The sequence below is a fragment of the Mycolicibacterium sp. XJ2546 genome (genome assembly GCF_053483195.1).
The window spans coordinates 115,344-343,079 of the sequence record NZ_JBEFRW010000002.1; the positions used below are offsets into that span (position 1 = coordinate 115,344).

General features: G+C 66.3%; 228 protein-coding genes, 2 pseudogenes and 1 riboswitch (1 of these 231 cut by a window edge). Of the genes and pseudogenes, 141 read left to right on the forward strand and 89 right to left on the reverse strand.

Features of this window, described 5'->3' with window-relative positions:
- The first annotated feature begins 410 nt into the window (after positions 1–410).
- From rpsJ to ABQE44_RS04120, 18 genes are all read left to right on the forward strand, one after another.
- The gene (gene rpsJ, locus ABQE44_RS04035) at positions 411–716 is read left to right on the forward strand and encodes a 30S ribosomal protein S10 (RefSeq protein ID WP_003883485.1); all 306 of its coding nucleotides are present in this window, start codon (positions 411–413) and stop codon (positions 714–716) included.
- A gap of 14 nt (positions 717–730) precedes the next feature.
- On the forward strand, positions 731–1,381 hold the full coding sequence (rplC, locus tag ABQE44_RS04040; protein WP_448392774.1) for a 50S ribosomal protein L3: 651 nt from the start codon (positions 731–733) through the stop codon (positions 1,379–1,381).
- A 2-nt stretch (positions 1,382–1,383) separates the two neighbouring features.
- The gene (gene rplD / locus ABQE44_RS04045; protein WP_448392775.1) at positions 1,384–2,040 is read left to right on the forward strand and encodes a 50S ribosomal protein L4; all 657 of its coding nucleotides are present in this window, start codon (positions 1,384–1,386) and stop codon (positions 2,038–2,040) included.
- The gene (gene rplW / locus ABQE44_RS04050; RefSeq protein ID WP_448392776.1) at positions 2,040–2,342 is read left to right on the forward strand and encodes a 50S ribosomal protein L23; all 303 of its coding nucleotides are present in this window, start codon (positions 2,040–2,042) and stop codon (positions 2,340–2,342) included. The genes rplD and rplW overlap by 1 nt, the downstream gene beginning before the upstream one ends.
- A gap of 28 nt (positions 2,343–2,370) precedes the next feature.
- A complete protein-coding gene (gene rplB, locus ABQE44_RS04055) occupies positions 2,371–3,213 on the forward strand; it encodes a 50S ribosomal protein L2 (RefSeq protein WP_448392777.1) in 843 nt (280 codons plus the stop codon).
- A 9-nt stretch (positions 3,214–3,222) separates the two neighbouring features.
- The gene (rpsS, locus tag ABQE44_RS04060; RefSeq protein WP_006245110.1) at positions 3,223–3,504 is read left to right on the forward strand and encodes a 30S ribosomal protein S19; all 282 of its coding nucleotides are present in this window, start codon (positions 3,223–3,225) and stop codon (positions 3,502–3,504) included.
- Positions 3,504–4,100, forward strand: coding sequence for a 50S ribosomal protein L22 (gene rplV / locus ABQE44_RS04065; protein WP_448428432.1), 597 nt, complete (start codon positions 3,504–3,506; stop codon positions 4,098–4,100). Before rpsS ends, rplV begins: the two co-directional genes overlap by 1 nt.
- The gene (rpsC, locus tag ABQE44_RS04070; protein ID WP_448392779.1) at positions 4,100–4,957 is read left to right on the forward strand and encodes a 30S ribosomal protein S3; all 858 of its coding nucleotides are present in this window, start codon (positions 4,100–4,102) and stop codon (positions 4,955–4,957) included. Before rplV ends, rpsC begins: the two co-directional genes overlap by 1 nt.
- Before the next feature lie 2 nt (positions 4,958–4,959).
- Positions 4,960–5,376, forward strand: a complete 417-nt coding sequence (rplP, locus tag ABQE44_RS04075; RefSeq protein ID WP_046753689.1) for a 50S ribosomal protein L16 — start codon at positions 4,960–4,962, stop codon at positions 5,374–5,376.
- The gene (gene rpmC, locus ABQE44_RS04080) at positions 5,376–5,609 is read left to right on the forward strand and encodes a 50S ribosomal protein L29 (protein WP_064345597.1); all 234 of its coding nucleotides are present in this window, start codon (positions 5,376–5,378) and stop codon (positions 5,607–5,609) included. Before rplP ends, rpmC begins: the two co-directional genes overlap by 1 nt.
- A complete protein-coding gene (gene rpsQ / locus ABQE44_RS04085; protein WP_448392780.1) occupies positions 5,609–5,923 on the forward strand; it encodes a 30S ribosomal protein S17 in 315 nt (104 codons plus the stop codon). The genes rpmC and rpsQ overlap by 1 nt, the downstream gene beginning before the upstream one ends.
- A 157-nt stretch (positions 5,924–6,080) precedes the next feature.
- Positions 6,081–6,344: a hypothetical protein gene (locus ABQE44_RS04090; protein WP_448428434.1), complete on the forward strand. Its 264-nt coding sequence runs from the start codon at positions 6,081–6,083 to the stop codon at positions 6,342–6,344.
- Between the two features lie 66 nt (positions 6,345–6,410).
- Positions 6,411–6,773 carry a hypothetical protein gene (locus ABQE44_RS04095; protein ID WP_448428436.1) on the forward strand — a complete coding sequence of 121 codons (363 nt, stop codon included), beginning with the start codon at positions 6,411–6,413 and terminating at the stop codon, positions 6,771–6,773.
- The gene (locus tag ABQE44_RS04100; RefSeq protein WP_448428438.1) at positions 6,731–8,362 is read left to right on the forward strand and encodes a hypothetical protein; all 1,632 of its coding nucleotides are present in this window, start codon (positions 6,731–6,733) and stop codon (positions 8,360–8,362) included. The genes ABQE44_RS04095 and ABQE44_RS04100 overlap by 43 nt, the downstream gene beginning before the upstream one ends.
- On the forward strand, positions 8,359–9,201 hold the full coding sequence (locus ABQE44_RS04105) for a hypothetical protein (RefSeq protein WP_448428440.1): 843 nt from the start codon (positions 8,359–8,361) through the stop codon (positions 9,199–9,201). The genes ABQE44_RS04100 and ABQE44_RS04105 overlap by 4 nt, the downstream gene beginning before the upstream one ends.
- 32 nt (positions 9,202–9,233) lie before the next feature.
- Positions 9,234–9,887 carry a hypothetical protein gene (locus ABQE44_RS04110; protein ID WP_448428442.1) on the forward strand — a complete coding sequence of 218 codons (654 nt, stop codon included), beginning with the start codon at positions 9,234–9,236 and terminating at the stop codon, positions 9,885–9,887.
- A complete protein-coding gene (locus ABQE44_RS04115) occupies positions 9,884–11,359 on the forward strand; it encodes a glycosyltransferase (protein WP_448392783.1) in 1,476 nt (491 codons plus the stop codon). The genes ABQE44_RS04110 and ABQE44_RS04115 overlap by 4 nt, the downstream gene beginning before the upstream one ends.
- A 2-nt stretch (positions 11,360–11,361) precedes the next feature.
- The gene (locus tag ABQE44_RS04120; protein WP_448428781.1) at positions 11,362–13,044 is read left to right on the forward strand and encodes an ArnT family glycosyltransferase; all 1,683 of its coding nucleotides are present in this window, start codon (positions 11,362–11,364) and stop codon (positions 13,042–13,044) included.
- A gap of 6 nt (positions 13,045–13,050) precedes the next feature.
- Here the strand turns inward: ABQE44_RS04120 and ABQE44_RS04125 are convergent, their stop codons facing one another.
- Complete coding sequence (locus tag ABQE44_RS04125) at positions 13,051–13,740, reverse strand: TetR/AcrR family transcriptional regulator C-terminal domain-containing protein (protein ID WP_448428444.1); 690 nt, start codon at positions 13,738–13,740, stop codon at positions 13,051–13,053.
- Positions 13,741–13,797: 57 nt separating this feature from the next.
- On the opposite strand from ABQE44_RS04125, the gene ABQE44_RS04130 reads away from it, so the two are divergent.
- The 15 genes from ABQE44_RS04130 (at position 13,798) to sppA (ending at position 24,864) form a co-directional block, all read left to right on the forward strand.
- Positions 13,798–14,457, forward strand: a complete 660-nt coding sequence (locus ABQE44_RS04130) for a DUF2306 domain-containing protein (RefSeq protein ID WP_448428446.1) — start codon at positions 13,798–13,800, stop codon at positions 14,455–14,457.
- Between the two features lie 34 nt (positions 14,458–14,491).
- Positions 14,492–16,843 (forward strand): arylsulfatase, encoded by a 2,352-nt coding sequence (locus ABQE44_RS04135; protein WP_448428448.1) that lies wholly within the window; start codon positions 14,492–14,494, stop codon positions 16,841–16,843.
- Positions 16,844–16,946: 103 nt separating this feature from the next.
- Positions 16,947–17,639 (forward strand): hypothetical protein, encoded by a 693-nt coding sequence (locus tag ABQE44_RS04140; RefSeq protein ID WP_448392787.1) that lies wholly within the window; start codon positions 16,947–16,949, stop codon positions 17,637–17,639.
- 4 nt (positions 17,640–17,643) lie between these two features.
- Positions 17,644–18,528: a formylglycine-generating enzyme family protein gene (locus ABQE44_RS04145; protein ID WP_448428450.1), complete on the forward strand. Its 885-nt coding sequence runs from the start codon at positions 17,644–17,646 to the stop codon at positions 18,526–18,528.
- 262 nt (positions 18,529–18,790) lie between these two features.
- A complete protein-coding gene (gene rplN, locus ABQE44_RS04150; RefSeq protein ID WP_128107848.1) occupies positions 18,791–19,159 on the forward strand; it encodes a 50S ribosomal protein L14 in 369 nt (122 codons plus the stop codon).
- Entirely contained in the window at positions 19,160–19,480 is a 321-nt protein-coding gene (gene rplX, locus ABQE44_RS04155; RefSeq protein ID WP_448392789.1) for a 50S ribosomal protein L24, read from the forward strand.
- Positions 19,477–20,043: a 50S ribosomal protein L5 gene (gene rplE, locus ABQE44_RS04160; RefSeq protein WP_448428452.1), complete on the forward strand. Its 567-nt coding sequence runs from the start codon at positions 19,477–19,479 to the stop codon at positions 20,041–20,043. The genes rplX and rplE overlap by 4 nt, the downstream gene beginning before the upstream one ends.
- 5 nt (positions 20,044–20,048) lie before the next feature.
- Complete coding sequence (locus tag ABQE44_RS04165; RefSeq protein WP_448428454.1) at positions 20,049–20,234, forward strand: type Z 30S ribosomal protein S14; 186 nt, start codon at positions 20,049–20,051, stop codon at positions 20,232–20,234.
- Between the two features lie 74 nt (positions 20,235–20,308).
- Positions 20,309–20,707, forward strand: coding sequence for a 30S ribosomal protein S8 (rpsH, locus tag ABQE44_RS04170; protein ID WP_069405603.1), 399 nt, complete (start codon positions 20,309–20,311; stop codon positions 20,705–20,707).
- 13 nt (positions 20,708–20,720) lie between these two features.
- Positions 20,721–21,260: a 50S ribosomal protein L6 gene (gene rplF, locus ABQE44_RS04175; protein WP_448428456.1), complete on the forward strand. Its 540-nt coding sequence runs from the start codon at positions 20,721–20,723 to the stop codon at positions 21,258–21,260.
- Positions 21,261–21,262: 2 nt separating this feature from the next.
- Complete coding sequence (gene rplR, locus ABQE44_RS04180) at positions 21,263–21,667, forward strand: 50S ribosomal protein L18 (protein WP_448392793.1); 405 nt, start codon at positions 21,263–21,265, stop codon at positions 21,665–21,667.
- Positions 21,668–21,692: 25 nt separating this feature from the next.
- Positions 21,693–22,352: a 30S ribosomal protein S5 gene (gene rpsE / locus ABQE44_RS04185; RefSeq protein ID WP_448392794.1), complete on the forward strand. Its 660-nt coding sequence runs from the start codon at positions 21,693–21,695 to the stop codon at positions 22,350–22,352.
- A 2-nt stretch (positions 22,353–22,354) separates the two neighbouring features.
- Positions 22,355–22,534 carry a 50S ribosomal protein L30 gene (rpmD, locus tag ABQE44_RS04190; RefSeq protein ID WP_448392795.1) on the forward strand — a complete coding sequence of 60 codons (180 nt, stop codon included), beginning with the start codon at positions 22,355–22,357 and terminating at the stop codon, positions 22,532–22,534.
- A 3-nt stretch (positions 22,535–22,537) separates the two neighbouring features.
- Positions 22,538–22,984, forward strand: a complete 447-nt coding sequence (gene rplO, locus ABQE44_RS04195; protein ID WP_427058591.1) for a 50S ribosomal protein L15 — start codon at positions 22,538–22,540, stop codon at positions 22,982–22,984.
- An 89-nt stretch (positions 22,985–23,073) separates the two neighbouring features.
- Positions 23,074–24,864, forward strand: coding sequence for a signal peptide peptidase SppA (gene sppA / locus ABQE44_RS04200; protein WP_448428457.1), 1,791 nt, complete (start codon positions 23,074–23,076; stop codon positions 24,862–24,864).
- A gap of 5 nt (positions 24,865–24,869) precedes the next feature.
- Here sppA and ABQE44_RS04205 read toward each other — a convergent pair whose 3' ends face one another.
- Together ABQE44_RS04205 and ABQE44_RS04210 are read right to left on the reverse strand one after the other, a co-directional pair.
- Complete coding sequence (locus ABQE44_RS04205; RefSeq protein ID WP_448428459.1) at positions 24,870–25,523, reverse strand: L-fuculose-phosphate aldolase; 654 nt, start codon at positions 25,521–25,523, stop codon at positions 24,870–24,872.
- A complete protein-coding gene (locus ABQE44_RS04210) occupies positions 25,520–26,500 on the reverse strand; it encodes an NAD(P)-dependent oxidoreductase (RefSeq protein WP_448428783.1) in 981 nt (326 codons plus the stop codon). Before ABQE44_RS04210 ends, ABQE44_RS04205 begins: the two co-directional genes overlap by 4 nt.
- A 27-nt stretch (positions 26,501–26,527) precedes the next feature.
- Between ABQE44_RS04210 and ABQE44_RS04215 the strand changes: the two genes are divergently transcribed.
- Entirely contained in the window at positions 26,528–27,877 is a 1,350-nt protein-coding gene (locus ABQE44_RS04215; RefSeq protein ID WP_448428461.1) for a xylulokinase, read from the forward strand.
- On the opposite strand, the gene ABQE44_RS04220 is transcribed toward ABQE44_RS04215, so the two are convergent.
- A complete protein-coding gene (locus ABQE44_RS04220) occupies positions 27,823–28,752 on the reverse strand; it encodes a class I SAM-dependent methyltransferase (RefSeq protein WP_448428463.1) in 930 nt (309 codons plus the stop codon). The two genes, ABQE44_RS04215 and ABQE44_RS04220, sit on opposite strands and share 55 nt — an antisense overlap.
- Positions 28,749–29,678 carry a class I SAM-dependent methyltransferase gene (locus ABQE44_RS04225; RefSeq protein ID WP_448428465.1) on the reverse strand — a complete coding sequence of 310 codons (930 nt, stop codon included), beginning with the start codon at positions 29,676–29,678 and terminating at the stop codon, positions 28,749–28,751. Before ABQE44_RS04225 ends, ABQE44_RS04220 begins: the two co-directional genes overlap by 4 nt.
- A 256-nt stretch (positions 29,679–29,934) precedes the next feature.
- Between ABQE44_RS04225 and secY the strand changes: the two genes are divergently transcribed.
- The 10 genes from secY to ABQE44_RS04275 all read left to right on the forward strand — a co-directional run bounded on the left by secY (position 29,935) and on the right by ABQE44_RS04275 (position 38,996).
- On the forward strand, positions 29,935–31,272 hold the full coding sequence (gene secY / locus ABQE44_RS04230; protein WP_448392801.1) for a preprotein translocase subunit SecY: 1,338 nt from the start codon (positions 29,935–29,937) through the stop codon (positions 31,270–31,272).
- Complete coding sequence (locus ABQE44_RS04235) at positions 31,269–31,814, forward strand: adenylate kinase (protein WP_448392802.1); 546 nt, start codon at positions 31,269–31,271, stop codon at positions 31,812–31,814. Before secY ends, ABQE44_RS04235 begins: the two co-directional genes overlap by 4 nt.
- A gap of 3 nt (positions 31,815–31,817) precedes the next feature.
- Entirely contained in the window at positions 31,818–32,615 is a 798-nt protein-coding gene (gene map, locus ABQE44_RS04240; protein WP_448392803.1) for a type I methionyl aminopeptidase, read from the forward strand.
- 145 nt (positions 32,616–32,760) lie between these two features.
- Entirely contained in the window at positions 32,761–33,285 is a 525-nt protein-coding gene (locus ABQE44_RS04245) for a sigma-70 family RNA polymerase sigma factor (RefSeq protein ID WP_448392804.1), read from the forward strand.
- Positions 33,282–33,992 (forward strand): anti-sigma factor family protein, encoded by a 711-nt coding sequence (locus tag ABQE44_RS04250; protein ID WP_448428467.1) that lies wholly within the window; start codon positions 33,282–33,284, stop codon positions 33,990–33,992. Before ABQE44_RS04245 ends, ABQE44_RS04250 begins: the two co-directional genes overlap by 4 nt.
- A 73-nt stretch (positions 33,993–34,065) precedes the next feature.
- Positions 34,066–35,763 carry a thiamine pyrophosphate-binding protein gene (locus ABQE44_RS04255; protein ID WP_448428469.1) on the forward strand — a complete coding sequence of 566 codons (1,698 nt, stop codon included), beginning with the start codon at positions 34,066–34,068 and terminating at the stop codon, positions 35,761–35,763.
- The gene (locus tag ABQE44_RS04260; RefSeq protein WP_448392807.1) at positions 35,744–36,409 is read left to right on the forward strand and encodes a DUF8713 domain-containing protein; all 666 of its coding nucleotides are present in this window, start codon (positions 35,744–35,746) and stop codon (positions 36,407–36,409) included. Before ABQE44_RS04255 ends, ABQE44_RS04260 begins: the two co-directional genes overlap by 20 nt.
- A gap of 4 nt (positions 36,410–36,413) precedes the next feature.
- Complete coding sequence (locus ABQE44_RS04265; RefSeq protein WP_448428471.1) at positions 36,414–37,424, forward strand: 3-oxoacyl-ACP synthase III family protein; 1,011 nt, start codon at positions 36,414–36,416, stop codon at positions 37,422–37,424.
- Positions 37,424–38,434, forward strand: coding sequence for a pyridoxal phosphate-dependent aminotransferase (locus ABQE44_RS04270; protein WP_448428473.1), 1,011 nt, complete (start codon positions 37,424–37,426; stop codon positions 38,432–38,434). Before ABQE44_RS04265 ends, ABQE44_RS04270 begins: the two co-directional genes overlap by 1 nt.
- A gap of 40 nt (positions 38,435–38,474) precedes the next feature.
- Complete coding sequence (locus ABQE44_RS04275; RefSeq protein WP_448392810.1) at positions 38,475–38,996, forward strand: MarR family winged helix-turn-helix transcriptional regulator; 522 nt, start codon at positions 38,475–38,477, stop codon at positions 38,994–38,996.
- A gap of 52 nt (positions 38,997–39,048) precedes the next feature.
- On the opposite strand, the gene ABQE44_RS04280 is transcribed toward ABQE44_RS04275, so the two are convergent.
- Complete coding sequence (locus ABQE44_RS04280; RefSeq protein ID WP_448392811.1) at positions 39,049–40,287, reverse strand: GAF domain-containing sensor histidine kinase; 1,239 nt, start codon at positions 40,285–40,287, stop codon at positions 39,049–39,051.
- Positions 40,284–40,949, reverse strand: coding sequence for a response regulator (locus tag ABQE44_RS04285; RefSeq protein WP_448392812.1), 666 nt, complete (start codon positions 40,947–40,949; stop codon positions 40,284–40,286). The genes ABQE44_RS04280 and ABQE44_RS04285 overlap by 4 nt, the downstream gene beginning before the upstream one ends.
- Positions 40,950–41,065: 116 nt before the next feature.
- Between ABQE44_RS04285 and ABQE44_RS04290 the strand changes: the two genes are divergently transcribed.
- Both ABQE44_RS04290 and ABQE44_RS04295 read left to right on the forward strand, forming a co-directional pair.
- A complete protein-coding gene (locus ABQE44_RS04290; protein ID WP_448428475.1) occupies positions 41,066–41,869 on the forward strand; it encodes an HAD-IA family hydrolase in 804 nt (267 codons plus the stop codon).
- 49 nt (positions 41,870–41,918) lie between these two features.
- Positions 41,919–42,605, forward strand: a complete 687-nt coding sequence (locus ABQE44_RS04295; protein ID WP_448392814.1) for a nitroreductase family protein — start codon at positions 41,919–41,921, stop codon at positions 42,603–42,605.
- A 1-nt stretch (position 42,606) separates the two neighbouring features.
- Here ABQE44_RS04295 and mmsB read toward each other — a convergent pair whose 3' ends face one another.
- The 8 genes from mmsB to ABQE44_RS04335 all read right to left on the reverse strand — a co-directional run bounded on the left by mmsB (position 42,607) and on the right by ABQE44_RS04335 (position 53,317).
- Positions 42,607–43,497: a 3-hydroxyisobutyrate dehydrogenase gene (gene mmsB, locus ABQE44_RS04300; protein WP_448393130.1), complete on the reverse strand. Its 891-nt coding sequence runs from the start codon at positions 43,495–43,497 to the stop codon at positions 42,607–42,609.
- The gene (locus tag ABQE44_RS04305) at positions 43,494–44,672 is read right to left on the reverse strand and encodes an acyl-CoA dehydrogenase family protein (RefSeq protein ID WP_448392816.1); all 1,179 of its coding nucleotides are present in this window, start codon (positions 44,670–44,672) and stop codon (positions 43,494–43,496) included. The genes mmsB and ABQE44_RS04305 overlap by 4 nt, the downstream gene beginning before the upstream one ends.
- A gap of 6 nt (positions 44,673–44,678) precedes the next feature.
- Positions 44,679–46,199, reverse strand: a complete 1,521-nt coding sequence (locus tag ABQE44_RS04310; RefSeq protein ID WP_448392817.1) for a CoA-acylating methylmalonate-semialdehyde dehydrogenase — start codon at positions 46,197–46,199, stop codon at positions 44,679–44,681.
- A gap of 78 nt (positions 46,200–46,277) precedes the next feature.
- Positions 46,278–46,910 (reverse strand): class I SAM-dependent methyltransferase, encoded by a 633-nt coding sequence (locus ABQE44_RS04315; protein WP_448392818.1) that lies wholly within the window; start codon positions 46,908–46,910, stop codon positions 46,278–46,280.
- A 63-nt stretch (positions 46,911–46,973) separates the two neighbouring features.
- Positions 46,974–50,117: a long-chain-fatty-acid--CoA ligase gene (locus ABQE44_RS04320; protein ID WP_448392819.1), complete on the reverse strand. Its 3,144-nt coding sequence runs from the start codon at positions 50,115–50,117 to the stop codon at positions 46,974–46,976.
- A gap of 23 nt (positions 50,118–50,140) precedes the next feature.
- The gene (locus ABQE44_RS04325) at positions 50,141–51,205 is read right to left on the reverse strand and encodes an acyl-CoA dehydrogenase family protein (RefSeq protein WP_448392820.1); all 1,065 of its coding nucleotides are present in this window, start codon (positions 51,203–51,205) and stop codon (positions 50,141–50,143) included.
- Position 51,206: 1 nt separating this feature from the next.
- Positions 51,207–52,421 (reverse strand): acyl-CoA dehydrogenase, encoded by a 1,215-nt coding sequence (locus ABQE44_RS04330; RefSeq protein WP_448392821.1) that lies wholly within the window; start codon positions 52,419–52,421, stop codon positions 51,207–51,209.
- Positions 52,421–53,317: an enoyl-CoA hydratase gene (locus ABQE44_RS04335; protein ID WP_448392822.1), complete on the reverse strand. Its 897-nt coding sequence runs from the start codon at positions 53,315–53,317 to the stop codon at positions 52,421–52,423. Before ABQE44_RS04335 ends, ABQE44_RS04330 begins: the two co-directional genes overlap by 1 nt.
- 233 nt (positions 53,318–53,550) lie before the next feature.
- Here ABQE44_RS04335 and ABQE44_RS04340 point away from each other — a divergent pair, with 233 nt between their 5' ends.
- From ABQE44_RS04340 to ABQE44_RS04365, 6 genes are read left to right on the forward strand one after another with little or no spacing between them, the layout of a single operon-like run.
- Entirely contained in the window at positions 53,551–54,660 is a 1,110-nt protein-coding gene (locus ABQE44_RS04340) for an LLM class flavin-dependent oxidoreductase (protein ID WP_448392823.1), read from the forward strand.
- A 23-nt stretch (positions 54,661–54,683) separates the two neighbouring features.
- The gene (locus ABQE44_RS04345) at positions 54,684–57,218 is read left to right on the forward strand and encodes an FAD-binding oxidoreductase (protein ID WP_448428477.1); all 2,535 of its coding nucleotides are present in this window, start codon (positions 54,684–54,686) and stop codon (positions 57,216–57,218) included.
- A gap of 22 nt (positions 57,219–57,240) precedes the next feature.
- Positions 57,241–58,296: an alpha/beta fold hydrolase gene (locus ABQE44_RS04350; protein WP_448392825.1), complete on the forward strand. Its 1,056-nt coding sequence runs from the start codon at positions 57,241–57,243 to the stop codon at positions 58,294–58,296.
- Positions 58,296–58,808: a flavin reductase family protein gene (locus tag ABQE44_RS04355; protein ID WP_448392826.1), complete on the forward strand. Its 513-nt coding sequence runs from the start codon at positions 58,296–58,298 to the stop codon at positions 58,806–58,808. Before ABQE44_RS04350 ends, ABQE44_RS04355 begins: the two co-directional genes overlap by 1 nt.
- Positions 58,805–59,899, forward strand: coding sequence for a 3,4-dihydroxy-2-butanone-4-phosphate synthase (locus ABQE44_RS04360; protein WP_448428479.1), 1,095 nt, complete (start codon positions 58,805–58,807; stop codon positions 59,897–59,899). The genes ABQE44_RS04355 and ABQE44_RS04360 overlap by 4 nt, the downstream gene beginning before the upstream one ends.
- 36 nt (positions 59,900–59,935) lie before the next feature.
- Complete coding sequence (locus tag ABQE44_RS04365; RefSeq protein WP_448392828.1) at positions 59,936–60,706, forward strand: glucose 1-dehydrogenase; 771 nt, start codon at positions 59,936–59,938, stop codon at positions 60,704–60,706.
- A 6-nt stretch (positions 60,707–60,712) separates the two neighbouring features.
- On the opposite strand, the gene ABQE44_RS04370 is transcribed toward ABQE44_RS04365, so the two are convergent.
- From ABQE44_RS04370 to ABQE44_RS04380, 3 genes are all read right to left on the reverse strand, one after another.
- Positions 60,713–61,897, reverse strand: coding sequence for a TetR/AcrR family transcriptional regulator (locus ABQE44_RS04370; RefSeq protein WP_448392829.1), 1,185 nt, complete (start codon positions 61,895–61,897; stop codon positions 60,713–60,715).
- Positions 61,898–61,980: 83 nt separating this feature from the next.
- Entirely contained in the window at positions 61,981–62,373 is a 393-nt protein-coding gene (locus tag ABQE44_RS04375) for a limonene-1,2-epoxide hydrolase family protein (RefSeq protein WP_448392830.1), read from the reverse strand.
- A 209-nt stretch (positions 62,374–62,582) separates the two neighbouring features.
- Entirely contained in the window at positions 62,583–63,764 is a 1,182-nt protein-coding gene (locus ABQE44_RS04380) for a LuxR C-terminal-related transcriptional regulator (RefSeq protein ID WP_448428481.1), read from the reverse strand.
- A gap of 125 nt (positions 63,765–63,889) precedes the next feature.
- Between ABQE44_RS04380 and ABQE44_RS04385 the strand changes: the two genes are divergently transcribed.
- The 11 genes from ABQE44_RS04385 (at position 63,890) to ABQE44_RS04435 (ending at position 74,977) form a co-directional block, all read left to right on the forward strand.
- Positions 63,890–65,125 carry a cytochrome P450 gene (locus ABQE44_RS04385; RefSeq protein ID WP_448392832.1) on the forward strand — a complete coding sequence of 412 codons (1,236 nt, stop codon included), beginning with the start codon at positions 63,890–63,892 and terminating at the stop codon, positions 65,123–65,125.
- Positions 65,122–65,535: a nuclear transport factor 2 family protein gene (locus ABQE44_RS04390; RefSeq protein ID WP_448392833.1), complete on the forward strand. Its 414-nt coding sequence runs from the start codon at positions 65,122–65,124 to the stop codon at positions 65,533–65,535. Before ABQE44_RS04385 ends, ABQE44_RS04390 begins: the two co-directional genes overlap by 4 nt.
- Entirely contained in the window at positions 65,532–65,726 is a 195-nt protein-coding gene (locus tag ABQE44_RS04395) for a ferredoxin (protein WP_448392834.1), read from the forward strand. The genes ABQE44_RS04390 and ABQE44_RS04395 overlap by 4 nt, the downstream gene beginning before the upstream one ends.
- 191 nt (positions 65,727–65,917) lie before the next feature.
- Positions 65,918–66,691, forward strand: coding sequence for an MlaE family ABC transporter permease (locus tag ABQE44_RS04400; protein WP_448393131.1), 774 nt, complete (start codon positions 65,918–65,920; stop codon positions 66,689–66,691).
- 10 nt (positions 66,692–66,701) lie between these two features.
- Positions 66,702–67,556, forward strand: a complete 855-nt coding sequence (locus tag ABQE44_RS04405; RefSeq protein ID WP_448392835.1) for an ABC transporter permease — start codon at positions 66,702–66,704, stop codon at positions 67,554–67,556.
- A 1-nt stretch (position 67,557) separates the two neighbouring features.
- A complete protein-coding gene (locus ABQE44_RS04410; protein WP_448392836.1) occupies positions 67,558–68,922 on the forward strand; it encodes an MCE family protein in 1,365 nt (454 codons plus the stop codon).
- Positions 68,919–69,947, forward strand: coding sequence for an MCE family protein (locus tag ABQE44_RS04415; protein WP_448392837.1), 1,029 nt, complete (start codon positions 68,919–68,921; stop codon positions 69,945–69,947). The genes ABQE44_RS04410 and ABQE44_RS04415 overlap by 4 nt, the downstream gene beginning before the upstream one ends.
- Positions 69,944–71,191: an MCE family protein gene (locus ABQE44_RS04420; RefSeq protein WP_448392838.1), complete on the forward strand. Its 1,248-nt coding sequence runs from the start codon at positions 69,944–69,946 to the stop codon at positions 71,189–71,191. The genes ABQE44_RS04415 and ABQE44_RS04420 overlap by 4 nt, the downstream gene beginning before the upstream one ends.
- The gene (locus ABQE44_RS04425) at positions 71,188–72,435 is read left to right on the forward strand and encodes an MCE family protein (RefSeq protein WP_448392839.1); all 1,248 of its coding nucleotides are present in this window, start codon (positions 71,188–71,190) and stop codon (positions 72,433–72,435) included. Before ABQE44_RS04420 ends, ABQE44_RS04425 begins: the two co-directional genes overlap by 4 nt.
- On the forward strand, positions 72,432–73,574 hold the full coding sequence (locus ABQE44_RS04430; protein ID WP_448392840.1) for a virulence factor Mce family protein: 1,143 nt from the start codon (positions 72,432–72,434) through the stop codon (positions 73,572–73,574). Before ABQE44_RS04425 ends, ABQE44_RS04430 begins: the two co-directional genes overlap by 4 nt.
- A complete protein-coding gene (locus ABQE44_RS04435) occupies positions 73,574–74,977 on the forward strand; it encodes an MCE family protein (RefSeq protein WP_448428483.1) in 1,404 nt (467 codons plus the stop codon). Before ABQE44_RS04430 ends, ABQE44_RS04435 begins: the two co-directional genes overlap by 1 nt.
- A 16-nt stretch (positions 74,978–74,993) precedes the next feature.
- Here ABQE44_RS04435 and rfbB read toward each other — a convergent pair whose 3' ends face one another.
- The 7 genes from rfbB to ABQE44_RS04470 form a co-directional block, all read right to left on the reverse strand.
- Positions 74,994–75,989 (reverse strand): dTDP-glucose 4,6-dehydratase, encoded by a 996-nt coding sequence (rfbB, locus tag ABQE44_RS04440; RefSeq protein WP_448392842.1) that lies wholly within the window; start codon positions 75,987–75,989, stop codon positions 74,994–74,996.
- A 111-nt stretch (positions 75,990–76,100) separates the two neighbouring features.
- Positions 76,101–76,907, reverse strand: a complete 807-nt coding sequence (locus tag ABQE44_RS04445; RefSeq protein ID WP_448392843.1) for a class I SAM-dependent methyltransferase — start codon at positions 76,905–76,907, stop codon at positions 76,101–76,103.
- Between the two features lie 315 nt (positions 76,908–77,222).
- On the reverse strand, positions 77,223–77,642 hold the full coding sequence (locus ABQE44_RS04450; protein ID WP_448428485.1) for a hypothetical protein: 420 nt from the start codon (positions 77,640–77,642) through the stop codon (positions 77,223–77,225).
- A 198-nt stretch (positions 77,643–77,840) separates the two neighbouring features.
- On the reverse strand, positions 77,841–78,683 hold the full coding sequence (locus ABQE44_RS04455; RefSeq protein ID WP_448392845.1) for an LLM class F420-dependent oxidoreductase: 843 nt from the start codon (positions 78,681–78,683) through the stop codon (positions 77,841–77,843).
- A gap of 19 nt (positions 78,684–78,702) precedes the next feature.
- The gene (locus tag ABQE44_RS04460; protein WP_448428487.1) at positions 78,703–79,548 is read right to left on the reverse strand and encodes an LLM class F420-dependent oxidoreductase; all 846 of its coding nucleotides are present in this window, start codon (positions 79,546–79,548) and stop codon (positions 78,703–78,705) included.
- Between the two features lie 22 nt (positions 79,549–79,570).
- On the reverse strand, positions 79,571–81,022 hold the full coding sequence (locus ABQE44_RS04465) for an ATP-binding protein (RefSeq protein ID WP_448428489.1): 1,452 nt from the start codon (positions 81,020–81,022) through the stop codon (positions 79,571–79,573).
- 10 nt (positions 81,023–81,032) lie between these two features.
- Entirely contained in the window at positions 81,033–82,694 is a 1,662-nt protein-coding gene (locus tag ABQE44_RS04470) for an NAD(P)/FAD-dependent oxidoreductase (RefSeq protein WP_448392848.1), read from the reverse strand.
- A gap of 273 nt (positions 82,695–82,967) precedes the next feature.
- On the opposite strand from ABQE44_RS04470, the gene infA reads away from it, so the two are divergent.
- From infA to truA, 8 genes are all read left to right on the forward strand, one after another.
- A complete protein-coding gene (gene infA / locus ABQE44_RS04475; RefSeq protein ID WP_003418601.1) occupies positions 82,968–83,189 on the forward strand; it encodes a translation initiation factor IF-1 in 222 nt (73 codons plus the stop codon).
- A gap of 33 nt (positions 83,190–83,222) precedes the next feature.
- Positions 83,223–83,336 (forward strand): 50S ribosomal protein L36, encoded by a 114-nt coding sequence (gene rpmJ, locus ABQE44_RS04480; RefSeq protein ID WP_003879483.1) that lies wholly within the window; start codon positions 83,223–83,225, stop codon positions 83,334–83,336.
- A 174-nt stretch (positions 83,337–83,510) separates the two neighbouring features.
- Positions 83,511–83,885 (forward strand): 30S ribosomal protein S13, encoded by a 375-nt coding sequence (rpsM, locus tag ABQE44_RS04485; protein ID WP_448392849.1) that lies wholly within the window; start codon positions 83,511–83,513, stop codon positions 83,883–83,885.
- A gap of 4 nt (positions 83,886–83,889) precedes the next feature.
- Positions 83,890–84,297 carry a 30S ribosomal protein S11 gene (gene rpsK / locus ABQE44_RS04490; RefSeq protein ID WP_448392850.1) on the forward strand — a complete coding sequence of 136 codons (408 nt, stop codon included), beginning with the start codon at positions 83,890–83,892 and terminating at the stop codon, positions 84,295–84,297.
- Positions 84,298–84,310: 13 nt separating this feature from the next.
- Positions 84,311–84,916 carry a 30S ribosomal protein S4 gene (gene rpsD, locus ABQE44_RS04495; protein ID WP_448392851.1) on the forward strand — a complete coding sequence of 202 codons (606 nt, stop codon included), beginning with the start codon at positions 84,311–84,313 and terminating at the stop codon, positions 84,914–84,916.
- Between the two features lie 79 nt (positions 84,917–84,995).
- The gene (locus ABQE44_RS04500; RefSeq protein ID WP_448392852.1) at positions 84,996–86,048 is read left to right on the forward strand and encodes a DNA-directed RNA polymerase subunit alpha; all 1,053 of its coding nucleotides are present in this window, start codon (positions 84,996–84,998) and stop codon (positions 86,046–86,048) included.
- A 44-nt stretch (positions 86,049–86,092) separates the two neighbouring features.
- Complete coding sequence (gene rplQ / locus ABQE44_RS04505) at positions 86,093–86,656, forward strand: 50S ribosomal protein L17 (protein ID WP_448392853.1); 564 nt, start codon at positions 86,093–86,095, stop codon at positions 86,654–86,656.
- On the forward strand, positions 86,640–87,566 hold the full coding sequence (gene truA, locus ABQE44_RS04510) for a tRNA pseudouridine(38-40) synthase TruA (RefSeq protein ID WP_448392854.1): 927 nt from the start codon (positions 86,640–86,642) through the stop codon (positions 87,564–87,566). The genes rplQ and truA overlap by 17 nt, the downstream gene beginning before the upstream one ends.
- 20 nt (positions 87,567–87,586) lie before the next feature.
- Here truA and ABQE44_RS04515 read toward each other — a convergent pair whose 3' ends face one another.
- The 4 genes from ABQE44_RS04515 to ABQE44_RS04530 are packed head-to-tail and all read right to left on the reverse strand — an operon-like array spanning position 87,587 to position 90,803.
- On the reverse strand, positions 87,587–88,303 hold the full coding sequence (locus ABQE44_RS04515) for a cutinase family protein (protein ID WP_448393132.1): 717 nt from the start codon (positions 88,301–88,303) through the stop codon (positions 87,587–87,589).
- A gap of 25 nt (positions 88,304–88,328) precedes the next feature.
- Positions 88,329–88,976 carry a cutinase family protein gene (locus tag ABQE44_RS04520; protein WP_448392855.1) on the reverse strand — a complete coding sequence of 216 codons (648 nt, stop codon included), beginning with the start codon at positions 88,974–88,976 and terminating at the stop codon, positions 88,329–88,331.
- 36 nt (positions 88,977–89,012) lie between these two features.
- Positions 89,013–89,759, reverse strand: coding sequence for a cutinase family protein (locus tag ABQE44_RS04525; RefSeq protein ID WP_448428785.1), 747 nt, complete (start codon positions 89,757–89,759; stop codon positions 89,013–89,015).
- Between the two features lie 39 nt (positions 89,760–89,798).
- Entirely contained in the window at positions 89,799–90,803 is a 1,005-nt protein-coding gene (locus ABQE44_RS04530) for an EamA family transporter (RefSeq protein WP_448428491.1), read from the reverse strand.
- A gap of 69 nt (positions 90,804–90,872) precedes the next feature.
- Here ABQE44_RS04530 and ABQE44_RS04535 point away from each other — a divergent pair, with 69 nt between their 5' ends.
- Positions 90,873–91,454 carry a CGNR zinc finger domain-containing protein gene (locus ABQE44_RS04535; protein ID WP_448428493.1) on the forward strand — a complete coding sequence of 194 codons (582 nt, stop codon included), beginning with the start codon at positions 90,873–90,875 and terminating at the stop codon, positions 91,452–91,454.
- 131 nt (positions 91,455–91,585) lie between these two features.
- Complete coding sequence (gene eccB, locus ABQE44_RS04540; protein WP_448428495.1) at positions 91,586–92,962, forward strand: type VII secretion protein EccB; 1,377 nt, start codon at positions 91,586–91,588, stop codon at positions 92,960–92,962.
- Here the strand turns inward: eccB and mycP are convergent.
- Together mycP and eccD are read right to left on the reverse strand one after the other, a co-directional pair.
- Positions 92,927–94,252: a type VII secretion-associated serine protease mycosin gene (mycP, locus tag ABQE44_RS04545; RefSeq protein WP_448428497.1), complete on the reverse strand. Its 1,326-nt coding sequence runs from the start codon at positions 94,250–94,252 to the stop codon at positions 92,927–92,929. The genes eccB and mycP overlap by 36 nt on opposite strands.
- A complete protein-coding gene (gene eccD / locus ABQE44_RS04550; protein WP_448428499.1) occupies positions 94,249–95,532 on the reverse strand; it encodes a type VII secretion integral membrane protein EccD in 1,284 nt (427 codons plus the stop codon). Before eccD ends, mycP begins: the two co-directional genes overlap by 4 nt.
- A 141-nt stretch (positions 95,533–95,673) precedes the next feature.
- On the opposite strand from eccD, the gene eccCa reads away from it, so the two are divergent.
- The 11 genes from eccCa to ABQE44_RS04605 all read left to right on the forward strand — a co-directional run bounded on the left by eccCa (position 95,674) and on the right by ABQE44_RS04605 (position 106,917).
- Positions 95,674–99,354 (forward strand): type VII secretion protein EccCa, encoded by a 3,681-nt coding sequence (gene eccCa / locus ABQE44_RS04555; protein ID WP_448428501.1) that lies wholly within the window; start codon positions 95,674–95,676, stop codon positions 99,352–99,354.
- Positions 99,351–100,472, forward strand: coding sequence for a type VII secretion-associated protein (locus ABQE44_RS04560; protein ID WP_448428503.1), 1,122 nt, complete (start codon positions 99,351–99,353; stop codon positions 100,470–100,472). The genes eccCa and ABQE44_RS04560 overlap by 4 nt, the downstream gene beginning before the upstream one ends.
- Before the next feature lie 77 nt (positions 100,473–100,549).
- Positions 100,550–100,873 (forward strand): WXG100 family type VII secretion target, encoded by a 324-nt coding sequence (locus ABQE44_RS04565; RefSeq protein WP_448392864.1) that lies wholly within the window; start codon positions 100,550–100,552, stop codon positions 100,871–100,873.
- Positions 100,874–100,876: 3 nt separating this feature from the next.
- Positions 100,877–101,173 carry a WXG100 family type VII secretion target gene (locus ABQE44_RS04570; RefSeq protein ID WP_448392865.1) on the forward strand — a complete coding sequence of 99 codons (297 nt, stop codon included), beginning with the start codon at positions 100,877–100,879 and terminating at the stop codon, positions 101,171–101,173.
- 204 nt (positions 101,174–101,377) lie between these two features.
- The gene (gene rplM, locus ABQE44_RS04575) at positions 101,378–101,821 is read left to right on the forward strand and encodes a 50S ribosomal protein L13 (RefSeq protein WP_448392866.1); all 444 of its coding nucleotides are present in this window, start codon (positions 101,378–101,380) and stop codon (positions 101,819–101,821) included.
- Entirely contained in the window at positions 101,818–102,303 is a 486-nt protein-coding gene (gene rpsI, locus ABQE44_RS04580; protein WP_448392867.1) for a 30S ribosomal protein S9, read from the forward strand. Before rplM ends, rpsI begins: the two co-directional genes overlap by 4 nt.
- A 326-nt stretch (positions 102,304–102,629) precedes the next feature.
- Positions 102,630–103,028 carry a hypothetical protein gene (locus ABQE44_RS04585; RefSeq protein WP_448392868.1) on the forward strand — a complete coding sequence of 133 codons (399 nt, stop codon included), beginning with the start codon at positions 102,630–102,632 and terminating at the stop codon, positions 103,026–103,028.
- Between the two features lie 253 nt (positions 103,029–103,281).
- Positions 103,282–103,722, forward strand: coding sequence for a hypothetical protein (locus tag ABQE44_RS04590; RefSeq protein WP_448428505.1), 441 nt, complete (start codon positions 103,282–103,284; stop codon positions 103,720–103,722).
- 153 nt (positions 103,723–103,875) lie between these two features.
- A complete protein-coding gene (glmM, locus tag ABQE44_RS04595; protein ID WP_448428507.1) occupies positions 103,876–105,213 on the forward strand; it encodes a phosphoglucosamine mutase in 1,338 nt (445 codons plus the stop codon).
- A 39-nt stretch (positions 105,214–105,252) separates the two neighbouring features.
- Positions 105,253–105,558: a DUF7162 family protein gene (locus tag ABQE44_RS04600; protein WP_448392871.1), complete on the forward strand. Its 306-nt coding sequence runs from the start codon at positions 105,253–105,255 to the stop codon at positions 105,556–105,558.
- A gap of 39 nt (positions 105,559–105,597) precedes the next feature.
- Positions 105,598–106,917 carry a hypothetical protein gene (locus tag ABQE44_RS04605; protein ID WP_448428509.1) on the forward strand — a complete coding sequence of 440 codons (1,320 nt, stop codon included), beginning with the start codon at positions 105,598–105,600 and terminating at the stop codon, positions 106,915–106,917.
- A gap of 394 nt (positions 106,918–107,311) precedes the next feature.
- Here the strand turns inward: ABQE44_RS04605 and ABQE44_RS04610 are convergent, their stop codons facing one another.
- From ABQE44_RS04610 to ABQE44_RS04625, 4 genes are all read right to left on the reverse strand, one after another.
- On the reverse strand, positions 107,312–108,919 hold the full coding sequence (locus ABQE44_RS04610; RefSeq protein WP_448428511.1) for an HNH endonuclease signature motif containing protein: 1,608 nt from the start codon (positions 108,917–108,919) through the stop codon (positions 107,312–107,314).
- A 140-nt stretch (positions 108,920–109,059) separates the two neighbouring features.
- Positions 109,060–110,328, reverse strand: a complete 1,269-nt coding sequence (locus ABQE44_RS04615) for a DEAD/DEAH box helicase (RefSeq protein WP_448428513.1) — start codon at positions 110,326–110,328, stop codon at positions 109,060–109,062.
- 180 nt (positions 110,329–110,508) lie between these two features.
- Positions 110,509–111,549 (reverse strand): LLM class F420-dependent oxidoreductase, encoded by a 1,041-nt coding sequence (locus ABQE44_RS04620; protein ID WP_448392875.1) that lies wholly within the window; start codon positions 111,547–111,549, stop codon positions 110,509–110,511.
- A gap of 12 nt (positions 111,550–111,561) precedes the next feature.
- Positions 111,562–112,416 carry a dienelactone hydrolase family protein gene (locus tag ABQE44_RS04625; RefSeq protein WP_448428515.1) on the reverse strand — a complete coding sequence of 285 codons (855 nt, stop codon included), beginning with the start codon at positions 112,414–112,416 and terminating at the stop codon, positions 111,562–111,564.
- A gap of 55 nt (positions 112,417–112,471) precedes the next feature.
- Between ABQE44_RS04625 and glmS the strand changes: the two genes are divergently transcribed.
- From glmS to ABQE44_RS04645, 4 genes are read left to right on the forward strand one after another with little or no spacing between them, the layout of a single operon-like run.
- Positions 112,472–114,340: a glutamine--fructose-6-phosphate transaminase (isomerizing) gene (gene glmS / locus ABQE44_RS04630; protein ID WP_448428517.1), complete on the forward strand. Its 1,869-nt coding sequence runs from the start codon at positions 112,472–112,474 to the stop codon at positions 114,338–114,340.
- Positions 114,340–115,227 carry an alpha/beta fold hydrolase gene (locus ABQE44_RS04635; RefSeq protein WP_448392878.1) on the forward strand — a complete coding sequence of 296 codons (888 nt, stop codon included), beginning with the start codon at positions 114,340–114,342 and terminating at the stop codon, positions 115,225–115,227. Before glmS ends, ABQE44_RS04635 begins: the two co-directional genes overlap by 1 nt.
- A 36-nt stretch (positions 115,228–115,263) precedes the next feature.
- Positions 115,264–116,685, forward strand: coding sequence for an NAD(P)H-hydrate dehydratase (locus tag ABQE44_RS04640; RefSeq protein ID WP_448392879.1), 1,422 nt, complete (start codon positions 115,264–115,266; stop codon positions 116,683–116,685).
- Positions 116,686–116,713: 28 nt separating this feature from the next.
- Positions 116,714–118,099: a glutamate decarboxylase gene (locus ABQE44_RS04645; protein WP_448392880.1), complete on the forward strand. Its 1,386-nt coding sequence runs from the start codon at positions 116,714–116,716 to the stop codon at positions 118,097–118,099.
- A 5-nt stretch (positions 118,100–118,104) separates the two neighbouring features.
- On the opposite strand, the gene ABQE44_RS04650 is transcribed toward ABQE44_RS04645, so the two are convergent.
- The gene (locus ABQE44_RS04650) at positions 118,105–119,142 is read right to left on the reverse strand and encodes a helix-turn-helix domain-containing protein (RefSeq protein WP_448428519.1); all 1,038 of its coding nucleotides are present in this window, start codon (positions 119,140–119,142) and stop codon (positions 118,105–118,107) included.
- Positions 119,143–119,238: 96 nt separating this feature from the next.
- On the opposite strand from ABQE44_RS04650, the gene ABQE44_RS04655 reads away from it, so the two are divergent.
- The 10 genes from ABQE44_RS04655 to groL all read left to right on the forward strand — a co-directional run bounded on the left by ABQE44_RS04655 (position 119,239) and on the right by groL (position 127,740).
- On the forward strand, positions 119,239–120,132 hold the full coding sequence (locus ABQE44_RS04655; protein ID WP_448428521.1) for an alpha/beta hydrolase: 894 nt from the start codon (positions 119,239–119,241) through the stop codon (positions 120,130–120,132).
- A 177-nt stretch (positions 120,133–120,309) separates the two neighbouring features.
- Positions 120,310–121,485 (forward strand): alanine racemase, encoded by a 1,176-nt coding sequence (gene alr / locus ABQE44_RS04660; protein ID WP_448428523.1) that lies wholly within the window; start codon positions 120,310–120,312, stop codon positions 121,483–121,485.
- A complete protein-coding gene (locus ABQE44_RS04665; RefSeq protein ID WP_448392884.1) occupies positions 121,482–122,603 on the forward strand; it encodes an alpha/beta fold hydrolase in 1,122 nt (373 codons plus the stop codon). The genes alr and ABQE44_RS04665 overlap by 4 nt, the downstream gene beginning before the upstream one ends.
- Complete coding sequence (gene tsaE / locus ABQE44_RS04670) at positions 122,596–123,063, forward strand: tRNA (adenosine(37)-N6)-threonylcarbamoyltransferase complex ATPase subunit type 1 TsaE (RefSeq protein ID WP_448428525.1); 468 nt, start codon at positions 122,596–122,598, stop codon at positions 123,061–123,063. The genes ABQE44_RS04665 and tsaE overlap by 8 nt, the downstream gene beginning before the upstream one ends.
- On the forward strand, positions 123,060–123,647 hold the full coding sequence (gene tsaB / locus ABQE44_RS04675; RefSeq protein ID WP_448428527.1) for a tRNA (adenosine(37)-N6)-threonylcarbamoyltransferase complex dimerization subunit type 1 TsaB: 588 nt from the start codon (positions 123,060–123,062) through the stop codon (positions 123,645–123,647). The genes tsaE and tsaB overlap by 4 nt, the downstream gene beginning before the upstream one ends.
- Positions 123,644–124,096 carry a ribosomal protein S18-alanine N-acetyltransferase gene (gene rimI / locus ABQE44_RS04680; RefSeq protein ID WP_448392887.1) on the forward strand — a complete coding sequence of 151 codons (453 nt, stop codon included), beginning with the start codon at positions 123,644–123,646 and terminating at the stop codon, positions 124,094–124,096. The genes tsaB and rimI overlap by 4 nt, the downstream gene beginning before the upstream one ends.
- Positions 124,093–125,118, forward strand: a complete 1,026-nt coding sequence (tsaD, locus tag ABQE44_RS04685; RefSeq protein ID WP_448428529.1) for a tRNA (adenosine(37)-N6)-threonylcarbamoyltransferase complex transferase subunit TsaD — start codon at positions 124,093–124,095, stop codon at positions 125,116–125,118. The genes rimI and tsaD overlap by 4 nt, the downstream gene beginning before the upstream one ends.
- Positions 125,115–125,564 (forward strand): nuclear transport factor 2 family protein, encoded by a 450-nt coding sequence (locus tag ABQE44_RS04690; protein WP_448428531.1) that lies wholly within the window; start codon positions 125,115–125,117, stop codon positions 125,562–125,564. The genes tsaD and ABQE44_RS04690 overlap by 4 nt, the downstream gene beginning before the upstream one ends.
- A gap of 168 nt (positions 125,565–125,732) precedes the next feature.
- Entirely contained in the window at positions 125,733–126,035 is a 303-nt protein-coding gene (gene groES / locus ABQE44_RS04695) for a co-chaperone GroES (RefSeq protein WP_046754122.1), read from the forward strand.
- Between the two features lie 79 nt (positions 126,036–126,114).
- Positions 126,115–127,740 (forward strand): chaperonin GroEL, encoded by a 1,626-nt coding sequence (gene groL, locus ABQE44_RS04700; RefSeq protein ID WP_448392890.1) that lies wholly within the window; start codon positions 126,115–126,117, stop codon positions 127,738–127,740.
- 96 nt (positions 127,741–127,836) lie between these two features.
- Here the strand turns inward: groL and ABQE44_RS04705 are convergent, their stop codons facing one another.
- Together ABQE44_RS04705 and ABQE44_RS04710 are read right to left on the reverse strand one after the other, a co-directional pair.
- Positions 127,837–128,223 carry a DUF4352 domain-containing protein gene (locus ABQE44_RS04705; RefSeq protein ID WP_448393149.1) on the reverse strand — a complete coding sequence of 129 codons (387 nt, stop codon included), beginning with the start codon at positions 128,221–128,223 and terminating at the stop codon, positions 127,837–127,839.
- A gap of 90 nt (positions 128,224–128,313) precedes the next feature.
- Positions 128,314–128,415: pseudogene (locus ABQE44_RS04710) on the reverse strand (DUF2510 domain-containing protein); the annotation flags it as partial.
- Positions 128,416–128,979: 564 nt separating this feature from the next.
- Here ABQE44_RS04710 and ABQE44_RS04715 point away from each other — a divergent pair.
- Positions 128,980–129,348, forward strand: coding sequence for an Rv1352/Rv1906c domain-containing protein (locus ABQE44_RS04715; protein WP_448392891.1), 369 nt, complete (start codon positions 128,980–128,982; stop codon positions 129,346–129,348).
- 85 nt (positions 129,349–129,433) lie between these two features.
- On the opposite strand, the gene ABQE44_RS04720 is transcribed toward ABQE44_RS04715, so the two are convergent.
- Positions 129,434–129,871 (reverse strand): hypothetical protein, encoded by a 438-nt coding sequence (locus tag ABQE44_RS04720; protein WP_448392892.1) that lies wholly within the window; start codon positions 129,869–129,871, stop codon positions 129,434–129,436.
- A gap of 443 nt (positions 129,872–130,314) precedes the next feature.
- Between ABQE44_RS04720 and ABQE44_RS04725 the strand changes: the two genes are divergently transcribed.
- Positions 130,315–131,370: a 3-deoxy-7-phosphoheptulonate synthase gene (locus ABQE44_RS04725; protein ID WP_448392893.1), complete on the forward strand. Its 1,056-nt coding sequence runs from the start codon at positions 130,315–130,317 to the stop codon at positions 131,368–131,370.
- 41 nt (positions 131,371–131,411) lie between these two features.
- Here ABQE44_RS04725 and ABQE44_RS04730 read toward each other — a convergent pair whose 3' ends face one another.
- A complete protein-coding gene (locus tag ABQE44_RS04730; protein ID WP_448392894.1) occupies positions 131,412–132,620 on the reverse strand; it encodes a cytochrome P450 in 1,209 nt (402 codons plus the stop codon).
- A gap of 202 nt (positions 132,621–132,822) precedes the next feature.
- On the opposite strand from ABQE44_RS04730, the gene ABQE44_RS04735 reads away from it, so the two are divergent.
- A complete protein-coding gene (locus ABQE44_RS04735; protein WP_448392895.1) occupies positions 132,823–133,014 on the forward strand; it encodes a ferredoxin in 192 nt (63 codons plus the stop codon).
- Between the two features lie 21 nt (positions 133,015–133,035).
- On the opposite strand, the gene ABQE44_RS04740 is transcribed toward ABQE44_RS04735, so the two are convergent.
- From ABQE44_RS04740 to ABQE44_RS04750, 3 genes are read right to left on the reverse strand one after another with little or no spacing between them, the layout of a single operon-like run.
- The gene (locus ABQE44_RS04740) at positions 133,036–134,295 is read right to left on the reverse strand and encodes a CaiB/BaiF CoA transferase family protein (RefSeq protein ID WP_448428533.1); all 1,260 of its coding nucleotides are present in this window, start codon (positions 134,293–134,295) and stop codon (positions 133,036–133,038) included.
- The gene (locus tag ABQE44_RS04745) at positions 134,177–135,436 is read right to left on the reverse strand and encodes a CaiB/BaiF CoA transferase family protein (RefSeq protein ID WP_448392897.1); all 1,260 of its coding nucleotides are present in this window, start codon (positions 135,434–135,436) and stop codon (positions 134,177–134,179) included. Before ABQE44_RS04745 ends, ABQE44_RS04740 begins: the two co-directional genes overlap by 119 nt.
- Positions 135,433–136,683: a cytochrome P450 gene (locus ABQE44_RS04750; RefSeq protein ID WP_448428535.1), complete on the reverse strand. Its 1,251-nt coding sequence runs from the start codon at positions 136,681–136,683 to the stop codon at positions 135,433–135,435. Before ABQE44_RS04750 ends, ABQE44_RS04745 begins: the two co-directional genes overlap by 4 nt.
- Before the next feature lie 417 nt (positions 136,684–137,100).
- Here ABQE44_RS04750 and ABQE44_RS04755 point away from each other — a divergent pair, with 417 nt between their 5' ends.
- Genes ABQE44_RS04755 through ABQE44_RS04765 form a run of 3 tightly spaced genes read left to right on the forward strand, consistent with a single transcriptional unit; the run spans position 137,101 to position 142,141 of the window.
- A complete protein-coding gene (locus ABQE44_RS04755) occupies positions 137,101–138,435 on the forward strand; it encodes a protoporphyrinogen/coproporphyrinogen oxidase (RefSeq protein WP_448392899.1) in 1,335 nt (444 codons plus the stop codon).
- Positions 138,435–139,775: a protoporphyrinogen/coproporphyrinogen oxidase gene (locus ABQE44_RS04760; protein ID WP_448428537.1), complete on the forward strand. Its 1,341-nt coding sequence runs from the start codon at positions 138,435–138,437 to the stop codon at positions 139,773–139,775. Before ABQE44_RS04755 ends, ABQE44_RS04760 begins: the two co-directional genes overlap by 1 nt.
- Positions 139,721–142,141 carry a thiamine pyrophosphate-binding protein gene (locus ABQE44_RS04765; protein WP_448428539.1) on the forward strand — a complete coding sequence of 807 codons (2,421 nt, stop codon included), beginning with the start codon at positions 139,721–139,723 and terminating at the stop codon, positions 142,139–142,141. Before ABQE44_RS04760 ends, ABQE44_RS04765 begins: the two co-directional genes overlap by 55 nt.
- Positions 142,142–142,155: 14 nt before the next feature.
- Here the strand turns inward: ABQE44_RS04765 and ABQE44_RS04770 are convergent, their stop codons facing one another.
- From ABQE44_RS04770 to ABQE44_RS04840, 15 genes are all read right to left on the reverse strand, one after another.
- Complete coding sequence (locus tag ABQE44_RS04770) at positions 142,156–143,481, reverse strand: phosphotransferase family protein (protein ID WP_448428541.1); 1,326 nt, start codon at positions 143,479–143,481, stop codon at positions 142,156–142,158.
- Positions 143,478–144,479, reverse strand: coding sequence for a DUF7064 domain-containing protein (locus tag ABQE44_RS04775; protein WP_448392903.1), 1,002 nt, complete (start codon positions 144,477–144,479; stop codon positions 143,478–143,480). Before ABQE44_RS04775 ends, ABQE44_RS04770 begins: the two co-directional genes overlap by 4 nt.
- A 151-nt stretch (positions 144,480–144,630) precedes the next feature.
- Positions 144,631–145,155 carry a hypothetical protein gene (locus ABQE44_RS04780; RefSeq protein WP_448393133.1) on the reverse strand — a complete coding sequence of 175 codons (525 nt, stop codon included), beginning with the start codon at positions 145,153–145,155 and terminating at the stop codon, positions 144,631–144,633.
- Between the two features lie 72 nt (positions 145,156–145,227).
- Complete coding sequence (locus ABQE44_RS04785; RefSeq protein WP_448392904.1) at positions 145,228–145,626, reverse strand: hypothetical protein; 399 nt, start codon at positions 145,624–145,626, stop codon at positions 145,228–145,230.
- Between the two features lie 8 nt (positions 145,627–145,634).
- Positions 145,635–146,090, reverse strand: a complete 456-nt coding sequence (locus ABQE44_RS04790) for a spore germination YkwD domain-containing protein (RefSeq protein WP_448392905.1) — start codon at positions 146,088–146,090, stop codon at positions 145,635–145,637.
- A gap of 24 nt (positions 146,091–146,114) precedes the next feature.
- Positions 146,115–146,738 carry a hypothetical protein gene (locus ABQE44_RS04795; RefSeq protein ID WP_448428787.1) on the reverse strand — a complete coding sequence of 208 codons (624 nt, stop codon included), beginning with the start codon at positions 146,736–146,738 and terminating at the stop codon, positions 146,115–146,117.
- Positions 146,739–146,740: 2 nt separating this feature from the next.
- Entirely contained in the window at positions 146,741–147,406 is a 666-nt protein-coding gene (locus ABQE44_RS04800; RefSeq protein WP_448392906.1) for a hypothetical protein, read from the reverse strand.
- Positions 147,407–147,441: 35 nt separating this feature from the next.
- Positions 147,442–148,398, reverse strand: a complete 957-nt coding sequence (locus ABQE44_RS04805; protein WP_448392907.1) for an MlaD family protein — start codon at positions 148,396–148,398, stop codon at positions 147,442–147,444.
- Positions 148,395–149,390, reverse strand: a complete 996-nt coding sequence (locus ABQE44_RS04810) for an MlaD family protein (protein WP_448428543.1) — start codon at positions 149,388–149,390, stop codon at positions 148,395–148,397. Before ABQE44_RS04810 ends, ABQE44_RS04805 begins: the two co-directional genes overlap by 4 nt.
- Complete coding sequence (locus ABQE44_RS04815; RefSeq protein WP_448392909.1) at positions 149,387–150,502, reverse strand: MlaD family protein; 1,116 nt, start codon at positions 150,500–150,502, stop codon at positions 149,387–149,389. Before ABQE44_RS04815 ends, ABQE44_RS04810 begins: the two co-directional genes overlap by 4 nt.
- Entirely contained in the window at positions 150,502–151,473 is a 972-nt protein-coding gene (locus tag ABQE44_RS04820) for an MlaD family protein (protein ID WP_448428545.1), read from the reverse strand. The genes ABQE44_RS04815 and ABQE44_RS04820 overlap by 1 nt, the downstream gene beginning before the upstream one ends.
- Positions 151,461–152,480: an MlaD family protein gene (locus tag ABQE44_RS04825; RefSeq protein ID WP_448428547.1), complete on the reverse strand. Its 1,020-nt coding sequence runs from the start codon at positions 152,478–152,480 to the stop codon at positions 151,461–151,463. Before ABQE44_RS04825 ends, ABQE44_RS04820 begins: the two co-directional genes overlap by 13 nt.
- Entirely contained in the window at positions 152,477–153,562 is a 1,086-nt protein-coding gene (locus ABQE44_RS04830; RefSeq protein WP_448392912.1) for an MlaD family protein, read from the reverse strand. Before ABQE44_RS04830 ends, ABQE44_RS04825 begins: the two co-directional genes overlap by 4 nt.
- An 8-nt stretch (positions 153,563–153,570) precedes the next feature.
- Positions 153,571–154,368, reverse strand: coding sequence for an ABC transporter permease (locus ABQE44_RS04835; RefSeq protein ID WP_448428789.1), 798 nt, complete (start codon positions 154,366–154,368; stop codon positions 153,571–153,573).
- 71 nt (positions 154,369–154,439) lie between these two features.
- Positions 154,440–155,369: an ABC transporter permease gene (locus ABQE44_RS04840; RefSeq protein WP_448392913.1), complete on the reverse strand. Its 930-nt coding sequence runs from the start codon at positions 155,367–155,369 to the stop codon at positions 154,440–154,442.
- A gap of 397 nt (positions 155,370–155,766) precedes the next feature.
- Between ABQE44_RS04840 and ABQE44_RS04845 the strand changes: the two genes are divergently transcribed.
- From ABQE44_RS04845 to ABQE44_RS04865, 5 genes are all read left to right on the forward strand, one after another.
- The gene (locus ABQE44_RS04845; protein WP_448428549.1) at positions 155,767–156,549 is read left to right on the forward strand and encodes an SDR family NAD(P)-dependent oxidoreductase; all 783 of its coding nucleotides are present in this window, start codon (positions 155,767–155,769) and stop codon (positions 156,547–156,549) included.
- 39 nt (positions 156,550–156,588) lie between these two features.
- On the forward strand, positions 156,589–157,332 hold the full coding sequence (locus tag ABQE44_RS04850; protein WP_448428551.1) for a hypothetical protein: 744 nt from the start codon (positions 156,589–156,591) through the stop codon (positions 157,330–157,332).
- 91 nt (positions 157,333–157,423) lie between these two features.
- Positions 157,424–158,080 carry a TetR/AcrR family transcriptional regulator gene (locus ABQE44_RS04855; protein WP_448392916.1) on the forward strand — a complete coding sequence of 219 codons (657 nt, stop codon included), beginning with the start codon at positions 157,424–157,426 and terminating at the stop codon, positions 158,078–158,080.
- 91 nt (positions 158,081–158,171) lie between these two features.
- Positions 158,172–158,873 carry an acyl-CoA thioesterase gene (locus ABQE44_RS04860; RefSeq protein WP_448428553.1) on the forward strand — a complete coding sequence of 234 codons (702 nt, stop codon included), beginning with the start codon at positions 158,172–158,174 and terminating at the stop codon, positions 158,871–158,873.
- A gap of 22 nt (positions 158,874–158,895) precedes the next feature.
- Positions 158,896–159,519: a VOC family protein gene (locus tag ABQE44_RS04865; RefSeq protein WP_448428555.1), complete on the forward strand. Its 624-nt coding sequence runs from the start codon at positions 158,896–158,898 to the stop codon at positions 159,517–159,519.
- Between the two features lie 28 nt (positions 159,520–159,547).
- On the opposite strand, the gene ABQE44_RS04870 is transcribed toward ABQE44_RS04865, so the two are convergent.
- The 10 genes from ABQE44_RS04870 to ABQE44_RS04915 all read right to left on the reverse strand — a co-directional run bounded on the left by ABQE44_RS04870 (position 159,548) and on the right by ABQE44_RS04915 (position 170,719).
- Positions 159,548–160,477: a hydroxymethylglutaryl-CoA lyase gene (locus ABQE44_RS04870; protein WP_448428557.1), complete on the reverse strand. Its 930-nt coding sequence runs from the start codon at positions 160,475–160,477 to the stop codon at positions 159,548–159,550.
- Positions 160,474–161,493 (reverse strand): LLM class flavin-dependent oxidoreductase, encoded by a 1,020-nt coding sequence (locus ABQE44_RS04875; protein ID WP_448428559.1) that lies wholly within the window; start codon positions 161,491–161,493, stop codon positions 160,474–160,476. The genes ABQE44_RS04870 and ABQE44_RS04875 overlap by 4 nt, the downstream gene beginning before the upstream one ends.
- 193 nt (positions 161,494–161,686) lie before the next feature.
- Positions 161,687–162,424, reverse strand: a complete 738-nt coding sequence (locus tag ABQE44_RS04880) for an SDR family oxidoreductase (RefSeq protein WP_448393136.1) — start codon at positions 162,422–162,424, stop codon at positions 161,687–161,689.
- Positions 162,421–163,614, reverse strand: coding sequence for an acyl-CoA dehydrogenase family protein (locus ABQE44_RS04885; RefSeq protein ID WP_448392921.1), 1,194 nt, complete (start codon positions 163,612–163,614; stop codon positions 162,421–162,423). The genes ABQE44_RS04880 and ABQE44_RS04885 overlap by 4 nt, the downstream gene beginning before the upstream one ends.
- A gap of 6 nt (positions 163,615–163,620) precedes the next feature.
- Positions 163,621–164,727: an acyl-CoA dehydrogenase family protein gene (locus ABQE44_RS04890; protein ID WP_448428561.1), complete on the reverse strand. Its 1,107-nt coding sequence runs from the start codon at positions 164,725–164,727 to the stop codon at positions 163,621–163,623.
- Positions 164,724–165,503, reverse strand: a complete 780-nt coding sequence (locus ABQE44_RS04895) for an enoyl-CoA hydratase-related protein (RefSeq protein ID WP_448392924.1) — start codon at positions 165,501–165,503, stop codon at positions 164,724–164,726. The genes ABQE44_RS04890 and ABQE44_RS04895 overlap by 4 nt, the downstream gene beginning before the upstream one ends.
- Entirely contained in the window at positions 165,500–167,029 is a 1,530-nt protein-coding gene (locus ABQE44_RS04900) for an AMP-binding protein (RefSeq protein WP_448428563.1), read from the reverse strand. The genes ABQE44_RS04895 and ABQE44_RS04900 overlap by 4 nt, the downstream gene beginning before the upstream one ends.
- A 16-nt stretch (positions 167,030–167,045) precedes the next feature.
- Positions 167,046–168,257, reverse strand: coding sequence for an alpha/beta hydrolase family protein (locus ABQE44_RS04905; protein ID WP_448392926.1), 1,212 nt, complete (start codon positions 168,255–168,257; stop codon positions 167,046–167,048).
- 62 nt (positions 168,258–168,319) lie between these two features.
- Entirely contained in the window at positions 168,320–169,150 is an 831-nt protein-coding gene (locus ABQE44_RS04910; protein WP_448428565.1) for a mycofactocin-coupled SDR family oxidoreductase, read from the reverse strand.
- 147 nt (positions 169,151–169,297) lie between these two features.
- Positions 169,298–170,719 (reverse strand): aldehyde dehydrogenase family protein, encoded by a 1,422-nt coding sequence (locus ABQE44_RS04915; RefSeq protein WP_448392928.1) that lies wholly within the window; start codon positions 170,717–170,719, stop codon positions 169,298–169,300.
- A 161-nt stretch (positions 170,720–170,880) separates the two neighbouring features.
- Between ABQE44_RS04915 and ABQE44_RS04920 the strand changes: the two genes are divergently transcribed.
- Positions 170,881–171,291 (forward strand): SCP2 sterol-binding domain-containing protein, encoded by a 411-nt coding sequence (locus tag ABQE44_RS04920; RefSeq protein ID WP_448392929.1) that lies wholly within the window; start codon positions 170,881–170,883, stop codon positions 171,289–171,291.
- A 33-nt stretch (positions 171,292–171,324) separates the two neighbouring features.
- On the opposite strand, the gene ABQE44_RS04925 is transcribed toward ABQE44_RS04920, so the two are convergent.
- Positions 171,325–171,615 carry a WhiB family transcriptional regulator gene (locus ABQE44_RS04925; protein WP_448392930.1) on the reverse strand — a complete coding sequence of 97 codons (291 nt, stop codon included), beginning with the start codon at positions 171,613–171,615 and terminating at the stop codon, positions 171,325–171,327.
- Positions 171,616–172,006: 391 nt separating this feature from the next.
- On the opposite strand from ABQE44_RS04925, the gene ABQE44_RS04930 reads away from it, so the two are divergent.
- The 3 genes from ABQE44_RS04930 to ABQE44_RS04940 all read left to right on the forward strand — a co-directional run bounded on the left by ABQE44_RS04930 (position 172,007) and on the right by ABQE44_RS04940 (position 174,639).
- Positions 172,007–172,825, forward strand: coding sequence for a hypothetical protein (locus tag ABQE44_RS04930; protein WP_448428567.1), 819 nt, complete (start codon positions 172,007–172,009; stop codon positions 172,823–172,825).
- A 70-nt stretch (positions 172,826–172,895) separates the two neighbouring features.
- On the forward strand, positions 172,896–173,477 hold the full coding sequence (locus ABQE44_RS04935) for a sigma-70 family RNA polymerase sigma factor (protein ID WP_448392932.1): 582 nt from the start codon (positions 172,896–172,898) through the stop codon (positions 173,475–173,477).
- The gene (locus ABQE44_RS04940) at positions 173,470–174,639 is read left to right on the forward strand and encodes an anti-sigma-D factor RsdA (protein ID WP_448428569.1); all 1,170 of its coding nucleotides are present in this window, start codon (positions 173,470–173,472) and stop codon (positions 174,637–174,639) included. The genes ABQE44_RS04935 and ABQE44_RS04940 overlap by 8 nt, the downstream gene beginning before the upstream one ends.
- A gap of 13 nt (positions 174,640–174,652) precedes the next feature.
- On the opposite strand, the gene ABQE44_RS04945 is transcribed toward ABQE44_RS04940, so the two are convergent.
- The gene (locus tag ABQE44_RS04945; RefSeq protein ID WP_427058319.1) at positions 174,653–175,057 is read right to left on the reverse strand and encodes a DUF5319 domain-containing protein; all 405 of its coding nucleotides are present in this window, start codon (positions 175,055–175,057) and stop codon (positions 174,653–174,655) included.
- A gap of 156 nt (positions 175,058–175,213) precedes the next feature.
- Between ABQE44_RS04945 and guaB the strand changes: the two genes are divergently transcribed.
- From guaB to phoU, 4 genes are read left to right on the forward strand one after another with little or no spacing between them, the layout of a single operon-like run.
- The gene (gene guaB, locus ABQE44_RS04950; RefSeq protein ID WP_448392934.1) at positions 175,214–176,767 is read left to right on the forward strand and encodes an IMP dehydrogenase; all 1,554 of its coding nucleotides are present in this window, start codon (positions 175,214–175,216) and stop codon (positions 176,765–176,767) included.
- A gap of 24 nt (positions 176,768–176,791) precedes the next feature.
- The gene (locus tag ABQE44_RS04955) at positions 176,792–177,919 is read left to right on the forward strand and encodes a GuaB3 family IMP dehydrogenase-related protein (protein ID WP_448393137.1); all 1,128 of its coding nucleotides are present in this window, start codon (positions 176,792–176,794) and stop codon (positions 177,917–177,919) included.
- A 31-nt stretch (positions 177,920–177,950) separates the two neighbouring features.
- Positions 177,951–179,687, forward strand: a complete 1,737-nt coding sequence (locus ABQE44_RS04960; RefSeq protein ID WP_448392935.1) for a GMC oxidoreductase — start codon at positions 177,951–177,953, stop codon at positions 179,685–179,687.
- Positions 179,688–179,717: 30 nt separating this feature from the next.
- The gene (gene phoU, locus ABQE44_RS04965) at positions 179,718–180,377 is read left to right on the forward strand and encodes a phosphate signaling complex protein PhoU (RefSeq protein ID WP_448392936.1); all 660 of its coding nucleotides are present in this window, start codon (positions 179,718–179,720) and stop codon (positions 180,375–180,377) included.
- On the opposite strand, the gene ABQE44_RS04970 is transcribed toward phoU, so the two are convergent.
- The gene (locus ABQE44_RS04970; protein WP_448428571.1) at positions 180,374–182,731 is read right to left on the reverse strand and encodes a glycoside hydrolase family 65 protein; all 2,358 of its coding nucleotides are present in this window, start codon (positions 182,729–182,731) and stop codon (positions 180,374–180,376) included. The genes phoU and ABQE44_RS04970 overlap by 4 nt on opposite strands.
- Positions 182,728–183,516 (reverse strand): beta-phosphoglucomutase family hydrolase, encoded by a 789-nt coding sequence (locus ABQE44_RS04975; protein ID WP_448392938.1) that lies wholly within the window; start codon positions 183,514–183,516, stop codon positions 182,728–182,730. The genes ABQE44_RS04970 and ABQE44_RS04975 overlap by 4 nt, the downstream gene beginning before the upstream one ends.
- Before the next feature lie 66 nt (positions 183,517–183,582).
- On the opposite strand from ABQE44_RS04975, the gene guaA reads away from it, so the two are divergent.
- The 3 genes from guaA (at position 183,583) to ABQE44_RS04990 (ending at position 187,587) form a co-directional block, all read left to right on the forward strand.
- A complete protein-coding gene (gene guaA / locus ABQE44_RS04980; RefSeq protein WP_448428573.1) occupies positions 183,583–185,142 on the forward strand; it encodes a glutamine-hydrolyzing GMP synthase in 1,560 nt (519 codons plus the stop codon).
- Between the two features lie 198 nt (positions 185,143–185,340).
- Positions 185,341–186,012: a DnaE2-dependent mutagenesis accessory factor ImuA' gene (locus ABQE44_RS04985; protein ID WP_448393138.1), complete on the forward strand. Its 672-nt coding sequence runs from the start codon at positions 185,341–185,343 to the stop codon at positions 186,010–186,012.
- Complete coding sequence (locus tag ABQE44_RS04990; RefSeq protein ID WP_448392940.1) at positions 186,013–187,587, forward strand: DNA polymerase Y family protein; 1,575 nt, start codon at positions 186,013–186,015, stop codon at positions 187,585–187,587. It abuts the gene before it with no gap.
- Here the strand turns inward: ABQE44_RS04990 and ABQE44_RS04995 are convergent.
- Both ABQE44_RS04995 and ABQE44_RS05000 read right to left on the reverse strand, forming a co-directional pair.
- Positions 187,578–188,549, reverse strand: a complete 972-nt coding sequence (locus tag ABQE44_RS04995) for a nucleoside hydrolase (protein ID WP_448392941.1) — start codon at positions 188,547–188,549, stop codon at positions 187,578–187,580. The genes ABQE44_RS04990 and ABQE44_RS04995 overlap by 10 nt on opposite strands.
- A 24-nt stretch (positions 188,550–188,573) precedes the next feature.
- Positions 188,574–190,565 carry an SDR family oxidoreductase gene (locus ABQE44_RS05000; RefSeq protein WP_448428575.1) on the reverse strand — a complete coding sequence of 664 codons (1,992 nt, stop codon included), beginning with the start codon at positions 190,563–190,565 and terminating at the stop codon, positions 188,574–188,576.
- A 54-nt stretch (positions 190,566–190,619) separates the two neighbouring features.
- Between ABQE44_RS05000 and ABQE44_RS05005 the strand changes: the two genes are divergently transcribed.
- The 5 genes from ABQE44_RS05005 to ABQE44_RS05025 all read left to right on the forward strand — a co-directional run bounded on the left by ABQE44_RS05005 (position 190,620) and on the right by ABQE44_RS05025 (position 197,283).
- Positions 190,620–191,489 carry a MaoC family dehydratase gene (locus tag ABQE44_RS05005; protein ID WP_448428577.1) on the forward strand — a complete coding sequence of 290 codons (870 nt, stop codon included), beginning with the start codon at positions 190,620–190,622 and terminating at the stop codon, positions 191,487–191,489.
- Positions 191,490–191,560: 71 nt separating this feature from the next.
- On the forward strand, positions 191,561–192,448 hold the full coding sequence (locus ABQE44_RS05010) for a universal stress protein (RefSeq protein ID WP_448428579.1): 888 nt from the start codon (positions 191,561–191,563) through the stop codon (positions 192,446–192,448).
- A gap of 484 nt (positions 192,449–192,932) precedes the next feature.
- Positions 192,933–193,076 carry a hypothetical protein gene (locus tag ABQE44_RS05015; protein ID WP_448392945.1) on the forward strand — a complete coding sequence of 48 codons (144 nt, stop codon included), beginning with the start codon at positions 192,933–192,935 and terminating at the stop codon, positions 193,074–193,076.
- Positions 193,073–193,912 carry a GRP family sugar transporter gene (locus ABQE44_RS05020; RefSeq protein WP_448392946.1) on the forward strand — a complete coding sequence of 280 codons (840 nt, stop codon included), beginning with the start codon at positions 193,073–193,075 and terminating at the stop codon, positions 193,910–193,912. Before ABQE44_RS05015 ends, ABQE44_RS05020 begins: the two co-directional genes overlap by 4 nt.
- Positions 193,913–193,941: 29 nt before the next feature.
- Positions 193,942–197,283: an error-prone DNA polymerase gene (locus tag ABQE44_RS05025; RefSeq protein WP_448392947.1), complete on the forward strand. Its 3,342-nt coding sequence runs from the start codon at positions 193,942–193,944 to the stop codon at positions 197,281–197,283.
- Here the strand turns inward: ABQE44_RS05025 and ABQE44_RS05030 are convergent.
- Positions 197,280–199,241: a cellulase family glycosylhydrolase gene (locus tag ABQE44_RS05030; protein ID WP_448428581.1), complete on the reverse strand. Its 1,962-nt coding sequence runs from the start codon at positions 199,239–199,241 to the stop codon at positions 197,280–197,282. The genes ABQE44_RS05025 and ABQE44_RS05030 overlap by 4 nt on opposite strands.
- 574 nt (positions 199,242–199,815) lie before the next feature.
- Here ABQE44_RS05030 and ABQE44_RS05035 point away from each other — a divergent pair.
- Positions 199,816–200,475: a nitroreductase family protein gene (locus tag ABQE44_RS05035; RefSeq protein ID WP_448392949.1), complete on the forward strand. Its 660-nt coding sequence runs from the start codon at positions 199,816–199,818 to the stop codon at positions 200,473–200,475.
- Here the strand turns inward: ABQE44_RS05035 and ABQE44_RS05040 are convergent, their stop codons facing one another.
- Entirely contained in the window at positions 200,476–200,940 is a 465-nt protein-coding gene (locus ABQE44_RS05040) for a tRNA (cytidine(34)-2'-O)-methyltransferase (RefSeq protein ID WP_448428791.1), read from the reverse strand.
- 233 nt (positions 200,941–201,173) lie between these two features.
- On the opposite strand from ABQE44_RS05040, the gene ABQE44_RS05045 reads away from it, so the two are divergent.
- The 6 genes from ABQE44_RS05045 to ABQE44_RS05070 are packed head-to-tail and all read left to right on the forward strand — an operon-like array spanning position 201,174 to position 207,033.
- Complete coding sequence (locus ABQE44_RS05045; protein WP_448428583.1) at positions 201,174–203,762, forward strand: HAMP domain-containing sensor histidine kinase; 2,589 nt, start codon at positions 201,174–201,176, stop codon at positions 203,760–203,762.
- The gene (locus tag ABQE44_RS05050; RefSeq protein WP_448392951.1) at positions 203,759–204,160 is read left to right on the forward strand and encodes a serine protease inhibitor; all 402 of its coding nucleotides are present in this window, start codon (positions 203,759–203,761) and stop codon (positions 204,158–204,160) included. Before ABQE44_RS05045 ends, ABQE44_RS05050 begins: the two co-directional genes overlap by 4 nt.
- A 7-nt stretch (positions 204,161–204,167) precedes the next feature.
- Positions 204,168–204,539, forward strand: coding sequence for a DUF742 domain-containing protein (locus tag ABQE44_RS05055; protein WP_448392952.1), 372 nt, complete (start codon positions 204,168–204,170; stop codon positions 204,537–204,539).
- On the forward strand, positions 204,520–205,131 hold the full coding sequence (locus ABQE44_RS05060; protein WP_448392953.1) for a GTP-binding protein: 612 nt from the start codon (positions 204,520–204,522) through the stop codon (positions 205,129–205,131). The genes ABQE44_RS05055 and ABQE44_RS05060 overlap by 20 nt, the downstream gene beginning before the upstream one ends.
- Before the next feature lie 2 nt (positions 205,132–205,133).
- Positions 205,134–205,697 carry a pentapeptide repeat-containing protein gene (locus ABQE44_RS05065; RefSeq protein WP_448392954.1) on the forward strand — a complete coding sequence of 188 codons (564 nt, stop codon included), beginning with the start codon at positions 205,134–205,136 and terminating at the stop codon, positions 205,695–205,697.
- Between the two features lie 55 nt (positions 205,698–205,752).
- Complete coding sequence (locus ABQE44_RS05070) at positions 205,753–207,033, forward strand: amidohydrolase family protein (protein ID WP_448428585.1); 1,281 nt, start codon at positions 205,753–205,755, stop codon at positions 207,031–207,033.
- A gap of 16 nt (positions 207,034–207,049) precedes the next feature.
- Here ABQE44_RS05070 and ABQE44_RS05075 read toward each other — a convergent pair whose 3' ends face one another.
- The 3 genes from ABQE44_RS05075 to ABQE44_RS05085 form a co-directional block, all read right to left on the reverse strand.
- A complete protein-coding gene (locus ABQE44_RS05075; protein ID WP_448392956.1) occupies positions 207,050–207,394 on the reverse strand; it encodes a hemophore-related protein in 345 nt (114 codons plus the stop codon).
- Between the two features lie 72 nt (positions 207,395–207,466).
- A complete protein-coding gene (locus ABQE44_RS05080; RefSeq protein ID WP_448392957.1) occupies positions 207,467–210,115 on the reverse strand; it encodes an FHA domain-containing protein in 2,649 nt (882 codons plus the stop codon).
- Positions 210,116–210,136: 21 nt separating this feature from the next.
- Complete coding sequence (locus tag ABQE44_RS05085; protein ID WP_448392958.1) at positions 210,137–210,538, reverse strand: nuclear transport factor 2 family protein; 402 nt, start codon at positions 210,536–210,538, stop codon at positions 210,137–210,139.
- A gap of 20 nt (positions 210,539–210,558) precedes the next feature.
- Between ABQE44_RS05085 and ABQE44_RS05090 the strand changes: the two genes are divergently transcribed.
- Together ABQE44_RS05090 and ABQE44_RS05095 are read left to right on the forward strand one after the other, a co-directional pair.
- Entirely contained in the window at positions 210,559–211,122 is a 564-nt protein-coding gene (locus tag ABQE44_RS05090; protein ID WP_448392959.1) for a TetR/AcrR family transcriptional regulator, read from the forward strand.
- A gap of 62 nt (positions 211,123–211,184) precedes the next feature.
- Positions 211,185–211,613, forward strand: a complete 429-nt coding sequence (locus tag ABQE44_RS05095) for a hypothetical protein (protein WP_448428587.1) — start codon at positions 211,185–211,187, stop codon at positions 211,611–211,613.
- Positions 211,614–211,620: 7 nt separating this feature from the next.
- Here ABQE44_RS05095 and ABQE44_RS05100 read toward each other — a convergent pair whose 3' ends face one another.
- Positions 211,621–212,841 (reverse strand): NADH:flavin oxidoreductase, encoded by a 1,221-nt coding sequence (locus ABQE44_RS05100; RefSeq protein ID WP_448392961.1) that lies wholly within the window; start codon positions 212,839–212,841, stop codon positions 211,621–211,623.
- A 27-nt stretch (positions 212,842–212,868) separates the two neighbouring features.
- On the opposite strand from ABQE44_RS05100, the gene ABQE44_RS05105 reads away from it, so the two are divergent.
- Together ABQE44_RS05105 and ABQE44_RS05110 are read left to right on the forward strand one after the other, a co-directional pair.
- Complete coding sequence (locus ABQE44_RS05105) at positions 212,869–213,726, forward strand: bifunctional methylenetetrahydrofolate dehydrogenase/methenyltetrahydrofolate cyclohydrolase (RefSeq protein WP_448393140.1); 858 nt, start codon at positions 212,869–212,871, stop codon at positions 213,724–213,726.
- The gene (locus ABQE44_RS05110; protein WP_448428589.1) at positions 213,723–214,016 is read left to right on the forward strand and encodes a DUF3017 domain-containing protein; all 294 of its coding nucleotides are present in this window, start codon (positions 213,723–213,725) and stop codon (positions 214,014–214,016) included. Before ABQE44_RS05105 ends, ABQE44_RS05110 begins: the two co-directional genes overlap by 4 nt.
- A 71-nt stretch (positions 214,017–214,087) precedes the next feature.
- Here ABQE44_RS05110 and ABQE44_RS05115 read toward each other — a convergent pair whose 3' ends face one another.
- The 5 genes from ABQE44_RS05115 to ABQE44_RS05135 form a co-directional block, all read right to left on the reverse strand.
- Complete coding sequence (locus ABQE44_RS05115) at positions 214,088–214,732, reverse strand: ATPase (RefSeq protein ID WP_448392963.1); 645 nt, start codon at positions 214,730–214,732, stop codon at positions 214,088–214,090.
- Positions 214,733–214,745: 13 nt separating this feature from the next.
- On the reverse strand, positions 214,746–215,102 hold the full coding sequence (locus ABQE44_RS05120) for a type II toxin-antitoxin system prevent-host-death family antitoxin (RefSeq protein ID WP_448392964.1): 357 nt from the start codon (positions 215,100–215,102) through the stop codon (positions 214,746–214,748).
- An 82-nt stretch (positions 215,103–215,184) separates the two neighbouring features.
- Positions 215,185–215,916, reverse strand: coding sequence for a class I SAM-dependent methyltransferase (locus ABQE44_RS05125; protein WP_448428591.1), 732 nt, complete (start codon positions 215,914–215,916; stop codon positions 215,185–215,187).
- Positions 215,917–215,935: 19 nt separating this feature from the next.
- Positions 215,936–217,057 (reverse strand): homoserine O-acetyltransferase MetX, encoded by a 1,122-nt coding sequence (gene metX, locus ABQE44_RS05130; protein ID WP_448392966.1) that lies wholly within the window; start codon positions 217,055–217,057, stop codon positions 215,936–215,938.
- Positions 217,057–218,412, reverse strand: coding sequence for a bifunctional o-acetylhomoserine/o-acetylserine sulfhydrylase (locus ABQE44_RS05135; RefSeq protein ID WP_448428593.1), 1,356 nt, complete (start codon positions 218,410–218,412; stop codon positions 217,057–217,059). The genes metX and ABQE44_RS05135 overlap by 1 nt, the downstream gene beginning before the upstream one ends.
- A 94-nt stretch (positions 218,413–218,506) precedes the next feature.
- Positions 218,507–218,628, reverse strand: a riboswitch (SAM riboswitch).
- A 148-nt stretch (positions 218,629–218,776) separates the two neighbouring features.
- On the opposite strand from ABQE44_RS05135, the gene ABQE44_RS05140 reads away from it, so the two are divergent.
- Complete coding sequence (locus tag ABQE44_RS05140; protein ID WP_448428595.1) at positions 218,777–221,032, forward strand: NADP-dependent isocitrate dehydrogenase; 2,256 nt, start codon at positions 218,777–218,779, stop codon at positions 221,030–221,032.
- Here ABQE44_RS05140 and ABQE44_RS05145 read toward each other — a convergent pair.
- Positions 221,029–221,865: an epoxide hydrolase EphH gene (locus tag ABQE44_RS05145; RefSeq protein ID WP_448392969.1), complete on the reverse strand. Its 837-nt coding sequence runs from the start codon at positions 221,863–221,865 to the stop codon at positions 221,029–221,031. The genes ABQE44_RS05140 and ABQE44_RS05145 overlap by 4 nt on opposite strands.
- Before the next feature lie 59 nt (positions 221,866–221,924).
- Between ABQE44_RS05145 and ABQE44_RS05150 the strand changes: the two are divergent.
- The 3 genes and pseudogenes from ABQE44_RS05150 to yhjD all read left to right on the forward strand — a co-directional run bounded on the left by ABQE44_RS05150 (position 221,925) and on the right by yhjD (position 224,623).
- Positions 221,925–222,469, forward strand: a pseudogene (locus ABQE44_RS05150) (exodeoxyribonuclease III).
- Positions 222,470–222,538: 69 nt separating this feature from the next.
- Positions 222,539–223,567, forward strand: coding sequence for a tryptophan--tRNA ligase (gene trpS, locus ABQE44_RS05155; RefSeq protein WP_448428597.1), 1,029 nt, complete (start codon positions 222,539–222,541; stop codon positions 223,565–223,567).
- Positions 223,568–223,582: 15 nt separating this feature from the next.
- Positions 223,583–224,623 (forward strand): inner membrane protein YhjD, encoded by a 1,041-nt coding sequence (gene yhjD / locus ABQE44_RS05160; protein ID WP_448428599.1) that lies wholly within the window; start codon positions 223,583–223,585, stop codon positions 224,621–224,623.
- Here yhjD and ABQE44_RS05165 read toward each other — a convergent pair.
- The 3 genes from ABQE44_RS05165 to ABQE44_RS05175 form a co-directional block, all read right to left on the reverse strand.
- Positions 224,620–224,937 carry a DMT family transporter gene (locus tag ABQE44_RS05165; RefSeq protein WP_448392972.1) on the reverse strand — a complete coding sequence of 106 codons (318 nt, stop codon included), beginning with the start codon at positions 224,935–224,937 and terminating at the stop codon, positions 224,620–224,622. The genes yhjD and ABQE44_RS05165 overlap by 4 nt on opposite strands.
- A gap of 24 nt (positions 224,938–224,961) precedes the next feature.
- On the reverse strand, positions 224,962–226,185 hold the full coding sequence (locus tag ABQE44_RS05170) for a D-alanyl-D-alanine carboxypeptidase family protein (protein WP_448428601.1): 1,224 nt from the start codon (positions 226,183–226,185) through the stop codon (positions 224,962–224,964).
- A 154-nt stretch (positions 226,186–226,339) separates the two neighbouring features.
- Complete coding sequence (locus ABQE44_RS05175) at positions 226,340–227,344, reverse strand: SMP-30/gluconolactonase/LRE family protein (protein WP_448428603.1); 1,005 nt, start codon at positions 227,342–227,344, stop codon at positions 226,340–226,342.
- Between the two features lie 201 nt (positions 227,345–227,545).
- On the opposite strand from ABQE44_RS05175, the gene ABQE44_RS05180 reads away from it, so the two are divergent.
- On the forward strand, positions 227,546–227,736 hold the 5' portion of the coding sequence (locus ABQE44_RS05180; protein WP_448392975.1) for a hypothetical protein. It continues 91 nt past the right edge of the window; only the first 191 of its 282 coding nucleotides appear in the window; its start codon is at positions 227,546–227,548; its stop codon lies beyond the right edge, outside the window.

A 227,736-nucleotide genomic window follows, 5' to 3' on the forward strand; every position in this document is an offset into this window, starting at 1 on the left:
GGGCGTGCGGCCGGGGCGCGGTAGCCTGGTCGGGGCGGCGCCGAGTTCGACATGATGGTGCGATCTACTCGCACTTTTCCGCTCGTTTGTCCCTGTGGGCGAATTTGGCCGAGGCTGCGATCTAAGGCATACTGTTCGGGTTGCCTTGAGCCGGGACGGAGCCCATTTCGGGACTGCCTGGCAGGGGGCATACGACCAGCGCCCCAAGCGGGCGTGTCCGGTCCCCATCTCGATCGCGACGGTTTCCGACGCGGACGGATACGCGTGAGGGCGACACACCCGAGCGCGGGGGTCGGTGAACCATAGACAGGAAAACAGCGGCGGCAATGCCCGCGCGACCGGGTTGGTCTTGGCGCGCGGGTTACAGACCAGGCCCAGCAGGGGCCCGTTAGTAGTGAGGTAGGAGAAGCGTGGCGGGACAGAAGATCCGCATCAGGCTCAAGGCCTACGACCATGAGGCGATCGACGCCTCGGCGCGCAAGATCGTCGAGACGGTCACCCGCACGGGCGCCAGCGTGGTCGGCCCGGTGCCGCTGCCAACTGAGAAGAACGTGTACTGCGTCATCCGCTCACCGCACAAGTACAAGGACTCGCGGGAGCACTTCGAGATGCGTACACACAAGCGACTGATCGACATCCTCGACCCGACGCCGAAGACGGTCGACGCGCTCATGCGTATCGACCTGCCGGCCAGCGTTGACGTCAACATCCAGTAGGAGATTCCAGAGAAATGGCTAGGAGAGGCATTCTGGGCACCAAGCTGGGCATGACGCAGGTGTTCGACGAGAACAACAGGGTCGTGCCGGTGACGGTCGTCAAGGCCGGTCCCAACGTCGTCACGCGCATCCGCACCGCCGAGCGCGACGGCTACAGCGCCGTGCAGCTGGCCTACGGCGAGATCAACCCGCGCAAGGTGAACAAGCCGCTGAAGGGTCAGTACGACGCCGCGGGCGTCAACCCCCGCCGCCATCTCGCTGAGCTGCGGCTCGACGACGGCGCCGCCGACGAATACGAGGTCGGCCAGGAGCTGACCGCCGAGATCTTCAGCGACGGCAGCTATGTCGACGTCACCGGCACCAGCAAGGGCAAGGGCTTCGCCGGCACGATGAAGCGCCACGGCTTTTCCGGTCAGGGCGCCAGCCACGGCGCCCAGGCCGTGCATCGCCGCCCCGGTTCCATCGGCGGCTGCGCGACGCCGGGCCGGGTGTTCAAGGGCACCCGGATGGCGGGCCGGATGGGCAATGACCGCGTCACCACGCAGAACCTGTTGGTGCACAAGGTCGATGCCGAAAACGGCGTGATTTTGATCAAGGGCGCCATCCCCGGCCGCAACGGCGGTCTGGTGATGGTCCGCAGCGCAATCAAGCGAGGCGAGAAGTAGATATGGCTGCCAACACCCTCAAGATTGACGTCCACACCCCGGGCGGCAAGACGGACGGCTCGGTCGAGCTGCCCGCCGCGCTGTTCGACGTCGACGCCAACATCGCACTGATGCACCAGGTGGTGACCGCGCAGCAGGCCGCGGCTCGCCAGGGCACGCACTCGACCAAGACCCGCGCCGAGGTTCGTGGCGGCGGTAAGAAGCCGTACCGGCAGAAGGGCACCGGACGCGCCCGCCAGGGTTCGATCCGCGCGCCGCAGTTCACCGGCGGCGGCATCGTGCACGGCCCGAAGCCGCGGGACTACAGCCAGCGCACCCCGAAGAAGATGATCGCGGCGGCACTGCGCGGCGCGCTGTCGGACCGGGCGCGCAACGGCCGCATCCACGCGGTCACCGAACTGGTTGAGGGCCAGACGCCGTCGACCAAGAGCGCCAAGAGCTTCCTGGCCACCCTGACCGACCGCAAGCAGGTGCTGGTTGTGATCGGGCGCACCGACGAGACCAGCGTCAAGAGCGTGCGCAACCTTCCTGGCGTGCATGTGATTTCGCCGGATCAGCTCAACACCTACGACGTGTTGAAGGCCGACGACGTGGTGTTCAGCGTCGAGGCCCTCAACGCGTACATCAGCTCGAACAGCAATGAGGAGGTGTCGGCCTGATGGCGACCGTCACTGACCCCCGCGACATCATCTTGTCCCCGGTCATCTCGGAGAAGTCCTACGGGCTCATCGAGGACAACGTCTACACCTTCATCGTTCACCCGGACTCGAACAAGACCCAGATCAAGATCGCTATCGAGAAGATCTTCAAGGTCAAGGTCGCGTCGGTGAACACCGCCAACCGGCAGGGCAAGCGCAAGCGCACCCGCACCGGTTACGGCAAGCGCAAGAACACCAAGCGCGCCATCGTCACGCTGGCCGAGGGAAGCAAGCCCATCGATTTGTTCGGAGCACCGGCCTAGCCCGGGGATCAGAGAGACCAAGAGAAACATGGCAATTCGCAAGTACAAGCCGACGACCCCGGGTCGTCGCGGTGCCAGCGTCTCCGATTTCGCCGAGATCACTCGCGACCATCCGGAGAAGTCGCTGGTGCGTCCGCTGCACGGCAAGGGTGGGCGCAACGCGCACGGCCGGATCACCACGCGGCACAAAGGTGGCGGCCACAAGCGCGCCTACCGGGTGATCGACTTCCGTCGCCACGACAAGGACGGCATCAACGCCAAGGTCGCGCACATCGAGTATGACCCCAACCGCACGGCCCACATCGCGCTACTGCACTACTTCGACGGCGAGAAGCGCTACATCATCGCCCCGCAAGGTCTGTCGCAGGGTGACGTGGTGGAGTCGGGTCCCAACGCCGACATCAAGCCCGGTAACAGCCTGCCGCTGCGCAACATCCCCGCCGGTACCGTCATCCACGCCGTGGAGCTGCGGCCCGGCGGCGGCGCCAAGCTGGCCCGCTCGGCGGGTGTGAGCATCCAGCTGCTCGGCAAGGAAGGCACCTACGCCTCGCTGCGTATGCCCTCCGGTGAGATCCGCCGCGTCGACGTGCGCTGCCGCGCCACCGTCGGCCAGGTCGGCAACTCCGAACAGGTCAACATCAACTGGGGCAAGGCCGGCCGGATGCGGTGGAAGGGCAAGCGCCCCAGCGTCCGCGGTGTCGTGATGAACCCGGTCGACCACCCGCACGGCGGCGGTGAGGGCAAGACCTCCGGCGGCCGCCACCCAGTCAGCCCGTGGGGTAAGCCCGAGGGCCGTACCCGCAAGCCCAACAAGCCAAGCGACCAGCTCATCGTCCGACGCCGTCGCACGGGCAAGAAGCATCACCGGTAGGAGTAGACGATGCCACGCAGCCTGAAAAAAGGTCCGTTCGTCGACGACCATCTGCTCAAGAAGGTCGACGTTCAGAACGAGAAGAACACCAAGCAGGTCATCAAGACCTGGTCGCGTCGCTCGACGATCATCCCCGACTTCATCGGGCACACCTTCGCGGTGCACGACGGCCGCAAGCACGTCCCGGTGTTCGTCACCGAGTCGATGGTCGGGCACAAGCTCGGTGAGTTCGCACCGACCCGCACGTTCAAGGGTCACATCAAAGACGACCGGAAGGCCAAGAGGCGCTAATGACTACAGCGACTGAATATCCGACCGCCGTCGCCAAGGCGCGGTTTGTGCGCGTCTCGCCGATGAAGGCGCGCCGGGTCATCGACCTGGTGCGCGGTAAGCCGGTGGCCGATGCGCTCGACATCCTGCGGTGGGCGCCGCAGGCGGCCGGCGAGCCGGTCGCCAAGGTGATCGCCAGCGCTGCCGCCAACGCGCAGAACAACGACGGCCTGGATCCGTCCACCCTGGTGGTGGCCACCATCCACGCCGACGAGGGGCCGACCGCCAAGCGCATCCGCCCCCGCGCACAGGGCCGCGCGTTCCGGATCCGCAAGCGCACCAGCCACATCACGGTGATCCTGGAGAGCCGGCCATCGAAGGACGACGGGGGCGGCAGGTCGGCCAGCGCGTCGCGGGCCCGCCGGGCGCAGGGCAGCAAGGCTGCCGCCGCCAAGAAGGCGCCCGCGAAGAAGGCACCTGCGGAGAAGGCGACCGCCGAAAAGGCAACCGCTGAAAAGGCACCGGCCAAGAAAGCTGCCGCCAAGAAGGCGCCGGCTGAGCAGGCTGCCGCTAAGAAGACTGCTGAAGCGTCCGACGCGAAGGAGGGCTCGGAGTAGTGGGCCAGAAAATCAATCCCCACGGCTTCCGGCTCGGTATCACCACCGGCTGGAAGTCCCGGTGGTATGCAGACAAGCAGTACAAGGACTACGTCAAGGAAGACGTCGCGATCCGGCGGCTGCTGGCCACCGGCCTGGAGCGGGCCGGCATCGCCGACGTGGAGATCGAGCGGACCCGCGACCGGGTGCGCGTCGACATCCACACCGCGCGGCCGGGCATCGTGATCGGCCGCCGCGGCACCGAGGCCGACCGCATCCGCGCCGACCTGGAGAAGCTGACCGGCAAGCAGGTACAGCTGAACATCCTCGAGGTGAAAAACCCGGAGTCCCAGGCACAGTTGGTGGCTCAGGGCGTCGCCGAGCAGTTGAGCAACCGCGTCGCGTTCCGCCGCGCCATGCGTAAGGCGATCCAGTCGGCGATGCGTCAACCCAACGTCAAGGGCATCCGCGTGCAGTGCTCGGGCCGTCTCGGCGGCGCTGAGATGAGCCGTTCGGAGTTCTACCGCGAGGGCCGGGTGCCGCTGCACACGCTGCGCGCCGACATCGACTACGGCCTGTACGAGGCGAAGACGACGTTCGGCCGCATCGGCGTGAAGGTGTGGATCTACAAGGGCGACATCGTCGGTGGCAAGCGCGAGTTGACGGTGGCACCGCCCTCGGAGCGGCCACGTCGCGAGCGCCCGTCGGGTACCCGCCCGCGCCGCAGCGGTGCATCGGGCACCACCGCGACGGGCACCGAGGCCAGCCGCGCGGCTGCCGGGGCCGAAGCCGCCCCTGCGGCGGCCGAGGCTGCAGCGGGCACCGAGGCCGCTGCCGGTGCCGCCGCGGAGACCACGACTGAGAAGACAGAGAGCTGACAATGCTGATTCCCCGTAAGGTCAAGCACCGCAAGCAACATCACCCGAGGCAACGCGGTCTCGCCAGCGGCGGCACCACGGTGAGTTTCGGTGACTACGGCATCCAGGCACTGGAGCACGCCTACATCACCAACCGCCAGATCGAGTCCGCCCGTATCGCCATCAACCGGCACATCAAGCGTGGCGGCAAGGTGTGGATCAACATCTTCCCGGACCGCCCGCTGACCAAGAAGCCCGCCGAAACCCGGATGGGCTCGGGTAAGGGTTCGCCGGAGTGGTGGGTGGCCAACGTCAAGCCGGGCCGGGTGTTGTTCGAGCTGAGCTACCCCGACGAAGAAACCGCGCGGGCCGCACTTACTCGCGCGATCCACAAGTTGCCGATCAAGGCACGCATCGTTACCCGAGAGGAGCACTTCTGATGGCAGTGGGAGTGACGCCGGGCGAACTGCGCGAATTGACCGACGACGAGCTCAAGGAGCGGCTGCGCGAGTCCAAGGAAGAGCTGTTCAACCTGCGCTTCCAGATGGCTACCGGTCAGCTGAGCAACAACCGCCGGCTTCGAACGGTGCGTCAGGAAATCGCGCGGGTGTACACCGTGCTGCGCGAACGTGAGTTGGGCCTGGCTTCCGGGCCTGTAGGTGAGGATTCGTAATGGCTTCCAAACAAGACCAGGCAAAGCCCAAGGGGCCCAAGCGCACACCGCGCGCCGAAGAGCAGCGCGGCCGCCGCAAGACCGCGATCGGTTACGTGGTCAGCGACAAGATGCAAAAGACCATCGTGGTCGAGCTCGAAGACCGTAAGAGCCACCCGCTCTACGGCAAGATCATCCGCACCACGAAGAAGGTCAAGGCCCACGACGAGAAGGGGGATGCCGGCATCGGCGACCGCGTCTCGCTGATGGAGACCCGCCCGCTGTCGGCCACCAAGCGCTGGCGGCTGGTCGAGATCCTCGAAAAGGCCAAGTAGCCCTCGCGACCACACGCTGAATCGCCCAACTTCGGATGAAGTTGGGCGATTCTGCGCTTATCGACGCGACCTCTTTGCGCCGAGTGTCGAGTTGTCAGACGCTATTTCGATACTGGCGTAGGACAACCCGACACTCGACGCGGCATTAGGAGCGTAAATGACTGTCATTCCCGGTGGCTTTCGCGCGCCGACCGCGCGCGAAAACAAGGTGGGTGCACAGGATGTTCACCGTTGGATCCAGAGCGGCCGGTTCAATTATCCGACCAAGTATGAGTTCGACGGCGGTACGCGTGAGCAGTTCAAGCTGATCGTCGGCGAGTACTGCCGGATGGAGACCGAGAAGACGACCGGCAGTACGGCTCGTTGTTGGACAGCCTGGCCCGGTTGCGCGCGTTCGGCCGGGTCGATTAGCAGCCGGTAGACATCCCACGCCCGGAAAGTTCGTATTCGACGGATCCCGCCTGAATTTTGGGCATACTGATTTGCTGTGACTCGGGGGAATCCACCATTTTGGTCGAAGTGCGTCAGCGCCGTATGCGGGGTCGGGCTGGTGCTGGCGCTCACCGCCCCGTCGGCGTGGCCGCAACCCGGTGAGGGGGGCGTGGTGGCCGACGCGCCCAGCCTTGGCCTCAACGTCCTCGGTGCGACGTCGACGTTGGCGTTCTACGGCGACCAGGGCGTGATGTCGATTACCGTTCCGGTGCCCCGGGGTCTGGTCCCCGCGAGCGTCGACGCGGTGGTGGAGATGCCGGTCAACGTGGGGTCGGCACCGTCACCGCGATGCAAGGCGACCGCACGCTTTCGCGGGTGCCGCTGCCGCCTGAGGGCGGGCCGGTGGCGATTCCGTTGACCGGGGTGCGGATCGAGGACAATGCGGCGACGGTGACGCTGCGAAGTTACCTGGTTCCGATCGAGGGCTACTGTCTGGATCCGTCGAACCCGCTGCGACTGGTCAACACCGCCGTGCGCTACACCGGCGTAGAAGCGGCGCCCACCACGGTCGCTGACTTTCTGCCGCCGGTGCTGCGCCAGCTCAACATGTATTTGCCGGCGGCACCGACACGCGCCGAGTCCGAGGCGGCGATACGGTTGGCGACCGCGGTCGTCGCCCACTACGGCCAGCAGTATCCCGAAGTGACGGTGAGCCCGCTTGAAGCCGAACAGGATGCACCCGTCGAACCGTCGGCGCCGATGCAACGCCACGTCGTCATCCGGGAAAGCCCAGACGCCGGTGTCGCGCTCCAGGGTGACACCGGCGTGCCGGTTCTGCAGATAACCGGTTCTGCTGACGCGCTTTCCGATCAGGTGCGGTTGCTGTCCAGCGATGTCGGACGGCTCGCGCTGAGCTCGAGCGCCGTAGCGGGACCGCTTCGGTCCAGTCCGGTCTTGCCGGCCGATGTCACCTCGCTGCGCGAACTCGGTCAACCCGGGGTGAACGCGACAGCGTTGGCGCCGCAGGTGACGATCGGCCTGGACCAGACACGTCTCGGCCGCTCCGCGCACAACATCCGCGTGCACCTGCGCGGCTCGTACACGCCGCTGCCGTCGTCGGTCGGCGGCGACCTCGTCGCGTCCGTCGCCGGTGAGACCATCGACCAGTGGCCCACTGACGGGTCGGGAAACATCGATCGCTGGATCGACGTCCCCGATCACCTGCTGCAGCGCTACATCAACCTTGGCGTCGCGGTCAGGATCGCCGGAAACACCGGCCGCTGCGGCGAATTCCAGCCGATCACCCTCACCATCGACGGCGACAGCCCGGTGCAAAGCGCCGCGGCGAAACCACCGGTGCCCGGCGGGTTCCAGTCGGTACCGCAGGCGTTGATGCCACGGCTGAACGTCGGCATCGACGGCGGGTTCGACGACACCCGGCGCGCGGTGGCCCTTCTGGTCGCCCTGCAGCGGCTCAGCGCGCTGCGCATCGGACCCACTGTCACCTCAGTCGACGACGCGATCAGCTCGACCAACCCGGCCGTGTTGGTAAGCGCCGAAGGATGGTCTGATGACCGGATCACGTTGCCCGTCAACATCGATACGCAAGGACAGATCACCGTATCGAACGTCGACGGGACCGGGGAAGAGGGCACGGTCACGCTGGATCCTGCGCGCCCGTTCGGATCGCTGCAGACGGTCGTTGACGGTGACCGTACCCTGCTGATCGCCACCTCCAACAACGGCTCTGCACAGCTCGACGATCTGCTGAACTGGATCAACTCGGATGTCGAACGTTGGTCGCGGGTCGGCGGTAACGCGCTCATCGCGATGCCCGACCAAAGTCCCGTCGTGGTGGCCACCGATGCTGAGCAACGGTCGCAAGAGGCCACCGCAGAAGACCGCATCCGGTGGTCGTGGGTGTTCCTGGGCGGCATGGGAGTGTTGCTCGTCGTGGGTGTCACGCTGATCGTGTTGCGCAACAGGCGGGCCCGAGGCCGACCATGAGCACCGCGACGGCAGACCGCGCGGCCTCAACCATACGGTCACTTCTGTCGTGGTGGTACTCCCTGCACCCGTCGTACCGGTTGGCGGTGCGGTGGGCGTTCATCGTGGCCTGCACCGCCGTGGCATTTCACGACAGCATTGCCAGCGTCATCCGGACCACCCGAAACGAGGGCGTCGGCGGATACGTGTGGGTGGTGCCTGCGGCAGCGGTGCTGGTGGCGATCGGCGTGGCGCGTCGGCACCGCACCGAATTGCCGATTCATGACCGCCAGACCGACATCATCGTCGGCAGCATGGGGCTGGTACTGGCCGTATTGGTCCAGGCGGTGCTGGTGCCGCGATTCGCACTGTATTTCTATTTGCTGCGGCTCGATCTGGTGGCGATGTGGTTGTTCGTGCTCAGTTCGAGCATCGTGCTTTTCGGCCTGCGCCCGGTCATCCGCTTCGCGTGGGTGTGGGGGCTGATGTTCATGGTGTTCTCGCTGCCGTACTACCTGTCGGTGGTGTTTCTGGGCGGCGGGAAATTCGCCGCGGGCGCATCCACTCTGATCATCGCGGCGATCGGCACCGGTATCGGCGTGTCGGACGCACCTTCCGGCGCGGGTTCATCGGGTCGGCGGCGGCATGGGGTGTCGGCTTCGCCACGCTCATCGCGATCGGGTTGTTCTTCAACTCCGCACCCGTGTGGGTGTACCAACAGGTGCCCGCGCTCACCGCCATATCGGTGGTCGGTATCGCCATGTACTTTCAGTCCCGGCGTGGCCTGCCCAAACGCGTCCTGGACCGCAAGGTGGAACCCCTTGCCGCCGGGCAGGTTTGGAGCGCAGTACCACTGGTGATCGCGGTGGCGATCGTGCTGACAATTTTTTCCGTGCCGGTCGATGCCACCGCGTCGCGGCTCTCCGGCACCGCCCCCGGCCGGCCCGTCGCGGGACAGCCGCTGGTCGCACCACCGGGCTGGACCTCAACGGGCTACGAGAATTTCGACTGGGTACATCGGTTCTACGGCGGTGGCACCGTGCTCACCCGACAACGGATGACGGCCAGCACCGGGGATCCCCGCTTCGACAAGTACGCGCGGCCCCGCACGCTCGTGGTCGACAGCATCGTGACCGCGCGCCCGTTTGCGTTCGAAATCTATCCGATGCGAGTGCTCTACGAACTCGCCGAAGCGAGGCTCAGCCCGGCCGAGCGTATCGACCTCGGGTCCGGCGTCACGGGATCCCTCTACTCAGTGGTCGACGACAAGCTGCTCATCACCTGGACCGGGCTGACTTTCGGTTGGCGCGACTCGCAGGTCGGCCAACGCATCACGGTCTTCGCGGTCGACAACCATGAACCCGACGCACTGTTCCCGACACCGTCCGACAGCATGGCGTCCACACTGCGGACGCTGATCACGATGTTGTTCCGGGGTAACGCTGTACTCAGCGACGACTCGCCGGGGTTCAAAGACAGTGACCTGTTGACCGAGTTCGGCCGTGCGCTGGTGGCTGCGCAATTCATGGCGGCGGGGCACCGATGACCACGAACATCGACGCGGCCGCCGCCGGGACACCCGAAACAGCGCAGACGCGTGCACTACACCGCGCGATTGAAGGCCTGCGCGAAGACAATCCGATGCATTCTGCGTCGAGTCCGCTCGTGCGATGGCAACGGTGGATGCTGTGGGCCGCGCTCGCTGTCGTGGTCATCGGCGTTGTCTGGAAACCGATGACGACGGCGGTGGTGCTCGTCGCCGCGTGTACGCTCGCCTACCTGCTGACCATGCTCGACCGGGTACTGATCTTTCGCGAGGGGCTGGCCTCGCGCGCGATAGTCATATCCGACGAGGAGGCACGCGCGCTCGATGACCATGAACTGCCGCGCTACACGATCCTGGTGCCCGCCTACAACGAACCCGAGGTCGTCGGCGACCTGATCGGATCGATGGCCGCGCTGGAGTACCCGCGAGACAAACTCCAGGTGCTGTTGCTGCTCGAGGCCGATGACGCCGTGACCATCAACGCCGCCAAGGCATGTGAACAATCCGATGCGATCACCATCCTGTTGGTTCCGCCCGCGGAACCGCGCACGAAACCGAAGGCGTGCAACTACGGTCTGCACTTCGCCACCGGCGACATCGTCACGATCTACGACGCCGAGGACATGCCCGAACCGTTGCAGCTTCGACGGGTGGTCGCTGCGTTTCGCCGCCTCTCAGAGAAGACCGCATGCGTGCAGGCGAAGCTGGTGTACTACAACGGCCACCAGAACATTTTGACCGCCTGGTTCACCGCAGAGTACGCGCTGTGGTTCGGCTACCTGCTGCCAGGCATGATGATGAGCACGTCGCCCATCCCCTTGGGAGGCACGTCGAACCATCTGCGGCGCAGCGTATTAGACGAGATCGGCGCCTGGGATCCTTTCAATGTCACCGAAGACGCCGACCTCGGACTGCGTATCGCCGCGCACGGTTACCATACGGCCGTCATCGATTCGAGTACCCTCGAGGAAGCCAACAGCGATCCGATCAACTGGATTCGCCAGCGATCTCGTTGGTACAAGGGATATTTGCAGACCTGGCTGGTCCATATCCGGCAGCCGGTCCAACTGTTCCGCACCATCGGGCTGCGCGGATTCGTCCGGTTCAACCTGGTGTTGGGCGGTACGCCGATCGTCGCCGTGCTGAACTTGGCGTTCTGGCTGATCACGCTCTTGTGGTTCCTCGGCCAGCCCGCGGTCGTCGAGGATGTGTTCCCGGCGTTCGTCTACTTTCCCGCGTTGATCGCGTTGGTGCTGGGGAACGCCACCACCCTCTACATGAACCTGATCGCGCTGCGCGAAGACGACCGATCCGACCTTCTGCTGGCGGCGCTGACCGTGCCGGCCTTCTGGTTGATGATGAGCATCGCCGCCGCCAAGGGCTGCTATCAGCTGGTGCGTAATCCGTCGTACTGGGAGAAGACTTTTCACGGCCTCGCCGAACAACCCGATGACGACGACGGGTCCACATGACCATGGCCGGGTGGTCGAACCGTCGGCTCCGCGCGATCATGTTTCTGATGGCGCTGACCGCCTACCTGGCCGTCGGTTACTGGCTTCAGGTCCAAAACGGGTTCATCATGGGCGACGCGCTGGCGCGGGTCTCGGCGGCTCAGGCGGTGCTGTTCAGCCGCGACCCGCACCTGGCCGCAATCGGGTTCATCTTCACGCCGTTGACCGCAGTGGTGCAGATACCGGCAATCGCCGCCAGCCCGGTGTGGCCGGATATGGCGGAACGGGCATTCTCCGGAACCATCATGTCGGCGGTCTTCATGGCCGGTGCGGTCATCCAAATCATGAGCATGGGCACCGACCGCGGACTACCACGCACCTACGTGCTGGCGATCACGGCGTTGTTCGCGCTCAACCCGATGATCATTTTCTACGGCGCCAACGGCATGAGCGAGGCGCCGTTCCTGTTCTTCATGTCCTGGGCGGTGCGGCGGCTCATCATGTGGATGTTCGACGACGACGTTCACCACCTGGTGACGGCGGGCGGCATCGCGATGGGCCTGGCCTACCTGACCCGATACGACGCTGTGGCCTGCATCGCGGCTGCCGGCGTACTGGTGGGTGGGACGACCTATCTGCGCGCGCGTCCTGTCCCCCGGCTGCGCCGCGCGCTGCTGGACATGGTCATGGTCAGCGGTCCGGGCCTGGCCGCCTTCCTCGGCTGGGCCGGGGTCAGCTGGTTGATCACCGGCGAGGCGTTCGGACAGTTCACCTCGCAGTACGGGAACGCCGCCATCCTCGAGCAATCCGGCCACAGCGCACCCAATTTCGGTGAGGGGCTCACCTTCGCGGCGATCTGCATCACCTTGTTGGCGCCGACATTGATGCCACTTACCATCCTCGCTGTGGCACGCCGACGACGCGCACCCGACTGGCATGTGCTGGCTCCACCGGTCGCGATATTCGGTGCCGCGCTGGCATTTCAGACCATCAGCTACGCCACCGGGTCCACGTTTCCGTTTCTGCGGTTCTACATCATCGCGGTCCCGCTTGCGGCGTGCCTGGCGATGCTCGCCGTGCCCGATGGCGTGCTGGCACCCGCCAAGCGACGCGGTAAGTTCGCCACGGCGCGGCCCGCAGCTGGGGCGGCCGGGCGACGGCGGTCCTGGGCCGTTTACGCCCCGGTGGCAGCGGCGTTCGCGGTCGCCATACCCGTCACCGCGTGGGGGATGGGACAGCCCGAGTACGCGCCCCAGGAGTACGCGCTCGGCGCGGTGCTGGCACCGCAGCCCGACAGCGTCGACGAGCGCAAAGCCATCGAGCACCGGGTCGCCGCCAGCTTTTCCACCGAACGTGAGATCGCCGATTACCTTGAACGGCTCGACCTTCCGGACGGTTCGGTCATCGTCGACACCGAGTACGGGTTCGCCATCCTGGCGGCCTCGAGTCGCCCGCGAATGTTCGTGGTGCCCTCCGATCCGGACTTCACCGCGGTGCTGAACGCGCCGACCGCCCACAGCGTCAGGTACATGCTCGCGATCCCACGGGAGGGCCGTGGCACCGCGGACGCGCTGAACCTGCGGTACCCGACGCTGTACGACACCGGCGCCGATATCGCCACGCTCGAGCTCGAAATCCCGAACAACGGTGACAGCCAACCCGACTGGCGGCTCTACCGGGTCAACGACGTGTCACCGAACGCCTAACCGCGGCTACTTCACCCGGGTCGCGATGCCGTCGAGCAGTTGACGCAACCCCGACCGGAAGTCGGCCTCGCGGTCGGTGTCGGCGTCGTCGAACACCCCGTCCGCCAGCGCCGCGCTCAACGCGGGAAACCGATCCGTGTCGATCACCCGGCGAAGCAGCGCGGGGTAGTCCGGGCTGTCGACATGACTGGCTTCAAGGTGTACCGCCGCTGCGCCCCGCGCGAAGTGCAGCACGACCAACACCGCCGCGAGCTTGTCGCGTTCGGCCATCCCGGTACGGCCCAACGCCGCCAGGCCTGCATCCAGCCAAGCCACCTGGCCCGGATCGGCGGGCGGGCCCGCGACGCTGGCCTGCAGAATCCACGGGTGCCGGTGGTAGAGCTGCCACAAGCCCATAGCCCAATCACTTAGCGCCGCACGCCAATCCGATGGGTCGAGGGTAGGTGGTTGTCCCGTGGCCGCCGACAGCATGAAAGTCAACAGCTCATCCTTGTTGGCGACGTGCCGGTACAGCGACATCGTGCCGCAACCGAGACGCTCGGCCAACCGGGCCATCGACAGCGAGCCCAGACCATCGGCGTCGGCCACCGCAATGGCCGCATCGACGATGCGTTCACGGCTCAGCCCTGCTGAGCGTCGGGGTGCGCTCGGTTCGCGCCACAAAATCTCCAGCGCGCGGGGCAGAGGTTCGGTCATTTCTCGCCAGCATAAACGATTGCACGCTGGGGCGCGTATGCCATACGCTTCCTGCGTATGACATACGCAAAAACAATCCCCGGCCGGCGGCTCGCCGGAGCGCTGCTCGTGGTCGTCACAGCGTTTCTGGTCTACTCGCTGCGGCCGTACTTCAGCGGCGACACCCGGGTACCGGCGACGTTCGCCCTGCACTACCCGTTGTTGGTTGCCCACGTCATGTTGGGCAGCCTCGCGATGGTGACTGCCGTCGCCCAACTCTGGCCCGGCCTGCGTCGCCGCCACCCCACCCTGCATCGGCGCACCGGCCGCGTCTATGTCGGTACGACGATTCCGGCCGCCGCGTCGGCCATCGTCATCGGAGCGGCCACGCCGTTCGGTCCGGTACTGGCGGTCAGCAACGTCGTGCTGGGCACGCTGTGGCTCTGGTTCACGGTCAACGGATTCCTGGCGGCACGGCAGCGGGATTTCGCCGAGCATCGACGGCACATGATTCGCAGTGCGACGCTGACGTTTTCGATCATCACCAACCGAGTCTGGTCGCCCATCGTTTTCATCACGTTCCATCCGTTGCAGGACACTGTGTTTGGCGGCAACCAGGAGCGCTTCCTCTGGTTCGTGGCCGGCACCGTGGGCTGGCTGGGCTGGGTGATTCCATTGGGTCTCGTGCAGTGGTGGCTGAACAAGAAACCCGTGATCGCAACGTCGCCGATTCCTTAGCAAACCGTCGCCGCGCGCGTGTAGCGTGCGGGCCATGGCGACGGAATTTCACGGCAAAATCGAACTCGACATCCGAGATTCCGAACCCGACTGGGGGCCGTACGCCGCACCGGTGGCGCCCGAGGGGGCGCCCAACGTCTTGTACCTCGTCTGGGACGATGTCGGCATCGCCACGTGGGACTGCTTCGGCGGTCTGGTCGAGATGCCAACCATGAGCCGCATCGCCGATCGCGGTGTTCGGCTGACACAGTTCCACACCACCGCGTTGTGCTCGCCGACCCGCGCCGCACTGCTCACCGGCCGCAACCCGACGACGGTCGGCATGGCCACCGTCGAAGAGTTCACCGACGGGTTTCCCGGCTGCAGCGGGCGCATCCCGCATGACTCGGCGCTGTTGTCCGAAGTGCTCGCCGAGAACGGCTACAACACCTACGCGGTTGGCAAGTGGCACATGACACCGCTCGAGGAGTCGAATCTGGCGTCTACCAAACGACATTGGCCGCTGTCGCGCGGGTTCGAGCGGTTCTACGGGTTCATGGGCGGTGAGACCGACCAGTGGTATCCCGACCTCGTCTACGACAACCATCCCGTCGCGCCGCCGAGCACCCCGGAGGACGGCTACCACCTGTCTAAAGACCTCGCCGACAAGACAATCGAGTTCATTCGCGATGCCAAGGTGATCGCTCCCGACAAGCCGTGGTTCACCTACTTGTGTCCCGGCGCCGGGCATGCGCCGCATCACGTGTTCAAGGAGTGGTCGGACCGGTACGCGGGCAAGTTCGACATGGGCTACGAGCGCTACCGCGAAGTGGTGCTGGAGAACCAGAAACGGCTCGGCATCGTTCCGCCGGATACCGAACTCTCGGCGATCAACCCGTATCTGGATGTTACGGGCCCGGACGGCCAGAAGTGGCCGGAGCAGGATACGGTGCGGCCCTGGGACGAACTCGACGATGACGAGAAGAAGCTGTTCACCAGGATGGCCGAGGTGTTCGCCGGGTTCCTGTCCTACACCGACGACCAAATCGGCCGCGTGCTGGACTATTTGGAGCAGTCCGGCCAACTCGACAACACCATCATCGTGGTCATCTCCGATAACGGCGCCAGCGGCGAGGGCGGCCCGAACGGCTCGGTGAACGAGGTCAAGTTCTTCAACGGCTACATCGACACCGTCGAGGACGGGCTGAAAGTCCTCGACGTCCTCGGCGGGCCCGAGACCTACAACCACTATCCGATCGGCTGGGCGATGGCGTTCAACACGCCCTACAAACTGTTCAAGCGCTACGCGTCCCACGAGGGTGGTATTGCCGATACGGCGATCATCTCCTGGCCCAAGGGCATCCGTGCGCACGGGGAGGTGCGCGACAACTACGTCAACGTCTGTGACATCACCCCGACGGTGTACGACCTGCTCGAGATCACCCCACCCGCCACCGTCAAGGGGATACCCCAGAAGCCACTCGACGGGATGAGCTTCAAAGTGGCCCTTACCGATCCGGATATGCCGACCGGTAAGGAGACACAGTTTTACACCATGCTGGGTACCCGCGGGATCTGGCACAAGGGGTGGTTCGCGAACGCGGTGCACCCGGCGTCACCGGCGGGCTGGTCACATTTCGACAAGGACCGCTGGGAGCTTTATCACATCGAGGCCGACCGCAGCCAAACCCGTGATCTGGCCGCCGAGCACCCGGAGAAGCTCGAAGAACTCAAGGCGCTGTGGTTCAGCGAGGCCGACAAGTACAACGGTCTTCCCCTCGGGGACCTCGACGTGTTCGAAACCATCGGCCGGTGGCGGCCGAGCCTGGCCGGTGCCCGGGACAGCTACGTGTACTATCCGGGGGCCGCCGAGGTCGGGACGGGCGCCGCCGTGGAGATCGCGGGTCGGTCGTTCGTCGTCATCGCCGAGGTCACCACCGAGAGCACCGACGCCCAAGGCGTGGTGTTCAAACACGGTGCGGCACATGGTGGACACGCGCTGTTCCTGCAGGACGGCCGGCTGCACTACGTCTACAACTTCCTCGGTGAAGACGAGCAGAAGTTGTCGTCGCGTGACACCGTGCCAGCGGGCCGGCACAGGTTCGGTGTCGCGTTCACCCGGACCGGCACGGTCGAGGGCAGCCATACCCCGATCGGCGACGCCGCGCTCTACATCGACGACGCCGAGGTGGCCACGATGACCGGGATGAAGATCCACCCGGGAACGTTCGGCCTCGCGGGCGCCGCACTCGGCGTCGGCCGCAATACTGGCTCACCGGTATCAAGCTCCTACAAACCACCTTTCGCGTTCACCGGCGGCACCATCGCCCAGGTGAACGTCGATGTCTCGGGCCAGCCGTATGTCGATGTCGAACGTGAGTTCGCGCGCGCTTTTGCGAAGGACTGAAGCGATTGACAGTGGCGAAGGACTGAAGCGATTGACAGTGGCGAAGGACTGAAGCGATTGACAGTGGCGAAGGACTGAAGCGATTGACAGTGGCGAAGGACTGATGAGCACCCGGTGGGCGGCGCTGGCCGCGCTCGGCCTCGGCGCCGTCGTGTTCACCGCCTGCGACAGGACCAGCGAAGGCATGCCGGTGCCCGCCGATATCGCCGTCCCCGCCACGTCGACGCCGTCGACGCGGGCCATCCCGACGCCGCAGATCACACTTCCCGAACCCGGCATCGCCCCCACCACGCGCACACCGGTGCCCGCGGGGGAGGCCACCTGCGAACCTCCCGACCCGCCGCCGGTCGGCGTGGTCGCGAAGGTCGACGACCCGGCGGCACCCAGGATCACCGTCGCCCTGCCGGAGGGCTGGTCCACGTCGGCGGGCGACGGTGACATCGGCGCGAAACTGCAGGGCCCGGACGGGCTTTCGGCGACAGTGACGATTGCGCGCACACAGTTGGATCCGGCTGAGGCATTCGAGAAGTACGTCAACGACGCGATGGCGGGGGCCAACGTCAGCAGCGTCAGCGTGTTACCTGCCGAACTGTGCGGCTACAGCGGGCAGAAGCTGCTGGGGATGTGGTCGGGCGCGACAGCGGACGCCGTCGAATTCGGTGACCGCATCGCGCACATCTGGACCAACACGAACAACTATCTCGTCGCCATCCACGTCGAAGGGCCGGCCGACACCCCGCACTTCGACCCGATGACCTCACCCCTGATGGCCGACTTCACCGTCGTTCTACCCTGAGCTCATGCGCACCGAGCTCGTCGAGGTGGCGGGCGGGTCCTTCCGGATGGGCTCGACGCAGTTCTATCCGGAAGAGGCGCCGTCGCACACCGTCACGGTCGCCGCGTTCGCCGTCGAGCGCCATCCGGTGACCAACGCCCAGTTCGCCGCGTTCGTCGCCGAGACCGGCTACCGCACCGTCGCCGAACGGCCGATGGATCCGGCGCTCTACCCGGGCGCTTCGGCCGAGGACCTGGTTCCGGGCGGGTTGGTGTTTCGACCCACATCCGGGCCCGTCGACCTGCGCGACTGGCGGCAGTGGTGGACGTGGACGCCGGGGGCGTGCTGGCGGCACCCGTTCGGGCCCGACGGGCCGTCGTGGCAGGACCGCGCGGACCACCCCGTCGTGCAGGTGGCCTATCCGGACGCCGCCGCCTACGCACGCTGGGCCGGTCGCCGGCTACCCACCGAGGCCGAGTGGGAGTTCGCCGCCCGCGGGGGGACGACGTCGACCTATTCCTGGGGAGACGAGGTGAGCCCGGGCGGGCAGGTGATGGCCAACATCTGGCAGGGCGACTTCCCGTACCGCAACACCGGCGCCCTCGGCTGGATCGGCACGTCGCCGGTCGGCACGTTTCCGCCCAACGCGTTCGGCCTGGTCGACATGATCGGCAACGTGTGGGAGTGGACGACGACGCGGTTTCAGGGCCATCACCGCCTCGACGAGCCGCCGAAGGCCTGCTGCACACCGAGCGGACCCGCCGATCCGGCCGTTCACCAGGCCCTCAAGGGCGGCTCGCACCTGTGCGCCCCCGAGTACTGCCACCGCTACCGGCCCTCGGCGCGGTCACCGCAGTCGCAGGACAGCGCGACCACCCACATCGGCTTCCGCTGCGTGGCCGACGCCTGAACGCCGAGAGTGGAGTCGACGCACGCTGACCGGGGGCAAAGCGTGCTGGTAACCCACGTTCGGCGGCGAGTCGGCGGCGAGTCGGCGGTGAGGTGACGGATTTGGTTCAGCGCAGGTCGTGACCTAGTATTAAGCGGTTGCCTTGGGCAGACCTCGGCCGATCCTTCCCGGATAGGCCCCGCGTGCCCTTCGGTGACAGCAAGACCGCGTACGTCCAGGTCGGTATCTGGCGTGCATACAAATACCAGGTCGAGGAGATCGAGTGATTCAGCAGGAATCGCGGGTGAAGGTCGCCGACAACACCGGCGCACGGGAGATCCTGTGCATCCGGGTGCTCGGCGGCTCCGGGCGGCGCTACGCCGGCATCGGCGATGTCATCGTGGCGACCGTCAAGGAAGCCATACCCGGCGGCAACATCAAGCGCGGCGAGATCGTGAAGGCCGTGATCGTGCGCACCGTCAAGGAGCGCCGCCGCGCCGACGGCAGCTACATCAAGTTCGACGAGAACGCCGCGGTCATCATCAAGCCCGACAACGATCCGCGCGGCACGCGCATCTTCGGCCCGGTCGGCCGTGAACTGCGCGAGAAGCGCTTCATGAAGATCGTCTCGCTCGCCCCGGAGGTGTTGTAGATGAAGGTCCACAAAGGCGACACCGTGCTGGTGATCTCCGGTAAGGACAAGGGCGCCAAGGGCAAGGTGCTGGTGGCCTACCCGACCCGTAACAAGGTGCTCGTCGAGGGTGTGAACCGGATCAAGAAGCACACCGCGGTGTCGAGCAACGAGCGCGGCGCCCAATCCGGCGGCATCGTCACCCAGGAGGCACCGATCCACGTGTCCAACGTGATGGTCGTCGACTCCGACGGTAAGCCGACCCGCGTCGGGTACCGCAGGGACGACGAGACCGGCAAGAAGGTCCGCATCGCCAAAACCAACGGCAAGGACATCTCATGACCAGCACCGAAACCAAGAGCCTGCCGCGCCTCAAGCAGCGCTACCGCCAAGAAATCCGGGATTCGCTCCGCCAGGAGTTCGGCTACGGCAACGTCATGCAGATCCCCGGCGTGGTCAAGGTCGTCGTCAACATGGGCGTCGGTGACGCCGCCCGCGACGCCAAGCTGATCAACGGCGCCGTCAACGATCTCGCGCTCATCACCGGCCAGAAGCCGGAGGTGCGCCGGGCCCGCAAGTCGATCGCACAGTTCAAGCTGCGCGAGGGCATGCCGATCGGCGCCCGCGTCACGCTGCGCGGCGACCGGATGTGGGAGTTCCTCGATCGGCTGATCTCGATTGCGCTGCCGCGTATCCGCGACTTCCGCGGGCTTTCGCCCAAGCAGTTCGACGGCACCGGCAACTACACGTTCGGGCTGACCGAGCAGTCGGTGTTCCACGAGATCGACGTGGACAGCATCGACCGCCCACGCGGTATGGACATCACCGTCGTCACCTCGGCGACGACCGACGACGAAGGCCGGGCCCTGTTGCGGGCGCTGGGCTTTCCGTTCAAGGAGAACTGAGCTAGATGGCAAAGAAGGCATTGGTCAACAAGGCCAACAAGAAGCCGAAGTTCAAGGTGCGCGGCTACACGCGGTGTCAGAAGTGCGGCCGGCCTCGCGCGGTGTTTCGCAAGTTCGGCCTGTGCCGGATCTGCGTGCGCGAGATGGCACATGCCGGCGAACTGCCCGGCGTCCAAAAGGCCAGCTGGTAACAGCAGACCACTACTAGAACAGGTGCGCGGCAGGCCCGTATGGGAACCGCCGCGAGGAAGGTGAACCGGCTGTCATGACCATGACGGATCCGATCGCAGACTTCTTGACGCGTCTGCGCAACGCCAATTCGGCGTACCACGATGAGGTGACGTTGCCGCACTCGAAGCTGAAGGCCAACATCGCCGAGATCCTCAAGACCGAGGGTTACATCTCCGATTACCGCACCGAGGATGCTCGGGTCGGCAAATCGTTGGTGGTGCAATTGAAGTACGGGCCAAGCCGTGAGCGCAGCATTGCGGGTCTGCGCCGGGTGTCCAAGCCCGGTCTGCGCGTCTATGCCAAGTCCACGAACCTGCCGCGGGTGCTCGGCGGCCTTGGTGTGGCGATCATTTCGACGTCGGCCGGGCTGAAGACCGATCGCCAGGCGGCTCGCGAGGGCGTGGGCGGCGAAGTCCTCGCGTACGTGTGGTGAGGGAGGTTTAGACATGTCCCGCATTGGAAAGCAACCGGTCCTGGTGCCATCCGGGGTCGACGTGACCATCGAAGGTCAGCACGTGGCGGTCAAGGGGCCCAAGGGTTCTCTTGAACTGGCCGTCGCCGAGCCGATCAAGGTGTCGCGCGACGACGAGGGCGCCATCGTGGTGACCCGACCCGACGACGACCGGCACAACCGTTCGCTGCACGGGTTGTCGCGCACGCTGGTGGCCAACCTGATCACCGGGGTGACCGAGGGTTACACCACCAAGATGGAGATCCACGGCGTCGGTTACCGCGTGCAGCTCAAGGGCAACACCCTCGAGTTCTCCCTTGGCTTCAGCCATCCCGTCAGCGTCGAGGCGCCGGAGGGCATCGCCTTCGCGGTGGAGTCGCCCACCAAGTTCTCGATCTCGGGTATCGACAAGCAGAAGGTCGGTCAGATCTCGGCGAACATCCGCCGGCTGCGCCGCCCGGACCCCTACAAGGGCAAGGGCGTTCGCTACGCGGGTGAACAGATCCGCCGCAAGGTCGGAAAGACAGGTAAGTAGATATGGCTTCTCAGACAGAGTCCGCGAAGCGCGTGGCCGTGGGGCGCAACATCTCCGAGACTCGGCGCACCGCGCGGCTGCGGCGGCATGCCCGGCTCCGTAAGAAGATCTCCGGCACGGCCGAGCTGCCCCGCCTGGTCGTGCACCGGTCGTCACGGCACATTCACGTGCAGCTGGTGAACGACGTCAACGGCACCACGCTTGCTGCCGCGTCGTCGATCGAGCCCGATGTGCGCGCGGTCGACGGCGACAAGAAGGCCCACAGCGTGCGCGTCGGTCAGCTGATCGCCGAGCGGGCCAAGGCCGCCGGGATCGACAAGGTCGTGTTCGACCGCGGTGGATACACCTACGGTGGACGGATAGCGGCACTGGCCGACGCGGCGCGCGAAGGCGGGCTGAAGTTCTAATGACTGTTAACGGAAGGACTGCATGATGGCCGAACAGGCAACCGCCGGCGGCCCCCCAGAAGGCCGCCCGGCGCGCGGTGAGCGCGAGGGACGGGGTCGGCGCGACGACCGGGGCGGCCGTGGCCGCGACGGTGACAAGAGCAACTACCTTGAGCGCGTCGTCTCGATCAACCGAGTTTCCAAGGTGGTCAAGGGTGGCCGCCGGTTCAGCTTCACCGCGCTGGTGATCGTCGGCGACGGCAACGGCATGGTCGGCGTCGGCTACGGCAAGGCCAAGGAGGTTCCGGCCGCCATCGCCAAGGGCGTCGAAGAAGCGCGCAAGAACTTCTTCCGGGTTCCGCTGATCGGCGGCACCATCACGCATCCGGTGCAGGGTGAAGCCGCAGCCGGTGTGGTGATGCTGCGTCCGGCCAGCCCCGGTACCGGTGTGATCGCCGGCGGCGCCGTTCGCGCGGTGCTGGAATGCGCTGGCGTGCGCGACATCCTGGCCAAGTCGCTGGGCAGTGACAACGCGATCAACGTGGTGCACGCCACCGTCGCCGCGCTCAAGATGCTGCAGCGTCCCGAAGAGGTCGCCGCCCGGCGCGGTCTGCCCATCGAGGATGTGGCGCCGGCAGGCATGCTCCGCGCCCGGCGCGAGGCCGAGGCATTGGCGGCATCGACCACACGGGAAGGGTCGGCATAGCCATGGCAGAGCTGAAGATCACCCAGGTGCGCAGCACCATCGGTGCGCGCTGGAAGCAGCGGGAAACCCTGCGGACGCTGGGACTGCGCCGGATCCGGCAGTCCGTCGTCCGCGACGACAACCCGCAGACGCGCGGGCTGATCAAGACCGTGCATCACCTCGTACAGGTGGAGGAGGTCTAACCGATGACACCCATCAAGCTGCACGACCTGAAGCCGGCTCCCGGCTCCAAGACGGCCAAGACCCGGGTGGGTCGCGGTGAGGGTTCCGGCCGCGGGAAGACCGCCGGTCGCGGCACCAAGGGCACCAAGGCCCGCAAGAACGTCCCCGCGACGTTCGAGGGCGGCCAGATGCCGATTCACATGCGACTGCCCAAGCTCAAGGGGTTCAAGAACCGGTTCCGCACCGAGTATGAGGTTGTCAACGTCGGCGATATCAACAAGCTGTTCCCCAACGGCGGCGATATCGGCGTGGACGAGCTGGTGGCGGCGGGTGCGGTGCGCAAGAACACGCTGGTGAAGGTGCTCGGCGACGGCAAGCTGACCGCGAAGGTGAATGTCACCGCGCACAAGTTCAGCGGTAGCGCGCGCGAAAAGATCACCGCGGCAGGCGGTTCGGCGACCGAACTGTAGGGATTTGTGTGCAGTTTGTTGCGCTCACCGCAACGAACTGCACACAAACCGCCGGCTTGAAGTCGGCGCGGCGTCGGTACGCTCGAAGCATGTTCGCATTGCTGCCCGGCGTCCCCGGAGTTGACGACATTCGCGCACTGGTCAAGCGCATGGACACCGCCCGCCACCGTGGCGTGCCGGACGGTGTTGTGCTGGAGCTCGACCTGCTATCGGTGCCCAACGAGACCGGCGGATTCGACCCGTTCGCGTTTCTGGCCGGCGGCCGGCCGGTGCTGCTTCGGGCGGCCGTCGAGGCCATCCACCGCGCCGCCGAGGACCCCAGGGTCGCGGGCCTGATCGCGCGGATCCAGCTTCCGGGCGCCGCAGCGGGGCCGGTGCAGGAACTGCGGTCGGCGATCGCGGCATTCAGCGACGCCAAACCGTCGCTGGCGTGGGCCGAGACCTATCCGGGCACCATGTCCTACTACCTGGCGTCCGCGTTTCGCGAAGTGTGGATGCAGCCGTCGGGCTCCGTCGGGTTGGTCGGCTTCGCCACCAGCGCGATGTTCCTGCGTGACGCGCTGGACAAGGCGGGCCTCGAGGCGCAGTTCGTCGCCCGCGGCGAATACAAGTCGGCCGCAAACCGTTTCACGGAGAACAGCTACACCGACGCCCACCGGGAAGCCGACAGCCGGCTGATCGAAAGCCTGCACGCCCAGGTGCTGGCCGACGTGGGCCAGTCGCGCCATCTCGATCCCGAGGAGCTCGACGCACTCGTCGACAAGGCGCCGTTGCTGCGCGACGACGCCGTCATGGGCCGGCTCGTCGACCGCATCGGCTTCCGTGACGAAGCCTATGCCCGCATCGGCGAACTGGTTGGTGCGCCGGGGATATCACCGGAAACCGGCGATGCCGACTCCGACGACGCGCCCCCGCGGTTGTATCTGTCGCGGTATGCGCGGGCCACCGCGCCGCGATCGGGGCCGTCACTGCCCGCGATCGCCGGCAAGGCCAAACCGGTCGTCGCGGTGGTGACGCTGGACGGGCCGATCGTCAGCGGTCGCGGCGGGCCTCCGATGCTGCCGCTGGGCAACTCGAGCGTCGGCGCCGACACCATCACCGCGGCTTTGCGCGAAGCCGCCGCCGACGATGACGTCGTGGCCATCGTGCTGCGGGTCGACAGCCCCGGCGGCTCAGTCACCGGGTCGGAAACCATTTGGCGCGAGGTGGACCGGGTGCGTGACAACGGAACCCCGGTCGTTGCGTCGATGGGTTCGGTGGCGGCGTCCGGTGGTTACTACGTGTCGATGGCCGCCGATACGATCGTCGCCAACCCCGGGACGATCACCGGGTCGATCGGTGTGGTGGCCGGCAAGCTGGTGGCGCGTGAGCTCAAGGACCGGCTCGGGGTGGGGTCGGATTCGGTGCGCACCAACCGAAACGCCGACGCGTGGTCGGTCAACCAACCGTTCACCGAAGAACAGCGCGCGCACGTCGAGGACGAAGCGGACCTGTTCTACACCGACTTCATCGAGCGGGTCGCCCAGGGTCGCAACCTGAGCGTCGAGGACGTCGAGGTGGTCGCCCGGGGGCGGGTGTGGACGGGCGCCGACGCGCTGGAGCGTGGCCTTGTCGACGAACTCGGTGGGCTGCGCACCGCGATCAACCGCGCGCAGGTGCTGGCCGGGCTCGACGCGGAGGACGAGGTCCGCACGGTTGCCTATCCCGGTTCGTCGTTGATGGACCTGCTGCGACCCAAGCCGTCGTCGCAGCCCGCGGCGGCCTCGCTGCCGGAGGCGTTCGCGGCGCTGGTGGGCCGCTCGGTGGTGGGTGTGCTCGACAATGCCGAGCGCTCGCTGTCCGGAGTGAGCGCGCTGTGGCTGGGTGACTCCCGCTTTTGAGGTGGTCACCCCTGCTGGCGCAGGTACCCGTACACCGCGGCGAAGTTATGGTTGACGTCCTCGGGTATCGGCACCGGACCGCCCAGCGCCCGTGCGCCCCATACGATCTGCGCGGTGCGCTCCACCAGCGCGGTGACGTGCAGCGCCTTGTCCGGCCGCGGCGCGACGGCGACCAGACCGTGGTTGGCGATCAGCGCAGCCGCGCGGTTCTGCAACGCCTTCACCGCGTTGTGGCCGACGTCGGCGGTGCCGGACGCCGCGTAGTCGGCGCAACGGATATCGCCGCCGCAGTAGACGGCAAACTCGTCGATACATGCCGGAATCGGTTGGTGCGCAACGGCGAACATCGTCGCCCAGACGGGATGGCTGTGGATCACGCTGCCGATGTCGTCGAACGCGCGATAGCACGCCAGGTGCAGCGCCATCTCCGACGAAGGCGCCCGACCGTCCTTTCCCGACACCACCGCACCGTCCGGGTCGACGACGACGAGGTCCTCGAGCGCCATATCGCGGTAGTCCACCGATGACGGTGTGATCACGAGGTTTCCGTCCTCGCGCCGGGCCGAGATGTTGCCTGCCGTACCCTCGACCAGGCCGCGGCGCAGCATGTCCTTGGCCGCTGCGAGCACCGCGTCCTCGGGGTTGTCCACGAACCTCATGGCCTGAGCACCTCCGGATTGACGATATGGGCGGGTGTGCGCCCCGCCAGCAGCGCTTCCAGGCCGTCGGCGACCATCTGCGCCTGCCGTGCCTCAGTGTTCCACGTCGCCCCGCCGATGTGCGGGGTGAGCACGACGTTGTCCATCGCCGCCAGCGGATGCTCCGGCGGCAGCCATTCGCCGACGAAATGATCCAGACCCGCCGCGGCCACCTTGCCCCGCCGCAGCGCGTCGACCAGCGCGTCGGTGTCGTGTAACTGGGCGCGCGCGGTGTTGAGGAACACCACTTCGTCGCGCATCGCGGCGAACTGAGCGGCGCCGATCATGCCGACGGTGTCCTCGGTGACCGGTGCGTGCAGCGACACGACGTCGGCCTCGGCGAGCAGTTCGTCGAGGCTGTGGCGAGCCTCGTCGTGGAAGGGGTCGTAGGCGATCACCGTCATCCCCAGCCCCTCGAGCCGCCACCGCAGGGCGCGCGCCACCGCGCCCAGCCCGACCAGGCCTGCCGTGCGGCCCGCGACCTCCCACGCGCGGAAACGCTGGTAGGGGATGGTGCCGTCGCGAAACACCTCACCGGCGCGGACGTCGGCGTCGGCGGTGAGCACATGGCGCGTCGCGGCGAACAACAGGCCGACGGCCATCTCCGCAACGGCGTCGGCGTTGCGGGCGGGGGTGTGCAGCACCGGGATTCGCGCCGCAGTGGCGCCGGAGACGTCGACGTTGTTCGGGTCTCCGCGGGTGGCGGCGACCGCACGCAGCGGCAGGCCGAAAACCGGCCCGGTAACCGAATCACCTTCCACTACAAGCACATCGGCGCGCTCCGCCGACACGCGCTCGGCGAGCTGTTCGGCCGTGTAGATCCGCAGCGGGCGCAACTCGATCCAGGGGTCATACACCACGTCGACCAACTGCTGCAGTTTGTCGAAGCCCGGACCGCGAAGCGGTGCGGTCACGAGCGCGCGAAGTCGGGTCACGATTGCTCATGCTGGCGTACGGTGACGCCCGTGTCAGCCAAAGACGTCACAATCGGCGTCGACATCGGCACCACCGCCGTCAAGGCCGTCGCCGCCGACGCCGACGGCCACGTGCTGGCCAGGACACGGATTCCCCATCGGCTGCGGGTGCCTGGGCCCGACCGGCTCGAGCACGATGCCGACGAGGCGTGGCGGCGCGGGCCGCTGACCGCGCTCGCCGAATTGCGCGTGCCGGACGCGGCGGCGGTGGCCGTCACCGCGATGGTGCCCTCGCTGACCGCCGTCGACGCCGAGGGCCGGCCGTTGACCCCGGGCCTGCTCTACGGCGACAGCCGCGGACGCGCCTTCGACGCCGGGCCCGACACCCGGTTCCTCACCGGCGAGTCGGTCGAGTTGCTGCGCTGGACCGCGCGGCAGGCCCCCGGCGCGCACGGCTACTGGCCCGCGGCCGCTGCCGCCAACCACGCGCTGGCGGGGGAGGCGATGATCGACACGACGACGGCCGGCACCAGCTACCCGCTGTACGACGGCGACGGCTGGAGCGAAAAGGTCTGTGCCGATTGTGAAGTCACGCCGGCACAGATGCCGCGCGTCGCGGCGACCGGCACGCCGGCCGGCCGGGTCCACGACTCCGACGCGGTGCTGGCGGCCGGCGCGGTGGACGCGGTGTGCGAGCAGATGGTCGCCGGCGCCGACGACGTCGGCGATGTGTTGGTGCTGTGCGGTACGACGCTGATCGTGTGGACGATGATCGAGTCGTACCGCGAGGTGCCCGGGCTGTGGACGCTGCCGCACCGCACGCCGGGCAGGTGCCAGATCGGCGGGCCGAGCAACGCCGGCGGGCTGTTTCTGGGCTGGGCGGACCGCCTGTTGGGGCCGAGCGCGGGCGCGGCCGTCGATGCGCGACGGGTGCCGGTGTGGTCACCGTACGTCCGCGGTGAGCGGGTGCCCTACCACGACCCGGACCGCCGCGGCGTGCTCGACGGCCTCGACCTCACCCATGACAGCGCCAGCGTGCGCCGCGCCGCCTACGAGGCATCCGGGTTCGTCGTGCGTCAACTCGTCGAGCGCAGCGGCGCGCAGGCCGCGCGCATCGTGGCGACCGGCGGCGGCACCCGTGTCGCGCCGTGGATGCAGGCCGTCGCGGACGCGACCGGGCTACCCGTGCACCTCAGCGCGATACCCGAAGGGGCCGCGCTGGGCGCCGCGTTCCTGGGCCGGGTGGCCGTTGGGCTGGAGTCGTCGCTTACCGACGGGTCGCGCTGGGCACGCACCGGACGCGTCGTCGAACCCGACCCGCAGTGGACGGCCCCGACGCAGGACCGCTACGCCCGGTTCCTCGAACTCGCCGATGGATGGCAGAGCACCGCGCTCAGGTAGCTCATATCGGCGAACATTCCGATGGTCTCCTCCTCGGGGAAGGTGAACCCGTTGGCGGCGTAGGCTTCTCGCATCGACTGCGCCGACACCGTCCAGCCGTGCTGGGTCAGGTACTCGACAACGTCGTTGCGCTCATCGTGGTAGATCAGCTCGCCCATTTCGATGTTCGAGCCGTACTTCTTCATCCGGTCGGCGATGCGCTGCGAGCGCTCGTCGGAGAACATCGTGATGTCGGGGATGTGTTCGGTGGCCACTCGGCTGCCGGGCGCCGACAGCTCTGTGATCCGGTCGAACAGTAGGTCCTGCGCCTCGGGCGGTAGATAGATGAGCAGGCCTTCGGCGATCCAGGCAGTCGGCTGAGCCGGGTCGAATCCGTTGTCGCGCAACGCTTGAGGCCAGTCCTCGCGCAGGTCCACGGCGACCGTGCGACGGTCGGCGGTCGGCTGCGCACCCAACCTCGCCAACGTCGCGGTCTTGAACTCGATGACTTCGGGCTGGTCGACCTCATACACCGTGGTCCCGGCCGGCCACGCCAACCGGTAGGCCCGGGCGTCCAGACCCGCCGCCAGGATCACCGCCTGGCGCACCCCGGCCGCGGCGGCGGCGGTGAACAACCGGTCGAAGTGGCGCGTGCGCACCGCCATGCCCTCGGCGGCCCTGCGCACGTTGAACTCGGGGTCGACGGCCTCCAAATCGATCTCGCCGTCGATGGCCTGGGTGAAGAAGTCGAGCCCGACCGCGCGTACCAGCGGCTCGGCGAACGGGTCGTCGATCAACCCCTCGCGGTGGGCCAGCACACGCTGCGCGGCGACCATCGTCGCCGTCGCACCCACGCTGGAGGCCAGATCCCAGGTGTCGCCATCGGTACGGCTCATGCGGAAAGTATCCCGCTGACGTACTGCAGCTCACCGAAGTCGGCGGCCTCCTCGTCGTCCAGCGGCGGTAACCCGTTGGCGACCAGCAGGTCCCGGACGCTGTGGCGGGTCAGCCGCCACCCGCGGTCATCCAGGTACGCCGCGGCTTCGTTGCGGTCACCGAGGTACACCAGCTCGGCGAAGTCCAGGTCGAAGCCGTGCTCACGCCACCGCTGCGCCGCGGTGCGCATCCGCTCGACCGCCTGCTCCTGACGGTCGGGATCGATACGCGGCACGCTCTCCACCGCGATCCAGCTGCCGGGCGCGCTCAGCTCAGTGATCGTGTCGAGCAGGCGGTCCTGGGCGTCGGGCGGCAGGTAGCCCAGCAAGCCTTCGGCACTCCACGCCGACGGCTGGCTGGGGTCGAAGCCCGCCGCGATCAGTGCCGACGGCCAGTCGAAGCGCAGGTCCACAGCGACCGCGCGACGCTGCGCGGTCGGTTCGGCGCCCAATTCCGCCAGCGTCGCGCTCTTGAACGCGATCACCTCGGGTTGGTCGATCTCATAGACGACGACGCCGGCGGGCCACACCAACCGGTAGGCCCGCGCGTCCAGCCCCGACGCCAGGATCACGACCTGCCGGACGCCGGCGCCCGTCGCACCTGCAAAAAATTCGTCGAAGTACTTGGTTCGCACCGCCATGTTGTCGGTCATCCGCTGCATGCCGCCCATGTCGCCGTCGTCGTCGAAATCGGCGGGGCGCAGCTCCCCGGTGACCAGCCGGGTGAAGAAATCGACACCGACCGCACGCACCAGGGGATCGGCGAACGGATCGTCGATCAGGGGCTGCTCGGCGTTGGTGGCCAGCGCCCTGGCGGCCGCGACCATCGTGGCCGTCGCCCCGACGCTCGATGCCAGATCCCAGGTGTCGTTGTCGGTCCGAGTCATCTGATTCCTTACATCCCTGTCGCTAGTTAGTAGATATAACGAGATGCTTGACACGCTATGTTCCCGAGCTGAGAGACTGCTGTGAGTCTGGGATTCATGGCGAGGCGTTTCCAACTGTTACTCTCGTAGACTGTTTGACGGGTAACTTCGCAGGCTGCGCGCTCGGCGGAGGTCCGCACACGACTTAACCAAGACGCTGGTCACACCAGCCCAGTTCGTACGCTGCGGCCACAAGGTCGGCTGCGCAGGAGGAAGAGTGCTTTCGGCTTTCATCTCATCGCTGCGGACAGTCGACCTGAGGCGAAAGATTCTTTTCACCCTGGGCATTGTCATCATCTACCGGGTCGGCGCATCGATCCCGTCGCCCGGCGTGAACTACCCGAACATCCAGAAGTGCATCGCCGAGGTCAGCGGCGGCGACGCCGGGCAGGTCTACTCCCTGATCAACCTGTTCTCGGGGGGCGCGCTGCTCCAGCTGTCGGTGTTCGCGGTCGGCATCATGCCCTACATCACCGCCAGCATCATCGTGCAGCTGCTGACCGTGGTGATCCCGCGATTCGAGCAGCTGCGCAAGGAGGGTCAGGCCGGCCAGACCAAGATGACGCAGTACACGCGTTATCTGACGATCGCGCTGGCGATCCTGCAGGCCACCAGCATCGTGGCGCTGGCCGCTAACGGCGGGCTGCTGCAGGGCTGCTCGCTCGACATCATCCAGGGCCAGAACGACGGCATCGACATCTTCGTGCTCGTCGTCATGGTGCTGGTGATGACCGCGGGCGCGGCGCTGGTGATGTGGATGGGCGAGCTGGTCACCGAGCGCGGCATCGGCAACGGCATGTCGCTGATCATCTTCGCCAGCATCGTCTCGGCAATGCCCGGCGAGGGCCAGATGATCCTGGAGAGCCGCGGCGGCCTGGTTTTCACCCTGGTCTGCGCCGGCGCGCTGGCCATCCTCATCGGCGTGGTGTTCGTCGAGCAGGGCCAGCGGCGCATCCCCGTCCAGTACGCCAAGCGGATGGTGGGCCGGCGAATGTACGGCGGCACGTCGACGTATCTGCCGCTGAAGGTCAACCAGGCCGGTGTTATCCCGGTCATCTTCGCGTCGTCGCTGATCTACATCCCACAGCTGATCACGCAGTTGATCCAGAGCGGCAGCGCCAGCCCCGGCACCGGCTGGTGGCAGCGGTTCGTCGCCGAGAACCTGTCCAACCCGTCCGACCCGATCTACATCGCGGTCTACTTCGGCCTGATCGTGTTCTTTACGTACTTCTACGTGTCGATCACATTCAACCCCGACGAACGCGCCGACGAGATGAAGAAGTTCGGCGGCTTCATCCCCGGTATCCGACCGGGTGCGCCGACCGCCGACTACCTGCGTTATGTGCTCAACCGGATCACCCTGCCCGGCTCGATTTACCTGGGCGGCATCGCCGTGCTCCCGAACATGTTCCTGTCCGTCGGCGGTAGCGGTCCGGTGCAGAACCTGCCGTTCGGCGGTGTTGCGGTGTTGATCATGATCGGCGTCGGGTTGGATACGGTCAAACAGATCGAGAGCCAGCTCATGCAACGCAACTACGAAGGGTTCCTGAAGTGAGGGTCGTTCTGCTCGGGCCACCCGGTGCCGGTAAGGGCACCCAGGCCCAGAAGCTCTCCGAGAAGCTCGGCATCCCGCAGATCTCGACCGGGGACCTGTTCCGCAAGAACATCGGCGATGGCACCCCGCTCGGGCTGGAGGCCAAGCGCTACCTCGACGCCGGTGACCTGGTGCCCTCGGAGCTGACCAACAAGCTCGTCGAGGACCGGATCACCCAGCCCGACGCCGCGGACGGCTTCATCCTCGACGGGTACCCACGGTCGGTCGAGCAGGCCAAGGCGCTCGACGAGATGCTCAAACAGCGCAGCACCGAACTCGACGCGGTGCTGGAGTTCGCGGTGTCCGAAGAGGAGCTCTTCAAGCGCCTCAAGGCCCGTGGCCGCGCCGACGACACCGAGGAAGTCATCCACAACCGGATGCAGGTGTACCGCGATGAGACTCAGCCGCTGCTGGAGTACTACCGCGACAACGTGCACACCGTCGACGCGGTCGGCGGGCTCGACGAGGTGTTTTCTCGGGCGCTGCAGGCGCTCGGCAAGTAGCAGATGATCGGACTCCCCGGCTTGCGCAACCGCAAGGTCATCGCCCAGCGCACCTCCGCCGAACTCGACGCAATGGCCGTCGCGGGCGCACTGGTGGCGTCGGCCCTGAAGGCCGTGCGGCAGGCGGCCGTGCCGGGGGTGTCCACGCTCGAGCTCGACGAGATCGCCGAGTCGGTGATCCGCGACGGCGGCGGGGTGCCGTCGTTTCTGGGCTACCACGGTTTTCCGGCGAGCATCTGCTCCTCGGTGAACGAGCGCGTCGTGCATGGCATCCCGTCGGCCAGCGAGACGCTGGCGGCGGGGGACCTGGTGTCCATCGACTGCGGCGCGATCGTCGACGGCTGGCACGGGGACTCGGCGATCACGTTCGGTGTCGGGCCGCTGATCCCCGTCGACGAAACGCTGTCGCAGGCCACTCGGGAGGCCATGGAGGCCGGGATCGCCGCGATGGTGCCCGGCAACCGGCTCACCGATGTCTCACACGCGATCGAGGTCGGCACCCGCGCCGCCGAAGCGCGTCACGGCCGCAAGTTCGGCATCGTCGCCGGCTACGGCGGCCACGGGATCGGCAGGCAGATGCACATGGACCCGTTTCTGCCCAACGAGGGGGCACCCGGTCGCGGACCCTATCTGGCGCCCGGGTCGGTGCTGGCCATCGAACCCATGCTGACGCTGGGCACCACCAAAACCGTGGTGCTCGAAGACGAATGGACCGTCGTCACCGCCGACGGTTCTCGCGCCGCGCACTGGGAGCACACCGTCGCCGTCACCGAAGACGGCCCCCGCATCCTCACGCAGTAGCTTCAGGCCGCCGCGAACGTGGGTTACCCGCACACTTTTGTGGGAGGGGGTAGACGTGCGGGTAACCCACGTTCGGCGGACTGGGCGAATGGGCGAATACTGAACCGGACGACCGGCAACCTCGTATCTCTGATGGAGGTTGAGTTTGGACGACCCGGATGCCCTCGACGCCAACGTCATGCGGCTGCTCTACGACGAGCATGCCGCAGCCATCTGGCGCTACGCCTTGCGGCTGACGGGGGATACGGCCCGGGCGGAGGATGTCGTGCAGGAGACGCTGTTGCGTGCTTGGCGCCATCCCGAGGTGGCCGCCGACCGGGAGCGCTCACCTCGGGGGTGGCTGTTCACCGTGGCGCGTAACCTCGTTATCGACGAGCGACGCAGCGCCCGCTTCCGCAGTGAAACCGGCACGCCGGACATGGAGAAGACGGCGGACCGCGCTGGTCCCGACGAGGTGGAGACGGCACTGGACCGGATGCTGCTTGGTGAAGCCATTCGTGAACTGTCCGAGGAACATCGGGCCGTCATCCGCCGCGCCTACTACCAGGGCTGGACCACTGCGCAGATCGCCGCCGATCTGCAGATCGCCGAGGGCACGGTGAAGTCGCGGCTGCACTACGGGGTGCGTGCGCTGCGGCTGAAGTTGCAGGAGATGGGGGTGACGCGATGACCGAATCCGGTTTCCCCCGAAGCGATGACGATCGCTACCTCACCTGGGACGCCGCCTACGTGCTGGGTTCGTTGTCCAGCGAAGAGCGCCGCGAATACGAGGCGCACCTGCAGACCTGTGCGCGGTGCCGGACCGCGGTCGCCGAACTCGGCGGCATACCCGCGCTGCTGGCCACGATCGACGTCACCGATATCGACCAATGCGACCCGCCCGCGTTGCGGCCCGAGGTGCTCGACACCCTGCTGGACAAGGTGCATGCGCGACGCAGGCGGACCCGTTGGGTCACCACCGCCGCGGTCGCGATGGCCGCCGCGCTGCTGGCGCTCGGTCTGGTGCTCGTGCTGCGTCCCGGGGTGCTGGACACCCAACCCCCCGCGCCGCAGGCCTCGGGCACCGAACTGGAGATGGTCAAGGTGTCCGAGACGCCGATCAACGCCACGATCACCGTCACCGGCTACGGCTGGGGCACCCGTATCGACATGGCCTGCACCTACGGCGACTGGGGTCAGCGCGACGCGCCGCCGCAGAACCTCGGCATGGTGGTGATCGGCCGCGACGGCAGCCGCGAACAGGTCGCGACCTGGCTGGGGCTGTCCGGTGCCACCGCGCTGCCGAGCGCCAACACCCCGATGCAGCCGAATGAAATCGCTGCGGTGCAACTGGTTTCGGCCGATGACGACCAGGTGCTGCTGGAACGCCAGCTGTGAATCGCGGCGCGCGTTGAACCCAACCGGGTAGCTCGCCGTATTCCGGGGGTAAGCGTGCGAAAGCGGGGCAGCGATGGCGCATCGGGTGGTCGACCACATCGTCGAATATCTCGCGGCGATCGGCGTCGAGTACATCTTCGGCGTCGACGGCGCCAATATCGAAGACCTCTACGACGCCGCCCACTTCCGCGACGGGATCACCGCGGTGCTGGCCAAGCACGAGTTCTCCGCGGCGACCATGGCCGACGGATACAGCCGCAGCGGAGCCGGCCTGGGCGTGCTGGCCGCCACCTCGGGCGGCGGCTGCCTGAACACGGTGCCCGGGCTGGGGGAGGCATTCGCCAGCCGGGTGCCGGTGCTGGCGCTGATCGGGCAGTCCCCGACGGTGCTCGACGGACGCGGGGCGTTCCAGGACACCAGCGGACTCAACGGCGCGCTTGATGCGCACGCGCTGTTCTCCGCGGTTTCGGCGCACTGCAGACGCGTGCTGACCCCGGCCGACATCCAAGCGGCGCTGCCGGAGGCGATCGCCGCGGCTCGAAGGTTGCGCGGGCCGTCGGTGTTGTTGTTACCCAAGGACGTTCAGCAGGCCGAACTGCCCGTCAACGGCGGCGCCGGGGTTTCAGATGAGCTTCGCAGTCAACTCGGCGACCCACACCCCATCGGGCGCGCGCTGCGGCGCGCCGACGGGCCCGTCACGATCATCGCCGGCGAACAGGTCGCCCGCGACGATGCGCGCGTCGAACTCGAACGGCTGCGGGCCCAGGTGCGCGCCCGGGTGGCCTGCGTGCCCGACGCGAAAGATGCCGCGGGCACGCCCGGTTCGGGATCGTCGTCGTTTCTGGGCGTGACGGGCGTGATGGGACATCCCAGCGTCGCCACCGCCGTCGCGGGCAGCGCGCTGTGCCTGTTGGTGGGCACCCGCATGACGGTGACGGCGCGCGCCGGGCTGGAGACCGCGCTGGCGGCGACGTCGGTGTACTCCATCGGATCCGACCCGCCGCACCTGCCGTGTACCCACGTGCACACCGACGATCTGCGCGGCTCGCTGATGCTGTTGACCGCGGCGCTGTCCGGTAACGGCCGCGCCACCGGCGTGCGGGTGCCCGACGCGGTGCCGCGCACGTGCCTGGAACCACCGGCACACGGCGGTCCGGGGATCCGGTACCGCGACGCGATGAGCGTGATCGACGGCGCGCTGCCCGACGGCACCGACATCGTCGTCGACGCCGGAAACATCGGCGCATCGGCGATCCATCACCTGCCGGTGCGCCGCGACGGCCGGTTCCTCGTCGCGCTCGGCATGGGCGGTATGGGCTACAGTTTCGGCGCCGGTGTCGGTATGGCGTTCGGGCGTCGGCGCCGCACCGTGGTGATCGCGGGCGACGGCGCATTTCTCATGCACGGCATGGAGATCCACACCGCGCTGCAGTACCGGCTGCCCGTGACGTTTCTGTTGTTCGACAACCACGCGCATGCGATGTGCGTGACCCGCGAGCAGCTGTTCTACGGCGACCGCTACAGCTACAACCGGTTCGGCCCGAGCCGGCTCGGAGCCGGTCTGGCCGCGATGTTTCCGGGGCTGGCCTCGTTCGACGTCGACGACCTCTTGCGGCTGCCTGCCGCGTTGGATACCGCACTGGCGGTTGACGGTCCGTCGGTCGTCGGCGTCGAATGCTCGGCAGACGAAATCCCGCCCTTTGCAGCTTTTCTCACCTCAGCCGTTGCCCGCGCAAAGGAGAGCAGATCCCATGTCGTTGCCCGCACTTGATGACATCGTCGCCCACCGAGGTACCACCGACCCGCTCGGCGGGCTCGTCCGCGTCGAGACGTCACCGCGGGAGAAGGCCACCCCGATCATCATGGAGATGATGCGGTCGGTCTATCCGCACGACGACGTGTTCGGCGAATTCTGCACGGTCAACAGCCATATCGACTGTCCACCCGACGAATTGTTCGAATACATGTCCGATACCCGCAGCCTCGAGGAGTGGACCTACAGCCTGCGTGGCTTCACCACCACCGAAGAACCCGGGCTGTGGCTTGCCTACGACCGGCTCGGCTCAGAGACCCGGATCTTCACCCGCACCCACGCCAACAAACAGGCGATGACGGTCGACTACCACTGCGCGTGGGACCAGGGCAAGCACCTCTGGATGATCTATTTGATGCGGATCGTCGACGCGCAGTCGGTGTTCAACAAGCCGGGATCCGTGGTGTTGTGGACCAACTGCCATCACCCGTTCTACGACCACAACCCATATCCGGAAACTGCACCGCCGCAGCGACCCGTGTGGGTCGGCGACTTCTGGGACATGTTTGGCGCGGGCCACCTGCTGGAGTTGCAGAACCTCAAGGCGATCGCCGAATACCGCTATTCCAACGGGCTTCCCGTGACACCGGACTGGATGAGGTGAACAGATGACCGTCAGCCTGCTGGATATCGCCAGCTATCTGCCGGGTGAGCCGATCGGCGCGAGCTACTACGCGCAGTTCGCCGAATCAGATGCACTGCGCGACAACGTGATGTTCCGCGTGCCGCGCTACCGTCACCACGTCGGCCCGGATGAGACCGCGGTCGACATGGTCGAGCGCGCCGCGGCGGACCTGGTGCAACGACACGGGGCCGACGTGATCGCCGGCGTCGACGTGCTGATCACCCACACCCAGCTACCGGACATGCCGTTCTACGGCGCCGGTGGCGCGGTCGCGTATCGGCTTGGGATGAAACCGAACTGGGTGCTGGATCTGCACAACGGTGGCTGCGCTGCGTTTGTCCTCGGGATGCAGCTGGCACGTCAGCTACTGGCGTCGGGTGCGGGACAGACGGCGTTGATCGCCGTCGCGCAGAACGCCGCCGGGCAGGTGTTCGACCAACCGAGTGTGCGGCGAAAGGCGCAGGCCGCGGTCCCGGGCGACGGCGCCGCGGTGGGTTTGGTCGCGGTGTCGGAACGCTCGCCGATCCTCGACGTCGAGTGCCGCACCTACGGGGAATTCGCCGGGGATATGACCATCGCAGTTGATCCGCCGCGCAAATGGTGGCAGCCGGGGCCCGGTGAGGGCTACATCGGATTCACCGATGCCAAGATCACCAAGGTGCTCGCGCGGGGCAACCGCCAGGTTCCCGAGGTGTCCTATGCCGTGTGCGACCGCATCGGCCTCAAACCCCAAGATCTCGACCTGCTCGTCACCAACCAGCCCAACCGGGTGTTCCTGCGCAACTGGCGCGAAGCGCTCGAACTGCCCAAGGAGCGCCACGTCGACACGTTCGACGAGTGCGGAAACCTGTTCGCCGCGGGCATCCCGATCAACCTCGACCGGGCCGTCACCGAGGGTCGGTTGCAGGCCGGTGACGTGGTGATGATGGCGGCGTTCGCCCATGCCGGCGACTTCGCGGGCGCGGCCGCGGTGCGGTGGGGCGGTCGCGGCTGATGACCACACCGGAAGGTGACGGCGGCGTACTACCGGACGTGATGAGCCCGTTCGCGTTGTCGCTGAACGAGAATCCGTTCCCGCCGCTGCCCGCGGTGCAGATGGCGCTGAGCGCCTCGATCGGTTCGGCCAACCGGTATCCGGAGTATCTGCCGCAGCGGTTGCGCTCGATGATCGCCGCGCATATCGGGGTGCGCGACGAACAGGTGGTCCTGGGCGTCGGCGCCACCGGTGTGATCATGCAGGTGCTGCAGGCGGTGACGTGCCCCGGCGAGGTGCTGGCGATGACGTCACCGACGTTCGACGGATATCCGGTCTTCGCGCGGATGGCCCGGCTGGTGCCGATCACCGTGCCGTTGGACAGCCATGGCCGGCACGATCTGGAGGCGTTGGCGCGCGCCGCGGCCGACGCGCGGGTGGTGGTGGTGTGCCGGCCGCACAACCCGACCGGCACCATCGAGACGCCCGCCGACATCGAGGCGTTCCTGCGGTGCGTGCGGCCCGACACCGTCGTACTGCTCGACGAAGCCTACGTCGAGTTCCTGGCACCGGAATCGCGGCTCGACGCTGCGGGACTGGTCGCGCGCTTTCCGAATCTCGTGGTGCTGCGGACCTTCTCGAAAGGCTACGGCCTCGCCGGACTGCGCATCGGCTATGGCTTCTGCGCCCAGCCACTGGCCCGCAGGCTGTGGGCCATGCAACTGCCGTTCGGCATCGCGAGCACCGGTCAGGTGGCCGTCGAGGCCTCCTATGAGGCGGAAGCCGAGCTGCAGCAACGCATCTCGCTGATCGCCAACGAATCTCGCTACCTGCGGATGCGGTTGGGTTCGATGGGCGTGTACAGCACCGACAGCCACGCCAACTTTGTCTACCTGCCGCGCCGTGACCGGGACTGGACGCAGGTGTTCGACGGCGCCGGGCTGCGGGTGCGCCACTACGCCGACGGCGGCGTGCGCATCACCGTCGGTGACCGCCGCTCCACCCGCGCCGTGCTGGCCGCCGTACGTTAGAAATCAGCGGCCCGGGCGCGCCGGTGCGGTATGAAGAGGCGTGGCCTCGCAAAACCCGCAGCCGTCGCAGCCCGACCATCGCGACCCGATCGCGCTGGCCCGCGCCAACTGGGAGCGCTCCGGATGGGGTGACGTCGCCGACGGCATGGTCGCGGTCACATCGGTGATGCGGGCCCACCAGATCCTGCTGGCCCGGGTGGAGACCGCGCTGCGGCCCTACGACCTGAGCTTTTCCCGATTCGAGTTGTTGCGATTGTTGGCGTTCAGCCGTAACGGGGAACTGCCGATCACCAAGGCGTCCGACCGGTTGCAGGTGCACGTCACCAGCGTCACCCACGCGATCCGTCGTCTGGAAGCCGACGGACTGGTGGAGCGGACCCCCCATCCGACCGACGGCCGTACCACGCTGGTGCGCATCACCGACCTCGGCCGCTCGACGGTCGAGGACGCCACGGTGACCCTCAACAAGGAGGTGTTCGCCGACATCGGCATGTCCGAGGACGAGTCGCGGGCGCTCGCCGATTCGATCGAAACGCTGCGCAGGAACTCCGGCGACTTCTAGCGGGCGATTTGTGTGCGTTCAGGAGCGGTGAGCGCCGCAAAACGCACACAAATCACTGGGGTTGGGACGGCAGCGGGATGGTCGCCGTCACCGCTGTCCCCGTGCCCGGGCGGGACCGGATGTTGAGCCGGCCGCCGACGATCTCGGCGCGCTCAGCCATCGACAACAGCCCGTAGCCACCCATCTCGTCGCTGCCCAGTGGATGCTCGAAAGTGTCGAAACCGACGCCGTCGTCGACTATTTCGAGCCGCGCGACCGGCGCAGACCGACCCGCGTCGACGGCGAAGGTGAGCTGGGCCGTCGTGGCGTTGGCGTGTTTGACGACATTTTGCAGGCATTCCTGCGCGATCCGGTACAGCGCGAGCTCGATATGGTCGGGCAGCCGGGTTTCCGCCAGATCCACATCGATGTTCACCTGCGGGATCGAGCGGGCCAGGCTGGCCAGCCCGCCGGCCAGCCCGAGGTCGTCGAGCACCGGGGGCCGCAACCCGCTGATCGCCGCCCGCGCCTCCTGCAGCGTCAACTCCACCAGTTCGCGGGCGGTGCCCAGCTGTTCGGCGGCGACGGCCGGATCGGCGGCGCGGGCCGCCGCATCCAGCCGGTAGGACAGGGTGACCAGGCGCTGGGAGATGCCGTCGTGAATGTCGCCGGCCAACCGGCGGCGTTCGAGTTCCTGCGCCTCGATCACCTGCTCGACGAACACTTCGTGCGCGCGTTCGCGGGCGACCAGCTGGCGGTGCAGCCGGGCCTGGTGCATCGCGCCTGCGATGAGCCGGCCGATCACCAACAGCAGCTCGACGTCGCGTTCGGTGAAGTCGCGCCGCTCGACGGTGTGCACGTTGAGCACGCCGACCAGCCCGCCGGGATCGGTCTCCATCGGAACCGACACCATCGACGTGAAATCCGAACCGCGTAGCGACTGAAACGGCATGTACCGGGGGTCGGACTCTTTGTCCTCGGTGATCACCACGGGTTCGCGGTGGCTGGCCACCCATCCCGAAATCCCTTGGCCCAGCGGCAGTCTGATCTTGCCGACCGCCGCGTCGAACGGCGGCGTCGCACCGGCCAACGTGAGTGAGTGTTCAGTGTCGTCGAGAACGTGCACAAAGCACACGTCGCTGGCGGTCGCCGCGGTGATCATCCGCGCGGCCGCGGCAGCCAACGGCTCGACGCCGGGGCCCTTGGATGCGGCCTGGATCAGTTCGCGCAGCAGCGCCAGCTCGCGGTCGACGGCCAGCGCGTACTCGCTGAGGTCGCGGACCGCGTCGCCGGGCCGGGGTCCTGTGGTCACCGATAGATCCCTTCACGGAGTGCCGTGGCCACCGCGCCGGTGCGGTCACTGACCCCGAGCTTGCGGTAGATCGAGCTGAGGTGGCTCTTGACGGTCTCATCGCCGATCACCAGCTTGGTGGCGATCGCGCGGTTGGACAGCCCGTCGACGACAAACGACAGGATCTCGCTCTCACGTTGGGTCAGGCCTTGGCGCACGCCGGGCCAGAACTCGTCGCGCTGCAACCGTGCAGCGGTGTCGGCGGCCCTGGCCGCCATACCGGGATCGATCGCGGTCTCACCGCGGTGTACGAACTCCAGCTGGCGCACCAGTTCGTCGCTGCTGATGCTCTTCAGCAGGTATCCGGATGCGCCGACGCGCAGAGCCTGGAACAGATACTGCTCGTCGTCGTAGACCGACAGCATCACGACCTTGCGCTCCGCGTTGCGCTCCCGCAGCGCCAGGCATACGTCCAGACCGCTGGAGCCCTCCATCCGCACGTCGCACAGCACGATGTCGGGGTCGAGTTCGTCAATCACGCTGAGCGCCCGCTCAGCGCCGACGGCCTGGCCGACCACTACGACGCGATCGGAGAACGCCGCGAGCATGGCCTTGAGCCCCTCGATCACCATCTCGTGGTCGTCTACCAGCACGATTCGCACCGGTTCGGCGGCTACGGTCATGACAACACCTTATTGCGACCTGATTGCTTGGTCGGGGCGGTCGCCGCGCAAGTTGACCTTGACTATCCCCCCAGCGGGGGAGGCGCGAGGGCTGTGACATGCGCCACCCTATTCCCATGTCGATAACGCAGGAGAAGACATGGCGTGCCGGACGCTTCTGGTGGGATCAGGCAGCGCCGGCCGGAGCCGACAGCCAACTGCGGGCGGTCGTCTTCGACCTCGATGCGCTGACCGACATCGAGTGCGACGGCCACCGGGTGGCATACAACGCCGCCTTCGCCGCCCACGGGCTGGACTTCGAGTGGTCAGTGACGCGCTACCGCCAACTGCTCGCGTTGGTCGATGAGCGTCAGCGGGTGGCGGCCGAGTTGCGCAAGCGCTGCGTGGCCACCGAGTCCGATGTGCTGACCGCCCTGCTCGCCGATGACATCTACAACACCAAGACGATGATGTTCGACGAGTTGGTCCTCGAGCACGATCTCGCACCGCGGCCCGGGCTGATCGATCTGCTCACCGACGCGTACGCCGCGGGCGTGCAGGTGGCTGTGGTGACCAACGGGCAGCGCAGCTGGGCGGAGCCGTTGGTGCGCCAGCTGGCCGGCGAGGGCGTCGTCGAAACCGTGGTGACCGCCGACGACGTCCACAAGACGATGCCCGATTCCGACGCGCATCGACACGCGCTGTGGGAGCTGGGCCTGTCGGCCGACGATGCGTTGGCCGTGTGCGGCTCGGCGACGGGCCTGCGCGCCGCGAACGCCGCCGGGCTGGCCACCGTCGTCATCACCGGCGAAGGCACCCCCGACATCCCGACGGCGGTGGCGGTGCGGCCGGACTTCGGTGGCAGCGAGCCGCTACGTATAGCCGAATGTCAACGGCTGCATGCCAGCTGGTGCAAGACGCACAGTTCGTCGGCGGCGTAACAGCCAGGCGTCACTCTGCCGCCGGGAGTCGGCGCGGTAGTTTCATGGGATGACCGACATCCCCACCGTCGAGGACGCGCTTGCCCGCCTCGATATGCCGCTGGCCGAAGCGATGATGACCCAGCGGGCCGTGCGCCGCGTCCTGCCCGACCCCGTCGACGATGCCGTGGTGCTCAAGTGCATCGAGTTGGCGCTGCGGGCGCCCACCGGATCCAACGGGCAGAACTGGGAATTCATCGTGGTGAAGGACCAGCGCGTCAAGGACCGACTCGGCAAGCGTTACCGCCAAGCGTGGTCGCTGTACGGCGCGGCCGGCCGACGCGTCGCCGCCGGTGACGAGTCGATGCAGAAGATCCTGCGGGCCGTCCAATGGCAGGTCGACCACTTCAGCGAGATCCCGGTCCTCGTCGTGCCGTGCCTGCGTGGCGGCGCACGGGTGCCGTACATACCGTCCCCGTTCGTGGGGGAGTCGTCGTTCTTCGGTTCGATCTATCCCAGCGTGCAGAACCTACTGCTGGCGGCGCGGGCGATGGGGCTGGGCGCGTCGCTGATCACCCTGCCGCTGTGGAGCGTGACGTCGGCACGCAGGATCTTGGGCCTGCCGCTGACGGTGACCCCGGTGTGCATCGTGCCGCTCGGTTGGCCGCGGGGTCGATACGGACCCACCACCCGCAAGCCGGTGCAGGAGGTCGTGCACCTCGACGGGTACGGCAACCGCGCATGGCGCGATGTGTAGGTCAGTCCCGTAGCTGTTCGATGACCGCGCTGAAGTCCTTGTCGGCGTGGTCGGTCGCGAACTCGGCGTAGATCTGGGCGGCGTGGCTGCCCAGCGGCGCCTTGGCGCTTGTCGAGTTCACGGCGGCCATCGCCAGGCCGAGGTCCTTGTTCATCAACGCGGTGGCGAAGCCCGGCTGAAAGTCGTTGTTGGCCGGTGACGTCGGCACCGGACCCGGCACCGGACAGTTGGTGTGTACAGCCCAGCAGTTGCCGGTGGCGCCGGTGATGACATCAAACAGGGACTGTGCCGGTAGCCCGAGCTTCTCGGCGAGTACGAACGCCTCGCCGACGGCGATCTGCTGCACCGCCAGCACCATGTTGTTGCACAATTTAGCGGCCTGGCCGGTGCCCGAGGCTCCGCAGTGAATAATCTTGCCGGCCAACGGTTCCAGCACCGGCCGGGCGCGCGCCACGGCGTTGTCTTCACCGCCGACCATGAACGCCAACGTGCCCGCGACAGCACCCTTCACCCCACCGGATACCGGCGCGTCGAGCTGGGCGAAACCGCGGTCGACGGCCTGCTGGTGGACCGAGCGGGCGTCGTCGACGGAGATCGTCGAGGTGTCGATGAACAACGCGCCGTCTTTGGCCGCGGGCAACACCTCGGCATAGCACGACTTGACGATGTCGCCGTTTGGCAGCGAGGTGATCACGACGTCCGCGTCGCCGACGGCCGCGGCGCCGCTGTCGAACACCTGGGCACCCTTCTCGGCAGCCGCGTCGCGCGAGCCCGGCACCGGGTCGAAACCGTGGACTGTGTGGCCCGCGGCAACCAGATTCGCCGCCATCGGCCCGCCCATGTGGCCCAACCCCAGAAACGCGACCGTGCTCATGCGATCTCCCTGCTTTATGCCGACGCGCGGGCCCTGGCCGCTTCGGCCCGACCGATGACCACGCGCATGATTTCGTTGGTTCCTTCCAGGATCCGATGCACCCGCAGATCGCGGACGATCTTCTCCAGCCCGTACTCGCGCAGATATCCGTATCCGCCGTGCAGCTGCAACGCCTGATCGGCGACCTCGAAGCAGGCGTCGGTGACGTAGCGTTTGGCCATCGCGCACAGTTCCACCTTCTGCGGGTGGTCCTCGTCGAGCGCAGCAGCCGCGCGCCACAACAACACTCGCGACGTCTGCAACGAGGTGGCCATGTCGGCGAGCGAGAACCGGATCGTCGGTTCGTCGAGCAGCGCGCCGCCGAACGCCTGCCGGTCGGCGAGGTAGCGCGCCGCCTTCTGGTGAGCGGCCTGCGCGCCGCCCAGCGAACACGCGGCGATATTGATCCGGCCGCCGTTGAGGCCGTTCATCGCGATGCCGAAGCCGGCACCTTCTCCGTCGGCGCCGCCGAGCATCGCGTCGGCGGGCACCCGCGCGCCTTCGAAGATCACCTGCGCGGTCGGTTGGGCGTTCCAGCCCATCTTCAGCTCGTCAGCACCGAAACTCAGCCCGGGCGTGTCCTTTTCGACGAGGAACGCCGAGATGCCACGGTGGCCCGGCGGTGAGTCCTGACCGCCGGTGCGGGCCATCACCACGTACACGTCCGACGACCCGGCGCCGGAGATGAACTGTTTGACGCCGTCGAGCACGTAGTCGCCGCCTGAGCGAACGGCCCTGGTGCGCAATGCGCTTGCATCCGAGCCCGCGCCGGGTTCGGTCAGGCAATAGCTGGCGATGTTCTCCATCGACGCCAACCGCGGCACCCAGGCCTTGCGTTGTTCGGGGGTGCCGAACGTGTCGACCATCCACGCGCACATGTTGTGGATCGACAGAAACGCGGCGATGCTGGGATCGGCCTTGGCCAGCTCCTCGAAGATCCGCACCGCGTCGAGCCGGCGCAACTCGCTGCCGCCGACGTCGTCGCGGCAGTAGATGGCCGCCATGCCGAGCTCGGCCGCCTCGCGCAGCACGTCGGTGGGGAAGTGCTTGGCGGCATCCCACTCCAACGCGTGTGGCGCGAGGCGCTTCTCGGCGAACGCGGCCGCCGTCTCGGCGATCACGCGCTCGTCGTCGTCGAGCCCGAAGTAATCCACGGACGCCTACTTCATGGTGGGCAGGACGAACTCCGCGCCGTCCTTGATGCCCGAGGGCCACCGCTGCGTAACGGTCTTGGTCTTGGTGTAGAACAGGATCGAGTGCGGCCCGTGCTGGTTGAGGTCGCCGAAGCCGGAGCGCTTCCAGCCGCCGAAGGTGTGGTAGGCCACCGGAACCGGGATCGGCACGTTGACGCCGACCATGCCGACCTGCACGCGCGAGACGAAGTCGCGGGCCGCGTCGCCGTCGCGGGTGAAGATCGCGACCCCGTTGCCGTACTCGTGTTCGGAGGGCAGCCGCAGCGCCTCGTCATAGTCGTGCGCCCGGACCATGCACAGCACCGGGCCGAAGATCTCGTCGGTGTAGATCGACATGTCGGTGGTGACGTGGTCGAACAGGGTGGGCCCGATGAAGTAGCCGCCCTCGAGGCTGTCGTCGCCGAATTGCAGTTCGTCGCTGCCGCGTTCGCGTCCGTCGACCACAAGTTCGGCGCCGGCGTCCACACCCTGGGCGATGTAGTCGCGCACCCGCGCCAGCGCGGCCTCGGTGACCAGCGGCCCGTAGTCGGCCTTGGGATCGAGGCTGTGGCCGACCCGCAGGTTGTTGATGCGTTCGACGAGCCTGGCGCGCAGGCGATCTGCGGTCTGCTCACCGACCGGGACGGCGACGCTGATCGCCATGCAGCGTTCCCCGGCGCTGCCGTAGCCCGCCCCGATCAACGCGTCGACGGCTTGGTCGAGGTCGGCGTCGGGCATGACGATCATGTGGTTCTTGGCGCCGCCGAAGCACTGTGAGCGCTTTCCGTTGGCGGCCGCGCCGGAGTAGATGTACTGCGCGATGTCGGAGCTGCCGACGAAGCCGACGGCCGCGATGGTCGGGTGCTCGAGGATGGCGTCGACGGCCTCCTTGTCGCCGTGTACGACCTGGAACACGCCGGGCGGAAGCCCCGCCTCGATGAACAGCTCGCCCAGCCGCAGCGGAACCGACGGGTCCCGCTCAGAAGGCTTGAGAATGAAGGCGTTTCCGCATGCGAGCGCCGGGCCCGCCTTCCACAACGGGATCATCGCCGGGAAGTTGAACGGGGTGATGCCCGCGACCACGCCGAGCGGCTGGCGCAGCGAGTACACGTCGATACCCGGGCCGGCGCCCTCGGTGTACTCACCCTTGAGCAGGTGCGGGATGCCGACGGAGAACTCGATGACCTCGATGCCGCGCTGGACGTCGCCGCGTGAGTCGGCGAGCGTCTTGCCATGTTCGAGAGAGAGCAGTTCGGCGAGCTCGTCGATGTTCTGGTTGACCAGCTCGATGAACTTCATCATGACGCGTGCGCGGCGCTGCGGGTTCCACGCCGCCCACTCCTTTTGTGCATCGACGGCGCCTGCCACCGCGGCGTCGACGTCGGCGGCCGAGGCCATCGGCACCGTGGCCTGCACCTGCCCGGTGCTCGGGTTCAACACGTCGGCGGTGCGCTTGGACTCACCGGCGGTGCGCTGCCCGTTGATGAAGTGCGGAATCTGCTTGGTCATGAGCTTGCCCTTCGCTACTAGATAGTTGGATATCCTAGTAATGCGCTGGGCACGTACGCAAGGGGGTGCGCTGCCCGATCAGCGTCGTTGTGCCCGCAGCACCGCGTCGGTGCGGGTGATCGGGTTGCCGTCGTGGTCGGCGCCGGGGCGCACCCTGGTCTCGGCGACGACGACATGCCAGCCGGCCGGGTCCAGGGCGTCGAGCAGTTCCTCCACCCGGAAGAACGCCTCCAGAGGAGGCGCTGCGGGGTCATCGGGTCGGTCGTCGGGATGATGGCCGACGATCAGCAGCGTGCCGCCGGGCGCCACCGCATTACCGAGGCGGCGAAAGGCCGACGTCCGTTGCGGCACACCGTGAAGGTAGTGGCTGGTCACCAGATCGAAACGGGCGGCGGGCGGCGTCCAGCTACCGAGATCGGCGTGCACCCAATCGATTCGGTCGCCCAAGTTGGCGTCGTCGGCGCGTCTTCGCGCGTGCTTGAGCGCGGCGGTGGAAAAGTCCGCGGCGGTCACCTGCCAGCCCTGCGTGGCAAGCCACATCGCGTCGGACCCGTTGCCGCAACCGGCATCCAGCGCTCGGCCGGGTTTGAGCGCGCTGACTTCGGCGCGCAGTTGCGGGTTCGGCTCGCGGCTATCGGCGGTGGCCTGGCGGGTGCGGTAGACCTGCTCCCACCGCTCGTCCCAGTAATTCTGATCAAGTTCGCTCGTCATACCTCCACCATCCGGTGAGGTCTCCTAGGTGGCAACACATATTGCCGTATTGGCAATTGGAGGTCAGAGGTCGAGCAACCGGATGGTCTCGGCGCGCATGTCGACCTTGCGCACCTTGCCGGTGACGGTCATCGGGAACTCCTCGACGATGTGGACATAGCGCGGGATCTTGTAGTGCGCGAGCTTTCCGGTGGCGAATTTGCGCACCGCGGCGGCATCGAGCGGCTCTGCACCCGACCGCATCTTGACCCAGGCGCAGATCTCCTCGCCGTAATCGTCGTCGGGTACACCGATCACCTGCACATCCTCGATATCGGGGTGGGAGTGCAGGAAGTCCTCGATCTCACGGGGGTACACGTTCTCGCCCCCGCGGATCACCATGTCCTTGATGCGCCCGACGATCCGGCAGTACCCGTCGTCGCGCATCACGGCGAGGTCGCCGGTGTGCATCCAGCCGTCGCCGTCGATGGCCTCGCGGGTCTTGTCCTCGTCGCACCAGTAGCCGGTCATCACCGAGTAGCCCCGCGTGCAGAACTCGCCTGGCACACCGCGGTTGAGCGTCGTTCCGGTGTCGGGGTCGACAACCTTGATCTCGACGTGGGGGTGCACACGCCCGACGGTGGCGGTGCGCCGGTCAAGGTCGTCGTCGATGCGGGTCTGGCAGGACACCGGAGAGGTCTCGGTCATGCCATAGGCGATCGACACCTCCGACATGTGCAGTTCGTTGATGCAGCGCTTCATGAGCTCCACCGGGCAGGTCGCGCCCGCCATGATTCCGGTGCGTAACGACGACACATCGCGTCGCGCCAGGTCCGGGTGGGCCAGCATCGCCACGAACATGGTCGGCACCCCGTAAACGGCGGTGCAGCGTTCGGCCTCGATGGCCGCCAGCGTCGCCGCCGGGTCGAAGCCGGGGGCCGGGATCACCATGGTCGCGCCGTGGGTGGTGGCACCGAGGTTGCCCATCACCATGCCGAAACAGTGGTAGAACGGCACCGGGATGCACAGCCGATCGTCTTCGCGGAGGTTGATCAGCTCGGTGACGAAGAAGCCGTTGTTGAGGATATTGCGGTGTGACAGCACCGCGCCCTTCGGTGAACCCGTTGTGCCCGAGGTGTATTGGATATTGATGGGATCCGATGGTGCCAGGCTGGTCATCCGGGCGCGCAGGTCGTCGACCGAGATGTCGTCGGCCCGCCGTCGAAGTTGCTGCCAGTCGTCGGTGCCGACGAACACCACCTCGGTCAGGTCGGACGCTGCCGGACGCACTTCGGCGACCATGGCGCGGTAGTCGGAGGACTTGAACTCGGTGGCCGCCACCAGCATCCGGATCCCCGAGTGCTGTAGCACGTAGGTCAGCTCATGCGTGCGGTAGGCGGGGTTGACCGTCACGAGGATCGCGCCGACTTTGGCGGTGGCGTACTGCAGGATCGTCCACTCCGCGCAGTTGGGTGCCCAGATACCGACGCGGTCGCCCGCCGCGATTCCGAGAGCCATTAAACCCCTTGCGACGACGTCGATTTCGGCATTGAGTTCGGCATAGGTCCAGCGTCGGCCGGTGGTCACGTCGACGAGCGCGTCGACGTCGGGATGGGCCGAGACCGTGCGTTCGAAATTGGCCCCGATGGTCTCCTCGAGCAGGGGGACGTCGGTCGGCCCCGCGGCGTAGGCAAGAGCCGCCGCATAGGTCTCACGCAGCACGTTCTTGAGGACCTTGCCGGCCGCGTTGCGGGGTAACTCCTGGACGAGCGCGATGCGTCGCGGTCGCTTGTAGGCGGCCAGCTGCGCCCGGCAGTGCGACTCGATCTCGGCCTCGGTCGGCGGGTCGGCGGCGTCGCGCGGCACGATCACCGCCATCGGTGTCTCGCCCCAATCCGGATCGGGCACACCGATCACCGCCACCTCGGCGACCTTCGGTTGGGCCGCCACAGCGCTCTCCACCTCGGCGCTGTAGATGTTCTCACCGCCCGAGATGATCATGTCCTTTTTCCGGTCGACCACATAAATGTAGCCCTGCTGGTCCTGCCGGACCAGGTCACCGGAGTGGAACCATCCGCCCCGAAAGGCCTCGGCAGTCTCGGCGGGCTTGTTCCAGTACTCCGTCATCACCAGCGGGCCCAGATACACGATCTCGCCGACGGTGCCGGGCGTGACGTCGTTCATGTCCTCGTCGACGATGCGCGCCTCGACGTTGAGCATCGGGGTGCCCACCGAGCCGATCTTGGCCACCGCGTCCTCGCCCCGCAGCAGGCAAGTGATCGGACTGCACTCGGTCTGGCCGAAGGCGGCGATGATCTCGGCCTGGGGGAACGCGTCGATCATGTTCTGCAGCAACGTCGTCGATGCGGGCGCTGCGCCCCACCAGACCCGGCGCAGACGCGACAGATCCCAGTCGGCGAGGTTGTCCAGTGCGCATACCGTCTGCCACTGCGCCGGTGTCATGAAGCACGACGACACCCGCTCGTCGACAATCGTGCGGATGGTGGCCTCGGCGTCGAAACCGCCCGACGGCGGAATCACGACCTTGCCGCCGGTCAGAAACGCCGGCAACATCCCGGAGATCCCCGCGGTGTGGAACAGCGGGGCGACGCCCATCCAACAGTCGTCGTCGTCCCGGTGGCCGAGGCTGGCCATCGAACTGAACGCGTGCAGATAGAGATTGCGGTGGGTGAGCACCGCACCCTTGGGGAAGCCGGTGGTCCCGGAGGTGTACACGAGGAACGCGGGGGCCTGGTCGACGTCGGGTCCGCCGACAGGGTCGGCACTGGCAGCGGTGATGGCGTCCTCGAAGTCGCCACCGATGGTCAACACGGTGTGTACTGACGGCGCGGCGGCGCGTGCCTTCTCGGCGACGGCGGCGAGGTCACCATCGACGATCACCGCGGAAGAACCGCTGTCAGAAAGCACATAGCCGACCTCGTTGGCGACGAGCCGGAAGTTCACCGGGACCACGATCGCGCCCAGGCGCAGTGCGGCGAACCAGCTTTCGACGATCTCGATCCGGTTCAGCCCCAGCACTGCCACTCGGTCGCCACGGCCGACGCCACGCGCCGCCAGCGCGTTGGCCAGGCGCGTCACCCGGCGGTCGATTTCTTCGAACGTGCATCGTCGTTGCCAGTCGACGAACGCGACGTCGGCCGGACGCACTCGCGCCTGCCGCGTGAGTGCGTCGCTGAGCGTGATACCCGTGGACGGCGAGATGGTCATCGCTGGCTCCTCCCGATGCGGGTTTACAAACCGACGCGGTCGGCGAGCAGCGCCCGGTGATGGGTGCTGCTGCCGAACAGGGCTGCGGTGGTCTTGGCACGGCGGAAGTACAAATGGATGTCGTGCTCCCAGGTGAACGCGATGCCACCGTGCACCTGCATCGCCGCACCGGCGCACATAGCAAAGGTGTCGGCGGCCTGGGCCTTGACCAGCGGAGCGGTGATCGCGAGCTGCTCGGGATCGGCGGCGCTCATCGCGGCGTACATGACAGCGACCCTGGTGGCGTCGATCTCGATCATCATCTCGGCGCACGCATGCTTGACTGCCTGGAACGAGCCGATCGGTCGATCGAATTGCCTTCTGCTGGTGGCATATTCAACCGACAGCTCCAGACACGTTTCGGCGCCGCCGAGCATCTCGGCTGCCAACAGCACACGCGCCACGTCGAGTACCCGCTCCCAGGAGTCGGACGACGCCAGCTCCTCCGCGGGCGCCCGCTGCAACGTGAGCCGGGCGACCGGTCGGGTGGTGTCGAACGACGGCAGCGGTGCCACGGAAACGCCGGGGGCGTCGGCGGCCACCAGGTACAGCCGAAGCGCTCCGTCGTGCTCGGCCGGTATCAGAAACAGGTCGGCGACGTGTCCGTGCAGCACCGGTGAGCAGGTGCCCGACAAGGTGATGCGGTCGCCGGCGACGTTGGCTCGCACCGCCGTGTCCGGCTCTGCCAATGCGAAAGCTCCGATCGCTTCCCCGCTCAGCAACCCGGGTAGCAGCCTGCGGCGCTGTTCCTCGTCGCCCATCCGCAGCAAGGCCTCGGTCACCAAGACGGTGCCCGGCAAGGGAACCGGCGTCAGCCCCCGGCCGAGCTCTTCGAAGACGATGGCGGCCTCCACCAGGGATCCGCCCGCGCCGCCGTACTCGGCCCCGACGTGTATCGCGGGTAGCTCCATTTCAGTGCACAGCCGCCGCCACAGGTGTTCGTCGAACCCCGACATCTCGCGTACGCGATGCAGCGGCGCTGCCTCGCAGAGCAGGCCACGCAGCGCGGCACGAAAGTCGTGCTGCTCGGTGCTGTACCGGAAATCCATGTCAGCGGGACTCCTTGGGCAGACCCAACAGCTGCTCGCCGATCACGTTGCGCTGAATCTGTGAGCTGCCGGCATAGATGGTTGCGGCGCGCGCGTACAGCAGCTCATCCATCCAGCAGCTGGCAGAGTTGGGTGTGCCTGCTGCCGGAATGATCAGCGCCGCACCGTTTCCCGGGCCTTCGGGGCTGAGTGCATCGAGGCCGAGGATTTCGACTGCGAGTTCGGTGTAACGCTGGAAGTACTCGCTCCAGATGACTTTGTGTATCGCCGCGTCGGCGCCGGGACGCTCCCCGTTCAACAACGCTGTCAGACCGCGAAACCCCTGATAGCGCAAGATCTGCACGCGTGAATAGCACCACGCCAGCTCGTCGCGCACGTGTGGATCGATGTTCCGTCCGCGCTGCCGGGCCAGAATCACCAGCCGCTCAAGATCACGGCCGAACTCCGCTGCGGCGGTGATGATCTGTGAGCCACGTTCGAAACCGAGCAGTGTCATCGCGGTGCGCCAGCCGCCGCCAACGCCACCGAGCACATCGGCGGCACGGGCGCGGGCATCGGTGAAGAACACCTCGCTGAACGAGGCGTGTCCGGCGGCGTTGACGATCGGCCGCACCACGACGCCGGGTTGCTCGATCGGCACCAGCAGCATCGACAGGCCGCGGTGCTTGGGCGCATCGGGGTCGGTGCGGGCGAGCACGAAGATCCAGTTGGCCGTGGGACCGGCCGAGGTCCAGATCTTCTGTCCGTTGATAACCCAGTCGCCGCGATCCAGCACCGCCTTGGTTCGCACGGAGGCCAGGTCGGAGCCGGCCTCGGGTTCGGAGAACCCTTGGCACCAGCGGTCCTCGCCGGTCAGGATGCGCGGTAAGAAGTGGCGCTTCTGCTCCTCGGAGCCCAGCGCGATCATCGTGTTGCCGAGCAGTTCGATGCCGGCCAGATCGTTCTCGTCGCGGTCGGGGGCGCCGGCGCGGGCGAACTCCTCGGCCAGCACCAGCTGCTCGATCACCGAGAGCCCGCCACCGCCGTACTCCTTGGGCCAGGACACCGCGATCAGACCGCGATCGGCGAGGATCTTGCGCCACCGCGCCCCGAGCTGTTCGCGCTCGTCAGGCGGCAGCGCACCGGCACCAACCCAGTCACTCGGCAGGTGTTCAGCCAGAAACGCCCGGATCTGGTCGCGGAAGGCGGTCGCCTCCGGCGGGTAGTCGACGTCCATCAGGGCCGCCGCTTGGCCGCAGGGAGGATCTCCGGTGACAGCCGCCAGTCCTCGAGCCCGTGCGCGACGGTGCCGATGCCCAACGGATCGCCGGTGATGTCGGCCCAATGAGCATGGTTAAGCTGATGCAGCGAGAAGCAGGCGTCCAGCGCGCTGCTGAACCCCATGGCGTCGACGCTTTGGTTCACCGACTCCTTGATGAGCAGTGCGGCCAGGGTCGGCACCTTGGCGATCCGACGGGCGAATTCGACGGTGTTCTGCGCCAGTTCGTCGTTGGGAAAGACCTTGCTGACCATCCCGAGAGCGTGCGCATCGTCAGCGCTGAGCGCGTCGCCGGTGAGCAGCAGCTCTTTGGCCTTGCGGGGGCCGAACTCCCACGGATGGCCGAAGTACTCCACACCGCACATTCCGAGGCGGGTTCCGACGACGTCGGCGAAGATGGTGTCGTCGGCCGCGACGATGAGATCGCAACACCACGCCAGCATCAGCCCGGCCGACAAGACCATCCCGTGTACCTCGGCGACGGTGATCTTGCGCAGATTGCGCCAGCGCTTGGTGTTCTCGAAGAAGTAGTGCCATTCCTGCCGATGTCGTGTCTCGACCCCGCCGATCGTTCCGCCGTTGCAGAGATACGTCCGGTGCTGACCGGGTCCGGGTGAACGCTCGCGAACGTCGTCGGAGGATCCCAGGTCATGGCCGGCGGAGAAGGACGGCCCGGCACCGCGCAGGATGACCACCCGCACGGCATCGTCCTCTTCGGCGAGCTCAAAAGCCGATCCGAGCTCGACAAGCATTCCGCGGTTCTGCGCGTTGCGCTGTTTCGGGCGGTTGAGTGTGATGACGGCGATTCGGCCGTCATCGAGGAGCTCGTAATCGAGGTAGTCGAAATGCTGCACGAAAATGCTCCCTTCGGGTCGTCACCGCTTTAGGCGCGGCCACGCTGCTCATCGAGCAGGCTACGCGGACCCAACGCGGTATGTCCATAGCCAGTACGTCAGTTACGAAATAATTGAAGAAGTAAATCGCCAAGACAGTAGCCTACTTGCGCTAGATGAAGTATCTTGCTAGTACTGTGGTGCACATCGCAGCGAGCCGTCTGGCGAGCGGGCAACTACTGAGAGGGCTGAAGATGGAACTGGGACTATTTCTCATGCCGGCGCACCCGCCGGAGCGCAGCCTGTACGACGCGACCCAGTGGGATCTCGAGCTGATCCAACTCGCCGACGAACTGGGTTACGTCGAGGCGTGGGTCGGCGAGCACTTCACCGTGCCCTGGGAGCCGATCTGCGCACCGGACCTGCTGCTGGCCCAGGCGCTGCTGCGGACGAAGTCGATCAAGTTGGCGCCCGGCGCCCATCTGCTTCCGTACCACCATCCGGTGGAATTGGCGCACCGGGTCGCCTATTTCGACCACCTCGCCCAGGGCCGCTTCATGCTCGGGGTGGGTGCCAGCGGTATCCCCGGCGACTGGGCGCTCTTCGATGTCGACGGGCAGAACGGTGAGCACCGGGAAATGACCCGGGAAGCACTCGAGATCATGCTCAAGGTCTGGACCGAGGACAACCCGTGGGAGTACCGCGGAAAGTACTGGAATGCCAACGGGATCGCCCCGATGTTCGAAGGCCTGATGCATCGGCACATCAAGCCCTTCCAGGCGCCTCACCCGCCGATCGGGGTGACCGGGTTCAGCGCCGGCTCCGAAACGCTCAAGCTTGCCGGTGAGCGCGGCTATCTTCCGATGAGCCTCGATCTGAACACCGAGTACGTCGCGACGCACTGGGACGCAGTGCTCGAGGGGGCCGCCCGCAGCGGCCGTACTCCGGACCGCCGCGACTGGCGCCTGGTGCGCGAGGTCGTCGTCGCTGAAACCGACGAACAGGCATTCCGATACGCCGTCGACGGCATGATTGGCCGCTTCATGCGCGAGTACGTTCTGCCGACGTTCCGGATGTTCGGCATGACCAAGTTCTACAAGCACAACCCCTCGGTTCCCGATGAGGACGTAACACCGGAATACCTGGCGGAGAACACTTTTGTGGTCGGCTCCGTCGAGACAGTGGTCGACAAGCTGGAGGCCACCTATGACCAGGTCGGCGGCTTCGGTCACCTGCTGACCCTCGGTTGCGATTACAGCGACAACCCCGGACCGTGGAAGGAGTCGATGCGGCTGCTTGCCGAGGAGGTCATGCCCAGGCTGAACGCCCGCATCGCCAATAAGCCCGCGATCGCAATCGCCTAGTCGCCGAATCGAAAGGCATCGCGATGGACCCACACAAGATCACCGTCCGGTACTCAGACGGTGCGTGCAGAATGATGACCGCGCGGCCCGACCAGACGATTCTGGAAGCTGCGGAAGAAAACGGCATTGCGATCGTCAACGAGTGCCAGAGCGGCATCTGCGGCACCTGTGTGGGCACCTGCCGCTCCGGTGAGTACGAGATGGGACGTACCGAAGGGCTATCCGAGGTCGAACGCGACGCGCGAAAGGTGCTGACGTGCCAGACATTCGCCAACTCCGACTGCCTTATCGACCTGCAGTACCCGGCTGACGACAACGCTGCCAAACTGGTCGCCGGGCATGCCACGGTCACCGAGGTGCAGCTCATCTCGTCGTCCACGGCCATTCTGCGGCTCGACGTTTCGGCTATGCCCGCGCTGTCCTACCAGGCGGGGCAGTTCGCGCAGTTGCAGGTTCCCGGAACGGACACGTGGCGCAATTACTCCTATGCGCATCCGGCCGACGGACGCGCTGAACTCGAGTTCATCATCCGGTTGCTTCCCAGCGGTGTCATGTCGGACTACCTGCGCGACCGCGCCAAACCCGGTGACCGAATCGCCTTGCGCGGCAGCAAAGGCAGCTTCTACCTACGACCGGTGGTGCGCCCGCTGGTCCTGGTCGCCGGTGGCACCGGATTGTCGGCGGTGCTGGCGATGGCGCAGAGTTTGACCGGCGATCCCGGCCAGCCGATCCACCTGCTGTACGGGGTCACCGACGTCGAGGACCTCTGCAAACGCGACGAGCTCGTGCAGTTGCAGCAGCGGATCCCGAACCTATGCGTGCACACGATCGTGTCACGTGCCGATGACCGCTGGTCCGGGCCGGTCGGGCTGGTGACTGATTTGCTCGACGATGAGATGCTCGCCGGCGGCGACGCAGATGTCTATCTGTGCGGTCCGGCCGCGATGGTGGAAGCCGTCCGGAACTGGTTGGACAACCGCAACATTCACCGCATCGGCCTTTACTATGAGAAGTTTGTGCCGAGCGGGGCGGCACGGCGGCGCGTCCCGCTGCGGCTGGACTACGCCGATGTCGATCTGGCCGACGTGCGGTACCGCGGTCGCGGCACCGCCGTCGTCATCGGAGGCAGCATCGCCGGCATTGCCGCCGCCAAGATGCTGACCGAGTTCTTCGAGCGGGTGATCGTGCTGGAGAAGGACGACCCGCACCGCCGCCGCGAAGGTCGTCCGGGTGCCGCTCAGGGCTGGCATCTGCACCACCTGCTCACCGCCGGGCGCATCGAGTTGGAGCGGATATTCCCCGGCATCATCGACGATATGGTGCGCGAAGGCGCATTCGACGTCGACATGGCCGCTCAGTACCGGATCCGGCTGGGCGGCACCTGGAAGAAGCCGGGAACCGGCGATATCCAGATCGTCTGCGCCGGTCGTCCGCTGCTCGAGTGGTGCGTGCGCCGTCGCCTCGACGACGAACCGCGCGTCGAGTTTCATTACGAGGCAGAGGTCGCCGACCTGGTCTACGACCGCGAAGCCAACACCGTGATCGGCGTCGCCGTGGACCGGCGCGGTGAATTGGAGGTCGTGCCCGCTGAATTCGTCGTCGACGCCTCGGGCAAGAACACCCGCGTTCCGGAGTTCCTCGAGCAGGCCGGGATCGGGGCGCCCGAGATCGAACAGGACATCATCAACTGCTTCTACTCGACCATGTACCACCGGGTACCACCCGAACGTCAGTGGCAGGACAAGGTGATGATGATCTGCTACGCGTACCGTCCGTATGAGGACACCTACGCGGCGCAGTACTACACCGATAGTTCGCGCACCATCCTGTCCACCACACTGGTCGCCTACAACTGCTATTCGCCGCCGCGCACCGCCGAGGAGTTTCGTCGCTTCGCCGACCTGATGCCCTCACCGGTGGTCGGCGAAAACATCGACGGCCTGGAACCGGCATCGCCGATCTACAACTTCCGCTATCCCAACATGCTGAGGCTGCATTACGAGAAGAAGCGCAACCTGCCCAGCGGATTGCTGGCGGTGGGCGACGCCTACACCAGTTCCGATCCGGTGTCGGGACTCGGTATGACCCTGGCGCTCAAGGAAGTCCGCGAGATGCAGACGCTGCTCGCGAAACGCGGATCCGGTGACCCCGATCTGCCGCGGCGCTACTACCGTCGGATCGCGAAGCTGGCCGACACCGCCTGGTTTGTGATCAGAGAGCAGAACTTTCGGTTCGACTGGTTGAAGGATGTGGCCAAGAAGCGGCCGTTCTACTTCGGCGCACTGACCTGGTACATGGACCGGGTGCTGGAACTGGTACACGATGACCCCGAAAGCTACGGCGAGTTCCTGGCGGTTGTCCATCTGGTCAAGCCACCGGCGGCGCTGATGTCACCGAGGTTTGCCACGCGGGTGCTGGGCAATTGGGCGCGGACCAGGCTGTCGGGCCAGCAGACGCTGATTGCCCGCAACTACCAGAACCGCACGGTTCCCGCCCCCGACCACCTCGAGCAATCCCAGGCACTGACAGCCGGTTTCGCCGCAAGCCACACCCGCTAGAGAAGGGGCACAGATGTCGAGAATGTCGCAGACCCATCGGTTGCTGAACTGCCGGGGCGCCCGGATCCATGCCGTGGAGGAAGGCGAGGGACCGCTGGTGATCCTGGTACACGGGTTCCCGGAGTCCTGGTACTCCTGGCGTCATCAGATTCCGGCGTTGGCCGGCGCGGGCTACCGGGTGGTTGCCATCGACCAGCGCGGCTACGGACGCTCGTCGAAGTACCGGGTGCAAAAGGCGTACCGCATCAAGGAATTGGTCGGGGACATCGTGGGCGTTCTCGACGCCTACGGTGAGAAGCAGGCAGTGGTGGTCGGTCACGACTGGGGCGCGCCGGTGGCGTGGACATTCGCCTGGTTGCACCCTGAACGCTGCCGCGGCGTCGTCGGCATCAGCGTTCCGTTCGCCGGGCGCGGCGTGATCGGCCTGCCCGGCAGCCCGTTCGGTGAGCGCAGGCCCAAGGACTACCACCTCGAGCTGGCGGGCCCCGGCAAGCTCTGGTATCAGGACTACTTCGCCGAACAAGACGCCGTCATCACCGAGATCGAAGAGGATCTGCGCGCCTGGTTGCTCGGGCTGACCTACACCGTGTCTGGTCAGGGGATGATCGCGGCCACGCAGGCGGCGGTGGCGGCCGGCGTCGACCTGGAATCGATGGACCCGATCGAGGTGATCCGCTCCGGCCCGCTGTGTCTGGCCGAGGGGGCCCGCCTCAAGGACGCGTTCATGTACCCGGAGACGATGCCGGACTGGTTCACCGAGGCCGATCTCGACTTCTACACCGCAGAGTTCGAACGGTCCGGGTTCGGCGGGCCGCTGAGTTTCTACCACAACATCGACAACGACTGGTGCGACCTCGCCGAGCAGGAAAACACGCCGCTGATCCCGCCGGCGTTGTTCATCGGGGGCCAGTACGACGTCGGAACGACGTGGGGCGCCGAGGCGGTGGAACGCGCGCATGAGGTGATGCCCAACTACTGCGGCACCCACATGATCGCCGATGTCGGGCACTGGATCCAACAAGAGGAGCCCAAGGAGACCAACCGGTTACTGCTCGATTTCCTGGCGGGACTGCGCTAATGGCCCTGCGCCCCGTTCCCATCGACGGCGCCGAACTGCGACAGGTCTACGGCTGTTACCCGTCCGGGGTGGCCGCCGTGTGCGCGATGGTCCACGGTGAGCCGGTCGGGTTGGCCGCCAGTTCGTTCACGTCGGTTTCGGTCGAACCGCCACTGGTCTCGATCTGCATCCGAAACGACTCCAGGACATGGCCGCGACTGAAAAGGGCGGCGCGGCTGGGCTTGAGCGTGCTGGCGGAGAACCACGCTGAGGCGTGCCGCAGCCTGTCACGCAAAGACGGTGACAGGTTCGCCGGTGTGCCCTGGACGGAGCTGGCGAACGGAGCGGTGTTCGTGTCCAGGGCGAGCGCCTGGTTGGACTGTCGGCCGCGCACCGAAGTGCGGGCCGGTGATCACACGATCGTGGTCCTCGAGGTCTGTGCCTTGGACGCAGATGCCGAGATTGCGCCACTGGTGTTCCATGGCAGCCGCTTTCGCCGGATCGCCTGCGCAGACTTGCAGGAGCAGACATGAAGACGACCGATACCAGGGTGCGCCGCGCGATCACCGCGGTGGGCGCCGGCCGCCCGGTCGTGGTGACCATGGGCCCCGAGCACGACCATGAGGGATACCTCGCCTTCGCCGCCGAAGCCGCCACGCCACGGCTGCTGGCCTTCACGGTTCGGCATACTTCGGGCTATGTCAGGGTCGCGCTGCCGACCGCCGAGTGCGAGCGACTGAACCTGCCACCGATATGCCACCGCGGCAATGCCGGATCAGGTGCGCGGTCCGATGCGAGTGCGCACCGGGTGACGGTCGACTGGAAGGGGACCGGCACCGGCATATCGGCGACCGACCGTGCCGCGACCATCGCGGCGCTGGCAGCCAAAACCGCTGACTCAGTGGACTTTCGCCGACCCGGACATGTGGTTCCGGTCGAGGTGGCACCCGGCGGCGTACTCGGGCGGCCGGGTCCCGCCGAGGCCGCGCTCGACCTCGCCCGCCTCGCGGGCCGGCGAGAGGCGGCGGGGTTGTGCGACATCGTGTCGCGCCAGCGTCCCAACGGGATGGCCCGGAGCGGCGAGCTCCTCGAGTTCGCCCTCGAGCACGGTTTGGCGGTTGTTTCCGTCGCGGAGCTCGTCAGCTACCGGCGCCGCACCGAACCTCAGGTCGTGCGGATGGCAGAAACGGTGTTGCCCAACCGGGGCAGCAGGTTCCGTGTCATGGGTTTCCGCGAGACACACGGCGACGGTGAGCACCTCGCCGTCATCGTCGGCGACGTCGGAGCCGGGGTGCCGGTACCGCTGCACGTCCACGTCGAGTGCCTGTCGTCAGATGTGTTCGGGTCGACCGCCTGCCGGTGCGGTACCACCCTGGACAACGCGCTGAGCGAGATGCGGGCACGCGACGGCGGGGTCGTCGTTTACCTCCGCCCCGCCGTCCCCATGCGTGCCTGCGGCCTGACCGACACCGAAGAGGTTGATTCAGAAGAGCTGTCGCAGACGGTGGCGTGGATTCTGCGCGATCTCGGGGTCTACACCGTCAGGCTGGCCGATGACGAACCGGGATTCGGTTTGGTGATTTTCGGGGCGATTCGCGAGCATGGGCTACGGGTCGCGGGGTGAAATGGCAGCCATGACGACACCACCCAAGGGAGTTCGATGACATATCCAGACCTGGCCGGCAAGACGGCGATCGTGACCGGAGCGGGCGCAGGGATCGGCCTGGCGATCGCGGAACGGCTTGGCGCCGAGGGCTGTCGGGTGTTGTGCGCCGATATCGACGCCGGGTCCGCCGAGGCCGCGGCAGCGAAGGTCGGTGGCGGTGCGGTCGCGCATCGCGTCGACGTCAGCGACGAACAGCAGGTGATCGCCATGGTCGATGCCTGTACGGCGGCCTTCGGAGGCGTCGACAAGCTGGTAGCCAATGCCGGTGTGGTGCACTTCGCTTCGGTGCTCGACACCGCGCTCGAGGATTTCGACCGCGTGATCCAAATCAACCTACGTGGTGCCTGGTTGTGTACCAAGCATGCGGCGCCGAAGATGATCGAACGCGGTGGCGGCGCCATCGTCAATATGTCCTCGCTGGCCGGGCTCAAGGCGGCAGGCGGCACCTCGGCCTACGGTATGTCCAAGGCGGGGATCATCCACCTGAGTCGCGTCACCGCCGCCGAATTACGTTCGGCGAACGTGCGATCCAACGCCGTGCTGCCCGCTTTCGTGGACACCCCGATGCAACGGACGGCGATGACGACCTTCGATGAGGCGCTCGGCGAAGGCGGAGCCGACTCGATGATCGATCGTTTGCAGGGCCGGATGGCCGGTCCCGAGGAGATGGCCGGGGTGGTGGCCTTTCTGCTGTCCGATGATGCCTCGATGGTCAACGGCAGCGCACAGCTCGCGGACGGCGGCACCGCCGCCGCGCTGTGGTGACGACCGTCAGCGTCTGCTGGTCAGGATGGCCAGTGCCAGGGCGGTGATCTCGTCGGTCACCCCCGCATATTGCGTCAGCCGCCATGTCCGCGCCACATCGTCGACAAAGCTGTCGGCCGCCGCTACCAGCAGGCGGGCCTGCGCCGGGGTGGTCTCGGGCACCAGCTTGCGGATGAGCTCCGTCCACACCGCCTCGCGGTCCGCCTGGCTCCTGAGGTAGCTCTCGCGCACCTCCTCGGAGGCATGGGCGAGTTCGGTGATCGACACCGACACCAGGTCCGGGTCGTCGAGGCTGACACGGACCCGTCCGGCGACCAGTCGCTGCAGCCGTGCGGCCTCGTCACCGTCGGCCCGCAATGCTCGGACGCATTCAAGCGTCCACCATTCGTGCAGACGGCGGATCAGCGTGTCCAGGATCGCCTGCTTGGAAGAGAACGACCGGTACAAACCCGGGCCCGCAATACCGACCGACTTCCCGATCTCGCTGGTGCTGACAGCCGGGTAGCCCTGTGCGCGGAACAACCGCGCACCAGCCGCCAGCAGTGTCTCGTGCCGGGAGAACAGCGCGCGTTCGGGATGGGCGGTCGCGATATTGGAAGTCAGGTCGCTGACCGGCGCTGTCCGTGCGGCAGCCATACAGGCTTGGTAGAGAAGGTCTTTGAGCTCTTCCCGCGGGAGGGTGTGGGAGTGGCGGCCGAGGCTGGTCAACGTGCTCGAGACCGCCCAAGCGCGGAGCCTGGAATGCCGGTCGCTCAGCTCGGGCACTTCCAACCGGATGCCGGCCTGCATGCCCGCGACGATGGTGTTGATCCTGCTGCGCACCTGCGCCCGGTCGGCGTCGTTGAGGTAGCGCGCCTCGCGCTGCCACAACACCGTCAACGCGCGGGTCGCGACGGCAGCGGTGATCAGGTCCGGCAATTGGTCTCGCAGCGGTTGATCCGTCGAGTCCGGATCCCGACCCAGGACGGACTGGTACTCGTCCTGCGCGGTGATGATCACCGCGGCGAGCAGCGCCTGCTTGTTTTCGTAGTGCCGGTACAGCGCGCGGGCCGTGACACCGGCGGCCTCGGCGATCTCCTCGAGTCGGACCGAGTGAAAGCCGCGTTCGGTGAAGAGGCGGACCGCCTGGCGCAGGATCTGCTTTTTGCGATCCTTCGGCCGGCGTTTGACCGTGCCGACGACGGGTTCCATGTCGGAGGTCCTCCCTTCGCACCCTCGCAACCGGCCGACGTTAGCGGCTTCAATCCTGCCAGAAGTCGCTCACCGCAGATCCGCTACAGTTTGACCCCGCTCTGGCGCTCGAAGTCGGCGAGGTCGAAGTAATCGCTGAACCGTTTGATCTTGCCGTCCTCGACCACGAACACACCGGTCACCGGCAGTTCGACCTTGCCGCCCTCGGTGAGCGTGAAGTAGTCGACCCGTTCGGCCAGCACCAGCCCTGGCGCCGCGGCGAGCGCGACGACGTCCAGTTTGGCCTCGGTGAACGCGTCGAGGAACGCCTGAAAGATCCCACGTATGGCGGTGATACCGACAATCGGGTCGACCGGCACGTTGTGGTAGACGGCGTCGTCTGCGAACGCAGAGCAGATCGCATCGAGATCTCTCGTCATCCAGGAGTCAAGGAAATCGCGGACGAGCCTTTCGGTGGCTTGTGCAGTGTCGGTCATCGGCAGCCTCCTTCGAACCGGTCATAACTGATCCAGCATCATGGTACTGCCAAGCGACTTAGCGCTCGGCAATATCTTATATTTCAATCGAAATTACTCAATAGGAACTGGTGTCAGCTGATACTGGTGATAGACATAATCCTCAGCTGGGCTGCACCATCCGTTGATTCGGTGCCAGCGGTTGCGCCGGGTAGTGAAAGCTGTTCGGATCAGCTGAGTTCGGGAACACTGGCCAAACGCACGTAGGCCGACGCTGCCTCTGCGCGGTTGGTCGCGTTGAGCTTGCGCAGCACCCTCTTGACGTGGGACTTGACCGTGCCCGCCGAGATCACCAGTTCATCGGCGATCTGTTGGTTCGTGCGACCGGCTGCCATCAGCCGAAGCACCTCGACCTCGCGGCGCGTGAGGATGGTCATCACCCTCGTCTGCACCTCGGCCAACGACCGCGCCGCCGGACTGCGCTCCAGGGGTTCGATCTTGCGCAGGTCCAGATCGGCGTCTTGTAACGCACGAGCCGCCTCGTCCGCGGAAGCCAGTGCGTTACGCACCTCCGCGTGCTGGCGGCGCATCCGTTCCAGCAGCACCGTGCGCTCGTAGGCATACCCGAACCCCTCTGCGAACGCCCACACCGTGTCGCGGTCGATCTCGTCGACCAGGCGGCCCGAATACAGCCGGTCGGCATGCAGGAAACCGATCACCTTGCCGGTCGGCATCACCGGTGCCGCCACGTAGGAATGAGTCATCGAGAAGTCGACGATCGGCCTGTTGACGCGGGGATCGTTGCGGGCGTCCCGGACAATCGCCGGTGCGTGGCGGCGGATCATCTGTGTCTCCAACAGCATGTGATCCAGCGGCGGCGCCACGGACTGTGCGAATGCGACCATCTTCTCGGCACCCTCGCAATCGTCGCCGAAATAGGCCGACTCCATGAACATCCGGCCCTCGTGCACGCGGAAAAGTACGGCGCGATCAAATCCGCACGACGCCACCAACTCTCGCGGCGCCCGGTCCACGATCGTCGCGACATCATCGACCACCCGCAGCTTGCTCAACGCCTCCTGGACCTGTAACAGCGCGAAAGTGCGCCGCCGCGCGCCGTCCTCGATCAGCTCCCGTTCGAGTGAACACAAGTCGAGCACCGACTCCAGCGCGACGATCGCCTCTTCGTCACCACAGGCCTCCAACGCGTTTCGTACCTCGGTGGCCTTGCTGTCGATAGCCTCCGAAACCACGGCCATCGGATCGTCGGTAGGGTCGACACCCCAACCCCGAAACACCTCTCGGTACCGGCGGGCAGCCTCACTTTCCTCAGCCGGACGTGACGCCCAGCCGGGATGGCCCGCCAACGTCTCGCCCGACTCGGCGTCCGGTGTGCCGTCGGCGATGATCATGGTGTCCACTGTGCCCCGACCGCGGTGTCGTTGCGGTCAGAACCGCAAATTGCCCTCGTACGGGGGTAGGAGTACTCCCCAACGGGGGATCGCTTTGCTGGCGTGGCTGTCCGAGGCTAAGAGACATGTCATCCACCACCGTTTCAGCGCTGGAAATGCTGACCACGCCACAGGGCGTCGCCGACCCGTATCCGCTGTACGACCAGCTGCGCGCGTCCTCCCCGGTCGCGGGCTACCGCGACTGGCCGCCGGGGACCGTGCCCGGGGCCGATGAGCCCGTCACCGCATGGGCGCTGTTCCGCTACGACCAGGTACTCGAGGCCGCGCGCGACAGTGCCACGTTCTCGTCGCGGGACCCGCTGCAAGAGGCCTCCTCCGCGCCCAGCCTGATGCTGGTCAACACGGATCCACCCAAACACGAGGTGGAGCGAAAGTTGGTCTCACAAGCGTTTTCTCCCCGTCGGGTGAGGCGGCTGGAACCCTGGCTCGACGGGTTGATCCCCCAGTTGCTCGACGATCTCGGCGAGGGAGAAGTGGACGTGATGCCGTTCGCTGCCGAAATACCCACCCGGGCCATGGTGCGGCTGCTGGGCCTGCCCGAAGGCGACCACGTCCGCTTCAAGAAATGGGCCAACGCGTTCATGCTGAGCTCGCCGCTGACGCCGCAGGAACGTATCGCAAGCAACGAGGAAATGGTTGCGACCTTCGCCGCCAGGCTCGCCGACCACACGTCACTGGTCGCCCAACAAACGACGAGCGAGGACGTCGAGGACGCCGAAGACCTCATATCGGCGTTGTTGCGTGCCGAAGTCGACGGTCAACGGCTGACCCCGGAGGAGATCGTCCGGTTCTGCGTCACGCTGGTGGTCGCCGGCAGTGAGACCACGACGTTTCTGATCGGCAACCTGTTGCACGCCCTGGCGCGCGAACCCGAAATCGCCGCACGGGTCCGTGCCGATCGGTCGCTGCTGACGGTCTTCATCGAGGAGACGATGCGGCTCGACGGACCTCCGCAGCGGCTGTTTCGGATCGCCACCCGCGATGTGGAGGTGGGCGGCAAGCCGATCCGCGCGGGTGACTGGGTGGCGCTGTTCTTCGGGTCGGCCAACCGCGATCCCGCGGTATTTCCCAACCCGTCACGGCTCGACATCGATCGGCCGAACCTGCGCAAGCAGCTCTCGTTCGGTTCCGGGTTGCACTTCTGTCTCGGATCTTCGCTGGCCCGGCTGGAAGTCAGCGCGATGCTCAACGCGGTACTCAACCGTTACCAGCACATCGAGTTGAGCGATGACCCCGGCACAAAGCAGACCGCCAGCCTGCTGACGCACGCGTATGTCCGGCTACCCCTGCGGCTGTCATGACCACCATCGCCAACGAAGCACGCAACATCGAAGCGACGAAGGCGATCTACGCCGCCGTGCCCGCGGGCGACCTGAACGCCGCGCTGGAGCACATGGATCCCGATGTGCGGATCACCTATTACGGCACCGAGGTCATCCCGTACGCCGGTGATTATCACGGCATCGCCGAGGCGGTGACCTTCTTCACCAAGGTGGGCGAGACCATCCAAATCGTCGAGATGGAACCGTGGAAGTTCATCGCAGACGGTGACGAGCTCGCCGTCTGGGGCCGGCAGCGCTTCCGCAAGCTCGACACCGGTTACGAATGGCAGTCGGAATTCGCACACATCATCACACTTCGTCAGGGGCGCTGGCTGCATTTCCGCGACTTCATGAACTCCGCCCTGACCCAGGAGGCGTTCAGCCGATGAAGGTCACCGCCGACCGCGAGATCTGCATGTCGGCAGGAATGTGCGTGATGACCGCCGACGGGTTCTTCGATCAGGACGAGGACGGTGTCGTCGTGCTCGTGTCGGACGTGGTGCCCGACGATATGCGGGCGCGGGTCCGACTCGCCATCGGGCTGTGCCCGTCGGGGGCCCTGCAGATGTTGACTCCATGACCGCCCTGGCGCGGATGCAGGCGATATCAACAAGATACTTACCTAGAGCTAAATTACTGTTACAACCAAAATCCCCGGAATATAGGATGCGCTGAGAGCGTACTGGCTATGGACATAAGGGTGGCGCGGCGCGTACCCTCGCCAATGTCACTGGTCCACATCGACCTGTTCGGAGGGAGGTGCGAGACGCCATGTTGATGGCCGCGCAGACGGCGACCAAGCCGATACGTGCGATCGGCGGCGTGTTCGCGATGTCGCTGGACACCTTCGTCTTGATGTTCAAGCGGCCGTTCGCCTGGCGCGAATACGTTATTCAAACGTGGTTCGTCGCGCGTGTTTCGGTGCTGCCGGCGCTGATGCTGACGATGCCGTACTCGGTACTGCTTGTGTTCACGTTCAATATCCTGCTCAATGAGTTTGGCGCCACCGACTTTTCGGGAACCGGTGCGGCAATCGGAACGGTGAACCAGATCGGGCCGATCGTGACGGTGCTGGTGGTCTCCGGAGCCGGGGCGACCGCGATGTGTGCCGATCTCGGCGCCCGCACGATACGCGACGAGCTCGACGCGCTCCGCGTCATGGGTATCAACCCGATACAGGCGTTGGTCGTGCCTCGTGTGCTCGCCGCGACAACCGTCGCTCTGGCGTTAGCGGCATCGGTGATCATCGTCGGCCTGACGGGCGCGTTCTTCTTCTGCGTGTATATCCAGAACGTCTCAGCTGGTGCCTTTATCTCCGGCCTCACCCTGCTCACCGGGGCCGGGGATGTCATCGTGTCGCTGACCAAGGCAACGCTTTTCGGTTTGGCCGCCGGGCTGATCGCCTGCTACAAGGGAATCTCCGTCGACGGCGGACCTGCAGGCGTAGGCAATGCGGTCAACGAGACGGTCGTCTTCACCTTCATGGTGTTGTTCGCGATCAACGTTCTCGTCACCGCGGTCGGTATCCAGTTCACGGTGTCGTGAGGCGATACCCATGAGTGTCGGGATACCCAGCAAGCCGTTCGGACGGACGGCGCGCATTGTCGACGGGTTCGTCGCCGGCTGGAACCGCATCGGAGGGCAAGCCAGGTTCTACGCCAACACGTTGGCGGCGATTCCCGATGCCGTCGTCCATTACCGCACCGAGCTGTTCCGTTTGATCGCCCAAATGGGGCTGGGCAGCGGAGCACTGGCTGTTGTGGGCGGAACCGTGGCGATCGTCGGGTTCCTCACCATGACGACCGGCGCCCTGGTTGCGGTGCAGGGCTACAACCAGTTGGCGTCGGTGGGGTTCGAGGCGCTGACCGGGTTCGCCTCGGCATTCTTCAACGTCCGGCTGATCGTGCCAGGCACCACGTCGGTGGCGTTGTCGGCCACCATCGGCGCCGGGGCCACCGCCCAACTGGGCGCGATGCGGATCAACGAGGAGATCGACGCGCTCGAGGTGATCGGGATCCGCAGTATCACCTACCTCGCCGCGACGCGTGTCCTCGCGGGCGTGGTGGTCGTCATCCCGCTGTACTGCGTGGCGGTGATGATGGCGTTTCTTGCGGCCCGGTTCGGCACCACCGTCATCTACGGTCAGGGCTCAGGTGTGTACGACCATTACTTCGGAACATTCCTCAACCCGACGGACCTGATCTGGTCCTTCTTCCAGTGCGTGGCAATGACGGTCGTCATCATGCTCGTGCACACCTTCTACGGCTTCACCGCATCGGGTGGACCCGCTGGTGTCGGTGAGGCGGTGGGCCGCGCGGTGCGCACATCGATGGTTGTCGCTGCGGTTGAAATCGTGATGATCTCACTGGCCGTCTACGGTCAGTCAGGCAATTTCAACCTGGCGGGTTGACATGCGGCCGCGCAAGGGTGAAGCCCGCCTCCACAATGCATGGTGGACCGCCATTCTGCTCGCTGTGATCGCCGGCTTCTTCCTCGTCACCGCCAACGTCTACAACGGTACGTTCCACTCTTATGTACCAGTCACTTTGACGTCGGATCGGTCCGGGCTGGTGATGGAAACCGGTGCCAAGGTCAAGCTGCGCGGCGTCGAGGTCGGCCGGGTCCGCGACATCACCGGCGGTGATGGCCGCGCGACGCTGGAACTGGCCATCGAGCCGAAGCAGATCCAGTTCATCCCGGCCAACGTGCAGGCACAGATCCAGGCCACCACCGCGTTCGGCGCGAAGTTCGTCGACCTGGTGTACCCACCGGACCCCAGCCCGGTCCCGCTGGCCGCCGGTGCGACGCTGCAGTCAGCCAACGTCAGCACCGAGGTCAACACCATCTTCGAGAACCTCTCGGATCTCCTGCAGATGATCGATCCGGCAAAGCTCAACGCGGTGCTCACCGCCGTCGCTGACGGCGTGCGCGGCCAGGGTGAACGGATTGGGCAGGCCACCACCGACATGAACGTCGTGCTCACCGCGCTCAACGACCGCAACGAAACCATCCGCCAGGACTGGCGGTCCTTCAAAGGGTTCAACGACAGCTATGCCGCGGCCGCCTCCGACATCGTGACGATCCTCGACGGTGCGAGCACCACCAGCAAGACCGTCGTCGACCAGGCGGCACACCTGGATGCCCTGCTGCTCAACACGATCGGGTTGGCCACCTCCGGAACCGAGTTGCTCGCGTCGAGCAAGGACAGCCTGGTGGGTCTGGTCAGTGTGCTCGAGCCTACGACCGGTCTGCTGAACCAGTACAGCCCCGTCTACACCTGCTGGTTGCAAGGCGCAAAGTGGTTCCTCGACAACGGCGGGTACGACGTCTGGGGCGGTGCCAACGGCCGCTCGATCCAGCTCGATGTCGGTCTGCTGTTCGGTAACGACCCCTACGCCTACCCGAACCACCTGCCCGCCATCGCCGCGAAAGGGGGGCCAGGTGGAAAGCCCGGCTGCGGGTCACTGCCGGACGCCACCAAGAACTTCCCCGTACGCCAGCTCATCACCAACACCGGCTGGGGAACCGGGCTGGACATCCGGCCGAATCCCGGTATCGGCCAGCGCTGTTGGGCCAACTACCTCCCGGTTACCCGCGCGGTACCCGAGCCGCCGAGCATCAGGCAGTGCCTGCCCGGACCTGCGCCGGGGCCGATCCCGTACCCGGGAGCGCCGCCCTACGGGGCGGCCCGGTACGGCCCCGGTGGGGTGCCGCTATGGCCAGGAGTACCACCGGCCGCTGACCCGGCCGCACCGAGCTCGGGAGACCATCCATGAGGGACAACTTCAAAGGTGCTGCGTGGCGTCTGCTGATCTTCCTGACGGTGTGTGCGTTCGGAACCTTTGCGTTGTTGACGGTGTTCGCCGAGTTCCGATTCGGCGGTGGCGACAGATATCTCGCTGAGTTCACCAATGTGTCGGGTCTCAAAGACGACGACATGGTGCGCATCGCCGGCGTGGAGGTCGGCACGGTGAAAGCCATTTCGTTCAATGCCGACTCCACCGTGAGAGTCGAGTTCAGCACCGAGAACTCCGTCGTTCTCACGGAGGCTACCCGTGCCGCAGTCCGCTATGACAATGTGATTGGCGGGCGCTATCTGGCCTTGGAGGAGGGTGCCGGCGGAGTTCGTCAGCTGCAACCGGGCGGAACGATCCCGGTGGCGCGGACAGAGCCCGCGCTCGACCTGGACTCGGTCATCGGCGGGTTCAAGCCGCTGTTTCGGGTGCTTGACCCCGAACAGGTCAATGCGCTCAGCGGGCAGTTGATCTCGGCCCTTCAGGGCCAGGGCGCAACCATCGGATCCTTTCTGCAGCAGGCGGCGATGGTGACCAACACCCTGGCTGACCGCGACATGCTGATCGGTGAGGTCATCGACAACCTCAACGTCGTGCTCGGCTCGCTCGGCAGTCAAACTGAGCGGCTCGATACGGCGGTGAGGTCGTTGTCAGAGCTGGTGGGCGGGCTGGCCGAACGCAAGAGCGACATCTCAACTGCGGTGGCCTACACCGATGCAGCCGCCAGTTCGGTTGCCGACCTGCTGGCCCAGTCGCGCCGGCCCTTCGCCAAGGTGGTCCGCGAAACCGACCGCGCCGCCGCCATCGCGGTGGCCGATCGCGACTATCTCGACACCCTGCTCAACACGTTGCCGGATAAGTACCGGGCGTTGGGCCGACAGGCCATCAGCGGCGACTTCTTCAGTTTCTATCTGTGCGAAATCGTGTTGAAACTCAACGGAAAAGGCGGTCAGCCGGTGTATGTCAAGATCGCCGATCAGGTTTCGGGGCGGTGCGCACCGAAATGAGATCCTTCACCGAGCGCAGCCAGCTGGCGATCGGAGCCGTCGGCGTCGTCGTGGTCTCCGCGGTGGTCATCGGCGCGCTGCAATACCAGAACCTTCCCGTGGTCAACCAGGTCAAGACCTACTCCGCCCACTTCGCCGACGCCGGCGGTTTGCTCACCGGTGCCACGGTGGAGGTTTCCGGATATCCGGCGGGCAGGGTGTCGTCCATCGAACTCGACGGAGCCGCCGTGCTGGTCCGGTTCAGCGTCGACAAGAACATCCGGATGGGGGAGGCGACCGAGGCCGCGATCAAGACCAAGAGCCTGCTGGGCACCAAAATGCTGGCCGTGCTGCCGCAGGGCGGCGGTGAACTCCACGGGCCTATTCCGCTTTCCCGCACTATCTCGCCCTACCAGCTGCCGGACGCGCTCGGTGATCTCGCCGAGACCATCAGCGGGCTGGACACAGATCAACTGTCGGAATCGTTGTCGACGTTGTCGGAGACCTTCGCCGACACTCCCGAGAAGCTGCGCAGCGCGGTGCACGGCGTGGCACGGTTCGCCCAGACTCTGAACACCCGCGACGCGCAGTTGCGCACCCTGCTCGACAACGCCGCCAAGGCCACTGGTGTCTTGGCGCACCGCAGCGACCAGATCGCGGGCCTGGTCTCCGCCACCAACGCGTTGTTGGCGCAACTGCGTACCCAGAGTGACGCGGTCAACCAGATCTGGGACAGTATGTCCTCGGCCGCAAGACAATTGAAGGCATTCATCACCGAAAACCGCCAGCAACTGCGGCCGGCGCTGGAAAAGCTCAACGTGGTCATGTCGATCATCGACAACCGCAAGGAACGGTTGCAGGAAGCGGTCACACTACTCAACAAATACGCGATGTCACTGGGTGAGGCGCTGTCGTCGGGTCCGTTCTTCAAGGCCTACGTGGTCAACCTCCTGCCCGGACAGTTCGTGCAGCCTTTCGTCGACGCGGCGTTCTCCGATCTCGGACTCGACCCCAACGTGCTGGCTCCTTCGCAGTTGACCGATCCGCAGACAGGCCAACCTGGTACGCCTGCGCTGCCGGTGCCGTACCCGCGCACCGGTCAGGGCGGTGCGCCCCATCTCACCCTGCCCGACGCCATCACCGGCAAACCGGGTGACCCACGCTATCCGTACCGCGAACCGCTGCCGGCGCCACCGCCTGGCGGGCCGCCACCGGGTCCACCCGCGCTGCCGGGCACCGCGACAGCGGGATCGGAGCAGCCATGACCGGGCCGCGCTGGTTGCGCACGGCGCTGGCCGCGGTACTGGCGGTAACACTCGCCGCCGGCGTCGTCGTGGTGGCTCGGTATATCGAGGCGGACGGGAAAATCTGGGTGACAGCGTATTTCGAGAACAGCAATGGTCTGTTCGCCGGGGATGACGTGCGTATCCTCGGGGTGCCGGTGGGACGCGTCGACCGCATCGAACCGCAGCCCACCCGCGCCAAGGTCTCCTTCTGGGTGGACCGCAAACATCCGGTGCCGGCCGACGCCAAAGCGGTGGTCCTCTCGCCGCAATTGGTGACCGGCAGGGCGATTCAGTTGACCCCGGTCTACACCGGCGGGCCCGCCATGCCCACCGGCGCGGTGATACCGCAGGAGCGCACCGCCGTTCCGGTGGAATGGGACGACGTCCGAATTCAACTGCAGCGCTTGACCGAACTTCTTCAGCCCACCGATCCGGGCGGCGTCAGCACGCTGGGCGCGGTGGTCAACACCGCGGCCGACAATCTGCGCGGGCAGGGCGCTGATATCCGCGAAACCGTCATCCGGCTGTCTTCGGCGCTGGCGACACTGGGCGAACACAGCTCCGACATCTTCACCACCTTCACCAACTTGTCGACACTGGTTTCCGCCCTGCACGACAGCGCCGAACTGCTCGAGCAGCTCAACGGAAACATGGCGGCAGTGACTTCGCTGATCGCCGACGATCCGCAGAAGGTCGCGCGCACGGTCGAGGATCTCGGAGATGTCATCGGCGACGTGCAGGGCTTCGCCGACGAGAATCGGGAAGCGATCGGCACCGCGACGGACCAGCTGGCGTCGATCAGCGACGTGTTGGTCGCCAGCCTGGACGATATCGAGCAGACACTGCACATCGCCCCCGGCACAGTCGCGAACTTCAATAACATCTTCGAGCCCGCCAACGGGGCGTTGACCGGCGCGTTGGCCGTCAACAACTTCGCCAACCCGATCAGCTTTCTGTGCGGTGCGGTTCAGGCGGCCTCCCGGCGCGGCGCCGAGCAGTCGGCAAAGCTTTGCGCGCAATACCTGGCCCCGATCGTCAAGAACCGGCAGTACAACTTTCCGCCGATCGGTGAGAACCTCCTCGTCGGAGCACAAGCCAGACCCAACGAGGTCACCTACAGCGAAGCCTGGTTGCGCCCCGACTACGTGCCGCCAGCACTCCCGACTGATCCCGCAGCCGGTCTGTCGGGAATGATGGTCCCTGCCAACGGAGAAGGCCCATGAGATGGATCTGGTGGCGCCGCATCGTCGCGGCCTGCGCCGCGACCGCGATGGCGGCGGCGGTTGCCGGTTGTGGGGACTGGCGCGGGCTGAACTCGTTGCAGATGCCGGGCACCGCAGGCGGTGGTCCCGGGTCGTTCGTGATCCAGGCACAACTACCCGATGTCAACAACATCCAGCCGAACTCACGCGTCCGTGTCGGCGATGTCGACGTCGGCACCGTGACCAACATCGAGCGTCAGGGCTGGCACGCGCTGCTGACGATGCGGATTGACGGTGACGTCGAGCTGCCGGAAAACTCCACCGTCACAATAGGTCTGACCAGCCTGCTGGGCTCTTTGCACATCGAGCTGAGCCCACCCGCAGACGCGGCGCCGCAGGGCAGGCTGCACGACGGCTCCCTGATTCCGCTCTCGCGTGGTGACGCATTCCCGAGCACCGAGCAAACCCTGGCGGCACTGTCCGTGGTGCTCAACGGGGGAGGGCTGGCCCAGGTGCAGGACATCACCGCGGCGCTGGCCACCGCGTTCCGTGGCCGCGAAGACGACCTGCGCGGCGTGATCGGTCAGCTGGAAACGTTTACCCGTAACCTCAACGACCAGACCGGCGACATCATCGCCGCCACCGAAAGCCTCAACGACCTGGTCGGCACGTTCGCCGCCCAGCGACCGGTGCTCGACCACGCGCTGCAGACCATTCCGGATGCGTTGGCCGTACTCAATGGTCAGCGGCACGACCTGATCGAAGCCGCCGACCGGTTCGGCACGTTCAGCGCGTTGACCGTGGACTCGGTCAACAAGACCAAGGACAACTTGGTCAAGGAACTCGACGATCTCGGCCCGGTGCTGGAGTCGCTCGCCGACGCCGGGCCGAGCATGACGCGGGCGTTGTCACTGATCCTCACCTTTCCGTTTCCGAACGAGACCATCGAGAAATGGCAACGCGGTGACTACGCGAACCTGACCGCGATCGCCGATCTGACGCTGAGCCGGATCGACGCAGGCATGTTCACCGGAACCCGTTGGGAAGGTGATCTCACCCAACTTGAACTGCAGTGGGGCCGCACCATCGGGCAGTTCCCCAGCCCCTACACCCACGCCAACCCGTTGACCGTGCCGTACCGAACCGATCAGGGGCCGTAGTGCGACTGGACAGGAGGATACAGATCCAACTCGCCGTCTTCAGCACGATCGCGTTGGCGGCGATGGGGTTGATGGGTCTGCACTTCATGAAGCTGCCCGCCAAGTTGTTCGGCATCGGCCAGTACCAGGTCATTTTGGAGTTGCCGCAGACCGGCGGGCTGTACAGCGGAGGCAACGTCACATACCGCGGCACCGAGGTCGGCCGGGTCGACGACGTGCGGCTCACACGGTCCGGAGTCGAGGCCGTCTTATCGCTCAAGCGCGGCATCGACATCCCGTCGGATCTGCGCGCGGAAGTGCACAGCCAGTCGGCGATCGGCGAACAGTACGTAGCGTTGTTGCCACGCACCGGCGATGCCCCGCCGCTGCGCAACGGTGACGTCATCGCGCTTGCCGACACGTCGGTGCCGCCCGACGTCAACACGCTTCTCGCCGACGCCAACGCCGGTTTGCAGGCCATCCCGCGCGACAACCTCAAGACCGTCATCGACGAGTCCTACACCGCCGTCGGAGGGCTCGGCCCTGAGCTGTCCCGGATCGTCTCGGGGTCAACCGATCTCGCGATAGAAGCTCGCGAGCACCTCGACCCGCTGATCACGCTGATCGATCAGTCCCGGCCCGTGCTGGATTCGCAAACCCGCACCTCGGCGGCCATCAATGCGTGGGCGGCACAAGTCGCCACTGTCACCAGCCAGCTTCAGACGCATGACCGGACCGTCGCCCGCGTGATCGACGACGGAGCGGAAGCGGCCGACGCGGTGCGTCAGGTCGTCGACCGGATCAAGCCGACGCTGCCGGTCATGCTGGCCAACCTGGTCAGCGTCGGGCAGGTGGCCGTTGCCTACCACGACAACATCGAACAGCTGTTGGTGCTCTTTCCCCAGGTGATATCGGCTGAACAAGCCGGCCTGGTCGCCAACCACAACACCAAACAGGACTACAAGGGGCAGTACCTGAGCTTCAACCTCAACATCAACCTACCGCCGCCGTGCACAACGGGTTTCCTGCCCGCACAGCAACAACGCTCCGCGGTCTTCGAAGACCACCCGGACCGTCCCGAAGGCGACCTGTATTGCCGTGTCCCGCAAGACTCGCAATTCAATGTGCGCGGCGCGCGTAACACGCCGTGTGCGACCGTGCCGGGTAAACGCGCGCCGACCGTTGCGCTGTGCGAGAGCGACGAAGAGTATGTGCCGCTCAACGACGGCCTCAACTGGAAGGGTGACCCGAACGCCACGCTGTCGGGGCAGGCGGTACCACATGTGTCGCCGCCAGCTGCCGTCGAATACGATCCGGCTACCGGTGGTTTCACCGGCCCCGACGGCCGCCACTACACACAGTCAGACCTGGCGGCAGGAGCGGGACCCGACAAGTCGTGGCAGAACATGCTGCTGCCGCCCTGACATCTAGTCGACGCAATTACTGACCACGCTGCTCGTATGTGCTTTCGGTGACGTCTTTCAGTGGGCCCCACCATGTTTCGTTGTCGCGGTACCAGTCGATCGTGGCGCGCAGACCGTCCTCGAAATCGGTGTGCTTGGGCGTCCAGCCGAGTTCGTCGCGGAGCGCCGTCGGATCGATCGCGTAGCGTAGGTCGTGGCCGGCGCGGTCGGTCACGTGGTCGAAATCGTCGGGGTCGCGGCCCATCAACCGCAGGATCGTCCGTATCACCGACAGGTTGTCTCGCTCTTGCTCGGCGCCAATGAGATACGTCCGTCCGATCTGGCCATCGGCCAGGATGCGTCGCACCGCCCTGTTGTGGTCGTCGACGTGGATCCAATCGCGTACGTTGGCGCCCGAGCCGTAAAGCTTGGGCCGCCGACCGGTCAGCACGTTGGTGATCTGGCGCGGAATGAACTTCTCCACGTGCTGAAATGGCCCGTAGTTGTTGGAGCAGTTCGAGATCGTCGCGCGCAGACCGTAGGAGCGCACCCACGCGCGCACCAGCATGTCGCCGGCGGCCTTGGTGGACGAGTACGGACTCGACGGGTTGTACGGGGTGGACTCGGTGAACCGTCGCTTGTTCTCGAACTCGAGGTCGCCGTACACCTCATCGGTCGACACATGATGTAGCCGGACCCCGTGTGCGCGCACCGCCTCCAACACCACGAAGGTGCCGATGACGTTGGCGCGCAGGAACGGCTCCGGGTCGGCCAGCGCGTTGTCGACATGGGTCTCGGCGGCGAAATGAACGACGGCGTCGCTCTCGGCGACCAGCTTGCCCACCAGGTCCGCATCGGTGATGTCACCCTGCACCAGTCGGATGTCGTCCTCGACGGCGGCCAGCGACTCGCGGCTGCCCGCGTAGGTCATCGCGTCCAGCACGGTCACCTCATCGTCGGGATGCACCCGCACGCTGCTGTGCACGAAGTTGGCGCCGATGAACCCCGCGCCGCCAGTGATCAGCAACCGCATGGCGAAAACCCTAGCGGACCACCGTGCGGCCGAGGTGGGCGAGGATTTGGTTCCAGTCGATTGCGGTGTCGTCCGTCCGGGGCGGTGCGGGTCACCGGGAGCCGGGCGGGCTCACGACATCGGTTCGGCCGCGATCACGTAGTCATTGCCGTGACGCAGCCCGTCTTCACGTTCATTCAAGGCGAGAGCCCGTGCGCGTAGATCGTCCACGTACTTGCGCATTGCCGCCCCGACCTCTTCGGACGCGAAGCGGGTTAGGCGGTTGAGGCACATATCGAGTTGGCTGTTGATGAAGTGCTCACGGAAGCGGATGGGGAAGTGACGAATCTCGACCATGCGGAAGCCGGCTTCACCGAGTCGCCGCAGCACCCAGTCTGAGGGAAACTCGCGGTAGGGGCGTTCACCGGCCAGTAGCAGGCAGGCGTCGCGTACGCGGCCGATCTCCCAGATCATCTTGCCGCTTTCGGTGTCCGGCTTGAACGGCACGTAGGGCTCCAGGCCGACGATGTAGAGACGGCCAGCATCGCTCACCAGCGGGCGTAAGCGCTCGAACACCCGACCCTGCCAGTACGGCGCGAAGCCTTCAATAGCGCCGATCAGATAGTCGACGAGCACGGTATCGAAGGTTTCTCCGGTGAGCAGGCTGTCGTTCACCCAGTTGCCGACCAGGAGACGGTCCTGGGTGCGCACGTGGATCCCCGGCGCCGTGCGGATGCGGTCCGCCATGCTGTGCGAGGCGGTGATAGCCGTCCAGCTGTGCGTCGGCAGAGTCGTGATCCACTCCAAGGACTTGACACCGGTACCGGTGTCCAACAAGTTGCCCCACGGTCGGTCGCCACCCAGTTTCTCGATGTATCGAAACAGGGATGAAATGCGCCGCTGTTGGCTTACCGCCTCGGGGGTCGTGAGCTCGGACAAGGCCCTCCCAGCTTTCATCGTGAACTCGCTTGTCGCCCAACGCTAGCGGCCCACTCTGGCGAATAACGTTGACGAGGTACATCTGAAAATGATAATCATTCTCAGTAGGGTACGACATCCAGACTGAGAGAGGTAGGCGTAGTGCGCGCACAATTGCGAGGGATCCAGGCATTCACACCCACGGCTATCTTGATCGGCGCGCTTTGCGCCGTTGGAGTTTCACCCGCAGAGGTCGACAGCCCAGCCGCCGTAATCAGCCCGTACGCAACAGGTCCGGCCACGCGCGTCGCTATCTACCCGGTGAACGTGCAGCGCTCACTCGCGGTGAGCGCTGGCGGCAGCGACCTCTCCGGTGGCAACGACTCCGTCGATGACCCTGCCCGCGCCCGCCGCGATGGCATCGCACGAGACAACCTGGATCACGATGATGACCATGGTGGCGGGGATGATCACGATGATGACCATGGTGGCGGGGGTGATCACGATGATGACCATGGTGGCGGGGATGATCACGATCATGACCATGGTGGCGGGGATGATCACGATCATGACCATGGTGGCGGGGATGATCACGATCATGACCATGGTGGCGGGGATGATCACGGTCATGACCATGGTGGCGGGGATGATCACGGTCATGACCATGGTGGCGGGGACGATCACGGCCATTCCCACAGCCATTCCCACGGTCAGGCTATTGGCCTCGCGGTGGTCGACGAATGCGACAGTGGACACGGTCACGACCACGCGCACTGCGACGACATCGTCGGCAGCTCAGGCAGCGGCAGCTCGGACAGCCACGCAGATGAACATGACCACAGCCACGATCACGACCATGACCACAGCCACGAGCACTGACACCGTCAGGCGCGGAATCGTGTGTGAGACAGGACCATTGGCTCGGGCGCGGGCCTGAGGCCGCGGTGATGAGTGTCAGCTCCTCAGGCCGAGCGGTCCGGCGAGTTCGGTCAGCGTCGGCACCAACGCGTCCCACCCGCCGAGCACCTGGATCGCGACGTGGTCTGCGCCGGCGTCCAGATGCTCGGTCAGCCGCGTGGCGATGTCGTCGGGCGTGCCGTGGGCGACCATCGCGTCGATGAACCGGTCGCTGCCCGGCTTGGCGAGGTCGTCCTCGGTGAACCCGAGCCGCTTCCAGTTGTTCAGGTAGTTGGACAAGTTCAGATAGAAATCGACCGCTTCGCGGCCGGCCTCGCGGGAAGCCTCAGCGTCCCTGGCCAGCACGACCTTGTGCTCGGGCGCCAAAAACACCGTCGGCCCCAAGAGGTTTCGCGCCTCACCGGTGTGCACCGGCGTCGTCAGATACGGGTGTGCGCCCGCGCTGCGCTGCGCTGCGAGCTTCAGCACCTTGGGACCCAACGCGGCGAGCACACGCCGGCTCGTCGGCACCTTGGCCGCATCCAGCGCGTCGAGGTACTCGACCAACACGTCGTAGGGTTTGCGGTACTCCTCGGTGTGCTCGGGATGCCCGATGCCGATCCCGAGCAAGAACCGTCCCGGGTAGGCGTCCTCGACGCGGTGGTAGGCCTCGGCGACCTGCTCAGCAGGCGCGGTCCAGACGTTGAGGATGCCGGTGGCCACCGTGAGGTTCTCGGTGCGCTCCAGGATCGGTTCGACATACTTGAGATCGCCGGCCGGGGACCCGCCGATCCACACCGCGCCGTACCCGAGTTTCTCGATCTCGACGGCTTGTTCGGGCTTGGCCACCCCGAACGTCCAGACGCCGAAACGGCCGAGTTCGGGTTTGAGCTCAGTCATTCGTTGATCCCCCTCGAGGTCACTGCAAGCCCAGCGGGCCCGCGAGTTCGGTGAGCACGCCGACCAGCTTGTCCGGTCCGGCCAGTATCTGCACGGGTACGTGGTCCGCGCCGGCGTCCAGATGCTCCTTTAACCGGGACGCTACGGCCTCCACGGTGCCATGGGCGACGACGGCGTCGACGAGACGGTCGCTGCCGGGGCGCGCCACGTCCTCGTCGGTGAAGCCCAGTCGCTTCCAGTTGTTGAGGTAGTTCGTCAGGTTGAGGTAGATGTCGAGTGCCTTGCGGCCGACCGCACGGGCCTTCTCGGCGTCGGTGGTCAGCACCACCTTGTGCTCCGGCGCCAGGAACGCCTCCGGGCCGATCGCCGCACGCGCCGCCGCGGTGTGCTCGGGCGTCGTCAGATACGGGTGGGCGCCCGCGGAGCGCTGCGCCGACAGCCGCAGGACCCGCGGACCCAACGCGGCGACCACCCGGCGCTGTTTGGGCACGCCGTACTCATCGAGCTTGTCGAGGTAGTCGCTCAGCGCGCGGTACGGCTTCTGGTACGTGGTGTGCGCTTCGGGATGTCCGACGCCGATACCCAGCAAAAACCGTCCGGGATAGGCCTTTTCGACGCGGTGAAACGATTCCGCGGTCGGGCCCGGCTGCGCGGTCCAGATGTTGACGATGCCGGTGGCCACCTTCAGGTCGGTGGTTGGTTCGAGAAGTGACTCCACCCACGACAGTTCGGCCGCCGGCGAACCACCTGCCCAGATCGCCCGGTAGCCGAGGCTCTCGATCTCGCGCAGTTGTTGCGGGCTCAGCCGCTGCCACATCGAGTGGTGGCCGAACGCACCGTATGGACCGAGATCGGGTTTGGTCATAGCTGCTCCAACTCTATGAGTGTCATTCCTGCGGTGCGGGCGCCACCAGCGGCAGCAGTACGATGAACCGGGTGTCGCCGGGCGAGGACTCCACCCGGATGTCACCGTGGTGCTTTTCGACCACGATGCGACGCGCCAGATCCAGGCCGAGCCCGGTGCCCTCGCCGAACGCCTTGGTGGTGAAGAACGGGGTGAAGATGCGGTCGATGTGGTCTGTGGGGATGCCGCGACCGTCGTCGCAGATCTCCACGCGCACCATGTCGTCGTTGTGCCGTGCGGTACGGATCGTCAGGGTGCCGCGGCCGTCCATCGCCTGGATCGCGTTATCGATCAAGTTCGACCATACCTCGTTCAAATCACCCGGGTAGCAATGTAGTTCGGGCAACGACGTGTCCTTGTCCCACACCATCTCGATCGGTTTGTCCTTGCCCACCTTGCCGCCGAAGATGGTCTTGACCGTGCTGTGGATCAGCTCGTGCACGTTGGCGGTCTGGTATTCGTCCCGGTCCATCTGCGAGTACTGTTTGGCGCCCGCCAGCAGCGCCGAGATCCGCTTGCTGGCATCGGCGATCTCGTTCATCCGCAGTTCGGTGTCGATCGTGTACTTGAGCCAGCCGAGTGCGCCCTGCAACGTGGCCGAGCAGTCCACGTCGTCGAGGGAGGCTTCCACACGCTGCAGCCAGTCGAGGTCTAGGCCGGCCTCGACAAAGGTCGGTGCCCAGTCCCAGGCACCGCTGATCCCGCGCGCCTCGAGCCAGTCGCCGATCTGCTCTTCGCGGTCGGAGGACTCCAGCGCCGACAACTCCACCGCCGTCGACTTGGCCACGTGTTCGGTGACCTCGTCCTGGATGCTGATCAGCGTCCTTAGCGCCTCGGGGGTGAACTGGCCGTCGGCCAGCATCGCCAATTTGTGGCGCATCTTGCCGACGCCCTCGCGCAGGTCGGCAACCGCCCTTGCGGCCGCGGCCGCCGGATTGTTGAGCTGATGGGTCAGGCCCGCGGTGATGGTGCCCAGCGCCAACAGCTTCTCGCGCTGACCGACGATCTCGCGCTGTCGCCGCCCGCCGACGCGGTGACCCTCCAGCAGGTGCACGGCCATCGGGAACTCGGTGCGCATGAACTCGGCGAACGCGTCGGCGTCCAGCACGAAGAACCGCGACGGCTCGGCGACCCGCACCGACGCCTCGTAGACATGTTCCTCACCGGGCACGTAGGCCGACCATGCGCCGCAGTACACCCCGCGCTGGGAGGTGCGGGCCGTCTGGATATCGATGCCGCTCGAGCGTTTCGACATCACCAGTTCGCCCTCGAGCAGCACGTAAAAGCAGGTCGCCGGGTCGCCCTCGGTGCAGATCGGTCCCGGCTCGAACGTCGCGATGTAGCCGTTGTCGCACAGCACCTGCAGCTGCCGGTCGTCGAGCGCCTCGAACAGGAACAGCGAACGCAGTTCGTCGGGCAGGCAGGTCTGGCCCATGGTCGTCTCCCTAAGCTTCCGCGAGATAGCGGTGCACCAGCATCACCGCCATCGATCCTTCACCGACGGCGGCGGCCACCCGTTTGGCCGATTCCGAACGCACATCACCTGCAACAAACACCCCCGGCACACTTGTTTCCAGCTGGTGCGGCGGACGATCAAGGGTCCAGCCGGCGACGTTGCGCAGATCGGGGCCGGCCAGGACGAACCCGTGGTCGTCGCGGGCGATGCCGGCCTGCTCGACCCAGTCGGTGCGCGGTTCGGCGCCGATGAAGACGAACATGCGCTCACAGCCGTGCTCTTCGCGCTCCCCGGTGCGGGTGTTCTCCAGGAAAACGCGTTCCAGATGGTCGGCGCCCTTGACCGCGTGCACCCTGGTGTAGGGCAGCTCCTTGATGTTGGGCTGGGCGCGGATCTGCTGGATCAGGTAGTAGGACATCGAATCTTCCAGCGTGCGACGGCACACCAGGGTCACCGACCTCGCGGTGCGCGACAGGTGCATCGCGGCCTGGCCTGCCGAGTTCGCCCCTCCGATGACGAAGACGTCCTCGCCGTCGCAGTCCGCGGCCACCGACGCCGTCGCACCGTAATAAAGCCCGGCACCCGTCAAACCGGTGCAGCCGTCGGCGTCGAGCTGGCGGTAGTCGACGCCCATCGCCAGGATGACCGCGCGGGTGCCGACCGCCCGTCCGTCGGAGAGGTGGATGGTGCGGGCGGCGCCGTCGACATCGAGGCGGGTGACCTCAGCGGCGGTGATCAGCTCCGCGCGGAACTTCTCGGCCTGCCGGCGCGCCCGTTCGGCGAGCTGAGCGCCCGACAACCCGTCCGGAAAACCCAGGTAGTTCTCGATGCGTGAGCTCTGGCCCGCCTGGCCCCCGGTGGCGGTGCGTTCGATCAGCACGGTCTTGAGCCCCTCCGAGGCGCCGTACACCGCGGCCGCCAGCCCCGCAGGCCCGCCACCGATGACGACGAGGTCGTAGAAGTCCTCGGCCGGTGTGGTGGACAGGCCGAGCGTCGCGGCGAGATCGGCGTCGGACGGCGCGACCAGTGTCTCGCCCTGTTCGGTGATCACCACCGGCAGCGTCAGGTCGTCCAAGCCCGCGGCGTCGAGCAGACGTCGGCCTTTGGGCTCGTCGGAGCGCAACCACGTGTAGTACAGCCGGTTGCGGGCGAGGAACTCGCGCACCTGCGAGGAGCGGGCGCTATAGGGGTGCCCGATGATCTTGGTGTGCGGGATTGCCCGGTCGCCGGTCTCGCGCCACGCCTCGATCAGCGCGTCGATCACCGGGTAGAGCTTCTCCCCGGGCGGGTCCCACGGCTTGAGCAGGTAGTGGTCCAGGTCGACGACGTTGATCGCATCGATCGCGGCGTTGGTGTCGGCGTAGGCGGTGAGCAGCACGCGGCGGGCCATCGGAAAGATGTCCATCGCCTGTTCGAGGAACTCGATGCCGCTCATCTGCGGCATCCGGTAGTCGGCGACGAACACCGCGACCGTCTCACCGCGCAACTTGAGTTCGTTGAGCGTCTCCAGGGCGTCCTGCGCCGATTCGGCGCGCACAATGCGGAAGACCTCACCGTAGTGGCGGCGCAGGTCGCGAGCGACCGCTCGGGACACGGCTGGATCGTCGTCGACGGAGAGGATTACGGGCTTGCGGGCAGTGGGGCCGGTCATCGACGTCAAGTATGCGCTGTGCGGCCCGCGGATATAGTGGTGATATTCACCGCGCGGGGGTCGTCGGCCAGCGATTTTGGGGCGGGCGCTCGAGCAGGTAATATGGATCGGCGGTGCGGCTCACGCGCCGACTCTTGCGTGCCCCTGTCTGGAATTTCTGGCTACTGGCTCACGTTTTGTAGTCGGGAGCGAGTCACGCCGTGCAGGGTGTCGCCGCTCGCGGCGACAAAGGCGCCGCAGTACGAGAAGGACACGGAGGATCTCCGAAACATAATGGCCAAAAAAGACGGTGCCATCGAGGTCGAGGGCCGCGTGGTCGAACCTCTGCCCAATGCGATGTTCCGCATTGAGCTGGAGAACGGTCACAAGGTGCTTGCCCACATCAGCGGCAAGATGCGGCAGCACTACATCCGCATCCTGCCCGAGGACCGCGTCGTGGTGGAGTTGTCGCCCTACGACCTGTCCCGGGGCCGCATCGTTTACCGGTACAAGTAATTTTCGAACGAGAAGAACAGGATCGACACAGCCGTGAAGGTGAACCCGAGCGTCAAGCCCATCTGCGATAAGTGCAGGGTGATCCGCCGGCATGGGCGGGTCATGGTGATCTGCTCCGATCCGCGCCACAAGCAGAGACAGGGCTAACGCGCCTGTTTCAAACACAACTGAATGACGAAATCCCAGCACCACTGAGCTGCCCGGCGCGTCAAGCGCCAAAAAGACGGAACAGCGCCGCTCATCACGTCCGGTACGGAGGCCGGACCCCATCGGGGAACGGGCTGGGACCAGACCTCCGCATAGCAGAAGGAACACTGCCTGATGGCACGTCTCGTGGGCGTAGACCTCCCGCGCGATAAGCGCATGGAGGTCGCCCTGACCTATATCTACGGCATTGGCCGTACCCGTTCCAACGAGATCCTCGCGGCGACGGGTATCTCCAAGGACCAACGCACCAAGGACCTCACTGACGACCAGCTGACCCAGCTGCGCGACTACATCGAGGGCAACCTCAAGGTGGAGGGCGATCTGCGCCGCGAGGTGCAGGCCGATATCCGCCGCAAGATCGAGATCGGCTGCTACCAGGGTCTGCGGCACCGCCGTGGCCTGCCGGTGCGCGGCCAGCGGACCAAGACCAATGCGCGCACCCGCAAGGGCCCCAAGCGCACCATCGCCGGCAAGAAGAAGGCCAGGTAAGCAGATGCCACCAGCAAAAAAGGGTGCCGCGAAGGGTAAGACCACCCGTCGCCGGGAAAAGAAGAACGTCCCGCACGGCGCCGCGCACATCAAGAGCACGTTCAACAACACGATCGTGACGATCACCGACCCGCAGGGCAACGTCATCGCGTGGGCGTCCTCGGGCCACGTCGGCTTCAAGGGCTCGCGTAAGTCGACGCCGTTCGCCGCGCAGCTGGCCGCTGAGAACGCCGCCCGCAAGGCGCAGGAGCACGGCGTGCGCAAGGTCGACGTGTTCGTGAAGGGCCCGGGTTCGGGCCGCGAGACCGCCATCCGGTCGCTGCAGGCCGCCGGCCTCGAGGTCGGCGCGATCGCCGATGTCACGCCGCAGCCGCACAACGGCTGCCGTCCGCCCAAGCGGCGCCGGGTCTAGGAGGAGATTTCAGATGGCTCGTTACACCGGACCCGCGACCCGCAAGTCGCGCCGCCTCGGCGTCGACCTGGTCGGCGGCGATCAGTCATTCGAGAAGCGCCCGTACCCGCCCGGCCAGCACGGCCGCTCCCGGGTCAAGGAAAGCGAATACCGCCTGCAGCTGCAGGAGAAGCAGAAGGCCCGCTTCACCTACGGCGTGATGGAAAAGCAGTTCCGCCGCTACTACGAAGAGGCCGTGCGACGCTCGGCCGTCACCGGCGAGGAGCTGCTGCGCATCCTGGAGAGCCGGCTGGACAACGTGGTCTACCGCGCGGGGCTGGCACGCACCCGCCGTCAGGCCCGCCAGCTGGTCAGCCACGGCCACTTCACCGTCAACGGTGTCAAGGTGGACATCCCCAGCTACCGGGTGTCGCAGTACGACATCATCGACGTCAAAGAGAAGTCGCTGAACACCCTGCCGTTCCAGATCGCGCGCGAGACCGCGGGTGATCGGCCGATCCCCAGCTGGCTGCAGGTCGTCGGCGAACGCCAGCGCATCCTGGTGCACCAGCTACCCACCCGCGAGCAGATCGACGTGCCGCTCTCCGAGCAGCTCATCGTCGAGTTCTACTCGAAGTAAACCCTCGGGGGGCTCCGCCCCCCGAGTACCCCCCGACGGCATCAAATAGCGGGTGCCGAGAAGGAGATAGAGAAACACCATGCTGATCTCTCAGCGACCCACACTGTCCGAAGAGGTACTTGCCGAGGACCGCTCTCAGTTCGTCATCGAGCCGTTGGAGCCCGGATTCGGTTACACCCTTGGCAATTCGCTTCGGCGAACCCTGCTGTCGTCGATCCCCGGCGCGGCAGTCACCAGCATCCGCATCGACGGTGTGCTGCACGAGTTCACCACGGTCCCCGGGGTGAAGGAGGACGTCACCGACATCATCCTCAACCTCAAGGGTCTGGTCGTCTCGTCTGAGGAGGACGAGCCGGTCACCATGTACCTGCGCAAGCAGGGCCCGGGTGAGGTCACCGCGGGCGACATCGTCCCGCCAGCCGGTGTGACGGTGCACAACCCCGATATGCACATCGCGACCCTCAACGACAAGGGCAAGCTGGAGGTCGAGCTCGTCGTCGAGCGCGGCCGCGGCTACGTGCCCGCCGTGCAGAACAAGGCGTCGGGCGCCGAGATCGGCCGCATCCCGGTCGATTCCATCTACAGCCCGGTGCTCAAGGTCACCTACAAGGTGGAGGCCACCCGCGTCGAGCAGCGCACCGACTTCGACAAGCTGATCCTCGACGTCGAGACCAAGAACTCCATCAGCCCGCGCGACGCGCTGGCGTCGGCCGGTAAGACGCTGGTCGAATTGTTCGGTCTGGCACGGGAACTCAACGTCGAGGCCGAGGGCATCGAGATCGGGCCGTCGCCGGCCGAGGCCGATCACATCGCCAGCTTCGCGTTGCCGATCGACGATCTGGACCTCACCGTGCGGTCCTACAACTGCCTCAAGCGTGAGGGTGTGCACACGGTGGGCGAGTTGGTCGCCCGCACGGAGTCCGACCTGCTGGACATCCGTAACTTCGGCCAGAAGTCCATCGACGAGGTCAAGATCAAGCTGCACCAGCTGGGTCTGTCGCTCAAGGACAGCCCGGCCACGTTTGATCCGTCCGAGGTCGCCGGCTACGACGCCGCCACCGGCACCTGGAACAGCGACGCCGGCTACGACCTGGAGGATAACCAGGACTACGCCGAAACCGAACAGCTCTAGTACGTCACATCCCTAATAGGAGTTCGCAATGCCTGAGGTTTCAAATGCCTAAGCCCACCAAGGGCCCTCGCCTCGGCGGGTCGTCCTCGCATCAGAAGGCGCTCCTGGCCAACCTGGCCACATCGCTCTTCGAGCACGGCCGGATCAAGACGACCGAGCCCAAGGCGCGCGCGTTGCGGCCCTATGCGGAGAAGCTGATCACCCATGCCAAGAAGGGCACGCTGCACAACCGGCGTGAGGTGATGAAGAAGATCCGCGACAAGGACGTGGTGCACACGTTGTTCGCCGAGATCGGCCCGTTCTACGCCGACCGCAACGGCGGCTACACCCGCATCATCAAGGTCGAAGCACGCAAGGGCGACAACGCGCCCATGGCGGTCATCGAGCTGGTGCGGGAGAAGACGGTGACCTCGGAGGCCGAGCGAGCTCGGCGGGTGGGCGCGTCGAACAAGGCCGAGCAGCCGGTCGCGGCGGCGGCCGCACCGCAGGCTTCCGTCGAGCCGGAGGCCGCTGAGGGTCCGACCGAGGACGAGTCGGTCGAGGAGGCCAAGGCCGAGTCGAGCGAGGCCGCCGAGGCGCAAGCCGATAAGGATGACGACAAGTCCTAGTGACGTGAGCGACGGGCCCGCCATCGGCAACGGTGGCGGGCCCGTTCGTCTTCGCGTTGACATCGCTTACGACGGCACCGATTTCGCCGGCTGGGCGACCCAGGCCGGGCAACGCACGGTGGCCGGTGTCGTCGACGACGCGTTGTCGACGGTGTTTCGCACCCCGGTGCGGTTGCGCGCGGCGGGACGCACCGACGCCGGTGTGCACGCCACAGGGCAGGTCGCGCACGTCGACGTGCCCGCCGACGCGCTGCCGTGCGCTTATCCCCGCACGCCACGTCAAGGCGACAGCGAGTTCCTTCCGTTGGTGCGCCGGCTGGCCAGGTTCCTACCCTCCGACGTGCGCGTGCTCCACATCGACCGGGCGCCAGCGGGTTTTGATGCGCGGTTCTCGGCGCTGCGGCGCCATTACACCTATCGGCTGTCGACGGCGCCCTACGGCGTCGAACCGCAGGACGCCCGGTTCGTGACGGCGTGGCCGCGTGCGCTGGACGTCGACGCGATGGCCGCCGCGTCCCGACACCTGTTGGGGCTGCACGACTTCGCCGCGTTCTGCCGCCACCGGGAGGGCGCCACCACGATTCGTGACCTGCAGCGGCTGGACTGGTCCCGCGACGGCGACCGCGTCACCGCCCACGTCAGCGCCGACGCGTTCTGCTGGTCGATGGTGCGTTCACTGGTGGGTGCGCTGCTGGCGGTGGGCGAACAGCGCCGCGAACCGACCTGGTGCGCAACGCTGTTAAAGGCCCAGCGACGCTCCAGCGAGTTCGCCGCGGCACCACCGCAGGGGCTGACGCTCGTCGGCGTCGACTACCCACCCGACGATCAGCTCGAGGCCCGCACCAAGGTGACCCGCGGCCTGCGTTCAGCGAGTGATTTCGGCGCGGACAGGGCCCCTGAGGGGGCATAAGCGCGCCGAAATCGCAGATATTAGATGCGGGCCACGATGAAGTCCGCGGCCTGGTTGACCATGCCGGCGTTGATGTAGGCCCGCGCGGCGTGGTCGGGCCAGTTGCCCTCCCAGGTCTTGGGGTCGGCCGGGCTGCAGATCGGGTCGGCGCCGTGGCACAGCTCGATCGTGCGCTCCCCGTAGAGCGGGCTGAAATTCGTGATCGGCCCGACCCAGGCGATGCCATTGCCGAACAGCGCGATGGCCGCGATATGGCGGTCCATCCCCGGCGGCAGCGGCTTGTCGAAGCCGAGCGCCGCGATGGGCGCAGCCAGCACGACGTCGGTGACCGCGGCGCCCAGCGAATAGCCACCCAGCACCAGCCGGGTGTCGGGGCACCGTGCCGCCATGTCCTGGATGCGTGAGCTCATGTCGTTGGCGCCGATGTCGATCTCATAGTCCGCGGGATAGTTCACCGAGTAGAGGTTGACGGTCTTGTCGGTCTTGCTGCGCACAGCGCTGATGAGGGCATTGCCGATCACCCCGGCCCCTGCGGATTCGGTGCGGCCACGGGCGAAGATGAGCTCCGCCGGCGGGCAGGATTGCGCGACGGCAACAGGCGCCAACCCTTGGTGGCCAATCGTTGCCGGGGTCATCAGCCCGGCGACAGCGAGCACAACCGCCCCTGCAAGCAGAATTCCGCGACGTCCCCACCGACTGACAAGATCGAATTTCACCCCGCCGATGATAACTGAGATATCGACGTGACCGTCGACAAAGGTTTTACACCAGACCTGCGACGAAGTTGGCGGCCTGGTGTGCCATGGCGGTGTAGTCGCGGTGCGCGAACGGATTGCGACCGCGCGAGCAGACCGGGTCGCCGTCGGTGCACAGGTCGATTGCGCGCCCGCCGAACACCGAGCTGGTGATCGGGTTGCCGAACTTGGCCGCGGGGTTGCCGAACACCGCGACCGCGGCGACCTTCGAGATGGCCGTCGCGGGAAGCATGGGCCCGAGCGCGCCAAGCCGGTTGCCCAGCGGCGGCACCCCGGCCAGCATGTCGACCACGGCCGCCCCCTGAGAGAATCCGCCGAGGACGATCCGGGTCGACGGGCAAGTCTGCGCGATGTTCGAGACGAACGCCGACGCGTCGGCCGCACCATCGGTGGCCAGCACGAAGTCGTAGCTGGCCGGGTAGTTCACCCCGTAGCTCGACAACGTCCGTGCGCCCAGCTGGGGGCGCAACGCGTCGACGAAGGCCTGTCCGACGCGCCCGATGCCGGGTGGTTCGCCGGTGCCGCGCGCAAACACCACCGTCACATCCGAGCAGGGTTGCGCCGAGGCGACCGTCGGGGCGACGAGGGTGGCCGCGGCGGTCAGCGCGGCAAGGGCAGCGCCGATGAACCGTCGGCGAAGACGAGGGGGTTCCACGGGGTCCGATGATATCGGCGGGCCGCGGTGTTCAGGTCAAAGGTGGCCAGCGGCGAAGTCGGCGGCCTGCTGAACCAGTCCCGAAGTGACGTAGTCGTTGTGCGCGAACGGATTGCGGCCGCCGGAACAGATCGGGTCGCCGTCCTTGCAGAGGTCGATCGCCCTGCCGGCGAAAACCGAACTGGTGATCGGGTTGTCGAACTTGGCCGCCGGGTTGCCGAACGCCACGACCGCCGCGACGTTTCGCTGCAGGCTGCCGGGCAACGGGGGCGCCGACCCGATGGAGCCGATCTTGTTGCCCAGCGGTGGCACACCGGCCAGCATGTCCATCACCGCGGCGCCCTGCGAGTAGCCGCCGAGCACGATGCGGGTCGACGGGCACTGCTGCGACAGAACCGCGATGCGGTTGGTGGCGTCGGCCGCACCGTCGGCGGCGGCCAGGAAGTCGTAGGAGGCGGGATAGTCGACCGCGTATGCGGTGACGCTGCGGCCGCCGGTCCGCTGGCGCAACTCGTTGACGAACGCGTTGCCGGGTGTGCCCAGACCCGGGGTGTCGTCGGTGCCGCGGGCGAAGATCACCTCGATATCGGCGCACGTCGACCTCGGTGCGACCGCGGTCGGTGTCACCGGGGACGGGTACGGACCAGGTACTTCTCCGGTTCCGTGCCCGGGTTCCGGCGGCCCCGGTAGCGGGCCGGGCTGGGCCATGGCCAACGGTATCGGGGCGCAGATGAGTGCGACGGCGGCGACGGCGACCGCGGGCAGGCGCAACGCGCGCAGCAAAGTCACGCCGCCATACTCACATACCGCACGGCCGAAGGCCTAACGATCGGAAGTGGTCGGCAACTTCTCGACCGGCCCGTCCGGCCAGGTCGCCTCGGCCACCGCCGCGGACCGATCGCCTGCACGGGCCAGCGCCAACCCGCAGAGCACGATCGCGCCGCCCACCGCCTGCGTGACGGTGATCGACTCACCCACCAGCACCCACGCGGCGAGCACGGCGAATATCACCTCGGAAAGTCCCACCAGGGACGCGAACCGCGGGCGCAGCAACGCGATGCCCAGGATGCCCAGCGTGTAGGCCAGCGCGGTGGCCAGCACACCCATGGCGAGTACGGGCACCAGCCAGGAGGTCGTCCAGCCAGCGACGACGGCGTCGTTGGCGGTGAAGGTCAGCGGCATCACGCCCGTGGCGCCCAGCAGTGACACCGTGGCGGCGCCGACGACCAAACCTCCCGCGGCCAGGGTGACGGGGTGCACGGCCTCGTCGCCGTCGCTGTGAACGTTGGCCGACATCACGAAGTAGCAGGCCGCGCATAGGGCGGCCGCCAATGCCCAGCCGACGCCGACCACGTTGATGTGCGCACCGGCAAAGACGTTGAGCACCAATATCATTCCGGTGAAAGCCAGGACGACGCCGGCCAGCGTGCCGTTGCTGGGCCTGCGCCGGGTCCGGGCCCAGACCCACGCGACGACGAGGATGGGCGCGGTGTACTCGAGCAGCAGCGCGACGCCGACGGACAGGTGTGCAACCGCGTTGTAGTAGAAGAGCTGCGCCCCGGCGATCGGGATCACACCGTAGGCCAGCACCGCCCTGCGGTGCGTGGCCGCCTCGCGAACCCAGCCGGGCCGGATCAGCGTCGCGAAAAGCGCCATGACCAGCGCGCCGCCGGCCAGCCGGGCGACCACCGCGGCCGTCGGCGTCCACCCCGCGTCCAGCAGCGACTTGGCGAACGGCCCCGACGAACCGAACGCCAACGCCGAGGTGAGCGCCAGTACCAGGCCGAGCCGGAAGTGGTCGGTGGCCGGACGCGCGCGCGGGGGCATCTACACCTCCGGGAAAGCATGTCATGAGTAAAGTGGACTTTGCTCATGACAGTACCGATGAGAGGGATCATGGGTCAAACGCTTTTCAGTCATGACACCGAGCTCACGCTGCGGGCCATCTGCGTGCTGGTCAACAGCGATCGGGTGGCGGGCGACCGGCTCGCGGATATGGCTGCTTTGAGCAGCTACCTGGACACCTTCGGCTGGACGGGGCGCCGCGACCACGACGACGCCGAACTGCGCGCCGTGCGGCGGCTGCGCGACCGGCTCGCGAGGATCTGGGCGGTCGCCGACGACGAGGAGAAAGTGGTCGGCGAGGTCAACGCGTTGCTGAGCGACACCCACGCCGCCCCGTGGCTGACGCGGCATCCGGAGATGCCGGAGTGGCATCTGCATCTGGCGTCGGTTTCCGCCCCGCTGTGGCAGCGGATGGGAGCCGAGATGGCGATGGCGCTGGCCGACCTGATCCGCATCGGCGAGTTGCGTCGGCTCAAAACCTGTGCGGCACCAGACTGCGAGGCCGTCCTGGTCGACCTTTCGCGAAACCGCTCGGGCAAGTTCTGCGACACGGGGAACTGTGGTAACCGCCAACATGTGGCGGCCTATCGACGACGCCGCGCGCGAGGTGTGCGCGGCGGCGGGGTCGGCTAGCCGGTGTTCGCCGAGTGTGGGGTCGACGCACGTCCGCCGGCAAAACTGCGTGCGGGTAATCCACGTTCGGCGGCCAGAAAAGGTGCGAGCCGCATACCCGCCGGGCCGATAGGCTCGGTTGCGGGGGAGCCATGGTCCGGGACGCGACGAACAGATTGCAGATCAGCGGGCACCGCTTCCTGACGCGGCGGCTGTCGCATGCCCTGGTCCGCGGCGACGCGCGGATGCTCGACGATCCACTACGCGCACAGTCGCTTTCGTTGATCGCCGGTTGTGTGTTGGCGGCCATCGCGATCGCCGCCTGCGCGATCCTGGCGTTCCTGAGCCCCAGGGGCGCGCTGGGAACCGCACCGATCGTCATGGTCCGCGATTCCGGCGCCCTCTATGTGCGGATTGGCGACACCGTGCATCCGGTGCTCAACCTGGCATCCGCCCGGCTGGTCGCGGGTACCGCGGCCACACCCGAACTGGTCAACGCTGCGGCTGTCGACGATGCGAAAAGGAGTGCGCTGGTGGGTATTCCCGGTGCACCCAACATCTCGGCCACGTTGGCGGAATCCCGCTGGACGGTCTGCCAGGACGCGACATCGACCACCACAGTGCTCGTCGGGGCGGCCGACGGACATCTGGATGCGGGGCGCAACGCGCTGGTCGTGGCCGGGGGAGAAGGGGCTGCAGCGACCTATCTGCTCTACGACGGGGCGCGGGCCAAGGTGGACCTGCGCAACCCCGCGGTGGTGCACGCGCTTCGGCTCGATGGTGTCGAGCCGCGTGTCGTGCCTCGGGTGTTGCTCGACGCGGTGCCGGAGGTGCCCGAGCTCGCCGTCCCCGCCATCGAGGACGCCGGAACACCGGGACCGGCTGCGTTGCACGGGTTTTCGGTGGGCACGGTTCTCCGCATGCCGCATGCTGATTCGACCGAGTACTACGTTGTACTCGGGGACGGTGTGCAGCGGATTGGTGCGGTGGCCGCCGACCTGATCCGGTTGACCTACTCCGCGGGCACCCGCGAGATGTCCACCGTCGAGCCGGGCGTCATTGGCGCCGTGCCGGTGGTCGACGACCTGCCGGTCGGGCGGTTTCCCGATCGCGGGGGTGTGGCCGACGAGCCGGTGCTGTGCACGCGCTGGACATGGTCCAGCTCGGCAGACGCCACGGAAACTGCAGTGCTGGTCGGGGATTCGCTGCCGGTCGACCGGGCAGTGACATTGGCTCAGGCGGACGGCGCCGGGATCCAGATCGACCGGGTGCACCTGCCTCGCGGTCGCGCCGCCTATGTGCGGGCAACCGGTGTCACGGGGGCAGGTGCCCGCACCGGTGCGCTCTACTACGTCGACGGCTCCGGTGTGGTGTTCGGTGTGCACGACGAGGACGCCGCCAAACGGCTGGGGCTGACCGCCGCAGCGATGCCCGCGCCGTGGCCGGTGCTGGCCAGGCTGCCACGTGGTCCCGAACTCAGCGTCGCGGCAGCGTCAATCGTGCGCGACAGCATCGGATCGCCGCCGTAATCGTGCTCCTGCGATGATGCACCCCGACAACGCAACACAGATCGCCGCACCGCGCACGGCGATGTGTGCGGGTCGTTCGTCGGGTGGGTTCGGGGCGGGCATCGACACCGTGCGGGGTGCGCTGGGTGGGGGCGCGGAGACAGGGCCGCCGGTCACCGCGGCGACGGGGTCGACCACCCCGTGTCCGACAATCGGATTCCATCCGGAAGCGGGATGACGCGCTGTGGTCTCGATGCGTTGCATGACCTGCCGCGCCGTCAACTCGGGTGCGCGCGACCGCAGCAGCGCGGCGACGCCGCTGACAACCGGGGCGGCATAGCTGGTGCCCGCGATCGGCGTCGCGCCGTCGACGCCCGGTAGTTCGGCGATGAGGCCTTCGCCGTCGGGATCCAGCGACACCACCCCTTCACCGGGTGCGGCGACGTCGACCCACGGGCCCGCCAAGCTGAACGCCGACGGGGTGCCGTTGGGTGCCACGGACCCCACCGTCAGCACGTAATCGTCGTACCAGGCCGGGCTGACCACCACGTGCACACCGGACCAATCGGGCCTGCCGGCCTGTGCCGGGTTCTGTTGCGGGCATTGTCCGGTGCCGCCGACATTGCCTGCGGCGGCGACCACGACGGCGTTCTTGATGTCGACGGCGTATGCCAGCGCGGCGCCGAGGGCACGGTCATCGAGCGCGTCCTGGGCGGGCAGGCACGCGACCGACGACACGTTGATCACCGTGGCGCCCATATCGGCGGCGGTGCGCACCGCCATGGCAAGCGTGTCGACGTTGCCGAACCCCGAACCCGAGGCATCGTCGACGGCACGGAACTTCGTGCTGGACTGGCGGATCGCGATGATCGTCGCGTCTGGTGCGACGCCCTGAAAAGTGGGTTCTTCGGCCGCCCCGACGATGCCGGCCACGATCGTGCCGTGGCCGTCGCAATCCTGTGTGCCGTCGCCGCTCGACACGTAGTCGCCGCCGGGGACCAGGTGTGGAAGCAGCCGATGCTGCGCCACCCCGGTGTCGACGACCGCGATCGTCTGACCGCGCCCGCGGGTCAGTGGCCAAACCGACGCCAACCCAAGGTCGTCCAGTTGGCCCGATGTGGTGGCCTCGGTGCTGTGTACGGGCAGCACACACGGCTCCCGCTGCCGGGTGGGCTGCGGCGGTGCGGGCGACGCCGCTCTGGGCAGCCGCGAGTCGTCCACAGGCGGCGGCGTCACCGCCGTGGCCGGCGCCGCCACGCACACCGGAAACACGACCAGCAACGCCGCCAACAGCAGCCGCGCCGCCGTCATGACAGCCCCATGGCGCGGACTGCGTCGTAGACGCCGGCCACCCAGCAGGTCAGCGGCACGACGGCCGCGACCGCGAGGTACTCGGTGACGTCGACCACACGCTGCGTCACGGGGCTGACCGGCCGCGTCAGCCCGGCGACACCGGTGATGACCGCCAGCAGGCTGAGCCAGTGGACGTGGCCGGGCAATGCGGCACCGGCGATCGCGAAGCACACAGTGGCCGTGACGATTCCACTGGTGCCCAGCGCGGTGCAGCGAGCCCGATCCGCGTGCGTGCGGTTACGAAGAAGCAGCACGGTAGCGGTGACGGCGACGAACGCGGCGGCGCTCACCTTCGCCGCGCGGTCGGTCAGCGCCGCGAACGCGACGACCCCGCAGCCCAGCACCGCAGCGCTCGTGGCGCCCACGATCACCCCGGTCAGCACCCGATGCGCCTGCCCCACCCGGTCGGTGTCCGGGACCGGCGCATCAGGCGGTGACGGACCGACACCGGTCACCAGCATCGAGATGCGCGGCGCAAAAGACAGGGCAGCGAGCGACGCGGCGGCCAGCGACGCTCCGATGGTCGCGCCGGGCAGGTGCCACCCGACCGCGACGCCCGTCACCGCGGCGGTCAGTACGGCGACCGTTGCGATCGCCGCCAACCACGTGGTGGCACAGCGTGTCAGGCGCAGCAGTGCCACGGCCGCCGACAACGCGGCCGCAGCCGACAGCAATACGTGCGCGGCACCAGGGGCGCCAGGGACGGCCGCGAATCCCGTTGCAGCGGCGAACAATACAGCCGCCACGCTCAGCGTCGCAGCCAGCGCGCCGTCGACGCATGCCCGGTCCGCCAGGACCGCCACCAGCGCCGTGACCACGGTCAGGCCCGCGCTTGTGACCAGCCCCTCGGGGGTCGCCGTCCATCCGAGCGCTGCGGCGGCGGCAACCGCCGCGACCAGACAACCGGCCGCCGGTAATCGTGGCGGCCGCTCTTCGATGTCGGCGTGCTGCACCGCGATCTGGCTGACGTCACCGGGTCGCCACACCGGCTTCGGCGGCACGGCCGCGGTGAGCAGCAGCGTGATTCCGTCGTCAACGTCGTTCTCGTCCAAAGTCATCGCTTGGTCGAGCGGCTGACCGTCGACGTGGAGGAGCCGCCACCCGCTGCCGGTGACCGCAGCGGTCGTACCGTGTGCCAATTCCACGATCGACGGCATCAGCGCGCACACGTCAATGCTGCGGGGCAGCGCGAGATCCACCTCGTGGAAGGTGTCGCCCCGATCATGCGCAACGGTCAATCGACATAGTGCATTTCGCATCGCGACCCCCGGAATTTTCCCGCCCGCAGTCACCGTAACCCCGCTGCCGGGTGCGTTCGCGCGCCAATTCTGTGCGCTGTGGATGGAACCGAAACACCGTTCCCAGCGTCCAACTGTTTGATGGAATTCGTCCGCGAAGCACGACTTTCGGTGCCGCCGACGGTGTCCGGTGAGCTGGCTGTCGAGGCCCCGCCGCCGGTGCCCAAGGTGGTTCCGGTGAACCCGCTTACCCGGCTGATGCCCCTCGCGATGCTGGTGGCCGCCGTCGGGATGATGGCCTTCTATTTCACGTCCGGTGCGGCGTCTGCCCGCAACCCGGTGTTTCTGTTCTTCCCGGTGATGATGCTGGTATCGGTGCTCGGCACCGTCGCCTACGGCGCGCGCGGCGCCAACCGCTCCGCCGAGATCAACGAGGGCCGCAAGAGCTACCTGCGCTACCTCGACACGCTCGACGCCACGATCGCGCAAGCCGCCGAGGCCCAGCACCTTTCGCTGTGGCAAAGCCACCCTGACCCTTCAGCGCTGTGGACGCTGGTGGGCGGCCCGCGGATGTGGGAGCGTCGCCGACACGACGCGGACTTCGGCCACGTGCGGGTCGGGATCGGCGATCAGCCGCTGAGCACCGTGTTGGTGGCGCCGCCGCTCGGGCCGTCCGATCAGCACGACCCCGTCACCGTGGACGCGATGCACCGGTTGATCGAGCAGCGGTCGATGCTCGCCGAGGTGCCCGTCGTCGTGGCACTACCCGAGCACGCCGCGGTAACTGTCGAGTGCGACGTCGACGCCGCCCGCGCGTTGATCCGGGCGATGGTCTGCCAGCTTGCGGTGGCCCACGGACCCGACGTTCTCGCCGTCGCCGCGGTGGTCGGTCCGGATACCCGTCACCAGTGGGAGTGGCTGAAATGGCTGCCACACCATCAGCATCACCGCGAGGTCGACGCCGTCGGCCCGCAGCGACTGGTCTACGGCAGCCTCCGGGAGGCGGTGGAGGCGGTGACGTCACGCTGGGCCGTGGTGATCGTCGACGGCGCGCCGACGGCCGGGTTCGACCGGGTTCCGCTCGACGGGTCGGTCACCGTCGTGGCGGCCGGCGCGACGCTCAGCGTGACCGGGTTGCGGTTGCCGGTCGACGGTATGTCGCGGGTTGATTCGTTGACGCGGAGCCAGGCCGCGACGTGTGCACGACGGTTGGCGCGGTATCGCCTCAGTGACTCCCAGGCGGGCCCGAACGCGGCCCGCGACTGGTTGGAGCTGATGGGCATCGACGATCCGCACCGCATCGACCCTGAGCGGCGATGGGCGTCGACCCGAAGCGGGCGCATCATGCCCATCCCCATCGGCGTCGCACAGGACGGATCGCCGGTGCGACTCGACATCAACGAGGCCGCGCGCAACGGTATGGGCCCACACGGGTTGTGCGTGGGCGCAACCGGTTCGGGCAAATCGGAGTTCCTGCGCACGCTGGTCCTCGGCGCCATCGCGGCCCATTCACCCGAGGTGCTGAACCTGGTGCTGGTGGACTTCAAGGGCGGCGCGACATTCCTTGGAATGGAGCGGGCGCGGCACGTCGCGGCGATCATCACCAACCTCGCCGACGAGGCGCACCTGGTCAGCCGAATGAGCGATGCGTTGGCCGGCGAGATGCACCGGCGCCAGGAGTTGTTGCGGGCCGCAGGCGGATTCGCGAATATCGCCGACTACGAGCGCGCCCGAACACAAGGGGCAGCACACCCGCCGTTGCCCGCCTTGTTCATCGTCGTCGACGAGTTCTCCGAACTGTTGAGCCAACACCCCGACTTCGCTGAGCTGTTCGTGGCGATCGGCCGACTCGGCCGCTCGCTGGGTATGCACCTGCTGCTGGCCAGCCAGCGCCTCGACGAAGGCCGGTTACGCGGTCTGGAAACCCACCTCTCCTACCGGGTCTGCCTCAAGACGTTCTCGGCCGGCGAATCGCGCGCGGTGCTGGGGTTGCCCGACGCCTACCACCTGCCGGGCAGTCCCGGCGCGGCGTATCTGAAGACCGCAGCGGGGGATCTGACCCGGTTTCAGACCGCGTTCGTATCCGGCATCACCGCCGCGCCCGGCGCCGATTGCGAGCAACCGCTGCTGCCGCGACCGTTCACCGCGGCACCGGTCCTTCTGCCCACCGCGGCAAAGAACCCGACACCGCGGGAAGAACGCACCGTGCTGGACACGGTATTGGACCGCGTCGGCGGCCGCGGCACCGCCGCACACCAAGTGTGGTTGCCGCCCCTGACCACCTCGCCGCCACTCGAGCGGCTCCTCTCCAGCGGGGTTCGTGGGCTGAAGGTCCCGATCGGGTTGGTGGACCGGCCGTTTGAGCAACGTCACGATGTGCTGGCCGTTGACCTGTCCGGCGCCGCGGGCAACGTGGCGATCGTCGGGGCGCCGCGGTCCGGTAAGTCCACGGCGCTGCACACGATGATCCTGGCGCTGGCGGAGGCCAACGATCCGGCCGAGGTCGGCTTCTACTGCCTGGATTTCGGCGGCGGAACCCTGTCGTCATTGCGCGATCTGCCGCACATGGGATCAGTGGCCGGACGACGGGATGTCGATCTGTGCCGTCGCACGGTCGCGGTCATGCAGTCCATCGTCCGCGCCAGGGAGGACCGGGCCCGACGCGCCGCCGGTGACACTATCGCGAAGGCGGATCCGGTCGGCGACGTCTTCCTCATCGTCGATGGCTGGGCCACCTTGCGCCAGGAGTTCGACACGCTCGAGGCGCCGATCACCGCCCTTGCCGCGAACGGTCTCTCGTTCGGTGTCCACGTCGTCGTGACGGCTTCGCGCTGGCCCGAGTTGCGGCCCGGGCTCAAAGATCAGATCGCGACGCGCATCGAGTTGCGGCTCGGCGAGCCTGCCGAATCGGAGATGGACCGCAAGCTCGCCCGCCAACTCAGTGCGGCGGGGCCAGGGCGCGGTCTCACGGCCGACGGTAAAGAAATGCTGCTTGCGCTGCCCCGCTGGGACGGGGTCGAGCGGTTGCAGCGCCGCTACGGCGGACGCCGCGCACCGACGGTGGAACTGCTGCCCGGCCGCATCAAGCTGGCTGATCTCATCACGCGGACGAAGGCACCTCCAATGCCGCCGCACGTTCTCATCGGCATGGGCGAGCGTGAATTGCAGCCGGTAACACTCGATCTTGCCGCGCAGCCACATTTGCTGGTGCTGGGTGAAGCCGAGTCGGGTAAGACGTCGGTGCTGCGCCTGCTGTGTCAGCAGATCATCGGCGGCGCCAGCCCCGAGGAAGCACAGATCGAGATCGTCGACTTTCGCCGCACGCTGCTCGGCGTCGTGGAAACGCAGCACCTCGCCGGATATGCGGCGTCCTCGGCGGTGCTCGCATCGCGCATGCGGTCGCTGTTGTCGCGGTTGGAGGGACGAATGCCGGGGGAGAACGTCACCCAGCAACAGTTGCGGGAAAGGTCGTGGTGGTCGGGCCCGCAGATCTACGTCTTCGTCGACGATTACGACCTGGTCGCCACCTCGACCGGAAACCCGTTGACACCGCTTGCCGACCTGCTGCCGCACGCCAAGGATCTGGGTCTGCACGTCATCGTTGCACGACGGTCCAGCGGTGCGGCGCGGGCGATGTTCGACCCGGTACTGGCCCGGCTGCGCGAACCGGGTTGCACCGGGCTGATGTTGAGCGCGGACCCGGAGGAGGGTGTGCTGCTCGGCGCGGTTCGGCCGGCACCGTTACCGCCGGGCAGGGCCACGCTGATCACCCGCGCCGATGCGCATCAGCTCATCCAGGTCGCCTGGGTCGAGCCACCGTGACCGAAACCGTTCTCGAGGTCGGACCCCGCCGCATCCGCGGCCCCAATAGCATTCCGTTCGAATGGGTTTCGACGGCACTGGAGTGCATCGACGACGACATCGCACTGCTGGACGACCGACCGGTGGCGGTGCAGGAACTGTGGCAGGATGTCATGCGGACGGCCGCCGGTGAGGAGGCCGGCACGCTGGTGGTGATCTGCCCGACGTGGTGGCCGTCGGCGCGCACTGACCGGGTGCGCGAGGCGGCCCAGGCCGTCGCCGAAGACGTCGTCGTTTTACCGCGCACCGAACTGCTGTGCGCAGTGGCCGCTCCGCGGCGACCGACGATCGTCGAGTTGGCAGGTGACCTCGTCGTCGTCACCCATCCCAATGCGCGCGCAATCGTCGTCGCACATCACGGCGACGCGGCCGCGACGGCGGAGGCGGTCGTCTCGGCGGTCGGCGCGTCGCCCGTCGTGCTCATCGACGCCCCGGACGCCACGATCGTCGGCCGGCTGCGGCGCGACGGAATCGAGGTCGTTGAGGTCGACGAGGACGCGCTGCGACGGGAAGTGTTGCGGTCCAGGCGAATCGCTGCCCCGCCTGCCAAGGCGCGTCGCGGACGTCGCCCCTGGGTGGCGGTGGTCCTCGTCGGCGCGGCTGCCATAGCGGCGGCGGCCCTGCTCGGCGGAACTACTGGAGGTTCGCCGACAGCGTGGTTGGTGGAGGGCCGGGTGGGCATGGTGGTGCCTGCCGACTGGACCGTGCAACATGTCACCACCGGTCCGGGATCTGCGCGGGTGCAGATCGCGTCCCCATCGCGTGGCGATGTCGCCGTGCACCTGACGCAGTCGATCGCGGTGCCCGACGAACGTCTCGAGGTGACGGCAACCATGCTGCGGGCGGCGCTCGACGCCGAAACCCCCGGCGTCTTCGTCGATTTCAATGCCGCCGATCACCGCGCCGACCGCAACGCGGTGACATATCGAGAAGTGCGACAAGATCACACGGTCGCCTGGGCGGTGCTGGTCGACGGGATCGTGCGCATCGCGATCGGCTGCCAGAGCCCGACAGGACAGGAGCATCTGGTGCGTAAGGCGTGCGACCAGGCGATCCGCAGCGCCCACGCGGTGCACTGAAAAAAGTTGCCCGGACGATGGAACCGAACGGGCCGCCGCTGCGTCCAACTTGATAACGGCACGATGAAAGGAAGCCCATGACCACACCTGCAGGCGGTGCACTGACCACCGACTTCGACCTGATGGCCGCGGTCGCCGACAAGACCGATGCGCGCAACGACGAGATCCGGGCGTTTCTGCAGTCGTTCATCGGGCGGATGAGCAGCGTGCCGCCGTCGGTGTGGGGCGGTGTGGCCGCCACCCGGTTCAGGGAGGTGGTGGACCGGTGGAACACCGAATCGCTCAAGCTGCACACTGCGCTCGCGCGGATCGCCGAGACCATCCGGCAGAACCGGCAGACGCTGGTCCACGCCAGCGAGAGCCACTCCCAGCGGCTCGGCGCCGTCGGCACGGAGTTGTGAGCCATGGACCACACGCTTGCGTACAACTTCGGTGAGATCGAGTACACGGTTCGGCAGGAGATCCATGCCACGTCAGCGCGGCTGAACGCGGCGCTCGACGATCTGCGCGCCCAGATCGCGCCGCTGCAGCAGGTCTGGACACGTGAGGCCGCGCAGGCCTACCGCGTCGAGCAGAGCCGCTGGGAGCAGGCGGCCGGGGCGCTCAACGACATCCTGTTCAACCTGGGCAATGCGGTTCGTGACGGCGCGGATGACGTCGCGGCCACCGACCGCACCGCCGCCAACGCCTGGGGCGCCTAGCCCCGCCGGGACACTGTGCGGTCCCGCCTTGGAGGGGAGCCGGGCGGGACCGCACAGTACGTTTTGACCTGCGACGACGCTCGCGGGTAAGCTGCCTCGTTGGCGTGCGGAACGCCGGGCCTCGGGTCAATGTCGGTCGCCGAGGGTTTCCCACCGCAACCGCCCTGACCGGCACCAGGTAACCCGAGAAGAGAGGTATGCGCTGTGCCTACGTACACGCCGAAGGCGGGTGACACCACGCGCTCGTGGTACGTCATCGACGCCACCGACGTGGTGCTCGGCCGGCTCGCCGTCGCGGCAGCGAATCTGTTGCGCGGCAAGCACAAGCCGACATTCACGCCGAATGTCGACGGTGGCGACTTCGTCATCGTCATCAACGCCGAAAAGATCGCGATCAGCGGCAACAAGGCCGACCGCACGTTTTTCTACCGCCACTCGGGTTACCCCGGTGGCCTGCGCAGGCGGTCGCTCGGTGACGAGATGGAAAAGCACGCGGATCGGGTCGTCGAGAAGGCGATCCTCGGCATGATCCCCCACACCAAGTTGGGCCGCCAGATCAAGAAGAAGCTGCGCGTCTACGTCGGGCCGGATCATCCGCACACCGCCCAGCAGCCGATTCCGTACGAGATCAAGCAGGTGGCCCAGTGACCGAGTCAGTTGAGACGACCCCAGACAGCGACACCACCGAGGCCGCCGGGACTGTGGCCGAGACCGAGGCCGCCCCGCGTGAGCCCGTGGTGTTCGACCGCCCCGTCCAGACCGTAGGCCGCCGCAAGGAGGCTGTGGTGCGGGTGCGTCTGGTGCCCGGCACCGGCCAGTTCAACCTCGACGGACGCAGCCTCGAGGCTTACTTCCCGAACAAGGTGCACCAGCAGCTGATCAAGGCCCCGCTGGTGACCGTGGATCGGCTGGAGAGCTTCGACGTCTACGCCCACCTCGACGGTGGCGGCCCGTCCGGCCAGGCCGGCGCGCTGCGCCTGGCGCTTGCGCGGGCGCTGATCCTCGTGCAGCCCGAGGACCGGCCTGCGCTGAAGAAGGCCGGCTTCCTGACCCGGGACCCCCGGGAAATCGAGCGCAAGAAGTACGGCCTCAAGAAGGCCCGCAAGGCGCCTCAGTACAGCAAGCGCTGATCGATTGTTTGTAAAGCCGCCGGGTTCGCATCGCGAGCCCGGCGGTTTTCTTTATGCCAGTAACGTTCGCCGGGGTACGGAACGATGTGTGATTGAGTCCTCAGCTGCGGCCGAGCGAATCGCCTTTACCTCCCAGTTAATTAGCGCGACGCATTATACGCGCGAATGACGCTCTGATTCTTAAATTTTGGTTTGACTTCCCCCGTGATCGTGTAACCCGTCTGTTCGGAAGCAGAGGGCCTTCCGCCAGGCAGGCAAACCTGCCACTGCGGCGGATCGCGTGTCGGGGGCCGGATCCGCTGCTTCCTGACAGAAGGGAATATCTGATGCGGAACATCGTGAAGAGAGCGTCCACGGGCGCTTTGATCGGCGGATCACTACTGTTCACCGCTGGCTTGGGCCTGGCGGGCGCACAACCGCTCAATGTCCAGGACGGTCTCGTCAACGTGGGTGTCGGTGACGTCACGATCCTCGAGGACGTGAATGTCGGCGTCGCGGCGACCGTCGCGGCAGCCATCTGCGACGTCGCCGACATCGGCAGCGTCAATGTGCTGGCTGAGGCCGTCGACAGCGGAACGGCTCCCTCTGAGACCGTCTGCGATGTGCCCGGTGGCGAGATAACGCTGACGCAGAACGCCGGTACTCCTGGTCAGTCAGGTCAGGCGCCTGGCGGCGGCCCCGCACAGGCTCCCGGTAACCCGACCCCGGGCGGCCCGAATAACTAAACGACGCCCCAACCTCACCGCCCGCATCCTCTCGATGCGGGCGGTGGGTCGTGTCGGGCCTAAATCGGTGCCCGGGACCTGCCCGGACGGCATCTTTCACGAAATTCGTGTTTGGTCGCACGGTGAGTGCGGGAAATCCCGTCCGGGCGGCAGGGGCGCCTCTTGTGCGCTGGCGGGCCATTCCTGCCATCGCGGCCGCGCGGACCTTGTGGGCGAGCCGGATCACTGCCGCCTATCGACAAAGGAGCATTTGATGAGGAACGTCGTTAGAAACGCTGCTGCAGGCGCCCTGATGGGCGGCTCGCTGCTGTTCACTGCCGGGCTCGGTGTCGCCACCGCGCAGCCGGACGATGCCCAGAACAACAACGACCGGGTCAACGTGGCCATCGGCACCGCAGGTGTGCTCGAGAACGTGGCAGTGACCGATGCAGCGCAGATCGCGGCCGCGCTCTGCGACGTCGAGGTCGCTGAGGTGAACTCGGTCACCGAATCCGTTCTGAACAACGGCACCGAGCAGGTCGTCTGCACGAACAACCTCGGCTCGGTGAACATCCAGCCGGGCGGCCCGGGACAGTCGGAGAACGCCCCCGGCCAGGCCGAGGTGGCTCCGGGACAGGCCGAGAGCGCCCCGGGACAGGCTGAGACCGCGCCGGGCGCCGCAGAGGCTCCCGCCGAGCAGCCCGCTGAAGGCTAGAACTAAATAGTCAGCGTCCACCGCCCGTATCCGGTTGTTCGGACGCGGGCGGTGCGTCGTTTCGGGTCGCGGTTGGATACCGATTCGGTGGCGGCACGGGCGGCACCTTCGCCAGTTGGTTTTTCGGGCGGCATCTGTGAGAAGTTTGTCGGCATGGCTCGACTGTTCGGCACCGACGGCGTTCGCGGGGTGGCCAACCAGGCGCTGACCGCGGAATTGGCGTTGGCGCTGAGCTCGGCGGCAGCTCGCCGGCTGGGTAGCGTCGGCGGTCATGCTCGTCGGGTCGCCGTCGTCGGCCGCGACCCACGGGCCAGCGGCGAGATGCTGGAAGCGGCGGTGATCGCGGGCCTGACCAGCGAGGGCGTCGACGCGCTGCGGGTCGGCGTGCTGCCGACGCCGGCCGTGGCGTACCTAACGGGCGCATACGACGCCGACTTCGGCGTGATGATCAGCGCGTCGCACAACCCGATGCCCGACAACGGCATCAAGATCTTCGGACCCGGCGGCCACAAACTCGACGACGCCACCGAGGACCGGATCGAGGAACTGGTCCATCAGGGTCCCGGCGAGCGACCCGTCGGCGCGAGCATCGGCCGTGTCGTCGACGCCGAGGACGCCCTCGACCGCTACCTGCGGCACACCGGAAAGGCGGTCACCACCCGACTCGACGGGCTGACCGTCGTCGTCGACTGCGCCCACGGTGCCGCCTCGACCGCAGCCCCACAGGCCTACCGGGCTGCCGGCGCCGACGTCGTCGCGATCAACTCCGCGCCCGACGGCCTCAACATCAACGACCGCTGCGGTTCAACGCACATGGAAGCCCTGCAATCCGCGGTGGTGTCCCACCGCGCGGATCTGGGGATCGCGCACGACGGCGACGCCGACCGGTGCCTGGCCGTCGACGCCAGCGGCCGCATCGTCGACGGCGACGCGATCATGGTGATCTTGGCGCTTGCGATGCAGGAAGCCGGTGAGCTGGCGTCCAACACGCTGGTCACCACCGTGATGAGCAACCTCGGGTTGCATCTGGCGATGCGCGCGGCGGGCGTGAACGTGCGCACCACCAGCGTCGGCGACCGCTATGTGCTCGAGGAACTGCGGGCAGGGGAGTTCTCACTCGGCGGTGAGCAGTCCGGTCACATCGTCATGCCGACGTTGGGCACCACGGGCGACGGTATCGTCACCGCTTTGCGGTTGATGTCGCGGATGGCGCAGACCCGCAAACCGCTTGCGACGCTGGCCGAGCCGATGAAGACGCTGCCCCAAGTGCTGATCAACGTGGAGGTGACGGACAAGGCGACCGTGGCCGACGCGCCGTCGGTGCGCACCGCCGTCGCGCAGGCGGAAGCCGAGCTAGGCGATACCGGCCGAATCTTGTTGCGGCCCTCGGGAACTGAGCAAGTCGTTCGGGTGATGGTGGAAGCGGCCGACGAGGACACCGCGCGGCAGTTGGCGGTGCGGGTGGCCGAGCAGGTCAGCGCCGCGCGCTGAGGATGGAACCGAAAGCGCCCCCGCTGCGTCCAAACCTATATGGGACAACCTGACGCCGCGGGTGTCGATGTCGTGGCGCTGCTCGGTGTGGCAGACCAGTATCAGTCAGTGGCCGATCTACTCGACGGCGCGGTGCGTACGCATCTGGCCGGTCTGAGCTTCGACGGAGCGACGGCGGGTCGGGAGTATGTCGCTCGGGGTGACGCTGTACGCGATGGGCTGGAGCAAGTTGTGCACCAGCTACGGCAGTGGTCGCGTGCGTGCAGTGAAATCGCCGCCGTGTTGCGGATTTCGGCGGACCGCTACGTGGAGGCCGACGCGCGCGCCGGCAGGCGAGTGGGTTGAGCCATGGTCTTCGATGTCGCTTCGCGATTGGCTGAGGGCATGCCGGCTGTGGAGGCCGTGCAAACCTATGTGTGGGCATGCCGGATGCTCGGATATGAGCATCCGGATCTCACGACGGCCGCGGCACAGGTGCGTGAGCGGTACGCCAGCGAGGAGGGATTGAACCTGGCGGCGCTGGACGCCGATTGCGCGGCGCTACAGTCGGCAGCGACGACGGCGGCGGAGGCGCTCGTGCGTCAGGACGATCAACGGGTTGCGCTGACCGCGGCGTGGCATGGTCGGGGCGCTGATGCGGCGCGAGAATTCCTGCGCCGCCATGGTGAGGCGTCGGCGGTGGCGGCGGCGGCGGTGCGTACCGCAGCGCATGGCCTGGCCGAGTTGCGGGACAAGCTGTGGCAGGCCGTCGACGGCAAGGTTGCGACCGTTTTGGCCGTCGATGATCAGGTGCAGCGTCCGGATTGGCTGGCGGCGGCTCAGACCGTGACAACCGGCGCCGGCGACCGCGCGGTGGCCAGCGAGCTGATAGACCAAGAGGTAAAACCGTTTGTCGCCAACGTGGTCGGCGGAGAATGGGTGGCGGCGATGCATGCCGCTGTTGATGCGATCGAGGCGGCATACGATGCGGTGACCGCTGAGCTTGTCTCGGAGGGTGATGCGGTGTTCGCCGTGCCGGGTGATCTGGGGCCGACGTGGACGCCGCCTTCGGAGATCGGCGCGTCGCCGGCTCAGACGGTCGCGACCACCGCGCCGACAGCGTGGAATGCGCCTGCGCCGGTTGGCTCGTCGCCGCCTCTTGCTGCGGCGCCGGCTTCGGCACCCGCTTTGGCCCCGCCTGCCGTGGCGCCGACCGCTGCTGCGGCGCCGGTTGATCCCGCAGCGACGGCGCCTGCGCTGGCTCCGCCTCCGATGCCGTCGCTCGGCGGTGGGGGACTGGGGGAAATGGGTAGCGGGCTTTCGGGATTCGCCCAGCAGCTGGGTGAGACATTGGGCGGTCTGTTGGGGTCGGTCGACAATGTGGGAGCCGAAGTACCCGAGCTCGAGGAGCCCGAACTCGACGCGCCGGAGCTGGATGAGCCGGAGCTGGATGAGCCGGAGCTGGACGAAGGTGAAGAACTCGATGACGCGGAAGCGGAGGAAGGCGCGGCCGACGAACCCAATACTGTTTGTGAGCCACCTCCGGAAGAGCCCGTGCCGCAACAGGATGAGGTGCTCGCGGACGAAGCTGCCGTGGAGGCCGCGCCGGAGCCGACGCCACCGTCCATTGCAGAGCCACCGGCGCCTGCATCACCTGAGCCGCCACCAGGAGCGGGCACTCCGTGCGAGATAGCCGCCCACGAACTGCCGCAGGTAGGGGAGTAACCGGGCGCTGTGATCACAGCCGTGGGCGCAAACTCGACACGGTAGGTCCGAGCGTGAGATTGCGCATACGGGAACTATCCGCTTGCACGTCCCTCGACCGCGGACCGACGTCACGGTGCGGCAGGGTGTCGCGGGGGTCGCGGCAGTAGTTGGCACCTACATCACGACCGCGCTGGTACACCGCGCACTTCTGGTGCCGGCCTGTGGTGCGCTTGGCGCCGTCATCGGCCCAGCGGTCGAAATCGTGCCCGCCAAAGCCGGTCTGTTCGCCTACCACGACGACTCCGATGGTTTGTCGGAGTCGGACCGTGGCTGGACCGGTTATATCTCGCGATCGGCGTCGTCGTCGCACTGCTCGGTGAGATTGCCGCCAGCCGAAGGCAATCGACAACGCTCAGTAATTCGGCGGCGGCCTCATCGCGTTGAATTCGCGTTCGGCGGTGATGCGTGCTTCGTTTTCGGCGGCGCGGGTGCGTCGTCGTCGTGGCATCTTCAGGGCGCGTTGCGCCGAGGGCGGGGGTGCGTTGGACGGTGGTGGCAGCTCAGCGGTGGTGGTGTCCCAGTACGGGAAGTACAGCTTGCTGGTGGGATGGGTGCGATAGGTGTGGCCGCTGGGCGCGGTCCAGATGATGGTGCCGTCGGGGCATTGTTGGTCACGCCAACCGCAAAACGTCTTCAACAAATGATGAAAACGGCATAGGCACTTGATGTTTGACGGATGCGTGGGTCCGCCCGGATACGGCGTGGTGTGGTCGAGATCGCAGCACTCGGCCGGGCGGTCACACCCGGGGAAGCGACACGTCATATCGCGCAGGCACACGAAGCGCTCACAAGCCCGCGACGGCCGATAGCGCGGCTCGCCTGCTGTCGCCTCCGGGCGATACACGCTCTGTACTTTGGCGCCGTTGGCGACCAGCTCGGCCAGCAACGCCGGCGGAATCACCCCACCACCGACGATCACCGCCGCCGACCCCGAATTACCGGACTGGTTGGGCACCCACAGATTGGCCTTGGGTGTCGATTTGGCCCGCGGCTCCTCATCGCCCGGCTCGGCTTCCGGCTGCGAGGTTGACTCGTCGAGCACCGGCTTTGTTTCCGCGGTGTCAGCTGCGGGAACCTCCGGTTTCGGAGGTTCGGGATCGGCGTCGGTGCGGGTGTCGTGGGAGCGCTCCGCAGAGGTGGTGGCCGGGGTTTCGGCGGTCGGGACGGTGTCGGTGAGCACGTGGATGACGAACGCGGCCGCACGCGGGTCGTCTTTGTTGGTCCAGGGGCATTGCGGGCTGCCGCATTGGCATGTGAGGCGATCGGCCCCAGCGGCCAACGCCCCCAACGCCGCCGCGCGCCGCTGACCCACACTGCGCGGATCGCCAGCACATAGCCCAGCGACCATCTGTTCCAGACACTGCATCAACAACTTCGCGTCAGTGGCCGAAAGCCGCCCGTACAACGACGCCGTGCCGGTGTCATCATCGGGCTTGCCTACCTGCACATCACATTTGCGCGCGGCGTCGCGAAAACGCCGCCGCGCATCCGGGTCATGGGTCTCCACCACCGCATCGACGGCCAACTCCAGCCGCTCCTGGCCCAAGGCTCCCCACGAGGACGCCCGCTGGGCGATCTCAGCATCCACCCGCGCCAACGGCTCATCCTCAAGGACCAAATGGGTGCGCCAGGTGATCGTGGAAATCACCTGCGCGCTGATCAAGCCCTGACTAAAAAGTGCGGCGACCTTGGGCAGTCGGTTACGCAACGCCAACCCGACCGCCATCTGTTGCCCGGCCCGATAGCGGCTGATACCCATCGCCGCGGCCACCTCGGCGGCCGCGCAATCCCACCCATCGACCACCCAGTGCTCGCGCTCCTCATACGATTCACGGGACCGCGCGGCCAGCTCACCGGTCGCGGCAAACCGCCGCGCCGCAATGGCAGCCTCGAAACGCGCGCACGCCTGGATCTCAGCGACCAACCCCGCATCGTCGACCGACCGAAATCCTTCGAACATACGTTCGATACTGCCAGAGGGGTACGACAAGATTGTCGTCGCAGGTCATCCGGCGCGACGGCGAATCTCGGCGAGCGCAGATGGGGTTCAGCCGCGAGGGCAAGGTGCGGCGGGGCCGGCCAGGCTGTGTTGCAGGCCGATCACACCGCAGCTCCGGCGGGGCGCCTGCGACGCGACGACCGACGCCGACGCGGCCGCTGAGGCGCCGTGGGCTCCGGCCGGCTGAGTACCAGCGGCTTCGAGAACGTGCGTTCGCCCGGCGCAATCTCACGTAACACCGGGTGCGATGCACCGCTGAACCGCGTGATCGTCGGCTTCACACCCGCTTTGCGGACGAGCTGTCGCACGTCGGAGACTTGGTCGTCGAGCATCAGCGTCACCACCGTGCCGTCGGCTCCGGCGCGCGCCGTGCGACCGGACCGATGCAGGTACGCCTTGTGTTCGACCGGGGGATCGGCGTGTACGACGAGGTTCACGTCATCGACGTGAATTCCCCGCGCCGCGATGTCCGTCGCGACCATCACGGTCGCCGAACCATCAGAGAATGCCGCGAGATTGCGGGTGCGGGCATTCTGAGACAAGTTGCCGTGCAACTCGACCGCCGGCACACCTCGCGAATTCAACTGGCGTGTAAGAGCTTTAGCGCCGTGCTTGGTGCGCGAAAAAACGATCGTCCGACCGGGCGATGCCGCAAGGTCGGTCAGCACGTTGATGCGCGCAGCCTTCTCGACATGCAACACGTGGTGTTCCATCGCGGTGACCGGCGCCTCCACCGAATCCACGCTGTGCACCACAGGGTTGTTGAGGTAACGCTTGACCAGCACGTCGACCCCGCCATCGAGCGTGGCGGAGAACAACATCCGTTGCCCGTTTCGCGGCGTCTTATCCAGCAGCCGCTTCACGGGCGGCAGGAACCCCAGATCGGCCATGTGGTCGGCCTCGTCGAGTATCGAGATCTCGACGGCGGACAAATCGGCATGGCCCGATTTCACATGGTCTTCCAGACGTCCGGGGCATGCGATCACGACGTCGACGCCCGCACGCAGCTTCGAAATCTGCGGCTGGGGTCCGACACCGCCGAAGATCGTCACCGTGCGCAAGCCCGTCTCGGCGGCCAGCGGCGCCAACGACGCCGCGATCTGCGCGACGAGTTCGCGTGTGGGCGCGAGGATGAGCGCCCTCGGACGACCGGAAACCCGCTTGGTGCGATGGGTAGTGAGCCTCGTCACCATCGGCAACAGAAACGCGTAGGTCTTACCGGATCCGGTCCGGCCACGGCCGAGCACGTCACGGCCCGCCAGTGAGTCCGGCAGCGTCGCTGCCTGGATCGGAAACGGGGACTCGGCGCCGTTGGCGGCGAGAACGCTGATGACAGCCTCAGACAGGCCGAGGTCAGCGAAGGTGGGCACGCCTGTGCCACAGGTGTTTTGAACAGACAAGTAGGAAACTCCGAAAGTGAGGATGGTCGTCCTGCCCGGCGCGGAAGATTCCGCGGCGCTCGGTATGACGATCGAGAAGCGACAAAAGGCAGAACAGAAGATGCCGCTGGGCACCACTCTACAGGCAGGTCGCCCAATTCGTTTAATCGGCTACGGCAGCAGCGACTGCAATTCCTCGACGAAACGCACCGATTCGCGCTTATCGACGCCGAGTGGATGCAGCAACATCGTCGTCACACCGGCCTCGGCATAGGCGGCCAACCGTTCCTTGACGAACCCTCGCGGCCCCACCAGCGACACCTGGCGCACCAACTCGTCGGGCACCGCATTGATCGCTTCGGTCTTCTTGCCCGCGAGGTAGAGGTCCTGGATGTGATCGGCCACCTCGCCGTACCCGTAGCGGGTCGCCAAATTGTGGTAGAAATTGCGGCCGCGCGCTCCCATGCCGCCGATGTATAGCGCCAGTTGTGGCTTGGCCCAGGCCAACCGGTCATCGACATCGTCACCGATCGCCAGCGTCGCGCTCGCCATCACATCCAACGGTCCCAGCGCGGCATCCCGTTTGGCGAACCCCGCCGTCAGCGAAGGTCCCCACACCTCCTCCGCCTTCTCCGGGTAGAAGAACACCGGCTGCCACCCCTCGGCGATCTCCGCGGTCAGCTCCACATTCTTGGGACCCAGCGCCGCGATCGTCACCGGAATACGATCGCGCACAGGGTGATTGATCAGATGAAGCGGCTTGCCCAGCCCGGTGCCCTGCGATGCAGGCAACGGGATCTGGTAGTGCTTCCCGTCGAACTGCACCCTTTCGCGACGCCAGACCTGCCTGCAGATCTCGACGACCTCGCGGGTGCGGCCCAACGGCGCGTCGAACGGCACCCCGTGAAAACCCTCCATCACCTGCGGGCCCGAGGTGCCGATGCCCAACCGGAACCGGCCGCCGGAAACGTAATCGAGGCCCGCCGCCGTCATCGCCAGCAAGGTGGGCGTGCGAATGTAGATCGGAACGACGCCGGTACCCAACTCGATCCGAGATGTCTTCGCGGCCAAAAAGCCCAGTTGGCTGATCGCGTCGTAGGAGTAGGCCTCGGCCACCAGGGCGAGGTCGACGCCGATTCTCTCCAACTCGACGACTTCGTCGACGGCGTCGAGAAAAGAGTCGGCGTAACTGAGGAAGATGCCGGTGCGCACTGCGAATGGCTCCTAGGGCTTCAAAAGGGCGATGACCTTGTCCTGCAGATCCACCGGGTCATCGGAGAACGGGTCGACAGCCGGCGACTTAGGCAGCGCGGCCTCAGGGTCGGCGAAGTCACGGTAGGTCTTGTCGCCGGTCAACAGGTGCAGCAGATAGCCCGTCATCAACGCCCGCACCACCTTCTGGGTGCTGCGATCGGCCCCGGGCAGACCCACCACACGAGCCAACCGACGGCCCTCGATGATCCCGCCCGCCTTGGCCTTGTTCACCGTCCGCAGCGTGGCCGACTTCCACACCCGGCTCAGCTCCACCGCGTTGGACCGCAGCGTCATCGGGTCGCCCGGGGCGGTCAGCACCAGGCCGGGCACCGCCAGCGACGCGGCCGGCTCCTCCGCTGCGGGACGGGTGACGCTGGGAAATGCCGCGACGACGGCTTTCGGAGCGTTGGGTCCGGCCGGCATCCCGGCCGCGGTGAACACCGCCGCGGAACCACCGAAACCGTGTCCGACGACGCCGAGCTTGGTCGGATGGACGCTGATCTTGCCCGGGCCCAACCGCACGCCGGTGATGATGTCCAGCGTCGTGCCCAGGTCAAACGCGAAATTGAGCACCGACGGCGCCAAGCCGGTCTCGGTGTCGGGCGCCGCGGCGACGATGCCCCAGGACGCCAGATGTTCCAACGTGCCGTGGTAGCGGTCGGCCTTGGCCACCCAATCGTGACCGAACGCCACCCCGGGTAGGTTCATGCCGGATTCCGGGGTGAACACGACGCCGGGGAGACCGGCAAATGCCAGGTCACCTCGCAAAACGCGGTGCGGACCGCGCCTGGTCAACGCGGTGAAGAGCTTCTTCGTGCTGGCCACCACCGAACCGTAGCGCAGCGGGTGTGACGGAGCTCTTGCACTACCCTTTATGGCTATGTGCGGAATCGTCGGCTACGTGGGGCAACGCCCTGCCTGTGACATCGTCGTCGACGCGCTGCGCCGGATGGAGTACCGCGGGTACGACTCCTCGGGGGTCGCCTTGTTGGACGGCCAGGGCGGGCTGACCGTGCGTCGGCGGGCCGGGCGGCTGGCCAACCTGGAGGCCGAGCTCAGCGCGACCGGATCGGACGGCCTGACTGGCACCACCGGCCTCGGCCACACCCGCTGGGCCACCCACGGCCGACCCACTGACCGCAACGCCCATCCGCACCGCGACCGCACCGGCAAGTTCGCCGTCGTCCACAACGGCATCATCGAGAACTACTCCGCGCTTCGCGCCGAACTCGAGCACACCGGAGTGGAGTTCGCCAGCGACACCGACACCGAGGTCGCCGTCCACCTGGTGTCGTGGCAGTACCAGCACGGCCCGACGGCGGGCGACTTCGCGGCGTCGGCGCTCGCCGTACTGCGCCGGCTCGAGGGCCACTTCACGTTGGTGTTCGCCAACGCCGACGAGCCGGGCACGATCGTCGCCGCGCGACGGTCCACACCGCTGGTCCTCGGCGTGGGTGACGGCGAGATGTTCGTCGGATCGGATGTGGCGGCGTTCATCGAACACACCCGCGAGGCCGTCGAGCTGGGCCAGGACCAGGCGGTGGTGGTCACCGCAGGCGGCTACCGCATCACCGACTTCAACGGCGAGGACGACAGCGCAAGTGCCCGCTCGTTCCATATCGACTGGGACATGTCGGCCGCCGAAAAAGGCGGCTACGAGTACTTCATGCTCAAGGAGATCGCCGAACAACCCGCCGCGGTGTCCGACACGCTGCTCGGGCATTTCACCGACGGGCGCATCGTGCTCGACGAGCAACGGCTGTCCGATCAGGAGCTGCGCGAGATCGATAAGGTCTTCGTGGTGGCCTGCGGTACCGCGTTCCACTCCGGACTGCTCGCCAAGTACGCGATCGAACATTGGACCCGGCTGCCCGTCGAAGCCGAGTTGGCCAGCGAATTCCGCTACCGCGACCCGGTTTTGGACCGCCACACGCTCGTCGTGGCGATCTCACAGTCCGGCGAGACTGCCGACACGCTGGAGGCGGTGCGGCACGCCAAGGAGCAGAAGGCCAAGGTGCTGGCTATCTGTAACACCAACGGCAGCCAGATCCCCCGGGAATGCGACGCGGTGCTCTACACCCGCGCCGGACCGGAGATCGGCGTCGCGTCCACCAAGACGTTCCTGGCGCAGATCGCCGCCAATTACCTTGTCGGACTGGCACTTGCGCAGGCCCGCGGCACCAAGTATCCGGACGAGGTGGAGCGCGAGTACCGCGAGCTGGAAGCCATGCCCGAACTGGTGTCTCGGGTGCTGAACCTGATGGAACCGGTTCGTCAACTGGCCCACCGATTCGCGCAGTCGCACACCGTTCTGTTCCTCGGCCGCCACGTCGGTTACCCGGTGGCGCTCGAGGGTGCGCTCAAGCTCAAAGAACTCGCCTACATGCACGCCGAGGGCTTCGCCGCAGGCGAGCTCAAGCACGGTCCCATCGCGCTGATCGAGGACGATCTGCCGGTCATCGTGGTGATGCCGTCGCCGAAGAACGCACCGATGCTGCACGCCAAGCTGCTGTCGAACATCCGCGAGATCCAGGCGCGCGGCGCGATCACCATCGTGATCGCCGAAGAAGGCGACGACACGGTCCGCCCGTACGCCGACCACCTGATCGAGATCCCGCCGGTGTCGACGCTGTTTCAGCCGCTGCTGTCGACCATCCCGCTGCAGGTGTTCGCCGCGGGGGTCGCGCAGGCCCGCGGCTACGACGTCGACAAGCCGCGCAACCTGGCCAAGTCGGTCACCGTCGAGTAGTGGCGGTCGGACACTTCAAGAGCGAGCGAGCCCGCGCGCGCTTCCTCGAGGTGTACCAGAAGGCGATGGCCGAGCTCGCGCCGGTCAGTGAAACCCACGATGTACCAACGCAGTTCGGTACGGTCCGGGTGTACCGGTTCAACGGTGCGGCCGACGCCCCACCGGTCATGCTGTTACCTGGTCGCAACGCCTCGACACCGATGTGGCGCACCAACATCGACACCCTGCTGGGCCGCCACCCCCTGCTCGGTGTCGACCTGCTTGGTGAGGCCGGAATGTCGGTGCAGCACAATCCGATCACCGGACCTGACGACGAGGCGCAGTGGCTCGACGACACGCTGGCGGCGCTGAACCTGGACCGGGTGCATTTCATGGGCGTGTCGATCGGCGGCTGGACTGCGGTCAACTATGCGGTTCGCCGACCCGGGCGGGCCGCCTCGCTGGTGCTGTTGGATCCGGTGTTCACGTTCGCTCCGGTCGCGGTCAAGGCGGTGCTGGCGTCGCCCGCGTTGTTCATGCCGGGGGTTCCGAACCGGCTGCGCAGATGGGTGCTCAGCTGGATCTCCGGCGGCGCCGAGGTCGACGACTCGCTGCCCGAGGCCGCACTGATCTCCGCCGGATCCTCTGAGTACGCGATGCGCAAGGCGATGCCCAAGATGATCACCGACGAGCAGTTGCGCTCACTGGACATCCCGGTGCTGGCGCTCCTCGGGGGCCGCAGCGTCATGCACGACGCCGTCCGCGCCGCCGCACGGGCACGAAACCTGTTGCCGCGCGTTCAGGTCGAACTGTGGCCGGACGCCTCACATGCCATCAACGGAGAGTACGCGGCCGAGATCGCCGACCGCGCGAGCGCGTTCTGGGACGACGCCGCCCGTCGAAACTGACCATGTGCAGCCAGGACCGACGTAGGCTGAGCGGTGATGCGGTACTACTACTCGGCTGATGCGATCCGCGCGGCCGAAGCTCCGCTGTTGGCTTCCCTGCCCGACGGTGCCCTGATGCGTCGCGCAGCCTACGGTCTATCCACCGCGATCGCGCGTGAGCTCGGCGCGATCACCGGCGCCGTTGCCGGCCGCAGCGTCTGCGCGGTCGTCGGCTCCGGCGACAACGGCGGCGACGCGCTGTGGGCCGCGGCCTTCCTGAGAAGGCGCGGCGCGACGGTGACGGCGGTGCTGATGAACCCGGACCGCACCCATGCCGAGGCGCTGGCGGCGTTCACCGGCGCCGGGGGCCGCATCGTGCAAAGCGTGCCGGTGACAACCGATCTGGTGATCGACGGCATCGTCGGGATATCCGGGTCCGGACCGCTGCGCCCCAACGCCGCGGAGGTGTTCGCCGCGGTCGACGCCGCAGGCATCCCGGTCGTCGCGGTCGACATCCCCAGTGGCGTCGACGTGCACACCGGGGCCACCGAAGGCGCGCACGTCACCGCCAAGCTGACCGTCACCTTCGGCGGCCTCAAACCCGCTCACGCGTTGGCCGATTGCGGCCGCGTCGAGCTGGTCGACATCGGTCTGGACCTACCGCCCCCGGACATGTTCGAGATGGAGGCCGCGGACGTCAAGGCACGCTGGCCGGTGCCCGGGGCCAGCGACGACAAGTACACGCAGGGCGTGACCGGGGTGCTGGCCGGATCGGCGACCTACCCAGGCGCGGCCGTGTTGTGCACCGGGGCCGCGGTGGCCGCGACGTCGGGCATGGTGCGCTACGCCGGAACCGCTGGGCAACAAGTGCTTTCACACTGGCCGGAGGTCATCGCCACACCCAGCGTCAGCGCGGCCGGCCGGGTGCAGGCGTGGGTGGTCGGCCCCGGGCTGGGCACCGACGACGCCGGCGCCTCCGCGTTGTGGTTCGCCCTGCAGACTGAGCTGCCGGTGATCGTCGACGCCGATGCGCTGACCATCGTCGCCGCCCATCCCGAGATCGTCGCCGAACGTACCGCACCGACCGTATTAACCCCGCACGCAGGCGAATTCGCGCGGCTAGCCGGTTCCCCGCCGGGAGACGACCGCGTCGGCGCTACCCGGGCGCTGGCCGAAAGGCTCGGCGCCACGGTGCTGCTCAAGGGCAACGTCACGGTCATCGCCGAACCTGGCGGACAGGTCTGCCTCAGCCCCGCCCGCGAGTCATGGGCCGCCACAGCGGGATCCGGTGACGTGCTGTCGGGCGTGATCGGCGCGCTGCTGGCCGCCGGCCTGCCCGCCGGTGAAGCCGCCGGCGCCGCGGCGTTCGTCCATACCCGCGCGGCGAGCCTGTCGGCCGTCGATCCCGGGCCGCAGCCCGCGCCCACCTCAGCGTCGCGAATCCTCGCGCACATCCGCAGTGCCCTAGCCAGTTTGTAAGCCAGTTTGTAGTCGAAAGGGTTTCGTTATGTCGCGCAGGCGCAGTTCCGCACCGATTGTCGCACCGGCCTATACGGGACGGCTTGAAATGGCGCCGATCCCGTCGCTGCGGCTGCCCGACGAGTCGATGCCCCCGGACGCGGCCTACCGGTTCATCCACGACGAGTTGATGCTGGACGGCAGTTCCCGGCTGAACCTCGCCACGTTCGTCACGACGTGGATGGATCCGCAGGCCGAGAAGCTGATGGCCGAGACGTTCGACAAGAACATGATCGACAAGGACGAATATCCGGCGACCGCCGCGATCGAGCAGCGCTGTGTGTGCATGGTGGCCGACCTGTTCCACGCCGAAGACCTACGCGACGACGATCCGTCCAGCGCCGTGGGCGTGTCGACCATCGGCTCCAGCGAGGCCGTCATGCTCGCCGGACTCGCGATGAAGTGGCGCTGGCGTGACCGCGTCGGCAAAGATTGGAAAGGGCGTACCCCCAACCTGGTGATGGGCTCCAACGTGCAGGTGGTGTGGGAGAAGTTCTGCCGCTACTTCGACGTCGAACCGCGGTATCTGCCGATGGAGAAGGGCCGCTACGTCATCACCCCGGAGCAGGTGCTGGATCACGTCGACGAAGACACCATCGGCGTGGTCGCCATCCTGGGCACCACATACACCGGCGAACTCGAGCCGATCGGGGAGATCTGCGCCGCCCTGGACAAGCTCGCGGCCGGCGACGGGGGAGTGGACGTGCCCGTGCACGTCGACGCGGCCAGCGGCGGCTTCGTGGTGCCGTTCCTGCACCCGGACCTGCAATGGGACTTCCGGCTGCCGCGGGTGGTGTCGATCAACGTCAGCGGCCACAAGTATGGGCTGACCTACCCGGGCATCGGGTTTGTGGTGTGGCGCAGCGCCGAACACCTGCCCGAGGACCTCGTGTTCCGGGTCAACTACCTCGGCGGCGACATGCCGACGTTCACGCTGAACTTCTCCCGGCCCGGCAACCAGGTGGTCGGCCAGTACTACAACTTCCTGCGCCTCGGCCGCGCGGGATACGGCCAGGTCATGCAGAGCTTGTCGCAGACCGCGCGCTGGCTCGGCGACCAGCTGCGCGACAGTAAACATTTCGAGGTGATCACCGACGGGTCGGCGATCCCGGTGGTCAGCTTCAAGCTGTCCGGCGATTTCGGCTACACCGAGTTCGACATCTCACACACCCTGCGCGCCTACGGCTGGCAGGTACCCGCCTACACGATGCCGGACAACGCCAACGACGTCGCCGTGCTGCGCGTCGTGGTGCGAGAGGGCTTTTCCGCCGACATGGCCCGCGCGTTACGCGACGATCTGACCACCGTTTTGGATCATCTCGACGAGCTCAAACCCGGCGGGCACTTCAACGGGGTGCAACCCTTCGCGCACTGACGCGTTCAGCTGTCGTCGAGTAGCCGCCAGGTCGTCAACGCGACGCTGGCCCGCAGCAGCCCGCCGGATTCGGTGAGGCTGAACCCGAGCGTCTTGCCGAGCTGATCGAGCCTGCGCGCCACGCTGCTGTGGTGCAGGTGGAGCACGTCGGCGGCGCGGCGCAGCGAACCGGTCGTGCAGTACGCATCGAGCGTATCGAGATCGCTTGGCGTGCTTGCCAACCGGGTGACAGCAGCCACATCGGGATGGTCGCGGGCGATGCCTTCAGGCACCTGCGCGAGCAGTGCGACGGCACCGAGCGTGTCGTAGCGCACCACGGGGCGACGGGCGGTGGTGAACCGCAGCGCCGTACGTGCCTCCCGCCACGACCGGGCGGCGTGCTTGGCGACGCCGACGCCCGCGCGCACCCCTGCCGGAAACGCCTCGTCGGCTATTTCCCCGGTCAACAGCACGCCGACATCGCCGAGCTGCGCCGCCTTGACCGGCCGCGCCGGGCACACCATGGCGCCGAGCCGGTCCAACGGCGTCGCTGAACGCACTGCGGCGACGCGGACCGGGCTGCCGGGCGCGAAACCCAGCAGGCGCAACGCGCGGTTTCTGCCCGCATCATCGGTGTCGCCGGCGATGACCAGCTCCACCAGCGCGGGGTCGGCCATCGTGGTCTGCGCTGGGCCGTACCGTTCGACGACGGCGGCCACCGCGATCGCCAGGCGTTCCAATGCCAGCTCGTCGAGGGACCGGACCGGTCCGCAACGCTCCAGCCAAACGGTGCCGATGTCCTCGTCGTCGAGCATGACGACGGCTTCCGACGACGCGGACTGCGCCGGATCGGACGCCTCGGTGCCGGCGGCAGACATCCGGATCGACTGTCCGGTGGCGTGCAGGCGGATGCCGGCCGTGCACTCGGCCAGGCCCGCCGCGGCCCGCGCCAGCGCGGGCAGATCCACGCGCCTGCGCATCAGCGTGTCGAAAAACGTGACCACCCGCAGCGCGCCTTCGGCGTCGGCGTCCAGCCGCGACAGCCGCGCCACCAACGCTTCCATGCTGTGCAGCGTAGGCGCCGATCGTCGGATGATCACCTGACTATTGCCGACGAATGTCGGATGTCTTGCGGGCGGCAAGCGCCGAGTATGGGAAACATGGACCCCGAACTCGAAGCGTTTCTCGCATTGTTCCCCCCGGCCGAACTGTCCGATCCCGTCGAAGAACGCAAGAACTTCGCCGCGCTGGCCGCCGCGATACCGGTGCCCGACGTCGCCGACCTGGTGGTCGAGGACCGTACGGTGCCCGCCGAACCGGAGGTGCCGATCCGCATCTACCGGCCACCGGGCGCCGAGGCCGCGATCGTCTGGCTGCACGGTGGAGGCTTCGTGATGGGCGACCTGAGCACCGAGCATCCGTGGGCCACCAGGGTGGCCGCCGGATCCGGGGTGACGGTGGTCTCCGTCGGCTACCGGCTGGCCCCGGAGAACCCGTTCCCCGCCGCAATCGACGACGCCTACGCGGTGCTGGAGTGGACCGCGAAGCACGCCGCGGAGCTTGGTGTGGACCCCGACCGGATCGCGGTAGGCGGGCACAGTGCCGGCGCCGCACTCGCAACCGCCGTCGCGCTGCGCGCCCGCGACGAAGGAGGCCCGACAATCCGCTTCCAACTGCTCAACCAGCCCGGCCTCGACGACCGGCAGGAGACCTGGTCGGCACGCAACTTCACCGAAACGCCGTGGATGAACCGGGACAAGGTGACGGCGATCTGGAAGCACTACCTCGGCGGCGCGACCGCAACCCCGTACGCCGCGCCGGCGCGGGCAACGGAACTGTCCGGCCTGCCTGCGGCCTACATCGCGACCGCGGAGTTCTGCCCGAACCGCGACGAAGGCCTCGTCTACGCGATGCGCCTGATGGCGGCCGGCGTCCCGGTCGAGGCACACCAGTGGTCGGGCACCTTCCACGGCTCGCAGGCCATCCTGTCGGCGGAGGTGTCGCAGCGGCAGATCGCCGAACTCGCGGCAGTGCTGCGCCGAGCGATGCACTGACAGAGAGGGGATTTCGATATGACGAGGGGACGGTGGCACCGCATCGAAGTCGACGTCCCCAGCGACATCCTGGCGGTCACTGTGCTGGAAAACACTCAGCTCGAGGCGCGGGCGAACGCGTAGGCGGTCGCGCGCGGCGATCCAGACCACCCGTCTGGGACAATCGGCCGTAGTGACATGAGCATGCACACGACCGAGCTGACGACATCCGCCGCCGCGCCCGCCCAGGCGGTGGTGGATCTCGACGCCATCGCCCACAACGTGCGGCTGCTGCGCGAGCTGGCAGGATCCGCGCAGGTGATGGTCGTCGTGAAGGCGGACGGATACGGTCACGGCGCCGCCCAGGTCGCCCGGACCGCCTTGGCCGCAGGTGCTACCGAACTGGGTGTCGCCACCGTCGGCGAGGCGGTGGCGTTGCGGCGCGACGGGGTCACCGCGCCCGTGCTGGCGTGGCTGCACCCGCCCGGCACGGACTTCGCGCCCGCGCTGAACGCCGGCGTCGAGATCGGGCTGTCGTCGGTGCGCCAACTCGACGAGCTGCTCGACGCGGTCGAACGCACCGGAGCCGCCGCGACGGTCACCGTGAAGGTCGACACCGGGCTGAGCCGCAACGGCTGCAGCCCGTCGGACTATCCCGCGCTGCTGACCGCGTTGAAGCGCGCACACGTCGACGGCGCGGTGCGGCTACGCGGCCTGATGTCGCATCTGGTGCACGGCGACTGCCCCGAGCATCCCCTCAACGCCCAGCAGGGTGAACGTCTGACCGACATGCTGCGGTACGCGCGCGAGCAGGGTGTGGCGTTCGAGATCGCGCATCTAAGCAACTCGCCTGCCGCGATCACGCGCCCGGACCTGGCGTTCGACCTCGTCCGCCCGGGCATCGCCGTCTACGGGCAGACCCCGATCCCCGAACGCGGCGACATGGGCCTGCACCCCGCGATGACGCTGAAATGCCCTGTGACGCTTGTTCGATCGATACGCGCCGGGGACGGGGTCTCCTACGGGCACACCTGGATCGCCGAGCGCGACACCACGGTTGGGTTGATCCCGATCGGGTATGCGGACGGGGTGTTTCGAGTGTTGAGTGGGCGCATCGACGTGCTGATCAACGGTCGGCTGCGACCCAACGTGGGCCGGATCTGCATGGACCAGTTCGTGGTCGATCTGGGCCCCGACACGGATGTGGCCGAAGGCGACGACGCGATTCTGTTCGGGCCAGGCACACATGGCGAGCCCACCGCGCAGAACTGGGCGGATCTGCTGGGCACCATCAACTACGAGGTGGTCACCAGCCCGCGCGGCCGTGTCGTCAGGACTTACCGCGGAACCCAACAGGCAGGCACGAACCGTTGACGGACAACGAAATCGAGCCACCAGACGACCGTGGTGCGGGTGGCCGCTGGTTGGCGGGCGGGGCCGGGCTGACCGCAGTCGGCACGGCTGCGGGGTTCTCGGTCGCCCGTTCGCTGCGCCGCCGGCTCAGTGTCGATGACCCGTACGCATACGAAGACTTCACCCTGCTCGACGCCGACCGCGGCTATGTGGTCACCACACCCGACGGTGTGTCGCTCGCCGTGCGCGAGGTTGGCCCCAAAGACGCGTTTCTCACCGTCGTATTCGCGCACGGGTTCTGTCTGCGCATGGGCGCCTTCCACTTTCAGCGGGCCCGGCTCACCGAGCAGTGGGGCGATCAGGTGCGCATGGTGTTCTACGACCAGCGTGGCCACGGCCGGTCCGAGGAGTCCGCGCCCCAGGAGTACACGGTCGAGCAACTGGGCCGTGACCTGGAGGCCGTGCTCGCGGTGATGGCACCGCAGGGCCCGGTAGTGCTGGTCGGACACTCGATGGGCGGGATGACCGTGCTGTCCCACGCCCGCCAGTACCCGCAGCGCTATCCGACACGCATCGTCGGCGCCGCGCTGATCTCCTCTGCGGCCGAAGGTGTCTCGCGATCACCGCTCGGCGAGATCCTGAAGAACCCGGCGCTGGAGGCGGTGCGCTTCGCCGTGCGCTACGCGCCCAAGGCCGTGCACCGCACCCGCGGCGTCGCCAAGTCGGTGATCGCGCCGATCCTGCGCGCGGCATCCTACGGTGACGAGGAGGTCAGCCCCAGCGTCGTGGCGTTCTCCGAGCAGATGATGCACGACACGCCGATAGCGACCGTGGTGGAGTTCCTGCATGCCCTCGAGGTGCACGACGAATCCGAGGGGCTGGCCACCCTGGCGAAAGTGCCCACGTTGATCGCCTGCGGTGACCGCGATCTGCTCACGCCGAAGGAGTACTCCGAAGACATGGCGGCCGCGCTGCCCAAGTCCGAGTTGGTGATCGTGCCCGGCGCAGGGCATCTGGTGCAACTCGAACAGGCCGACATCATCGACGACGCGCTGGTGCGGATGGTCGAACGGGCCACTCCCTCCAAGCTCGTCGCGCTTACCCGCCGCGTCGTCGAACGGGTCCGCAACCGTGACTGAACGTGCCCCCGGCACAGCGGAATTACCCACTGCCGAAGACACCGCCGCACTGGGCGCACGGCTGGGCGCGCAGCTGCGCGCAGGGGACGTGGTGGTGTTGTCGGGACCGCTGGGTGCGGGGAAAACGGTGTTGGCCAAGGGAATCGCAGAGGCGATGGACGTCGATGGTCCGGTCATCTCACCGACGTTCGTGCTCGCGCGCGTGCATCGTGCCCGAAAACCCGAGGCACCGGCGATGATTCACGTCGACCTGTACCGGCTGCTAGATCAGCCTTCGGTCGACCTGCTGGCCGAGCTGGACTCGCTGGATCTGGACACCGACCTCGAGGACGCCGTCGTGGTCGTCGAATGGGGTGAACGGCTTGCCGAGCGGCTCTCCGACAGCTACCTCGACGTGCGGCTGGAACGCGGCTCGGACAGCGAAGTGCGCACCGCGGTATGGGACTGGAGCGCACCATGAGCCTTATGGTGCTGGCCATCGACACCGCCACCCCGGCCGTCACCGCGGGCGTGGTGCGCCTCGATACGGCGGCGCATGTGTTGGCGCAGCGGGTGACCGTCGACGCCCGCGCACATGCCGAACAACTGACCCCCAACGTGGTGGCAGCGCTGGCCGACGCACAGGTCACCTTCGATGAGCTGAACGCCGTCGTCGTGGGCTGCGGCCCCGGGCCATTTACCGGGCTGCGGGTCGGGATGGCCACCGCGGCGGCGTTCGGGCATGCGCTGGGGGTGCCCGTGCACGGTGTCTGCAGCCTGGACGCCATAGGCGTCCAAACCACCGGTGAGGTGCTGGTGGTCACCGACGCCCGCCGTCGCGAGGTGTACTGGGCGCGTTACCGCGACGGCGTACGCATCGACGGGCCGGCGGTCAACGCCCCCGCCGATGTGCCCGGCGCGGCCGACATCCTGGCCGGACCCGCGCTGTATCCGACGCCGGCGGGGCTGGTGCGAGCCGTCGCGGACTGGTCGGCCGAACCGGCCCCGCTGATCCCGCTCTACCTGCGACGCCCCGACGCCAAACCGTCGGCAGCGCCCCGATGAACGTCGAATACGGCAAGCTGACCCCCCGCGACGCGGCCCGGTGCGCGGAGCTGGAGGCGCAGCTGTTCGACGGTGACGACCCCTGGCCGACGCGGGCGTTTCTGGCCGAGCTGGCGGCCAAGCACATCCACTATGTCGCGGCGCGCGCGCAGGACAAGCTCGTCGGCTATGCCGGCATCGCGCGGCTCGGCCGAAAACGACCCTACGAGTACGAGATCCACACCGTCGGCGTTGACCCCGCCTACCAGGGGCAGGGCATCGGCAGGGAGCTGGTCGCGCGGCTGCTCGAAATTGCATCGGACGCAATGGTTTTCCTTGAAGTTCGCACCGACAACGAGGCCGCCATCAAACTGTACGAGAGCTTGGGGTTCGTCATCGTCGGCGTGCGCAGGCGCTACTACCGCGTCAGCGGCGCCGATGCCTATACGATGAGACGAGATCCCTCATGACTGTCATCCTGGCCATCGAAAGCTCCTGCGACGAAACCGGAGTCGGCATCGCACAACTCGATGCCGACGGCACGGTGGCGTTGCTCGCCGACGAGGTGGCCTCCAGCGTCGACGAACATGCCCGGTTCGGCGGCGTCGTCCCCGAGATCGCCAGCCGGGCGCACCTGGAGGCGCTGGGCCCGACGATGCGCCGCGCGCTGGAGGCGGCCAACGTCACCAAACCCGACGTCGTCGCGGCCACCATCGGCCCCGGTCTCGCCGGTGCGCTGCTGGTGGGAGTGGCTGCGGCCAAGGCCTATTCGGCATCGTGGCAGGTGCCGTTCTACGCGGTCAACCATCTGGGTGGGCACCTGGCCGCAGACGTCTACGACCACGGCCCGCTTCCCGAGTGCGTGGGTCTGCTGGTGTCGGGCGGGCATACCAACCTGCTGCACGTGCGGTCGCTGGGTGAGCCGATCGTCGAGCTGGGCAGCACCGTCGACGACGCCGCGGGGGAGGCCTACGACAAGGTGGCGCGGCTGCTCGGGCTCGGCTATCCGGGCGGCAGGGTGCTCGACGACCTGTCCCGCACCGGCGACCGCGACGCGGTCGTCTTCCCGCGCGGCATGACCGGCCCGCGCGACGATCCCTACGCGTTCAGCTTCTCCGGGCTCAAGACCGCGGTGGCCCGCTATGTCGAAAGCCATCCCGACGCCGCGCAGGCCGACGTGGCGGCGGGTTTCCAGGAGGCCGTCGCCGATGTGCTGACCCGCAAAGCCGTGCGCGCCGCGACCGCGCTCGGGGTCAAGACGCTGCTGATCGCCGGTGGGGTGGCGGCCAATTCGCGGTTGCGCGAGCTGGCCGAGGAACGCTGCGCGGCCGCCGGGCTGACGTTGCGCATACCGCGGCCGCGGCTGTGCACCGACAACGGCGCGATGATCGCGTCCTTCGCTGCGCACCTGATCGCCGCCGGTGCGACGGCGTCGCCGCTGGATGTGGCCAGCGACCCGGGCCTTCCGGTGCTGCAGGGACAGGTCGCGTGAGCACGGACGACAAGCTCGCCGTCACCGAGCTGCTGTACCGCTATGCCGAGCTGATCGACGCCGGCGACTTCGAGGGGGTCGGGCGGCTGCTGGGCAGGGGACGGTTCATGGGGGTGGCCGGCGAGGAGGACATCGCCGGTCTCTTCGCCGCCACGACCCGTCGCTTTCCGGAGCACACCAACACCCCACGCACCCGGCACCTGGTGCTCAACCCCATCGTGGAGGTGGACGGTGACACCGCGCAGGCCCGCTCGACGTTCTGCGTTGTACAGGCCACCGACACCATTGCGCTGCAGCCGATCGTCGTGGGCCGCTACCGAGACAGCTTCGCCCGGGACCGCTCCGGCTGGTATTTCACCGACCGCCACGTCGACATCGAGTTGCTCGGTGACGTGTCCGATCACCTGCTGCCAGGAATTAGGCAGAGGGGTGACCTTGAGTGCTAGCACTCTCATGTATAGAGTGCTAGGTGGCAGGCGGCCAACCCCCTGTGCCGGCACCCGCGACGACGGCTCCTGGGCACGGACGCTATGCCGAACACCTGGTAACACTGGAATCTCTAGATCCGGGGCCTGGCCCCGGATCTACTACCCGAACCACTGGAGGGCTCCATCGTGGCGAGCGTGAACATCAAGCCACTCGAGGACAAGATCCTCGTACAGGCCAACGAGGCCGAGACCACGACCGCTTCCGGTCTGGTCATTCCCGACACCGCCAAGGAGAAGCCGCAGGAAGGCACCGTCGTCGCAGTCGGCCCTGGCCGCTGGGATGAGGACGGCGAAAAGCGGATCCCGCTGGACGTGTCGGAGGGCGACACCGTCATCTACAGCAAGTACGGCGGCACCGAGATCAAGTACAACGGCGAGGAGTACCTGATCCTGTCGGCCCGCGACGTGCTGGCTGTCGTCAACAAGTAAGCGCCCGTGTACCGCCCCGGAAATCCCCGTTCCAACGGGTGATCTCCGGGGCGGCATGCGTAACTAGGGAAAGACATCCATGAGCAAGCAGATTGAGTACAACGAAACTGCGCGCCGCGCACTGGAAGCGGGCGTAGACAAGCTCGCCGACGCAGTTCGCGTGACCCTCGGGCCGCGTGGCCGACACGTCGTGCTGGCCAAGGCGTTCGGCGGACCGCAGATCACCAACGACGGCGTGACGATCGCGCGCGAAATCGACCTCGAGGATCCGTTCGAAAACCTCGGCGCGCAGCTGGTGAAGTCCGTCGCAACCAAGACCAACGACGTCACCGGCGACGGCACCACCACCGCGACGGTGCTCGCCCAGTCCCTCGTCAAGGGCGGGCTGCGCAACGTCGCCGCCGGCGCCAACCCGATCGCGCTGGGCCAGGGCATCGCCAAGGCCGCCGACGCGGTCTCTGAAGCGCTGCTGACGTCGGCCACACCGGTGTCCGACAAGCAGGGCATCGCCCAGGTTGCCACCGTCTCGTCACGCGATGATGAGATCGGTGAGATGGTCGGTGAGGCGATGACCAAGGTGGGCCACGACGGCGTCGTCACCGTCGAGGAGTCCTCGACGCTGAACACCGAACTCGAGATCACCGAGGGTGTCGGCTTCGACAAGGGCTTCCTGTCCGCATACTTCATCACCGACTTCGACGCCCAGCAGGCGGTGCTCGAGGACGCGCTGGTGCTGCTGCACCGCGAGAAGATCAGCTCGCTGCCCGACCTGCTGCCGCTGCTGGAAAAGGTCGCCGAAGCCGGTAAGCCGCTGCTGATCATCGCCGAAGACGTTGAGGGCGAAGCGCTTTCAACGTTAGTGGTGAACTCCATCCGTAAGACGCTGAAGGCCGTCGCGGTCAAGGCGCCGTTCTTCGGTGACCGCCGCAAGGCGTTCCTCGAGGACCTCGCGATCGTCACCGGAGGGCAGGTCGTCAACCCCGACGTGGGCCTGGTGCTCCGTGAGGCCGGCCTCGACGTGCTGGGCACCGCGCGGCGCGTCGTCGTCGACAAGGACAGCACCGTCATCGTCGACGGCGGCGGCACCAAGGACGCCATCGATGGGCGCGCCCAGCAGTTGCGCGCCGAGATCGAGGCCAGCGACTCGGACTGGGACCGCGAGAAGCTCGAAGAGCGGCTGGCCAAGCTGGCCGGCGGGGTGGCCGTCATCAAGGTCGGCGCGGCCACCGAGACGGCGCTCAAGGAGCGCAAGGAAAGCGTCGAGGACGCGATCGCGGCGGCCAAGGCTGCGGTCGAGGAAGGCATCATCGCCGGTGGCGGGGCAGCGCTGGTGCGTGCCCGCGCAGCCACCGACAAGCTGCGCGAAAGCCTCTCCGGCGACGAGCGGCTGGGTGTCGACCTGTTCGCCGCGGCGCTGTCAGCACCGCTGCACTGGATCGCCACCAACGCCGGGCTCGACGGTTCGGTGGTGGTGAGCAAGGTCCTGGAACTTCCTGAGGGACAGGGCTTCAACGCCGCGACGCTGAGCTACGGCGACCTGGCGGCCGCCGGCATCGTCGACCCGGTCAAGGTGACCCGTTCGGCGCTGATGAACGCGGCCTCGGTCGCGCGGATGGTGCTCACCACCGAGACCGCGGTTGTTGACAAGCCCGAGGAGCCCGAGGACGACGGCCACGGCCACGGTCACCACGGCCACGCGCACTAGGCACGGAGACGAGGCACCCCCGGTCCGCTTGGGCCGGGGGTGTTTTCGGTTTCGGCGAGCATGCCGCCCAGGATGATGTGAGTCAATCTTTGTTGCTCAAGGCGATGGTGGGTCATCCCCGAGAGTCGGTTCCAGGATGAGGTCGGCTCCGAGCGAAAGCCAAGAATCGTGAACTTCGAGGTGGTGGATAGTAACTTCGCCATTGCGGCATGTGAGCGAGTCGATGATCCCTTGCCCAGGCTGGATATCACTTACGGTTTCGCCATCACAGTCGAATTCCCGGCCTCCGGCGTCGACAGCCTTCTGATTGTCGCCGGCGTATGACCACGAACGGTCTCCGATGTTCACAACCCGCAGCTTTCCAGCGTGTCCGTTCCAGGAAAGCAGGGTGAACTCCAGCTTGCCGTCCCGTACGGGCGGCAGGTGCAGCTCGTCGATCGGCTCGCTGTCTTTACCGCCTAGTGCGGAAAAGACGATCACCAACCCTACGACTGCAGCGACGCTGCCAGCGACCCACTTGACCACAGCATCGGAATTGGATCGACCAACGCCCTGAGTCGCTGATGTTGGCGCGCCTGCCCTGCGTACGGTCCATTTTGTGCCGTCCCAGTAGATGGATTGGCCGGGATTTGAGGGGTCTGGATACCAACCAGGCGGGGGTGACGGCGTGCTCATGACTGCAGGACAGTAGCAAACGACTCGCTGTCGGTTGGCGCCACCGTGGTTCGCCGTCGAGGATGTTGAATCGGTGGCCTCGAGCCTGGGTCAACTCTTGGTTCACGAAAAATCACGGGCACAAAGACTGGCCCATTCCGCTCTGCGCCAATGAGTTTGGCTGCAGCCGCGGCAGCCCGTGTCTCGCCCAACCACTCTGTAGGTGGTGGCGTCCGTTGTTGGCTGAACTGGATGACCGGTACGGGCGCCGTTTCGGTAGTAGTGGCACATCGTAAACTCCCGAGACGGCGGTGGTGGAGAAGCCGGAGGAAGATAGACGACGGCCACGGCCACGGTCCCCACGTCCACGCGCACTAGTTCGTAGTTCGGCGAAACACCCCCGTCGTCGCGGCCGGGGGTGTTTTCGGTTTCGGCGAGCATGGGCCGGGTCTGGTGGTGGGTGGAACGGACTGATGTGGCCCGCGCCGCGCTCGTCGCGGTCGCGAAATCTGCACCACCCAACGGTCGAAGGCATACGCTGCACATCAAGGCACATCAAGTCTTCGGGCAACGAAACGAGGAACGATGCCCTTGAAGTGTTGGTCTCAAGCAGCCGCCGCGGTGTTCGTCTCGGCGGCCGCAATCGCGTATGTCTCACCGGCGGCGGCCGCGCCGCTGGATCCCATCCCGGGAAACGGGTTTTTTCTGGTCGGGCCCGACATCGCGCCAGGCCTCTACCATTCGGACGGAACGGCCTCGGTGTTCGGCGTCTGGATCAACGACGTGCCGACACAGGACTCGATGTGTGTCTGGTTCACTTACAGCACACCCGATGCGAACAAGGACAACGTCCTCGCGACGAACATCTCCATGGGTCCGATGTATGCGAACATCAACTCGACCGTCAAGGCCTTCGAGTCGCTCAATTGTCAACCCTGGACGCGGGTCCGCTGACCGAACCCACTGCAGCAGAGGGTAATAGGCGGTAACGAATCACCCCCGGTCCGACAGGGAACCGGGGGTGTCTTCGAGCGCGGAACTAGTTGCCGCCCCTCAGCAAGCCGTGGACGGCGAACCTCACCAACCCGTTGGCGGCCGACAATGTGGACTGCGTGGCTGGCACCGTCGCCTGAACGGCGTCGTTGAGCGACCCGACGCCGCTCTGCAGACCCTTGTTGTTTTGGTCGACGATGCTCTGCAAGCCCTTGTTGTTCTGGTCGACGACGCTCTGCAGGCCCTCGTTGTTGATTTCCGTGATGCCCTGCAGGCCCTTGTTGTTCTGGTCGACGATGTTCTGCACGGCGCCGTTCGTGCCGCCGACGACGTTCTGCACCGCGTCGTTGGCGCCGTCGACGACCGAGCCGAGAAGGCCTCCGAGACCGCCATCGGCGAACGCGACACCTGCGGGCCCGCCGACCATCAGGCCGCCGGCCACTAGCCCCACCCCGAGCGCCTTTACCGCCTTGTGCTTAGCCATGTTCCTCCCTTGACCTCCTGTGTGAGGCTGGCTCAGGACCGAACCAGCCATTTGCCAATGATAGCTTCCAGCAAGCAAAGATCAATATGTCCCCAAGTACTGAAGAACTATTAATGCCGGTACATGCGATATTGATCCACATGGTCACATATCACAGCAAATTGAACATGCAAGTTAAATATTTACTGGGCCGTAAGTGGACCGTTAGCTGCGTACCGGGCCGATTTGGCCAGTTCGGGGACGCCGGTATAGCCTGGGTCGCGTGATCAGCGTGTGTGCCGGCTATTGGCGCTTTATCAAGGCTCCGGGTGGGGCCGATAGAGCGCAGCACTAAGCACGCGTCCACCCGGAGCCCAGGCAGTGACCATCAGGTCGCTGCCTTTCGTCGTTAAGAGGGCGCCGGAGATTCACCCAGGTGCCCAGTCAAGAAAGGCACTACCGAGATGAACCTGGCGCAGACCGCCACCCCGCCTGCCACGTCTGACCGGCGCGTCCGCAGTTTCAGCGAGATCCCCAGCCCGCACGATGTGCTCACCGAGTTCCCGCTCGGTGCCCGGCGTGCGGAGCGGGTGGCCCGCGACCGCGACGAGGTGGCCGATATCGTGGCAGGCCGGGACGACCGGTTGCTGGTCGTGGTTGGCCCGTGTTCGGTGCACGACCCGGTCGCGGCACTCGACTACGCCAGCCGGCTGGCCAAGGTGGCCGGGGAACTACGCGATCAGCTCAAGATCGTGATGCGGGTGTACTTCGAGAAGCCGCGCACCACGATCGGCTGGAAGGGTCTGATCAACGATCCCGGGATGGACGGCACCTTCGACGTGGCCCGCGGTCTGCGCATCGCGCGCCAACTGCTGCTCGAGGTCATCGACATCGGGCTTCCGGTGGGATGCGAGTTCCTCGAGCCGACCAGCCCGCAGTACATCGCCGACGCGGTCGCGTGGGGCGCGATCGGTGCCCGCACCACCGAATCGCAGGTGCACCGCCAGCTGGCGTCGGGGCTGTCGATGCCCGTCGGGTTCAAAAACGGCACCGACGGCAACATCCAGGTCGCGGTCGACGGCGTGAAAGCCGCTGCGGCCCAACATGTTTTCTTCGGTATGGACGACACCGGCCGCGGCGCCCTGGTGAACACCGCAGGCAACGACGACTGCCACGTGATCCTGCGCGGCGGCACCGGCGGGCCCAACTACGACGCCGAGTCGGTGAGCGCCACCGCCGCCAAGCTCACCGCGGCGGGTCTACCCGGTCGGGTAGTGGTCGACTGCAGCCACGCCAACTCCGGTAAGGACCACGTCCGCCAGGCCGCCGTCGCCGCCGAGGTCGCACAGTTGGTCCGCGACGGGGTGCCGGTCAGCGGCGTGATGCTGGAGAGCTTCCTGGTCGGTGGCGCCCAAGCCGCCGAGGCCCGTCCGCTGACCTACGGGCAGTCGGTCACCGACAAGTGCATGGATTGGCCGACAACCGAGTTGGCGTTGCGCGAGCTGGCCAACCGCGGCTAGGACGCGCGGCTCGGCGTACTCAACGTGGTGGGCTGCCGACTTCAGTTCGCTTCCGAACCCGCGTACCGATCGAATCTCACACGCAACCGTTCGGGACCGTTGGCGATTCCCGCCGCCCATCGGACATCGGCGGGATCGACAAGGCGCATGTTCGTAAGCCGCTTGAACAGTTCGTCGAACGCGATCGCGATCTGGATCCGGGCAAAGTGCGCACCCAGACAGCGGTGAATGCCCAAGCCGAACCCCATGTTGCCGGGCCGGCGGACGTCGAATTCCAGGCGGTCGGCGTTCTCGAACTGGTCCTCATCCCGGTTGGCCGAGTCGTATCGGATCAGAACCTGCTCACCGGCGGCGAGATGGGTGCCAGCCACTTCGACGTCTTTGGTGATGCGACGTCCAAGACACCCAACCGGAGATGAGTGCCGGATGAACTCGTCCAGATCTTGGCGGACCCAGCGTGGATCGCGCAACCGCTGTTCGAGGTCGGGTTCATTGGCGACATGCCAGGCGATCGATCCCAGGGCGCCGCGGGTGGTGTCCAGGCCACCGAGGAACAACACGGTCATCACGCCCAACCGCTCGTCTTCGGTCAATGGCCGATGGTCGGGGCCGATTGTGCCGGTGGTCACCGCGTTGAGAACATCGTCACGGTCGACGGGATTGTCTTCTCGTTCGGCGAGATACTGGCCAGCCAGTACCGCGAGCTCGAAGAACGCTTCATCGGTGGCCTCGGCGGCCACCCGAATCACGATGGATGCCGCCTGCGCCATCTTGGCCGGGTCTTGTTCGTTGAACGCAATTTTGGCCAGGGCGTTACCGACAAACGGCGCGGCGTAGTCCTCGATGAAGTCGAACTCACCCTTGTCGATGAAGCCGTCGATCAGCGCCTGCGCCTCGCGTCGTAGTTCGGGCTCGTACCGCAGCAGGTACGTCCGGGTGAACAGGGGATTCAACAACCGCCGCAGTTCGGTCTGGAAGGGCGGATCGGCATCCAGCGGATTCAGCGGCACCGGCGAGGCGCCACGTGGATTCACACCTGTGGACGAGAAGGTTTCGGTATCCTCCAGCACCCTGCGTGCGTCCTGGTACCGGGTGACCACGTACTGACCTCCGCCGTCGGCCGACGTGTGAAACACCGGGCATTTACGTCGCGCGTAGGCGAAGACGTCCCACTTGACGGCCTCGTGGTCCGGAGCCCACATGTCGTAGTGGTCGAGGATGTCTTCTGGCGCTGGGGGCGTGGTGGTCAAATGTCCGCTCCTGATATCGATCCGACCGTACCAGCGTAAACGATCAACGTTGGATTTTACAAGGTGAAAGCGGATTCGGTTGGGCGTTTCCATGCCGAAATATCCCTTTAGACAAAACCGAACGACGTTTGCTAATCTGCGTTTCCATGCCGGTTCGTCGGTCGGACGCGGTTGAACAGGTTGTTGAGATGGAGGTGCGGCCGTGAAGGTGACGATCGACGATCAACGGTGCCAGGGACACGCCCGGTGCGTGACGATCTGCCCGGACGTCTTCGGCATGGACGACGACGGCAAGGGCCGGGTCCTAGAATCCGTTGTCCCAGAGCACCTTAGGGACGAAGTCGATGAGGCGGTACTGGCCTGCCCCGAATCTGCCATCACAACGGAGGGCTGAGCGCGTCAGCCGCTGTGGCGGTCAGGAGTCGGCCTGCTCGACCACGCCTTGTCGTTCGAGCTCGTCGATGCGGCTGTCGCGGACCCCGAAGCGGCGCAGCACCGCTCTGGTGTCCTGGCCGATGGCTGCCACCCGTTGACGAACCGGAGGTGCGAAGCCCGACAAGCGAGGCGCGGGAGCTGGCTCAAGCAGGTTACCGTTACGGTACACAGTTTTTCGGCTTTGCAGGTGGGGATCATCCGCAAGCTCGTCCAGTCGCAGGACGGCGCTACCGCACCCGTCGACGACAGAAAACTCCTTTGTCCACTCAGCACGTGTTCGCGCGGCGAAACAGGAGGCGAATATGTCGCGAAGATCATCCCAGTTCGCTCGATCCGATCGGTCGGGCAGTTCGTTGATGTCCAGACCCAGAGTGGAAACCATCTGAGCGTAGAAGCGGTCTTCGATGGCTCCGACGGCGAACCATCCTCCATCGGAGCAACGGTACGCAGCGTAGTGCGGTGCCCGGCCGCTGAGCAACGATGTGCCCGGCCCGTGCCAAAGGCCTGCGCTGAATTCGGCGAGCTGCGCCGACAACAGCGCAGCGGCTCCGTCGACCATCGCCGCGTCGACGATTTGGCCTCGCCCCGTCGCCTGCCGCTCGATGAGCGCCAGGGTGATACCCAGGACGGTCGACATGGATCCAGAAGCGAAGTCTCCGAGTAGATTTAGTGGTATGGCGGGTCCGTTCTGTTCGTCACCCAGCGTGCCGAGAAGACCCGCCGACGCCAGGTAGTTGATGTCGTGGCCCGCCGACTGTGATAGGGGCCCGTTTTGCCCGTAGCCGGTCAGTCGGGCGTAGACGAGCCTGGAACTGATGGCCATCAACTCGTTGGGGCCCAACCCACGCCGTTCCATCACCCCGGGTCGGAAGCCTTCCAGGAAGACATCGGCTTGAGTTGTCATGTGCCGGATCAACTGCGCGCCGTCCGGCCTTCTGATGTCGACGACGATCGACTGCTTGCCTCGAGAGAAGAACTGGGACGGATCGAAGTTATCGCGGGGCCCGGGCCGGCTGATGCTGACGACCTCCGCGCCAAAGTCGGCGAGCATCATCGAGCAGAACGGGCCGGGGCCGAGTGCACTGACGTCCAGCACGGTGATTCCCGCCAGCGGACCGACGTTAGGGTGATGCGACGTCACAGTGGGGGGCTCCTGATGATTCGGTTGTAGCGGATTGGACGTCGTTGTGCTGCAGTCTATTGATGATCTCGGCTGTGTGCTGGCCGAGCCGCGGCGCACCGCGACGCACTCGTCCCGGTGTGGAGCTGAGTTTCGGCACCACTCCCGGCATCGCCACGGGCTCGCCGTTTAGTCCGGGCTCGGGCAGATGGATGATCATTTCGCGTGCGGCATAGTGCGGGTCTGCGGCGATGTCGTCAGCTTTGTAGATAGGACCGGCTGGCACGCCGGCTTCGGCAAGTTGCGCCAATGCCGTTGCGGCGTCGAGGTGGGCGCTCCACATCGCGATAGCGGTATCGAGTTCCGTCTGCGCGGCGCCGCGGCCGGTGTGGGTGAGATAGGGGGAATCCTCTGCCAACCAGTCATCGTGGCCGATCAGTGTGGCAAGCCGTCGGAATACCGAATCTTGGTTTGCGCCAATGATGATCCACTGGCCGTCGCGGGAAGGATAGACATTCGACGGTGCCACGCCCGGCAGGAGGGCGCCGGTCGGTTGGCGGATCTTGCCGAGCTTCTGGTACTCGGCGAGGGTGGATTCCATGTACATCCACATCGCCTCGTACAGTGCGACGTCGATTACCTGGCCGCGGCCCAGTCCTCCGGGACGGTCGCGCGCCCACAGCGCCATCAGCGCACCAGTGAAGCCCTGGGTGGCGGCCAGCGCGTCACCGATCGAGATGCCGACTCGCACGGGTGGTCGGTCCGGTTCGCCAGAGAGATGCCGAAAGCCACTCATCGCCTCGGCGACCGATCCGAAGCCGGCCCGGTCGCGGTAGGGCCCGGTCTGGCCGAATCCGGTGATTCGAACCATGATGAGCCGGGAGTTTTCACGGTGCAATTTCTCGAATCCCAGTTCCCAGCGCTCCATCGTGCCCGGCCGGAAGTTCTCGACGACCACATCGGCGGTGCGGGCAAGTTCACGGAACGTCGATTGCCCCGTCGCCGTGCGGAGGTCGAGTTCGACGGACTTCTTGCCACGCCCGATGATCGACCAGTACAGCCCGACCCCCTTGTACAAGCCGCCCCATGTCCGCATGGGGTCGCCAACGCCGGGTGGTTCGATCTTGATAACCTCGGCGCCGTGGTCGGCGAACAGATGCCCGCAGAACGGTCCGCCGATGATGTGTCCGACTTCCAGGACGCGTAAGCCCTTGAGTGCGCCGCTGTTCGGCTGATCAGCGGCAACGGGTTCGGCTGTCACGTCGCCACCCTGTCGAGGGGGTAGGGCAGATCGTCCGCAAGCACCCCGCCCATCAGCTTGGGGCCGGGGGTAAACGTTGCCGGCATGGCGATGTAGCCATTCACCAGCGGAACGGTGGGGTAGGCGACCACCTTGTCACGTCGGATTCGATAGTCGGGCAGGCGGCGCAGGACCTCGCGCAGTAGCAGGGTCATCTCCTGTACCGCGACATATGTCCCGATGCAGCGGTGCATGCCTGAACCAAACGAGAGATGGCGGTTGCGTTGCCGATCCAGGTGGACCTCGGCGGGGTCGTCGAACACCTCCGGGTCGGCATTGGCCGAACCCAACGCCAGCAGGACGCGGTCTCCGGGTTCGAGGTCCACGTCATGAACCGTCACGGGGTTGGCGACAGTACGGGCCACACCGGTGCTCGGACTGGTATACCGGATCAACTCGTCGACGGCAGCCGGGACGCGGCTGAGGTCCTCGCGCAGCCATTCCCACTTGTCTCGATGCTCATCGAAGAAGAGGAAACTATTGGCAATCAGCGCGGTGGTCGTGTCGATGCCGCCGTTGAGCAGCATAAAGATCATCTCGACGGCGATGTCCTCGCTGATCGGTTCACCGTCCTCCTGGCCGTCGAGGAGTTGCTCGATCACGCTGTCGTCACCGCGCCGCTGCGACTGCCGATCACGCACGATCGCACGGATGTCGTCCAGCATTTCCCCGACCGCACTGGCCGAGCCCTTCTCACGGTATGCCGCCTTGTGCAGCGTCGTCGCGTAGAACTCCCAGTTCGTCAGCGGTAGACCCAGGTAATCGACCGTGATCAGGGCGGGAGTCGGATTCGCGAGGTCGTCGACGAAATCGATTGACCCTCTCTCGATCACGCGGTCCACACACCATGACACCAGCGCCTGCATGCGCGGCGCGTAGTCGTTGACCGCCTTCTTGCTGAACCGGCCGGCGATGATCTTGCGTAACGTCTGGGACCGGGGCGGATCCATCTCCATCATGCCCATTCGAACGGGGTTCGTCGGAATGGTTACCCCGCCGGGAATGGTCTCACCGGTACCGACATCAAGGCCGCGGCCACAGCGAAAGTTCTGCGGATCGTGCAGAATCTGCTGGACGGAACTGTAGTCGGTCGCGATGTAGAAGCCCCCGAATTCGTCGCTATGTGCGACAGGGCATTTCGCGCGCATCTCGGCATACTGCTCACGCCAGTGGGTGGCGAACTCGGGAGAGTGGTGGTTGAACTGCATCGCGACGACTCCTCAACGTGGATATGGGGCGGGGAGCCCGCAAAACACAATATCTAACACTGTTTGGAACATCAAGATACCTCAGCCGTCTTGGCCCGCCATTCGGTGTTGCAGCTTCTGAGTGGAACGTTCATAGGGCAGCCAGGTTGGCGGCCCATTACACGGCATTCACCACATCAGGGCGGATTTTCCGAATGGGCATCGACGACGGCCGCACTAACCGTATAGTGTTGGATTAAATTGGATCTCGGAAAGGTCGGTGTACCCAAACATGTTCCACCGGATTCGGTATGACCCGGATCTACGCGGCAGCCCGGTCGTTGAGGCACCGTGTGAGTTGTCGGCGGCATTCGCCGCGCGGACAACGCGCAGGGCGCAGGTGGAGCGGCACACCGACCGGACCGCAGTGAGTTCTTGATGGGTGTACGTCCGCAGGTCGCAGTCATCGGCGCCGGTGTCGGCGGAATCGCGTGCGCGTACCGGTTGAACCGCGCTGGATTTCAGACCACGGTGTTCGAAAAGTCCAATGCCGTGGGCGGGCGGACACGCACGGTCTGGCGCAACGGCTTCGGATTCGACACCGGAGCCGGTGCGTTGCCGTCGACCAGCCGTGAAGTCCGGTCGCTGCTGCAGAGCTTGAACGTCGAGGACGAGATCGAAAAGCGCGGGGCGACCATCGGTGTGTACCGGCAGGGAAGCATCGAGCGGATCCGGCGCCGGCAGCCGCGGAGTCTGTTGCGGTTCGGCGCGCTCAGCACATCCTCCAAAGTGTCGTTGTGGCGGTTCGGCGTGGATCTGGCGAGAATGTATCGGGCGATCAACCCGATAGATCTGTCCACCGCCGCACCGTTCGACACCCAGACGGTGCGCGACTACGCCGAGTCACGGTTCTCCGGGGAGGTCTTCGACTATCTTCTTGCGCCGCTTACCCGGGCGCTGTTCTTGGTGGAGCCGGAGCGGACATCGGTCGTGGATCTGTTCGCCGCCGCGAAAGCACTCCTGGTGGGAAACAGCCTATGGACCCATCGGGACGGTGTTGCATTCTTCGCCGAGCGTGCCGCACGCGGGTTGAATGTGCACCTGGAGACCGAAGTCGACGGGGTTGTCGAGGACGATCAGGGCGTGCAGGTGAGTTGGCGGGCCGGCGGTAGCGAACACCGGCGGTGTTTCGACGCCGCGGTCCTTGCCATTCCAGCACCCGACGTCGTGCGGATACACAGCGCGCTTGATTGCGACCGTCGTACCTATCTCGAGGCGTTGGACTACTCGTCGTCGATTGTGGTCAACGTCGGCGTCGGGCGCGCACCGGCCGAAGAGTCCTCGATGGTTTTGGTGCCCCGGTCCGCCCAACCGGACCTGCCCGTCGTCGCGCTCGGTCACAATCTCGCGCCAGGACGTGTGCCGCGCAACGCCGGTATTCTCACCGCTTTCTGGACGAGTGAGTGGTCCCGGCGGCACTGGGGTGACGACGACGCGTCCATTGTCGCCGCCACCCGACAGGCGGTGAACGACCTCTTCCCGGGCTGGTGCGAGGATGTGCGGGAATCGTGTGTTTCGAGATGGTCGCAGGCTTTGGTCGCGAGCCGGCCGGGGACCTACGCCGACCTGCGTGCATTCGCGGAGCGCAGCCGACGCGATCGCCGCATTCAGTTGGCGGGCGATTACCACGCGCAGACGAGTATCAATGCCAGTGTCGGCGCGGGGCAGCGAGCTGCTGGCGAGCTGGTGCGAATACTACGGAAAGAGCACTGATGTCTGGCAACGCACGACCGAGGGCGGTCGTCATCGGATCCGGCATATCCGGATTGGCCGCAGGGTTTCGCCTACACCGCGAGGGGTTTGCGGTCACAGTCTTGGAACGAGAACCGACAGTCGGCGGCAAGATGAGCAGTATCCGCCGAAGCGGATTCACGATCAATCGAGCGGCCAATATCCTGCCGTCGTCGTATGCGGCGATCAGGGGCCTGATCCGCGAACTCAACCTGTCGGCAGAGATCGACGACGTCCAAGGCCTGCTCGCAATCCCCAGAGGGGGCTGGCTGCATCGCATCCGGTCTACCGGTGCTGCCATGGTGGCCGATGGTCTCCGTACGGATCTACTGTCCGTACGAAGCAAGCTCACCGCACGAAACCTGGTGATCGACGGCCTACGGATGAAGAAGTACCTCAGCTACGAAAACCTGGGTGCCGCAGCGCGCTTCGACATCGAGACGGCCGCACAATACTGTGAACGCCGACTGACCCCGGAACTCGAAGAGTTTCTGGTCAACCCGATGCTGAGGGCCCTGTACTGCGCCGAATCACACGAGCTCTCCGTCGTCGACTTTTTCTTTGCCGCGGTGAACTTCGTCGGTTCGGGATTCATGAATTACCAGGGGGGCATCGGATTCGTCGTCGATGCGATTGCCGGTCGACTCGATGTCGTCACGGATGCCGAAGCCGTCAACGTCACCGAGCGTGACACCGATGTCGTCGTGACGTACGCGGTCGACGGGGTCGAGTCCACCATCGTGGCGGATGCCTGTGTGATCGCCACCCCGGCCACCGAAGTGCCGAAATTGTTTCCTCAGCTCAATGCCGGTCAACAGGACATTCTGCGCGACCGTCTGGAGTACGGGACGGCCTACGCCGCGCACTTCGCGTTGTCGCGTAAGCCGGACGAAGAAGCGATGGTGATACCGGTGCCCGCGTCGCTGGATCACGGCCTATGCGTAGTTGTCCTGCCGCACAACTACAGTCGATGCGCAGCGCCGCACGACAAGGGAATCGTCAGCACCTATTGGTTGGGTAGCTGGTGCAAGGAGCGCGGTGACATCGCAGACGACGCGTTGGCCGCGCAGATGCTCCAGTCCGTCGAAAAGGTGTTGCCAGGGGTGTCCCGCGATGTGGAGTTCAGCCACATCGAGCGGTGGCAACCCGCCGTCATCCGCAGCTACCCCGGTATGTACTCCTACGTTCAGGACCTCGTCGACCTGATCGATCATCGGTCTCGGGTCCAGCTGGCAGGGGACTATATGAGCGCATCGAGCACCAACGGATGTGCGGCCTCGGCGGAACTCGCCGCACAGCGGGTGATCCGGGCGGTTCGGTGAGCACCACCGCAGTTCCCTCCATTTGCCTCGGCTCCCATCCCCCCGATGCCGACGTGCTGTCGGAAATCGAGCGGCGGGTGCTCTGGTTGTCGACGGCGATGGTCCATCACGCCAACCGGGTTCGGCACAATTCGTCCGGTTTGAAGGTCGGTGGCCATCAGGCTTCCTCGGCATCGATGGTGTCGATCATGACGACGCTCTGGTTCGGTCAACTACGGCCGGAAGACCGGGTTTCGGTGAAGCCGCACGCATCCCCGGTCCTGCATGCGATCAACTATCTCATCGGTGAGCTCGATGAAGTGCATCTGACCACGCTTCGCGAATTCGGTGGCCTACAGAGTTATCCCAGCCGGGCCAAAGACCCGGACCCGGTTGACTATTCGACCGGCTCGGTCGGAATCGGGGCGACAGCTCCGATCTGGGGTGCGATCGCGCGGCGTTACGTTCATTTCAGGTTCGGCGACGCCGCCGGGATCGTCCGAGACGACCGGTCGGCGGGTGCGACGCTGGGCCGACAGTACTCCCTGGTCGGTGATGCCGAGCTGGACGAGGGGGCGGTATGGGAGGCGATTCTCGATCCTGCCGTAGCCGAGTTGGGCGAGCTGGTCTGGATCGTGGATATGAACCGGCAGTCGCTGGACCGTGTCGTTCCACTGATAGCCGCAGAGCGGTTGGCGCGGATGTTCGGCGCCGCCGGCTGGCAGGTGATCACCTGCAAGTTCGGCAGGTTGCTGGAATCGCTGTTCACCCGTCGCGGGGGAGCAGCGTTGCGGGACCGAATACTGACCATGCCCAATGCCGAGTATCAACGGCTGCTGCGACATGACCCCGACCAGCTGCGGGACGTGCTGCCGGGGAAAGGGCGCGACAGCGCCGAGATCAGGCGGCTGATTGCCGATCTCGACGACGTAACCCTGTCGGCGGCGGTCAGGGATCTGGGCGGCCACGACCTGGATCGGTTGCGCGAGGCGTTCGCGCAGATCGACGACACCCGCCCGACAGTGATTCTCGCCTACACCATCAAGGGATATGGTCTGCCGACACAGGGACATCCGCAGAATCATTCGTCACTGTTGTCAGTGGCCCAATACGAGGAACTCGCCGACGCCCTGGCGATGGATCCGGACCATCCGTGGCGGCGATTCGACGACAAGACCCCCGCGGGACGGCTGTGTGCCGCGACGCGGAAGCGGTTGCAACGTCCGCAGATTTCGGATCCAACACCCCCGCCGGTCCCTGGTGACTTCGGGCGCACACCGTCCGGGGTGACCACAACGCAAGCCGCGTTCGGTCGCGCTCTGCTGGATCTCACCCGGGAGGCGCCCGACGTCGCCGGGCGGGTCGTCACCGTGAGCCCCGATGTGAGCTCGACAACCAATCTCGCCGGCTGGGTGAACAAGGTGGGCGTGTGGTCGCTGATTGAGCGCCGTAATTGGTTCGACGACGACGGCGAAACTCTCCTACACTGGCGCGAGAAGCCGACCGGGCAGCACATCGAACTCGGGATCGCTGAGACAAATCTCGTGGGCCTGATCGGTGAACTGGGCGCGACCTGGAGCCGTTGGGGCCAGACCCTGTATCCGATTGGTGTGCTCTACGATCCGTTTGTCGAACGTGCTTTGGAGCCGTGGTCCTTCAGCATTTATGCCAGCGGGCAGTCGATACTTGTCGGGACGCCGTCAGGCGTGACGTTGGCTGCCGAAGGTGGCGCACACCAGTCGATCAAGACCCCGTCGGTCGGGCTCGAACAGCCTGGATGTATCAGCTACGAGCCGGCATTTGCCGTCGATACCGAATGGATCTTGTTGTCCTGCTTGGCCCGCATGGGCCGGCCCGGCGGTAGTTCATCGTACTTGCGGTTGTCGACCCGCCCCGTCGATCAGACTCTGGGTGCGGTACCGACCGATCCGGCGGCGCGCGAGCGGCGCCGGCGTCAGGTCATCGCCGGGGCCTATCCGCTGCAACGGGCGACGGAGCCGGCGGTGACGCTGGTTGCGATGGGTGCGATGGTTACCGAAACCCTGACCGCGGCCGAAAGTCTCCGCCGGCAGGGCATCGGCGCCGATGTCGTCTGTGTCACCAGCCCCGGGTTGCTGTTCGAGGCAGTGCAGGCGCGTCGCGGCTTCTGCGAGGCCCCCACCTGGATTCTCGAGCAGGCATTTCCCGTAAAGCGGCGCGCGCCGATGGTCACCGTTCTGGACGGACATCCGCACACCCTGGCGTTCCTGAGCAATGTGAATCGCGTCGCGGGCGCGGCGCTGGGTGTCAGCCGCTTCGGCCAGTCCGGCGACCTCGACGATGTCTATCGCCACCATGGGATCGACGCGAACAGCATCGCGCGTGCCGCCCTCGACCTCATCTGCTGACGGTAAGCGCCGGCTTAGTTCCTGGCGAGGATCTCGCGCAACGCGACTGAAGTCTGGTGCAACAACTTGGGTGTGTAGTCCACTACGCACATCGTGACCTCGCAGTCGAGCAGGGCTCCGGAGACGATGGCAGCGCGTGCCTGCAAAAGCATCGAGTAGAGCCGCAGGCCCGCCCACAGCGTGTAGAAGTCGAGCGCAGCCTGTGACGACTGCGGTCCGCCTGCGCGATGGTAGGCCGCCATGAATTGCTCCCACGGCAGCATCTTTCGCACCCATCCCTGGATGTATCCAAGATCCTCGGCAGGATGGCCCAGGTGCGCAAGTTCCCAGTCCAACACCCCGGTGAGGTTGTCTTCGTACACCAAGAAGTTGTGAAAGCCTAGGTCACCGTGCACCAGCACACGTGGTCCTGTGACGTCGTCGATGTGACGTCGGGTCCAGTCGAGCGCAGCCGCAATTGTCGCGTTCGGCTCACTTAGCTCGGATATGATTGCTTCGAAAGTTTCGAGCTCGCTCCGCAGTTGGTCCGGGGTGAAGCTGCGCTCGACGAGGCCATCGAGGCCATCGAGACCGTCGAAAGCAGCGTCGCCCAGCCCGTGTTGACGGCCGAGTTGAACGGCGAACTGCAATGCGAGGTTCTCCGAAGCCGGCGGATCGAAGACGTCGCCTTCGATGTGACCCTCGATATGGCCCACCAGCAGGAAAGGTGCGCGGAGCGCCTCGTCAGAGGATTCCAGCAAGTACGGCTCCGGTACCTGCAGGCCGGCCGCGTGCAGCCGTCGAAGTACCTCGAATTCCGGTGTCACCGAGGTACCCACCACCGAATTGGCCCAGTCTTGCCGCAGCACAAAGCGTTCCGGCAGTGCGGCGGCCCCTTGCTGGCGCAGCAGTACGGTCTGTTTGGAACGCCCGCCGGCCAGTGGGCGCGCGTCGACGATCCTTGTCGCCTCGCCGCCGATAGAGTGTGCGCGCAGGAAACCCTCAAGGCCGTCGCGGTCGAAGCTGCGCTGGCCCCCGTCACCGGATGTAGCGACGTCGCCGCGAACTTTGGCGGCGACGGCCTCCTCAGCGTCCAGTACTGCACCGTCGGCCTCAACGGCTTCGCCGCCCGATAAGGTGTCGAGTTCGGCGAGCAACTGCAGCGGTTGCTGGGCGCCGTCATTCGGCGCCGTAAGCTGCACGGCCAGCCTCGCCAGGATCGTCAAGCAGTCCTTCGCGCGGCTCAGCGCGGCGCCATCGAGTGCGGGGATGACAGTACGTCCCAGCGTATCTGCGACATTGAGTAGGTACGCGCGCGCTGCTTGGTCGTCTATCGCGGTGATGTGACCTGGGGCCGTCATGAGTCTCTCCGGTGTGGGCTCAGCAGGTCCTCGGTGGCCCACTCGCGTCGCGACAGTCCTCTTTGCTGGGTCGCGCGGACCAGCGCGGTGACCGGTTCCGTTCCCCCGCGCGGGTTGGTCGTGATCTCGAGGTCGCAGAAGCCGGTCTTGCCGCGGTATTCGAATTCACACAGCTCGTCGATGCATGCCACACCATTGTGCAGTGTCAACGCACCACCGATTGGCGTCTGGATGTCTATCCGGATGCGTTCGCCGTCGGGCAATTCGAAGGCGGCGAGGCCGCCGCGGTGTGTCGTCGCATCCGTTTCCATGAACACCAGCAGGTCGACCGCATCCGCGTAAGTGACCACGCCATCACGGACGACGATGCCGAAGCTGCGCAACGAACCGTCAACGGCGTGCCACGAGGCCGCGTTGAAGGTGAGTTCAGGGCCGCACGTTCCAGCAATCCAACGGTGACTCAATAGGGTTGTCCAGTCGCGCTTTCCCCAGCTGTGGTCGCGATAGCACAACCCGTTGATCTGAGTCAGCCGTCCGCCGAGGCGGATATGTCCCTCGACCCGGCCGGCGGCTTCGAGGTGCCCCGGCGCGAAGTCGTCGGTGACGGTACCGCCCGCGCGAAACAGGTCGAAACGCGGTGTGTAATCAGTTGCCACGAGCTCCATTTCGCAGTCGTCCTCACGGATGGTCCAGACCGCATGGCCGTTCTCGAATCGAGCCTGATACGCATCACCGACACAAAATCCCGTGTCTGCCCGGGCACCGTCTGAGAGCGGCATGTTCACATGCTGGGTGAAGCGTTCGCCATCGCGGGTGTGGATGCCGACCCAGCTCGTGGAAATGTTCCGTCCCGGCTCGTGACCGATGCGATGAAAGCCGCCGACGCCGGCGGCCGCATCCCACCAGATCAACACGACGCTCTCCTGCCACAACGGGTCCGGCCCAACGGGGTGGGGAAGTTCATCGTTGGCAGAGAACGGCTCTGTGGGTGCAGCCATGTGTGCTCCTAAAGGTTGTTCGCGCCCCGGGTAGGGCTCACTAGCGGGTTTCCGTCGGATTGTGGTTCTGCCGTACCGACGCGACAGCAAGTGAGGTAAATGTCATCATTCCACAAAACCATACATTGTTTGGTAGTTATGTGACCATTAATCAGCTGTAACAGGGCCCGCCACCCGGCGGACTACATGATGCAGGTCCGCGCTCTATCCAGCTCAGGTCCATCCAAGCCGCCGACAGCCAGGTCTTGCTGGGCTCCATGACGAAACGAAGGGGTCCCCGCTCGCAGTAAGCTCTGCTGTCCATTGTGACAGCGCAACTGGTCCCCTCGTGGGTGATCTTCCCGTGCGGTGGCAGGGGTTTGTCGGCTCGAGTCGCAGGGAATCTGACCGCCATCGACCAGTCGTAGTGGACGGCACGGTCCCCGTTTATCCAACCGATATGCCTCACTCCGTCTGGGGCGCCGGGGATATCACCAGTGCAGCCGAAATTTCCGCGGCCCCAAATGCCGCAGTGCTGGCCTCCCGGCGCGACGAACCACACCCCTCCCGGGAGCACGTATGCCGCGGGATCCACCACATCGTAATACCTGATGTCGGGGAAAGGATCGATGACCGACTCGGCCGGCTTGGGGTCCGGGTCGGCTTGAGCCGAGGCAGGACTACTGACTGCTGCGATGGTGGCGATCAGGGCCGCCACAACACTGTAGAGACGCTTCACGGCTATTCCTATCTGAATCAGGCGGCAACACTACGAAATACGTGGCACATTGCCATAGCAGGTGGCATTGCCGATATCAAGAGTGCTCTGGCAGATGACCTTTCCTTGGTGGATGATGCGCACAGAGACCCACCGCCTGGGAGCGGCGACCGGCCGCCAATCAGCGCGCACCTGGCTGCCATTCGGCGGCGGGCCGTCGAAGGTATGCACTGGTGCGTCCACCCGCCACGGCAGCGCAACCGATCTCGCCGCTATGCGGCCCGTGCTGGTCTGGTATTCGACATTGGCGACGCCGACGCTGTCGGAGACAACCTCATAGGTGACGAAATCCTCGGCCCATGCTGCCGCTGGGCTAACCACTACCGGAACGCACACCGCGGCCAGGCAAACTGTCGCGATTCGAGACGCGGCCCTGCCCAGTGGTTTCATGGCTGCGCTCACTTCTGCACCAACACTGCGACGACAAGGAAGTATCCCGACTGGGGTTCGTAGAGTCCGCTGGTGCCGAACTCGGTATAGGCGCAGTCGGGAATCGTCTTGTATCCCTGCAGAGTCAGGCCCTTAATGGCATCTGCCTCGGCATGGCCGGCACCCTGCAGCGAATGAACGTTCTCGGCCTCGATGCCGAGCTCCGTCAGTATCGGCATCGGGTGCGGGTCGTCGGCCGGAATGTTCTCGCCGGTGTGGTCGAGGTAGTCGGAGGTCGACCTGTTGATGATCTCCGCGGCACGCTCGAGCTCGGGGCTGTAGGTCAACGGACTGCACGTGGAAGCGTTCCGCGCCTGCTCGATGACCTGTGTCACGCTGGGTGCCGTTCCGGCCCAGGCAGGTACCGGCGCGGCAGCTATCACGACAACCGCGGCCAACGCTGCGATGGTACGGGCCCTGTGCACGGGCGCCTCCTTTGTGAATCGGGGTCAGCGGCAGACGTGGGAGCGTTTGATCTTGCTGCCCCAGAACTGCATCTGGTGGTAGGACGGGCCGCTGAACCAGGTGGGCTGTCGGGCTTTGATTCCGTTGCTTACATTGAACATCTGCTGCCACAGCCCATGGAAGCTATCGCCTTGGTAGAGCGGGAAATACATGTCGCCGGCGCGATCGAAGCTTCGGGTGAGTGCATCGACGCGCGGGTTCAGGAACTCGATCGATTGATCGAGATTGGCCGTGACGATGCCGGCCTGCTGCGGTATGCCATCGGCGTCCCAGTTGCCATTAGCCCGTATCACGGCATTGTTCAGCCCGGCGATGTGACGTTTGATCGCCTTGTACTGGGCGGTGTACCACTGACACATTTCTCGCTCAGCGTTGATGTCTGCATCCGTTATGAACTGTCGGGTCTTGTCGAAGGGCGGGGGAAACTTCGGTTGCCAGTCGCTGGGGGCGGGCGTCACGACTGGGAGCCGTTGCGGCTGATCGAAATGTGTTGCCGGGTCGTATGGTTCATACGGCACGGCTGCGGCCGGTCCGCCGACGAGCAAGGCACTGCAGAACGCGGCCAGGGCGCCCGCCGCCGCGAGACTACCGCGCAGTGAAACACTCATGGTCACCCGCCGCTGCCTCTGAGGGCGGCGTCAATTCCCCCCACGTCGGTGATCAGCCAGTCCTTCCGACTGTCGATCGTGATGCTGTAGGTCGCGGTCGACTGCAGCCCTTCGGGCGCCTGCACCGTCTTGGTCAAAACACTGACGAACGCATCGACGGTATAGACGCCGCCCGCATCCGATTTGACGATCGCAGACAGCGGCCGCGCCGTCGACGTCCACTGCATGGGTGCCAGCAACTGTTCCATCGAGTCGGCGGCCTTGGTCAGCTTCTCTTTCAGTTCGGGTGAAGTCCCGTCAACCAGCCTCGACTTCCACTCGCCGAAATTCTGATAGTCCATTTGAGCGGCGTTCACCGCGTACTCGGTGGCGATCTGCTGCGCGCGTTCTCGGTCGGCGGTGGCCTGTGCCTGCGCGTGCAATTGGCCTCGAACACCGATGTACAGCCACCCCAGGGCACCCGCGGTGCCGGCCAGCAGGATGAACACAATCGCCGTGATCAGGGTGCGCAGCGATAACGAGACCCGTCGGGAAGTGGCGGATCGCTTCGCCGGTTCATCGGTTTCTTCGATAGTCGAGGTTTGCCCGCCGGTTTCCTCTGGTGCCTGCTCGTCGGCCGGTGCAGACGCCGAATTCTCGGTCAGCTCGACTGTGTCGGTTATGGACATCGAATCTCCTTGGGGGTAGTTCAGAGGGCCTCGACCTAGCGATCGGGGATGGCGACATGAAGTTTGATCGCTCCCTCCTCCGGTATGCCTGCCAGCACATTCGACAGAATCCGACCTGTGTCGAAATTCATCAGTGCGCCACTGATGCCCTGGAATTGGGGTATCAGTGTTTGCGTTATCACCTTGAGGTCCGATGCCCGAGTGTCAAGGAACAGCTGTATGCGTTCCAGGAACTTGCCGAACAAGATCATGTTTTCCGGGTTGTTCCAGACGATGGCGTTCATCGTGCCATTCCACACATCGGCTATGGCGGGGCCGAAGTCCCACAGGTGCGGGGCCAGCTCCGCCAAGTTGGGCCCTACCCAGTCGGCGTTCTGCAGCAGCGTTTGGAAGTTGTCCAGCATCTGCTGGCCTTTGCCTTCCATCCCGACCACCATGTTCCTGCTGAGCAGACTTGCTCGAGATAGATTCGGTAGCACTACTTTCGGATCAGGCAGTGCAACGTCACTTTCATCGAGGATTCGTTCGAGTTGGTTGGGATCCATTTGGTCAAGCATCCGCACCACGGTGGTCGCGAGCTGCGATATGGACGGCGGCACAGTTATCGATTCGGTCGAGATGTGTTGTCCGTCGGTCAACTTCGGTCCATCGGCGGTGCGCGGGCGAAATCCGACATAGGCCTCGCCGAGGGCGGAGAGGTTGTCAAGCCGCACGTCGCTGTCGACGGGGATCTGATGATCGCCTTCGACATAGAAGTCGATGGTGGCGGCGTTATTCGACGACGAGACACCGGTGATCTTCCCGACGGATGCGCCGCGGAGCAGCACGCTCGATCCGACGACGAGACCCTTCACGTCCGGGACTTCCATCGACAGATCGATGCGGTTATCGGGCGTTCGAGTGTGAAAATCGAACGATAGGATATAGCTGGCGCCGATCGCGATGAGGACTGCGAACGCGGTGAATGACGCGATGTTCTTGGCGATCCTCATGGCGTCGCTCCCAGTATCCGAAGCACGTCCTGGACGTTCCCGATCATTTCCTGCCCATCCGGTCCGGTTATCGAGGTGATGTTGATGGCCGGGTATTTGTCAACCGGATAGAAGTACTCCGCGAACAACTCGCGCCACCGGGGCGCTTCGGCTTCGAAATCCCATTTGCTCTGCTGCAGCGCTCCGGTTGCGTTGGCCAGGGAGTTGAGCAGCGGCTCAAGCCAGAACCCACCGGAGTAGATGCTCCCGATGGAGGGAACCACTGTCCCGATGTAACTTCCGTGCTCGGTGGTGCGGTCCCAACCCAGCATGCCTGCCGGCGACCACCAGTACTCATAGGTCTCACGATTGCGAACCATCACCTCGGCGGTTCCCGCTACGCCGTTGAGCCATTGGTCGACCGTGTCGATGTTGTCGGCGAGGTCGTCGAGGTCAACGGCGACACGGTTCACCAAACTGCGCAGCTGACCCTGCTGCGAAGGCGTGACGTTGTTGATACCGATGATGGTGTTCTGGGCACGCTGGATGGCCCCACTACCGACAAAGTTCGCGAGGTTGGCGAGGGTGTCCTCGAGTTGGGGAGGCGATGTCGTCTGTGCCAGCGGAACGATGTCGTCGTCAGCCAGGGCCGGCGCCGCTTCGCCGGTGGGCGGTCGGTCTAGCGCAACGTAGGTGTCACCGAGGACGGTCGATTGTTGCAGGGTCGCATGGACATTGGATGGAACGACTACGCTCGACTCGATCTGCGATACGACGTTGACATGATTGGGCATGAGTTCGACTCGCGTCACCATCCCGACGGTGGTGCCGTCCTGCACCACCTTCGCCCGGTCGGGCAAATTGAGGACGTTCGCGAACTTCAGGATGATGTGGTAGCCGTCGTTGCCGTGGCCGCCCGGTTGGGGTAACGAGTTGACCGTGATCGACGCGCACGATGACACCAGGATAGCCACCGCGGCGCCGACGGCTACCGAACGTATCCGGCGCGTCATCGCTTGCTCGCTTCCTGTAGTACGTATTGCAGCAGGGCAACGTCGACGGCATACGGCTGTCCGTTCACATCGGCGCAACTGCCGGGCATCGAAGCGTTCATGAAGCCGCACAACGCAAGCCCGTCGTGGGTGGGAACTCGGAAGAGCGGCGGTCGGTAGGCAATATTGAAGGTGCCCCACTCCTTGGCGTTGACGTGGTTGGCCAAGGTATTGATCCACCACGGCACCGGGTTGAACAGATCGGCGAGTGCCTGCGAGTGGGGGGTGACCTTGCGAACCGCGTCGCTTACCGCGTCCAGCGTGAGCTGCGTCGTGTCGCCCAGCCTGGTTTCCATCACGGCAACCGTTTCGATCAGCGGGCCCAGGGCTCCGAGCCCGGTCGGCCCGGAGAGGCGTGCGGCGCCGTCGAGGGCCACCACCACGTCGCCGGTGGTGATCAGGGAGTCCTGCAGGATCTCCTTCAGCGGATCCCGCATTTCCTTCAACGCCGTCGAAAGCTCAGCGGTATTCCGGATGATCGATCCGATATCGCTGATGGCTTGGTCGGGGCTGTCGAGCAGAGAAGAAGTCGTGGTCAACAGCTGTCCAGCGGAGGCCCCGTTGCCCTGCGTCAAGCGGTCGATCCCGCCGATAGTGTCGGCGATATTCTCCGAGCCGGCCGAGTTGATCGCGTTGAGGAATGTGTCTGCCGAGCCGATGACCTGGGAGATGGTCTTCGGGGAAAGGGTTCGTTCGACCGGAATGCAGTTGCCGGCTTCTAGTTTTGGGCCGTCGGCATAATTGCCGACCAATTCCATCGAACGGTCAGCGAGGATAGATGGAGACCGGATTATCGCCTTAACATCACTGGGTATTTGGCGCTGTTCGGTGATCGCGAACTCGACCCGAACCTGGGTCGGCTCCGGTTGGATAGCCGTGATCGTGCCGATCGGATAACCCATCTGGGTGATCGGGTTTCCTACGTACAGTCCGACGGTGTCGGGTAGGTAAGCACAAAAGGCGACGTCGTGCGTGCTTCCGGAGGCACATGCTGAGCCTGCAGCGGCAATAACTGCAGCCAAACCAATCCCGCCGGCGGTACGCAGGAGTTTGCGAAGGATTTTGGTGGACATCAGCATGGGCTTCCGGGCATCGGGATGCATACGTCGGTGGCGAGCAACTCCGGGAGTGCGTTCTGTGCGTCGAGAACCCGCTCGATCTTGTCTCGCACCCGGCGCAGTCGGGGGACGATTCTGCTGTTGTTCTCGACCCATCGTCTGATGCGGTCCTCCCATTCACGAATCTTCTGGATGAAGTCCTCGCGGTGGTTGATCCAGAACTTTCCGTAAGGGACCAGTATCGCGTCCGCGATGTCACCAAGCCCCTTCAATGATTGGGCAAAGCCCTTGCTGTACAGCACAAGTGTCTGTTCGAGAATGGAGATTTTGGAGACGAGTTCTTTGAGCTGGTCTCGGTAGCCGCTCAGCTCGGTGATGTATTCATCGGAGAGGTTGAGAATCGCAGAGATCTGCCCTCGCTGCCGATCGATCGTCGCAGTCAACGCGTTGCCAGCGTCGATCGCCGCCGTCATGGCATCGACGTTTGTTCCTTGCAGCCCCGCTTGCACTCGGTCCAGCGATTCGCGAATCGGCCTGGGATTCATCTGCTCGGACACTTTCGTCGTGTCGGCGAGAGTACGCATGAGGCTATACGGCATCGTTACACGTGCGGCCGGAATAGCTTTCTGTCCCAGGGGTTCGTCGCCGAGTGACACCAGATTCACGTAGTAGCCGCCAACAATTGTGAGCATGCGCACCTGCACCTGGGACTGATCACCGACGAATGCTGTCTCGTCTACCGTTGCCAGGACCTTCACCTGATTCGCCTCGAGTTTGAGGCTGGCAACCTTTCCGACCGAGATGCCGGCCATCCGCACGTCGTCACCGCGCTGGACCGCGGCCGCGTCATCGGTGTAGAAGACCACCAATTTCTGCCCGGGCGGACGGACATACACCGCGGCCGCCGTCACCGCCAACACCGCAACCATCGCCAGTGCGACCACACCCCAAAGCATTGGGTTTCGCCAGAAACTCACCGGTTGCATATGATCACCCGCTGTCCGTTCAGTAGGACATCCATGGACGCCGGCAATTGCGCCGGACCCCTCGAGCACGGAACCGGAGATTCCGGATCGGGGGGCGGCACAACGCTGTCCCAGACAACGGGAACACGTTTGACTTCGTCGCTGAAGTTATAGAACGCGGTAATCGCGCGGTCCAGCGCATCTTCGATGTCTACCCGGCCCGGCGTGAAACCCGCATTCGCAAGTAGACGCACGACATGGCCCGTGTACAGGGGTCCGTACAGCGCCGACTTCCGGAACTCGTCTAGCACGGTAAGGGCTGAATCGATGGGCCGGTCCAGCCATTCAATCACCTGCACAAGATCTTTGGCGTGACCGCCAAATGTTTCGGCGATGGTGCTCAGATTCTGCATCAACGTAGCTACCACCTGCTGACGGTTTGACGTGAACTCGGTCAGCTTCCGGATGCTGTCCAACACCGGTCCGATTCCGGTGCCGTCGCCGAGTAGATAATTGGCAGCGTTCTCGGTGAACCGGTCGATGTCCTCGGGGCTCAGCGTGGCCAGCACTGGTTGTAACCCGTTGAACAGTGCCGTTATGTCGAAAGATGGCTGGGTCATGCTCACCGGGATGTGCGTGATCGATGTCTGTGCGGGTGGCTTACCCGCAGCGTGTTCGTCGGCGTTGGTGACGTCGATGTACCGGGCGCCGGTGAGCGACTGGTACTTGATCGCCAGTCGCGTTGCGGACACCACCGAGTAGCGATTGTCGAGGCTGAGATCGACAATCGCGATGTCCTGGCCGTTCTTGTGCTCCAGTCGCATCCCTTTGACTTTTCCGACGCGTACACCTCGGACGCGCACGTCTGCGTCGGTACGCAGCCCGGAGATGTCTGTGAATTCCGCTGTGTAAGCACGTGTTTCGTTGGCAACGGGTTGACGTAGCACGTTCACAATCAGGGTGAACACCAGTGCCGCAAAGATGCCGGCCAATACAAATCGCCACAACGCGGCGCGAGGTTTGATCACGGTCCTCCCATCGCATTAATCGGGGCCTGTACACCCGGGATCTGGTCGAGCACGATATGAACCTGCAGTGCCCGCTGTTCGGGAGAACCTGCGTAGAGGTTCTCGAACCGGGTGCGCAATTCCACCAGCGTGTCGTTGATGCCGGCCGGTGTCAGCAGCGCCGGCACGGTGTCGGTGAGCAACTGGGTCAGTTTGACTGCTGGAAGCAAATCGGTGGCGTGCGAGGATTCCAGCTTCCCGATCGCACCGAACAGTGAGTTGGCAACCACGTCGAGCGTCGGTATGGCGCGTTCCCGCCAGTACTCTTCGGTGACTTCCTCGCCGATGACGGCGACCTGTTCTTGTCCAGGCAAAGCCGGTTCGCCGGACACCTTGAACGTGATGGCACTCGATCCCTGATTCCAGCCATAACCGGCGGCTGTCGCAGCATCGGTGAACGCCGGGAAAGCCACGCTGATACCGGTTGCATTCCTGAGTAGTCGCTCGGTCGATACAGTTTGAACCCTGGCGACCGAGTCCGCCGCGACCAGCATCGTCTCGATGAAAGGGTTGAGCCCGTCGGCGTATTGGGTCGCCCGATTGATCACGTCGACCAACTGTGGAGTGATCACGCTGTCGGTGATCGACCCCATCCGGGTTAACAATGCTTGCAGGGTGAAGTTGCCCTGTGGTGTGGTGGCGATGACCGCACCGTCCCGTAGCGGTTCGCCGGCTCCGTCGGGAATCAGGTTGATGCCGGTGACGCCGAAGTAGTTGGCAGGACGGAAATCTACGCCTACGGACTCGGTCAAACTAGCCGCCGGAGTGGCTTCCACGTCGGCATTGATCCGAACGGTACCGCTCGGCAAGCTTTTCACCGCTGTGACTTCACCTACGGTGACACCGTGCAACATCAGCGGGGTGTTGGTGGCGACGCCCTGGCCGACAAACGGCATGTCCATCACCACCGAGATGTGGTCGGTCTTGCTGGAGAATGGTTTCGTGACCACCAGAAGGCAGGCGATTGCGAAGCACAGAGTTACTGCTACGCCGATGACAGTGAGCCTGCGGGTCTCGTCTTCTGCAGACGCGCGGAATAGCATTTATCTCCCTATCCCTTGAACACGAATTCTGGACGTAGGCCCCACAGCATGATGGTGGTCGTGAGATCGAGGACCATGATGGTCACCAGGCTGGCGCGAATGGCGCGGCCGGACGCCTGGCCAACACCAACGGGTCCGCCGGATGCGAAAAATCCGTAGTAACAGTGAATTATCGTCACAGCTGTGCAGTAGATCGTTGCCTTCAGCACCGAGAATGCGATGTCCTGCAAGCTGAGAAACTCTACGAAATAATGGTTATACGTACCCACAGGCTGGTTGTAGAGCCGCTGTACGATCATGTTGACCGTGTAGAAACTCAAAGCCAGCGTCATCACGAAGCCCGGAATGATGCAGGTTAGCCCGCCGATGACGCGGGTGCCGACGACGAACGGGATCGCTCTGAGTCCCATCGCTTCCGTCGCGTCGATTTCTTCGGCGATCCGCATGGAGCCGATTTCGGCGGTCATACGACAACCGGCTTGGGCGGCGAAGGCCACCCCGGCGACCAGCGGTGCCATTTCGCGGACGTTGCCCCATCCACCGATGATGCCGGTCAATGCCCCGAGCCCGATGAGATCGAGCGTTGCGAACGCTTCGATGGCGACGATGCCCCCGACCGTGACACCGAGGATCACCAGCACGCCGATCACGCCACCGTCGACGATGATCGAGCCTCGACCCCACGCCAAGTTATTCATGACGCGCAGGGTTTCGCGCGGGTACTTTCGCACTGTCGTCGGAAGCAACCAAATCGTCTGTGCGACAAAGGTTGCCCACTGCCCGGCTGTCCGGAAGGGCGTAGTCAAGTGACGCGCCGAGAAGTGTCGCCTGCCGAGGAAGGTCGACGGCGCCGCCGAATGCTGTGCTGGAGCCGCCACTATGCCACCGCCATTGGGAAGAACATCGACTGAATCTGAGTGATGACAAGATTGACACCCACGATGAGCAGGACGTTGAGCACTACCGACGCATTCACAGCATCGGCGACGCCGCGCGGCCCGCCTTTGGCCTCCATACCGCGCTGCGACGAGATCACCGCAACGATCGCTGCGAAGCAGAAACCCTTACCCATCGTGAACCAGAGGTCGACCATCTTCGCGAACGATCCAAAGGACAACCAGAAGCTGCCGGGCGTGACGCCATTCACCATCGTTGCGATGAGGAAAGCCGCACCTACGCCCATGGCGAGCACCAGGACCACGAGGATCGGAGTGATCAAGAGCAGGGCCAAAAAGCGTGGCACGACAAGGCGCCGCACCGGATCGATTCCCAGTGCCCGTAGGGCATCCAGCTCCTCGCGAATGGCTCGTGCGCCGAAATCAGACGTGATTGCTGCGGCGGCCGCGCCACCCATCAACAGCCCGGCGGTCACCGGCGCTCCCTGCCGGAGGACGGCGACACCGGTCGCTGAGCCGACCAGCGAGTTGGCGCCGACCTCGTTGACCAGACCGGATATCTGCACGGCCACCATCGCGCCGAACGGTATCGCCATGAGTATCGCCGGCAGGGCCGTCACCTTGAGCAGGGTCCACGCTTGGACGATGAGTTCACCGAAATTCAGTTTCAACGCGACGGTGTCGGTGACGGCGTATCTGAACACCGATCCTGCCATCAGCACGCTTCGTCCGGTCGTGTGCGCGCTGCGAACCGGTATGGCGACCAGTCGGGCGAGCAAGTTCGCCACCCGACGCCGCGTACGCGCGAACGGCCCAGTGGAACCGCCGTGGCGACCGCCCGAAGCGTCGACGGATTCCGTCGGCGGAGACCCTGAGCCCGGAGGCTCAAGTGTTGTCCGCAATGTCGTCATGCGTGGTCCTTCTTCGATTCATGTGAGGGCGATCACCCGACGGAGAGCCACATTATCAAACAGTGTCGGGTTAGGGGAGACCTTATTTGGGTTTGCGTTCGCAATGGAGCCGCCGTGCTTAACCCGGTGCCACCGACTTCACCCGGGGTCCGGCGGGTATCCACCGGCGTCTCTGAACACCCTGATAGCCATGAGATCTCAGGAAATGCACTCAGCCAACAGGACTATTTGCCGGTAAAGGGCCGGGCCGGGCGGTCAAACCACCGGCGACGCTGACGGGCGGCGTGGCCGCAGAGCGTACAGCGTCTTGACGCCTGAACATCGTTCGATAAAGTGATACGACGACGGCAGGGGTACCGGGGGCTCGCAACCTCTTATACGGCGACTCGGCCCGGGCGTGAAGGGACGGGACGATAATTTGACAGCGGAATCGTTGGATGGGCGAACGGCTTTGGTCACCGGCGCCAGCCGTGGAATCGGAGCGGCAATTTCACGGCGACTAGCGGAGCTAGGTGCGCGGGTGTTGCTGGTGGGTCGAGATGTGGCTCGGCTGGAGGATGTCGCGGTCGAGTTGCGTGACCGCGGTGCCGAGTGTGACTTTTTCGCAGCGGACCTGAGCTCGCCCGCGGCTCTTGCGCGATTGGTAGATGAGGTCAAGAGTCGCCATTCGCGCGTCGACATGTTGATCAACAACGCCGGTATGCTGCCCGATGCCAAGCGAGCCGAGCGGTTTACCCACGACGAGTGGTCCGGCATCGTCGAACTGAACTTGACATCGCCCTGGTTTCTGGCCTGCCGGATCAAAGAGATGATGCCCGCCGCCGGCGGCGTGGTCATCAACGTTGCAAGCACAGCTGCCATGTATCCGTCGGTTGGGCTCGCGCCCTACAACGTCAGCAAGGCCGGGATGATCATGCTCACGCAATCACTTGCCCTGGAATGGGCGAGCGCGGGGGTTCGGGTGCTCGCCGTAGCGCCTGGCAAGACCAACACCGACATGGTCGCCCCCATCTTGACTTGGGCAAAGAAGAACGACGTCGAGATCAACCCCCTTGGCCGGTTGGGCGAGCCGTCGGAGGTCGCCCACCTGGTGGCCTTCCTGTGCAGTGACCAAGCCAGCTACCTGACCGGTGTCGTCGTACCCATAGACGGGGGCGAGTTGTTGACATCGGGCCGCTGATCCGCAGTAGCCAGAAACTTAAGTTGTGAAGGAGCTGTAATGCCCACGCCGATTGTGGCGGACGTGCTCGCTGTGCGGCTGTTCGAGTTCGTTGCGCTTGCCCTGTTCCTATTTGGCTGGTGGTACGTGCTCCGCACGCGCAGCGCGATACTGGTGGGCGGCTACGTGGGTTCGACGCTGACCGTAGTGTTCGACTGGACGTTTAACACCAAGTGGTTCTTCAACGTCGCGTACAGCTCGAACTTCATTCCGCTGTTTCAGATCGGCGATAGCGTGCAACCGGTTGCGCTGCTGTTCACGTATGCGTTCTTCTTCGGAATCCCGACAGCGTTTCTGGCACGTAACCGGGCTTGGCTGGACCGAAAACTGGGTGCTTGGGGCTGGCTAGTGGTGTTTCTAGGCATGGGACTGCTGCAGCCGCTGTTCGAGATCCCGATGGTGTCGTGGTTGCACCTGTGGACGTATTACCAAGCGCCGCAATATCTGATCGGCGGTGTCATTTGGTCGAACATCTGGTTCTCCGGACTGCTTGGTGTCAGTTGTTACGGCGCACTACGTCTTGCGCTGCGTTGGGACGATGCGCGGCAACCGGCGTCGGCCGCCGCGGGGACGGCCGGGTCTGCCGGCGCTGGCCTGATGCGGGGACCTAAGGAAGGCACGTTGCGCCAATTAGCTACCGGCGCCACCGCCATCTGGTCGGCGTTTTACCTCAGTACGCTGGTTCAACTCATGTTCTGGTATGCGATCGTCTCGCCGTGGGTGCCCAGCCCGCGGGCGTTTTGACCGATCGGGAGTTCCACGCGGTACACATTATCAACGGTGTTAGATAAACTTTATTGTCACCGGAAACCCGTCGACGCACACAAGGAGAAATGTGGCTCGGCCCAAAGAGGCGCTCATCTCGCGTCGCCGCTCGCTAGAGGCGGCGCTAGACATCATCGACAAGGAGGGGCTCGCCTCCCTGAGCATCCGTCGCCTAGCAGACAAGTTGGGCGTCAACGGCGCATCGTTGTACCACCATTTCGAGAACAAGGACGAGATCATCACCGGGGCGGCGCAACTTGCGCTCGAAGACGTGCGTGCACCTGATGTCACGTCGGGGCGCTGGCGTGAGTGGCTGTCGCAGAATGCGCGTGAGCTTCGGACGGCGCTGTTGGCGCATCCCGAGATCATTCAGGTCGTAATCGGCCGACGCAGTGTAGGCCTCGGCCCCAAACGTATCGAGGTTTCGGCCAAACACCTGATCGATGAGGGTGTCCCGAGCGCAGCTGTGATGCCTCTGATCGAATCACTGGAGCTCGTTGCGATCGGCAGCGCACTTCAAGAGACGCGTACGGATGCCCAGGGTGACGAGGTTGATCTGCTGTCTGGCGAGGAGTATCCCGCATTGACCAAGGTTCTTCGGGAGAGGGGCCTGTCATCGGACGAGATGTTCGATGTGATCATCTCCAGCGTTGTCAGCGCTTTCGAGGAGGCTATCCGCGAGCGCCAGTCTCGTTGGCTTCCTGCCGCAAAGGTCGAGACGGAATAGCTTGGCGAGGTCGACACTTAGCCCCAGCCAGAGGGCTCGCATCGCTGACAGGCCCAACCGAGCCCAACTCGGGCGGCAACGACTCGACCCGTTGATTACCGCGCTTTGCCGCCAAACCTCCGTGACGGCGGGCATTGTCGCCGCACGCGCTGTACTCGATGCGGGTATTGACACCGGGTTCGGACACTGGATCCATTCGGCACAGGTGGCGTATCAAGGCGGGAGTCTCGACGGCACCGCATTGGCGACCGCGATCACGGATCGCGAAACCGGCGCCGAGACGGCGTTTCGCGCCGTTTCTGTGATGCAACGTGATCGGGTGGTTGCTCGCGGTCAGGTCTCGTTCGAGGCGCCGTCTTTCGGGGCGCACGCCGAGGAATTGGTTGGCATGGGCGATAACCCGGACCCGTACAGCGTGCCGGCGGTGCTGTCACCGGCAACGCCGGCAGGGTTCCCCGTCGATATCCGGCCGATCGGCGACAATGGTCGAACCTGGGTCAGATTCCGCAACGAGTTACCGGACGACCTCTTGGTGCACGTCGCCGCGCTGGCGTTGACGGTGGATCCTGTCGTTGCCGGTGCGTTGCACGATTACGGTGATTATCAGCCCATCAACTATGGGCTGTGGATCCATCGCTGCTTCCGCGCTGACGACTGGGTCTTGTTGTCGCAGACGGGTTCCCGCGCCTATGGGCATCGGACGTTCTTCACCTATGCGCTTTCGTCGTCGCATGGTCGCGAGATCGCAACCATAGCTCAGGAGGTCCGGCTTTTCCGCCGGATCGCGCCATAGATTAATCAGACAGCGTTTGGTAATGTGGGGGAGTACCCATCCCACAGGTAAAGGGGCGCCGGACGTGTTCCACCACACCGCGATCGCAGTCAAAGATGTCAATCGGTCTCACCAGTTTTACACCGAGGTCATGGGATTCAAGCTGCGAAAAGTAGTAAAACGGCAGGCGCCGGGTGGCGGTTGGACGAAGCACATTTTTTATTCGAATGGTGACGAACCCGGCTTCTTCGCGATCTGGGACCTGCACGGTCTTGAAGACGCCGGCGTCCCAGATGACAGTTGGCAGGGCGGGCTGTCGACCGGCGTCGGCCTGCCGTACTGGGTGAACCACATCGCGTTCGAATGCCACGACATCGGGAGCCTCGAGGATCACAAGCAACGCTGGCTCGATCGTGGCTATCACGTTCTCGAGGTAAAGCACGAGTTTATCCACTCGATCTACACCCGTGACCCCGATGGCACTCTGGTCGAATTTACCTACGACACCGTTCCTTTGACTGACGACGATACGCGTGAAGCGGTCGAGCTGATGGCCGACGACACGCCGGCCAGCGTCCCCGAGTATGAGGGGATCGTGCACAAGTCTGAACACGCCAAGGCTCGCAAACAGGCTGAGCGGATCGCCGACGCGAGCGCTGCGCACTGACTCAGCCAAGGCCGCGGGCAACGAACGATCAGCTTGCGCGCCGGCGATCACCGGCGCGCAACACCCCGCTCGGTAACGGTCGGCCGACCAGATCCTGTGCGAGATGCGCTGCGCTGATAGCGAGTTCGATGTCGATGCCGGTGTCGATCCCCATATCCGTGGCCAAATAGACCAGTTCCTCAGTCGCCACGTTGCCGCTGGCGCCGGGTGCGAATGGGCATCCGCCAAGCCCGCCGATCGACGAGTCGATCATGGTGATGCCGATCTGCATCGCGGCCAGAATCGTGGCTAGTCCGGCACCGCGGGTGTTATGCATATGCAGTCCGACTGGAACCGTTGGATGTCGTCTCTGGACGTCGGCGATCAACTCCGTCGCACGCCTGGGCGTCGCCGTCCCGATCGTGTCGCCGAGACACACCCGGTCTGCCCCGCAGCCTACGGCGTTTTCCACGAGCGAGACGACCCGCGCGACCGGCGTCGGGCCGTCGAACGGACAATCCCATGCCACCGCGAATATTACCTCCAGGGTGCCACCCGCGGCGTGCACCAAGTCGGCGACTTGTGGCACGAGCGAGATGGATTCGTCGGTGGAACGCCGAACGTTGGCGTGTGAGTGCCCGTCGGCGGCCGACACCACATACTCGAGGTTGGTTACTCCCGCATCGAGTGCTCGCTTGGCACCTGCGGTGCTGGCGACCAATGCGGAAAACTCGATGTCGGGATAACGGTGCAGGGCAGCGGCGACCTCAGCGGCGTCGCTGAGCGCGGGCACTGCCCGGGAGGAGACGAATGCGGTGGCTTCGATTCGCTTGACGCCGGTGGCCACCAACGCGTTTAGAAGCGCCAGCTTGGCCGTCGTCGGGATGGGCGTTTCGATCTGCAGACCGTCGCGCATCCCGACTTCGCGAATCGAAATCCGTTCCGGCAACCCGATATCGGTGCCGTTGACCAGGCTCATGACAACTGCGGAAGCACTTCTGAACTGAGCAGTTCCACCATGGCCCGGAATTCGTCGGCGGGCTGGCCGCCCATGTCGATCGACAACAGGTTGACATCGGCGTGCAGCATCTCAGAGACCTCACCAAGCCGGTCGACAACTTCGGCGGGACTGCCGACTATTGCCGGACCTTTTGTGCTCAAGAACTCGAAGTCGAAGGGCTTGGTGATGAAGGGCGGAGGGTTCGGGTTGACGCGCCTGATGACCGTAGTCATCAGCTCGAAGTAGGCCTTGTACCGGGGCATCCAGCGTTCGCGTGCGCGTTGGCTGTCGGTGTCGACGTTGAGATGCCAGCATGCCCCGACCCGCGGCTGGCGGGTGTGACCGTAGGAGGCGTAACGCTCGAGGTAGGCCTCGACAACGGGGATGAACATGGCCGGGTTGCCGAAGGCACTCGGCAGCATCAGGTCTAGGCCGAGCCGGGCGGCGAGCTCCAGCGTGGACTCCGAGGCGCCACCGCCGATCCACAGCGGAGGCACCTGTTCGGGCGCGGGCTGGAGTGCGAAAGCATCCAGCGGTGCACGATGCTTGCCCTGCCATGTCACCGGCTTTCCGGTCCACAGGTCGAGGAGCAACTCCACGTTCTCCTCGAACAGTTCATGGGAGTCGTCGGGGTTCTGCCCGAACAGCGTGTAGGTCGAGGTGAAGAAGTTACCGCGGCCGGCCACCATTTCGACGCGGCCGTTATTGAGGGCGTCCAGCGTCGCGTAGTCTTCGGCGGCTCGTACGGGATCGAGGTTGGCAAGCAACGTCACCGCGGTGCTGAGTTTGATGTTCTTGGTGCGCTCACCGATCGCCGCCAGGATCACCGGCGGGCATGAGTATATGTATTCCAAACCGTGGTGTTCACCGATGTGCACACCCTCGAATCCGCCTTCGTCGGCCACGACGGCCGCTTCGACGATCGCACGGTGTCGTTCGATGGCGCTTTCGCGATGGTCGGTGACTGGGTCGGTGACCTGGTCACCCAGTGTCATCAAGCTGAGGGTCATGTTGCCGCTATCTCCCATCCGGGGTGCAGGTGAACGTCGCGATACCTAATTTAACAAACAGCATTTGATTATGCAACGCCGCATGTGAGCCTCTGTTTATCGGTCTATTGCAGGGCGCTTTAAGCAACAGCGATCGGTTAGGGCTCGACGATGGATCCACGTCTGATCCGGGTCGTCGTCACATCGACATGCCGCCGTCGACCGGCAGCACCACACCGGTGATGTATCCGGCCTCAGCCGAAGCCAGAAACTGTACCGCGGCGGTCATTTCGGCCGGTTCGGCGAACCGCTGCTGCGGGACGGCCGATGTCAGTGCGGCGAGCTTCTCGGGTGGAATGGCCTTGACCATCGCCGTCGCCGCATTCGGCGAAATCGCGTTCGCGGTGATCCCGAAGCGAGCGACTTCCTTGGCGACTGTCTTCGTGAACCCGATGATCGCCGCCTTGGCCGCGGCGTAGTTGGACTGTCCGACGTTACCGTGCATCCCGGTATAGGAGGTGACGTTGATGATGCGCCCGAATTCGTTGGCCCGCATCAGCGGTACCGCCGCGCGGGTGACATTGAATGTGCCGCCGAGGTGCACGTCCAGAACGGCCTTCCAGTCCTGATCGGCCATCTTCCACACGACGGAGTCGCGTGCGATCCCAGCGTTGTTGACGACCGTGGCAAGGCTCCCGCCCCAGTCGGCAATGTGCGTGACCGCCGAGGTGATGGCTCGAGAATCCGCCACATCGACCGCGATCGGCAGCACATCCTTTCGTCCGCCCCATGTCGCGTCGAGCAGGGCGGGATCGATGTCCAGAGCGCCAACCCGGGCCCCCGCATCGCTGAACGCAGTGGCGATCTCATATCCGATACCTTGTGCCGCACCGGTGACAAGCACGGTGTGACCGGTGAAGTCGAAGCTCATATTCATGCGCGAGCAATCCTGTTCCACGGGATGTCCTTGTCGACGCGTGGTTCCGCGGGAAGCCCCAGCACACGTTCACCGAGGATGTTGCGCTGCACCTCGGATGTGCCGCCCTCGATCGAGTTCGCCAACGAGCGCAGGTACGCCTTGGTGAGAACCTCACCGCCGTGCACCGCCGCAAAGTCCGGGGCGGTCGGCTCGTAATCATCTACGGCCAGCGAAGTTTGCCCCTGCACGTCGACGCAGAACTCATAGATCGCCTTGTTGAGTTCTGCCATCTGAAGTTTCGCGATCGAGCCTTCGGGTCCAGGAGTGGCGACCCTCGATGCGGCGCGAACGTTGGTCAGGCGCGCCGCCTCGGCGCGGATCCACAAGCGGGTGAGGAGATCACGGGCGACGGCACTGCCGTGGCCGGACTGCGATGCGCTGCAATAGGCCCGAACCGCCTGTGCAATCGGGCCCTCACCTCGTCGCAACGGGCGGCCGCCGAGAGAGACGCGTTCGTTGCTCAGTGTGGTGATGGCCACCCTCCAGCCGTCGCCCACGTCGCCGAGACGGTCGCTGTCCGGTATCTCGACGTCGTTGAGGTAGACCTCGTTGAATTCGGCCTCACCGGTCAGCTGCCGCAGCGGCCGAACCTCGACTCCTGGCGAGTGCATGTCCAACAGGAAGTAGGTGAGGCCGCGGTGCTTGGCGACCTCCGGGTCGGTACGGGCGAGCAGCAGCCCGTAACGGGCGATGTGCCCCAGTGAGGTCCAGACCTTTTGACCGTTGACCACCCATGTGTCGTCGCGCCGCCTGGCCCGGGTAGCCACCGCGGCAAGGTCGGATCCGGCGCCCGGTTCACTGAAGAGTTGGCACCAGATGTCTTCGCCGGTGAACAGCGTGCGCAGGTGCTTGCGGCGTTGGTCGGGGGTGCCATGCTTCAGGATGGTGGGCGCCGCCATGCCAAGGCCGATCACGTTGCGCGCACTCCAGTCTGGTGAGCCGGCCTGCTGAAACGCGTTCTCACATTCGGCCTGCAGCGACGAACCCAGCCCGAGGCCGCCGAACCCGGGTGGAAAATGCACGAACGCCAAGCCAGCGTCGAAGCGTGCCGCGCGGATCATCTGGTCCGGGCTGGCGGCGATGTCATGAGTGGCGAAGAATTCCTCGAGCGCGGAGCCCAGCACCCGGCGATCATTCTTGGCGGACATCTGCGATCACGCTCCTTTCGGGAGGTTGATCAGCGTTGCGAGCCGGTCACGATGCTCGCTCGTCGATCGCAACAGAAACGAGGAGGCCATGGCGCGCTTGAGATACAGGTGGGCTGGGTGCTCCCAGGTAAACCCGATGCCACCGTGAATCTGGATGTTCTCGGCGGCGACGTAGGTGTAAGTATCGGTGGCGACGGAACCTGCCAGCGCGGCCGCGATACCCAGGTTGTGCGGATCATGATCGGCCGTCCAGAGTCCGTGCCACACGACGGACTTGGCCGATTCGACCTCGACAAGCATGTCCGCGCAGCGGTGCTTGATCGCCTGGAACGAACCGATCGTCCGACCGAATTGCACCCTGGTGCATGCATAGTCGACGGCTTGGTCAAGTACCCGGGATGCACCGCCGAGTTGTTCGGCCGCCAACAGCAGCGTCCAGATGTCCACGGTGCGTTCCAAAGCCTCGGCCGTGATCGGCAGCCGACGGGCACGAACGCCGGTGAGGTCGGTGTGCGCTAGTCTGCGGGTTTGATCCAGCGGTGTGAACTCGGACCACTGCAGCCGCGCGGTGTCTTCGACGATGTAGATCTTCGGGCCGTCGGCCGCTGTGGCGATCACCAACAGGATGTCGGCGTGCGGGCCGGCAAGCACGTAATCCGCGCGACCGGACAGCGTTGCCGTGTGCTCGTCGGTCACCGTCGCCGTGATCGAGCTCTGCAGCGGATCGCGTCCTGACCAGCCGACTGTGGCCACCGATTCGCCCGTCACCAACCGCGGCAGGATCTGGGATTTCGATGAGTCATCGGCGCAATGCAAGAGCGCCGACGTCGCGAGCCCTACCGAAGCCAGCATTGGCGCGCCGTACAGGGACCGGCCGAGTTCCTGGAACACCGCGCCGAGTTCACAGTAACCGGCACCACTACCGCCTAACTCCTCGGTGACACACAGACCATGAAGGCCGAGTTCAGTTGCGGCCAGACGCCATACGTCAGGATCGTATGACGAGTCCACTGACATCCAGCGTCGCACAGAATCCTCGGGGGAGTGCTTCTCAAGGAAGCGTCGGACAACCGCACCGAGCTCAAGCGTATCCTCAGTTGGCATGTAGCTCATTGGGTTTCGCTTCCGTGCTGGTAGCCCGAGCGACGGCCCTCGACGAAATCCCCACGCGCATCGTGCGCTTCACCGGACATGTTCAGTTCGAGGGTGTAGCTCAGTTCTTGGCGGTAGGCCTTGCGAATGTCGCGGGCGATCGATCCGTTGATCGCGGCTTTCAACCCCCTGACGACGGCGGTGCGCTTGGCTGCGACCGTCGCCGCGAGGTCGCGTGCGGTGTCGGCCAACTGTTGTGCGGGCACGACGCGGTAGACGCTGCCGTAGGCGTGTAGCTCTTCGGCGAAGAAGGGTTCGCACGTGTACATCGCGGCCCGCAACCGCTTCTCCGGCAGCAGACCGGCAGCCTGGACGATTCCGCTGGTGGCACCGTTGTCGGCTTCGGCAAGCACAAAGCTGGTCCGCTCCGCGGTCAGGATGATGTCACACACCCCCGCGACCAACACCCCTAATCCGATGCAGTAGCCGTGTATGGCGGCGATCACCGGCACCGGGCACTCGCTGATGGCAAGCGTCAGTTCCTGAGAGCCGTTGGCCTGGCCGAGGATTCCGCTGAAGCCGGGAAGATCCTGAACCTCCTTGACGTCTCCACCGGCGCAGAATCCGCGGCCTTCTGCGCGCAGCAGCACCACATGCGCCCGGTTGTCGGTGTGGTAGCTGCGCAGATGTGTGACTAGCTTGGCGATATCAGAGAGTCTGAATGCGTTGACCGGTGGATTGTCGATCACCAGTTCGGCTATGCCGTTGTCCGTGATGTCGTGGCGAATCAAGGTCACACCCCGCCGTATTGCGCTTTCAACGCCTGCCGACAGAGCTTGCCCGTGACGTTGCGGGGCAGATCGTCGACTACCGCTAGCGACTTGGGTAGTTTGAACCGGGCCAGTCGAGCCTGGGCGAATTGGTTCAGCTCGTCCAGTGTGGGCGGGACGCGCGGTTGGGCCGGTACAACGACCGCCATTCCCACTTCACCCCACACCTCGTGGTGGATGCCGATGACTGCCACATCCGAAACTTTGGGATGCTCGCCGAACACCCGCTCGATCTCGGCGGGGTACACGTTCTCGCCGCCGGATTTGTACATCTCCTTCACCCGGCCGGCGAGGTAGTAGTAACCATCGGCGTCGCGGCGTGCGGCGTCGCCGGTGCGGTACCAACCATCGGTGAAGAAATCCTGGTTGTCTTTGCGCCAATAGCCGGGGGTGACACTTGGGCCGCGCAGCCATATCTCGCCGGTGTCGCCGGCGGCAACATCGTTACCGCCCTGGTCGACGAGGCGGATCTGGGTATGCCGGGCGGACCGTCCGATCGACCCGGCCTTGGCCCTGTTGAGCGCTAGGGCCGGGTTGTCGACCGCCGTGGCCATCGGCCCGTGTTCGGTGCCACCGTACTGCGGTTGTAGCGCTACGCCCCGGTCGGCCCACCGTTGTAGTAGCTCGGGTTCGGCGATGGCGCCCGCCACGATGAACTGGCGTGCGTGCGAGAAGTCGGCCGTATCAAATCCTGGCTGCGCTGATATGCCTCTGTACATCAACGGGATCGCGGCGAAATGCGTTGCGGGCAGTTCAGATCGGATCAGTGCGGCAAAGACGGCATCGGGTACAAACCGTCGCATGATCGACACCGCCCCGCCGAAGTACAGGATGGGGTTGGCCATGACGTTGAGTCCGCCGGCATGAAACAGAGGCATCGGGTTGAGGTGGTGGTTACCCGGCTCGGAATACCGCGTGGTATGCGCTGTGTTCAGCGCCTGCCATACGAGCGTGCCGTGGGTGGAAAGCACGCCTTTGGGCAGTCCTGTCGTGCCCGAGGTGTACAGGATGTGCGTTGGATCGTCGAACGTCAGGCCGATGTGGGGGGCGAGGTGACCGGCACTGGCTACAGCCGCGTCGTACTCCGAACCGGTCGCCGCCCAAGAAATCCTCTCCGGTATCGCTGCTTTCTCGGCGATGTTGTTTGCGACGCTGGCCCATTCGGCGTCGTGGACGATCATCTGAGCTTCGGCGTCGAGCGCGATGTCGGTCACTTCGGAGACCGCCAATCGCCAGTTCAGTGGGACCAGCAACGCACCGATACGCATTGCGGCAAACTGGATCTCGATGATGCGGGGGTCATTTTCCGCGATGACGAGAATGCGGTCACCTTCTTTGACTCCGCGATCGCGAAGTACGCACGCCAGACGACCCACCCGCTCCTCGAGGTCCGCCCAGCGCAACATCGTGTTGTCATCGGCGCTGCCAAGTGCCGGATCCTGTGGCCGGTGATTTGCATGGTAGTCAACCCAGTCGTGGGCCGCGAAGGCCATCGGTTTCTCCTCGTGTTCAATTGACGAACTGATGCCGTACCAGCCAGTCGTGCACCAGATCGGCGGCCCGGGCGAGATGTACCTTTTGACCGGTGCCGCTGAAATAGTGGTTGGCGCCGGGCAAATTTACGAGTTCCTTATCCGTGTGACCGACCGCATCGAAAACTTGCTGTTGATGACTGGTCGGTACCGCATCATCGCGCCCATTCACCATCATGAACACCGGAACCGTGACGCGCGGGGCGGCATCTCCTGCGTCCACCTGGGCAGTCTGAAGGCTCCATTGTGAGAGCCAGCTGCGTGTGGTGGTGAAGCGCATCAGCGCGCCGGGGCTGGTATTCGCGATACAGGGGTCGCCCAGGTAGCTCGATCCGGGCTTACGCTCGTTCGGATCGATTGAGGGGTCAAGCCAGCGGGGATCGGCCATAGTCCCGGGGACCACGAACGCGTATTCGGCGTGCGGGCGGCCGGCGGAACTAAAGTCAGCCAACTTCTGCTGTGTAAACGCGGTGATCCGCCGACTACGGTCCCGCTGGGCCATCCGATACGCGGCGAGGAAGTCCGAGGAGTACGGCGGTTGGTTCGGATTGGACGGGTCGTACAAGTCGAATTCGGTTTGGCGGTTGCGTTCGGGCTCGATCTCATTGGTGATGGAGGCATCGAGAAACTCAGTCAAAAGGCGGTGCCGACTGCGCGGCGCCGCCAACAGCATCACGCCGTCAGCTCCAGCGAGTGCCGTCTCCGCCAGGATTGTGTCCTCACCGGCTGCGGTTTTTGAGATTGACGGCGACTCCGCTTCTGCCTGATAGCCCATCATTGGTGAGCCGCCGCCGCTCCAGCCAGCAAGAATAATGTTCTTGTAGCCGAGTCGATTCCGTGCATCTTCGATACACGCGTGCAGGTCGAGCAGCACATTCTCCATCTGCAGAGCGGAGTCGCCGACCGAGTACCGGTTGGCTGCGCCGATCACGTGCAGACCGGTACGCGCGAGCTCGGAAAACAGCGGCAGGTACCCGGGGGAACCGATGGGATGCATCGCGAGGATAACGGTGTCCGAATCGTCTTCGCCTCGGAGCAGCTGCGCCTGCCGGACGACGTTATCGGCGATTGAACCGTAAATGTCCTTCCGGACCGTCTTCTCCCGTGAGACAACCAGATACGGTGTGCGGGTGTATTTGATGCGCGGTACGTCTGGCGCCGAATGAGACAACGCAAAGCCTCCAGTCAAGGACCGATGTGACAATAATCGAGGGTCGCCGATTGCTGTCGGTGTAGATGGCCGCGTACCGATTAGCGGACCGACGCCCCGGCGTCGACCGGAAGCGAGACCCCGGTGATGTAGCGCGCTTCATCCGACACCAACCAGGCCACGGCGTTGGCAACGTCGTCGGATTCGATCAGTTGCACCGGGAGGGCATTGCTCATCGCCTCGAACAGCTCAGGGAACTGGTCGGCGGAACCCAGGAACGCGTCGTTCGCCACCATCATCGTATTGGCGCCGGTCGGATGCAGAGTGTTGACACGAATGTTATGACTAGCCAGAGCGTTCGCGTATGACCGCATCACGCCGACCACGGCGTGCTTGGCTGCCGTGTAGCCGAGTAACCCATAGGTGTTTGTCCGTAAAGACCGTGCTGGGCTCTTGAGACCGGCGACCGAACTGGTGATGATGATGGCGCCGCCCTCATTCTGCTCCACCATCGTCGGTACCGCGGCTTCCAGCGTGTAAACCACCCCGGTAAGCATGATGTCGATTGCGTCGTGCCACGCGGACACCTTGGTCGAAGTGGGGCCGACGATCGGCATGATCCCGGCGTTGGCGATGACGATGTCGACCCGGCCAAGCTCGGCGACGCCTTCATCAAAAACCCGGCCTACCGCATCCTGATCGCGAACATCGGCCTGACGCGCCACGATGCGACGACCGAGCGCTTCGACCTGTCGCACCGTTTCTTCGAGATCGTCTTTGGTGGCCAGCGGATACGGCACGGAATCGATCTGCTCGGCGATATCGAAGGTGATGATGTCGGCGCCTTCCTTCGCGAGCCTGACGGCGTGTGCTCGGCCTTGGCCGCGCGCACCGCCGCTGATGAAGACGACCCTGCCCTCGAGTGTTCCCATGTCGCTCCTGGTTGCCGATCTGCCGTTGAAGGGGTTTCATGCCCGCGTCACGATATTAACCAAACAACGTTCGGTGAGCAAGCGGGTCGCCTGGAAGGGAGCTCGCACGGTGAAGTGTCGGAGGGCTTATCGCTCGACGGCAGGCGATCAACCCGCGCTGGGGCCCGGGGTGCCGCGATTGAGGTGCAGGACCTGCAACTCGGTGTAGGCATACAAGCCCCATGGCCCGTTCTCCACGCCCAACCCGCTGTGCTTGAGCCCGCCGAACGGTGTGGTGGGTCCCAGGCTGGCGTGGGTGTTGACCCATGTCGTGCCGGCATCCAGCGCCTCTGCGACGTGCGCGCCGCGGGTCGGATCCGCCGTCCACACACTGGCACCCAGACCGAAGTTCGTCTGATTAGCTCGGGCCACTGCGTCATCGAGTTCGTCGTAAGCGATAATCGGTAGAGCTGGACCGAATTGCTCCTCATCGACAAGCGGTGTCCCATCGGCAATCTCGGAGATAATCGTCGGCTCCATAAAGTACCCGGGCCGGTCGATTCTGCGGCCGCCCGCGGCGGCCTTGGCTCCGCCCGACACGGCGGTGTCGACCAGTCCGACCACTCGCTCGATCTGGGGAAGCGTCGACAACGGACCGAGTTGCGTGGTGGTGTCGGTCGGATCACCAACGGCTGTGCTATCTGCGACCGCGGCCAGCGCTTCGACAACATCGTTGTAGAGGTGGCGCGGGGCATAGACACGCTTGATGAGCGCGCACGCTTGTCCGTTGTTGAAGAAGGCGGACCAGAACAGCCCGGGCGCGATTTCTGCAACGTCGACGTCGTCCAGCAGGATTGCTGCGTCATTACCGCCAAGTTCCAGCGTGGTCCGTTTGAAATCTAATGCAGCAGCGGCATTTACAGATCTACCTGCCTCGACGCTGCCGGTAAAGCTAACTTTTCGGGCCAACGGGTGCCCGGCAATCCAGCGGCCGACCCGATCGCCGCCGCTGACAATGTTGAGCACTCCCGGCGGCAGGATATCTCGAAGAATCTCGCCGAACCGCAGTGTGCTCAACGGCGTGAACGGAGACGGTTTGAGCACCATGGTGTTACCTGCACGCAGCGCCGGCGCAATTTTGAAGAATGCGAGTCCGATAGGCATGTTCCATGGGGTGATCGCGCCGACGACGCCGACAGGACGGCGGATTACCTCAACACGCGCAATTTCGTCGTCGCGAAGCACTTCACGGGGAAGGTCGAGACTGGCGTAGTAAGCCAGCCAACCGGCTGCTACGGGCACTTCGAAGCCGGCGAACGGCGCGGTCTTACCCGACTCCTCAATCAGGATCTGGGCCAACTCTTGCGAATTGGCCTCGATCGCAGCGGATGCCTCCATGAGCTTTGCGCGTCGGAACTCCTCATCGGCACGCCATGCGGGAAACGCATTTGCGGCCGCCTGGAAGGCCTGGTCGACTTGGTCGCGGGTGGCCTCAGGAGCCGTTGTGAACGGCGCGCCTGTGGCGGGATTCACGACGTCGAACTCAACGAAGGTGTGGGCGCCGGTCCCGTTGATTGTCTGACTGGGCATGTGACTCCTTTGACCGTTGGCGTCCCCAAGTTCCGGTCGAGTCGGCGGGACCGGGGCGATTAGCGCGGCGATTGTGAGCCGCGTTACGGCGTTTACCGTACAGTGTTTGTTTGATGGGCAGCAACGATGACGACCAACCCGGGACGCTAAGGAGCGCACAGATGACAGGTTTTCAGTCCGCAGAGCAGCTACAGCAGTTCGTCACTCCGTTCCTGCGTCAGCTGGTCACCGATCCTGAGCTGCGTCCGAAGTTCGTCGCAGGCGACACATCGTTCAAAGTGCAGTACACGGACCCCGATGAGGTGTTCATGCTCGACTGCACCGTCGATCCGCCGGTCGTGTTCGACGGGGACGACGCTGCCGGGCGTGAAGCCGAGGTGCGGCTCACGATGTCGGCCGAAGACGCGCACCGGTTCTGGCTGGGCAACCTGAATGTGCCGATGGCCATTGCGCGGCGCAAGGTCAAGGTCGAAGGATCGGTGCCCAAGTTGCTCAAGCTGCTGCCCGCCATTACGCCAGCGTTCGACAAATACCGGGACTACGCGGACGCGAAAGGATATTCGGTCAACTGAGGCCGCCGAGGCCCGTCCGCTGGCCAACCGCGGCTAGGACGCGCGGCGGATGCCTCGCTTCAGCAGTAGTTCGCGCTCGGATTCCGTGAGCCCGCCCCAGATCCCGTAGGTCTCGCCGACGGCCAGGGCGTGCGCACGGCACTGCGCGATGACCGGGCACTGGTTGCACATCTCCTTGGCGCGTCTCTCGCGCTGGGCACGGGCACGGCCGCGTTCGCCGTCGGGATGAAAGAACATCGAGGAATCGACACCCCGGCACGAACCGGCCATCTGCCAATCCCACACATCAGCGTTGGGTCCGGGTAGTTGTTGCGGCAAAGGCATTGGAGAACCCCTCTCTGCGTGTTCTCCCGCAAACAGTTGAACACGTGAGTTCTTGGAACAGATCCGAGCGCAAGTCGCCGATGACTACTCGTGCACACAAAGTAGGTGGGCTCACGAAATTTCGTCAATAGTCCAAACGCGTGTGGAACGCCATAACCGCAGGCCAAGAATTTACCTCACGTTCATTCTTGGGCCTTTTCGCCGGCGTAAAACATGCTAAGCGAATCCCACCGAGACCACCCCGGCCGCCGTTTCACCTGATCGCGTCGCCAGGAGGTAATCCAGCAAACGCAAACAATCAATGGTCGGCTTACCTGGAGTTAACTTTGTGGGCATCAACTGTTAACCGAATCCATCCGGTCGGCGTGTCGTTGATAGCGTCGGCGCTTCGATGACCACTTCCTGCTCCGCGACGGTGTTGGCCGATGCCGCGTTCGGTTGCGACCCCGGCCGCTGGCCGCTGCCGCCGGCCGCGTCGCAGCACGAACTGTGGCTGCGCGCGGTCGCCGCGGGCGGTCAGGGACGCTACGCCAGCGCGCGCGCCGACCTCGCTCGGCTGCGCCGCACCCGACGGCATGAGCCGTTGATCTCGTTGGCGCACAGCACCTATGCGTCGTTGCTGCGGCAACTCGGCTGGCACGGCCACGCCCGAGGCTGGGACGGGCGAGCGTTGGCGCTCGCCGGCTCCGACGCCGAGGCCGGTGCCGACGCGCTGATCGGGCTGGCCGCCGACGCGTTGGGGATGGGCCGGTTTCCGGCGGCTGCACGCGCACTTCAGCGGGCCGCCGAGCGGATCCCCGACGCGCCGGCGTCACGGCTCGCCGTTCGGTTGGCGTGGGTGGGCGCGGAACTGGCGATGGCCCGCGGCGAGGGCGCGCAGGCGGTGCGCCATGCCGAGCAAGCCGTCCGGGCGGCCGCGGCGTTCGGCTCGGCGCGACACGCCGTGAAATCCGACGTCGTACACGCCGCCGCGTTGTGCAGCGCCGGTGACCTTGACGCTGCGCGGCTGGTCGCAGACGCCGCGCTGACCGAGACGGGCCGCCTCGGAATGATCCCGCTGCGCTGGGCGTTGGCCTGCTTGCTGGCCGACATCGGCAGCGCGACGTGCCCGCACGACCAGATCCGTGCCATTCGCGACGAATCTGCCGACACAGTCCGGTCACGGGGCGGCGTGTGGCCCGTCTCGGTGACCGAGGGCACGTCATCCTGAAAGTTATTGTTTAGCTGAGCCGCCCCCGCCGGACTGCCACCGGTTCGTAACGCTGGAGAGATCGCCCACGATGACAATTTCGAGAGAACGTCTCGATGCTGTCGTTGCTGAGGCAGTAGCGGGCAACCGAGACGCACTCCGACAGGTGCTGGAAACCATCCGCCCCATCGTTGTCAGGTACTGCCGGGCACGGGTGGGAGCCGCGGAACGCAGTGGGCTTTCAGCAGACGATATTGCTCAGGAGGTGTGCTTGGCCGCCATCACGGCGCTGCCGCGCTACAAGGATCAGGGACGACCGTTCCTGGCCTTCGTGTACGGCATAGCTGCACACAAGCTCGCTGATGCGCACCGCGCAGCGGCACGGAACCGCTCCGACCCGATGGAAGTCGTGCCGGAGGGCTACTCGCTGGACGCCGGTCCCGAGCAGATGGCCCTGGAGGCCGAATCGTCTGAGCAGATGAAAAAGCTGCTCGCCGTACTGCCGGAAAAGCAACGTGAAATCTTGATCCTGCGTGTGGTCGTCGGCATGAGCGCCGAGGAGACCGCCGAGGCAGTCGGAAGTACGGCCGGTGCGGTCCGGGTGGCCCAGCATCGCGCGCTGGCGCGGCTGAAGCAGGAGATCATCTCGACAGGGCGGCACGACCATGCCTGACTTCGGACGCTGGAACGCAAACGGGGGCGACCCGTCCCTCAACGACATCAACCGCACCGACCGGTTCCTGGACGCGCTGGCGTTCGAAGAGCCGGTGTATGCCACCGACCCCGGCGAAGCCGAGCTGGCACAACTGCTGGCTGGCTGGCGCGACGAGGTGCGCGACGCACCGCTGACCGCGCCCGTCACCCCGCGCGACGCGGTGCTGGCACTGGATCGTGCCACCGTGTCACGACGACGCAACCGGTCGCTGGCGGTCGTCGGATCGGCGGCGGCTGCGGTGTTGTGCCTCGGCGGCTTCGGTGCGGTGGTCGCCGGCGCCGGACCGGGTGATGCGTTGTACGGCCTGCGCACCATGCTGTTCGGTGAGCAGCAGACCACCCGCGACGATCCGGTGATGCTGGCGTCGCAGCAGTTTGCCGAGGTGCAGCAGCTGATCGACGAAGGCCAGTGGGAAGCCGCGCAGGACAAGCTGCAGACGCTGACCACCACGGTGGCCACGGTCGACGATGTTGACCGCAAACAGGAATTCGTCAGCGACTGGCAAGAGTTGACGGTGAAGGTTCAGGCGCAGGACCCGGCCGCGACCATTCCGCCGGATGTGCCGCCGCCGGTGTTCCCGGAGGTGCCGATCGCGGTGCACGACACCACGACGACGATCTCGGTTTCGCCGTCGCCGTCGGACACCACGGCCCCGTCGCCGTCGGATGTGACGACGTTGCCGTCGCCGACGGACACCACGCTGCCGTCGCCCACGGATGTCACGACGCTGCCGTCGCCGACTGCGACGCCGTCGCCGACACCGACTGTGGCCCCGTCGCCCACGCCGACCGCGAGCCCGTCGCCCACGCCGACCGCGAGCCCGTCGCCCACGCCGACCGCGAGCCCGTCCCCGACGAGCTCGCCTGCGCAGCGGCCGACGCCGACATCGTCGGTGCAGCAGCCGCCGTCGTCCTCGGCGACGCAACTGCCCGCACCGTCACCGTCACCGACCGCGACGCCAACGCAGGCACCGCAGACGACCGAAGTTGCAACGACCCAGCCGCCGACCACGCAGCAGGCGACCACCACGCAGGCGCCGACGCAGGAGTCACCCACCAGGGAGGCGTCGAAGACGGTGATCACCACGACGACCGTGGTGCCGGAGCCCGAAGGCGAGTAGAGCTAGCGCGTGCTCAGCGGTAGCCGTCGGTTTCCGAGGCCGCCTCGTTGAGTGAGGCGTCGGCGTAACCGCGGCAGTAATCCCACGTCACGTAGGCATCGGGTTCGGGATCGTAGGCCGGCTCGTGCGGCCGCACCGTGCCGTCCACGAGCAGTTGCAGCAGGTTGGCGCGCAGCATGTCCCAGTCGTGGTAGTGATCCTGCTGGCATTCGTCACAGCAAACCACCAGGCCGCGGATGCCCTTGTGCGCCAACAACGCCTCGTACACCGCAAGGTCGGCGAGGTCGGCCTCCACCGCGGTCCGCTCTTGCGGGTCCAGCGGCTGGCCGGGCTCGATGGCGTCGAGCGCGGCCGACGGGTCACACGGGTCGTCGGCGAACGGATCGGGTGGCAAACCCGGTGGCAGGTGGTCACGCACGCCTCCACCCTACGCAGCCGCATCCATTTCGGTCCAGCCGTCGGGCGGCATGGCGTCCGATGATTCCGAACACCGTGTGGCACCGGACCGTCGACCTCGATGCCGATAGGATGGTCGTCTAGCTCGACGACTGTCCTCGTCACTGGAGGCCCATCCATGTCGATCGCTGAAAGCAGCGTTCCGCTCGCCGTGCCGGTGCCGACCGGCGGCGATGACCCGACGAAAGTTGCGATGCTCGGGCTCACCTTCGATGACGTCCTGTTGCTGCCCGCAGCCTCCGACGTGATTCCCGCCACCGCCGACACCTCCAGCCAGCTGACCAAGAAGGTGCGGCTGAAAGTGCCTCTGGTCAGCTCGGCGATGGACACGGTGACCGAGTCGCGGATGGCCATCGCGATGGCGCGGGCCGGCGGCATGGGAGTACTGCACCGCAACCTTCCGATCGCCGAGCAGGCCGGCCAGGTCGAAACCGTCAAGCGTTCCGAAGCCGGTATGGTCACCGACCCGGTCACCTGCTCGCCGGACAACACGCTGGCCGAAGTCGACGCGATGTGCGCACGGTTTCGGATCTCGGGGTTGCCCGTCGTCGACGACACCGGCTCCCTTGTCGGGATCATCACCAACCGCGACATGCGCTTTGAGGTCGACCAGTCCAAGCCCGTCTCGGAAGTGATGACCAAGGCACCGCTGATCACCGCGCAGGAGGGTGTCTCCGCCGAAGCCGCGCTGGGGCTGCTGCGTCGGCACAAGATCGAGAAGCTGCCGATCGTCGACGGCCACGGCAAGCTGACCGGCCTGATCACGGTCAAGGACTTCGTCAAGACCGAACAGTTCCCGCTGGCCACCAAGGACAAAGACGGGCGGCTGCTGGTCGGCGCCGCCGTCGGCGTCGGTGATGACGCCTGGACGCGCGCGGTGACGCTGGTGGAGGCCGGCGTCGACGTGCTCGTGGTGGACACCGCCCACGCCCACAACCGCGGCGTGCTCGACATGGTGCACCGGGTCAAGACCGTGCTGGGCGATCGTGTCGAGGTGATCGGCGGCAACGTGGCCACCCGCGCCGCCGCGGCCGCGCTGGCCGACGCGGGTGCCGACGCGGTGAAAGTCGGTGTGGGACCGGGCTCGATCTGCACCACCCGCGTGGTGGCCGGCGTCGGCGCACCCCAGATCACCGCGATCTTGGAAGCAGTAGCGGCCTGTCGTCCGCATGGAGTGCCGGTGATCGCCGACGGCGGACTGCAGTACTCCGGTGACATCGCCAAGGCGCTGGCCGCCGGGGCATCGACGGCGATGCTGGGCTCGCTTCTGGCCGGCACCGCCGAGTCGCCCGGCGAGCTGATCTTCGTCAACGGTAAGCAGTTCAAGAGCTACCGCGGTATGGGCTCACTGGGAGCCATGCAGGGCCGCGGCGGCGCCGGGGGCACTGGCAGGTCCTACTCCAAGGACCGCTACTTCCAGGACGACGCGCTGTCCGAGGACAAGCTGGTGCCCGAGGGCATCGAGGGCAGGGTGCCGTACCGTGGTCCGCTGTCCACCGTCATCCACCAGCTCACCGGCGGGCTGCGGGCGGCCATGGGCTACACCGGCTCGGCCACCATCGAACAGCTGCAGCAGGCGCAGTTCGTGCAGATCACCGCCGCCGGGCTGAAGGAAAGCCATCCGCACGATGTCGCGATGACCGTCGAAGCGCCGAATTACTACGCCCGCTAAGGGGACACACTGGTCATGCGTGACTTGGTCGAAATCGGCATGGGCAGAACCGCCCGCCGCACTTACGAACTCGACGACATCAACATCGTGCCGGCACGGCGCACGCGGTCGTCCAAGGACGTCTCGACGGCCTGGCAGCTGGACGCCTACCGCTTCGAGGTTCCCGTAATCGCCCATCCGACCGACGCGCTGGTGTCACCGGAGTTCGCGATCGCGCTCGGCCGGCTCGGCGGGCTGGGCGTGCTCAACGGCGAGGGCCTGATCGGCAGACACGCCGACGTCGAGGACAAGATCGCCCAAGTGGTCGAGGCCGCCGAGAAAGAACCTGAGCCTGCGGCGTCGATACGCCTTCTGCAGCAACTGCATTCGGCGCCACTGGACCCCGATCTGCTGGGTGCGGCGATCGCCCGGATCCGCGACGCCGGGGTGACGACGGCCGTGCGGGTAAGCCCGCAGAACGCGCGGGCGCTGACCCCGACACTGATTTCGGCCGGGATCGACCTGCTGGTCATCCAGGGCACGATCGTGTCGGCCGAACGGGTCGCGTCCGATGGCGAGCCGCTGAACCTCAAGACGTTCATTTCCGAACTCGACGTGCCGGTGGTGGCCGGCGGGGTGCTCGATCACCGCACGGCGCTGCACCTGATGCGCACCGGCGCGGCCGGTGTCATCGTCGGTTACGGCTCCACGCAGGGCGTCACTACCAGCGACGAGGTGCTGGGCATCAGCGTGCCGATGGCCACTGCGATCGCCGACGCAGCCGCCGCCCGCCGCGAGTACCTCGACGAGACGGGCGGGCGCTACGTGCACGTGCTGGCCGACGGCGATATCCACACCTCCGGCGACCTGGCCAAGGCCATCGCCTGCGGCGCCGACGCCGTCGTGCTCGGCACCCCGCTGGCCACTGCCGCCGAGGCGCTGGGCGACGGCTGGTTCTGGCCCGCCGCCGCGGCACATCCGTCGTTGCCGCGCGGGGCGCTGCTGCAGATCGCGATGGGGGAGCGGCCGTCGCTGGAGCAGGTGCTGATGGGCCCGTCGGATGATCCGTTCGGTTCGCTCAACCTGGTCGGCGGGTTGCGCCGGTCGATGGCCAAGGCCGGCTACTGCGATCTCAAGGAGTTCCAGAAGGTCGGGTTGACCGTCGGTAGCTGAAGTTACCGTCGAGTAGGTCCATACTGGGGGTATGAGACCTGACTACGACGTCCTGATCATCGGCTCGGGCTTCGGCGGCAGCGTGAGCGCGCTGCGGCTCACCGAGAAGGGCTACCGCGTCGGGGTGCTGGAGGCGGGCCGGCGCTTCGCCGACGAGGATTTCGCCAAGACCTCGTGGAACCTGCGCAAGTTCCTGTGGGCGCCCAAACTCGGCATGTACGGCATCCAGCGGATCCACCTGCTGCGCAACGTGATGATCCTGGCCGGCGCTGGGGTGGGCGGCGGATCGCTGAACTACGCCAACACCCTCTACGTGCCGCCGGACCCGTTCTTCAACGACCCGCAGTGGAAGGACATCACCGACTGGCGCGCCGAGTTGATGCCGCACTACGACCAGGCGCAGCGGATGCTCGGCGTGGTCACCAACCCGACGTTCACCGACGCCGACCGCATCGTCAAGGAGGTCGCCGACGAGATGGGCGTCGGGCACACCTGGGTGCCCACCCCGGTCGGCGTGTTCTTCGGGCCCGACGGCACCAAGACGCCCGGCAAGACCGTGCCCGACCCCTACTTCGGCGGGGCAGGGCCGGCGCGGACCGGCTGCATCGAGGTCGGCGAGTGCATGACCGGCTGCCGCCACAACGCCAAGAACACATTGGTGAAGAACTACCTGTACCTGGCGGAAAAGGCTGGCGCAGAAGTACTTCCGATGACCACCGTCACTGGATTCGAGCAGCGCGCCGACGGCCTGTGGGACGTCCGCACCGTGCGCACCGGCCGCTGGGTACGCAAGAAGCGACGCACCATCACCGCCACGCACCTGGTGCTGGCTGCCGGCACGTGGGGTACGCAACAGCTGCTGTTCAAGATGCGGGACTCCGGCAAGCTGCCCAAGATGTCCGAGCGCCTCGGCGTGCTGACCCGGACCAACTCCGAGTCGATCGTCGGCGCGGGCAAGTACAAGGTGTCACCCGGTCTCGATCTCACCCACGGCGTGGCGATCACGTCATCCATCCATCCCACCTCCGACACCCACGTCGAACCGGTGCGCTACGGCAAGGGCTCCAACGCGATGGGGCTGTTGCAGACGCTGATGACCGACGGCGACGGCCCGGAGGGCACCGATGTGCCGCGCTGGCGCCAGTTCCTGCGCGACGCGGCGGCCAACCCGCGCGGCACGCTGCGCATGATCAACGTCCGGCGGTGGAGTGAACGCACTGTCATCGCGCTGGTCATGCAGCACCTGGACAATTCGATCACCACGTTCACCGAACGCACCAAGCTCGGCTACCGGCGCCTGACCAGCAAGCAAGGTCACGGCCAGCCGAACCCGACGTGGATCCCGGTGGGTAACGAGGTCACCCGCCGCATCGCCGAGAAGATCGACGGCGTCGCCGGCGGTACCTGGGGTGAGCTGTTCAACATCCCGCTCACCGCGCACTTCCTCGGCGGGGCCGCGATCGGCGACACCGCCGAGCACGGCGTTATCGACCCGTATCAACGGGTCTACGGCTATCCGACGCTGTCGGTGCACGACGGAGCGGCCATCTCGGCGAACCTCGGTGTGAACCCGTCGCTTTCGATCACCGCGCAAGCCGAGCGGGCGGCGTCGCTGTGGCCCAACAAGGGGCAGGCCGACCTGCGTCCCCCGCAAGGACAGCCGTACAAGCGCATTGATCCGATCCCGCCGACCAACCCGGTGGTGCCCGCAGACGCCCCCGCGGCGCTGCGCCGGTTGCCGATCGAACCGGTCACCTCGACTGGTTGAGCCGCCGCCGATGCGGGTACGCAGTGGCCCATGCGAACCGCATACCACGAGCAGTTATCTGCGCTGTGCGCGCAGTTGGGTGAGATGTGCGGGCTGACCGCCGCCGCGATGGAACGCGCGACGCAGGCGCTGCTGGACGCCGACCTGACGCTGGCCGAGCAGGTGATCGCCGAACACGAGCACATCGCGCTGCTGAACCGCCGGGCCGAGGAGATGGCGATCAGGCTGCTTGCGCTACAGCAGCCGGTGGCCGGCGACCTACGCACCATCGTCGGCTCCATCCGCATCAGCGCCGACATCGAGCGGATGGGCGCGCTCGCGGTGCACGTGGCCAGCATCGCGCGGCTGCGCCATCCGGAATGCGCGCTGCCCGACGACGTGCGCGCCAGCTTCACGGAGATGGGTGCGCGCGCGGTGCAGTTGGCCAAAACCGCGCAGGAGGTGCTGATCTCACCGGATCCCGACAAGGCCGCCCGGTTACACCACGACGACGACGTGGTGGACGACGAGCACCGTCGGCTGTTCACGCTGCTGCTCGACCACAAATGGCAGGACGGCGTCTGCTCGGCCGTCGACGTGGCGCTGCTCGGCCGCTATTACGAGCGCTTCGCCGACCACGCGGTGGAGATCGGGCGGCGGGTCATCTTCGAGGCCACAGGTGGGCTGCCGCTGGGCAAGCAGTTGGTCTAGCCAGGTTGCTCGTGGCGCAACGGCGCCCGCCCAGGTGGCTGCTGCGGCGGTGGCAGCAGCGGACGGACTGGTTTGACCGCGACGGTGGTGGGGTTTTGGGTCTTGAGCTCGAGATCCTCGCCTGCGTGGCGGATCGTCAGCGACGAGTCGGGCCCGTCGCGAAGGGTGTACGTGACGTTCTCGTGGTTGACGTCGACGGTGAGCCGAAAGTTCTTCCACCGCAACCGGAATTTCAGGCCCGACAGCGTCTTGGGGAGTTGCGGGTTGAGCACCAGCACGTCTTCGTCGTCGCGAAGCCCGCCGAAGCCGGCCACCAGCGCCGACCACGCACCGGCGAGTGAGGCCATGTGCAGGCCGTCGCGGGTGTTGTGGTGCAGGTTGCGCAGATCGATCATCGCTGCTTCGTACGCGTAGTCGTGGGCCAGTTCCAGATGTCCGACAGCCGCGCACATCACCGCTTGCGTGCACGCTGACAGCGATGAGTCGCGGGTGGTGCGCCGCTCGTAATAGTCGACGTTGCGCGCCATCTGTTCGGGGGTGAAAGCGTGGCTCTCCCAATGCATCGCCAACACCAAGTCGGCCTGCTTGACCACTTGCTGGGGGTAGAGCCGCACGTACGGCTCGTGCAGCAGCAGGGGATAGGCGGTGTTGGCCTCGAAGTCCCACTCCCGCAACGTCGTGAAGCCATCGCACTGGGGGTGGACGCCGAGTTCCTCGTCGAACGGAATGTGAACGGTCGCTGCGGCATGACGCCAGGCGGCGATCTCCTCGGCGGTGACATCCATGGCGTTTGCCTCGTCGGGGTGCCGAAGACAGGCGTCGGCCGCTGCGCGAAGGTTGCGCGCCGCCATCAGGTTGGTGAACACGTTGTCGCGCACCACGGCGGTGTACTCGTCGGGACCGGTGACACCGTCGATGTGCCACACCCCGTGTCGATCATGCTGCCCGAGCGAAAGCCACATCCTGGCCGTCTCTACCAACACCTTCAGCCCGCATTCGATGTCCAGCGAATCATCGCCTGTCACAACGCGATACCGCTCGAATGCCATCGCGATGTCAGCGTTGACGTGGAAGGCCGCGGTGCCCGCCGGCCAATACGCCGAGCACTCCTCACCGCGGATCGTGCGCCACGGGAAGGCGGCACCTTCGATGTCGAGCAACTCGGCACGCTCTTTGGCCAGATCCAGAGTGGAGGCACGCCATCGCAGCGCGTCGGCGGCGGCATAGGGCGCGGTGTAGGTGAGCAGCGGTAGCACGAAACCTTCGGTGTCCCAGAACGCGTGGCCGTCATAGCCGGTGCCCGTCAAGCCCTTGCCCGGAATCGCGCGGCGCTCGGCTCGTGCGCTTGCTTGCAGCACATGAAACAACGCGAAGCGCACGGCCTGCTGGATGTGGGGGTCGCCTTCGACCTCGACGTCGGCGGAGTCCCAGAAGTCATCGAGATAGGCCCGCTGGGAATCCAGAAGGCCTTGCCAGCCGGTGTATTCGGCGCCGCTGAGCGCGCCTGCGACCTGGTCGCGCAATGCCGGGCGGGAACGCAGGCTCGACCACGCGTAGCCCAGATACTTGCGGATACGCAGCCGTTGCCCTGGCCGCAGCCCACAGATGACCGTGGTGCGGGCCCAGTCTTCGGCGGTATCGGTTTTCGCCACGACGCGGCCGGGCACGTCGATTTCGTGGTCCATCGCGGCGGCCATCATCAACTGGCTGCCGCGCGTGCGGTGGATGAGAATCGCGCCGTCGCCGGTGCTTTCCTGATGCACCGCCTCCAACGGGTGGTCGAGAACGGCCGACACCCGCGGGTCACCTGAAGTGGGTGGCTGGTCTTCGTTGGCCACGAGTTCGGATTGGACGGTGATCCGGGCGAACTGTTCGACCGCCTCCACGATGTACTCGATCGCCGCGACGCCGCGCTGGTCGAGCGAGACCAGCCGCGTCGAAACGACTTTCACCTGTTTGCCTGCGGGGGAGCGCCACTGCACGTTTCGGGTCAGCGTGCCGGCGCGCATGTCCAACACGCGTTCGTGCTCGAGCAGGTCGCCGTAGCGGACGTCGAACGGTTCGTCGTCGACAAGCAGGCGCATGAGCTTGCCGTTGGTGACGTTGAGGATCGTCTGGCCAGCTTCCGGGTAGCCGTAGCCCGCCTCGGCGTACGGCAGCGGGCGAACCTCGTAGAACGAGTTCAGGTAGGTGCCGGGCAAGCTGTGCGGTTCGCCTTCGTCGAGGTTGGCGCGCATGCCGATGTGACCGTTGGACAGGGCGAATATCGACTCGGATTCGTCCATAACCGCTAGATCGAGCGATGTTTCGCGGACGTGCCACGCCTCTACCGGGTAAAGCTCGTCGGTGATCATTGCGTCAAGAGCTCCATCAGGTCGGCCACGACGATATCGGCGCCGTTGTGGCGCAGAGCCTCCGCATGTCCGACGCGGTCCACGCCGACCACGTAGCCGAAGTTACCAGCTCGCCCGGCTGCCACTCCGGCCAGTGCGTCTTCGAAAACCGCGCCGTCGGCGGGCTCGATGCCGAGCAGTTGTGCTGCCCGCAGAAACGAGTCCGGAGCGGGCTTACCGGGGATGTTCTCCTCGCGCAGCACGACGCCGTCCACCCGGTGCTGGACGAACCTGTCCAGGCCCGTCATCTCGAGCACCTCGCGGGTGTTGGCGCTCGAGGAGACCACCGCGACGCCCAGGCCCGCGTCGGCCACCGCCTCGAGGTAGCGGCGCGAGCCGTCGTACACCGTCACCCCGTCGGCGCGCAGCACCTGGTGAAACATCTGGTTCTTGCGGTTGCCGAGGCCGAACACCGTCTCGGCGTCGGTGTCGTCGTCCGGGTGCCCGTCGGGTAGTTCGATGCCGCGGCTGGCCAAAAAGGAGCGCACCCCGTCCTCACGCTTCTTACCGTCGACGTAGCGCAGGTAATCGGCGCCCACATCGAACGGCACGAACGGTTCGCCGGTGCGTTGCGCATGTGCGCGAAGGAAGGCGTCGAACATGGCCTGCCACGCCTTGGTGTGCACGCTGGCGGTGTCGGTCAGCACACCGTCCAGGTCGAACAGGCAGGCGCGGATGTGCTTCGGCAGACCAGGCACGGTGCTCCTCGCTTCGAGCTTGCGGTCGTCGGACGGGTCATCGGCCATTGTCTGTCACCATTCCCCCTTTTGTGGCCCGGGTAACGAGCCGATGGTGCCAACTAGACTGACCGGGTGACATCGTCATCGCCCAGACCCGTGTTGGTGGTCGACTTCGGCGCGCAGTACGCGCAGCTGATCGCGCGACGGATCCGCGAGGCGCGGGTGTACTCCGAGGTGATCCCGCACACCGCCAGCGTCGAAGAGATCGTGGCCCGCGACCCGCAGGCCATCGTGCTGTCCGGCGGACCGGCCAGCGTCTACGCCGACGAGGCGCCGCAGCTCAACCCGGCGGTGTTCGACCTCGAGGTGCCGATATTCGGTATCTGCTACGGCTTCCAGGCGATGGCCCAGACACTGGGCGGAACGGTGACCGAGACCGGCACCCGCGAGTACGGCCGCACCGAGCTCAAAGTCACCGGGGGACAGCTTCATTCCGATCTGCCCGCGACTCAGCCGGTGTGGATGAGCCACGGGGACGCGGTCACCGCGGCCCCCGAGGGGTTCGACGTGGTGGCGGTCAGCGCGGGTTCGCCGGTCGCGGCGTTCGAGAACCGGGAGCGTCGGCTGGCCGGTGTGCAGTACCACCCCGAGGTGATGCACTCACCGCACGGCCAGCAGGTGCTGAGCCGGTTCCTGTATGAGTTCGCGGGCATCAGCGCGACGTGGACCGCCGCCAGCATCGCCGATGCCCTTGTCAGCGAGGTGCGCAACCAGATCGGCAACGGGCACGCGATCTGCGGGCTGTCCGGTGGCGTGGATTCGGCGGTGGCCGCCGCGCTGGTGCAGCGCGCCATCGGTGACCAGTTGACGTGTGTGTTCGTCGACCACGGCCTGTTGCGCGCTGGCGAACGCGCCCAGGTGCAACGCGATTTCGTCGCCGCAACCGGCGCCAAACTCGTCACCGTCGACGCCGAGAAACGGTTTCTCGATGCGCTGTCCGGGGTGACGAACCCCGAGGGCAAGCGCAAGATCATCGGCCGCGAGTTCATCCGCGCGTTCGAGGGTGCGGTACGAGATACGTTGGGCGCCAATGACGGTGATGTGGAGTTCCTGGTGCAGGGTACGCTGTACCCCGATGTGGTGGAGTCCGGCGGCGGAACCGGCGCGGCCAACATCAAGAGCCACCACAACGTCGGTGGGCTGCCCGCCGACCTGAAGTTCAAGCTGGTCGAACCGCTGCGGCTGCTGTTCAAAGACGAGGTCCGCGCGGTGGGACGCGAACTCGGACTGCCCGAGGAAATCGTTGCGCGCCAACCGTTCCCGGGACCGGGGTTGGCCATCCGGATCGTCGGCGAGGTCACCGCGGACCGGTTGGACACGTTGCGGCGCGCCGACGCGATCGCCCGCGAGGAACTGACCTCGGCCGGTCTGGATCACCAGATCTGGCAGTGCCCGGTGGTGCTGCTGGCCGACATCCGGTCGGTGGGTGTGCAGGGCGACGGCCGCACGTACGGCCACCCGATCGTGTTGCGTCCGGTGTCCAGTGAGGATGCGATGACCGCGGACTGGACCCGGGTGCCCTACGAGGTGCTGGAACGCATCTCCACCCGCATCACCAACGAGGTGGCCGAGGTCAACCGCGTGGTGCTCGACGTCACGAGCAAGCCGCCGGGCACCATCGAATGGGAGTGAGCTAACTCCTCTCCTTTCTGCCCGCGAGCAGACGCAAACTCGCATGAAACGGGCCGTGAGAACGCGACTTTGTGTCTGCTCGCGCTGAAGAAAGTGCCTTGACGGTGTCGGTGGGGAAGTGTTTACTGACCATATCGAACATACATTCGAATAACCGATGGTTCAGATGATGCAGGAGGTGCTGCTGTGGCAGCGACCATGAACCTGGAGCAGCGCCAGCTTACCCGCGCTGAACAGGTGGAACACCTGCGTCGCAGGATAGCGGCGGTCTCCGGAAAGGTGGGCGTCGGACGCAGCGGCGCGGCACCGTCGGCCGACTCGCTACCGACCTCGGAATCTTTGCTACCGCTACCCGAATCCCATGCAGAACTCCTATCGGAGCCGTTGCCGCGCGGAACGGTGGCGGTGGTGTCGGGGGCCCGCTCCTTACCGCTGAGCATGGTGGCGGCGGTGACGGCCGAAGGAGGTCATGCCGCGATCGTCGGACAGCCCGATGTCGGCCTGCTGGCGGCCGTGGAGATGGGAGCCGATCTGAGCAGGATCGCCGTCATCCCCGAACCGGGCGCCGACCCGGTCGAGGTGGCCGCGGTGCTGATGGACGGGATGGATCTGGTGGTGCTCGGTCTGGGCGGCCGCACGGTACCGGCCACCAGGGCGCGGGCGGTGGTGGCCCGGGCCCGGCAGAAGGGCTGCACGCTGCTGGTCACCAACGGCGACTGGCAGGGCGCATCCACCAGGATGGACGCCCGGGTCTGCGGTTATGAGATCACCGGCCACGGCCGGCCGGGCTTTGGCCGCATCGGCCGGGTACGGCTGGCGATGCGGGCCAGGGGCCGGTTCACCGGTTCCGTTCGTGCCGCGGGCGGATGAATGTCCACGCGCGTTCTGGCCATCTGGTGCATGGACTGGCCCGCGGTCGCCGCGGCTGCCGCGGCCGACCTACCGGCCACGGCTCCGATCGCGGTGACGTTGGCCAACCGGGTCATCACGTGTTCGGCGGCGGCCCGGTCGGCCGGTGTGCGACGGGGGCTGCGGCGCCGGGAGTCGCAGGCGCGTTGTCCGGAACTGCATGTGGTCACCGCCGATCCGGCACGCGACGCCCGCCATTTCGAGGGCGTTACGGCCGCGGTGGATGACCTGGTGCCGCGGGCCGAGGTGCTGCGCCCCGGTCTGCTGGTGCTGCCGGTCCGCGGTGCGGCCCGCTACTTCGGCTCTGAGGAGGCCGTCGCGCAGCAGCTGATCGACGCGGTGGCCGCGGCCGGTGCCGAATGCCAGGTCGGCATCGCCGATCAGCTGCCCACCGCGGTCTTCGCCGCGCGGGCGGGCCGGATCGTGGCACCCGGCGAGGATGCGCGGTTTCTGTCACCCCTGTCGATTCGGCAGTTGGCCGCCGAACCAAGCCTGGTCGGTCCCGGCCGGCAGGACCTGGCGGATCTGTTGTGGCGCATGGGGATCCGCAGCATCGGGCAGTTCGCGGCGCTGACCCGCAGCGACGTCGCCTCCCGGTTCGGCGCCGACGGGGTGGTGGCCCACCGGTTCGCGCGCGGGGAGCCCGACCGTGGGCCGTCGGGCCGAGAACCCGAGGCCGAACTCGACGCCGTCATGAACTGCGACCCGCCCATCGACCGCGTCGACGCCGCGGCGTTCGCGGGGCGGTCGCTGGCCAGCAGCCTGCATCGAAGCCTGGAGTCCTCCGGGGTGGGATGCACCCGGCTGGCCATCCACGCTGTCACCGCCAACGGTGAAGAGCTCGAACGGGTTTGGCGTTGTGCCGAGCCGTTGACCGAGGATGCCACCGCTGACCGGGTGCGCTGGCAGCTCGACGGCTGGCTGAACAAACGCAACCCCGACGACCGTCCCACCGCACCCGTCACGATGATCCGGCTGCGGCCGGTCGAGGTGGTCTCGGCCGAGGCGCTGCAGCTGCCGCTGTGGGGACCCCCAGCGAAGATGACCGACAGTGCCTATCGCGCGCTGGTGCGGGTGCAGGGGCTGCTCGGACCCGAGGCAGTGCAGATGCCCATCCTGTCCGGCGGCCGAGGACCTGCCGAGCGCATCACGTTCATGCCGCTGGGCGACGAACCGGTGCCGAAGGCCGATCCCCGCCAGCCGTGGCCGGGGCAGCTGCCCGAGCCGTCGCCGACGGTGCTGCTCGACGATCCGGTCGAGTTGTTCGACGCCGAGGGAAATCCGGTGCGGGTGACCGGTCGTGGCCTGTTCTCCACCGATCCGTCGCGGCTGGTTGCACCCGGCAAGGCGGGTCGGGACGCCCGGTTGGCCTGGTGGGCCGGGCCGTGGTCCGTCGACGAGCGGTGGTGGGATCCTCAGCGGGCCAAGGTGGGTCGGACAGCGCGCGCGCAGGTGCTGCTCGACACCGAGCCGGCGCAGGCCCTGCTGCTGTGTTACCGGCAGCGACGCTGGTATCTCGAGGGCATCTACGAGTGACCCAGCCGCTTGACGAACGTGTTGATGCGCGTGAGGAACCGGTCGAAGAACGCCGCGGGATCGACGTCGACACCGATGAGTGCGTTGGGTTCCCGGCCCCACCGGTTGCTCCAGTCCGCGATCGTCATCGCCCGGGTGAGCGTGCCTGTCAGCTCGACGTCGACCGTGGTGGGCCGGCACCGCACCAGATCGGGGTCCAGCGCCACCGCCGCGGCCAACGGGTCGTGCAGGTGCGCGAGATAGCCCTCGCCCTGGGCGGCATGAAACTCGAAGTAGAACCGCATCGCGTCTTCGAGCACCGTGACCAGCGGGTGCTCCGCCGCGGTCCTCAACCTGCCCAACAGCTCGGGTGTCAACACGATATTCTCGGTGAGGTTGAGCCCCAACACAATCGGAAGGTGTCCGACGTCCGGGCCCCAGCCGTGAAATACTTCGGCGGCGGCTTCGGGGTCCACGCTGACGTTCCACTCGGCCACCGGTGTGGTGTTGCCGCGGTAGTCGAACGCGCCGCCCATGATCACCAGCCGGCGCAGCAGCCGCGGCAGCGCAGGCTCGCGGCGCAGTGCCAGCGCCAGGTTCGTCAACGGGCCGGTGGCCACCCCGATCAGCTCACCGGGATACCCGTGCGCCGCGCGCACCCAGGCCTCTGCGGCGTCGTAGTCGGTGAGCGTGCGGGCCGTCGACGGCAACTGCGCATATCCCATGCCTTCGGGACCGTGCGTGTCCTCCGCGGTGCGCAGCGTTGCGCTGATTGGGTTCTCACTGCCCTTCGACACCGGCACGTCGACCCCGCACAACTCGAGCAGCGCCAGGTTGTTATGGCAAACCTGTTGCACCGGAACGTTTCCGGCGGTAGAGGCGATGCCGACCACGTTGGCTTCGTCGCTTGCGAACAGATACACCAACGCCATCGCGTCGTCGACACCGGTGTCCACGTCGACGAAGACCGGGAGCGCAGTCACGCCGCCAACGATAGGTCGGCGCGTCTACCAGTGCACACCGGGAACCAGCCGCACCGCGCGCTTGATCGGGTCGGGCACCCGCAACGGCGGGTCCGTGCGACGTTGCGGGCGCCGTGGCGGGGACGACGGTTCCCGCACCACACCGCGGGCCGCTGCCGAATCGGGATAGCCGAGGTAGAGCTGATGCAGCACGCGCCGCGACAGCTTGGGGGTCAGGTAGTTACCGAAGTCGGCGAACGTGCCCAGCGGGGTGTCGATCCGGGCCGGCTTCTCCACCAGGGCGCGCACCACTATCGCCGCGGCGTGTTCGGCACTGATCGCGGGCACCGGGTTGAGGCGACGCGACGGCACGATCATCGGCGTACGGACCAGCGGCATGTGGATGGTGGTGAACGTGATGTGATCGGAGAGCGTCTCGGAGGCCACCACATCGGCGAACGCATCCAGCGCGGCCTTGGTCGGCAGGTAGCTGCTGTACTTCGGATTGCGCGCCTGCACACCGGCGCTCGACACGTTCACCACGTGACCGAACCGTCGCTCGCGCCAATGCGGCAACAGCGCCAACACCATCCGCACCGCGCCGAAGTAGTTGACGGCCATCATCCGCTCATAGTCGTGCAGCCGGTCGGTGGAGGCAATCACCGAGCGCCGGATCGACCGGCCCGCGTTGTTGACCAGGTAGTCGACGTGGTCGAACCGGCCCAGGATGTCTTTGACCGTGTGCTCCACCGACGTCGAATCGGTGACGTCGCACGTGAACGCATGCGCCTGACCACCGGCGGCGCGGATCTCGGCGACCAGATCGTCGAGCGCGTCGGCGTTGCGCGCCAATGCGAACACCGTCGCGCCGCGTTGTGCGATCGCGACGGCCGACGCGCGGCCGATACCGCTCGAGGCGCCGGTGATGAGCACGTGCTTGCCGACCAACGGGCCCGCGGGGTCGTCGTGGCGGGCGCGGTCGGGATCGAGGTGCTCGGCCCAGTAGCGCCACAGCCGCGGCGCGTACGACGCGAACTCCGGTGCGGCTATCCCGGTGCCGCGCAACGCGTCTGCGGTGTGGTGCGCGGTGAACGTCGGCATCAGATCGACGACGTCGAGGATCTCGGCCGGGATGCCGAGCTGGGTGACCGCCATGTTGCGCAACACCTTCGCGCGTCCAGTGGCCCGCAGAAACGGCGTCGCCATGGCCGGGGGCAGCGACCCACGCAGCGGCGGCAGCCCGGCCTCCTTGGCAATTCCGCGGTAAATACCGCGCAGCCCAATGGTTTTAGCGGCGGTGAGGTGAAACGTCTGCCCGTCACGGTTATCGCTGTGCATCAGCGCCACCAACGCATCGACCACGAAGTCAACGGGCACGATGTTGGTGCGACCGGTATCGGGCAGCACGATCGGCGTCAACGACGGCAGCCGGGCCAGTTTGGCCAGCAGCCCGAAGAAGTAATAGGGCCCGTCGACCTTGTCCATCTCGCCGGTGTGCGAATCGCCTACCACCACGCCTGGCCGGTACACGCGGTAGCGCAGCCCCGGCGCCGAGCGCACCAACAGCTCAGCCTCGAACTTGGTCTGGTGATACGGGGTCGGCAGGTCCTGGCCGAGATCGAAGTCGCCCTCGGTGAACTCGCCGCCGTGCCGTCCCGCCACCGCGATGGAGGACACGTGGTGCAGCGTGGCGTCGAGCCGGCCGGCCAACTCGATGACCGCCCGGGTGCCCGCCACGTTGGCGCCGCGTTGAACGGCGTCGGGCGCGGTGATGTCGTAGACCGCGCCGCAGTGCACGATGTGGTCGACGGCGCCGAGCTCGTCGACCGCCTGGTCGGTGAGGCCGAGCATGGGTGCGGTCAAGTCGCCGACCAGGGGTTTGGCCCGCTCGTCCCACGTCGCGGCCAGCCGTTCGAACCGCGACAGCGACCCCCGCCGAACGAGGACCGACACCCCGGCGTCGTCGCTACGGGCCAGGAGCTGCGACACCACCCGCCGCCCGATAAACCCGGTACCGCCGGTAACGACATAATGCATGCGAGCATCGTCGCCCCTGCCGAGGGAAACGTCAATGCGCGCTATCGTCCGTCTATGCCACTCGATCCCAATGCCATAGGCGTCAAGACCGAACCCCAACTGTTCGAATGGACCGACCGCGACACCATGCTGTACGCGCTCGGCGTCGGCGCGGGAACCTCAGATCTGGCGTTCACAACCGAGAACAGCCACGAGATCCCGCAGCAGGTGCTGCCCACTTACGCGGTGATCGCCTGTACGCCGTTCGCCGCGGCCGCCAAGATCGGCAGCTTCAACTTCGCGATGCTGCTGCACGGCTCGCAGTCCATCCGGCTCTACGAGCCGCTGCCGCCGGCCGGCAAGCTCAGCGTCGTCGCCGAAGTCGCCGACATGCAGGACAAGGGCGAGGGCAAGAACGCCGTCGTCATGCTCAAGGCCACCGGCACCGACCCCGACACCTCGAAGGTGGTGGCCGAGTCGATGGCCACCGCCGTCATCCGCGGCGAGGGCGGGTTCGGCGGGCAGCCCGGCCAGCGTCCCGCGGCACCGGAAATCCCTGACCGAGAACCGGATTCGAGGATCGCGTTACCGACGCGCGAAGACCAGGCCCTGATCTATCGGCTCTCCGGTGACCGCAATCCGTTGCACAGCGACCCGTGGTTCGCCCGTGAGCTGGCCGGCTTCCCCAAGCCGATCCTGCACGGGTTGTGCACCTACGGGGTGGCCGGGCGCGCGTTGGTCGCCGAACTCGGCGGCAACGACGCGACGAAGGTCAACGCGATCGCGGCCAGGTTCACCTCTCCGGTGTTTCCCGGTGAGACGCTGACGACCTCGATCTGGCGCACCGAACCGGGCCGCGCGGTGTTTCGCACCGAGGCGGCCAACCCCGACGGCTCGGATGCGCGGCTGGTGCTCGAGGACGGCGCCGCCGAGTACAGCGACTGACGGGTCGGCAACTTCGAACCAATCGGGTCGATCCGCCGGTGTCGGACCCCGCCGGTTGACAGGATGGCGCGGTGAGGATCGTCGTGGGCTATCTGGCCACCCCCGGTGGCGCAGACGCGGTGGCGCTGGGCGTTCGGCTGGCCCGGACGCTCGGCGCTGAGCTCGACCTGTGCCTGGTCCTGCCGACCGACCGGGTGCCGCCGTCGTATGCGCCGGTCGGCGGGTACCGCGAACACCTGACCGACCACGCCGAGGAATGGCTCGCGGCGGCACGCGCATCGGTGCCCGACGATGTCGGGGTGGCCAGCCGGGTCGCGTTCGATGACTCCTCGACCGACGCGCTGATCAAGGAAGCGGCCCGCGTGCAGGCCGACCTCATCGTCGTGGGCGGCGCGGGCGGCGGCCTGGGCGCAAGCTACTCGCTGGGCTCGGTGGTCAACGGACTACTGCACTCGGCTCCGGTTCCCGTGGCGGTCGCGCCGCGCGGTACGCGGCATTCCTCGGCAGAACGGGTGCGTGAGGTGACGTGTGCCATCGGGGAACGTGCCGGGGCAGATCTGTTGCTGGAGAACGCGGTGCGGTTCAGCCGGGCCGCCGACGCCCCGCTCAGGCTGGTCTCGTTGGTGGCTCTCGACCCGGTCTTGGGGGTGCTGCGTCGCGACGATCCGGCCGTTCGCGAACGTGCGCTGGCGCACGCCCGGCACACCCACGAGACCGCGAAACTCCGCTTGCCGGAGGGCTTTCCCGTGACGTCGACGATCGTGGAGGGCCGTTCTGTCGAAGAGGCCGTGGGCAAGCTGGACTGGCGCGACGGCGATCTGATCATGGTCGGATCGAGCCGGCTCGGCGCGCCAAGGCGCCTGTTCCTGGGGTCGACGGCGGCCAAGATGCTGCGGGTGCTGGACGTGCCGATGATGGTGGTGCCCAGAGACCAACTCGTCGCAGAAGACCTGCCGTGAACGCCCGCACCACGATCCGTGACGTGCCGCTGCGTCGCGGTCAGGGTGATCCCGAAGTGCCGCAAAGGTGTCGGCCAGGTGTTCGCCACGCAGGTTCCAGGGTGTTGATCCGGCCGTCGGACATCTGGTGGTAGTAGGCCTCGGCGTTGCGCACCACGTGTGCGTTGCGCTGTATCTCGAGCAGCTGGTCGACCGCCGCCTGTTCGCAGGACCGGCCTGCGCCGAACACCGCCGCGAAACCATAGAACGCCGCCGGCTTCTCTGCGGTTCCGAAAGACCTTCCGGTGTGTGATCGTTGCGGGTGTCATACGGATCGGATGCCCGTGCTTGCGGCGTCCAATTTGACGGGTGGGCGTTAATCGAGCCGAACCCGCGGATATGCATGACGCATGCATGAGACCCGTGTCGCGAACCTGCTGGGTGTGGCGGCGCTGGCCATCAACGATCAGGTGGTGGCGTCGGTCACCGGGCGCTGGAACACGCGTTGACCAAGCTGCTGCGCGGGTTGTACGGGTTCGTGCCCAACAGCGCGCTGCTGTGCCGGTACCGCGATCGCCAGGCGTGCACCACGGACGCCGTGTGCCCGGTCGGGCAGGCCGAACGCGATCAGCAGCGGGTGCCGCCGTGACGGGCTGGCTTTTCGCGCTGGGTTCGGCGCTGTTCTACGGCACCTCCGACTTCGTCGGCGGGCTGGCGTCGCGTCGCGCGCACTTCGTGGTCGTCGCGCTGCTGGGCCAACTCGCCGGTCTGGTGGTGGCCGGAATCGCGGCCGCCGCCGTGCTCGCGCCGGCGCCGACAGCGGCGGACCTCTGGTGGGGTGCGCTGTCGGGTGGCGGCACCGCTGCCGGGATGGTCTTTCTGTTCCGCGGTATGAGCCATGGCGCGATGTCGGTGGTCGTTCCGACCAGCGCGGTCACCGGTATCGCGTTGTCGGCGTTGGTCAGTGTCGCGCTCGGCGATGAGCGCCCGTCGCTGCTGGCGTGGGTCGGGATCGCTATTGCGGTGCCCGCGTTGTGGTGGGTGTCGAGCGGTCAGCAGGCAACGACGGGCACCCATTCCGGCGGTGCAAGTGACGGGCTGTTGGCGGGGGTGGGCATCGCCGTTCAATACCTCGCGCTCGCGCAGGCCTCGGCGGCGTCAGGGCTGTGGCCCGTGGCGACCGGACGCGTGGGCGCGCTGTGTGTGCTCGGCGTGGCGCTGCTGTTCGTCGGGCGGCAGGCGCTTCGCGTGGCGCGCAACCCGTTGGCGCTTGCGCTGGCCTCCGGCGCCCTGGCCGCCGCGGCGTTGATCTCGTACTTTCTGGCCACCCAGCATCAGATCGTGGCGATCGCGGTGGCGTTGGCGTCGCTGTACCCGGTGATTCCGGTGCTGCTGGGCATCCTGGTGCTGCACGAACGCCTCACCCGGCGCCAGACCGTGGGCCTGGTGGGCGCGGGCGCAGCGACCCTGTTGATGGCCGGCTGAGTCGAACATGAGTTCGATACACTGGCCGGGTGGGTTGGCATACCGGACCGCCGAGCTGGACCGAAATGCAGCGGGTGCTGGAGGGCAAACCGCGCCGTTCTGGCTGGCCTTCCCCCGCGAGCGGGGAGTATCGCCATGACGAGCAGGTCGGCGACGGCGGCGACAGCCCCGCCTGGTCGCGCAAGCGCGCGGCCTACCAGGCGGCCGACGTCGCCCGGCCCGCCACCTCGACGCCGTATGCCGAGCTGCACGCCCATTCGGCGTACAGCTTTCTCGACGGCGCCAGCACCCCGGAGGAGCTCGTCGAAGAGGCCGTCCGGCTGGACCTGCGCGCGATCGCGCTGACCGACCACGACGGGCTGTACGGCGTGGTGCGCTTCGCCGAGGCCGCCAGGGAACTGGATATGTCGACGGTGTTCGGCGCCGAACTCTCAATCGGAGGAGGCAACCGCACCGAGGATCCCGATCCGCCGGGGCCGCATCTGCTGGTGCTGGCCCGCGGCCCGGAAGGCTACCGGCGGTTGTCGCGTGAACTCGCCAAGGCGCATCTGGCCGGAGGGGAGAAGGGCAAGCTGCGCTACGACTACGACGCGCTGACCGAAGCGGCCGGCGGGCACTGGCACATCCTCACCGGATGCCGTAAAGGGCACGTGCGCCAGGCCCTTGGCGCGGGCGGCCCGGAGGCGGCGGCCGATGCGCTTGCCGATCTGGTGGACCGGTTCGGGCAGAGGCGGGTCAGCGTCGAACTCACCCATCATGGAGATCCCGTCGACGACGAACGCAACGCGATGCTGGCCGAGCTGGCGCCGCGCTTCGGTCTGGATGTCGTCGCCACCACCGGCGCGCACTTCGCCGAACCGTCACGCGGCCGGCTGGCCATGGCGATGGGCGCGATCCGGGCCCGCCACTCGCTGGATGAGGCCGCCGGTTACCTTGCCCCGCTGGGCGGTTCGCATCTGCGGTCGGGGCAGGAGATGGCCCGGCTGTTCGCGGGCTGCCCGGAAGCGGTAACGGCGGCGGCCGACCTCGGCGAGCAGTGCGCGTTCGAGCTGGCGCTGATCGCCCCGCAGCTGCCACCGTTCGACGTGCCGCACGGACACACCGAGGACAGCTGGCTGCGGCATCTGGTGATGGCCGGTGCGCGCAACCGGTACGGCCCGCCGGAGCGGGCGCCACGGGCATACGCCCAGATCGAGCACGAACTGAAAACCATTGCGCAGCTGAAGTTCCCGGGCTATTTCCTGGTGGTGCACGACATCACCCGGTTCTGCCGCCAGAACAACATCCTGGCGCAAGGCCGGGGGTCGGCGGCCAACTCGGCGGTCTGCTACGCGCTCGGGGTCACCAACGTCGACCCCGTCGCCAACGAGTTGTTGTTCGAACGGTTCCTGTCCCCGGCACGTGACGGTCCGCCCGATATCGACATCGACATCGAATCGGATCTGCGGGAGAAGGCGATCCAGTACGTCTACGACCGCTACGGTCGTGACTACGCCGCCCAGGTGGCCAACGTCATCACCTACCGCGGCCGCAGCGCGGTGCGCGACATGGCGCGTGCACTCGGGTTCTCCCAGGGCCAACAGGACGCCTGGAGCAAGCAGATCAGCCGGTGGAACCCGCCGCGGGAGCGGCAATCGAACACAGCGGCCGACCCACCCGATGTCGAGGATATTCCCCAGCCGGTGATCGATCTGGCGACGCAGATCTCCAACCTGCCGCGGCACATGGGCATCCACTCCGGCGGCATGGTGATCTGTGACCGACCGATCGCCGACGTGTGCCCGGTGGAGTGGGCGCGGATGGCAAACCGCAGTGTCCTGCAATGGGACAAAGACGACTGTGCGGCCATCGGTTTGGTGAAGTTCGACCTGCTGGGGCTGGGAATGCTGTCTGCGCTGCACTACTGCATCGACCTGGTGCGCGAGCACAAGGGCATCGAGGTGGACCTGGCGCGCCTGGACCTGTCGGAGCCGGCGGTCTACGAGATGCTGCAACGCGCGGATTCGGTCGGGGTGTTCCAGGTCGAGTCGCGGGCACAGATGGCCACGTTGCCTCGGCTGAAGCCGCGGGTGTTCTACGACCTGGTGGTCGAGGTGGCGCTGATCCGCCCCGGCCCGATCCAGGGCGGCTCGGTGCACCCGTACATCAAGCGACGCAACGGTGTCGAGCCGGTCACCTATGAGCATCCGTCGATGGAACCCGCGCTGCGAAAGACGTTGGGCGTTCCGCTGTTTCAGGAACAGCTCATGCAGCTGGCAGTGGACTGCGCGGGGTTCTCCGCGGCCGAAGCCGATCAGCTGCGCCGGGCGATGGGGTCCAAACGCTCCTCGGAGCGGATGCGCCGGCTGCGGGACAGGTTCTACGACGGGATGCGCCAACGCCACGGCATCACCGGCGACGTGGCCGACCGGATCTACGAGAAGCTGGAAGCCTTCGCCAACTTCGGCTTCCCGGAAAGCCATTCGCTGTCGTTCGCATCGCTGGTGTTCTATTCGTCGTGGTTCAAACTGCACCACCCGGCGGCGTTCTGCGCCGCCCTGCTACGGGCGCAGCCGATGGGCTTCTACTCACCGCAGTCCCTGGTCGCCGATGCCCGCAGACACGGGGTCGCCGTGCACGGCCCGGACGTCAACGCCAGCCTCGCGCACGCCACGCTGGAGAACCGCGGCACCGAGGTGCGGCTCGGCCTGGGCGCCGTCCGCCACATCGGCGACGAGCTGGCCGGGCGGATGGTCGACGAACGAAAGGCCAACGGGGCCTTCGCGTCCCTGCTTGATCTGACCCAGCGGGTGCAGCTATCGGTTCCGCAGACCGAGGCGTTGGCCACCGCCGGTGCGCTGGGTTGCTTCGGTATCACGCGGCGCGAAGGACTGTGGGCGGCCGGTGCCGCCGCCAGAGAACGTCCCGACCGGCTGCCCGGAGTGGGTTCGTCGTTGGCCACCCCCGCGCTGCCCGGTATGACCGAACTGGAACTGGCCGCCGCCGATGTATGGGCCACCGGCGTCTCACCCGACAGCTTTCCCACCCAGTTCCTGCGCGAGGATCTCGACGCGCTCGGCGTCGTTGCGGCGGACAGGTTGTTGGAGGTTCCCGACGGTACCCGGGTGCTGGTGGCCGGGGCAGTGACGCATCGCCAGCGGCCCGCGACGGCGCAGGGAGTCACCTTTCTCAACCTCGAGGACGAGACAGGGATGGTCAACATCCTGTGCTCGCCAGGGGTTTGGGCACGCCACCGCAAGCTGGCGCAGACGGCTGCCGCCCTGCTGATTCGTGGGCAGGTGCAGAACGCCACCGGCGCAGTCACCGTCGTCGCCGACCGGATGGGCCAGCTCACGATGGCGGTCGGCTCGCGAAGCCGCGATTTTCGCTAGCCCGCCTCCGATCCCGACTCCGGCCCACCCCTCGAAGAGCCGTCGTCGTCGCCCGTGTTATCGGCCCCCACCGAATCGTCGGCATCCTCCGAATCATCGGAGTCCGTGTCGTCAGAGCCGTCCGGCCCCACCTGCCCGGGCTTGGCCACCAAACCGGTGCGCACCGGTTCACGCGAGTCGTCCTCGACCGCCTCTTCGGCTGCGTCCTCGTCCGTCTCGACCTGTGCGTCGGTCTCGACCTCGTCGGTCTCGTCGACCTCTTCGGTCTCGACGTCGGGGTCGACGGTCTCGGGGTCGTCAGCGGGGACCTGCTCCTCCGTGGTCTCCGTCTCCTCCTCGGTGACCACATCTTCGGCCGTGGTCGCTTCCTCGGTCTCGGCCGGCTCGGTCGACGTGTCCTCGGCGGCGTCGTCGGACGAAACCGTCTGTGCGGTCGAGTTTTCCGACTCATCAGCGTCTTCGTCAGCGGTCGACGAAGTCCGAAAGGACATGGCAGCCGAGTCGACGCCCGCTGCGACCTCGTTTTGCACGTCCGCCGGCAGCGACGTCTCAGCGGCGGCGGTGGGCCGGAAGATGTTCGCGATCGCCTGGGCAACCGAGTTAACGAACGTGGAAACGGCGTTGATGAAACCCTGTACCGCGTTGGCGATCACCTGAAAGAACGCCTGCAGCGCTTGAGCAACCTGCTCGCCGATGTTCGGAACACCCGGATCGACGGGCTCCTCCGGTTCTTCCGGTTCCTCCGGCTCCTGGTTCTCCTCGATGAAGTCCTTGATCACCTGCGCGGCCAGCTTCGCCGTCCAGTCGACGTTGAAGATGCCCAGTGAGGTGTTCGGCGTCAGCACGCCGCCGACCAGGCGGTCGCGCAACGTGTAGATGAACGACGGACCCGTATAGGAGGTGCCGTCGGCGTCCTTGAGGTCCTTCCATGCGTTGAGGAAGTCCTCGATGAACTCGGCCTGGTGCTCTTCGGTCACCGCGTTGTCGCCGAAGGTCGGCAGACCGTACTCGGTGGCCCAGATCTTCAGCGCCTCATCGCCGTTGTCGAGCATCAGCTGCCTGATCTCGATCACCTGCTCGAGTGGGGCGCGCCAGAAGTCGTTCTTGACGCCTTCGGAGAACTTCAGCGTGTAGTGGTACGGATGGAACGACAGGGCATCGAAGTAGCCCTTGGCTCCGCTGGCGTACATCGTCTCGACGAACGTCACCGGATCCAACGTGACGGGACTGCTGATCACGGCGCCCAGCACACCGGCCACGACGAGCGGATCGTCCGGGTCGTCGCCATTGGCGTCCTTGATCGCGGTGTAGGCGGCCTGCAACATCTCGGTGTAGGCGGCCGGATCGATCGTCGGCGCCCATGCCCGCACGTAGTTCGGTTCATTCCAGATCTCGTATGCCGCGATCTTCTCGCCGTAGCGGGTTGCGACCCGGCCGGCGTACTCCCCGAATAGATCCGGCTGCGGCGGTTCTTCGAACCCGATCAGCGACCAGTCGGTGTTCGGGTCGACCCCGGCCCAGTCCGGTCCGTGGGCGAGCACCGCGACGATCGCCATGTCGCGGTCGGCTGCGGCGTTGATGATGTAGTCGCTTCTGGCCCAGGCGGCCTCCTCAACCCCCGGCGGAAACGTTCCCGGCCGGAACGGTTCGTTGCCACGCCACGGCAGCACGACGCGCACGGTGTTCACGCCGAGCGCCTGCATCTCGTCCAGGTGCCGGTTGACCGCGGCGGTGTCGAGCTTGCCGTCCGGCGTCGACAGCGCCCACAGGTCCGAGTCGGCGATACCGACCGTCGTGCCGGACTCCACGATGCCCGCCGTCAGCACGTAGTCGAGCGCCATCCGGTCGATACGCGGTTTCTGCACGGTCGGCGCCGCGGTGAGCATGACCGCCAACGGAACCATCGCGATCACGGTCGCAACGGCACCGGCTTGCAGCCAGGTACGTAGACCTCTCATCGATTACCCCCCTCAGTCCCGATCACGAGTCACGGTGACGTCTTGATCAAGAAATTAACGCATTAGCCAAGTTGTTTGTATGCAAAATCGAAAATTAATCCCCCATGTGCTCTAACTATCCATAAGTACAGTTATAAAACAAGCGGCGCGACTTTGCTGTGATTGGCAAATCCGCGCGAAATTGACGCTTTAGCAAAGGGCTGGCCGTAAGCGCTGTTATGCCGATTGTCCTGCTCAATCACGCCTAATCTGCTGGTCGAACACGCTTCTGCTGCGAACGCTGGCCATGGACCGCAAGTAGAAGTTGCGCAACTCGTCGCGTCTGGCGAATTCAGTAACGCCATTCGATCGAGGTATGTGAGCTTTCTCGCCGATCCGGCGTGATAGCGAGCGAATACCTAATTCAAGATCAGCCGCCGGTCGGAGTCGGCCATACCTTCTCGATGCTGATCTTCAACCAGGTGCTACAGGTCGCGAGAAATTCATCGGTGGAAGCCGATCCTGGTGGCGAACTCGCGGTAGGTGTCCGCTCGCGTAATCCGACTGCAATGGCGTCGAATGTAATGTCAGCCAGGTGACGGCCCACGAAAGTCTCAACCTTTCCTTCGACGACGTCGTGACCACGACCCGCTCGGTGCGCAAGCGTCTCGACTTCGACAAACCGGTGCCGCGCGAGGTGCTGCTGGAGTGCCTGGAGCTGGCCCTTCAGGCGCCGACGGGCTCCAACGCGCAGGGCTGGCAATGGGTTTTCGTCGAGGACGAACAGCAGAAGAGGGCGCTCGCCGAGATCTACCGCACCAACTTCACGTGGTACCGCAACCAGACCCCAACGGAGTACGCCGACGGTGACAGCCGTGCTGCGCAGCGCGAGCGCGTGGTGTCGTCGGCCAGTTACCTGGCCGAGCACATGCACAAGGCGCCATGGCTTTTGGTGCCGTGCCTGGATGGCCGACCCGATGGCGCACCCGCCGGTGTCAGCGCCGGCTTCTGGGGGTCTCTGCTGCCTGCGGTCTGGAGCTACATGCTGGCGTTGCGCTCGCGCGGGCTGGGCTCGGCGTACACCACGTTGCATCTCGTCGGCGACGGGGAGAAGCAGGCCGCCGAGGTGCTCGGCATTCCCTTCGACAAGTACAGCCAAGGTGGGCTGTTTCCGATCGCCTACACCAAGGGCACCGATTTCCGCCCGGCCAAGCGACTTCCGGTTGAGCAGGTCGTCCACTTCGACGGGTGGTGATCAGTCGGCGCCGGCGAACCCGTGTTGGCGCCACGCCTCGTAGTTGGCGACTGCGGCGGCGTTCGACAGGTTCAGCGACCGTCGCCCAGCCAGCATCGGGATGCGCACCTGGGCGGTGATGTGCGCATCTGCCAGCGTCGCGGCGTCCAGGCCACTGGGCTCGGGCCCGAACATCAACACATCCGTCGGCCGATAGGACACGTCGGTGAACGACGTCGCGGCGTGCGCGGTGAAGGCGAACACCCGCGCAGGCATCAGCGCGGCCCAGGCCGCGGTCAGGTCGCGGTGCACGGTGACCGATGCCAGATCGTGGTAGTCCAGACCCGCACGTCGCAGCTTCGGTTCGGACAGGTCGAACCCCAGCGGCTCCACCAGATGCAGTTCGGACCCGGTGGCCGCCACCATCCGGATCGCGTTGCCGGTGTTCGGTGCGATGCGCGGGGTCAAGAACAGCAGCCGGAACATTTCATACATCTGAGCGCCGAAACTGAACTCGTGCAGGAGAATCGGCGAATTTTCCTGCACGACTTCAGTTTCGAGCCATTTGCTCGCATACCACGAGGAGCGTGAACACTCCGAGCCACAACTCTGTCTGTTCAGTAAGAATTGTGGAAACCGCAGCGCATCGCTGTCATACTCGACCAGTTGCCAGGCGTACAACGCCCGCCCTTGCCTGGGCAAGTCAGCAGGAAAGTCATATGAACTACAACGCGTCGATGAGCGCCGACGGCACGGCAGGGCCGCCCATCAAGAGGCCGTCACGCTGGTCGCCGGCCAATTGGCCGGTCCGCTGGAAGGTGCTTGCGATCGTGTTGGTGCCGCTGGTGGTGGCGGCGACGTTCGGCGGGCTGCGCATCTACAGCAGCGCGACACAGGCTGCTGACCTGCGGCTGGCCTCCGACCGCGTCGACATGGTGGTCGCCGTGGAGAACTACATGGCGTCGCTGGAGAACGCGATGCTGGTGGGTTCGACCGGCGGTGACACCCAGGCGGCGCTTTCGGAGTTCGACGGCAGCCGCCAGCGGCTGGAGGGGCAGTTGGCCGAGACCGACGTCGCGCCCGACGTCCGCGACGGCGTGCAGACCCTTATCGACGACGGTCAGGCGTTGATGGACAAGGCCACCTCCAACAGCATCGGGCTGCGCGACACCATCGCGGCGTACGCCTTGCTGTTGCTGCCTGCCGAGGACGCGGTCACCGGCTCGGTCCGCGTCGATGACGAACGCATCCGCGCCGAGACGGTCGGGCTGTCGCGGGCGATCGGTGCCCGAGGCCAAATGATGATGCAGGAACTCGCCATCGCCCGCGGCGGTGAGCTGCCGGAGCCCGAGCTGCGCACCGCGATGATCGCGCTGGCCGGCACCGAGCCGTCGACCTTGTTCGGCATGAGCCAGGTGCTCGGCGTGGCGTCACCCGACGCCCAGAAGTTGCAGGCCGAGTTCGTCAAGCGGATGGCCCTGATGACGGACCCCGCCGTGCCGCTGGTCAACAACCCCGAGTTGTCGGCGTCGGTGGACGCCACCGACGACATCGCCCGCCAGATCATCGCGCGCACCACCGACTCGGTGGCCACCGCGGTCGAGGAGAAGGCCGCGGCGGCGCGTAGCGCACTGATCCGCGATGCGGTGGTGGTCGCGGTCGTGATTCTGCTGGCGCTGATCGTCGTCATCGCGGTGGCCCGGTCGCTGGTGCGGCCGCTGCGTCGCCTGCGTGACAGCGCGCTCAAGGTGGCCCACGAGGACCTCACCCGCGAGCTCGAACACGTCCGCGCGGGCGGGGACGCCCCGCCGGTCAACCCGATCCCGGTGCACACCTCCGAGGAGGTCGGACAGGTCGCGCACGCCGTGGACGAGCTGCACGAGCAGGCGCTGCTGTTGGCCAGCGAGCAGTCCCGGCTGCAGCTGCAGGTCGGCGACATGTTCGAGACGCTGTCGCGGCGCAGCCGGTCGCTGGTCGACCAGCAACTCGCGTTGATCGACCGCCTGGAACGCAACGAAGAGGACCCCGACCGGCTCGAAAGCCTCTTCCGGCTCGATCACCTCGCCGCGCGTATGCGTCGCAACGGCGCCAACTTGCTGGTGCTGGCCGGTGCCAGGGTGCCGCGCGAGCAGGCTGAGCCGGTGCCGGTCGCGGCGTTGATCAACGCCGCCGCATCGGAGGTCGAAGACTACACCAGGGTGGTCACCGCGACCGTGCCCGACAGCGAGATCGTCGGCGCCGTCGCAGGTGACATCGTGCACCTGCTCGCCGAACTGCTCGACAATGCGCTGCGGCACTCACCGCCGGCCTCACCCGTGCGGGTTTCGGCCGTGCACACCGCCAACGGCGGCCTGGTCATCGAGGTCAGCGATACCGGGCTGGGCATGACCGAATCCGATCTGCGGGTCGCCAACACGCGGCTGCAGTCGGGCGGCGAGGTCACCCCGTACACCGCGCGGCACATGGGCCTGTTCGTCGTCGGCCGGCTCGCCGCCCAGCACGGGCTCGTGGTCCGGTTGCGCAGCACCGTTGCGGGCGAACCGAATTCGGGTACCACGGCCGGTGTGTACATCCCCACCGAGCTGCTGGCGCAGGGCGAGGAAACCGACCAGTTCAGTTTGACCGAGTACGCCACGCCCGCCGATGCGCACGCCGGTATCGCGACCGCGCTGGCGCTCGACGAAGACCACTACGCCGACGACGACGGCTACTCCAACGGCCACCATGAGGCGCCCGTGGCGCTGCTGCCGCAACGCAACCCGGGGGCCAGCGGGATCTCGGCCGCACCGGTGGCGCCGCAGCCGTCGAGCGCGGCCCGCCCGACCGATACCTCGGAGTTCTTCGCGGCGCGCGCGCAGGCCGCCGACGCGGCGCCTGCCGAGCCCGAGCCCGAACCGTCGCCGACGGCGGGCTCAGATGACGCGATCTATCAGAAGATGTTGTCGGAGTGGCTCGTCGACCCGACCGAGCTGGCCAACAGCACGGACCTGAACTGGGAAACGGTATGGGACCACGGTTGGTCGGCGGCGGCCGCCGCCGAGGAAGCGCCCGTGTTGCGCCACACCGAGGAAGGCCTTCCGGTGCGAGAACCCGGCGCCAGGTTGGTTCCGGGCGGCGCCGATGAGCCCGTCGAGCAGACGCCACAGCCCGACGGCGACACCCGAGTAGCATCGGCGGCTGAGTTCGACACCGGCGAATCCCCACACCGCAGTCCGGAGGCGGTCCGAGCGAGCATCAGCAGCCACTTCGGCGGTGTGCACGCCGGCCGGTCCCACGCCCGAGAGACCAGAGGAACAGAAGACGAATGACCCAACGCGAGTCGCTGGATTGGCTGGTCAGTCGATTCGCCAGAGAGGTGTCGGGGGTGTCGCACGCCGTGCTGGTATCCGCCGACGGGCTACTGACCGCGGCCAGCGAGCACATCCCCACCGAACGCGCCGACCAGCTCGCCGCGGTGGCCTCCGGGCTGGCCAGCCTCTCGACGGGTGCGGCGCAGTTGTTCGACGGCGGCCACGTGCTGCAGTCGGTCGTCGAGATGGAGAACGGATACCTGCTGCTGATGCGGGTCGGCGACGGCTCGAACCTGGCGACGCTGGCGAAACGTAACTGCGATATCGGCCAAATCGGTTACGAGATGGCGATATTGGTGGAACGAGTGGGTTCGGTGGTTCAGTCGGGACGCCGGCGAGCACCTTCGCACTCCTGAGGGGTCGATGGACGACTGGGAGCCCGATGTCGCCGACGAGCCGAGCCTCGTCCGGCCCTACATCCTGACGGCCGGGCGCACCGATTCCGACGTCTACCTACCGCTAGAAGCGCCGATCGAGACCGTGCCCGACGAGTTACCTGTGCGATGGCCGGGTACCGATGTGCGGGAGCAGATTGTGCGGCTGTGCGGCGATCACCCGTCGGTGGCCGAGATCGCTGCGCAGCTATCCTTGCCGCTTGGCGTGGCCCGGGTACTGATCGGTGACCTGGTGTCGCAGGGTTACCTGCGGGTGCACACCACCCTCGACGATGCGGCGACGCTGACCGACCGGCGCGAACTGATAGGAAGGACGCTGCGTGGCCTTAGGGCACTCTGAGGGGCGCCACGCCTCCACCGACGCCGCGCCGCGGGGAACTGCGGCGTCGACGAAGATCGTCATCTCCGGCGGGTTCGGCGCCGGCAAGACGACGTTCGTCGGCGCCGTATCCGAGATCATGCCGCTGCGAACCGAAGCGCTGGTCACCAACGCGTCGGCCGGTGTCGACGGTCTGGAGGCCACCCCGGACAAGAACACCACCACCGTGGCCATGGACTTCGGCCGGATCACGTTGGCCGAGGACCTCGTGCTGTACCTGTTCGGCACCCCGGGGCAACGCCGGTTCTGGTTCATGTGGGACGACCTGATCCGCGGCGCGATCGGCGCCATCATCCTGGTCGACGTGCGGCGGCTGGCCGACAGCTTCGCCGCGGTTGACTACTTCGAGGCCCGCAAGCTGCCGTTCGTGGTCGCGGTCAACCAGTTCGACGGGGCCCCAAGGTATCCCGTAGCAGCGGTGCGCAAGGCGCTGGCGTTGTCGGAGCGCATCCCGGTCATCACCGTCGACGCCCGCGACCGCCAGTCCGCGCGCGCGGCGCTGATCACCGTCACCGAATATGCGCTCAAGAACCTCACCGCGCTGCCCGGCTGATCGTGGGCTACGACGAGACCATCTGGACTGCAGAGGAATTCACGAGGCAAGACTTCCGTGACGAGGACTTGAGCCGGCTACGGACGGAGCGGGTGGTGTTCGACGAGTGCGACTTCCGTGGTGTCAACCTGACCGAGTCAGAACACGTCGGCTCGGCCTTCCGTAACTGCTTATTCGAACGGGCCACCTTGCATCACAGCAGCTTTCGGCAATGCAGCATGCTCGGTTCCGTGTTCACCAATGCCCGGTTGCGGCCGCTGACGCTGGCCGACGTCGACTTCACGCTGGCCGTGCTGGGTGGATGCGACCTGCGCGGGGTCGATCTCTCCGGCTGCCGGCTGCGGGAAACCGGCCTGGTGGACGCCGATCTGCGCAAGGCCGTGCTGCGTGGTGCCGACCTGTCCGAGGCGCGGGTGCAGAACGCCCGGTTCGAGGAGGCGGATCTGCGCGGTGCGCGTACTGATCCGACGTTGTGGACAACGGCCAGATTGCGCGGCGCCAGGATCGACGTCGAACAAGCGCTGGCCTACGCCGCCGCGCACGGCCTGGACATCCACGGCGGCTGACCAGGTAACCCGCGAATCGCGAGCATCCGGTGCGCTGGCGCGCAAGGATGGGGGCATGGCTGATACGTGGGACACCATCGACCGCTACGTCGTCATCTCGACCGACACCCACGCGGGCGCCGACCTGTACGACTACCAGCCGTATCTGCCCGCGGCGCTTCATGACGACTTCGAGGCGTGGGCAAAAACCTACGTGAGCCCGTTCGACGACCTCGTCATCGCCACCGCGCAGCGCAACTGGGACCACGACCTGCGGATGGAAGAGATGGACGCCGACGGGGTGGCCGCTGAAGTGTTGCTGCCCAACACCGTGCCGCCGTTCTTTCCGACCACCCCGAACATCACCATCACCCTGCCGCGCACCCGCGAGGAGTTCGAAAAGCGCTGGGCCGGTGTGCAAGCCCACAACCGCTGGCAGGTCGACTTCTGTTCGCTGGCTCCGGCGCGACGGCGCGGGTTGATCCAGGTGTTCCCCAACGACATTGACCTGGCCCTGGACGAGATCCGTTGGGGCGTAGAGCATGAGTGCTTCGGCGGCGTGCTGGTGCCCGCCGTCTCACCAGGGGACCCGTCGGTCGCCCCGCTGTTTCACACCCGCTACGAGCCGCTGTGGGCGCTGTGCACCGAACTCGACCTGACCGTGGTTCAGCACGCCGGAGCCGGAAGCCCGGTGATGCCGATGGACCAGCCCGCGTCGAACGCCGTGCTGGTGACCGAGATGGCGATGTGGGCTCAACGCACGGTTGCCCATCTCATCCTCGCCGGCGTCTTCGAGCGTCATCCAGATCTGCGGTTCGTGGCGACCGAACAGGGGACGTTGTGGCTGCAGCACCAGATGATGATGCTCGACGCAATGGTGCCCAGCATGAAATCGCAAGCGGGCAACCGCACGTACGGGATGTTCGGCGGTTCCTCGATCGACGAACTCACCATGGCGCCCAGCGACTACGCCAAACGGAACTGCTACCTGGCCGCCGAGCTCACACCGTTCGAGTCCTCGATGATCAGTTACCTCGGCCCAGAACACCTCATGTGGGGCAGTGACTACCCGCACGAGGAGGGGTTCGCGCCGCATTCCAAGCTCGCGATCCGCTGGGCGCTGCTCGACCAGCCCAAAGACGTCTGCCGCAAGATCCTGGCAGGAAATGCCGCGCAGCTCTACCGGTTCGACCTGGATGCTTTGACGGCGGTGGCCGCCGAGATCGGTCCGACGGTCGACGAGGTGCATACGCCGCTGGGCGACACCGGCTATACCGCGCCCGCGGCGTTCGGCTACCGGCCCTTCGAAGGTGGGCTTGCGCTCAAGCGGCTGGCCCCAGCACGCGGCGAAGGCTGACGCCGCACGCCGTCGGTCAGAAGTTGCTGCAGGTGGCGGCCACCCGCATGACCACCGGGGTGAACTCCTCGGTGCCCGGTGTGGCCTGCGCCTGCGCGACCATCGCCCGGCGCGTCTCCGGGGGAGCGGCGATCAGGCTCTTCAGCCAGCCGGTGGCGGCCGGGGCCGACTCGAGCTGCCTGGCGAGCGCAGGTGATTCGGCGTTGAGCGCCGCAACGACCTGCGGATAGGTGCAATTCGAGTAGACAATCGTGTCAATGTCTGGTTGCGCGGCTGCGAGGCCGGCGCCCATGCCCGCACCCGTGGCCAGCAGCATGGCCAGACCGCCGGAGGCGAAAGCCAGTTTCGTCGTCGAGCGCATTCGGTACACCTTCCGGGCTATGTGAAGGTTTCACGCTAACACCGTCGTCGCGTTGTGTGCGATTTTCGGTGATCAGGCGCCTTTCAGCCGGATCTTCCAGCGTACGAACGACGCGTACCCGATGCTGATCGCGGCCAGCATGGCCATATCGAACAGCCAGGTGCCGGGCGAATGTTGCCAGTGCCGGTCGTCGGGGGTCAGCGGCCCGGGCACCAGCCGAATCAGGTCGATCGTCGAGGCCGATGCCGCAAAGCCCCACCGCGCCGGGGTGAACCACGACATCTGGTCGAGCACGATGCGGTCGGTCACCGGGATCATGCCGCCGGAGAACACCAGCTGCGACATGATCGCCACCACCAGCAGGGGCATGATCTGTTCGTTGGACTTCGCCAACGCCGAGAGCGCCAGCCCGACCATCGCCGCGGCCACCGTGGTCACCGCGATGTCGATGAACAATTCCACGCTGCGGTTGCTAAGCAACGCGCCGCGCTCCACCGCGCCTGGGCCCCAACCCTTACCGATGATCGCGATCGAGGTGACGATGGCCGACTGCACTACCGCGAAGATTGTGAACACGAACATCTTCGCCAACAGATATGCCGTCGTTGACAATCCGACCGCCTGCTCCCGGCGGTAGATCGCGCGTTCACCGATCAGCGCGCGGATCGTCAGCGCGGTGCCCATGAAGATGGCACCGACGTTGAGCATGACCAGGATTTGGCCGGGCTCGTTGGGCGCCGCGCCGCCCTCGATCGCCGGGACGGGCACCCCGAAGCCGACATCGCCGGGCACCGACAGCGACAACACGCCCATGATGAACGGCAGCAACATCAGGAAGGCGAAGTAACCGCGGTCCGAGATCACCAGCCGCACCTGGCGCCGCGCGATCGTCGAGAACTGGCGCCGCACGCTGGTGCGTGTCGGGTTACCGAGGTCGGAGGGCTGCTCGGTCGGCGGCGGTGGCGGCGGCGGGCCGTGCTGGGCCAGAAACTTCTGGTTGGCGGTGTCCGGGTCGTTGGCGACCGCGCTGAAGATGTCGGCCCAGTTTGTGGTGCCCATGGACGGGCCGATCTGGCTCGGCGGCCCGTAGAACGCCGTCTTGCCGCCGGGGGCCAGCAGCAGCACTTGATCGCACACGTCGAGGTAGGTCAGCGAGTGAGTGACCACCAGCACCACACGCCCGGCGTCGGCGAGCTGGCGCAGCATGGTCATGACCTGGCGGTCCAGCGCCGGGTCCAGACCCGACGTCGGCTCGTCCAAGATCAGCAGCGACGGGCCGGTGAGCAGTTCGAGCGCCACCGAGGCGCGCTTGCGCTGCCCGCCCGACAGCTTGTCGACGCGGGTGTCGGCGTGGCGGGTCATCTCGAGTTCCTCGAGCACCTGCGCGACGACCTGTTCCCGGTCTTCCTTGGTGGTGTCGGGCGGCAGCCGCAGTTCGGCGGCATACATCAGCGCCTGGTTGACGGTCAGCTGACCGTGCACCACGTCGTCCTGGGGCACCATGCCGATCCGGGAGCGCAGTGAGGCGTACTCGGCGTGGATGTTGTGGCCCTCGAAGGTCACGGTGCCCGACGTCGGATGGGTGTAGCCGGCCACCAACCGCGCGAACGTCGACTTGCCTGCGCCCGACGGGCCGATCACCGCCGTCAGCGTGCCCGGGCGCGCGGCGATCGAGATGTTGTCCAGCAGCGTCTTGTTGTTCTCGATGGTCCACGTGACGCCGTGCACCTCGAGCCCGCCGGTGCGGGTGGCCGCCTCGGTCTCGGTGCGACGGACCAGCGTGCCACCCGAGAACACCAGGTCGATGTTGCCGATCGTGACGGTGTCGCCGTCGTTCAGCACCGCCACCTCGACCCGGGTGCCGTTGACGAAGGTGCCGTTGATGCTGCGGTTGTCGCGGATCTCGGTGCCGCCCGCAGTGGGCACCAGCGTGGCGTGGTGGCGCGAGGCGAGCACATCGGGCACGACGATGTCGTTGTCGGTGGCGCGGCCGATCTTGATGGCGCCGGGCATCCCGGCGTCGGCGGGCTTGCCCGGCCGCAGGATCCTCAGCATGCTCGTCGCGAGGTTGCCCTCGCTGGAGCGCGGCGCCGCCGTCGGTCCCATCACCGTCGCCGATTCCAGCGAAGGCGACGACATCGGTTGAGGCGTGGGCGCCGGACGCACCGGTTGCGAGGTGCTCGGCGGGTAGGTGCCCGGGCCGCTGGCATGGGCTTGCGGGCCGGTCGGATAGCGCGGGGGCGGCGGCGCCGTCGGATACCTCGGTTGGGGCCGCGACGCGCTCGGCGGCGGTGCCGGCTGAGGTGCCGGCTGAGGTGCCGAGGAGGTGCGCTGAGTGGCGACGGGCAGTGCCGTGGTGGGGGTGCGGCCCGCGGCGCCCTGGTGGCGACCGACCTCGAAGGTCAGCCGGGGCCCGTCGGGGTTGCCGATGTTGACGTTCAGCCCGTCGGTGATATCGGCGGTGGGAATGCGCCGGTTGTTGACGAACATCCCGTTGAGGCTGCCGTTGTCGATGGCCACCCAGCGGCCCTGATCGAACCGCAGCACCAGGTGCGCCCGCGAGATCAGCGGATGGGCGATACGCACGTCGGCGCGCAGATCGCGGCCGACGACGACGTCGTTGCCCGGCGCGAACGTGCGGGTCGAACCGTCGTACCGGACCGTCAGCGCAGGTGGAGACCCCCAGCTCGGCGGAGCCGGGTGGCCGGCGACATTTGACATCGCGACAACTGTAACGGGTGGTCAGTGCGTGGGAATGCGCCACCGCGCGGTGTCGGTGATCTGCTGCAGGGCCGCCACCTGATCGCCGCGGGTGGTGATGATGTGGGCGAAAGCCGCGTCCACGGCGGTGCCGCCGTCGCGGGCCGGACCCCAGTAGCGGCCGGTGACCACCACCCGATTCTCGTCGACGGGCAGAAACTCGGCCGGGTCGACGTGCATGTCGTAGTGCGCGGCGATGCGGCCCCACACGTTGACGATCATGTCGGCCGCACCGCGGTGCTCACCACCCACGTCGTGCGGCATGCCGGTGCTGACCGTGCCGACGAAGTCGTCGGTGAGCAGTGCGAACAGCGCCTCGCCGTCGGCGTGGCCCAGCGCGGCGTACAGCCGCCTCGCGGGTGCCGCCGGATCAATTAGAGGCATCTCTCTATTATAGTGGGTCGATGGCCCGGCCCGCCAGATACACCGTCGATCAACTCCTCGACGCCGCCGCGGCACTGGTGGCTGACGACGGTCCCGCCGCGGTGACGATGTCGGCCGTCGCACGGGCGGTGGGAGCGCCGAGCGGCTCGCTGTATCACCGGTTTGCCACCCGTGCGGCGTTGTGCGGCGCGCTGTGGATGCGCACCGAGGAACGCTTCCTGTCCGGTTTCCTGGCGGCGGTCTCCGACCCGTCGGACTCCCAGCAGCGCTGCGTCGCCGGCGCGCGGTTCACCGTGCAGTGGTGCCGTGAGCATCGCCCTGAGGCCCATGTGCTGCTCGCAGGCGCCGAGGCGTTGGGGGCCGCCGAGTGGCCCGGTGAGCTGACGGCGCACCGACGACGGCTGCACCGCGGGTTGCGACGGCTGCTCACCGCGATGCCCGCCGACGCCGACCGGGTGAACGCCGCCGTGATCGACATCCCGTACGCGGTCGTGCGGCGTCACCTGCGGGCCGGGCGGCCGATACCGGCCGGCGCGGAGGCCATCGTGTCCGATTGCGCCCGCGCGCTGATATCTGCCGACTGAAATGTCGCGGTCACACGGCGAGTCGTGCTGATATCCCCGGCGGTTCGTGGTCACACTTGGGCATGGTGTCCAGGGCGCCACTGATCCTCGCCGGTGCGGCGGGCGTGGGCCTGGTGACGGCGCTGCTTACCCCGACAGCCGCGGCGCAGCCGTCGTATCCCACCGACGACCGCGGCTTCGTCGGCACCAAGGTGCGCTGTGACGCGCCGGACGCGGCGGTCAGCTTCGGGCGCACCGCCCAATCGCTCGTCGCGATCTGCCTGGTGCCGGACGGCCACTACGAATACCGCGGTGCCCGGCTGAACGACGACGCGGTGCTCGTCGTCGTCGCCGAACCCACCGTGCCCGGCGAGTTCTTCGCGCAGAAAGACGGCGCCACCTACACCGTCACCACCGAACAACTCGTCATCAAGACCGACGACTGGGTGCGCGACGAACCGATGCTGCACTTCCAGACGCCGCCGATGGCGGCGGTGCAGCCGCCGTCGTAGTAGCCGGTCAGCCCGGCGTACGCACCGCGGTGTAATCGGGCGAGCCGGTCACCACACAGTGCGTCTGGCTGTAGATCGTGGCCATGCACTTGTTGCAGTGGTTACACGCCGAGAACACGGAGTGCTTGTCCCCGTCGGCCTGGATCCGGTTGATCAGATCGGGCTCGGCCAAAAGTGCGCGTCCCATCGCGACGAAGTCGAACCCCTCGGCCATCGCCAGGTCCATGGACTCGCGGTTGGTGATGCCGCCGAGCAGGATCAGCGGCATCTTCAGCTCGGCGCGGAACTGTTTGGCGTCGCGCAGCAGATACGTCTCGCGGTAGGGGTACTCGCGGAAGAACTTGTTGCCGGTCATCCGGATGCCCCAGCGCAGCGGCGGTTTGAACGCGCCGGCGAACTCCTTGACGGGGGCGCCGCCGCGGAACAGATACATCGGGTTGACCAGGGAACTGCCCGCGGTGAGCTCGATGGCGTCGAGGCCGCCGTCCTCCTCGAGCCACTTGGCGGTCTGCAACGACTCCTCCATCGGGATGCCGCCGCGCACGCCGTCGGACATGTTGAGCTTTGCGGTAACCGCGATCGGGTTGCCCGCGGCCTCCACCGCGCGGCGCACCGCCAGTACGGTGCCGCGCGCCACCTTGGCCCGGTTCTTTAGCGAGCCACCGAATTCGTCGGTGCGCCGGTTGATCAGCGGGCTGAGGAAGGAGCTGGCGAAGTAGTTGTGGCCGAGGTGGATCTCGATCGCATCGAAGCCGGCGTCGATCGCCATCCGGGCGGCGTTGGCGTGTGCGGCCATGATGTCGTCGATGTCGTCGCGGGTGGCCTTCCTCGCGAACCGCATCGCCAGCGGGTTGAAAAACCGCACCGGCGCGTAGGCCTTCGCCTTGTTGGAGCGGGCGTCGGCCACTGGCCCGGCGTGACCGATCTGTGCGCTGATCGCCGCACCCTCGGCGTGGATCGCGTCGGTGAGCCTGCGCAGTCCAGAGATCGCCTCGGGGCGCCACCAGATCTGCCTGCCCTCGGTGCGCCCACCCGGCGCCACCGCCAGATACGCCACCGTCGTCATGCCGACGCCGCCGGCGGCAGGCAGCCGGTGGTAGGTGATCAGGTCGTCGGTGACGAGCGCATTGGGTGTGCACGCCTCAAAGGTCGCCGCCTTGATAATCCGGTTGCGCAGTGTCACCGGGCCGAGCTTGGCCGGGGTGAACACATTCCGGGGAGTGTCCATGGATGGAAGCCTGCCACAATGACCCACGTGGGTGCGATAACGCTTGACGGTAAGGCCACGCGCGACGAGATCTTCGTCGACCTCGCCGAACGGGTGGCGGCCCTGACCGCGGCCGGGCGCACGCCCGGGCTCGGCACGGTGTTGGTGGGCGATGACCCCGGTTCGCACGCCTACGTGCGGGGCAAGCACTCCGACTGCGCGAAGGTCGGCATCAACTCGATCCGCCGCGATCTGACCGCCGACACCAGCCAGGCCACCCTCGACGCGACCATCGATGAGCTCAACGCCAACCCGGAGTGCACCGGCTACATCGTGCAGCTGCCGCTGCCCAAGCACCTCAACGAGAACGCCGCGCTGGAGCGGGTGAACCCGGGTAAGGACGCCGACGGTCTGCACCCGACGAACCTGGGTCGGCTGGTGCTCAACGAGCCCGCGCCGCTGCCGTGCACCCCGCGCGGCATCGTGCACCTGCTGCGGCGCTACGACGTACCGATCGCCGGTGCGCATGTGGTGGTGATCGGGCGCGGTGTCACGGTGGGCCGGCCGCTGGGTCTGCTGTTGACGCGGCGTTCGGAGAACGCCACGGTCACGTTGTGCCACACCGGCACCCGCGATCTGGCCGCGCTGACCCGGCAGGCCGACATCATCGTCGCGGCCGCCGGGGTGCCGCACATGGTGACGGGCGAGATGGTGCGCGCCGGAGCCGCCGTCGTCGACGTCGGTGTCAGCCGCGACGACAACGGCAAGCTCGTCGGCGATGTGGCGCCTGACGTGTGGGAGGTCGCCGGGCACGTCTCGCCCAACCCTGGCGGCGTCGGCCCGCTCACCCGCGCGTTCCTGCTGACGAACGTGGTGGAACGCGCGGAAGCCCTTGCCGGGACGTGACCCTCAAGGAGTTCGCCCGCAAGGTGTTCGCCGGGCAGTGGGCGATCTGGTTGGTGGGCCTGGTGTTCGTCGCGGCGTTCGGGCTTGTGGTGACGGGGTACTGGCGCCGCGGCGCATTGGTCATCGCGATCGGGGTGGGCGCCGCCGCGGTGCTGCGGTTACTTCTTCCCGACGAACGCGCCGGGCTGTTGGCGGTGCGCAGCAAGCCGATCGACTTCGTAACGACCGCGATGGTCAGCGCGGCGATGCTCTACATCGCCTGGACCATCGATCCGCTGGGCACGAGTTAACCCGCCCTCGAGTGGCCCGCTTGGGCAACGTATTCGCGGTTTCGCGTGCCATAACCGACCACTCGGCGGGTTCAGTTTGGGCGGGATTGCTTCAATGCCGCTGCCACGATCGGCTTAGCCCACTCGGGTGTCGCCGACAGGTCGGGTGGCCCCACGATTTGTCCGTCCTCGACATGCAACACCTCTAACGGCTCCGGTGCTTGACCCGTGGCGGGATCAGCGTCGGCGGAGTTGTCGAAGACTCGCAGTTCGGTAAGCGCGGGCAGCAGGTGTATCAAGTTGAGCCGACTGTGTTCGTAGCGACGTCGGATGTCATCTTCGGGAATGGGGTGTCCGCCCTTGCTGACGCGCAAGTGCACTCGTGCGATGTGTAGTTCGGCGCTGCTGAGTCCGACGAACCAGATTCGCACTTCGTATCCGGCTGCTGCCGCTTCCTCGATCTTGCGCGGCATGGTGTTTGCGCCGAGGGTGGTCTCGAATGCGAAATCGAGGCCGTTATCGATCGCCGTCTCCAGCTCGTCCTTACCATGGAGCCACGCTGCCGCATTTGCTTCGGCTTGGTCCAGGCCCGGATTCGCCGCCACCAGCGCGCGCGCCGCCTCATCGGGGTTGTAGTAGTTGCCACCGAAGCCCCGGATCGCCGCACCGATGATGCTGCTCTTTCCGGCGCCGTTCACGCCGGCAATGACTTGCAGCTGGGGACGGCGACCGGCCATGAATGGCGAACGCCTACTGCTTGCCCTCGGCGCGTGCCGCCTTCACCGCCGCCTGGCCGAGTTGTTTCGGCGTGGCCTTGAATGCCGCAGCCATCGCCGCCCTGGATTCAGGCGTCTGCATGCGCTCAAGCAGTGTGTCGAACTCGTCCGTCAGACCTTCGAGAGAAGGTAGCCGCGACTTCGCCAGCGCCTCGAATTCCGCAAGCGACAGCACCACTACCTTCGTCGCGTTGTGCTTGGTGACAGCGACCGCACCTGCGAGAGCCGCTTGTTCGAGAATCGCGCCGAACTCGTTCTTGAATCGACTAGCTGGGACGTTCGGGATGTCGACTAGCTCGCCATCGCGGTTGCGGTAAGTCAGTGGAGCCATATGCCCATACTAGCCCTTTTGGCCAAACTGCGCGTTTCGCGCAGAATCACGGCGCGAACGTCCGTCGCGGCGTGTCGGCGCGTCAGGACAGCGTGGCGCGGATGCACACGGTGACATACGGCAGCGGCAACCCGTTCGCGTTGGCCAGCGCGGGGTGGGTGGCCAGCAGTTCGCGCACCCGGTCCAGCGTTTTGACGCGCACCTGCTCGGGTGAGGTGATGCAGTAGCTGCGCGAGGCGACCAGGTCGATGAGGGCTTGCGGCGTCAGGTAATTCGTCCACTCCACCTGGTGGCGCTGCACATCGGTGAACGGCTCGGGCAAGGTCACGTCGGCACCGGTCGGGTCGTGTTCATGGCCGATGATGCGGCCGAGTTCCTTTACCCAGCCCATCCGCTCGTCGCGGGTGTTCCACACCAGCCCGAGCCGGCCGCCCGGGCGCAGCACCCGCGACACCTCTTTGACCGCGCGCTGCGGGTCGAACCAATGCCAGGCCTGTGCGACGAGCACCGCGTCGACGCTGTTGTCGGGTAGCGGAATCTCCTCCGCCGTGCCCAGCAGCGCCGGTGTGTCGGGCAGCGAATTGCTCAGCAGCTCGAGCATTTCCGGGATGGGGTCGACGGCCACGACGGTCAGTCCGCGTTCCACCAGCCGGGTGGTCAGCTTGCCCGTACCAGCACCCAGATCCAGCACGTCGCGCGCATCGCGGGGCAGCAGCCAGTCGATGGCCTCCGGCGGATACGACGGCCTGCCGCGCTCGTATGCCGCAGCTTCCGCACCGAACGACAGCGAACGCTGCTGATCCGAGCGGGTCACCGCACCGTCATTTCGGGGGTCATCTGGAGGCCAGCTCCAACGTCTGGCGGATCAGCTTGCCCACTGCGTCCATCTCCACCAGGAAGCCGTCGTGGCCGTAGATCGAGTCGATGACCTGCAGCCCAGCGCAGTTGGGCAACAGCGCAGCCAGTTCCTCCTGCAGCCGCAGCGGATAGAGCCGGTCCGACGTGATCCCGCCGACCACGGCCGGCACCGCACAGCCGCGCAGCGCCGCCTCGACACCGCCGCGGCCGCGACCGACGTCGTGGCTGGACAGCGATTCGGTCAGCGCCACGTAGGTGCCCGCGTCAAAGCGCGCGACCAGCTTGTCGCCCTGATACTCGAGGTAGCTCTGCACCGCGTAGCGGCCGCCGGCGCGCGGATCCTCGGCGCCCTGCGCATCGTTGGCGAAGCGGTTGTCGAGTTCGACCTCACCCCGATACGTCAGGTGCGCGATGCGCCGGGCAAGGCTCATGCCGACGTCGGGTGAGGTTTCGGTGCCGTAGTAATTGCCGCCGTGCCAGTTCGGATCGGCCTTGATGGCGGCCACCTGGGTGCTCTGGGTGCCGATCTGATCGGCGGTGGCGCGTGCGCCGATAGCAAGCAGCAGCGCCGAGCGGACCTTGTCGGGATGCCCGACCATCCATTCCAGCGCGCGCGCCCCGCCCAACGAGCCGCCGATCACCGCGGCGACCTCGGTGATGCCCAGCGCCTTGAGCGCGGCAATGTCGGCCTCGACCTGATCACGCACGGTCACGTGGGGAAACCGGGAGCCCCATGGCTTTCCGTCGGGATGCTGCGAGCTGGGGCCCGTCGAACCGCGGCACCCGCCCAGCACATTGGTAGCCACCGCGCACCACCGATCGGTGTCGATCGCGGCGCCCGGCCCGGCGATCCCGTCCCACCAGCCGGCGGTCGGGTGGTCGGGTCCGGCGGGGCCGGTGATGTGCGAATCGCCGGTCAGCGCGTGCAGCACCATCACCACGTTGTCGCGCTCGGGCGACAGCTCGCCCCAACGTTGCACGGCGATCTGCACGTCGTCGAGAACGACGCCGCACTCCAGCGTCAGCGGCCCGATGTCGACGACGCCGATTTCCCCTTCGGCGGGCAGAGTCGGGGTTGCCACGTCAGTGATCGTCATCAGAACGCCGCCGTGGTCTTCGGGTCCGTCGGCCCGGCGGTGGAAAACGGTTTGGCGGCGGCGAAACCCTGCTCGAGGTCGGCCAGGATGTCGTCGATGCCTTCGATGCCGACCGCCAACCGCACCAGTCCCGGCGTGACGCCGGTGGCCAGCTGCTCCTCGGGGGACAGCTGCGCGTGGGTGGTCGACGCCGGGTGGATCACCAGCGACCGCACGTCGCCGATGTTGGCGACGTGGCTGTGCAGGGTCAGCGCGTTGACGAACGCCTTTCCGGCATCCACGCCGCCGGCCAGCTCGAACGCCAGCACCGCGCCGGTTCCCTTGGGGGTCAGCTTGTTTGCCAGCTCGTGCCACGGCGAGCTGGGCAGCCCGGCGTAGTTCACCGACAGCACATCGTCGTGTCCGGCCAGGTATTCGGCCACACGCTGGGCGTTGGCGACGTGACGTTCGACGCGCAGGCTCAGCGTCTCCAGGCCTTGGGCGATGAGGAACGCGTTGAACGGGGAAGCCGCGGAACCGAGGTCGCGCAGCAGCTGTACCCGGGCCTTGAGCGCGAACGCGGGCGCGCCGAGGTCGGCGTACACGACGCCGTGGTAGCTGGGATCTGGTGTGGTGAACCCGGGGAAGTTGCCGTTGGTCCAGTCGAAGGTGCCGCCGTCGACGATGACGCCCGCGATCGCCGTGCCGTGCCCGCCGAGGTACTTGGTGGCCGAGTGCACGACGATGTCGGCGCCGTGGCTGATCGGCTGAAGCAGGAACGGGGTGGCGATGGTGTTGTCGACGATCAGCGGCACCCCGTGGTCATGAGCCACCGCAGCCACCGATGGCACGTCGAGGACGTCGATTTGGGGGTTGGAGATCGTCTCGGCGAAAAACGCCTTGGTGTTGGGCCGCGCCGCGGCGCGCCACGAGTCGAGGTCGTCGGGGTCCTCGACGAAGCTGACCTCGATGCCCAGCTTGGGCAGCGAGTAGTGGAACAGGTTGTAGGTGCCCCCGTAGAGCCGTGGGCTGGACACGATGTGGTCACCGGCGTCGGCGATGTTGAGAAGCGAGAACGTCGACGCGGCCTGACCGGACGCCAGGAACAGCGCTGCGACGCCACCTTCCAGCGCCGCGATGCGCTGTTCGACGACGTCGGTCGTCGGGTTCATGATCCGGGTGTAGATGTTGCCGGGCTCGGCCAGCCCGAACAGCGCGGCGGCGTGGTCGGTGCTGTCGAACGTGTAGCTGGTGGTCTGGTAGATCGGCAACGCCCGCGCGTTGGTTCCTGGGTCGGGCGTCTGGCCGGCGTGAACCTGTTTCGTCTCAAATGCCCACCGGGCGGTGGGATCGTCCAACTGGTTGTCGGTGCTCAAGGGATTCTCCTGTTGTGATGTGGCCGGGGTCGAAGTTCAGCGACACTCACGCACGCCGGACCTCCACCTGTCTCTCTGGGGGCCCGTCACAACGGACCCGCGCTTGCCGGTACCACTCGCCAGTGGGTACTCAACCTGGTCATCACCCGGGGCACCCCACCGCGGTTGGAGGGTTGCCGGCCAGCAAGCCGGGGCTTGACGCTGGCGCTCATGACCAAGCTGAAGTTTATCCCATTGCGGCGAAGAAGTGCCAGCAGGTAGTCGTTGCGGCGGAGGTGGGCACGCGTAGCGTCGACGTCAACGAGATACTGGTCGTGCGACGTTTCATCTGCCGATACCGATAGTGCCGCCCGGAAGAGAGATCATGAGTGCCCAGCAGCCAACCATCATCTACACGCTGACCGACGAGGCGCCGCTGCTTGCGACCTACGCGTTCCTGCCGATAATCCGCACCTTTGCCGAGCCTGCCGGCATCGAGATCAAGACCAGTGACATCTCGGTGGCGGCCCGCATTCTGGCTGAGTTCGGCGACCACCTCAGCGAAGACCAGCGGGTGCCCGACAACCTCGGCGAGCTCGGGAAGCTCACCCAGGAGCCGGACACCAACATCGTCAAGCTGCCCAACATCAGCGCATCGGTGCCGCAGTTGCTGGCCGCCATCAAGGAACTGCAGACCAAGGGGTACGCGGTACCGGACTATCCCGGCGACCCCAAGACCGACGAAGAGAAGACGATCAGGGACCGCTACGCCAAGGTCCTGGGCAGCGCCGTGAACCCTGTTCTGCGGGAAGGAAACTCGGACCGGCGCGCCCCCAAGGCGGTCAAGGAGTTCGCGCGCAAGCATCCGCACAGCATGGGAGAGTGGTCGCAGGCCTCGCGCACCCACGTCGCGACCATGCGCAAGGGCGACTTCTACGCAGGCGAGAAATCGATGACGCTGGATCGGGCGCGCACGGTCAAGATGGTGCTCAACACCAAGGGCGGGGAAACGTTGGTGCTCAAGCCCGAGGTCGCGCTGGACGAGGGCGACATCATCGACAGCATGTTCATGAGCAAAAAGGCGCTCATCGAGTTCTACGAGGAACAAATCCAGGACGCCTACGAGACCGGGGTGATGTTCTCCCTGCACGTCAAGGCGACGATGATGAAGGTCAGCCACCCCATCGTCTTCGGGCACGCGGTGAAGGTGTTCTACAAAGACGCGTTTGCCAAGCACCAGAAGCTGTTCGACGAACTCGGCGTCAACGTCAACAACGGGATGTCGGATCTCTACGCCAAGATCGAATCGCTGCCGGCCTCGCAGCGCGAGGAGATCATCGAGGACATCCACCGCTGCCACGAGACCCGGCCGGAACTGGCCATGGTCGACTCGGCCCGCGGGATCACCAACTTCCACTCACCGTCCGATGTCATCGTCGACGCGTCGATGCCGGCGATGATCCGGCTCGGCGGCAAGATGTACGGCGCCGACGGCCGGACCAAGGACACCAAGGCGGTGAACCCGGAGTCCACGTTCTCCCGGATCTACCAGGAGATGATCAACTTCTGTAAGACCCACGGCCAGTTCGACCCGACGACGATGGGCACCGTCCCCAACGTCGGGCTGATGGCGCAGAAGGCCGAGGAGTACGGCAGCCACGACAAGACGTTCGAGATCCCCGAGGACGGCGTCGCCGACATCGTCGACATCGACACCGGCGAGGTGCTGCTGACGCAGAACGTCGAGACCGGCGACATCTGGCGCATGCCCGTGGTCAAGGACGCCGCGATCCGCGACTGGGTGAAGCTGGCCGTCACGCGGGCGCGGGCGTCGGGTATGACCGCGTTGTTCTGGCTGGACACCGAGCGTCCGCACGAAGTCGAGTTGCGCAAGAAGGTGAAGGCCTACCTGAAGGACCACGACACCGAGGGCCTGCACATCCAGATCATGCCGCAGGTCTGGGCCATGCGGTACACGCTCGAACGGCTGATCCGCGGCCAGGACACCATCGCCGTCACCGGCAACATCCTGCGCGACTATCTGACCGACCTGTTCCCGATCCTGGAGCTGGGCACCAGCGCCAAGATGCTGTCGATCGTGCCGCTGATGGCCGGTGGCGGTATGTACGAAACCGGGGCGGGCGGTTCGGCGCCCAAACACGTACACCAGCTGGTCGAGGAAAACCACCTGCGGTGGGATTCGCTGGGCGAATACCTCGCGCTGGGTGCGTGTTTCGAGGACATCGGACGCAAGACCGACAACAAGACGGCCGAACTGCTGGGCAGGACGCTTGACGACGCGATCGGCAAGCTGCTGGACAACAACAAGAGCCCGTCGCGCAAGACCGGCGAACTTGACAACCGTGGCAGCCAGTTTTACCTCGCGCTGTACTGGGCGCAGGAGTTGGCCGCGCAGAACGAGGACAACGAGCTGGCCGAACGGTTCACCGCGCTGGCCGACGAGCTGGCCAAGAACGAAGACAGCATCATCACCGAACTTGTTGAGGTGCAAGGCAAGTCGGTCGACATCGGCGGCTACTACTATCCGGACGCGGAGAAGACCACCGCGGTGATGCGGCCGAGCAAGACGCTGAACTCGGTGCTCGAGGCCGCGACCGAGGCCCCGGTGACGAAGGGTTAACCGCCGAGCGCCTCGCGCGGCGGCCGCGTGATGTAGCGGTCGACGAACCCGACGATCACGTCGGCGACGCGCTGAGGCGCCTCGAACATCGGGATGTGCCCGACGCCGTCGAGGTGGGTGATCTCGGTGCTCTGCGGCAAATGCGTGGTGAAATGCCGGGTGAAGCGCGGATGTGGCAGCACCCGGTCCTTTTCACAGATCACCAGGTGGGTGGGCGCGCTGCCCTCGGCCAGTTCGCGCAGTCCCGGCAGCAACAGCGACTTGATCAGCAGCTGGTAATAGGCCGGGCAGTGGGTGACATCGTCGATGATGACCAACAGGTCCTCGTCGGACAGCCCGCTCGGGTCGGCGCTGACCGGCACGTAGGCCAGCTGGCGCACGAACGGCAGACGCAGCGCGCGCGACCCCAGGACCTTGGCGCCCAACCAGACCGGAAGCCCGGCGACGAACTTGAACACGATCTCGAACTTGGCCGGGGTGAACCGGCTCCAGCCGCCCGCGGGCGCGATCCCGGTGAGGGTGCGGGCCCTGCCACGGCGCTCCAACTCGAACGCCACCCACCCGCCCAGGGAGTTGCCGACGATGTGGGCGGTGTCCCAGCCCAGGGCGTCCATGCGCCGTTCCATATCGTCAGCGAGCTCAACGGTGTCGAGGAAGTTGCGGCCCTTAACCCCGCCGTTGTGACCGGGCATGGTGGGCGCGCACACCTCGTAGCGGCCGGTGTCGGCAATCATCGGTGCGACGTCTTTCCACACGCTCTGCGACATCATGAAGGGATGTAGCAAAAGCATCGGTTCACCGGAGCCGAGGTGTATCGGGTCGCGCAGAGTCATCTTGCCGACACTAAAGGCGTTACCGGCGGTACTGCAAGCTTCGAGGCTATGGTCTGTGCGTGATCGTCAGCACCATCAACGTCAACGGGATTCGCGCCGCGGTACGGCAACGCTCAGCAGACAACCTCGGGCTGCTGGCCTGACTTGCCGACACCGCCGCCGACGTGGTGTGCCTGCAGGAGACCCGCGCCGACGACGACCAGTTGGCCACGGCGTTGGCCAAGCGGATGGCCGAGCTCGCCGACCGCGATGCGGTGGTATGGGGCGACTGGAACATCGCGCACACCGAGAACGACATCAAGAACTGGAAGGGCAACCTCAAGAAGTCGGGCTTTCTGCGCAGCGAGCGGCAATGGCTCACCGAGCTGTTGGCGTCGGGCTGGGTCGACGTGGTGCGTGCGCTGCACCCCGACGTGGCCGGCCCGTATTCATGGTGGTCGTGGCGCGGTCGGGCGTTCGACAACGACGCCGGCCGCGCATCGACTACCAGTTGGCGGCCAGGTCGCTGGCCAACCACGCCGTGACCGCCCGCGTGGAGCGCGCGACGGCCTACGAGCTGCGCTGGTCCGACCACGCGCCCGTGACCGTCGAATACCGCGGTTAACTCACGACGAGCGCGGGGCCATCGCACGCCCAAACCCACGTTCGGACGGTGTGAAATGATCGGGCCACCATGAGCAACGACCGCGCCGGCGCGCGGGAGAAGACCGTCTTCTCCGGCGTGCAACCCACCTCCGACTCCCTGCACCTGGGCAATGCCCTCGGCGCGATCAGACAGTGGGTGGGCATGCAGGACGACTACGATGCGTTCTTCTGCGTCGTCGACCTGCACGCCATCACCATCCCGCAGGACCCCGAACAGCTGCGCAGGCGCACGCTCGCCGTCGCCGCGCAGTACCTTGCGTTGGGTATCGACCCGGCCCGCTCGACGATCTTCGTGCAGAGCCACGTGCCCGCGCACACCGAACTGGCCTGGGCGCTGGGATGTTTCACCGGTTTTGGCCAGGCATCGCGGATGACGCAGTTCAAGGACAAGTCGCAGCGGCAGGGTGCCGAGGCCACCACCGTCGGGCTGTTCACCTATCCGGTGCTGATGGCCGCCGACGTGTTGCTCTACGACACCGACCTGGTGCCGGTCGGCGAGGATCAGCGTCAGCATCTCGAGCTGGCACGCGATGTCGCACAACGGTTCAACGCACGCTTCCCCGACACCTTCGTCGTCCCTGATGTGCTGATCCAGAAGGCCACCGCCAAGATCTACGACCTGACCGACCCGACCGCCAAGATGAGCAAGTCGGCCACCACCGAGGCCGGGCTGATCAACCTGCTCGACGAGCCGAAGGTCTCGGCCAAGAAGATCCGCTCGGCGGTCACCGACAGCGAACGCGAAGTGCGCTACGACCCGGACGCCAAACCGGGGGTGTCCAACCTGTTGACCATCCAGTCGGCGATCACCGGCACCGACGTCGACAAGCTCGTCGAGGGCTACGCCGGGCGCGGATACGGCGATCTGAAATCCGACACCGCCGATGTCGTCGTCGAGTTCGTCACCCCGCTCAAGGCCCGCGTCGACGAGCTTCTCGCCGATCCGACCGAACTGGAGTCGGTGCTGGCCGTCGGCGCCCAGCGGGCCCGGGAAGTGTCTGCGAAGACGTTGCGGCGGGTATACGACCAGCTGGGGTTCTTGCCGCCCCGCCGTTGAGCCGGGAGATAGCCGATGACCGAGCCAGATACGCCCACCGAGCCGGACAAACCTGGCGTCATGGACCGGATGCGCGCCCGGTACACCTGGTTTGACCACGTCATGCGCGCGCAGGAGCGCTATCGAGACAGCAAGGGCGATTTCTACGCGGCCGGCATCACCTACTTCACCGTCTTCGCGCTGTTCCCCGTGCTGATGGTGGGATTCGCGATCGGCGGCTTCGTCTTGGCCAGCCAGCCCGACTTGTTCGCCGAGGTCGAAGACCGGATCCGGGCGGCAGTGTCCGGCGATGTCGGCGACCAGTTGGTCGATTTGATGGAGTCGGCGATCGCCTCGCGTACGTCGGTCGGCATCATCGGCCTGGCCACCGCGGCGTGGGCTGGCCTGGGCTGGATGGCGAACCTGCGTGAGGCGCTCAGCCAGATGTGGGGTCTTGCCCGGCAGGGGTCCAAGGGGTTCCTGCGCACCAAGGCATCAGACCTCTTGGCGATCCTCGGGCTCTTCGTCGCCATCGCCGTCACCGTCGCGCTGACCGCGCTGGGCAATTCCGGACCGATGAGAAAAGTGCTCGAATGGGTTGGGCTCGAGGATGTTCCGGGTGTCGGCGTGGCGTTGCGGGTCGTCTCCATACTGACTTCGCTGCTGATCAGCTGGCTGCTGTACACCTGGATCATCGCCCGGCTGCCACGGGAGCCGGTGAGCTTACGCAGCGCGATGCGGGCCGGGTTGCTGGTGGCGGTGGGTTTCGAGGTGTTCAAACAGGTGGCCACTATCTATCTGCGCTCTGTGGTCACCGGCCCGGCGGGGGCTACGTTCGGTCCGGTGCTGGGGTTGATGGTGTTCGCCTACATCACCGCGCGGCTGATCTTGTTCGCGACGGCGTGGGCGGCGACGGCCAAAGAGAACATGGCACCCGCACCCGTGTTGCCGCCTGGTCGCGCGTTGATCATTCCGCGCGTGCAGGTCCGCGAAGGTCTGGGGGCGGGCGGCGCATTGACCGCGGTCGCATTGGGAGCTCTTGGGGCCCTGGGACTTTCGCGGCTGATCCGCCGCTAGTCGCTGACGAGCTGCAGGCCGACGATGCACCCCACGACGCCCAGCAAGAGGGCGACTTTGATCGGCGTCGTGCTCTCGGCCCCGGTGGCCAGCGAGTAGACGACGGCAAGGGAGGCGCCGACGCCGACCCACACCGCGTAGCCGGTGCCGACTGGCAGGTCGCGTAGCGCGATGCCCAGACCTCCCATCGAAATGATAAGCGCCACAACAAATATCGCGACAGGCGCCGGTCGGCTGAACCCCTCGGATTTGCTCAGCGCGACGGCCCACACCGCTTCGAACGCACCGGACACGATGAGGATGACCCACGCCATCACACGACGTTAGCAAGCCCGCCGTCAGTGCTGCGGGCGGCGATTGAGCGACCGGGCGCCCATGATCAAGCTGAACACGATGATGGAGCCGACCACACCCACCCCGACGCGCACCGGCATGGCGTCGACATCGGAGAGCATGGGCGCGGCGTTCACCCCGGCCGCGGTTTCGTCGGCCGCCGTTTTGCGGCCCAACAGTGCGGGATCGGGTTCGATCAGCGTGCCCACCTTGGTGCCGGGTGGGGTCGCGAAGCCGTAATCGAGCAGGCGCGCCGCCTGCTCCCACGGGGCGATCGGCTGGCGGGTGCCGCGCAGCAGCACGGCGACCAGGCGGCGACCGTCCCGGTCGGCGGCGCCGACGAACGTCTGGCCCGCGTCGTCGGTGAACCCGGTCTTGCCGCCGATCGCGCCGGGATAGTTGTTGAGCAGCCGGTTGTCGTTCTCGATCGGATAACCGACGTCGCCGCGACCGGGAAAGTCGAAGCTGCGAGTGGCCACGATGTCGGTGAATACCGGGTTCTGCCAGGCGTAGCGGTAGAACAACGCCATATCGTAGGCCGACGTGCTCATCCCGGGTCCGTCCAGCCCGGACGGGGTGGCCACGCGGGTGTCGTGGCCACCGAGCTTGCGCGCCAGGTCGTTGAGCTTGTGCAGTGCGGCGTCCATGCCGCCGAGCTGCGTGGCCAGCGCGTAGGCGGCGTCGTTGCCGGAGTACATCATCAGCCCGTGCAGCAGGTCGTTGATCGAGTAGTGCCCGCCGGGCCCGACGCCGACCTTGGTGCCTTCCTGCGCCGCATCTTCGGGCGTGCCGGCCACCACCCGGTGCAGCGGAAGTTCCTTGATGGCTGCCATGGCGGTGAGCACCTTGATGACGCTGGCGGGCCGGTGCCGACCGTGCGGATCCTTGGCGGCGATGACGTCACCGGTGTCGAGGTCGGCGACGATCCACGCCTCGGCGGAGACGTCGCCGGGCACCGGGGGCGTGCCAGGTGCGGTGATCAGCCCGCACCCCGACAGCGCGTCGCCGCCCAACGGGGTCGCGGGCACGGGCAGCGGGGCGGGCGGATCCTGGCCCGGTTTGGGAACTTCGGAGAGGTCGACCGCCGGGGGCGTCGTCTCGCGGTACGGGCAGGTTGTGCCCTCGGGCGCCGCTGGCGGCTGCGCGCTTACCACCGCCGGGCTGACCATCACGAAAACGGCAGCTGCGAGGCCGACAGCGCGCATGGACGCGGTTCGAAATTTCGCCATCGTCAGCGCAGATTAAGCCCTTTTGGCCGCGTTACCGCGGAGGCGCGCTGTGACTAAAGTGGTTCAAGTTACGCAAGTGGCTGATCGCTTCGCCGAAAGGGACACACGGGCGAAAAAGTGCGAGTGGATTCCGCCAATCCGTCGGCCTCGGCGGTCAGGGGAGGGCGCAGTGGGCGACGGCCGGGGCGCCGATGCAGCCCATCCACAACCGCCCATCGGCCTCGACCAGGCCGGTCACCATGCCGAACGCCGGATGCTCGGTGCGCAGGCCGGCCACAGCTTCGCCGCTGTCCGGGTCAAACGCGACGGCCCACACCTCGGGCTTGATCTGCGGCTGCAGCCGATCGGGCAGCTTCCACAGCAGTTTGCGCAGGGCCGGCCAGCGCGGCGCGAGCCATTCCGCGGCGCCGTTGACGGGCGAGACGATCGCACACCAGATGCGGCCGTCGGCACCGGTGGACAGGTTGTCGGGGTGGCCGGGCAAATTCGCCACCAGCGTCGTCACGGTGCCGGCCTGCGGTCCGGTGAGCCAGTACTTCGCGAGCCGGCGGCCCAGTGTCTCGGCGAACACCAGCGCCGAGCCGTCGGCGGTCGGCGTGAGGCCGTTGGCGAAGTACAGGCCGGCCACCTCGGTCAGCACGGTGCCGTTCGGATCGCGACGAAACAGGCTGCCGCGGGGCTGAGCCTCCAGCACTGCGCCCTTGAAGTGCGGATAGCTGAAGGCGCTCGTCGACTCGGTAAAAAATATTGTGCCGTCGGGCATTTCGACGACGTTCGAGCAGAACCGCAGGGGACGGTCGTCGACCTGGTCGACCAACGTCTGGACCGCGCCGGTCTGGGGGTCCAGCACCCGCAGGCCGCGCGGGCTGTCGCACATCAGCAGCCGTCCGTCGCGCGCGACGTGCATGCCCAACGGCCGACCACCGGTGTCGGCGACCACCGTGGGCGTGCCGTCGGGGGAGATCCGCTCGACCCGGCCGTCCTCGACGCCGGTCCAGATGTTGCCGTCGGCGTCGGCCACCACATCCTCGGGTGCGTTGCCCGCGACGCGAACGACCGTGAGGTCGGCGGGTCCGAAGTCGGGAAGTGGGTTCACGGGCGGCGGTTGCCAGCGGACAGGATCGATCGGCGGTTTCGTCGGCTTGGCGTTGGCGGGCATGTCGCCAGTCTCGTCGAAACGGCATTCCGGCAGGTGGCTACTCGTCGAACTTTCCCCGATGGAATACAGTTTCGCGGCGACAGGTCGATTTTCGGCGTCGGCAGTCTGCATCGCTTCAGAAGGCCGGGTTGCGATGGGCGGTGACCAGTGACACTGCGGACGGCACTGATAGGCGCGGTCGCAGCTATTGGGTGGGCGCCGGTGGCCGCGGGGCTCGTCGCCGCGGTGTACCGGTTTCCGGTCCCTTTCGGCGGCTATGCCAACGGGTTTGACGGCATCCCGACGGCCGCTCTGGCTTCGGTGTTCTATCTGGCCTTGGGTGGGGTGGTGGTGCTCGGCGGGTTCGGCGCGGCGGCAGGAACGACGCTGGCGAAGCTGAACCCGCAACGAGC

Bases quoted from the DNA above. Each gene is read 5' to 3' on its own strand.
- rplC (WP_448392774.1), top strand. From the start codon at position 731: ATGGCTAGGAGAGGCATTCTGGGCACCAAGCTGGGCATGACGCAGGTG.
- rplD (WP_448392775.1), top strand. From the start codon at position 1,384: ATGGCTGCCAACACCCTCAAGATTGACGTCCACACCCCGGGCGGCAAG.
- rplW (WP_448392776.1), top strand. From the start codon at position 2,040: ATGGCGACCGTCACTGACCCCCGCGACATCATCTTGTCCCCGGTCATC.
- rplB (WP_448392777.1), top strand. From the start codon at position 2,371: ATGGCAATTCGCAAGTACAAGCCGACGACCCCGGGTCGTCGCGGTGCC.
- rpsS (WP_006245110.1), top strand. From the start codon at position 3,223: ATGCCACGCAGCCTGAAAAAAGGTCCGTTCGTCGACGACCATCTGCTC.
- rplV (WP_448428432.1), top strand. From the start codon at position 3,504: ATGACTACAGCGACTGAATATCCGACCGCCGTCGCCAAGGCGCGGTTT.
- rplP (WP_046753689.1), top strand. From the start codon at position 4,960: ATGCTGATTCCCCGTAAGGTCAAGCACCGCAAGCAACATCACCCGAGG.
- rpmC (WP_064345597.1), top strand. From the start codon at position 5,376: ATGGCAGTGGGAGTGACGCCGGGCGAACTGCGCGAATTGACCGACGAC.
- rpsQ (WP_448392780.1), top strand. From the start codon at position 5,609: ATGGCTTCCAAACAAGACCAGGCAAAGCCCAAGGGGCCCAAGCGCACA.
- ABQE44_RS04090 (WP_448428434.1), top strand. From the start codon at position 6,081: ATGACTGTCATTCCCGGTGGCTTTCGCGCGCCGACCGCGCGCGAAAAC.
- ABQE44_RS04105 (WP_448428440.1), top strand. From the start codon at position 8,359: ATGAGCACCGCGACGGCAGACCGCGCGGCCTCAACCATACGGTCACTT.
- ABQE44_RS04115 (WP_448392783.1), top strand. From the start codon at position 9,884: ATGACCACGAACATCGACGCGGCCGCCGCCGGGACACCCGAAACAGCG.
- ABQE44_RS04120 (WP_448428781.1), top strand. From the start codon at position 11,362: ATGGCCGGGTGGTCGAACCGTCGGCTCCGCGCGATCATGTTTCTGATG.
- ABQE44_RS04125 (WP_448428444.1), bottom strand. From the start codon at position 13,740: ATGACCGAACCTCTGCCCCGCGCGCTGGAGATTTTGTGGCGCGAACCG.
- ABQE44_RS04130 (WP_448428446.1), top strand. From the start codon at position 13,798: ATGACATACGCAAAAACAATCCCCGGCCGGCGGCTCGCCGGAGCGCTG.
- ABQE44_RS04135 (WP_448428448.1), top strand. From the start codon at position 14,492: ATGGCGACGGAATTTCACGGCAAAATCGAACTCGACATCCGAGATTCC.
- ABQE44_RS04140 (WP_448392787.1), top strand. From the start codon at position 16,947: ATGAGCACCCGGTGGGCGGCGCTGGCCGCGCTCGGCCTCGGCGCCGTC.
- ABQE44_RS04145 (WP_448428450.1), top strand. From the start codon at position 17,644: ATGCGCACCGAGCTCGTCGAGGTGGCGGGCGGGTCCTTCCGGATGGGC.
- rplX (WP_448392789.1), top strand. From the start codon at position 19,160: ATGAAGGTCCACAAAGGCGACACCGTGCTGGTGATCTCCGGTAAGGAC.
- rplE (WP_448428452.1), top strand. From the start codon at position 19,477: ATGACCAGCACCGAAACCAAGAGCCTGCCGCGCCTCAAGCAGCGCTAC.
- ABQE44_RS04165 (WP_448428454.1), top strand. From the start codon at position 20,049: ATGGCAAAGAAGGCATTGGTCAACAAGGCCAACAAGAAGCCGAAGTTC.
- rpsH (WP_069405603.1), top strand. From the start codon at position 20,309: ATGACCATGACGGATCCGATCGCAGACTTCTTGACGCGTCTGCGCAAC.
- rplF (WP_448428456.1), top strand. From the start codon at position 20,721: ATGTCCCGCATTGGAAAGCAACCGGTCCTGGTGCCATCCGGGGTCGAC.
- rplR (WP_448392793.1), top strand. From the start codon at position 21,263: ATGGCTTCTCAGACAGAGTCCGCGAAGCGCGTGGCCGTGGGGCGCAAC.
- rpsE (WP_448392794.1), top strand. From the start codon at position 21,693: ATGGCCGAACAGGCAACCGCCGGCGGCCCCCCAGAAGGCCGCCCGGCG.
- rpmD (WP_448392795.1), top strand. From the start codon at position 22,355: ATGGCAGAGCTGAAGATCACCCAGGTGCGCAGCACCATCGGTGCGCGC.
- rplO (WP_427058591.1), top strand. From the start codon at position 22,538: ATGACACCCATCAAGCTGCACGACCTGAAGCCGGCTCCCGGCTCCAAG.
- sppA (WP_448428457.1), top strand. From the start codon at position 23,074: ATGTTCGCATTGCTGCCCGGCGTCCCCGGAGTTGACGACATTCGCGCA.
- ABQE44_RS04205 (WP_448428459.1), bottom strand. From the start codon at position 25,523: ATGAGGTTCGTGGACAACCCCGAGGACGCGGTGCTCGCAGCGGCCAAG.
- ABQE44_RS04220 (WP_448428463.1), bottom strand. From the start codon at position 28,752: ATGAGCCGTACCGATGGCGACACCTGGGATCTGGCCTCCAGCGTGGGT.
- ABQE44_RS04225 (WP_448428465.1), bottom strand. From the start codon at position 29,678: ATGACTCGGACCGACAACGACACCTGGGATCTGGCATCGAGCGTCGGG.
- map (WP_448392803.1), top strand. From the start codon at position 31,818: ATGATCGGACTCCCCGGCTTGCGCAACCGCAAGGTCATCGCCCAGCGC.
- ABQE44_RS04250 (WP_448428467.1), top strand. From the start codon at position 33,282: ATGACCGAATCCGGTTTCCCCCGAAGCGATGACGATCGCTACCTCACC.
- ABQE44_RS04255 (WP_448428469.1), top strand. From the start codon at position 34,066: ATGGCGCATCGGGTGGTCGACCACATCGTCGAATATCTCGCGGCGATC.
- ABQE44_RS04260 (WP_448392807.1), top strand. From the start codon at position 35,744: ATGTCGTTGCCCGCACTTGATGACATCGTCGCCCACCGAGGTACCACC.
- ABQE44_RS04265 (WP_448428471.1), top strand. From the start codon at position 36,414: ATGACCGTCAGCCTGCTGGATATCGCCAGCTATCTGCCGGGTGAGCCG.
- ABQE44_RS04270 (WP_448428473.1), top strand. From the start codon at position 37,424: ATGACCACACCGGAAGGTGACGGCGGCGTACTACCGGACGTGATGAGC.
- ABQE44_RS04285 (WP_448392812.1), bottom strand. From the start codon at position 40,949: ATGACCGTAGCCGCCGAACCGGTGCGAATCGTGCTGGTAGACGACCAC.
- ABQE44_RS04290 (WP_448428475.1), top strand. From the start codon at position 41,066: ATGTCGATAACGCAGGAGAAGACATGGCGTGCCGGACGCTTCTGGTGG.
- ABQE44_RS04295 (WP_448392814.1), top strand. From the start codon at position 41,919: ATGACCGACATCCCCACCGTCGAGGACGCGCTTGCCCGCCTCGATATG.
- ABQE44_RS04310 (WP_448392817.1), bottom strand. From the start codon at position 46,199: ATGACCAAGCAGATTCCGCACTTCATCAACGGGCAGCGCACCGCCGGT.
- ABQE44_RS04315 (WP_448392818.1), bottom strand. From the start codon at position 46,910: ATGACGAGCGAACTTGATCAGAATTACTGGGACGAGCGGTGGGAGCAG.
- ABQE44_RS04320 (WP_448392819.1), bottom strand. From the start codon at position 50,117: ATGACCATCTCGCCGTCCACGGGTATCACGCTCAGCGACGCACTCACG.
- ABQE44_RS04325 (WP_448392820.1), bottom strand. From the start codon at position 51,205: ATGGATTTCCGGTACAGCACCGAGCAGCACGACTTTCGTGCCGCGCTG.
- ABQE44_RS04330 (WP_448392821.1), bottom strand. From the start codon at position 52,421: ATGGACGTCGACTACCCGCCGGAGGCGACCGCCTTCCGCGACCAGATC.
- ABQE44_RS04340 (WP_448392823.1), top strand. From the start codon at position 53,551: ATGGAACTGGGACTATTTCTCATGCCGGCGCACCCGCCGGAGCGCAGC.
- ABQE44_RS04345 (WP_448428477.1), top strand. From the start codon at position 54,684: ATGGACCCACACAAGATCACCGTCCGGTACTCAGACGGTGCGTGCAGA.
- ABQE44_RS04350 (WP_448392825.1), top strand. From the start codon at position 57,241: ATGTCGCAGACCCATCGGTTGCTGAACTGCCGGGGCGCCCGGATCCAT.
- ABQE44_RS04355 (WP_448392826.1), top strand. From the start codon at position 58,296: ATGGCCCTGCGCCCCGTTCCCATCGACGGCGCCGAACTGCGACAGGTC.
- ABQE44_RS04360 (WP_448428479.1), top strand. From the start codon at position 58,805: ATGAAGACGACCGATACCAGGGTGCGCCGCGCGATCACCGCGGTGGGC.
- ABQE44_RS04365 (WP_448392828.1), top strand. From the start codon at position 59,936: ATGACATATCCAGACCTGGCCGGCAAGACGGCGATCGTGACCGGAGCG.
- ABQE44_RS04370 (WP_448392829.1), bottom strand. From the start codon at position 61,897: ATGGAACCCGTCGTCGGCACGGTCAAACGCCGGCCGAAGGATCGCAAA.
- ABQE44_RS04375 (WP_448392830.1), bottom strand. From the start codon at position 62,373: ATGACCGACACTGCACAAGCCACCGAAAGGCTCGTCCGCGATTTCCTT.
- ABQE44_RS04380 (WP_448428481.1), bottom strand. From the start codon at position 63,764: ATGATCATCGCCGACGGCACACCGGACGCCGAGTCGGGCGAGACGTTG.
- ABQE44_RS04385 (WP_448392832.1), top strand. From the start codon at position 63,890: ATGTCATCCACCACCGTTTCAGCGCTGGAAATGCTGACCACGCCACAG.
- ABQE44_RS04390 (WP_448392833.1), top strand. From the start codon at position 65,122: ATGACCACCATCGCCAACGAAGCACGCAACATCGAAGCGACGAAGGCG.
- ABQE44_RS04395 (WP_448392834.1), top strand. From the start codon at position 65,532: ATGAAGGTCACCGCCGACCGCGAGATCTGCATGTCGGCAGGAATGTGC.
- ABQE44_RS04400 (WP_448393131.1), top strand. From the start codon at position 65,918: ATGTTGATGGCCGCGCAGACGGCGACCAAGCCGATACGTGCGATCGGC.
- ABQE44_RS04405 (WP_448392835.1), top strand. From the start codon at position 66,702: ATGAGTGTCGGGATACCCAGCAAGCCGTTCGGACGGACGGCGCGCATT.
- ABQE44_RS04410 (WP_448392836.1), top strand. From the start codon at position 67,558: ATGCGGCCGCGCAAGGGTGAAGCCCGCCTCCACAATGCATGGTGGACC.
- ABQE44_RS04415 (WP_448392837.1), top strand. From the start codon at position 68,919: ATGAGGGACAACTTCAAAGGTGCTGCGTGGCGTCTGCTGATCTTCCTG.
- ABQE44_RS04420 (WP_448392838.1), top strand. From the start codon at position 69,944: ATGAGATCCTTCACCGAGCGCAGCCAGCTGGCGATCGGAGCCGTCGGC.
- ABQE44_RS04425 (WP_448392839.1), top strand. From the start codon at position 71,188: ATGACCGGGCCGCGCTGGTTGCGCACGGCGCTGGCCGCGGTACTGGCG.
- ABQE44_RS04430 (WP_448392840.1), top strand. From the start codon at position 72,432: ATGAGATGGATCTGGTGGCGCCGCATCGTCGCGGCCTGCGCCGCGACC.
- rfbB (WP_448392842.1), bottom strand. From the start codon at position 75,989: ATGCGGTTGCTGATCACTGGCGGCGCGGGGTTCATCGGCGCCAACTTC.
- ABQE44_RS04455 (WP_448392845.1), bottom strand. From the start codon at position 78,683: ATGACTGAGCTCAAACCCGAACTCGGCCGTTTCGGCGTCTGGACGTTC.
- ABQE44_RS04460 (WP_448428487.1), bottom strand. From the start codon at position 79,548: ATGACCAAACCCGATCTCGGTCCATACGGTGCGTTCGGCCACCACTCG.
- ABQE44_RS04465 (WP_448428489.1), bottom strand. From the start codon at position 81,022: ATGGGCCAGACCTGCCTGCCCGACGAACTGCGTTCGCTGTTCCTGTTC.
- ABQE44_RS04470 (WP_448392848.1), bottom strand. From the start codon at position 82,694: ATGACCGGCCCCACTGCCCGCAAGCCCGTAATCCTCTCCGTCGACGAC.
- infA (WP_003418601.1), top strand. From the start codon at position 82,968: ATGGCCAAAAAAGACGGTGCCATCGAGGTCGAGGGCCGCGTGGTCGAA.
- rpsM (WP_448392849.1), top strand. From the start codon at position 83,511: ATGGCACGTCTCGTGGGCGTAGACCTCCCGCGCGATAAGCGCATGGAG.
- rpsK (WP_448392850.1), top strand. From the start codon at position 83,890: ATGCCACCAGCAAAAAAGGGTGCCGCGAAGGGTAAGACCACCCGTCGC.
- rpsD (WP_448392851.1), top strand. From the start codon at position 84,311: ATGGCTCGTTACACCGGACCCGCGACCCGCAAGTCGCGCCGCCTCGGC.
- ABQE44_RS04500 (WP_448392852.1), top strand. From the start codon at position 84,996: ATGCTGATCTCTCAGCGACCCACACTGTCCGAAGAGGTACTTGCCGAG.
- rplQ (WP_448392853.1), top strand. From the start codon at position 86,093: ATGCCTAAGCCCACCAAGGGCCCTCGCCTCGGCGGGTCGTCCTCGCAT.
- truA (WP_448392854.1), top strand. From the start codon at position 86,640: ATGACGACAAGTCCTAGTGACGTGAGCGACGGGCCCGCCATCGGCAAC.
- ABQE44_RS04530 (WP_448428491.1), bottom strand. From the start codon at position 90,803: ATGCCCCCGCGCGCGCGTCCGGCCACCGACCACTTCCGGCTCGGCCTG.
- ABQE44_RS04535 (WP_448428493.1), top strand. From the start codon at position 90,873: ATGGGTCAAACGCTTTTCAGTCATGACACCGAGCTCACGCTGCGGGCC.
- eccB (WP_448428495.1), top strand. From the start codon at position 91,586: ATGGTCCGGGACGCGACGAACAGATTGCAGATCAGCGGGCACCGCTTC.
- mycP (WP_448428497.1), bottom strand. From the start codon at position 94,252: ATGACGGCGGCGCGGCTGCTGTTGGCGGCGTTGCTGGTCGTGTTTCCG.
- eccCa (WP_448428501.1), top strand. From the start codon at position 95,674: ATGGAATTCGTCCGCGAAGCACGACTTTCGGTGCCGCCGACGGTGTCC.
- ABQE44_RS04565 (WP_448392864.1), top strand. From the start codon at position 100,550: ATGACCACACCTGCAGGCGGTGCACTGACCACCGACTTCGACCTGATG.
- ABQE44_RS04570 (WP_448392865.1), top strand. From the start codon at position 100,877: ATGGACCACACGCTTGCGTACAACTTCGGTGAGATCGAGTACACGGTT.
- ABQE44_RS04585 (WP_448392868.1), top strand. From the start codon at position 102,630: ATGCGGAACATCGTGAAGAGAGCGTCCACGGGCGCTTTGATCGGCGGA.
- ABQE44_RS04590 (WP_448428505.1), top strand. From the start codon at position 103,282: ATGAGGAACGTCGTTAGAAACGCTGCTGCAGGCGCCCTGATGGGCGGC.
- glmM (WP_448428507.1), top strand. From the start codon at position 103,876: ATGGCTCGACTGTTCGGCACCGACGGCGTTCGCGGGGTGGCCAACCAG.
- ABQE44_RS04600 (WP_448392871.1), top strand. From the start codon at position 105,253: ATGGGACAACCTGACGCCGCGGGTGTCGATGTCGTGGCGCTGCTCGGT.
- ABQE44_RS04605 (WP_448428509.1), top strand. From the start codon at position 105,598: ATGCCGGCTGTGGAGGCCGTGCAAACCTATGTGTGGGCATGCCGGATG.
- ABQE44_RS04610 (WP_448428511.1), bottom strand. From the start codon at position 108,919: ATGTTCGAAGGATTTCGGTCGGTCGACGATGCGGGGTTGGTCGCTGAG.
- glmS (WP_448428517.1), top strand. From the start codon at position 112,472: ATGTGCGGAATCGTCGGCTACGTGGGGCAACGCCCTGCCTGTGACATC.
- ABQE44_RS04640 (WP_448392879.1), top strand. From the start codon at position 115,264: ATGCGGTACTACTACTCGGCTGATGCGATCCGCGCGGCCGAAGCTCCG.
- ABQE44_RS04645 (WP_448392880.1), top strand. From the start codon at position 116,714: ATGTCGCGCAGGCGCAGTTCCGCACCGATTGTCGCACCGGCCTATACG.
- ABQE44_RS04650 (WP_448428519.1), bottom strand. From the start codon at position 119,142: ATGGAAGCGTTGGTGGCGCGGCTGTCGCGGCTGGACGCCGACGCCGAA.
- ABQE44_RS04655 (WP_448428521.1), top strand. From the start codon at position 119,239: ATGGACCCCGAACTCGAAGCGTTTCTCGCATTGTTCCCCCCGGCCGAA.
- alr (WP_448428523.1), top strand. From the start codon at position 120,310: ATGAGCATGCACACGACCGAGCTGACGACATCCGCCGCCGCGCCCGCC.
- tsaB (WP_448428527.1), top strand. From the start codon at position 123,060: ATGAGCCTTATGGTGCTGGCCATCGACACCGCCACCCCGGCCGTCACC.
- rimI (WP_448392887.1), top strand. From the start codon at position 123,644: ATGAACGTCGAATACGGCAAGCTGACCCCCCGCGACGCGGCCCGGTGC.
- tsaD (WP_448428529.1), top strand. From the start codon at position 124,093: ATGACTGTCATCCTGGCCATCGAAAGCTCCTGCGACGAAACCGGAGTC.
- groL (WP_448392890.1), top strand. From the start codon at position 126,115: ATGAGCAAGCAGATTGAGTACAACGAAACTGCGCGCCGCGCACTGGAA.
- ABQE44_RS04715 (WP_448392891.1), top strand. From the start codon at position 128,980: ATGCCCTTGAAGTGTTGGTCTCAAGCAGCCGCCGCGGTGTTCGTCTCG.
- ABQE44_RS04720 (WP_448392892.1), bottom strand. From the start codon at position 129,871: ATGGCTAAGCACAAGGCGGTAAAGGCGCTCGGGGTGGGGCTAGTGGCC.
- ABQE44_RS04725 (WP_448392893.1), top strand. From the start codon at position 130,315: ATGAACCTGGCGCAGACCGCCACCCCGCCTGCCACGTCTGACCGGCGC.
- ABQE44_RS04750 (WP_448428535.1), bottom strand. From the start codon at position 136,683: ATGCAGTTCAACCACCACTCTCCCGAGTTCGCCACCCACTGGCGTGAG.
- ABQE44_RS04755 (WP_448392899.1), top strand. From the start codon at position 137,101: ATGGGTGTACGTCCGCAGGTCGCAGTCATCGGCGCCGGTGTCGGCGGA.
- ABQE44_RS04760 (WP_448428537.1), top strand. From the start codon at position 138,435: ATGTCTGGCAACGCACGACCGAGGGCGGTCGTCATCGGATCCGGCATA.
- ABQE44_RS04765 (WP_448428539.1), top strand. From the start codon at position 139,721: ATGTGCGGCCTCGGCGGAACTCGCCGCACAGCGGGTGATCCGGGCGGT.
- ABQE44_RS04770 (WP_448428541.1), bottom strand. From the start codon at position 143,481: ATGACGGCCCCAGGTCACATCACCGCGATAGACGACCAAGCAGCGCGC.
- ABQE44_RS04775 (WP_448392903.1), bottom strand. From the start codon at position 144,479: ATGGCTGCACCCACAGAGCCGTTCTCTGCCAACGATGAACTTCCCCAC.
- ABQE44_RS04785 (WP_448392904.1), bottom strand. From the start codon at position 145,626: ATGAAACCACTGGGCAGGGCCGCGTCTCGAATCGCGACAGTTTGCCTG.
- ABQE44_RS04795 (WP_448428787.1), bottom strand. From the start codon at position 146,738: ATGAGTGTTTCACTGCGCGGTAGTCTCGCGGCGGCGGGCGCCCTGGCC.
- ABQE44_RS04800 (WP_448392906.1), bottom strand. From the start codon at position 147,406: ATGTCCATAACCGACACAGTCGAGCTGACCGAGAATTCGGCGTCTGCA.
- ABQE44_RS04805 (WP_448392907.1), bottom strand. From the start codon at position 148,398: ATGAGGATCGCCAAGAACATCGCGTCATTCACCGCGTTCGCAGTCCTC.
- ABQE44_RS04810 (WP_448428543.1), bottom strand. From the start codon at position 149,390: ATGACGCGCCGGATACGTTCGGTAGCCGTCGGCGCCGCGGTGGCTATC.
- ABQE44_RS04815 (WP_448392909.1), bottom strand. From the start codon at position 150,502: ATGTCCACCAAAATCCTTCGCAAACTCCTGCGTACCGCCGGCGGGATT.
- ABQE44_RS04820 (WP_448428545.1), bottom strand. From the start codon at position 151,473: ATGCAACCGGTGAGTTTCTGGCGAAACCCAATGCTTTGGGGTGTGGTC.
- ABQE44_RS04830 (WP_448392912.1), bottom strand. From the start codon at position 153,562: ATGCTATTCCGCGCGTCTGCAGAAGACGAGACCCGCAGGCTCACTGTC.
- ABQE44_RS04840 (WP_448392913.1), bottom strand. From the start codon at position 155,369: ATGACGACATTGCGGACAACACTTGAGCCTCCGGGCTCAGGGTCTCCG.
- ABQE44_RS04850 (WP_448428551.1), top strand. From the start codon at position 156,589: ATGCCCACGCCGATTGTGGCGGACGTGCTCGCTGTGCGGCTGTTCGAG.
- ABQE44_RS04865 (WP_448428555.1), top strand. From the start codon at position 158,896: ATGTGGGGGAGTACCCATCCCACAGGTAAAGGGGCGCCGGACGTGTTC.
- ABQE44_RS04870 (WP_448428557.1), bottom strand. From the start codon at position 160,477: ATGAGCCTGGTCAACGGCACCGATATCGGGTTGCCGGAACGGATTTCG.
- ABQE44_RS04875 (WP_448428559.1), bottom strand. From the start codon at position 161,493: ATGACACTGGGTGACCAGGTCACCGACCCAGTCACCGACCATCGCGAA.
- ABQE44_RS04880 (WP_448393136.1), bottom strand. From the start codon at position 162,424: ATGAATATGAGCTTCGACTTCACCGGTCACACCGTGCTTGTCACCGGT.
- ABQE44_RS04885 (WP_448392921.1), bottom strand. From the start codon at position 163,614: ATGTCCGCCAAGAATGATCGCCGGGTGCTGGGCTCCGCGCTCGAGGAA.
- ABQE44_RS04890 (WP_448428561.1), bottom strand. From the start codon at position 164,727: ATGAGCTACATGCCAACTGAGGATACGCTTGAGCTCGGTGCGGTTGTC.
- ABQE44_RS04900 (WP_448428563.1), bottom strand. From the start codon at position 167,029: ATGGCCTTCGCGGCCCACGACTGGGTTGACTACCATGCAAATCACCGG.
- ABQE44_RS04910 (WP_448428565.1), bottom strand. From the start codon at position 169,150: ATGGGAACACTCGAGGGCAGGGTCGTCTTCATCAGCGGCGGTGCGCGC.
- ABQE44_RS04915 (WP_448392928.1), bottom strand. From the start codon at position 170,719: ATGCCCAGTCAGACAATCAACGGGACCGGCGCCCACACCTTCGTTGAG.
- ABQE44_RS04920 (WP_448392929.1), top strand. From the start codon at position 170,881: ATGACAGGTTTTCAGTCCGCAGAGCAGCTACAGCAGTTCGTCACTCCG.
- ABQE44_RS04925 (WP_448392930.1), bottom strand. From the start codon at position 171,615: ATGCCTTTGCCGCAACAACTACCCGGACCCAACGCTGATGTGTGGGAT.
- ABQE44_RS04930 (WP_448428567.1), top strand. From the start codon at position 172,007: ATGACCACTTCCTGCTCCGCGACGGTGTTGGCCGATGCCGCGTTCGGT.
- ABQE44_RS04935 (WP_448392932.1), top strand. From the start codon at position 172,896: ATGACAATTTCGAGAGAACGTCTCGATGCTGTCGTTGCTGAGGCAGTA.
- ABQE44_RS04940 (WP_448428569.1), top strand. From the start codon at position 173,470: ATGCCTGACTTCGGACGCTGGAACGCAAACGGGGGCGACCCGTCCCTC.
- guaB (WP_448392934.1), top strand. From the start codon at position 175,214: ATGTCGATCGCTGAAAGCAGCGTTCCGCTCGCCGTGCCGGTGCCGACC.
- ABQE44_RS04960 (WP_448392935.1), top strand. From the start codon at position 177,951: ATGAGACCTGACTACGACGTCCTGATCATCGGCTCGGGCTTCGGCGGC.
- phoU (WP_448392936.1), top strand. From the start codon at position 179,718: ATGCGAACCGCATACCACGAGCAGTTATCTGCGCTGTGCGCGCAGTTG.
- ABQE44_RS04970 (WP_448428571.1), bottom strand. From the start codon at position 182,731: ATGATCACCGACGAGCTTTACCCGGTAGAGGCGTGGCACGTCCGCGAA.
- ABQE44_RS04975 (WP_448392938.1), bottom strand. From the start codon at position 183,516: ATGGCCGATGACCCGTCCGACGACCGCAAGCTCGAAGCGAGGAGCACC.
- ABQE44_RS04985 (WP_448393138.1), top strand. From the start codon at position 185,341: ATGAACCTGGAGCAGCGCCAGCTTACCCGCGCTGAACAGGTGGAACAC.
- ABQE44_RS04990 (WP_448392940.1), top strand. From the start codon at position 186,013: ATGTCCACGCGCGTTCTGGCCATCTGGTGCATGGACTGGCCCGCGGTC.
- ABQE44_RS05000 (WP_448428575.1), bottom strand. From the start codon at position 190,565: ATGCATTATGTCGTTACCGGCGGTACCGGGTTTATCGGGCGGCGGGTG.
- ABQE44_RS05005 (WP_448428577.1), top strand. From the start codon at position 190,620: ATGCCACTCGATCCCAATGCCATAGGCGTCAAGACCGAACCCCAACTG.
- ABQE44_RS05030 (WP_448428581.1), bottom strand. From the start codon at position 199,241: ATGAGAGGTCTACGTACCTGGCTGCAAGCCGGTGCCGTTGCGACCGTG.
- ABQE44_RS05040 (WP_448428791.1), bottom strand. From the start codon at position 200,940: ATGTTCCGGCTGCTGTTCTTGACCCCGCGCATCGCACCGAACACCGGC.
- ABQE44_RS05045 (WP_448428583.1), top strand. From the start codon at position 201,174: ATGAACTACAACGCGTCGATGAGCGCCGACGGCACGGCAGGGCCGCCC.
- ABQE44_RS05050 (WP_448392951.1), top strand. From the start codon at position 203,759: ATGACCCAACGCGAGTCGCTGGATTGGCTGGTCAGTCGATTCGCCAGA.
- ABQE44_RS05055 (WP_448392952.1), top strand. From the start codon at position 204,168: ATGGACGACTGGGAGCCCGATGTCGCCGACGAGCCGAGCCTCGTCCGG.
- ABQE44_RS05070 (WP_448428585.1), top strand. From the start codon at position 205,753: ATGGCTGATACGTGGGACACCATCGACCGCTACGTCGTCATCTCGACC.
- ABQE44_RS05075 (WP_448392956.1), bottom strand. From the start codon at position 207,394: ATGCGCTCGACGACGAAACTGGCTTTCGCCTCCGGCGGTCTGGCCATG.
- ABQE44_RS05080 (WP_448392957.1), bottom strand. From the start codon at position 210,115: ATGTCAAATGTCGCCGGCCACCCGGCTCCGCCGAGCTGGGGGTCTCCA.
- ABQE44_RS05085 (WP_448392958.1), bottom strand. From the start codon at position 210,538: ATGCCTCTAATTGATCCGGCGGCACCCGCGAGGCGGCTGTACGCCGCG.
- ABQE44_RS05090 (WP_448392959.1), top strand. From the start codon at position 210,559: ATGGCCCGGCCCGCCAGATACACCGTCGATCAACTCCTCGACGCCGCC.
- ABQE44_RS05095 (WP_448428587.1), top strand. From the start codon at position 211,185: ATGGTGTCCAGGGCGCCACTGATCCTCGCCGGTGCGGCGGGCGTGGGC.
- ABQE44_RS05100 (WP_448392961.1), bottom strand. From the start codon at position 212,841: ATGGACACTCCCCGGAATGTGTTCACCCCGGCCAAGCTCGGCCCGGTG.
- ABQE44_RS05115 (WP_448392963.1), bottom strand. From the start codon at position 214,732: ATGGCCGGTCGCCGTCCCCAGCTGCAAGTCATTGCCGGCGTGAACGGC.
- ABQE44_RS05120 (WP_448392964.1), bottom strand. From the start codon at position 215,102: ATGGCTCCACTGACTTACCGCAACCGCGATGGCGAGCTAGTCGACATC.
- metX (WP_448392966.1), bottom strand. From the start codon at position 217,057: ATGACGATCACTGACGTGGCAACCCCGACTCTGCCCGCCGAAGGGGAA.
- ABQE44_RS05140 (WP_448428595.1), top strand. From the start codon at position 218,777: ATGAGTGCCCAGCAGCCAACCATCATCTACACGCTGACCGACGAGGCG.
- ABQE44_RS05145 (WP_448392969.1), bottom strand. From the start codon at position 221,865: ATGACTCTGCGCGACCCGATACACCTCGGCTCCGGTGAACCGATGCTT.
- trpS (WP_448428597.1), top strand. From the start codon at position 222,539: ATGAGCAACGACCGCGCCGGCGCGCGGGAGAAGACCGTCTTCTCCGGC.
- yhjD (WP_448428599.1), top strand. From the start codon at position 223,583: ATGACCGAGCCAGATACGCCCACCGAGCCGGACAAACCTGGCGTCATG.
- ABQE44_RS05165 (WP_448392972.1), bottom strand. From the start codon at position 224,937: ATGGCGTGGGTCATCCTCATCGTGTCCGGTGCGTTCGAAGCGGTGTGG.
- ABQE44_RS05170 (WP_448428601.1), bottom strand. From the start codon at position 226,185: ATGGCGAAATTTCGAACCGCGTCCATGCGCGCTGTCGGCCTCGCAGCT.
- ABQE44_RS05175 (WP_448428603.1), bottom strand. From the start codon at position 227,344: ATGCCCGCCAACGCCAAGCCGACGAAACCGCCGATCGATCCTGTCCGC.